220 protein-coding genes, 7 tRNA genes and 1 pseudogene (1 of these 228 only partly in view) are annotated in these 226623 nt (G+C 70.7%); 130 read left to right on the top strand and 98 right to left on the bottom strand.

Annotated features, from left to right (window positions below; translation table 11 throughout):
* The 10 genes from dnaA to DEJ11_RS00050 all read left to right on the top strand — a co-directional run bounded on the left by dnaA (position 1) and on the right by DEJ11_RS00050 (position 11429).
* Positions 1 to 1455, top strand: coding sequence for a chromosomal replication initiator protein DnaA (gene dnaA, locus DEJ11_RS00005; protein ID WP_071404155.1), 1455 nt, complete (start codon positions 1 to 3; stop codon positions 1453 to 1455).
* A gap of 407 nt (positions 1456 to 1862) precedes the next feature.
* Positions 1863 to 3008: a DNA polymerase III subunit beta gene (dnaN, locus tag DEJ11_RS00010; protein WP_027466916.1), complete on the top strand. Its 1146-nt coding sequence runs from the start codon at positions 1863 to 1865 to the stop codon at positions 3006 to 3008.
* Between the two features lie 71 nt (positions 3009 to 3079).
* Entirely contained in the window at positions 3080 to 3967 is an 888-nt protein-coding gene (gene gnd / locus DEJ11_RS00015) for a phosphogluconate dehydrogenase (NAD(+)-dependent, decarboxylating) (protein ID WP_071404132.1), read from the top strand.
* Positions 3968 to 3998: 31 nt separating this feature from the next.
* Positions 3999 to 5339 carry a DNA replication/repair protein RecF gene (gene recF, locus DEJ11_RS00020; protein WP_111102785.1) on the top strand — a complete coding sequence of 447 codons (1341 nt, stop codon included), beginning with the start codon at positions 3999 to 4001 and terminating at the stop codon, positions 5337 to 5339.
* Positions 5339 to 5839: a DciA family protein gene (locus DEJ11_RS00025; RefSeq protein WP_027466919.1), complete on the top strand. Its 501-nt coding sequence runs from the start codon at positions 5339 to 5341 to the stop codon at positions 5837 to 5839. Before recF ends, DEJ11_RS00025 begins: the two co-directional genes overlap by 1 nt.
* 133 nt (positions 5840 to 5972) lie before the next feature.
* Complete coding sequence (gene gyrB / locus DEJ11_RS00030; RefSeq protein ID WP_071404134.1) at positions 5973 to 7976, top strand: DNA topoisomerase (ATP-hydrolyzing) subunit B; 2004 nt, start codon at positions 5973 to 5975, stop codon at positions 7974 to 7976.
* 114 nt (positions 7977 to 8090) lie between these two features.
* Complete coding sequence (gyrA, locus tag DEJ11_RS00035) at positions 8091 to 10748, top strand: DNA gyrase subunit A (protein ID WP_071404135.1); 2658 nt, start codon at positions 8091 to 8093, stop codon at positions 10746 to 10748.
* On the top strand, positions 10741 to 11148 hold the full coding sequence (locus tag DEJ11_RS00040) for a DUF3566 domain-containing protein (protein ID WP_027466922.1): 408 nt from the start codon (positions 10741 to 10743) through the stop codon (positions 11146 to 11148). Before gyrA ends, DEJ11_RS00040 begins: the two co-directional genes overlap by 8 nt.
* A gap of 75 nt (positions 11149 to 11223) precedes the next feature.
* A tRNA-Ile gene (locus tag DEJ11_RS00045) sits at positions 11224 to 11300 on the top strand.
* Positions 11301 to 11356: 56 nt separating this feature from the next.
* A tRNA-Ala gene (locus DEJ11_RS00050) sits at positions 11357 to 11429 on the top strand.
* Between the two features lie 412 nt (positions 11430 to 11841).
* Here the strand turns inward: DEJ11_RS00050 and DEJ11_RS00055 are convergent.
* Complete coding sequence (locus DEJ11_RS00055; protein WP_051597033.1) at positions 11842 to 12417, bottom strand: hypothetical protein; 576 nt, start codon at positions 12415 to 12417, stop codon at positions 11842 to 11844.
* Between the two features lie 115 nt (positions 12418 to 12532).
* On the opposite strand from DEJ11_RS00055, the gene DEJ11_RS00060 reads away from it, so the two are divergent.
* Entirely contained in the window at positions 12533 to 13072 is a 540-nt protein-coding gene (locus DEJ11_RS00060) for a peptidylprolyl isomerase (RefSeq protein ID WP_027466924.1), read from the top strand.
* Between the two features lie 7 nt (positions 13073 to 13079).
* Positions 13080 to 13934, top strand: coding sequence for a rhomboid family intramembrane serine protease (locus DEJ11_RS00065; protein WP_111102786.1), 855 nt, complete (start codon positions 13080 to 13082; stop codon positions 13932 to 13934).
* 350 nt (positions 13935 to 14284) lie between these two features.
* Here the strand turns inward: DEJ11_RS00065 and DEJ11_RS00070 are convergent, their stop codons facing one another.
* Complete coding sequence (locus DEJ11_RS00070) at positions 14285 to 14539, bottom strand: cell division protein CrgA (protein ID WP_071404137.1); 255 nt, start codon at positions 14537 to 14539, stop codon at positions 14285 to 14287.
* Between the two features lie 81 nt (positions 14540 to 14620).
* Here DEJ11_RS00070 and DEJ11_RS00075 point away from each other — a divergent pair, with 81 nt between their 5' ends.
* Complete coding sequence (locus tag DEJ11_RS00075) at positions 14621 to 15265, top strand: anthranilate synthase component II (protein WP_111102788.1); 645 nt, start codon at positions 14621 to 14623, stop codon at positions 15263 to 15265.
* A gap of 271 nt (positions 15266 to 15536) precedes the next feature.
* Here the strand turns inward: DEJ11_RS00075 and pknB are convergent, their stop codons facing one another.
* From pknB to DEJ11_RS00110, 7 genes are all read right to left on the bottom strand, one after another.
* On the bottom strand, positions 15537 to 17357 hold the full coding sequence (gene pknB, locus DEJ11_RS00080; protein WP_258375283.1) for a Stk1 family PASTA domain-containing Ser/Thr kinase: 1821 nt from the start codon (positions 17355 to 17357) through the stop codon (positions 15537 to 15539).
* A 121-nt stretch (positions 17358 to 17478) separates the two neighbouring features.
* Positions 17479 to 19245 carry a serine/threonine-protein kinase gene (locus DEJ11_RS00085; RefSeq protein ID WP_111102790.1) on the bottom strand — a complete coding sequence of 589 codons (1767 nt, stop codon included), beginning with the start codon at positions 19243 to 19245 and terminating at the stop codon, positions 17479 to 17481.
* The gene (locus tag DEJ11_RS00090; RefSeq protein ID WP_110863675.1) at positions 19242 to 20696 is read right to left on the bottom strand and encodes a peptidoglycan D,D-transpeptidase FtsI family protein; all 1455 of its coding nucleotides are present in this window, start codon (positions 20694 to 20696) and stop codon (positions 19242 to 19244) included. The genes DEJ11_RS00085 and DEJ11_RS00090 overlap by 4 nt, the downstream gene beginning before the upstream one ends.
* Complete coding sequence (locus DEJ11_RS00095) at positions 20693 to 22138, bottom strand: FtsW/RodA/SpoVE family cell cycle protein (RefSeq protein WP_071404142.1); 1446 nt, start codon at positions 22136 to 22138, stop codon at positions 20693 to 20695. The genes DEJ11_RS00090 and DEJ11_RS00095 overlap by 4 nt, the downstream gene beginning before the upstream one ends.
* Positions 22135 to 23487: a Stp1/IreP family PP2C-type Ser/Thr phosphatase gene (locus tag DEJ11_RS00100; RefSeq protein ID WP_071404143.1), complete on the bottom strand. Its 1353-nt coding sequence runs from the start codon at positions 23485 to 23487 to the stop codon at positions 22135 to 22137. Before DEJ11_RS00100 ends, DEJ11_RS00095 begins: the two co-directional genes overlap by 4 nt.
* Positions 23488 to 23493: 6 nt before the next feature.
* A complete protein-coding gene (locus DEJ11_RS00105; RefSeq protein ID WP_111022491.1) occupies positions 23494 to 24045 on the bottom strand; it encodes an FHA domain-containing protein FhaB/FipA in 552 nt (183 codons plus the stop codon).
* Positions 24042 to 24722 (bottom strand): FHA domain-containing protein, encoded by a 681-nt coding sequence (locus DEJ11_RS00110; RefSeq protein WP_110863674.1) that lies wholly within the window; start codon positions 24720 to 24722, stop codon positions 24042 to 24044. Before DEJ11_RS00110 ends, DEJ11_RS00105 begins: the two co-directional genes overlap by 4 nt.
* Positions 24723 to 24808: 86 nt before the next feature.
* On the opposite strand from DEJ11_RS00110, the gene DEJ11_RS00115 reads away from it, so the two are divergent.
* Positions 24809 to 24895: transfer RNA gene (locus tag DEJ11_RS00115), tRNA-Leu, on the top strand.
* Between the two features lie 86 nt (positions 24896 to 24981).
* Here the strand turns inward: DEJ11_RS00115 and DEJ11_RS00120 are convergent.
* The gene (locus DEJ11_RS00120; protein ID WP_111102791.1) at positions 24982 to 25461 is read right to left on the bottom strand and encodes a hypothetical protein; all 480 of its coding nucleotides are present in this window, start codon (positions 25459 to 25461) and stop codon (positions 24982 to 24984) included.
* Between the two features lie 90 nt (positions 25462 to 25551).
* Between DEJ11_RS00120 and DEJ11_RS00125 the strand changes: the two genes are divergently transcribed.
* On the top strand, positions 25552 to 26253 hold the full coding sequence (locus DEJ11_RS00125; RefSeq protein ID WP_111102876.1) for an NUDIX domain-containing protein: 702 nt from the start codon (positions 25552 to 25554) through the stop codon (positions 26251 to 26253).
* Here the strand turns inward: DEJ11_RS00125 and DEJ11_RS00130 are convergent.
* Positions 26236 to 26853, bottom strand: coding sequence for a TetR/AcrR family transcriptional regulator (locus DEJ11_RS00130; protein ID WP_181440774.1), 618 nt, complete (start codon positions 26851 to 26853; stop codon positions 26236 to 26238). The genes DEJ11_RS00125 and DEJ11_RS00130 overlap by 18 nt on opposite strands.
* A gap of 20 nt (positions 26854 to 26873) precedes the next feature.
* Complete coding sequence (locus DEJ11_RS00135; RefSeq protein WP_111102794.1) at positions 26874 to 28409, bottom strand: PucR family transcriptional regulator; 1536 nt, start codon at positions 28407 to 28409, stop codon at positions 26874 to 26876.
* Between the two features lie 92 nt (positions 28410 to 28501).
* Between DEJ11_RS00135 and gabT the strand changes: the two genes are divergently transcribed.
* The 4 genes from gabT (at position 28502) to DEJ11_RS00155 (ending at position 33021) form a co-directional block, all read left to right on the top strand.
* A complete protein-coding gene (gene gabT / locus DEJ11_RS00140) occupies positions 28502 to 29863 on the top strand; it encodes a 4-aminobutyrate--2-oxoglutarate transaminase (RefSeq protein WP_111102795.1) in 1362 nt (453 codons plus the stop codon).
* A 68-nt stretch (positions 29864 to 29931) separates the two neighbouring features.
* Complete coding sequence (locus DEJ11_RS00145) at positions 29932 to 31419, top strand: NAD-dependent succinate-semialdehyde dehydrogenase (protein ID WP_111102877.1); 1488 nt, start codon at positions 29932 to 29934, stop codon at positions 31417 to 31419.
* Positions 31416 to 32786 (top strand): flavin monoamine oxidase family protein, encoded by a 1371-nt coding sequence (locus DEJ11_RS00150; RefSeq protein ID WP_111102796.1) that lies wholly within the window; start codon positions 31416 to 31418, stop codon positions 32784 to 32786. The genes DEJ11_RS00145 and DEJ11_RS00150 overlap by 4 nt, the downstream gene beginning before the upstream one ends.
* A 76-nt stretch (positions 32787 to 32862) precedes the next feature.
* Positions 32863 to 33021 (top strand): hypothetical protein, encoded by a 159-nt coding sequence (locus tag DEJ11_RS00155; protein WP_155896911.1) that lies wholly within the window; start codon positions 32863 to 32865, stop codon positions 33019 to 33021.
* Between the two features lie 1781 nt (positions 33022 to 34802).
* On the opposite strand, the gene DEJ11_RS00160 is transcribed toward DEJ11_RS00155, so the two are convergent.
* The 9 genes from DEJ11_RS00160 to DEJ11_RS00200 all read right to left on the bottom strand — a co-directional run bounded on the left by DEJ11_RS00160 (position 34803) and on the right by DEJ11_RS00200 (position 45568).
* Positions 34803 to 36167 carry an NAD-dependent succinate-semialdehyde dehydrogenase gene (locus DEJ11_RS00160; RefSeq protein ID WP_111102797.1) on the bottom strand — a complete coding sequence of 455 codons (1365 nt, stop codon included), beginning with the start codon at positions 36165 to 36167 and terminating at the stop codon, positions 34803 to 34805.
* Positions 36168 to 36189: 22 nt separating this feature from the next.
* Positions 36190 to 37602 (bottom strand): APC family permease, encoded by a 1413-nt coding sequence (locus DEJ11_RS00165; protein ID WP_111028824.1) that lies wholly within the window; start codon positions 37600 to 37602, stop codon positions 36190 to 36192.
* 132 nt (positions 37603 to 37734) lie between these two features.
* Positions 37735 to 38745: an agmatine deiminase family protein gene (locus DEJ11_RS00170; RefSeq protein WP_111102798.1), complete on the bottom strand. Its 1011-nt coding sequence runs from the start codon at positions 38743 to 38745 to the stop codon at positions 37735 to 37737.
* On the bottom strand, positions 38742 to 39776 hold the full coding sequence (locus DEJ11_RS00175; protein ID WP_111102800.1) for a nitrilase-related carbon-nitrogen hydrolase: 1035 nt from the start codon (positions 39774 to 39776) through the stop codon (positions 38742 to 38744). Before DEJ11_RS00175 ends, DEJ11_RS00170 begins: the two co-directional genes overlap by 4 nt.
* 448 nt (positions 39777 to 40224) lie before the next feature.
* A complete protein-coding gene (locus DEJ11_RS00180) occupies positions 40225 to 40878 on the bottom strand; it encodes a DUF1345 domain-containing protein (protein ID WP_111102801.1) in 654 nt (217 codons plus the stop codon).
* A 43-nt stretch (positions 40879 to 40921) separates the two neighbouring features.
* Entirely contained in the window at positions 40922 to 42265 is a 1344-nt protein-coding gene (locus DEJ11_RS00185; RefSeq protein WP_111102802.1) for a flavin monoamine oxidase family protein, read from the bottom strand.
* Positions 42265 to 43629: an NAD(P)/FAD-dependent oxidoreductase gene (locus DEJ11_RS00190; RefSeq protein ID WP_111102804.1), complete on the bottom strand. Its 1365-nt coding sequence runs from the start codon at positions 43627 to 43629 to the stop codon at positions 42265 to 42267. The genes DEJ11_RS00185 and DEJ11_RS00190 overlap by 1 nt, the downstream gene beginning before the upstream one ends.
* Positions 43630 to 43631: 2 nt before the next feature.
* Positions 43632 to 45089 (bottom strand): aspartate aminotransferase family protein, encoded by a 1458-nt coding sequence (locus tag DEJ11_RS00195; RefSeq protein WP_084740608.1) that lies wholly within the window; start codon positions 45087 to 45089, stop codon positions 43632 to 43634.
* On the bottom strand, positions 45086 to 45568 hold the full coding sequence (locus DEJ11_RS00200) for an Lrp/AsnC family transcriptional regulator (protein WP_035809531.1): 483 nt from the start codon (positions 45566 to 45568) through the stop codon (positions 45086 to 45088). The genes DEJ11_RS00195 and DEJ11_RS00200 overlap by 4 nt, the downstream gene beginning before the upstream one ends.
* Before the next feature lie 133 nt (positions 45569 to 45701).
* Between DEJ11_RS00200 and DEJ11_RS00205 the strand changes: the two genes are divergently transcribed.
* The 9 genes from DEJ11_RS00205 to DEJ11_RS00245 all read left to right on the top strand — a co-directional run bounded on the left by DEJ11_RS00205 (position 45702) and on the right by DEJ11_RS00245 (position 59474).
* Positions 45702 to 47156: an aminobutyraldehyde dehydrogenase gene (locus tag DEJ11_RS00205; protein ID WP_111102805.1), complete on the top strand. Its 1455-nt coding sequence runs from the start codon at positions 45702 to 45704 to the stop codon at positions 47154 to 47156.
* Positions 47157 to 47186: 30 nt separating this feature from the next.
* Entirely contained in the window at positions 47187 to 48368 is a 1182-nt protein-coding gene (locus tag DEJ11_RS00210; protein WP_502866904.1) for an ABC transporter ATP-binding protein, read from the top strand.
* Positions 48365 to 49585: an ABC transporter substrate-binding protein gene (locus DEJ11_RS00215; protein ID WP_220034107.1), complete on the top strand. Its 1221-nt coding sequence runs from the start codon at positions 48365 to 48367 to the stop codon at positions 49583 to 49585. The genes DEJ11_RS00210 and DEJ11_RS00215 overlap by 4 nt, the downstream gene beginning before the upstream one ends.
* Positions 49582 to 50532, top strand: a complete 951-nt coding sequence (locus tag DEJ11_RS00220) for an ABC transporter permease (protein WP_111102808.1) — start codon at positions 49582 to 49584, stop codon at positions 50530 to 50532. Before DEJ11_RS00215 ends, DEJ11_RS00220 begins: the two co-directional genes overlap by 4 nt.
* Positions 50529 to 51407, top strand: a complete 879-nt coding sequence (locus DEJ11_RS00225; protein WP_027466954.1) for an ABC transporter permease — start codon at positions 50529 to 50531, stop codon at positions 51405 to 51407. Before DEJ11_RS00220 ends, DEJ11_RS00225 begins: the two co-directional genes overlap by 4 nt.
* A 618-nt stretch (positions 51408 to 52025) precedes the next feature.
* Complete coding sequence (locus tag DEJ11_RS00230; protein WP_111102809.1) at positions 52026 to 54611, top strand: carboxylate--amine ligase/circularly permuted type 2 ATP-grasp protein; 2586 nt, start codon at positions 52026 to 52028, stop codon at positions 54609 to 54611.
* Positions 54611 to 56467, top strand: a complete 1857-nt coding sequence (locus DEJ11_RS00235) for an N-acetylglutaminylglutamine amidotransferase (RefSeq protein ID WP_111102811.1) — start codon at positions 54611 to 54613, stop codon at positions 56465 to 56467. Before DEJ11_RS00230 ends, DEJ11_RS00235 begins: the two co-directional genes overlap by 1 nt.
* The gene (locus DEJ11_RS00240; protein ID WP_111102812.1) at positions 56464 to 58410 is read left to right on the top strand and encodes a S9 family peptidase; all 1947 of its coding nucleotides are present in this window, start codon (positions 56464 to 56466) and stop codon (positions 58408 to 58410) included. Before DEJ11_RS00235 ends, DEJ11_RS00240 begins: the two co-directional genes overlap by 4 nt.
* Positions 58411 to 58556: 146 nt before the next feature.
* Positions 58557 to 59474 carry a GNAT family N-acetyltransferase gene (locus tag DEJ11_RS00245; RefSeq protein ID WP_220038309.1) on the top strand — a complete coding sequence of 306 codons (918 nt, stop codon included), beginning with the start codon at positions 58557 to 58559 and terminating at the stop codon, positions 59472 to 59474.
* A gap of 21 nt (positions 59475 to 59495) precedes the next feature.
* On the opposite strand, the gene DEJ11_RS00250 is transcribed toward DEJ11_RS00245, so the two are convergent.
* The gene (locus tag DEJ11_RS00250) at positions 59496 to 60380 is read right to left on the bottom strand and encodes an aminoglycoside phosphotransferase family protein (RefSeq protein WP_111102813.1); all 885 of its coding nucleotides are present in this window, start codon (positions 60378 to 60380) and stop codon (positions 59496 to 59498) included.
* A 120-nt stretch (positions 60381 to 60500) separates the two neighbouring features.
* On the opposite strand from DEJ11_RS00250, the gene DEJ11_RS00255 reads away from it, so the two are divergent.
* Positions 60501 to 61025 (top strand): NUDIX domain-containing protein, encoded by a 525-nt coding sequence (locus tag DEJ11_RS00255; RefSeq protein WP_181440775.1) that lies wholly within the window; start codon positions 60501 to 60503, stop codon positions 61023 to 61025.
* A 34-nt stretch (positions 61026 to 61059) separates the two neighbouring features.
* Entirely contained in the window at positions 61060 to 61428 is a 369-nt protein-coding gene (locus tag DEJ11_RS00260) for a hypothetical protein (protein WP_111102817.1), read from the top strand.
* A 107-nt stretch (positions 61429 to 61535) separates the two neighbouring features.
* Here the strand turns inward: DEJ11_RS00260 and DEJ11_RS00265 are convergent, their stop codons facing one another.
* Positions 61536 to 61757, bottom strand: coding sequence for a hypothetical protein (locus tag DEJ11_RS00265; RefSeq protein WP_146250019.1), 222 nt, complete (start codon positions 61755 to 61757; stop codon positions 61536 to 61538).
* A gap of 62 nt (positions 61758 to 61819) precedes the next feature.
* Complete coding sequence (locus DEJ11_RS00270; RefSeq protein ID WP_111102821.1) at positions 61820 to 62452, bottom strand: GNAT family N-acetyltransferase; 633 nt, start codon at positions 62450 to 62452, stop codon at positions 61820 to 61822.
* Positions 62453 to 62527: 75 nt separating this feature from the next.
* Here DEJ11_RS00270 and DEJ11_RS00275 point away from each other — a divergent pair, with 75 nt between their 5' ends.
* From DEJ11_RS00275 to DEJ11_RS00320, 10 genes are all read left to right on the top strand, one after another.
* A complete protein-coding gene (locus DEJ11_RS00275; protein WP_111028804.1) occupies positions 62528 to 62731 on the top strand; it encodes a hypothetical protein in 204 nt (67 codons plus the stop codon).
* Between the two features lie 53 nt (positions 62732 to 62784).
* Positions 62785 to 63096 (top strand): hypothetical protein, encoded by a 312-nt coding sequence (locus DEJ11_RS00280; RefSeq protein WP_111102825.1) that lies wholly within the window; start codon positions 62785 to 62787, stop codon positions 63094 to 63096.
* Positions 63093 to 63437 carry a DUF7674 family protein gene (locus tag DEJ11_RS00285; protein WP_111102827.1) on the top strand — a complete coding sequence of 115 codons (345 nt, stop codon included), beginning with the start codon at positions 63093 to 63095 and terminating at the stop codon, positions 63435 to 63437. Before DEJ11_RS00280 ends, DEJ11_RS00285 begins: the two co-directional genes overlap by 4 nt.
* Before the next feature lie 244 nt (positions 63438 to 63681).
* On the top strand, positions 63682 to 64398 hold the full coding sequence (locus tag DEJ11_RS00290) for a GntR family transcriptional regulator (RefSeq protein WP_017887786.1): 717 nt from the start codon (positions 63682 to 63684) through the stop codon (positions 64396 to 64398).
* A gap of 93 nt (positions 64399 to 64491) precedes the next feature.
* Positions 64492 to 65514, top strand: a complete 1023-nt coding sequence (locus DEJ11_RS00295) for a sugar phosphate isomerase/epimerase family protein (protein ID WP_111102829.1) — start codon at positions 64492 to 64494, stop codon at positions 65512 to 65514.
* Entirely contained in the window at positions 65511 to 66464 is a 954-nt protein-coding gene (locus DEJ11_RS00300; protein ID WP_056072625.1) for a 3-hydroxyacyl-CoA dehydrogenase family protein, read from the top strand. The genes DEJ11_RS00295 and DEJ11_RS00300 overlap by 4 nt, the downstream gene beginning before the upstream one ends.
* A 15-nt stretch (positions 66465 to 66479) precedes the next feature.
* The gene (locus DEJ11_RS00305; protein WP_111102831.1) at positions 66480 to 67265 is read left to right on the top strand and encodes an SDR family NAD(P)-dependent oxidoreductase; all 786 of its coding nucleotides are present in this window, start codon (positions 66480 to 66482) and stop codon (positions 67263 to 67265) included.
* 120 nt (positions 67266 to 67385) lie between these two features.
* Positions 67386 to 68777 (top strand): MFS transporter, encoded by a 1392-nt coding sequence (locus DEJ11_RS00310; protein ID WP_111102833.1) that lies wholly within the window; start codon positions 67386 to 67388, stop codon positions 68775 to 68777.
* A complete protein-coding gene (locus DEJ11_RS00315; RefSeq protein WP_111102836.1) occupies positions 68774 to 70480 on the top strand; it encodes a dihydroxyacetone kinase family protein in 1707 nt (568 codons plus the stop codon). The genes DEJ11_RS00310 and DEJ11_RS00315 overlap by 4 nt, the downstream gene beginning before the upstream one ends.
* Entirely contained in the window at positions 70477 to 71238 is a 762-nt protein-coding gene (locus tag DEJ11_RS00320; RefSeq protein ID WP_111102838.1) for a triose-phosphate isomerase family protein, read from the top strand. Before DEJ11_RS00315 ends, DEJ11_RS00320 begins: the two co-directional genes overlap by 4 nt.
* Here DEJ11_RS00320 and DEJ11_RS00325 read toward each other — a convergent pair.
* The gene (locus DEJ11_RS00325) at positions 71231 to 72073 is read right to left on the bottom strand and encodes an NmrA family NAD(P)-binding protein (protein ID WP_111102840.1); all 843 of its coding nucleotides are present in this window, start codon (positions 72071 to 72073) and stop codon (positions 71231 to 71233) included. The genes DEJ11_RS00320 and DEJ11_RS00325 overlap by 8 nt on opposite strands.
* A gap of 79 nt (positions 72074 to 72152) precedes the next feature.
* Here DEJ11_RS00325 and DEJ11_RS00330 point away from each other — a divergent pair, with 79 nt between their 5' ends.
* Positions 72153 to 72905 (top strand): TetR/AcrR family transcriptional regulator, encoded by a 753-nt coding sequence (locus tag DEJ11_RS00330; protein WP_258375286.1) that lies wholly within the window; start codon positions 72153 to 72155, stop codon positions 72903 to 72905.
* Here the strand turns inward: DEJ11_RS00330 and DEJ11_RS00335 are convergent.
* Positions 72902 to 73573, bottom strand: coding sequence for a response regulator (locus tag DEJ11_RS00335; protein ID WP_071404422.1), 672 nt, complete (start codon positions 73571 to 73573; stop codon positions 72902 to 72904). The two genes, DEJ11_RS00330 and DEJ11_RS00335, sit on opposite strands and share 4 nt — an antisense overlap.
* Positions 73570 to 74781 carry a sensor histidine kinase gene (locus DEJ11_RS00340; protein ID WP_244993310.1) on the bottom strand — a complete coding sequence of 404 codons (1212 nt, stop codon included), beginning with the start codon at positions 74779 to 74781 and terminating at the stop codon, positions 73570 to 73572. The genes DEJ11_RS00335 and DEJ11_RS00340 overlap by 4 nt, the downstream gene beginning before the upstream one ends.
* A gap of 341 nt (positions 74782 to 75122) precedes the next feature.
* Between DEJ11_RS00340 and DEJ11_RS00345 the strand changes: the two genes are divergently transcribed.
* The gene (locus DEJ11_RS00345; RefSeq protein ID WP_071404423.1) at positions 75123 to 76004 is read left to right on the top strand and encodes a manganese catalase; all 882 of its coding nucleotides are present in this window, start codon (positions 75123 to 75125) and stop codon (positions 76002 to 76004) included.
* Between the two features lie 81 nt (positions 76005 to 76085).
* Here the strand turns inward: DEJ11_RS00345 and DEJ11_RS00350 are convergent, their stop codons facing one another.
* From DEJ11_RS00350 to DEJ11_RS00365, 4 genes are all read right to left on the bottom strand, one after another.
* Positions 76086 to 76412: a hypothetical protein gene (locus DEJ11_RS00350; protein WP_071248763.1), complete on the bottom strand. Its 327-nt coding sequence runs from the start codon at positions 76410 to 76412 to the stop codon at positions 76086 to 76088.
* A gap of 11 nt (positions 76413 to 76423) precedes the next feature.
* Positions 76424 to 76894, bottom strand: a complete 471-nt coding sequence (locus tag DEJ11_RS00355) for an Hsp20/alpha crystallin family protein (protein ID WP_111102843.1) — start codon at positions 76892 to 76894, stop codon at positions 76424 to 76426.
* Positions 76895 to 77003: 109 nt separating this feature from the next.
* On the bottom strand, positions 77004 to 77657 hold the full coding sequence (locus DEJ11_RS00360; RefSeq protein WP_258370710.1) for a helix-turn-helix domain-containing protein: 654 nt from the start codon (positions 77655 to 77657) through the stop codon (positions 77004 to 77006).
* The gene (locus DEJ11_RS00365; protein WP_111102845.1) at positions 77654 to 79171 is read right to left on the bottom strand and encodes an APC family permease; all 1518 of its coding nucleotides are present in this window, start codon (positions 79169 to 79171) and stop codon (positions 77654 to 77656) included. Before DEJ11_RS00365 ends, DEJ11_RS00360 begins: the two co-directional genes overlap by 4 nt.
* A 193-nt stretch (positions 79172 to 79364) precedes the next feature.
* On the opposite strand from DEJ11_RS00365, the gene DEJ11_RS00370 reads away from it, so the two are divergent.
* The 7 genes from DEJ11_RS00370 to glgX all read left to right on the top strand — a co-directional run bounded on the left by DEJ11_RS00370 (position 79365) and on the right by glgX (position 87197).
* The gene (locus tag DEJ11_RS00370; RefSeq protein WP_111102847.1) at positions 79365 to 80858 is read left to right on the top strand and encodes an APC family permease; all 1494 of its coding nucleotides are present in this window, start codon (positions 79365 to 79367) and stop codon (positions 80856 to 80858) included.
* A gap of 49 nt (positions 80859 to 80907) precedes the next feature.
* Complete coding sequence (locus tag DEJ11_RS00375; protein ID WP_111102849.1) at positions 80908 to 82929, top strand: primary-amine oxidase; 2022 nt, start codon at positions 80908 to 80910, stop codon at positions 82927 to 82929.
* A 1-nt stretch (position 82930) separates the two neighbouring features.
* On the top strand, positions 82931 to 83491 hold the full coding sequence (locus DEJ11_RS00380; protein WP_111045649.1) for a hypothetical protein: 561 nt from the start codon (positions 82931 to 82933) through the stop codon (positions 83489 to 83491).
* A 141-nt stretch (positions 83492 to 83632) separates the two neighbouring features.
* Positions 83633 to 83815, top strand: a complete 183-nt coding sequence (locus DEJ11_RS00385; RefSeq protein ID WP_071248776.1) for a hypothetical protein — start codon at positions 83633 to 83635, stop codon at positions 83813 to 83815.
* An 18-nt stretch (positions 83816 to 83833) separates the two neighbouring features.
* The gene (locus tag DEJ11_RS00390) at positions 83834 to 84370 is read left to right on the top strand and encodes a MarR family winged helix-turn-helix transcriptional regulator (protein ID WP_071404432.1); all 537 of its coding nucleotides are present in this window, start codon (positions 83834 to 83836) and stop codon (positions 84368 to 84370) included.
* Between the two features lie 134 nt (positions 84371 to 84504).
* A complete protein-coding gene (locus DEJ11_RS00395; protein ID WP_027466979.1) occupies positions 84505 to 85119 on the top strand; it encodes a TetR/AcrR family transcriptional regulator in 615 nt (204 codons plus the stop codon).
* Between the two features lie 59 nt (positions 85120 to 85178).
* Entirely contained in the window at positions 85179 to 87197 is a 2019-nt protein-coding gene (gene glgX / locus DEJ11_RS00400) for a glycogen debranching protein GlgX (RefSeq protein ID WP_111102851.1), read from the top strand.
* 128 nt (positions 87198 to 87325) lie between these two features.
* On the opposite strand, the gene DEJ11_RS00405 is transcribed toward glgX, so the two are convergent.
* Positions 87326 to 88441 carry a Gfo/Idh/MocA family protein gene (locus DEJ11_RS00405; protein ID WP_111102853.1) on the bottom strand — a complete coding sequence of 372 codons (1116 nt, stop codon included), beginning with the start codon at positions 88439 to 88441 and terminating at the stop codon, positions 87326 to 87328.
* Positions 88438 to 89238 carry a sugar phosphate isomerase/epimerase family protein gene (locus DEJ11_RS00410; protein ID WP_171907779.1) on the bottom strand — a complete coding sequence of 267 codons (801 nt, stop codon included), beginning with the start codon at positions 89236 to 89238 and terminating at the stop codon, positions 88438 to 88440. Before DEJ11_RS00410 ends, DEJ11_RS00405 begins: the two co-directional genes overlap by 4 nt.
* Before the next feature lie 215 nt (positions 89239 to 89453).
* Between DEJ11_RS00410 and DEJ11_RS00415 the strand changes: the two genes are divergently transcribed.
* From DEJ11_RS00415 to DEJ11_RS00430, 4 genes are all read left to right on the top strand, one after another.
* Positions 89454 to 90752 (top strand): MFS transporter, encoded by a 1299-nt coding sequence (locus tag DEJ11_RS00415; RefSeq protein WP_111102855.1) that lies wholly within the window; start codon positions 89454 to 89456, stop codon positions 90750 to 90752.
* Positions 90753 to 90864: 112 nt separating this feature from the next.
* Positions 90865 to 92187 (top strand): carboxylesterase family protein, encoded by a 1323-nt coding sequence (locus DEJ11_RS00420; protein WP_111102857.1) that lies wholly within the window; start codon positions 90865 to 90867, stop codon positions 92185 to 92187.
* Positions 92188 to 92264: 77 nt separating this feature from the next.
* On the top strand, positions 92265 to 92855 hold the full coding sequence (locus tag DEJ11_RS00425) for a TetR/AcrR family transcriptional regulator (RefSeq protein WP_111038649.1): 591 nt from the start codon (positions 92265 to 92267) through the stop codon (positions 92853 to 92855).
* A 286-nt stretch (positions 92856 to 93141) separates the two neighbouring features.
* Positions 93142 to 93582, top strand: coding sequence for an NUDIX hydrolase (locus DEJ11_RS00430; protein ID WP_111102859.1), 441 nt, complete (start codon positions 93142 to 93144; stop codon positions 93580 to 93582).
* 5 nt (positions 93583 to 93587) lie between these two features.
* On the opposite strand, the gene DEJ11_RS00435 is transcribed toward DEJ11_RS00430, so the two are convergent.
* The 3 genes from DEJ11_RS00435 to DEJ11_RS00445 form a co-directional block, all read right to left on the bottom strand.
* Positions 93588 to 94220 carry a hypothetical protein gene (locus tag DEJ11_RS00435; RefSeq protein WP_284176638.1) on the bottom strand — a complete coding sequence of 211 codons (633 nt, stop codon included), beginning with the start codon at positions 94218 to 94220 and terminating at the stop codon, positions 93588 to 93590.
* Positions 94221 to 94300: 80 nt separating this feature from the next.
* The gene (locus DEJ11_RS00440; RefSeq protein ID WP_071404442.1) at positions 94301 to 94489 is read right to left on the bottom strand and encodes a hypothetical protein; all 189 of its coding nucleotides are present in this window, start codon (positions 94487 to 94489) and stop codon (positions 94301 to 94303) included.
* Between the two features lie 74 nt (positions 94490 to 94563).
* Positions 94564 to 94932: a VOC family protein gene (locus DEJ11_RS00445; protein WP_111038647.1), complete on the bottom strand. Its 369-nt coding sequence runs from the start codon at positions 94930 to 94932 to the stop codon at positions 94564 to 94566.
* A gap of 54 nt (positions 94933 to 94986) precedes the next feature.
* On the opposite strand from DEJ11_RS00445, the gene DEJ11_RS00450 reads away from it, so the two are divergent.
* Together DEJ11_RS00450 and DEJ11_RS00455 are read left to right on the top strand one after the other, a co-directional pair.
* Positions 94987 to 95628 (top strand): nucleoside/nucleotide kinase family protein, encoded by a 642-nt coding sequence (locus DEJ11_RS00450; RefSeq protein ID WP_111102863.1) that lies wholly within the window; start codon positions 94987 to 94989, stop codon positions 95626 to 95628.
* Between the two features lie 49 nt (positions 95629 to 95677).
* Entirely contained in the window at positions 95678 to 96511 is an 834-nt protein-coding gene (locus DEJ11_RS00455) for an SDR family oxidoreductase (RefSeq protein ID WP_111102865.1), read from the top strand.
* A 1353-nt stretch (positions 96512 to 97864) separates the two neighbouring features.
* Here the strand turns inward: DEJ11_RS00455 and DEJ11_RS00460 are convergent.
* From DEJ11_RS00460 to nucS, 4 genes and pseudogenes are all read right to left on the bottom strand, one after another.
* Positions 97865 to 98410 (bottom strand): annotated as a pseudogene (locus DEJ11_RS00460) (ArnT family glycosyltransferase); the annotation flags it as partial.
* Between the two features lie 314 nt (positions 98411 to 98724).
* Entirely contained in the window at positions 98725 to 100005 is a 1281-nt protein-coding gene (locus tag DEJ11_RS00465) for an MFS transporter (protein ID WP_111045640.1), read from the bottom strand.
* Complete coding sequence (locus DEJ11_RS00470) at positions 100002 to 100676, bottom strand: HAD hydrolase-like protein (protein WP_111105291.1); 675 nt, start codon at positions 100674 to 100676, stop codon at positions 100002 to 100004. Before DEJ11_RS00470 ends, DEJ11_RS00465 begins: the two co-directional genes overlap by 4 nt.
* 101 nt (positions 100677 to 100777) lie before the next feature.
* On the bottom strand, positions 100778 to 101473 hold the full coding sequence (nucS, locus tag DEJ11_RS00475; RefSeq protein WP_017887754.1) for an endonuclease NucS: 696 nt from the start codon (positions 101471 to 101473) through the stop codon (positions 100778 to 100780).
* 175 nt (positions 101474 to 101648) lie between these two features.
* On the opposite strand from nucS, the gene DEJ11_RS00480 reads away from it, so the two are divergent.
* The 6 genes from DEJ11_RS00480 (at position 101649) to DEJ11_RS00505 (ending at position 109738) form a co-directional block, all read left to right on the top strand.
* Positions 101649 to 103037 carry a purine-cytosine permease family protein gene (locus DEJ11_RS00480; RefSeq protein WP_111022444.1) on the top strand — a complete coding sequence of 463 codons (1389 nt, stop codon included), beginning with the start codon at positions 101649 to 101651 and terminating at the stop codon, positions 103035 to 103037.
* A gap of 165 nt (positions 103038 to 103202) precedes the next feature.
* Positions 103203 to 104759 carry a hydantoinase/oxoprolinase N-terminal domain-containing protein gene (locus DEJ11_RS00485; protein ID WP_111105107.1) on the top strand — a complete coding sequence of 519 codons (1557 nt, stop codon included), beginning with the start codon at positions 103203 to 103205 and terminating at the stop codon, positions 104757 to 104759.
* Positions 104756 to 105898, top strand: a complete 1143-nt coding sequence (locus tag DEJ11_RS00490; protein WP_258375552.1) for an S-methyl thiohydantoin desulfurase family protein — start codon at positions 104756 to 104758, stop codon at positions 105896 to 105898. Before DEJ11_RS00485 ends, DEJ11_RS00490 begins: the two co-directional genes overlap by 4 nt.
* Entirely contained in the window at positions 105895 to 107019 is a 1125-nt protein-coding gene (locus DEJ11_RS00495; protein ID WP_111089284.1) for an S-methyl thiohydantoin desulfurase family protein, read from the top strand. The genes DEJ11_RS00490 and DEJ11_RS00495 overlap by 4 nt, the downstream gene beginning before the upstream one ends.
* Before the next feature lie 104 nt (positions 107020 to 107123).
* The gene (locus DEJ11_RS00500; RefSeq protein WP_111105108.1) at positions 107124 to 108218 is read left to right on the top strand and encodes a DUF917 domain-containing protein; all 1095 of its coding nucleotides are present in this window, start codon (positions 107124 to 107126) and stop codon (positions 108216 to 108218) included.
* Complete coding sequence (locus DEJ11_RS00505; RefSeq protein ID WP_111105109.1) at positions 108215 to 109738, top strand: helix-turn-helix domain-containing protein; 1524 nt, start codon at positions 108215 to 108217, stop codon at positions 109736 to 109738. The genes DEJ11_RS00500 and DEJ11_RS00505 overlap by 4 nt, the downstream gene beginning before the upstream one ends.
* Before the next feature lie 12 nt (positions 109739 to 109750).
* Here the strand turns inward: DEJ11_RS00505 and DEJ11_RS00510 are convergent, their stop codons facing one another.
* On the bottom strand, positions 109751 to 111058 hold the full coding sequence (locus DEJ11_RS00510) for an MFS transporter (RefSeq protein WP_111105110.1): 1308 nt from the start codon (positions 111056 to 111058) through the stop codon (positions 109751 to 109753).
* A gap of 115 nt (positions 111059 to 111173) precedes the next feature.
* Here DEJ11_RS00510 and DEJ11_RS00515 point away from each other — a divergent pair, with 115 nt between their 5' ends.
* From DEJ11_RS00515 to DEJ11_RS00530, 4 genes are all read left to right on the top strand, one after another.
* Complete coding sequence (locus DEJ11_RS00515; protein ID WP_111105111.1) at positions 111174 to 112307, top strand: substrate-binding domain-containing protein; 1134 nt, start codon at positions 111174 to 111176, stop codon at positions 112305 to 112307.
* Between the two features lie 230 nt (positions 112308 to 112537).
* Entirely contained in the window at positions 112538 to 113335 is a 798-nt protein-coding gene (locus tag DEJ11_RS00520; RefSeq protein ID WP_111105112.1) for a DUF4145 domain-containing protein, read from the top strand.
* A 68-nt stretch (positions 113336 to 113403) separates the two neighbouring features.
* Positions 113404 to 114792: an RNA/DNA-binding domain-containing protein gene (locus DEJ11_RS00525; protein WP_111105113.1), complete on the top strand. Its 1389-nt coding sequence runs from the start codon at positions 113404 to 113406 to the stop codon at positions 114790 to 114792.
* 430 nt (positions 114793 to 115222) lie between these two features.
* Positions 115223 to 115579 carry a hypothetical protein gene (locus tag DEJ11_RS00530; protein WP_146250107.1) on the top strand — a complete coding sequence of 119 codons (357 nt, stop codon included), beginning with the start codon at positions 115223 to 115225 and terminating at the stop codon, positions 115577 to 115579.
* Between the two features lie 263 nt (positions 115580 to 115842).
* Here the strand turns inward: DEJ11_RS00530 and DEJ11_RS00535 are convergent, their stop codons facing one another.
* Entirely contained in the window at positions 115843 to 117489 is a 1647-nt protein-coding gene (locus DEJ11_RS00535) for a serine-rich family protein (RefSeq protein WP_284176639.1), read from the bottom strand.
* A 318-nt stretch (positions 117490 to 117807) separates the two neighbouring features.
* On the opposite strand from DEJ11_RS00535, the gene DEJ11_RS00540 reads away from it, so the two are divergent.
* Positions 117808 to 117972 (top strand): hypothetical protein, encoded by a 165-nt coding sequence (locus DEJ11_RS00540; RefSeq protein ID WP_284176640.1) that lies wholly within the window; start codon positions 117808 to 117810, stop codon positions 117970 to 117972.
* A 247-nt stretch (positions 117973 to 118219) separates the two neighbouring features.
* On the top strand, positions 118220 to 118357 hold the full coding sequence (locus DEJ11_RS00545; protein ID WP_181440898.1) for a hypothetical protein: 138 nt from the start codon (positions 118220 to 118222) through the stop codon (positions 118355 to 118357).
* Positions 118358 to 118445: 88 nt separating this feature from the next.
* Here DEJ11_RS00545 and DEJ11_RS00550 read toward each other — a convergent pair whose 3' ends face one another.
* The 3 genes from DEJ11_RS00550 to DEJ11_RS00560 are packed head-to-tail and all read right to left on the bottom strand — an operon-like array spanning position 118446 to position 121434.
* Entirely contained in the window at positions 118446 to 118871 is a 426-nt protein-coding gene (locus tag DEJ11_RS00550; RefSeq protein ID WP_111105117.1) for a hypothetical protein, read from the bottom strand.
* Positions 118868 to 120088 (bottom strand): lipopolysaccharide biosynthesis protein, encoded by a 1221-nt coding sequence (locus DEJ11_RS00555; protein WP_111105118.1) that lies wholly within the window; start codon positions 120086 to 120088, stop codon positions 118868 to 118870. The genes DEJ11_RS00550 and DEJ11_RS00555 overlap by 4 nt, the downstream gene beginning before the upstream one ends.
* Positions 120089 to 120123: 35 nt before the next feature.
* Positions 120124 to 121434 carry an MATE family efflux transporter gene (locus tag DEJ11_RS00560; protein ID WP_111105119.1) on the bottom strand — a complete coding sequence of 437 codons (1311 nt, stop codon included), beginning with the start codon at positions 121432 to 121434 and terminating at the stop codon, positions 120124 to 120126.
* A gap of 237 nt (positions 121435 to 121671) precedes the next feature.
* Between DEJ11_RS00560 and DEJ11_RS00565 the strand changes: the two genes are divergently transcribed.
* Positions 121672 to 122247: an RNA polymerase sigma factor gene (locus DEJ11_RS00565; protein WP_056072533.1), complete on the top strand. Its 576-nt coding sequence runs from the start codon at positions 121672 to 121674 to the stop codon at positions 122245 to 122247.
* Entirely contained in the window at positions 122247 to 123011 is a 765-nt protein-coding gene (locus DEJ11_RS00570; RefSeq protein ID WP_111105120.1) for a hypothetical protein, read from the top strand. The genes DEJ11_RS00565 and DEJ11_RS00570 overlap by 1 nt, the downstream gene beginning before the upstream one ends.
* A gap of 163 nt (positions 123012 to 123174) precedes the next feature.
* Here DEJ11_RS00570 and DEJ11_RS00575 read toward each other — a convergent pair whose 3' ends face one another.
* On the bottom strand, positions 123175 to 124512 hold the full coding sequence (locus tag DEJ11_RS00575; protein ID WP_111105121.1) for a uracil-xanthine permease family protein: 1338 nt from the start codon (positions 124510 to 124512) through the stop codon (positions 123175 to 123177).
* A gap of 81 nt (positions 124513 to 124593) precedes the next feature.
* Between DEJ11_RS00575 and DEJ11_RS00580 the strand changes: the two genes are divergently transcribed.
* Both DEJ11_RS00580 and DEJ11_RS00585 read left to right on the top strand, forming a co-directional pair.
* Entirely contained in the window at positions 124594 to 126558 is a 1965-nt protein-coding gene (locus tag DEJ11_RS00580) for a M13 family metallopeptidase (protein WP_111105135.1), read from the top strand.
* Positions 126558 to 127496, top strand: a complete 939-nt coding sequence (locus DEJ11_RS00585) for a serine hydrolase (RefSeq protein ID WP_071404465.1) — start codon at positions 126558 to 126560, stop codon at positions 127494 to 127496. The genes DEJ11_RS00580 and DEJ11_RS00585 overlap by 1 nt, the downstream gene beginning before the upstream one ends.
* A 191-nt stretch (positions 127497 to 127687) precedes the next feature.
* Here the strand turns inward: DEJ11_RS00585 and DEJ11_RS00590 are convergent, their stop codons facing one another.
* Positions 127688 to 127882, bottom strand: coding sequence for a hypothetical protein (locus DEJ11_RS00590; RefSeq protein ID WP_111105122.1), 195 nt, complete (start codon positions 127880 to 127882; stop codon positions 127688 to 127690).
* Positions 127883 to 128011: 129 nt separating this feature from the next.
* Between DEJ11_RS00590 and DEJ11_RS00595 the strand changes: the two genes are divergently transcribed.
* From DEJ11_RS00595 to DEJ11_RS00605, 3 genes are all read left to right on the top strand, one after another.
* Entirely contained in the window at positions 128012 to 129178 is a 1167-nt protein-coding gene (locus tag DEJ11_RS00595) for a sensor histidine kinase (RefSeq protein ID WP_111105123.1), read from the top strand.
* Entirely contained in the window at positions 129175 to 129834 is a 660-nt protein-coding gene (locus DEJ11_RS00600) for a response regulator transcription factor (RefSeq protein ID WP_111045623.1), read from the top strand. Before DEJ11_RS00595 ends, DEJ11_RS00600 begins: the two co-directional genes overlap by 4 nt.
* A 135-nt stretch (positions 129835 to 129969) precedes the next feature.
* Positions 129970 to 132180 (top strand): MMPL family transporter, encoded by a 2211-nt coding sequence (locus DEJ11_RS00605; RefSeq protein WP_111105124.1) that lies wholly within the window; start codon positions 129970 to 129972, stop codon positions 132178 to 132180.
* A gap of 114 nt (positions 132181 to 132294) precedes the next feature.
* Here DEJ11_RS00605 and DEJ11_RS00610 read toward each other — a convergent pair whose 3' ends face one another.
* The gene (locus DEJ11_RS00610) at positions 132295 to 132981 is read right to left on the bottom strand and encodes a DUF4232 domain-containing protein (RefSeq protein ID WP_111105125.1); all 687 of its coding nucleotides are present in this window, start codon (positions 132979 to 132981) and stop codon (positions 132295 to 132297) included.
* A gap of 99 nt (positions 132982 to 133080) precedes the next feature.
* Between DEJ11_RS00610 and DEJ11_RS00615 the strand changes: the two genes are divergently transcribed.
* Positions 133081 to 133356, top strand: coding sequence for a hypothetical protein (locus tag DEJ11_RS00615; RefSeq protein ID WP_111022401.1), 276 nt, complete (start codon positions 133081 to 133083; stop codon positions 133354 to 133356).
* Between the two features lie 89 nt (positions 133357 to 133445).
* Here DEJ11_RS00615 and DEJ11_RS00620 read toward each other — a convergent pair whose 3' ends face one another.
* Together DEJ11_RS00620 and DEJ11_RS00625 are read right to left on the bottom strand one after the other, a co-directional pair.
* The gene (locus DEJ11_RS00620) at positions 133446 to 133844 is read right to left on the bottom strand and encodes an NUDIX hydrolase (RefSeq protein WP_083404464.1); all 399 of its coding nucleotides are present in this window, start codon (positions 133842 to 133844) and stop codon (positions 133446 to 133448) included.
* A gap of 35 nt (positions 133845 to 133879) precedes the next feature.
* Positions 133880 to 135202 (bottom strand): glutamyl-tRNA reductase, encoded by a 1323-nt coding sequence (locus DEJ11_RS00625; RefSeq protein WP_111105126.1) that lies wholly within the window; start codon positions 135200 to 135202, stop codon positions 133880 to 133882.
* Between the two features lie 38 nt (positions 135203 to 135240).
* Here DEJ11_RS00625 and hemE point away from each other — a divergent pair, with 38 nt between their 5' ends.
* The 11 genes from hemE to hemL all read left to right on the top strand — a co-directional run bounded on the left by hemE (position 135241) and on the right by hemL (position 145106).
* On the top strand, positions 135241 to 136377 hold the full coding sequence (hemE, locus tag DEJ11_RS00630; protein WP_111028758.1) for a uroporphyrinogen decarboxylase: 1137 nt from the start codon (positions 135241 to 135243) through the stop codon (positions 136375 to 136377).
* Entirely contained in the window at positions 136374 to 137690 is a 1317-nt protein-coding gene (locus DEJ11_RS00635) for a protoporphyrinogen/coproporphyrinogen oxidase (protein ID WP_111105127.1), read from the top strand. The genes hemE and DEJ11_RS00635 overlap by 4 nt, the downstream gene beginning before the upstream one ends.
* A gap of 100 nt (positions 137691 to 137790) precedes the next feature.
* Complete coding sequence (locus tag DEJ11_RS00640) at positions 137791 to 138045, top strand: hypothetical protein (protein WP_017887727.1); 255 nt, start codon at positions 137791 to 137793, stop codon at positions 138043 to 138045.
* Positions 138042 to 138500 (top strand): phage holin family protein, encoded by a 459-nt coding sequence (locus tag DEJ11_RS00645; RefSeq protein ID WP_071404474.1) that lies wholly within the window; start codon positions 138042 to 138044, stop codon positions 138498 to 138500. The genes DEJ11_RS00640 and DEJ11_RS00645 overlap by 4 nt, the downstream gene beginning before the upstream one ends.
* A gap of 41 nt (positions 138501 to 138541) precedes the next feature.
* Positions 138542 to 138772: a DUF3618 domain-containing protein gene (locus DEJ11_RS00650; RefSeq protein ID WP_071404475.1), complete on the top strand. Its 231-nt coding sequence runs from the start codon at positions 138542 to 138544 to the stop codon at positions 138770 to 138772.
* Between the two features lie 68 nt (positions 138773 to 138840).
* Positions 138841 to 139608: a hydrogen peroxide-dependent heme synthase gene (hemQ, locus tag DEJ11_RS00655; RefSeq protein WP_228513031.1), complete on the top strand. Its 768-nt coding sequence runs from the start codon at positions 138841 to 138843 to the stop codon at positions 139606 to 139608.
* Positions 139605 to 140837: a ferrochelatase gene (locus DEJ11_RS00660; RefSeq protein ID WP_111105128.1), complete on the top strand. Its 1233-nt coding sequence runs from the start codon at positions 139605 to 139607 to the stop codon at positions 140835 to 140837. Before hemQ ends, DEJ11_RS00660 begins: the two co-directional genes overlap by 4 nt.
* Positions 140834 to 141886: a hydroxymethylbilane synthase gene (hemC, locus tag DEJ11_RS00665; RefSeq protein ID WP_258375553.1), complete on the top strand. Its 1053-nt coding sequence runs from the start codon at positions 140834 to 140836 to the stop codon at positions 141884 to 141886. Before DEJ11_RS00660 ends, hemC begins: the two co-directional genes overlap by 4 nt.
* A gap of 258 nt (positions 141887 to 142144) precedes the next feature.
* Positions 142145 to 142726: a uroporphyrinogen-III synthase gene (locus tag DEJ11_RS00670; RefSeq protein ID WP_258375554.1), complete on the top strand. Its 582-nt coding sequence runs from the start codon at positions 142145 to 142147 to the stop codon at positions 142724 to 142726.
* Positions 142723 to 143778 (top strand): porphobilinogen synthase, encoded by a 1056-nt coding sequence (hemB, locus tag DEJ11_RS00675; RefSeq protein ID WP_258375555.1) that lies wholly within the window; start codon positions 142723 to 142725, stop codon positions 143776 to 143778. The genes DEJ11_RS00670 and hemB overlap by 4 nt, the downstream gene beginning before the upstream one ends.
* On the top strand, positions 143775 to 145106 hold the full coding sequence (gene hemL / locus DEJ11_RS00680) for a glutamate-1-semialdehyde 2,1-aminomutase (protein WP_111028754.1): 1332 nt from the start codon (positions 143775 to 143777) through the stop codon (positions 145104 to 145106). The genes hemB and hemL overlap by 4 nt, the downstream gene beginning before the upstream one ends.
* 48 nt (positions 145107 to 145154) lie before the next feature.
* Here the strand turns inward: hemL and DEJ11_RS00685 are convergent, their stop codons facing one another.
* From DEJ11_RS00685 to DEJ11_RS00710, 6 genes are all read right to left on the bottom strand, one after another.
* Positions 145155 to 145838: a hypothetical protein gene (locus DEJ11_RS00685; RefSeq protein WP_071404479.1), complete on the bottom strand. Its 684-nt coding sequence runs from the start codon at positions 145836 to 145838 to the stop codon at positions 145155 to 145157.
* A gap of 99 nt (positions 145839 to 145937) precedes the next feature.
* The gene (locus tag DEJ11_RS00690) at positions 145938 to 146735 is read right to left on the bottom strand and encodes an ABC transporter ATP-binding protein (RefSeq protein WP_111105131.1); all 798 of its coding nucleotides are present in this window, start codon (positions 146733 to 146735) and stop codon (positions 145938 to 145940) included.
* Positions 146732 to 148054, bottom strand: a complete 1323-nt coding sequence (locus DEJ11_RS00695; RefSeq protein WP_111105132.1) for a GntR family transcriptional regulator — start codon at positions 148052 to 148054, stop codon at positions 146732 to 146734. The genes DEJ11_RS00690 and DEJ11_RS00695 overlap by 4 nt, the downstream gene beginning before the upstream one ends.
* A 3-nt stretch (positions 148055 to 148057) precedes the next feature.
* A complete protein-coding gene (locus DEJ11_RS00700) occupies positions 148058 to 148726 on the bottom strand; it encodes a GntR family transcriptional regulator (protein WP_111040019.1) in 669 nt (222 codons plus the stop codon).
* 92 nt (positions 148727 to 148818) lie between these two features.
* Positions 148819 to 149796 (bottom strand): acrylyl-CoA reductase family protein, encoded by a 978-nt coding sequence (locus tag DEJ11_RS00705; protein ID WP_111105133.1) that lies wholly within the window; start codon positions 149794 to 149796, stop codon positions 148819 to 148821.
* 380 nt (positions 149797 to 150176) lie between these two features.
* Positions 150177 to 151205 carry a 6-phosphofructokinase gene (locus DEJ11_RS00710; protein WP_071404484.1) on the bottom strand — a complete coding sequence of 343 codons (1029 nt, stop codon included), beginning with the start codon at positions 151203 to 151205 and terminating at the stop codon, positions 150177 to 150179.
* A gap of 73 nt (positions 151206 to 151278) precedes the next feature.
* On the opposite strand from DEJ11_RS00710, the gene DEJ11_RS00715 reads away from it, so the two are divergent.
* Entirely contained in the window at positions 151279 to 152244 is a 966-nt protein-coding gene (locus tag DEJ11_RS00715; protein WP_111103283.1) for a DNA-3-methyladenine glycosylase family protein, read from the top strand.
* A 105-nt stretch (positions 152245 to 152349) separates the two neighbouring features.
* Here the strand turns inward: DEJ11_RS00715 and DEJ11_RS00720 are convergent, their stop codons facing one another.
* Positions 152350 to 153207 carry an NAD-dependent epimerase/dehydratase family protein gene (locus DEJ11_RS00720; RefSeq protein ID WP_111103284.1) on the bottom strand — a complete coding sequence of 286 codons (858 nt, stop codon included), beginning with the start codon at positions 153205 to 153207 and terminating at the stop codon, positions 152350 to 152352.
* Positions 153208 to 153279: 72 nt separating this feature from the next.
* Here DEJ11_RS00720 and DEJ11_RS00725 point away from each other — a divergent pair, with 72 nt between their 5' ends.
* From DEJ11_RS00725 to DEJ11_RS00755, 7 genes are all read left to right on the top strand, one after another.
* On the top strand, positions 153280 to 153612 hold the full coding sequence (locus DEJ11_RS00725) for a hypothetical protein (protein WP_111103285.1): 333 nt from the start codon (positions 153280 to 153282) through the stop codon (positions 153610 to 153612).
* A gap of 52 nt (positions 153613 to 153664) precedes the next feature.
* Positions 153665 to 155029 carry a hypothetical protein gene (locus tag DEJ11_RS00730; protein ID WP_111103286.1) on the top strand — a complete coding sequence of 455 codons (1365 nt, stop codon included), beginning with the start codon at positions 153665 to 153667 and terminating at the stop codon, positions 155027 to 155029.
* An 89-nt stretch (positions 155030 to 155118) separates the two neighbouring features.
* The gene (locus DEJ11_RS00735) at positions 155119 to 155646 is read left to right on the top strand and encodes an AAA family ATPase (protein ID WP_111103287.1); all 528 of its coding nucleotides are present in this window, start codon (positions 155119 to 155121) and stop codon (positions 155644 to 155646) included.
* 119 nt (positions 155647 to 155765) lie between these two features.
* The gene (locus DEJ11_RS00740) at positions 155766 to 156827 is read left to right on the top strand and encodes a TerC family protein (RefSeq protein WP_111103288.1); all 1062 of its coding nucleotides are present in this window, start codon (positions 155766 to 155768) and stop codon (positions 156825 to 156827) included.
* A 42-nt stretch (positions 156828 to 156869) separates the two neighbouring features.
* Positions 156870 to 157559, top strand: coding sequence for a YceI family protein (locus tag DEJ11_RS00745; RefSeq protein ID WP_071404490.1), 690 nt, complete (start codon positions 156870 to 156872; stop codon positions 157557 to 157559).
* A complete protein-coding gene (locus DEJ11_RS00750) occupies positions 157556 to 158071 on the top strand; it encodes a sigma-70 family RNA polymerase sigma factor (RefSeq protein ID WP_071404491.1) in 516 nt (171 codons plus the stop codon). The genes DEJ11_RS00745 and DEJ11_RS00750 overlap by 4 nt, the downstream gene beginning before the upstream one ends.
* Positions 158068 to 158775: an anti-sigma factor gene (locus tag DEJ11_RS00755; RefSeq protein ID WP_111028740.1), complete on the top strand. Its 708-nt coding sequence runs from the start codon at positions 158068 to 158070 to the stop codon at positions 158773 to 158775. The genes DEJ11_RS00750 and DEJ11_RS00755 overlap by 4 nt, the downstream gene beginning before the upstream one ends.
* On the opposite strand, the gene DEJ11_RS00760 is transcribed toward DEJ11_RS00755, so the two are convergent.
* On the bottom strand, positions 158772 to 159251 hold the full coding sequence (locus DEJ11_RS00760; RefSeq protein ID WP_111103289.1) for a MarR family winged helix-turn-helix transcriptional regulator: 480 nt from the start codon (positions 159249 to 159251) through the stop codon (positions 158772 to 158774). The genes DEJ11_RS00755 and DEJ11_RS00760 overlap by 4 nt on opposite strands.
* A 128-nt stretch (positions 159252 to 159379) precedes the next feature.
* Here DEJ11_RS00760 and DEJ11_RS00765 point away from each other — a divergent pair, with 128 nt between their 5' ends.
* Positions 159380 to 162949 carry a proline dehydrogenase family protein gene (locus DEJ11_RS00765; protein ID WP_111103291.1) on the top strand — a complete coding sequence of 1190 codons (3570 nt, stop codon included), beginning with the start codon at positions 159380 to 159382 and terminating at the stop codon, positions 162947 to 162949.
* A 117-nt stretch (positions 162950 to 163066) separates the two neighbouring features.
* Here the strand turns inward: DEJ11_RS00765 and DEJ11_RS00770 are convergent, their stop codons facing one another.
* From DEJ11_RS00770 to DEJ11_RS00785, 4 genes are read right to left on the bottom strand one after another with little or no spacing between them, the layout of a single operon-like run.
* Positions 163067 to 163264 (bottom strand): hypothetical protein, encoded by a 198-nt coding sequence (locus DEJ11_RS00770; RefSeq protein WP_035809337.1) that lies wholly within the window; start codon positions 163262 to 163264, stop codon positions 163067 to 163069.
* Positions 163265 to 163274: 10 nt separating this feature from the next.
* Positions 163275 to 163817 (bottom strand): dihydrofolate reductase family protein, encoded by a 543-nt coding sequence (locus DEJ11_RS00775; protein ID WP_111022379.1) that lies wholly within the window; start codon positions 163815 to 163817, stop codon positions 163275 to 163277.
* Between the two features lie 33 nt (positions 163818 to 163850).
* Positions 163851 to 164171: a hypothetical protein gene (locus DEJ11_RS00780; protein ID WP_146250041.1), complete on the bottom strand. Its 321-nt coding sequence runs from the start codon at positions 164169 to 164171 to the stop codon at positions 163851 to 163853.
* 17 nt (positions 164172 to 164188) lie between these two features.
* Complete coding sequence (locus tag DEJ11_RS00785) at positions 164189 to 165184, bottom strand: SDR family oxidoreductase (RefSeq protein ID WP_031260052.1); 996 nt, start codon at positions 165182 to 165184, stop codon at positions 164189 to 164191.
* Between the two features lie 99 nt (positions 165185 to 165283).
* On the opposite strand from DEJ11_RS00785, the gene DEJ11_RS00790 reads away from it, so the two are divergent.
* Positions 165284 to 165943, top strand: a complete 660-nt coding sequence (locus DEJ11_RS00790) for a low temperature requirement protein A (protein WP_111103293.1) — start codon at positions 165284 to 165286, stop codon at positions 165941 to 165943.
* Here the strand turns inward: DEJ11_RS00790 and DEJ11_RS00795 are convergent.
* The 4 genes from DEJ11_RS00795 to DEJ11_RS00810 are packed head-to-tail and all read right to left on the bottom strand — an operon-like array spanning position 165915 to position 168338.
* On the bottom strand, positions 165915 to 166676 hold the full coding sequence (locus DEJ11_RS00795) for a YqjF family protein (RefSeq protein WP_258375344.1): 762 nt from the start codon (positions 166674 to 166676) through the stop codon (positions 165915 to 165917). The genes DEJ11_RS00790 and DEJ11_RS00795 overlap by 29 nt on opposite strands.
* Positions 166673 to 167506, bottom strand: a complete 834-nt coding sequence (locus DEJ11_RS00800) for a nitroreductase family protein (protein WP_111103294.1) — start codon at positions 167504 to 167506, stop codon at positions 166673 to 166675. Before DEJ11_RS00800 ends, DEJ11_RS00795 begins: the two co-directional genes overlap by 4 nt.
* Before the next feature lie 3 nt (positions 167507 to 167509).
* On the bottom strand, positions 167510 to 167890 hold the full coding sequence (locus DEJ11_RS00805; protein ID WP_111103295.1) for a hypothetical protein: 381 nt from the start codon (positions 167888 to 167890) through the stop codon (positions 167510 to 167512).
* A 10-nt stretch (positions 167891 to 167900) separates the two neighbouring features.
* A complete protein-coding gene (locus DEJ11_RS00810) occupies positions 167901 to 168338 on the bottom strand; it encodes an Lrp/AsnC family transcriptional regulator (RefSeq protein WP_017887694.1) in 438 nt (145 codons plus the stop codon).
* A 245-nt stretch (positions 168339 to 168583) separates the two neighbouring features.
* Here DEJ11_RS00810 and ddaH point away from each other — a divergent pair, with 245 nt between their 5' ends.
* Together ddaH and rocD are read left to right on the top strand one after the other, a co-directional pair.
* Positions 168584 to 169492 carry a dimethylargininase gene (ddaH, locus tag DEJ11_RS00815; protein WP_071245287.1) on the top strand — a complete coding sequence of 303 codons (909 nt, stop codon included), beginning with the start codon at positions 168584 to 168586 and terminating at the stop codon, positions 169490 to 169492.
* Positions 169492 to 170721: an ornithine--oxo-acid transaminase gene (rocD, locus tag DEJ11_RS00820; RefSeq protein ID WP_111045596.1), complete on the top strand. Its 1230-nt coding sequence runs from the start codon at positions 169492 to 169494 to the stop codon at positions 170719 to 170721. The genes ddaH and rocD overlap by 1 nt, the downstream gene beginning before the upstream one ends.
* A gap of 107 nt (positions 170722 to 170828) precedes the next feature.
* Here rocD and DEJ11_RS00825 read toward each other — a convergent pair whose 3' ends face one another.
* Both DEJ11_RS00825 and DEJ11_RS00830 read right to left on the bottom strand, forming a co-directional pair.
* Positions 170829 to 171821 carry an NAD-dependent epimerase/dehydratase family protein gene (locus DEJ11_RS00825; RefSeq protein ID WP_111103296.1) on the bottom strand — a complete coding sequence of 331 codons (993 nt, stop codon included), beginning with the start codon at positions 171819 to 171821 and terminating at the stop codon, positions 170829 to 170831.
* Positions 171822 to 171879: 58 nt separating this feature from the next.
* Positions 171880 to 172524 (bottom strand): hypothetical protein, encoded by a 645-nt coding sequence (locus DEJ11_RS00830; RefSeq protein WP_111040158.1) that lies wholly within the window; start codon positions 172522 to 172524, stop codon positions 171880 to 171882.
* A 205-nt stretch (positions 172525 to 172729) separates the two neighbouring features.
* Here DEJ11_RS00830 and DEJ11_RS00835 point away from each other — a divergent pair, with 205 nt between their 5' ends.
* Entirely contained in the window at positions 172730 to 173740 is a 1011-nt protein-coding gene (locus DEJ11_RS00835; RefSeq protein ID WP_071404504.1) for an aldo/keto reductase family protein, read from the top strand.
* A 140-nt stretch (positions 173741 to 173880) separates the two neighbouring features.
* Here the strand turns inward: DEJ11_RS00835 and DEJ11_RS00840 are convergent.
* The 3 genes from DEJ11_RS00840 to DEJ11_RS00850 form a co-directional block, all read right to left on the bottom strand.
* Positions 173881 to 173953 (bottom strand) — tRNA-Phe (locus DEJ11_RS00840).
* Between the two features lies 1 nt (position 173954).
* A tRNA-Asp gene (locus tag DEJ11_RS00845) sits at positions 173955 to 174031 on the bottom strand.
* A gap of 60 nt (positions 174032 to 174091) precedes the next feature.
* Positions 174092 to 174164, bottom strand: a tRNA-Glu gene (locus DEJ11_RS00850).
* 258 nt (positions 174165 to 174422) lie between these two features.
* On the opposite strand from DEJ11_RS00850, the gene DEJ11_RS00855 reads away from it, so the two are divergent.
* Together DEJ11_RS00855 and DEJ11_RS00860 are read left to right on the top strand one after the other, a co-directional pair.
* The gene (locus tag DEJ11_RS00855; protein ID WP_111103298.1) at positions 174423 to 175700 is read left to right on the top strand and encodes a M23 family metallopeptidase; all 1278 of its coding nucleotides are present in this window, start codon (positions 174423 to 174425) and stop codon (positions 175698 to 175700) included.
* Positions 175701 to 175734: 34 nt separating this feature from the next.
* A complete protein-coding gene (locus DEJ11_RS00860) occupies positions 175735 to 177186 on the top strand; it encodes a C40 family peptidase (protein WP_146248609.1) in 1452 nt (483 codons plus the stop codon).
* A gap of 235 nt (positions 177187 to 177421) precedes the next feature.
* Here the strand turns inward: DEJ11_RS00860 and DEJ11_RS00865 are convergent, their stop codons facing one another.
* Entirely contained in the window at positions 177422 to 177913 is a 492-nt protein-coding gene (locus DEJ11_RS00865) for an inorganic diphosphatase (protein ID WP_027467055.1), read from the bottom strand.
* 64 nt (positions 177914 to 177977) lie between these two features.
* On the opposite strand from DEJ11_RS00865, the gene tilS reads away from it, so the two are divergent.
* The 15 genes from tilS (at position 177978) to DEJ11_RS00940 (ending at position 190771) form a co-directional block, all read left to right on the top strand.
* The gene (tilS, locus tag DEJ11_RS00870; RefSeq protein ID WP_111103299.1) at positions 177978 to 178997 is read left to right on the top strand and encodes a tRNA lysidine(34) synthetase TilS; all 1020 of its coding nucleotides are present in this window, start codon (positions 177978 to 177980) and stop codon (positions 178995 to 178997) included.
* Between the two features lie 9 nt (positions 178998 to 179006).
* Positions 179007 to 179558 (top strand): hypoxanthine phosphoribosyltransferase, encoded by a 552-nt coding sequence (gene hpt, locus DEJ11_RS00875; protein WP_017887686.1) that lies wholly within the window; start codon positions 179007 to 179009, stop codon positions 179556 to 179558.
* A 158-nt stretch (positions 179559 to 179716) separates the two neighbouring features.
* Entirely contained in the window at positions 179717 to 181705 is a 1989-nt protein-coding gene (gene ftsH, locus DEJ11_RS00880; RefSeq protein ID WP_027467057.1) for an ATP-dependent zinc metalloprotease FtsH, read from the top strand.
* 6 nt (positions 181706 to 181711) lie between these two features.
* Positions 181712 to 182680: a dihydropteroate synthase gene (gene folP, locus DEJ11_RS00885; protein WP_173032459.1), complete on the top strand. Its 969-nt coding sequence runs from the start codon at positions 181712 to 181714 to the stop codon at positions 182678 to 182680.
* Positions 182677 to 183066, top strand: coding sequence for a dihydroneopterin aldolase (gene folB, locus DEJ11_RS00890; RefSeq protein WP_220038317.1), 390 nt, complete (start codon positions 182677 to 182679; stop codon positions 183064 to 183066). The genes folP and folB overlap by 4 nt, the downstream gene beginning before the upstream one ends.
* The gene (folK, locus tag DEJ11_RS00895; RefSeq protein ID WP_035809345.1) at positions 183063 to 183617 is read left to right on the top strand and encodes a 2-amino-4-hydroxy-6-hydroxymethyldihydropteridine diphosphokinase; all 555 of its coding nucleotides are present in this window, start codon (positions 183063 to 183065) and stop codon (positions 183615 to 183617) included. The genes folB and folK overlap by 4 nt, the downstream gene beginning before the upstream one ends.
* Positions 183614 to 184105, top strand: a complete 492-nt coding sequence (locus DEJ11_RS00900; protein ID WP_071404509.1) for a DUF3180 domain-containing protein — start codon at positions 183614 to 183616, stop codon at positions 184103 to 184105. The genes folK and DEJ11_RS00900 overlap by 4 nt, the downstream gene beginning before the upstream one ends.
* Positions 184106 to 184129: 24 nt before the next feature.
* A complete protein-coding gene (locus tag DEJ11_RS00905) occupies positions 184130 to 184651 on the top strand; it encodes a PH domain-containing protein (RefSeq protein WP_110863569.1) in 522 nt (173 codons plus the stop codon).
* A gap of 9 nt (positions 184652 to 184660) precedes the next feature.
* On the top strand, positions 184661 to 186421 hold the full coding sequence (locus DEJ11_RS00910; RefSeq protein WP_111103300.1) for a PH domain-containing protein: 1761 nt from the start codon (positions 184661 to 184663) through the stop codon (positions 186419 to 186421).
* Complete coding sequence (locus tag DEJ11_RS00915; protein WP_181421243.1) at positions 186418 to 187110, top strand: Rossmann-like and DUF2520 domain-containing protein; 693 nt, start codon at positions 186418 to 186420, stop codon at positions 187108 to 187110. Before DEJ11_RS00910 ends, DEJ11_RS00915 begins: the two co-directional genes overlap by 4 nt.
* Positions 187111 to 187181: 71 nt before the next feature.
* Positions 187182 to 188708 (top strand): lysine--tRNA ligase, encoded by a 1527-nt coding sequence (gene lysS / locus DEJ11_RS00920; protein WP_110895030.1) that lies wholly within the window; start codon positions 187182 to 187184, stop codon positions 188706 to 188708.
* A gap of 29 nt (positions 188709 to 188737) precedes the next feature.
* Positions 188738 to 188941, top strand: coding sequence for a hypothetical protein (locus tag DEJ11_RS00925; protein ID WP_071245264.1), 204 nt, complete (start codon positions 188738 to 188740; stop codon positions 188939 to 188941).
* Positions 188942 to 188999: 58 nt separating this feature from the next.
* Positions 189000 to 189161 carry a hypothetical protein gene (locus DEJ11_RS00930; RefSeq protein WP_181440811.1) on the top strand — a complete coding sequence of 54 codons (162 nt, stop codon included), beginning with the start codon at positions 189000 to 189002 and terminating at the stop codon, positions 189159 to 189161.
* Positions 189162 to 189224: 63 nt separating this feature from the next.
* Positions 189225 to 189359 carry a hypothetical protein gene (locus DEJ11_RS00935; protein WP_258320880.1) on the top strand — a complete coding sequence of 45 codons (135 nt, stop codon included), beginning with the start codon at positions 189225 to 189227 and terminating at the stop codon, positions 189357 to 189359.
* A gap of 353 nt (positions 189360 to 189712) precedes the next feature.
* Positions 189713 to 190771, top strand: a complete 1059-nt coding sequence (locus DEJ11_RS00940) for a sigma-70 family RNA polymerase sigma factor (RefSeq protein ID WP_035809350.1) — start codon at positions 189713 to 189715, stop codon at positions 190769 to 190771.
* Positions 190772 to 190959: 188 nt separating this feature from the next.
* On the opposite strand, the gene DEJ11_RS00945 is transcribed toward DEJ11_RS00940, so the two are convergent.
* Positions 190960 to 191892, bottom strand: coding sequence for an NAD(+)/NADH kinase (locus tag DEJ11_RS00945; protein WP_071404515.1), 933 nt, complete (start codon positions 191890 to 191892; stop codon positions 190960 to 190962).
* A 70-nt stretch (positions 191893 to 191962) separates the two neighbouring features.
* Between DEJ11_RS00945 and DEJ11_RS00950 the strand changes: the two genes are divergently transcribed.
* Together DEJ11_RS00950 and DEJ11_RS00955 are read left to right on the top strand one after the other, a co-directional pair.
* Positions 191963 to 192439, top strand: coding sequence for a Clp protease N-terminal domain-containing protein (locus tag DEJ11_RS00950; protein ID WP_181437843.1), 477 nt, complete (start codon positions 191963 to 191965; stop codon positions 192437 to 192439).
* A 281-nt stretch (positions 192440 to 192720) separates the two neighbouring features.
* Positions 192721 to 195240 carry an ATP-dependent Clp protease ATP-binding subunit gene (locus tag DEJ11_RS00955; RefSeq protein ID WP_027467068.1) on the top strand — a complete coding sequence of 840 codons (2520 nt, stop codon included), beginning with the start codon at positions 192721 to 192723 and terminating at the stop codon, positions 195238 to 195240.
* A gap of 297 nt (positions 195241 to 195537) precedes the next feature.
* Here the strand turns inward: DEJ11_RS00955 and DEJ11_RS00960 are convergent, their stop codons facing one another.
* From DEJ11_RS00960 to DEJ11_RS00980, 5 genes are all read right to left on the bottom strand, one after another.
* Positions 195538 to 196557 (bottom strand): alpha/beta fold hydrolase, encoded by a 1020-nt coding sequence (locus DEJ11_RS00960; protein ID WP_111103302.1) that lies wholly within the window; start codon positions 196555 to 196557, stop codon positions 195538 to 195540.
* The gene (locus DEJ11_RS00965; RefSeq protein WP_111024019.1) at positions 196554 to 197504 is read right to left on the bottom strand and encodes a hypothetical protein; all 951 of its coding nucleotides are present in this window, start codon (positions 197502 to 197504) and stop codon (positions 196554 to 196556) included. The genes DEJ11_RS00960 and DEJ11_RS00965 overlap by 4 nt, the downstream gene beginning before the upstream one ends.
* Positions 197505 to 197508: 4 nt before the next feature.
* Positions 197509 to 197964, bottom strand: a complete 456-nt coding sequence (locus tag DEJ11_RS00970) for a hypothetical protein (protein ID WP_071404519.1) — start codon at positions 197962 to 197964, stop codon at positions 197509 to 197511.
* Positions 197961 to 198404, bottom strand: a complete 444-nt coding sequence (locus DEJ11_RS00975; RefSeq protein ID WP_035809351.1) for a hypothetical protein — start codon at positions 198402 to 198404, stop codon at positions 197961 to 197963. The genes DEJ11_RS00970 and DEJ11_RS00975 overlap by 4 nt, the downstream gene beginning before the upstream one ends.
* A gap of 192 nt (positions 198405 to 198596) precedes the next feature.
* Positions 198597 to 199049, bottom strand: coding sequence for an SRPBCC family protein (locus DEJ11_RS00980; RefSeq protein ID WP_071245255.1), 453 nt, complete (start codon positions 199047 to 199049; stop codon positions 198597 to 198599).
* Positions 199050 to 199155: 106 nt separating this feature from the next.
* On the opposite strand from DEJ11_RS00980, the gene DEJ11_RS00985 reads away from it, so the two are divergent.
* The gene (locus DEJ11_RS00985; RefSeq protein ID WP_071245253.1) at positions 199156 to 199698 is read left to right on the top strand and encodes an amino-acid N-acetyltransferase; all 543 of its coding nucleotides are present in this window, start codon (positions 199156 to 199158) and stop codon (positions 199696 to 199698) included.
* A gap of 64 nt (positions 199699 to 199762) precedes the next feature.
* Positions 199763 to 200461 (top strand): hypothetical protein, encoded by a 699-nt coding sequence (locus tag DEJ11_RS00990; protein WP_111103303.1) that lies wholly within the window; start codon positions 199763 to 199765, stop codon positions 200459 to 200461.
* A 143-nt stretch (positions 200462 to 200604) separates the two neighbouring features.
* Here the strand turns inward: DEJ11_RS00990 and cspE are convergent, their stop codons facing one another.
* Positions 200605 to 200814, bottom strand: coding sequence for a transcription antiterminator/RNA stability regulator CspE (gene cspE, locus DEJ11_RS00995; protein WP_017887662.1), 210 nt, complete (start codon positions 200812 to 200814; stop codon positions 200605 to 200607).
* A gap of 280 nt (positions 200815 to 201094) precedes the next feature.
* Here cspE and DEJ11_RS01000 point away from each other — a divergent pair, with 280 nt between their 5' ends.
* Positions 201095 to 201478: an SseB family protein gene (locus tag DEJ11_RS01000; RefSeq protein ID WP_017887661.1), complete on the top strand. Its 384-nt coding sequence runs from the start codon at positions 201095 to 201097 to the stop codon at positions 201476 to 201478.
* Between the two features lie 4 nt (positions 201479 to 201482).
* On the opposite strand, the gene radA is transcribed toward DEJ11_RS01000, so the two are convergent.
* Both radA and DEJ11_RS01010 read right to left on the bottom strand, forming a co-directional pair.
* Positions 201483 to 202844, bottom strand: coding sequence for a DNA repair protein RadA (gene radA, locus DEJ11_RS01005; protein ID WP_181440812.1), 1362 nt, complete (start codon positions 202842 to 202844; stop codon positions 201483 to 201485).
* A 10-nt stretch (positions 202845 to 202854) separates the two neighbouring features.
* On the bottom strand, positions 202855 to 203862 hold the full coding sequence (locus DEJ11_RS01010; RefSeq protein ID WP_111103304.1) for an SGNH/GDSL hydrolase family protein: 1008 nt from the start codon (positions 203860 to 203862) through the stop codon (positions 202855 to 202857).
* A gap of 143 nt (positions 203863 to 204005) precedes the next feature.
* Between DEJ11_RS01010 and DEJ11_RS01015 the strand changes: the two genes are divergently transcribed.
* From DEJ11_RS01015 to DEJ11_RS01030, 4 genes are all read left to right on the top strand, one after another.
* Positions 204006 to 204095 (top strand) — tRNA-Ser (locus tag DEJ11_RS01015).
* A 435-nt stretch (positions 204096 to 204530) separates the two neighbouring features.
* The gene (locus tag DEJ11_RS01020) at positions 204531 to 205154 is read left to right on the top strand and encodes a hypothetical protein (protein ID WP_284176641.1); all 624 of its coding nucleotides are present in this window, start codon (positions 204531 to 204533) and stop codon (positions 205152 to 205154) included.
* Complete coding sequence (locus DEJ11_RS01025) at positions 205151 to 205327, top strand: hypothetical protein (RefSeq protein ID WP_159557109.1); 177 nt, start codon at positions 205151 to 205153, stop codon at positions 205325 to 205327. The genes DEJ11_RS01020 and DEJ11_RS01025 overlap by 4 nt, the downstream gene beginning before the upstream one ends.
* Positions 205328 to 205487: 160 nt before the next feature.
* Positions 205488 to 206000, top strand: coding sequence for a P-loop nucleotide/nucleoside kinase family protein (locus DEJ11_RS01030; protein WP_111103307.1), 513 nt, complete (start codon positions 205488 to 205490; stop codon positions 205998 to 206000).
* A gap of 40 nt (positions 206001 to 206040) precedes the next feature.
* On the opposite strand, the gene DEJ11_RS01035 is transcribed toward DEJ11_RS01030, so the two are convergent.
* Positions 206041 to 206292, bottom strand: a complete 252-nt coding sequence (locus tag DEJ11_RS01035) for a hypothetical protein (protein ID WP_111028713.1) — start codon at positions 206290 to 206292, stop codon at positions 206041 to 206043.
* 268 nt (positions 206293 to 206560) lie between these two features.
* Here DEJ11_RS01035 and DEJ11_RS01040 point away from each other — a divergent pair, with 268 nt between their 5' ends.
* The gene (locus tag DEJ11_RS01040; protein WP_111103308.1) at positions 206561 to 208258 is read left to right on the top strand and encodes an acid phosphatase; all 1698 of its coding nucleotides are present in this window, start codon (positions 206561 to 206563) and stop codon (positions 208256 to 208258) included.
* Positions 208259 to 208309: 51 nt separating this feature from the next.
* On the opposite strand, the gene DEJ11_RS01045 is transcribed toward DEJ11_RS01040, so the two are convergent.
* Positions 208310 to 208807 carry a MarR family winged helix-turn-helix transcriptional regulator gene (locus tag DEJ11_RS01045; protein ID WP_111092873.1) on the bottom strand — a complete coding sequence of 166 codons (498 nt, stop codon included), beginning with the start codon at positions 208805 to 208807 and terminating at the stop codon, positions 208310 to 208312.
* Between the two features lie 96 nt (positions 208808 to 208903).
* Between DEJ11_RS01045 and DEJ11_RS01050 the strand changes: the two genes are divergently transcribed.
* Positions 208904 to 209845 (top strand): EamA family transporter, encoded by a 942-nt coding sequence (locus DEJ11_RS01050; RefSeq protein ID WP_111103309.1) that lies wholly within the window; start codon positions 208904 to 208906, stop codon positions 209843 to 209845.
* Here DEJ11_RS01050 and DEJ11_RS01055 read toward each other — a convergent pair.
* The 14 genes from DEJ11_RS01055 to ppk2 all read right to left on the bottom strand — a co-directional run bounded on the left by DEJ11_RS01055 (position 209805) and on the right by ppk2 (position 224592).
* Positions 209805 to 210329: a hypothetical protein gene (locus tag DEJ11_RS01055; RefSeq protein ID WP_146250042.1), complete on the bottom strand. Its 525-nt coding sequence runs from the start codon at positions 210327 to 210329 to the stop codon at positions 209805 to 209807. The two genes, DEJ11_RS01050 and DEJ11_RS01055, sit on opposite strands and share 41 nt — an antisense overlap.
* Positions 210330 to 210472: 143 nt before the next feature.
* Positions 210473 to 211186, bottom strand: a complete 714-nt coding sequence (locus DEJ11_RS01060; RefSeq protein ID WP_111103311.1) for an NADPH-dependent F420 reductase — start codon at positions 211184 to 211186, stop codon at positions 210473 to 210475.
* 26 nt (positions 211187 to 211212) lie between these two features.
* Complete coding sequence (locus DEJ11_RS01065) at positions 211213 to 211806, bottom strand: TetR/AcrR family transcriptional regulator (RefSeq protein ID WP_111103312.1); 594 nt, start codon at positions 211804 to 211806, stop codon at positions 211213 to 211215.
* Between the two features lie 104 nt (positions 211807 to 211910).
* Positions 211911 to 212252, bottom strand: a complete 342-nt coding sequence (locus tag DEJ11_RS01070; RefSeq protein WP_071404752.1) for a hypothetical protein — start codon at positions 212250 to 212252, stop codon at positions 211911 to 211913.
* Positions 212253 to 212301: 49 nt separating this feature from the next.
* Positions 212302 to 212832 carry a DUF6611 family protein gene (locus DEJ11_RS01075; protein WP_111103314.1) on the bottom strand — a complete coding sequence of 177 codons (531 nt, stop codon included), beginning with the start codon at positions 212830 to 212832 and terminating at the stop codon, positions 212302 to 212304.
* Positions 212829 to 213410 (bottom strand): hypothetical protein, encoded by a 582-nt coding sequence (locus DEJ11_RS01080; RefSeq protein WP_146250043.1) that lies wholly within the window; start codon positions 213408 to 213410, stop codon positions 212829 to 212831. Before DEJ11_RS01080 ends, DEJ11_RS01075 begins: the two co-directional genes overlap by 4 nt.
* 85 nt (positions 213411 to 213495) lie before the next feature.
* The gene (locus DEJ11_RS01085; protein ID WP_111103316.1) at positions 213496 to 214089 is read right to left on the bottom strand and encodes a biotin transporter BioY; all 594 of its coding nucleotides are present in this window, start codon (positions 214087 to 214089) and stop codon (positions 213496 to 213498) included.
* 44 nt (positions 214090 to 214133) lie between these two features.
* Positions 214134 to 214826, bottom strand: coding sequence for a TetR/AcrR family transcriptional regulator (locus DEJ11_RS01090; RefSeq protein ID WP_111103317.1), 693 nt, complete (start codon positions 214824 to 214826; stop codon positions 214134 to 214136).
* Between the two features lie 26 nt (positions 214827 to 214852).
* Entirely contained in the window at positions 214853 to 216616 is a 1764-nt protein-coding gene (locus tag DEJ11_RS01095) for an allophanate hydrolase (protein WP_111103318.1), read from the bottom strand.
* Positions 216613 to 220314, bottom strand: a complete 3702-nt coding sequence (gene uca / locus DEJ11_RS01100; protein ID WP_502866905.1) for an urea carboxylase — start codon at positions 220312 to 220314, stop codon at positions 216613 to 216615. The genes DEJ11_RS01095 and uca overlap by 4 nt, the downstream gene beginning before the upstream one ends.
* Positions 220311 to 221015: an urea amidolyase associated protein UAAP2 gene (locus DEJ11_RS01105; protein WP_111024044.1), complete on the bottom strand. Its 705-nt coding sequence runs from the start codon at positions 221013 to 221015 to the stop codon at positions 220311 to 220313. The genes uca and DEJ11_RS01105 overlap by 4 nt, the downstream gene beginning before the upstream one ends.
* On the bottom strand, positions 221015 to 221854 hold the full coding sequence (locus tag DEJ11_RS01110) for an urea amidolyase associated protein UAAP1 (protein WP_111028700.1): 840 nt from the start codon (positions 221852 to 221854) through the stop codon (positions 221015 to 221017). Before DEJ11_RS01110 ends, DEJ11_RS01105 begins: the two co-directional genes overlap by 1 nt.
* Before the next feature lie 15 nt (positions 221855 to 221869).
* Positions 221870 to 223498, bottom strand: coding sequence for an APC family permease (locus DEJ11_RS01115; RefSeq protein WP_110863544.1), 1629 nt, complete (start codon positions 223496 to 223498; stop codon positions 221870 to 221872).
* 185 nt (positions 223499 to 223683) lie between these two features.
* The gene (gene ppk2 / locus DEJ11_RS01120) at positions 223684 to 224592 is read right to left on the bottom strand and encodes a polyphosphate kinase 2 (RefSeq protein ID WP_027467245.1); all 909 of its coding nucleotides are present in this window, start codon (positions 224590 to 224592) and stop codon (positions 223684 to 223686) included.
* Positions 224593 to 224768: 176 nt separating this feature from the next.
* On the opposite strand from ppk2, the gene DEJ11_RS01125 reads away from it, so the two are divergent.
* On the top strand, positions 224769 to 225128 hold the full coding sequence (locus tag DEJ11_RS01125; protein WP_111103320.1) for a UBP-type zinc finger domain-containing protein: 360 nt from the start codon (positions 224769 to 224771) through the stop codon (positions 225126 to 225128).
* An 18-nt stretch (positions 225129 to 225146) separates the two neighbouring features.
* On the opposite strand, the gene msrA is transcribed toward DEJ11_RS01125, so the two are convergent.
* Positions 225147 to 225668, bottom strand: coding sequence for a peptide-methionine (S)-S-oxide reductase MsrA (gene msrA / locus DEJ11_RS01130; RefSeq protein WP_111024046.1), 522 nt, complete (start codon positions 225666 to 225668; stop codon positions 225147 to 225149).
* A gap of 182 nt (positions 225669 to 225850) precedes the next feature.
* Between msrA and DEJ11_RS01135 the strand changes: the two genes are divergently transcribed.
* Both DEJ11_RS01135 and DEJ11_RS01140 read left to right on the top strand, forming a co-directional pair.
* Complete coding sequence (locus DEJ11_RS01135) at positions 225851 to 226222, top strand: hypothetical protein (protein WP_111103321.1); 372 nt, start codon at positions 225851 to 225853, stop codon at positions 226220 to 226222.
* A gap of 43 nt (positions 226223 to 226265) precedes the next feature.
* A protein-coding gene (locus DEJ11_RS01140) for a HEAT repeat domain-containing protein (protein WP_111103323.1) crosses the window boundary here: on the top strand, positions 226266 to 226623 show its 5' portion. It continues 230 nt past the right edge of the window; the window shows 358 of its 588 coding nt (coding positions 1-358); it begins with the start codon at positions 226266 to 226268; the stop codon falls past the right edge of the window.

The following is a 226623-nucleotide window of genomic DNA, read 5'->3' on the forward strand; positions in this document are numbered from 1 at the left end:
ATGACGATGCCGGCCGACCCCGTCGAGGACCTCTGGTCATCCGTACTCGGACTCCTCGCCGAGGACCCCCGCATCACGCCGCAGCTCCACGGGTTCCTGAACCTGGTCGAGCCGAAGGGCGTGCTCGCCGGCACCCTGTACCTCGAGGTCCCGAACGACCTGACCCGGGGCATGCTCGAACAGCGCATCCGCATCCCGATCACCGAGGCGGTCGGTCGCATCGGTGACGACTCGGTCGCGAACTTCGCCATCACCGTCAACCCGGACATGGCGTCGGAGCCGCGGGTGGACCCGAACGTCCCCGAGTACGCCGAGCCCGTGCAGGAAGCCGTCGAGCAGAGTGCCGCTCCGCGCCAGTACATCGAGGCGCCGTTCGTCCCGAGCCAGATCGACTCTCCCGGCACCAGCGGTCGGCCCGAGTCGCGACTCAACCCGAAGTACAACTTCGACAACTTCGTCATCGGGTCGTCGAACCGGTTCGCCCACGCCGCAGCGGTGGCCGTGGCCGAGGCACCGGCCAAGGCCTACAACCCGCTCTTCATCTACGGGGACTCCGGGCTGGGCAAGACCCACCTGCTCCACGCCATCGGGCACTACGCCGAGAGCCTCTACCCGGGGATCCGCGTCCGGTACGTGTCGAGCGAGGAGTTCACCAACGACTTCATCAACTCGATCGCGAACAACCGCTCGAACCAGTTCCAGCAGCGGTACCGCGACATCGACATCCTGCTGATCGACGACATCCAGTTCCTGCAGGGGAAGGACTCCACGCAGGAGGCCTTCTTCCACACGTTCAACACGCTGCACGACCACAACAAGCAGGTCGTCATCACGTCCGACGTCGCGCCGAAGCACCTGACCGGGTTCGAGGACCGGATGCGATCGCGCTTCGAGTGGGGCCTGATCACCGACGTGCAGGCACCCGAGCTCGAGACGCGCATCGCGATCCTCCGCAAGAAGGCACAGTCCGACCACCTGCAGGTGCCCGACGACATCCTCGAGTTCATGGCGTCGAAGGTGTCGAGCAACATCCGCGAGCTCGAGGGCACCCTGATCCGGGTCACCGCGTTCGCGAGCCTGAACCGGACGGCCGTGGACATGGCCCTGGTGCAGACGGTCCTCAAGGACCTGATCACCCTCGACGAGGACAACGTCGTCGCGCCGACGGACATCATCAACCACACCGCGGAGTACTTCAAGCTCTCCGTCGACGACCTGTACGGGTCGTCCCGCTCCCAGGCGATCGCCACGGCACGACAGATCGCGATGTACCTGTGCCGCGAGCTGACGAGCCTGTCCCTGCCCAAGATCGGGCAGCTGTTCGGCAACCGCGACCACACCACGGTGATGTACGCGAACAAGAAGATCACCGAGCTGATGAAGGAGCGTCGGTCGATCTACAACCAGGTCACCGAGCTCACCAGCCGCATCAAGCAGGACCGCCGTTACCGCTGAGATCGGCCCGTTCCCGGCCCCATCCACCATCTGAGACGGTTCCATGGGCCGGACTTCTCACAGTGTGGATAGCCTGTGGATAACTGTGGAGGACACGCCGCCCGGTTGTACACAGGTGGGGGGTCACCTGTGGAGACTGGGGATGGAAGTGGATAGATGAGATTCATTCATCCCGTTAACGCTCACACACCGCTCACAAGTCACAAGCGTGTAGTTCCCTACTGCGGAGCGGGATGCACAGGGTTATCCACAGTGTGCACAGGCGTTAACACCATTACTCCTGGTTAACGATCAATCTCTGCGGGACAACCTTGTGGACGGCGGGATGACAAGAAATCCGGCCCCCGTCCGCCTGTGCCAGAATGGGGCGGCCGGACAGTCCAAGCCGATCGACAGGGGTTCCAGCTGTGAAGTTCGAGGTCAACCGGGACGTCTTCTCCGAAGCCGTCTCCTTCGCAGTGAAGCTCCTCCCGCAGCGCACGACCCTCCCGATCCTGTCGGGCGTCCTGATCCACGCCGACGGAGATCGTCTGACGCTCTCGTCGTTCGACTACGAGGTGTCCGCGCAGACGTCCATCTCGGCCCAGATCGACGAGCCGGGCACGGTCCTGGTCTCCGGTCGACTGCTCAACGACATCGCGAGCCGGCTGCCGAACGCCCCCGTGTCGTTCACCACCGAGGACGCCAAGATCTCCGTCTCCTGCGGGTCGGCGCACTTCACGCTGCTGTCCATGCCCGTCGAGGAGTACCCGACGCTGCCGGAGATCGGCCCGCAGACCGGTGTGATCCCCGGCGACGCGTTCTCCGAAGCGGTGTCCCAGGTCGCCGTCGCCGCCAGCCGCGACGACGTCACCCCCGTCATCACGGGCGTGCAGCTCGAGGTCGGCGACAACGACCTCTCCCTCATCGCGACGGACCGCTACCGCGTCGCCGTCCGCACCATCGCGTGGGACTCCGGCCGAGTCGGCTCGGACCCCCTGCACGCACTGGTCCCGGCCCGCACCCTGCAGGAGGTCGGCCGCACGTTCGGTTCGGCGTCCACGGTGTCTGTGTCGATCAGCGGCAACTCCGACCGCGAGCTCATCGCGTTCCACGCCGACGACAAGACCGTGACGTCGTTGCTCATCAAGGGCAACTACCCGCCGGTCCGCCGGCTCTTCCCCGAGACCGTCAACGACCACGCCGTGATCAACACCGCGGAGCTCGTCGAGGCGGTCCGACGGGTCTCCCTCGTCCTGGAGCGCGAAGCGGCGCTCCGGTTCTCCTTCACGGTCGACGGGCTCACGCTCGAGGCGATCGGATCCGAACAAGCGCAGGCGTCAGAGTCGATCAGTGCGTTGTTGACCGGCGAGGAAACGGTGGTCTCGTTGAAGCCCGCCTTCCTCCTGGACGGACTGAACGCGGTGCACTCCGAGTTCGTCCGCATCTCCTTCACCAAGACGGAGAACCCCAACAAGCCGGGCCCGGTGCTGATCACCGGCCAGACTTCGCAAGAGGCCGCAGCGACCGATGGATACCGGTACCTGCTGCAGCCGAACCTGCTGCTGCGATAGGCGCAACAGGCAACCTGCGCTGGCGCACACCACCGGCAGCATCAGCGCGACGACGAACAGAAGAGGAAATCATGCACATCGGTCTTGTCGGCCTCGGTCGCATGGGCAACAACATGCGTGCCCGTCTCCGCAACGCAGGGATCGAGGTCACCGGGTACGACGCGAACCCCGCCGTCTCGGACGTCGCCGACCTCGGTGCCCTCGCCGCTGCCCTCCCGGAGGGCAAGCGTCTCGTGTGGGTCATGGTCCCGCACGGCAAGATCACCGACGACGTGATCACCGACCTGGCCGGCGTCCTCGGCGAGGGCGACCTGGTCATCGACGGTGGCAACTCGAAGTGGCTGGACGACACCACGCACGCCGAGCAGCTCGCTGCGCGCGGCATCCGCTACATGGACGTCGGCGTCTCCGGTGGCGTCTGGGGCAAGGACAACGGCTACGGCCTCATGGTCGGCGGTGACGCCGCGGACGTCGAGTTCGCGATGCCCGTGTTCGACGCGCTGCGCCCCGAGGGTCCCCGTGAAGAGGGCTTCTCGCACGCCGGCCCGATCGGCGCCGGCCACTACGCGAAGATGGTCCACAACGGCATCGAGTACGCGATCATGCAGGCGTACGGCGAGGGCTACGAGCTCCTCGAAGCCAAGGACCTGATCACCGACGTCCCCGCCGTGTTCGCCGGCTGGCAGCGCGGAACGGTCGTCCGTTCCTGGCTGCTCGACCTGATGGTGCTCGCGCTGAACGAGGACCCGAAGCTCGACGAGCTCGAGGGCTACGTCGAGGACTCGGGCGAGGGCCGCTGGACGCTCGAAGAGGGCATCGAGCTCGCCGTGCCGATGCCGGCGCTCTCGGCGTCGATCTTCGCGCGCTTCGTCTCGCGCCAGGGCAGCGCCTCGCCGACGATGAAGGCCGTCGCGGCGCTCCGCAACCAGTTCGGCGGTCACGCCGTCAAGAAGTCCTAGGACTTCCCGGGGGAACCCGGACTCGGCCCGCGTGCACGTCGACCATCTCCAACTGACCGACTTCCGGAACTACCGGGAGGCGGACGTCGACCTCGCACGCGGGCCGAACCTGTTCGTCGGGCGCAACGGACAGGGCAAGACCAACCTGGTCGAGGCGATCGGGTACCTGTCCACCCTCGGCTCGCACCGCGTCCCCACCGACGCTGCTCTCGTCCGTCAGGGATGCGACGCCGCGATCGTCCGGGCACGGCTCGCGCACGAGGACCGCAGCATCCTCGCCGAGGTGCAGATCAACCGCACCGGTGCGAACCGTGCGCAGGTGAACCGCTCCGCGATCAAACCGCGCGAGCTGCCGCGCTACTGCACGAGTGTGCTCTTCGCCCCGGAGGACCTCGCCCTCGTGCGGGGCGAGCCGGCCGGGCGACGCCGGATGCTCGACGAGCTGCTCGGCCAGATCGCACCGCGGATGCAGGGCGTGCTCGCCGACTACGACCGCACGCTCCGCCAGCGGAACACCCTGCTGAAGTCGGCCCGTGCCACCGGCGCGAAGGCGAACGCCCTGTCGACGCTCGACGTCTGGGACGACCGGCTCGTCGGACTCGGCGCCGAGATCGTCGCGGCCCGCGACCACCTGACCCGGCGGCTCGCACCCTTCGTGGCCGAGGCCTACGCGACCGTCGCCGGCGAACACCACGACGCCTCGATCACCGGCGTCCTGTCCATCCGCGGTGGCGACCCCGAGTCCGCGGCGGTGACCGACCCCGTGCTCGGGACCCCCGACGAGCCCGTCACGGTCGCGTCGGCTGCCGAAGCGTTCGCGGCCGCCCTCGAGCGCCGTCGCCGGGACGAACTCGACCGCGGGCTCACCCTCGTCGGACCGCACCGGGACGACGTTCTGTTCCAGCTCAACGGGTTACCGGCCCGCGGGTACGCGAGTCACGGCGAATCCTGGTCCTTCGCGCTGGCCATCCAGCTCGCGAGCGCCTCGATCCTGCGCGCCGAGTCGAACCTGGGCGACCCGATCATCATCCTCGACGACGTCTTCGCCGAACTCGACGAATCGCGGCGGGAACGGCTGGCGAACGCCGTCGCCGACTACGAGCAGGTGCTCATCACGGCCGCGGTCTTCGGTGACGTGCCCGGGAAGCTGGCGGCGCACACCGTGCGGATCGAGGCGGGCACGATCGTGACCGACGAGGCGGACGCGAACCGGGCCTCCAGTCCGGCGACGGACGGGACCGATGCGATCGACGCGACCAACGGGACTGACGCGACCGTCGGGACTGACCCGACCGACGCGATGGAGCGGGCGGATGCGGACAGCAAGACCGACCCGACCGACACCCACACCCCCGCCGAAGCCGACGCCTGATGCCGAAGCCCCGCAAGCCCACCGAACCCTCGCAGGTGTACCGCCACCTGCGCGCGGTGTTCGGCGACCCGTCCAAGCGCGGCACCGATGCCCGCCGCCGCCGTGCCCGCGAGTTCGACGCCGACACCGTGCCGTACGGGCGCGGCCGCGAGCCGAAGGGCCTCGCGGACATCGTCGGTTCGCTCGCTCAGGAACTCGGCTGGACGGAACCCCTCGCCCGTTCCGAGCTCTTCGTGGACTGGCCGAGCGTCGTCGGCGAGGAGCTGGCGAAGCACTCCCGACCGGTCACCATCGAGGACGGCGCACTCGTCATCCGGTGCGACTCGACGGCCTGGGCGACCCAGCTCCGACTCATGCGTGCGACGGTCACGACGACCATCGCGGAACGGCACCCCGAAGCCGGGGTCGAGTCGATCAGGGTTTCCGGCCCGGACGCCCCCACGTGGAAACGCGGCCCCAGGACGGTCCAGGGGCGCGGTCCTCGCGACACCTACGGTTGAGGCGACGAAATCATCCTGGAGTGCCAGAAAAGCCCGTCTGCGGGGCAGATGAGCCCTCGAAAGAGGGGGCTCTGCGGTAGACTGGGAGGTGCAGTGCGCGGGCGTTCCGCGCGCAGGCAGGAGCACGCTCGACATGGCAGCAGAATCTGAAGACGACCGGCAGAACCCGCTCGGCGCGGAGACCCCGCAGAGCGAACCGTCCTACGGCGCAGACCAGATTCAGGTGCTCGAGGGGCTCGAGGCCGTCCGCAAGCGCCCGGGTATGTACATCGGTTCGACCGGCCCTCGCGGCCTGCACCACCTGGTCCAGGAGATCGTCGACAACTCCGTCGACGAAGCCCTCGCCGGGTACTGCGACACCATCGACGTGAGCATCCGTGAAGACGGTGGCGTCCGCGTCGTCGACAACGGCCGTGGCATCCCGGTTGACGTCCACGCGGCCGAGGGGGTCTCGACCCTGCAGGTCGTCCTCACCGTCCTGCACGCCGGCGGCAAGTTCGGCGGTGGCGGCTACGCCGTCTCCGGCGGTCTGCACGGCGTCGGTTCGTCCGTCGTGAACGCGCTGAGCTCCGAGCTCGACGTCGAGGTCCGTCGCCAGGGCCACGTCTGGCGCCAGAGCTACACCGACGGTGTCCCCGTCGCGCCCGTCTCCAAGGACGAAGAGACCGACGAGACCGGCACGACGATCACGTTCTGGCCGAACGCCGAGATCTTCGAGTCCGTCGTCTTCGACTACGAGACGCTGCGCACGCGGTTCCAGCAGATGGCCTTCCTGAACAAGGGCCTGCGGATCAACCTCCGCGACGAGCGCGCCCCGGAAGAAGGGGAAGAGGCCCGCAACGACACCTTCATGTACGAGCGTGGTCTCGCCGACTACGTCGAGTACATCAACGCGCAGAAGAAGGCCGACCTCGTCCACCCGGACGTCATCGGCTTCGAGTCCGAGGACCCGGAGCGCAAGATCGCGCTCGAGGTCGCGATGCAGTGGAACACCTCGTACCAGGAGAGCGTCCACACCTTCGCGAACACGATCAACACGCACGAGGGCGGCACCCACGAAGAGGGCTTCCGTGCCGCACTGACGACCCTCGTCAACCGCTACGCGCGCGAGACGAAGATCATCAAGGAGAAGGACGACAACCTCACGGGTGACGACATCCGCGAAGGGCTGACGGCCGTCATCTCCGTGAAGCTCGGCGAGCCGCAGTTCGAGGGGCAGACGAAGACCAAGCTCGGCAACACCGAGGCGAAGTCGTTCGTGCAGCGCGTCGTCGGCACCGAGCTGACCCACTGGTTCGAGAGCAACCCGACGCAGGCACGCGACGTCGTCCGCAAGGCGATCCAGGCGTCGCAGGCGCGGCTCGCTGCCCGCAAGGCGCGCGAGACCACCCGCCGCAAGGGCCTGCTCGAGTCGGGTGGCATGCCCGGCAAGCTCAAGGACTGCCAGTCGAAGGACCCGACGGTGTCGGAGATCTTCATGGTCGAGGGCGACTCCGCCGGCGGTTCCGCCGTGCAGGGCCGCAACCCGATGACCCAGGCGATCCTGCCCCTGCGCGGCAAGATCCTGAACGTCGAGAAGGCCCGGCTCGACCGTGCCCTCGCCAACCAGGAGATCCAGTCGATGATCACGGCGTTCGGTGCCGGCATCGGTGAGGACTTCGACCCGGACAAGGCCCGGTACCACAAGATCGTGCTGATGGCCGATGCCGACGTCGACGGCCAGCACATCACCACGCTGCTGCTCACGCTGCTGTTCCGCTACATGCGTCCGCTCATCGAGCACGGCTACGTGTACCTCGCGCAGCCGCCGCTGTACCGCCTGAAGTGGTCGAACTCGGCGCACGAGTACGTGTTCAGCGACCGGGAGCGCGACGCCCTGATGCAGGCCGGCCTCGCAGCCGGCAAGCGCATCCCGAAGGACAACGGGATCCAGCGCTACAAGGGCCTCGGCGAGATGGACTACAAGGAGCTCTGGGACACCACCATGAACCCGGACACCCGCACGCTCCTGCAGGTCACGCTCGAGGACGCGGCTGCGGTGGACAGCACCTTCTCGACGCTGATGGGTGAGGACGTCGACGCGCGTCGCCAGTTCATCCAGCAGAACGCCAAGGACGTCCGCTTCCTCGACATCTAACGGCCAGGAGGCGCGGCGTGAGCCGCGTCGACCAGTCCTGACCACCTGTGGTCGCGCCCGGCGCGACCAACGGAACCACAGCCTCCAGGCTGTCCAGAAAGGGAACGAAGCCACATGGCTGACGACAACGAGAACGGCGCCGACGAGCAGCCCGAGATCGTCCACGGCGACAGCGGGGACATCGTCGTCTCCGGTGACCGCATCTCGCAGGTCGACCTGCAGCTCGAGATGCAGCGCTCGTACCTCGACTACGCGATGTCGGTCATCGTCGGTCGTGCCCTGCCGGAGGTCCGCGACGGCCTCAAGCCGGTGCACCGCCGTGTGATCTACGCGATGTTCGACGGCGGTTACCGTCCGGACCGTGCGTTCTCGAAGTGCTCCCGCGTCGTCGGTGACGTCATGGGCCAGTTCCACCCGCACGGTGACTCGGCGATCTACGACGCCCTCGTCCGCCTGGTGCAGCCGTGGTCGCTCCGGTACCCGCTCGCGCTCGGCCAGGGCAACTTCGGTTCGCCGGGCAACGACGGCGCCGCCGCCCCGCGGTACACCGAGACGAAGATGGCGCCGCTCGCGCTCGAGATGGTCCGCGACATCGACGAGGACACCGTCGACTTCCAGGACAACTACGACGGCCGCACGCAGGAGCCGGCGATCCTGCCGGCCCGGTTCCCGAACCTGCTCGTCAACGGCTCCGTCGGCATCGCGGTCGGCATGGCCACGAACATCCCGCCGCACAACCTGCGCGAGGTCGCCGAGGGTGCCAAGTGGGCGCTCGACAACCCCGACGCCACCCGTGAAGAGCTGCTCGCCGCGCTCATGCAGCGCATCAAGGGCCCGGACTTCCCGACCGGTGCACAGGTGCTCGGTACCAAGGGCATCCAGGACGCCTACCGCACCGGCCGTGGCTCGATCACGATGCGTGCCGTCGTCTCGGTGGAGGAGATCCAGGGTCGCACCTGCCTCGTCGTCACCGAGCTGCCGTACCAGGTCAACCCCGACAACCTGGCGATCAAGATCGCGGAGCTGGTCAAGGACGGCAAGCTCGCCGGTGTCGCCGACATCCGTGACGAGACCTCCGGCCGCACCGGGCAGCGCCTGGTGATCGTGCTGAAGCGTGACGCCGTCGCCAAGGTCGTACTGAACAACCTGTACAAGCACACCCAGCTGCAGGAGAACTTCGGCGCGAACATGCTCGCGATCGTCGACGGGGTGCCCCGTACCCTGCCGCTCGACGGCTTCATCTCGGCGTGGGTCGCCCACCAGGTCGACGTCATCGTCCGCCGCACGCAGTTCCGGCTGCGCGAGGCCGAGAAGCGCGCCCACATCCTGCGCGGCTACCTCGCTGCGCTCGACGCCCTCGACGAGGTCATCGCGCTCATCCGTCGCTCGCCCGACGTCGAAGAGGCCCGCACCGGCCTGATGGACCTGCTGTCCGTCGACGAGATCCAGGCGCGCGCGATCCTCGAGCTGCAGCTCCGTCGTCTCGCCGCCCTCGAGCGTCAGAAGATCCACGACGAGGCCGAAGAGCTCGAGCGCAAGATCGCCGACTTCCAGGACATCCTCGGATCCGAGAGCCGCCAGCGCTCGATCATCCGCGACGAGCTGAGCGAGATCGTCGACCGCTTCGGCGACGACCGCCGTACCGAGATCATGTTCGGCTACGACGGCGACATGTCGATGGAAGACCTGATCCCCGAAGAGGAGATGGTCGTCACCATCACCCGCGGTGGCTACGTCAAGCGCACGCGCAGCGACCAGTACCGCTCGCAGCACCGCGGCGGCCGAGGTGTCCGCGGCGCCCAGCTCCGCGCCGACGACATCGTCGAGCACTTCTTCGTCACGACGACGCACCACTGGCTCCTGTTCCTCACCGACCAGGGCCGGGTCTACCGCGCCAAGGCGTACGAGCTGCAGGAGGCCGGCCGCGACGCGAAGGGCCAGCACGTCGCGAACCTGCTCGCGATGCAGCCCGACGAGCAGATCCAGCAGGTGCTCGACATCCGCGACTACGAGGTGGCGCAGTACCTCGTCCTCGCGACCGAGCACGGTCTGGTCAAGAAGACCGCGCTCACCGAGTACGACACGAACCGCACCGGCGGCATCATCGCGATCAACCTGCGCGACGGTGACAAGCTCCGCCAGGCGCTGCTCGTCGACGAGCACGACGACCTGCTCCTGGTGTCCCGCCAGGGCATGTCGCTCCGGTTCACGGCGACGAACGACACCCTGCGTCCGATGGGTCGCTCGACCTCGGGTGTGAAGGGCATGTCCTTCCGCGACGGCGACTCGCTGCTCGCGGCCCGGGTCGTCTCCGACGACGGCTTCGTCTGGGTGATGACCGAGGGTGGCTACGCCAAGCGCACCGCGGTCGACCAGTACCGGGTGCAGGGCCGTGGTGGTCTGGGCATCAAGGTGGCCAAGTTGGCGCTCGACCGAGGCGATCTTGTGGGCGCTCTCATCGTCGGCGAGGACGACGAGGTGCTCGTCGTGCTGCAATCGGGCAAGGTGGTAAGGTCTGCCGTGGCCGAGGTCCCTGCCAAGGGCCGTGACACGATGGGCGTCGTCTTCGCGAGGTTCGCGGAGAACGACCGGATCATTGCGGTGGCCCGGAACACCGAGCGGAACCTGGACGACCAGGACGACGCCGAGATCGAGCCCGCGGGCCCGGTGGAGACGGTCAGCCCAGCCGAAGCGGCCCCGGATTCCACTGATCCCATCGACACCGAGCCCGTCGCAGACGAGGCCGGAGAGGACCAGTCAAGCAATGAGTAGTGTCGCCGAGAAGCTCCAGAAGAAGGCGAAGCGACCCGTCGGCACCCGCCAGGTGCGGTTGCGACTGGTCTACGTCGACTTCTGGTCGATGGTGAAGCTGAGCTTCCTCATCGCCCTGGCCGGCAGCATCGTGATCGTGGTCGCCACGGCACTGGTGTGGGTCATCCTCAACCAGACGGGTGTGTTCACCCAGGTCGACGCCCTGTTGAAGGACGTCACCGGGCAGAACAGTTACTCGATCATGGACCAGTTCTCGCTGGGCCAGGTGCTCGGGTTCTCCATCGTCGTGGGCATCCTCAACGTGGTCGTCGGCACCGTGCTCGGCGCCATCGTGAGCGTGCTCTACAACCTCAGTGTTCGGATCACGGGCGGTCTGCTCGTGGGCTTCACGAACAACTGACACACCCGGGCCGGATGGGCCCACTGCTCGATTTCGTTCCGGCGGGATCGTACGGTAGGCTTTCATCCGGTCTGAGGGGCTATAGCTCAGGCGGTTAGAGCGCTTCGCTGATAACGAAGAGGTCCAAGGTTCAAGTCCTTGTAGCCCCACCAGTTCTCCGGAACAGCACGACAATTCCATCCCGCCACCGATCAACTCGGTGGCACTCGGGGCCTTAGCTCAGTTGGTAGAGCGCCTGCTTTGCAAGCAGGATGTCGGGAGTTCGATTCTCCCAGGCTCCACTCGCATCAGCCCCTGGTTGCCGACTCCGTCGTCTTCCCAGGGGCTTCGTTCTGTGCCCATGCGCGCCGCCGCCCCTGCGGCGCGGTCGTCGCGGGCGGCTCGGTCGGCCAATCTGCCTGCGGCCGGCATCGTCTTTGAGTGGTCGCGACATGCCGTGTGCGGTTCGCCGAGGTGGTTGGAACTGTCGTCTGCGCGTCCTCCGGACGACAGGTTGTGATCTTTCGGCGGCGTCCCCGGGGCGCGTCGCGTGAGCGCATGGCGGACGGGAGGCGCGGTGCCAGGTCGGTGTGGGCCTCCAGGTCCGTGGATGGGCGCGTTCAGAGCAGGCGGCCGGCCCGTGCACTCAGCGTGTGCCCGGAGAACGACGAAGGGCCCCGGCAGCAGCCGGGGCCCTTCGTACGAACCGGGAGGTCAGGCGGCGGGCTTCTCCGCCGTGTCAGCGTCGTCGGCGACCCACAGGTCGTCGTCGGCGCGGAGCGTCTGGTACGCGGCGTACGCAGCACCGGCGACGGCGACGACGCCGACGATGATGAGTGCGACTCCGCCGAAACCGAGACCCTTCTTCTGCTGCGACGGGACGTACTTCGCGGCGGCCTTCTTCGCGCTCTTGCTCTTCTTCTGCGCGTTCTTCACGATCTTCTTGACCCGGGGGTCCTTCGCGAGGTCGGTCACGCTCAGCACCGAGCCAGCGGTCGAGACGAGTCCTGGGACCACCTCGGACTGGAACTTGTGCGAAGCGCTCTGCGCTGCCGAGGTGGCAGCGTGCACGCCGGTGGCGAACGCGGGACGGATCCCGTTGTCGATCGCGTTCTGCACGCGGGGTGCGATGTCCTTGCGAGCTGCGTCCGCGGCGTTCGACCGGGCCTCAGCCAGGATCGCGTTCGCGTGCTCGAGGACCTTGCGCTGCTCGCCGAGGAGCGAGGCGGTCTGGCCCTTGAGCTTCTTGATCTGCTTCCGACGCTTTCGCGGGATCTCGATCGTCGTCATCTGGTACCTCCATCGGATCGGCGTGACCCCATCCTGCCACCACACTGCCTGACAGGTCACGGAACCGCAGCTGTGCAATCCGTCCGCGGTCAGGAGTACATGCGAGAATCGGAACATGTCTCTGCACACCGCTGTCGCAACGATCCACACCAACAAGGGCGACATCCGCGTCAACCTGTTCGGCAACCACGCACCGAAGACCGTCAAGAACTTCGTCGACCTCGCCACGGGCCAGCAGGAGTGGACCCACCCCGGCACGGGCAAGGTCTCGACCGACAAGCTCTACGACGGCGTGATCTTCCACCGCATCATCAAGGACTTCATGATCCAGGGCGGCGACCCGCTCGGCCAGGGCATCGGTGGCCCCGGGTACCGCTTCGACGACGAGATCTCCCCGGAGCTCACGTTCCAGAACCCCTACATCTTCGCCATGGCGAACGCCGGCATCCAGGGCGGCCGCGGCACCAACGGCTCGCAGTTCTTCATCACCACGGTGGCGACGCCGTGGCTGCAGGGCAAGCACACCATCTTCGGTGAGGTCGCCGACGACGAGTCCCGCGCGGTCGTCGACGCGATCGAGGGCGTCCCGACCGACGGTCGTGACAAGCCCGTCGAGGATGTCGTCATCCAGAGCATCGACGTCGAAGGCGTTTGACCAGCACGTGACCGACCAGGCGTACAACCCGAACAACACCTGCTACCGGCATCCGGACCGGCAGAGCTTCGTGCTCTGCCAGCGCTGTGGGCGGACGATCTGCCCGGAGTGCCAGACGCCGGCGGCGGTCGGGGTGCACTGCCCGGAGTGCGTGCGTGAACAGCGCGCACAGTTCGCAGCGAACCGTCGAGCGTCCGGAGCCCCCAGTGGGTTCACGGTCGCTCGGCGGCGCTTCGCCAGGCTCGACCAGAAGGGCACGACCGTCATCGTGGCGATCACGGTGGCGATCTGGTTGCTCGACCAGGTCAGCGGGCGGTTCTTCACGAGCTTGCTCGCCTACAACTCGTTCCTGCTGCCGACGCAGCCCTGGCGTGTGGTGACCTCGCTGTTCGTGCACTCGGGCATCTTCCACATCCTGTTCAACATGTGGGCGCTCTGGATCTTCGGTCGGATGCTCGAGAACATGCTCGGCACCTGGCGGTTCGTGGCGCTGTACTTCATCACGGGGATCTTCGGGTCCATGCTCGTCACCTTCCTGGCGCCGGGGACGACCGTGCTGGGTGCTTCGGGTGCCATCTTCGGGCTGTTCGCCGCGTTCTTCGTGCTGCAGCGCAGCCTGGGGAACAACGCCGTGCAGCTCCTCGTGCTCATGGGACTGAACCTGGTCATCGGGTTCCTGCCCGGAGTCAACATCTCGTGGCAGGCGCACGTCGGCGGGATCATCGGCGGCTTCCTGATGGGCTTCGTCTTCGCACAGACGCGCAACATCCGGAAGCGCCCGCTGCAGATCGCGCTGATCATCGGCGCGGCGGTGCTCGGCATCGCGCTCACCGCTGTGGGGTACGCGGTCACGATCGGCTGACACCGCCACAACGCTCCCCGAACGCCCCGTCGCACTGCGGCGGGGCGTTCGTCGTTCCCAGGGTTGGCCACGTCCTGCTCATCCACAGCTGTCCACAGCGGCACTGGGAGTTATCCACAGGTGTGGAGAAGCCGGTGAGTTACACCCGTGTGATTATCCCCACTGTGGAATCGGTTGTGGATAACTCCGGGGTCGGGGTGTGGATGACGGTGTGGAGAGTGGGGAAAAGTGTGGAGAACGGCCGGATCCTCGAGGATGTGCGTTCCCGGAACGCCCGAGCTTGTGGAGAACGACGACGCCCGCCGCACCTTGCGGTGCGACGGGCGTCGGGAGAACAGTGGGCTGGGGGGTCAGCGCCACCGGGTGGTCATGAGGAAGCCGACGAACATGATGCCGAAGCCGACGACGATGTTCCACGAGCCGAGGCTCGGAACCGGCAGCGTGGCGTTCGAGATGTAGAAGACGATCACCCACACCAGACCGATGAGCATGAAGCCGAACATGACCGGCTTGAACCACACCGGGTTCGGGGCATCCCCCGCGGTGTCGACCGAGTCAGCTCGGGTCGTCCGGGCGGGCTTGGTGCGGTCCTTGTCCTTGGCCATGGCCGGTATCCTACCGTGACCACGTGTGTGGATCGGCCCGCGGACCGCCGCACACATCCCCCACGAGTACGGTGAACCGCCATGACCAGGATCCTCGTCGTCGACAACTACGACAGCTTCGTCTACACGCTCAACGGGTACGTGCAGCAGCTCGGCGCTGAGACCGACGTCGTGCGCAACGATGCCTTCCCCGAGTCCGAGATCGCCGACCGCATCGCGGAGTACGACGGCGTGCTCCTGTCGCCCGGCCCGGGAACACCGGCGGCTGCCGGCGTCTCGATCCCCACGGTGCACGCGGCCATCGCCGCCGAGACCCCGCTGCTCGGTGTCTGCCTCGGACACCAGGCCATCGCGGAGGCACTCGGCGCCACGGTCACGCACGCCGAGGAGCTCATGCACGGCAAGACCTCCGAGGTCGACCACGACGACAGCGCGCTCTTCGCCGGCGTCCCGCACCCCTTCACGGCCACGCGGTACCACTCGCTCGCGATCGTCGACGGCACCGTCCCTGACGAGCTCACCGTGACCGCGCGGACCGAGGGCGGGGTCATCATGGGCGTCCAGCACCGCGCGCACCCCGTGTTCGGCGTGCAGTTCCACCCGGAGTCGGTCCTGACCGAGGGCGGGTACCGCATGGTCGGCAACTGGCTCGAGACCACCGGGCTGTCCGGCGCAGCAGAGAGCGCCGCCGACCTCGGGCCGCTCATCGCGACGCACCGCGCCTGACGAACTCCCGCGGCGGCAGACGCCGTCGTGTCATCGAGACGCCGCCGGATCCGGCGGCGTCTCGTACGTTCCGGGCCGTCGTGCCGACACGACGGCGTCTCCCGGGCACTGGACCGGACGGTCTGCATGACGTGCCGTCGGTTGCGGGCGTGCGCCGTGCCTCCAGGCCGTCAGGAGCGGAGGCGACGAGCGGACGTGCCTGTGGGCACGGAGGACGGACGGGAGGCCCGTCACCCGTCCGTCAGGACGGTCGCGTCAGGAGACGGTCGGCTCAGCGGCCGTCGTCACCCTGGTCGTCACCGCGATCGTTGTTCCCGTTGCTGCCGCCGCTGTCGTTGTTGTTGGACGACGGTGCCTTCGGCGGCGCCGCAGCTCGTGCGCAGTAGGTGAGCGTGACAGCGCTGCCCTGGGCGACGTCACCGGCAGGGGTGTCCTGCTGGGTCACGAGTCCGCCGGTGCACGAGTAGGACGGCGCCGGGTTCACGGTGAGCCCGAGCTGCTCGACGGTGGCCTTCGCCGCCGAGTACTGCTGCTGCGTGACGTCGGGCAGCTGCACCTTGCCGTTGGAGATCGTGAGGTTGATCACGATGCCCTTGGTGTGCAGGGAACCCGACTCGGGGTCGGAGCTCAGCACCGTGCCCTCGGGGACGTCGGCCGAGTAGTCGCTCGAGATCGCTCCGAGGCGGAATCCGGCATCGTCGAGGGACTGTTGCGCAGCCGCTTGCGACTGCCCGTTGAGCTCGGGCACGGGGACGCGTTCCGGGCCGAGGGAGACCACGACGTTGACATTCTGGTTGCGCCCGACGTTCACCCCGGAGCCCGGGTCCGTCCGGATGACCGTGCCCTTGTCGACGCTGTCGGAGTTCTCCTCGACCTTGACGGGCTTGAGGTCCTTCTTGTCGAGGGCACTGGCCGCGGCGCTGTAGGTCGAACCCGCCACGTTGGGCACGCTGACCGAGGACGACACCGGCGGCTTGCCCGGCTGCAGGTTCGCGACGAAGAACACCACGGCGACGATGACCGCGACGGTGAGCAGGATGCCGACCCAGATCCACGCGACCGGAGGTCTGTTCTGGGTGCGCTGGGGTCGGTGCTCGGCGGTGTCGTCGTCGAGTTCGCGGAACGCCGATGCGGCGTTGGTCGTCGTGCGGGGGTCGACGCCGAAGAGCACGGTCGAGGCGTCGTTCGCCGCGTTCTGCTGCTGCTTCTTCGTGGACGCGGGCACCCGGCCGGCTGCGGCCTGCTGCAGGTCCGAGCGGAACTCGGCCGCGTTCTGGAACCGGCGCGTGCGGTCCTTGACCAGGGCGTGGAGGGTCACGGCGTCGAGCGCAGGGGACACGTCAGGCGAGATCGTCGACGGTGCGACCGGCTGCTCACTGACGTGCTGGTAGGCGACCGCCACCGGAGTGTCCCCGAGGAACGGTGCGCGACCGGTGAGGAGCTCGAAGAGCACGACGCCGGTGGAGTAGAGGTCGGTGCGGGCGTCGACGGTCTCGCCGCGGGCCTGCTCCGGTGAGAAGTACGAGGCGGTGCCGAGGATCGACGTGGTCTGCGCGACCGTCGCCGAGGTGTCGGTGATGGCCCGGGCGATGCCGAAGTCCATGACCTTGACCTGGCCGGTGTGGGTGACCATGACGTTGGCGGGCTTGATGTCGCGGTGGACCACGCCCGCACGGTGCGAGTACTCGAGCGCGGTGAGGATGCCCTCGGTGATGCGCACGGCTTCGTCCGGGGCGACGGCGCCCTCCGCGATGATGTCGGAGAGCGGACGGCCCTCGACGTACTCCATGACGATGAAGGGGACCTGCACCTCGGCGCCCGACGGCTCGGAAACCGTCTCTTCGCCGGCGTCGTACACGCGGACGACGGTGGGGTGCGCCATGCGTGCAGCGGCCTGGGCTTCCTGCCGGAACCGCGTGCGGAAGGCCGGGTCGTTGGCGAGGCTCGGCTTGAGGAGCTTCACCGCGACCTTGCGGCCGAGGCGGGTGTCGTTGCCGAGGTGCACGGTCGCCATGCCGCCCCGACCGATGACGTCACCGATCTCGTAGCGATTGGCGAGGAGCGTGATCCCCGCGGTCACACCTTCTGGCACGTACTCCTCCGTCTGTTCGTCCGGGCTAGTGTACGGCAGCACCACCTGGTGAGACGCTGGTCAGGGAGGGGTCGACCGAACCGTTACCGAACGGTGTCGACAGTCCCCGTCCGGGGGTCGTTCACAGGTCGTCTTGCGGGGTCTCGGTGGGGTTGATCCCGTCGTCCGGGTTGGTCGTCTCCTGGTCCGTGGGCTCGGTCCACTCGACCTGCGCGCCCGGCGAGGACGCGGAGACCACCGAGGAATCGGACTGCGGCGACTTGCAGGTCACCTTGTACGACAGGGTCACCTTGCCGTACTGGGCGCCGGCGACGGTCACCGCGGTACCGGAGGTGGAGCCGGAGCTGCTGCCGTTCGAGGGGACGGTGCCGTTGTCGATCGTGTACGTGTAGCTGACGTCCGAGTACCCGGCGGGGCAGCTCGTGTACGCGGGCCAGCTGAAGGTCACACGACCGGACTCGCTGACGGTCCCGCCGGTGGCACGCTCGGGCGCCGCTGCGGTCAGCACGTCGCCGAACGCCTTGACGGTGACGAGGGTGCCGGGGGCCAGGCTGCCCTCGGGGCTGAGCGACTCGACGGTGCCGACCTGGTCGGACGACGTGGCGTTCGACCCTGCGACGACCTCGGCCTGCAGGCCCCGGGCGCGGAGCTGGTTCGCGACCTGCTCGGCGTTCTGCCCCTGGTAGTCCGCCGCCGAGACCGTGACGCGGGTCTCGGTCGGTTCGGGGGACGGGGTCTGCGTGGGCGTGCGGGTCGGCTTCGGCGCGCTCGAGGACTTCGTGGGCTCGGGTTCCGGGGCGTTGTTCGCGTTCAGGGCGTACGCGGCGCCGGCGGCGATGGCGAGCACGACGATGATGCCGACGACCCACCAGATCCAGGCGCGCTTCTTCTTCGGTTCCTCGGGCTCGTCGGAGACGGGCGAGCGGGGGGTGCCCGGTCCGCCGGCCATCGCTCCGGCCTGGGTACCGAGGAGTGCGGTCGCGGCGTCGTTCCCCTGGCCCTGGGGCGGGTTGAACGCGACGGTGCCGTTCTGCGCGATCGCGGGGACGGCCACGGTGGCTGCGGCGACGTCACCACGACGGAGCGCCTGTGCGGCGCGTGCGAGGTTCGCGGCCGTCGCGGGACGGTCGGCCGGCTTCTTCGCGATGCACGAGATGACCAGGGCCGAGACCGGCTCGGGGATGTCCCCGGGCAGCGGCGGCGGCTGCTCGTTGATGTGCGCCATCGCGATCGCGACCTGCGACTCACCGGTGAACGGACGACGACCCGCCAGGGCCTCGTACGCGACGATGCCGAGCGAGTAGATGTCGGTCGACGGCGAGGCGGGGTGGCCGCTCGCCTGCTCGGGCGACAGGTACTGCACCGTGCCCATCACCTGACCGGTCGCGGTGAGCGGGACCTGGTCAGCGATGCGGGCGATGCCGAAGTCGGTGATCTTGACGCGGCCGTCGGGCGTGATGAGCAGGTTGCCGGGCTTGATGTCGCGGTGCACCAGGCCGACCGCGTGTGCGGCCTGCAGGGCGTTCGCGGTCTGCGCGACGATGTCGAGCACCTTGTCGACCGGGAGCGTGTGCTCGCGCTCGATCATGGTCGACAGGGCTTCGCCGGGGACGAGCTCCATCACGAGGTAGGCGCTGCCGTCCTCCTCGCCGTAGTCGAAGACGTTGGCGATGCCCTCGTGGTTGACGAGGGCGGCGTGCCGGGCCTCGGCGCGGAAGCGCTCGAGGAAGCCGGGGTCACCGAGGTACTCGTCCTTGAGGATCTTGAGTGCGACGGTTCGGCCGATGACGAGGTCGGTCGCCTGCCACACTTCGCCCATGCCGCCGATGGCGACCCGGGAGGAGAGCTGGTACCGCCCACCGAAGGTGAGTCCGCTGGTGGGTCTCATTTGTTCAGCACCGCCTCCATGACTTTCTTCGCGACCGGGGCCGCGACCGTGTTGCCGACTCCGGACTGCCCGAGCCCGCCGCCGTTGCCGACGACGACCGCGACGGCCACCTCCGGGTCCTTGGCGGGGGCGAACCCCGTGAACCAGAGCGTGTAGGGATCGCCGGTGCCACCTTCGGCCGTGCCGGTCTTGCCGGCGACGTCGACACCGTCGATCTTGGCATTGGTACCGGTCCCCGCGCTCACGACGCTCTGCATGGCCTCGGTGAGGTCAGCGGACTCGGAGGACGACAGCGGATCACTGTACTGCTTCGGGGAGAAGGACTCGACCGTCTTCAGGTCGCTCGTGGTGATCGAGTCGACGAGTGAGGGCTGCATGACCTTGCCGCCGTTCGCGATCCCGGCCGACACCATCGCCATCTGCAGCGGGGAGACCCGGACGCTCGCCTGGCCGAAGGCGCTCAGCATGAGCTGGGCCGTCGAGTCGACGTCGGGGTACTGGCTGGCGGTCGCCGCCATCGGGATCTCGATCGCGTCGCCGAAGCCGTACTTGTCGGCCATGCTCTTGATCGCGTCGTACCCGAGCTTCTGGCCGAGTTCGGCGAAGGGGATGTTGCACGAGTACTGGATCGCCGTGCGGAGCTTGACCTTGTCGCCGCCGCCGCAGGTGCCGCCCTCGGCGTTGTTGATGTACGAGCTCGTGCCCGGCAGCTGCAGTCGCGACGGGTTCGGGAACGTGGAGTCGAGGTTGTACTTGCCGCCCTCGAGTGCCGCCGAGGCCACCACGAGCTTGAACACCGATCCGGGGGTGTACAGGTCGCCGCCGATGGCACGGTTCTGCAGCGGGGCGGTGTCGGCCCCGAGCAGCGCGTCGTACTGCCGCTTGACCTCGGCCGTGTCGTGCGAGGTGAGCGAGTTCGGGTCGTAGCTCGGCTTCGACACCATCGCGAGGATCTTGCCGGTCTTCGGCTGGATCGCGACGACGGCGCCGCTGTTGGTGCCGAGCGCGTCGTACGCGGCCTGCTGCACGTCCGGGTCGATGGTCAGGTTGACGTTGTCGCCCTGGACGTCCTGGCCGGTGAGGATCGAGTTCAGGTTCTGGAAGAACGAGGCGTCCGAGTTGCCCGAGAGCACGGTGTTCTCGGCGCTCTCGATGCCGGTGTTGCCCTGCCCGATCGTGAAGTACCCGGTGACCGCGGAGTACAGGTCGCCGTTCGTGTACTTGCGCTGGTACTGGTACTGGTCGTCCACCGGGGTCGACTCGGCGATCGGGCTGCCGTCGACGAGGATCGCGCCACGCTTGGTGGAGTAACTGTCCAAGATGGTTCGGGAGTTCCGGGAGTCGGCGCGCAACGAGTCGGCCGCGAAGAACTGGATCGACGTCGTCGACACGAAGAGTGCGACGAACATGAGCACGATGACGGTCGAGACACCGCGGAGCTGTCGGTTCATCGACGACGCTCCTTCCTGGTCGCGCGCGCAGACCGCCCGCTCGCGGCGGGGATCGCGCCCTGCTGGACGCGTTGTTCGGCTGGGATGGAATCGGTGAGTCGCAGCAGCATCGCGGCGATGATCCAGTTGGCGATGAGCGAGGAACCACCGGCGGCCATGAACGGCGTGGTCAGACCGGTCACCGGGATGATCCGGGTGATGCCACCGACGACGACGAACACCTGCAGGGCGATGATGAAGCCGAAGCCGACACCGAGCAGCTTGCCGAAGTCGTCCTGCGCCATGAACCCGACGCGGATGCCCCGCGAGGCGAACACGATGAAGAGGGCGAGGATCGCGAAGACGCCGATCAGGCCGAGCTCTTCACCGAGCGACGCGACGATGTAGTCGGCGTTGGCGACCGGCGTGATGTACGGCCGGCCCTGCCCGAGCCCCGTGCCGGTGATCCCGCCGTTCGCGAAGCCGAACAGGCCCTGCACCAGCTGGTAGCTCGCCTGGGTGTCGCGGCTGAAGACCTCTTGGTTGAACGGGTCGAGCCACTGTTCGAAGCGACCGCGGACGTACTCCAGGACGCTCTGTGCGACGAGGGCACCACCGATGAACAGCGTGAGACCGATCGCGACCCAGCTGATCCGTGCCGTGGCCACGTAGATCATCACGAGGAACAGGCCGAAGTAGAGCAGGGCGGTGCCGAGGTCGCGCTGGAACACCAGGACGGCCATCGCGGCGCCCCACATGACCAGGATCGGGCCGAGGTCACGGGCACGCGGGAACGTCATGCCGAGGAACTTCTTGCCGACGATCGACAGCGAGTCGCGGGCGGTGACGAGGTACCCGGCGAAGAACAGCGCCATGGTGATCTTCGCGAGCTCACCGGGCTGGAACGAGAACGGGCCGATCTTGATCCAGACCCGCGCGCCACCGATGTTCGTGCCGATGCCCGGCAGCATCGGCAGGAGCAGCAGGACGATGGTCAGCGCCATGAAGATGTAGCGGTACCGCTGCAGGAACCGGTGGTTCCGGACGGCGACGAGCGTGATGATCGCCAGGACCATCGCGAGCATCGTCCAGACGATCTGCTTCACGCCGATGGCATCCCAGCCGGACAGGCCGTTGTGGACGTCGATGCGGTAGATCTCGGCGATGCCGATGCCGTTCAGGACGAGCGCGATCGGCAGGATGAACGGGTCGGCGTTCTTGGCCACGACCCGCAGCACCACGTGCATGACCAGCGCGAGGCCGAGGATGCCGCCGCCGACCCAGAGCACCGACTGGTCGAACAGCCGGCCCTTGGTGCCGAGCTGCACGAGCACCATCGCACCCGCGCAGATGCCGCACGCGATGACGAGCAGGAAGAGCTCGAGGTTCCGCGCGCGTGCGGGCTCCCGGAGCTTGATCGTGATCGCCTGGGTGAAGGACTGGGCGGCCGTGGCGTTGCTCATCGCGGGCTCCGCGTGGGGCTCGGCGACGGCGAACGGGTCGGCGAGGGCGACGGGGACGAGCTGGCGTCGCCGTCCCCACCGGTGCCGGCCTGGTCCTCACCGGTCGCGGCGGCCTTGCGCAGGCGCTCGACGATGTCACGGGCGTCGGAGAGGGACTGCGCGTTGATCGTCGAGCGGACGTTCTCGCGGGTGTAGTCCGGCAGCGACGAGACCGTGATGTCGCTGTCCTCGTACACGTCCGACAGGGCCAACGGCCCGATCGACTGCTGCACGCCCTTGTAGATCGCGACGGTGCCCCGGTCGGTACCGACGTAGTAGTGGTCCTGCGTGATCCGCCAGCCGACGAACACCGCGCCGACGAGCACGGCGACGGCGACCACGAGCGCGACGGTCCAGGACACCCGACGACGGATGCGGCGTCGGCGGTCCTCGGCGATGAGCTCGGCGAAGAACTGGTCGGACTCGGGTTCGAAGTGCGAGTCCTCGGGGGCGGTGGTGACCTTGAGCGGGTGCAGCAGGATCGTGGGGAGGCGGATCGGCTTGCGGCCGGTCGACGCCTCGAAGGTGAGCGGTGCCGCGGCGGATCCGACCGTGGTCGCCGCGTCGTCGTCGTCCTCGGGTTCGGTGTCCGTGACGTCCATCACCACGACGGTGACGTTGTCGGGGGCGCCGTGGTCGAGCGTCTCCTTCACCAGGCGCTGCGTGACCTGGTTGGCGTCCATGTTCGACGCCAGGGCGTGACGGATGCGCTCTTCGGCCAGGTACGAGGACAGGCCGTCGGAGCAGAGCAGCCAGCGGTCGCCCGGCTGGATGTCCATGATCGCCGTGTCGACCTCGGGTGCGGCGTCGACGTCGCCGAGCACGCGCATCAGCACGGAGCGACGCGGGTGGACCGCGGCTTCCTCCGGCGTGATCCGTCCGCTGTCGACGAGCCGCTGGACGAAGGTGTGGTCGGACGTGATCTGCTGCAGCTCGCCGTCGCGGTGACGGTAGATGCGGGAGTCGCCGATGTGCGCGATCGCGATCTGCTCGCCGACGCGGATCATCGCGGACACCGTGGTGCCCATGCCGGTGAGCTCCTGGTGCTCGAACACGGTCTCGGTGATCAGCTGGTTCGCCGCGATGAGCGCCGACTGCAGCGCGAACTCGGCGTCGTGCGCCGACGGGAACTCGCGGTCGACCTCGCGGATGCGTCGGATCGCGATGGCCGAGGCGACGTCACCGCCGGCGTGGCCGCCCATGCCGTCCGCCACCGCGAACAGGTGCGCCCCGGCGTAGCCGGAGTCCTGGTTGTTCGCGCGGATGCGCCCCACGTGGGACACAGCGGCGCTCAGCGTGCGAGCGGTCATGCCGGGTTACCGCCGCAGCTCGAACGTCGTCGTCCCGATCGTGATGGGCGTGCCCTCTGCCACGAGGACGGGAGCGCTCACCTTCTGACCGTTGACGAAGGTGCCGTTCGTGGACTCGAGGTCGGTGAGGAGCCAGCCGTCGGCGCGGAGGTCGAGGCGGGCGTGGTTGGTCGAGGTGTAGTCGTCACGGATCACGACGTTCGACTCGCTCGAACGCCCGATCGTGATGGGGCCGCCACCCAGCGGCATCTCCATGCCCTCGCGCGCACCCTCGGTGATGACGAGTCGGGCCGCGGCCGGCGAGGCGGGCCGCTGCCCACCACCCGGTTGACCGATCACGTCGGTGAAGGCACCGCTCGAGGCGGGCCCGGGGGCCGCTGCAGCGGGGACGGTGGGGGTGCTTGGCCCGGACGGCGCCGACTTGGGATCGGTCGGGATCGTGCGGACGCGCTGGCCGAAGAGATCGCTGCGCAGGGCGAACACGATCACGAAGACGAACAGCCAGAGCACGGCGAGGAACGCGAAGCGCAGGACGAGCAGGGTCAGGCCTGTGGTCATCGAGCACCTCCGTCGTTCTCCGGGATCACCCGGAACACCATACGGGTACGACCGATCTCGATGGTGGAGTCCGGCTCAACGATCGCCTGCTGGAAGTGCTGACCGTTCAGTTTCGAGCCGTTCGTGGAGCCGAGATCGGTGGCCTGGGCGTGCTTGCCGTCCCACAGCACCTCGACGTGCTTCCGGCTCGTCCCGGTGTCCGCGATGGTGATGTCCGCGTCGCTGCCGCGCCCGATCACCGTGCGTCCGCGGTGCAGTCGGTGTCGCTGCGAGCCGATGTCGAGCACCGGGATCCAGGCGACGTCGCGCTGCACGGTGGTGGAGTCGACCTGCAGGATGCCCGTCGAGAGCGTGCCGTCCTGCTGGAGCCGGATGGTGACCGGGCCGGAGAACGAGTAGTTCTGCGCGACGGCGTGTTGGTGCACCATCTGGGTCAGTTCGTCGATGAGCGGGCGACCGACGTCGTTCATGCGCGTGAAGTCCGGCGGTGCCAGGCGCACGGTGAACTCGTTCGGCACGAGGATGCGCTCGCGGGAGACCACCGCGGCCTTCGTGTCGAGCTCGCGCCGCAGGGCGCTCGAGATCTCGACGGGCTGCACCCCGGAGCGGAAGGTCTTCGCGAACGCGCCGTTGACGGCGCGTTCCAACCCTCGCTCGAAGTTGTCCAGCAGGCCCATGCGTCTCCCGTGTCGTCGGTCGTCAACCACTGCATGGTAGTGGTTGGCGTTGACACCCGTCTGTGCGTGGTAGTGTTTCGGGGCTGGCGCGAGTGGCGGAATTGGTAGACGCGCACGGTTCAGGTCCGTGTGCTGGAAACGGCGTGGGGGTTCAAGTCCCCCCTCGCGCACCAGGCGAAAACAGGAAAGGCCCCGGAGGAATCCGGGGCCTTTCCTGTTTCTCTGGCCGGGCCGGGGACGGCCGTCGACGGGTCCGGCCTCAGCCCCGGTCGGCGTCCGTCGTGTGGTCGGCATCCGGCCTGGAGGCACGGCTCGGCCCCGACACGCCGGTTCCGTCGAACCCGTGGTCGGCTCTCCGGGCCTGCTGCGGGGCGAAGAACGGGCGCGCGCTGGGCAGGAAGAGCAGGACCGCGGCGACGACCGACAGTGCGATCGTCAGGACCGCGAGTTCGCCGCCGGTGACGCTCAGGAGCGCGCGGAAGGCCGCGACGACGACGAGCACGATGCGCGCGACGCGGGAGCCAGCGGCCGTCCGGAACACCGCCCACGTCACCAGGGCCCAGAGCACCAGGGCGACGATCCCGGCGAGGACCGGCGCCTGGCCGACCGCCGCGTCCGTCGCGAAGAACTGGAGCACCGTGGCCGCGACGCAGGCTGCCACCCACACCAACCACAGCACGAAGGACACGGTGACCACCTGCGGTCGGTCCGGTCGTCGGAGGATGAACGTCCTGGTCATGCTGCACCGTCCTCTGCCGCTCCCTGGTGCGGCACATCGAGCGTACCGAGCGGACGGGGTCCTGCCGAGGTGCCCCGCTACGGTGACCGGGTGACCGACGAACGCACCACCGTCCAGCGTCCCGGAGTGGACGTCCCCGACGACCGTGGTCGGACGGGCCTCGACGCCGTGGGCCGTGCCCTCGATCGCAACCCCGACGTCGTCGTGCGGGACGTCGAGGTGGTGTCGAACGGCTGGCACGTGCTCCGCCGCACGACCCTCGACGTCCGGCGCCGTGACGGTCGGTGGGACCGGCAGCAGCGCGAGACCTACGACCGCGGGAACGGCGCGACGGTGCTGCCGTACGACGCCGAGCGCGGCACCGTCCTGCTCACGCGGCAGTTCCGGTGGCCCGCGTACGTGAACGGACACCCGGACGGCATGTTGATCGAGGCCGCGGCGGGACTGCTCGACGAGGACGATCCCGAGACCGCGGTGCGGCGTGAAGCGGTCGAGGAGCTCGGCATCCGGCTCGGTGCGCTCGAGCACCTGGGCGACGTGTTCATGAGCCCCGGTTCGGTCACCGAGCGGGTGCACTTCTACCTCGGCGCGTACACGCCGGCCGACCGGGTCGAGGCCGGGGGCGGCATTGAGGACGAGGGTGAGGACATCGAGGTGCTCGAGGTGCAGCTCGACGAGGCGCTCGCGATGGTGGCGGACGGTCGGATCGCCGACGGCAAGACGATCATGCTGCTGCAGTGGGTGGCAATGCGGTCAGTGGCACTGCGGCGGGTGTCACCCCGACAGGGCTGACCCGTCCAGGCCCACCGCTCGTGCGATCGTCGTGCGGACCAGGCCCTCGCGGGTCGGGCGGTCGAGGTAGTCGACCAGGGCGTACCCGTTGGTGGCGTCGACGAGCGCGAAGAGCAGGCGTCCGACGCCGTCCGGGTCGTCGGTGTGCAGCACCCCCGCGCGCACCCCGTCGGCGACGACCGTGGTGGCGAGGAGCTGCCAGTCGTCCATGACGTCCCGTGCCGCGGTCGCCAGTGCCGCGTTCGTGCGGCCGATGCTCCAAGCGTCCGCCCACAGGGTGGCGACGTCGTCGCGGGCGGGATCGGCGATGCAACCGAGCAGGGTGCGGAGACCGGCGACGGGGTCGGGCGCAGCGGCGACGATCGCGCGGACCTCGGCGACCTCGGCGTCCGCGACGGTGCGGAACGTCTCACCGACCAGGTCCTCCATGCTCGGGCGGTAGTGGGCGACGAGCGAGGGCGCGACCCCGATCACGGCGGCGACCCCGCGGAGCGTCACCGCCGCGAGGCCCTCGGCACGCGCCAGGTCGACGGCGGCCGCCGTGATCTGGGCTCCGCGTTCGGCCGGGCTCAGGCGCCGGCGGGCCGTTGTCGACGGCATCGTCCCACCGTATCCGCGCATCACGCGCCCTCGACCACGAAGGCTGCCCAGAGGTCGGCCCGGGTCGAGAAGACGGAGAGGTCACGGTCGAGGAGCCGACCGGCGTGCTCCACCCGGGCGCGGGCGGTGTGCCGGTGGATGCCGAGGACCCGTGCGGTGCGGTCGTACTCGCAGTTCTCCTGCAGCCAGGTCCGGACCGTGCCCGTGAGCTCGGTGCCGGCGGCGCGGTCGTGGTCGAGCAGCGGGGCGAGGAACGCGCGGGCGACCGCACCGGCGTCCACGTCGACGTGGGCGAGGTGGGCGAGCACCCCTTCTCGTGCGAGGTCGCCGAACTCGGTGGTGCCCGGGCGTCCTTCACGACGTCGGTCGAGTGCCTGCACGGCCTCGGTGCGGGCGCGTCCGAACGACCGGTACGCGGCGCCGTCGGACAGGCCGGCGCGCAGGTCGAAGCGGTCGACGAGTTCGGCGACGATCCCGGTGTCGTCCGCGGTCACGCAGAGGAACACGGCGTCGTCGACCGCGAAGAACAGGTGCCCCGGACGCTCCTGCACCCATAGTTCGAGCAGGTCCACCACGGTGTCGAGTTCGTGGTCGGGGACGTCGACGGCCGCGATCCGGACGGGTTCGGCGGGCAGCGGCCCCCACACCTCGCGGGACGTCGCCTGCACCACCTCGGGTTCGCCGACGGACAGCATCGTGAGGAGTCCGGTCCGCAGGAGTCCGCGGGCACGGGCGAGCTCGCGGTTCTGCTGCAGGGCGAGGCCGGCCAGGGCGATCACGGCCGTGACGACCTCGCGTCCGGCCCGGTCGAGTGCTCCGCCGTTCGCGATCGCGAGCACGCCGCTCAGGTGCCCGCCGCTGCCGAGCGTCTGCAGGGTGTACCCGACGCCCCGGTCCGTGGCGACCGGCAGGCTCGCCCGCTGCCCGGAGCGCAGCAGCCGCAGCGCCTCGGTCCGCAGGAGGTCGAGGTCGGCAGCGGGTAGCGCGTCGGCGGGGTGTCCGCGGTCGAGCCGACCGGAGACGTCGAACAGGCCGACCCACCCGTCGAGCTGGCGGGAGAGCTCGGCGATGGTCGCGCCGAGTCCGTCCGGTCGCATCGCGGCGAGGGAGATGGCGCGCTGCGCGGCGAGGGCCCAGGCGCCGCGCGCGTTGGCGTCCCGCGCGACCGCTTCGGCGTTGGCCTGCGCGACCGCGATGAAGGAGGTCTCGTAGGGGACCTCGAACAGCGGCAGTCCGTGCCCGGTGCAGGCGGTGACCAGGGCGTCGGGGGTGCCGGCGCGGACCACCTCGGTGCCGAACCCGAGCGCCACGACACCGCGGTCCACGAGCCGCCGGACGTAGGCCTCGGCGACGTCGTCGCGGACGTCGGCCTCGGCACCGAACTGCGTGCCGGTCGTGAGCAGCCCCTGTCCCTCGGCGAGGAACGGCGTCGGGTCCTCGAGGTCCGAGCTGTGCAGCCAGGACAGCGGGGCATCGAGGGCGTGTTCGTCCGCGTCCGTGAGTGGGCGCAGGTGGAGTTCACGCCGGTGCAGCAGGGAGCGCAGCGTTGCGGGCATGCCGTCACCCTATCCACCGGGTCGATCCGCCTGGGGGTCGATGTACGCCGTGGACAGTACGAGTGTGGGGTGGTGGCTCCTACCATCGCGGCATGTCCTCCACCGCAGCGTCCGCGACCCGACCGACCACCGGCGGCCCGTCGCTGCCCCAGGAACGACGGCTCGTCACCGCCGTCCCGGGTCCGCGATCGCAGGAGCTGCTCGCCCGGAAGGCCGGCGCCGTCGCGGCCGGGGTCGGCGTCGCCGTGCCCATCGCGGTCGTCGCGGCCGGTGGCGGCGTGGTGGTCGACGCCGACGGCAACTCGTTCGTCGACCTCGGGTCCGGGATCGCCGTGACGTCGGTGGGCAACGCCCACCCCGGCGTGGTCGCCGCCGTCACCGAGCAGGTCGCGGCCTTCACGCACACGTGCTTCACCATCGCCGCCTACGACGGGTACGTCGCCGTCGCCGAGGCGCTCAACCGGCTGACCCCCGGCGATCACGAGAAGCGGACGGCGCTGTTCAACTCCGGGGCCGAGGCCGTCGAGAACGCTGTCAAGATCGCCCGGAAGCACACCGGTCGGCAGGCCGTCGTCGTCTTCGACCACGCCTACCACGGCCGCACGAACCTGACGATGGCGCTGACCGCGAAGAACCAGCCCTACAAGAACGGCTTCGGGCCGTTCGCACCCGAGGTCTACCGCGTCCCGATGTCGTACCCGTTCCACGACGGGCTGTCGGGGCCCGAAGCGGCGAAGCGTGCGATCAGCCAGATCGAGAAGCAGGTCGGCGCCGAGAACACCGCCGCGGTCCTGATCGAACCGATCCAGGGCGAGGGCGGCTTCGTCGTCCCGGCACCGGGGTTCCTGACCGCGCTGTCCGAGTGGACCACCGCCAACGGCGTCGTGTTCATCGCCGACGAGGTGCAGACCGGGTTCGCCCGCACCGGGGCGATGTTCGCCAGCGAGCACGAGGGGATCGTGCCCGACGTCGTCACGACCGCCAAGGGCATGGCCGGCGGACTCCCGCTGTCCGGCGTGACCGGGCGTGCGGCGATCATGGACTCCGCCCACGTCGGTGGCCTCGGCGGGACGTACGGCGGCAACCCGATCGCCTGCGCCGCAGCCCTCGCGGCCATCGACGCCTTCGAGCACGACGGTTTCGTCGAGCGCGCCGGGGCGATCGGCACGGTCCTGCTCGACGCCCTGCGCAGCGCCCAGGCAGATGACCCCCGCATCGGCGACGTCCGCGGTCGAGGTGCGATGGTCGCGATGGAGCTCGTCGACCCCGCCACCGGTGATCCCGACCCCGGGCTCACCGGACGGGTGGTGCGGCACGCGTTCGAGCACGGGGTCATCGCCCTCACGGCCGGCACGTACGGCAACGTCGTGCGCTTCCTGCCGCCGCTGTCGATCGACGACGACCTGCTCCGCGACGGCCTGACCGTCGTCCTCGACGGGCTGGCCGCGTCGTGAGCGCGACCATCCCCGCGACAGCCTGGCCCAGCGTCCCCGACGCCACCGGACCAGCCGCCGAACAGGCGGTGCTCGACCGCGTCCCCACGGGCCTCCTGGTCGACGGTGTCTGGCAGCCGGCGGCCGACGACGCGACCTTCGCCGTCGTCGACCCTGCGACCGGCGAAACACTCCTGCACATCGCCGACGCCTCGCCCGAGGACGGCCGGAAGGCGCTCGACGCCGCCGTCGCCGCACGGCACGGCTGGGCGGCGACGCCGCCGCGGCAGCGCGCCGAGGTGCTGCGCCGCGCGTTCGACCTGCTGCAGGAGCGACGCGAGGAGTTCGCGCTCCTGATGACGCTGGAGATGGGCAAGCCCCTGGCCGAGGCCCGCGGCGAGGTCGCGTACGGCGGTGAGTTCCTCCGCTGGTTCTCGGAGGAAGCGGTCCGCATCGGTGGTTCGTACGGCACCAACCCCGAGGGGACCGGCCGCGCCACCGTCTCGCAGAAGCCCGTCGGGCCCGCGTTCCTGATCACGCCCTGGAACTTCCCGTTGGCGATGGCGACCCGCAAGATCGCTCCGGCGCTCGCCGCCGGCTGCACCGTCGTCGTGAAGCCGGCCGAACTGACGCCGCTGACCACCCTGCTGTTCGCCGACCTGCTCGTCGAGGCCGGCGTGCCCGCCGGGGTGGTCAACGTCGTCCCGACCACGCACGCCGCCGACGTCTCCGCGCCCGTGATCGCCGACCCCCGCCTGCGGAAGCTGTCGTTCACCGGTTCGACGCCGGTCGGACGGACGCTGCTCGGCCAGGCGGCGCAGAACGTGCTCCGGACGAGCATGGAGCTCGGGGGCAACGCCCCGTTCCTGGTGTTCGCCGACGCCGACCTCGACCTGGCGGTGGAGGGCGCGCTCGCCGCGAAGTTCCGGAACACCGGCCAGGCCTGCACCGCCGCGAACCGGTTCCTGGTGCACGAGGACGTCGCCGACGAGTTCACCCGCCGGGTCACCGAACGGGTCGCCGCGATGCGGGTCGGCCGGGGGACCGAGGACGGCGTCGCCATCGGGCCGCTCATCGACGCCCGCGCCGTGGACAAGGCGCACCGCCTGGTCACCGACGCGGTCGAGCGTGGGGCGACGGTCCGCACCGGCGGGCACCCGGTCGACGGGCCCGGCACGTTCTACGCGCCGACCGTCCTGACCGACGTGCAGCCGGGCAGTGCGATCCTCGACGACGAGATCTTCGGGCCGGTGCTCGCGATCCGCACGTTCCGCTCCGAGGACGAGGCCGTGGCCGCCGCGAACGACACCGAGTACGGTCTGGTCGGCTACGCGTTCACCGAGGACCCGGCACGCGGGCAGCGCCTGATGGAGCGGCTCGAGACCGGCATGCTGGGGCTGAACACCGGGGTCGTGTCGAACGCCTCGGCACCGTTCGGCGGCGTGAAGCAGTCCGGCCTCGGTCGCGAGGGCGGCGGCGAGGGCATCGCCGAGTACCTCGAGACCATGTACACGCTCACCCCGGACCCGTTCCGGCACACCGACAGCACCACGACCGCACAAGGAGCAGCTCGATGATCGAGAAGGACGTCGTCGTCATCGGAGCCGGTGTCGCCGGTCTCACCGCCGCGACCCGCCTGCGCGCCGCCGGCCTGCGGGTCGCCGTGCTCGAGGCCCGCGACCGCGTGGGGGGCCGCACCTGGACGAACGACATCGACGGGGTGACCCTGGAGATCGGCGGGCAGTGGGTCTCGCCCGACCAGACCGCACTGCTCGAGACCCTCGACGAGCTCGGCCTGCAGACGTACGACCGGTACCGCGAGGGCTCCAGCGTCTACATCGACGCCGACGGCACCCGGACCGAGTACACCGGCGACATCTTCCCCCTCCCCGAGGCCACGGCGAACGAGATCGAACGGCTCGTCGCCGTCGTCGACGAGTACGTCGCGAAGGTCGACCCGGCGCGCCCCTGGGAGACCCCGCACGCAGCCGCCCTCGACGAGGTCTCGTTCCGCGCCTGGCTGCACGACCTCAGCCCCGACCGGGTCGCGACCGACAACGTCGAGCTGTTCATCGCCGGCGCCATGCTCACCAAGCCCGCGCACGCGTTCTCCGCACTGCAGGCCCTGCTGATGGCGGCGTCCGCCGGCAGCTTCACCAACCTGGTCGACGCCGACTTCATCCTCGACAAGCGGGTCGTCGGCGGCATGCAGCAGGTGTCCGAACGGCTCGCCGAGCGCCTCGGCGACGACGTGCACCTGAACGCCCCGGTCCGGACGCTGCGCTGGAGCGACGACGGGGTCGTCGCGCTCGCCGACGGCGGGATCGAGGTGCACGCCCGACAGGCACTCGTCGCGGTCCCGCCGCCCCTGTACTCGCGGATCTCGTACGAGCCGCCGCTGCCCCGACGCCAGCACCAGCTGCACCAGCACCTGTCGATGGGCTTCGTGATCAAGGTGCACGCCGTCTACGACCGTCCCTTCTGGCGTGCGGCGGGCCTGTCCGGCACCGCGTTCAGCCCGTACGAGGTCGTGCACGAGGCGTACGACAACACCTCGCACGGTTCCGAGCAGGGCACGCTGGTCGGGTTCGTCTCCGACCAGCACGCCGACGACCTGTTCGCGCTGTCGACCGAGGAACGGCGAGCCCGGGTGCTCGCCTCGCTGGCGCACTACTACGGTGACGAGGCCCTGTCGCCGGTCGTCTACTACGAGAGCGACTGGGGCACCGAGGAGTGGACGCGCGGCGCCTACGCGGCGAGCTTCGACCTGGGCGGGCTCGTCCGCTACGGCGCCGACCAGCGTGCCGCGGTCGGTCCGATCCGCTTCGCCTCGAGCGACCTGGCCGGGCAGGGCTACCAGCACGTCGACGGTGCCGTGCGCATCGGGCGCGAGGTCGCCGAGGAGATCCTGGCGGTCGTTCCGCAGGCCGCTGCGACGAGGTAACCGCCTCGGTGGGTCACGGCTGGGTGACCTGTCCAGGTACTGACGTACCCAGGCGCTCGCGCGTACCGTCCGGGCCATGAGTGACGCAGCGAACGGGTCCAGCGACCCCACCAAGGACCAGGAGCAGTACACCGAGGACCTGCCGGACGGGTCGCCCACGGGCGACGCGACGGAGGACCCGCAGCAGGACAGCGACACGGACTCCGGCGGCGAGCCCGCCGACCCGCAGCAGTAGCGGCGACCGATTGACGGACGGGAGGCGCGGTGCCAGCTGGCAACGCGCCTCCCGTCCGTCGTGGGGCCGGCTGCAACACACCGGCGTCTTGATCGGACGCAGTCAGGTCAGCGAGACGCCGCCGGATTCGGCGGCGTTCTCCGCGTTGCGCGGTGTCGAAACGTGACGACGGAGTCTTGCGATCGCGATGCGCTCCGCTGATGACCAGACGGACGGGAGGCCCGTGGCGGATTCGCCACGGGCCTCCCGTTCGCGGTCCCGTCAGCCCAGGGCGACGAGCTGCGCCGCCGCCGCGGGTCCCGCCGAGGCGATTGTGTTCCTCGCGACCGCCGCAGCGTCGTTTGTGCGCGGCGCGGTCCTGCCGGTGGACGGCGGGCGGATTGCGGTCTGAGACCGGACCACGCGCGACCGGACCAGGTGACGGACGGAAGGCGCGGTGCCGGCTGGCACTGCGACCTCCGTCATCTAGGACGAAGCGAACTCGAGGCATCTCGACGACTCCATGGACGTGTCGCCACTCGAGGGTGCCGACGTTGCCCTGCACCAATCGAACCGAAGAGGACGGTCGTACCACCGCCAAGGAGGAGGGATCCTGTCGTGAGCCAGAATGTCTCCACCCTGCTGATCCTGCGTGCCTCTGACTGGTCGGTGTATGAGACCACAGGCGAGTACCCAGCGGGCGGGCCCTCTAATGGGCCTTCGCGAGAGATGGCAGAAATTACACCTGCATTGAGGATCGCCTCGCCGGTTTCGTCCACTATCTCAATCTTCCGATCCAAGGCAGCGATCGGATAGCGATTGACAGCGATGCCCCCGATGCGCGAAATCGCTAAGGCATTCGAGGGCAATGTGTGTATTACGGGCTGTCGAATGAGGTGTTGCGATCCGGATGATATCGAGTTCGCAATCCCAGGGGTGATCTCAAGTCGAATCAGAGGTTGCTTCACGCCAACGTCTGCGGGACGGCTGATATGAAATGGCTCGTCGACGCGAATAGCCAAGTACTCGGTGTTCGCTGGGCCGTCTGCGGCGAAGACTTTGAGGCGTGATGATTTCGCTGCAAGGACCCGTAGTGACTTTTTCCGTGGCCCGCCGTAGTACAGCGTCGCTGGTGACGGCGCGGAGGCAAAGTCGATTCGGGCTGTGAGCCGTTTGATGTGCGCTTCGGCAAGATTGAAGTACAACCACTTCGGCTCCAGGCACTCCGCCGCGGTATTGCAATCGAAAAGCAGCGAGTCAGCTGGGCTCTGGATCTCGATTGCATAGGTATTGCGCGGACGGGGGCCCAGGTGCGCCTCGGTTACGATAGTGGCGTTCAATCGCTGTCGAGTAGATGATGTGACCTCAATTGAGGAGGCCCGCACTCCAGCGACTTTGGTCCCGTTGTTCGTCGATGTGACGGCGTGTGGTGGCCCGGGGTCAGTGAGCACATATGAGAATCCAGCGAGCGCCCCAAGCACTACGAGTATCGCGCCAAGTCGCCAGTGCACGGGTGGATTTGAGGTGGAGGTTCTTCGTAGGCCACTCTCGGCTCGTGGGCTTCCGTGGTCGACCGATCGGTGTCTCGATGTTGGTTTGGCTACGAGGAAAATCATTGCAATCAGGAGGGCCAGGCTGCGCACCCGGACACCGTAGCATGTCAAATATCAAGAGCATCGCTATTGTTCTGTTCCGCTGAACGCCTGGCGTTATCTCGGGGGAGAGACGTAAGACGGTGACTATCGGATCAGGGCCTGCCGTCGAGCCAAAGTAGTCGACCGCTACGCCCCCAACAGCGTCGGTCAGCCGATGCGGATCAGCTTCTTGTTCACGAACTCGTCGGCCCCCAGGGGGCCGAGCTCGCGGCCGAAGCCGCTGCCCTTGACGCCACCGAACGGCAGCTCCGGGCTGTCCGCGCCGACGATGTTCACGTAGACCATGCCGGCCTCGATCCGGTCGGCGACCCGGAGTGCCTGGTCGGAGTCGGTGGTGAACAGGTACGAGCCGAGGCCGTACGGGGTGTCGTTCGCCAGGGCGATCGCCGCGTCCTCGTCGGCGACGCGGTACACGGCGGCGACGGGGCCGAAGAACTCCTCGCGGTAGGCGTCGTTGTCCGGTGTGACGTCGGTCAGGATCGTCGGCAGGAAGGCGTTGCCCTGGCGGTCGCCGCCGGTCACGACCGTCGCACCCTGCGCGACGGCGGCAGCGAGCTGTTCCTGCAGCCGGTCGGCCGCGGCCGGGGACGACAACGGACCGAGTTCGGCACCGGGCACGCTCGGATCGGTCGGTTCGACCGCCGAGATCGCCGTGGTGAACTTCGCCAGGAACTCGTCGTACAGGCCGTCGACCACCAGGAACCGCTTCGGGGCGTTGCAGACCTGGCCGTTGCCCTCGAGCCGGGTGATGACGGCGGACTCGACGACGGCGTCCAGGTCGTCGGTGGAGAGCACGATGAAGGGGTCCGAGCCGCCGAGTTCGAGCACCACCTTCGTCAGGTTCCGGCCGGCGATCTCGGCGACCGCGGCGCCGGCGCGCGCCGAACCGGTGAGCGAGACGCCCTGCACGCGCGGGTCGGCGATGACGTCGGCGACCTGGTCGTTCGTCGCGAACACGTTCGTGTAGGCCCCGTCCGGGAAGCCGGCGTCGTGGAAGATCCCCTCGATGGCCAGGGCGGACTCCGGGCACTGCGGTGCGTGCTTCAGCAGGACGGTGTTGCCGATGACCAGGTTCGGTCCGGCGAACCGGGCGATCTGGTACGCGGGGAAGTTCCACGGCATGATGCCGAGCACGACGCCGATGGAGGCCTTGCGGATGAACGCGGACCCCTCGGACCCGTCCGCCAGGGGGATCGGCTGGTCGGCCAGGAACTCCTCGGCGTGGTCGGCGTAGTAGTCGTAGATGTCGGCGCAGAAGTCGACCTCGCCCTCGGCCTGGTCGATCGGCTTCGCCATCTCGCGCACGATCGTGGCGGCGAGTTCGGCGTGCCGCTCCCGGTACAGGTCCGCGACCCGGTGGAGCAGGGCTGCACGGTCGGCGACCGTCGTCGTCCGCGACCACTCGGTGTGCGTGCGGTCGGCGGCTGCGACGGCGTCGTGCAGCTCGGCGTCCGTGATGGTCGGGTAGGTCTCGAGGGTCGTGCCCGTGGTGGGGTCGGTGACGGCGTACATGGCGTCCTCTCGTGGTGGCCGGTCAGGCCTGGTCGGTCAGCTGCTTGTTCACACCGGTGACGGGCTGGTTCTCGTCGAAGCCCTTCGGTGCGACCCGGAAGCCCTTCGTGATGACGAGCAGGTAGACGAACCCGATCGCCGCCCACACTCCTCCTGCGATCAGGGCGTCGGCATGGAGCTGCGACCAGAGCACCCCGGTCAGGAGCATCGCGACCCCCGGCAGCACGATGTAGCGCCAGCGGTCGCCCGCCGTGTGACGGCGTCCGTTCCGGATCGCGAAGTGCACGATCACGGTGGCGTTGACGAAGGTGAACGCGATGAGCGCGCCGAAGTTGATGTAGGCCGCGATCGTGTCGAGCGAGAAGCTCATCGCCAGCAGGGTGACCGCGCCGACGAAGACGACGTTGAACACCGGGGTGTGCGTGCGGGGGTGCACGTAGCCGAAGACCCGCTTCGGCAGGACGTTGTTCCGGCCCATCACCATGAGCATGCGGGCGACGCTGGCGTGCGACGCGAGACCCGAGGCGAGTGCGGCGACGAACCCGGCCGACACGAGGACCGCCTGGAACACCGGACCGCCGACGAGCAGGCCGATCTGGGGGAGCGGGTCGTCGGTGAACTCGCCGAACGGTGCGTTGGTGGGGAAGCGGAGCTGGGCGAAGTAGGCGGAGACCAGGAAGATCGCGCCGCCGAGCAGTACGGTCAGCATGATCGCCTTCGGCATGATGCGGATCGACTTCGCCTCTTCCGTGTACATCGTCACGGCGTCGAAGCCGATGAACGAGAAGCACACCACCGTCGCTCCGGTGAGCAGGGCCGACATCGTCACGCCGTCGTGCACGAAGGGTTCGGCGCTGACGATCGTGCCCGCGCCGGCACCGTGGGTGAGCTCGATGACGGTGAAGACCACGAACGCGATCATCGCCAGGACCGCACCGATGAGCAGCACCATGTTCAGGTTCGATGTGCCGCGCATCGACAGGCAGATCACCGTCGTCACGAACACCGTGTACACGACGACGGTCACCCACGGGGGCAGCCCCGGGAACACCTGCTCCAGGTAGAGCCGGATGATCAGGGCGTTCACCATCGGCAGCAGCAGGTAGTCGAGCAGTGACGCCCAGCCCACCATGAAGCCGAGGTTCGGGTGCATCGACTCCCGGACGTACGTGTACGCGGAACCGGCGGCGGGGTAGACGCGCACCATCTTCCCGTAGCTGATCGCGGTGAGCGCCATGATGACGAGGGCGATGAGGTACGCGCTCGGCACCGCGCCGTCGGTCTGCTCGGAGACGATCCCGAAGGTGTCGAACACGACCGTCGGGGTCATGTAGCCGAGGCCGAGTCCGACGATCGCCCAGAGCCCGAGGCTCCGCTTCAGCGACCCGCCGCGCACCGGTGCTGCCGGCGCGGTGACCGCGATCGGTGATGCCATGTGACTTCCCTGCTCTTGGGGCCGGGCAGCGTCGCCCGGATCAGTTCGGAGCACCATACCGACGGGTCGGCAGTGGGCGGACCGGCCGCGGTGTACAGGTGAGCGGCACCCGCTGTACACCGCGGCGGTGGTTCAGGCCACCGGTTGCTGCTGCGTGATGCAGTGCAGCCCACCACCCCGCGCGAACACCTGTCTCGCGTCGATCGAGCGGACCCGTCGGCCCGGGTACGCCTCGGCGAGGATGCCCCTGGCGCGGTCGTCAGCGACCGGGTCGCCGAAGGCGCAGGCGATCACGGCGTCGTTCACCACGACGTGGTTCACGTAGTTCCAGTCCACCGGTCCACCGTCGTCCGACAGCGTCGACGGGGCCGGCAACTCGATGATCGTCGCGTCGGTCGCCTGCTCGAGCGCTCGCCGGATCTGGGGCATCACCAGGTGGTCCGGGTGGCCCGCATCCGGCTGGGCGTGCAGCAGGACCGTGCCCGGGTCGGCGAAGGTCGCCACCATGTCGACGTGGCCCCGGGTGCCGAAGCCGTCGTAGTCGCGCGTCAGACCGCGGGGCAGCCAGATCACCCGTGTGGCGCCGATCGTGCGCGCCAGCTCCAGCTCGACGCGCTCCCGGTCGGCGTACGGGTTCCGGCGCGGGTCGAGCTGCACCGTCTCCGTCACGAGCACGGTGCCGGCGCCGTCGACGTGGATCGCCCCGCCCTCGTTGACGAGCAACGACGGGATCCGCGTGGCTCCCGCAGCACCGGCGACCGTGGCGGCGACCTCGGCGTCACGCGTCCAGGTCGACCACGGGTTCGCGCCCCAGCCGTTGAAGACCCAGTCGACTGCGCCGAGTCGCCCGGTGTCGTCGTCGACGACGAACGTCGGGCCGATGTCGCGCATCCAGAAGTCGTCGAGCGGCGCCTCGAGCACGTCCACGCCGGACGACAGCAGGCGACCGGCATCCGCCCGTGCGACCGGGTCCACGACGACGGTGACCGGCTGGTGCTCGCTGATCGTGTTGGCCGTGGTCGCCCATGCCAGACGCGCGGCGTCGGCGCTCGCCGCGTCGTCGCCGAGCGTCAGGCCGGGGCGCGGGAACGCCATCCACGTGCGTTCCTGCGGAGCCGTCTCGGGAGGCATCACCCACGTCATGCGCGCGCCCCGCGTCCGGTGGTGGCCGGTTCCACGGCCAGGGCTGCGTCGATCGCGTCGCGTGCGCCGTACGCGTGGCGTTCCTCGTCCACGGGTTCGACGAGTCCGGCGTACAGGTCGGGGCGCCGGGTCACGTAGAAGGGGAACAGTCGGAGCCACTCCGTCCGGGCGTCGAGGTCGAGGTCGGCGACGAGCACCACGCTCGCGTCACGGGGAGCCTCGACGAGCACGCGGCCGAACGGGTCCGAGATGAAGGATGAGCCGTAGAAGGTGATGTCGCCCTCGTCGCCCCACCGGTTCGGCACGACCATGAACTGTCCGGCGGTGATGCCGTTCGCCACGATCACCCGCTGCCAGATCGGCGCGGTGTCGAAGTCGGGGAAGGTCGGTTCGGAGCCGATCGCCGTCGGGTACACGAGCACCTCGGACCCGGCGAGGCCGTAGGACCGGGCCACCTCGGGGAACCACTCGTCCCAGCAGGTCGGCAGCCCGAGGCGCGCGCCGAGTCCGGCGGGCTCGTACACCGGGAAGGCATCGTCGTCGGTCCCCGGGCGGAAGTACGTGTCCTCGTGGTAGCCGGCGCTGATCGGGATGTGGGTCTTCCGGGTCCGGCCGACCAGGGTGCCGTCGGGGGCGAGGAGGACGGCGGTGTTGTAGCCGCGGGGGTCGTCGGGCTGGTCGTCGTCGTCCGGTCGCTCGTACAGCGAGGCGTGCACGAACACCCCGTGCTCGATCGCCTGGGCACGGGCGAAGGTGACGGTCGGACCGTCCTGCAGCGACTCGGCGAGGTCCTTCGGGGTCCCGCTCGCCGGGGTGTCGCCGGGGTAGCGGCGCAGCGTGAGTTCGGGCAGGAACACCGCGGTGGCTCCGTGCGCTGCGGCGGTCGCGATGCCGTCGGCGAGCTGGGCCAGGTGCTCGTCCGGGTCGGGGAGCCACCGCATCTGGACGAGGGCGACGCGGAGGGACCGGCGGGGTGCGCCGGTGTCGGCGTGCAGCGGCGACGGGAGCGAGGGTGTGGTGACGACGTCCATGCCGCCATTGTTGATCACGCGGTCAATTGAAGCAAGACCCCGGCTTGGTCGTCGAATATCAGTATGCTGGTTCCGGGTTCGTGTCGTCGCCGGGACGTGGGCCCGGGCAGAGAAGAAGCCCACCACTGCAGCAACAGTGGTGGGCTTCGATTTGTCCTCCGAGTGGAGAACGAGGGACGAACTGGGTCCCGAGCCTGAAACTCGGAGCCAGTGTAACGCGCTCGTCGAGCGAGTTGCATCCCTCGGCCTGCACTTCTCGTGTCCGCCGGCGCTGACACGAAGGTGGTCCGATGTCGAACGACACCGAACCGCGTCGCGGCCGTCCGGTGCCGTGGCTGGGGATCGCGAGCTTGCTCGTGACCGTGGCCCGGTTCCTGGTCGAGCTGTGGCGCAAGGGCTGAGCCCCAGGGCACCCCGCGCATCTCGCGCGGGGTGCCCGTCGGGTGGGTCAGCTGATGATGTTGACCGCGCGCGAGATGACCAGCGCCAGCAGGATGAACCCGCTGAGCGCCTGGTAGGCCATGATCATCTTCGCCCGGACGGTCATCGGCATCGTGTCCGTCGGGCTGAACGCCATCATGTTCGTCATCGCCACGTAGAGGTAGTCGAGGTAGACCGGCCGCCAGTCCGCGGTCTTCGGGTCGGTCTCCTGCGGGAACTGGAAGTCCGCCTCGGCCGTCGACCACAGTTCGGGGCGACGCCGTGCCACCGGACCCCCGCGGTCGAGCTCCCAGTAGACGAGCCCGAACACGATGATCGTGCTCACCCAGACCTGCAGCGCGGTGAGCAGCACGGCCGCACCGTCCGCGTGGCCGCCGAGCAGCTCGGTGATGGTCCGGATGACGGTGAGCTGGCTGGCGACGGTGAGCAGAGCCGCCAGTGCGAACGACAGCCACCGTGACCACGTGGTCTCGCGCGTCAGACGCCGCGGGTTGAAGACGATGAGCGGGGCGAGCAGCAGGACGCCCAGGACGGGCACCACCCACGACGGGAAGAACAGCACCTCGTCGGGCAGGAACAGGCTCAGCGCCAGGTTCACCAGGACCGCGACGGCGACCGGTGCCCGGTGTTCGTGTCGCGGTCGGGTCCTCGTCAGGGTCACGGAGCGAGTGTCGCACGGGCCGACACCCGAGGGGGTGTGGCGCTCAGGGCCTGGACAGCGGGTCGGCGAGCGAGAGCGGCTCGACCTGGGTGCCGAGCAACCGTCCGGCTGCCCGCAGCCCGGACAGCAGCGCACCGTGCACGGTCGCCGGGTCGTCGCTCCAGGTGGCCTCGCCGGCGAGCTGCACCCGGCCGGACGGGGTGCCGAGCAGGTCGTGGTCGTCGGGTGACGCCCCGACGTGCAGGTACGAGTACGAGCCCCGCGAGAACGGGTCCTCGGCCCACCGGGTGATCCGGAACGCCTCGGGCCGGGGGACGGACGCGCCGAACATCTTCCGCAGCGCCACCACCCCCTCGTCGACGACCATGGCGTCCGGCAGGGTCTCGAGCCGACGGGCTCCGGCGCCACCGACCAGGGCGGCGAGCACCGGCGCACCGGTCACCCGGGACATGTCGTACCAGGAGTGCCAGTCGACGCCGGCGGACCCCTGCTGCCGGACCACCCACGAGTCGCCCCAGAACCGTGTGGGGAACCGCAGGAACACCTTGTCGTAGGTGCCCATCCCGAGCCGGTCGAGCGCTCCGGTCACCGGCGTGGACAGGGGCGGGTCGAAGACCACGTCGCCGGCCTGCAGCACCCCGAGTGGCACGGTGACGACCACCTGCGGGGCGGCGACGGTGGTGCCGTCGGCGAGCCCCACGGTCACCGAGTCGCCGGCCTGGGTCACCGACCGCACGACCGACGACAGCCGGGCGTCGAGACCCTCGGCCAGCGCGCGGGCGTACTGGGCGTAGCCGCCGGGGAACACCACCTCGTCACCGGGGACGTGCTCCTCGTCGAGTCCGTGCGCGTCGAGGACGGTCACCGGGGCACCGCAGAGGTCCTCGGAGCGGTGGGCTGTGTACTCGCGGACGCGCGCCGCTCGGTCGCCCTGCCACCGCAGCGAACGGAGCACGGTGTCGACGGCGGCCGCGTAGGTCGAGGGCGGGGGAGCGTGCGCGACGACGGCATCGAGCGCCGCGTCGACGGTGTGCAGGTCCGCGACGAACGCCGACGTGTCCTCGGCGGAGAGAGCGGCGCCGGACGGGTCGTGCCAGGCGATCGGCCGGCCGTCGAACTGGAAGCTGCCGACCGTGAACTCCACCGTGTCGAACCCGAACGCCGACGCCAGGGCCCAGAGCGGGTTGCCGTCGACCCCGTGGATCCACGAGGCACCGAGGTCGACCGGAACCCCGAGTGACGAGTCGGTCCAGGTGCGCCCGCCGATCCGGTCGCGGGCCTCGAGCACGACGACCCGCTGCCCGCCCAGTGCGAGCGCCCGGGCGGCGGCGAGCCCGGCGACCCCCGCCCCGACGACCACGACGTCGGCGTCGAGACCGGCAGCCATCAGTGCCCTCCGGTCAGTGGTGCCATGAGCCGAGCGGCCAGACTCGGCCGCCCGGTCAGTGCTTCCTCGCGGTCGGCCAGGTCGGTCGCGACGAGTCCCGCGTTCGCGCCGAAGAACCGCAGCGGCTCGGGCTCCCAGTCGGGCGATCGGTGGTTCACCCACGGCAGCGCGGTCAGTGCCGTCGACTCCCCACGCAGGAGGTCGGCGAGGGTCCGTCCGGCCAGGTTCGTCGTCGACAGACCGTCCCCGACGTACCCGCCGGCGCTGCCGACGTGTCCGTCCCAGGTCACCGAGGCGCACCAGTCGCGCGGCACCCCGAGCGGGCCGCCCCACGTGTGGGTGACCGGGGCGTCCGCGACGACGGGGAACAGGTCGACCAGGGCCCTCCGCAGGTGCTCGAACACCCGCGGCACCCGGTCGTACCCGGGCGTGATCGAGGATCCCCAGTGGTAGCGGGCTCCGCGACCGCCGAACGCCAGCCGGTCGTCGGCCGTGCGCTGCCCGTACACGAGCAGGTGCCGGTAGTCGGAGAACGTCTGCCCGTGCTCGAGCCCGATGCGCTCCCACGCGGACGCCGGCAGCGGGGCCGTCGCGATCATGAGCGAGTACAGCGGCAGGATCCGCCGCTTCGTCTGCTCCAGCTGGGCGCCGTAGCCCTCGACCGCGATCACCACGGCACCTGCCGTGACGGTGCCGCGCGACGTGACCACACGCCCGCGATCCCAGGACGAGACGGGCGTGTGCTCGGCGATCCGGACGCCACGGGCCTCCAGGGCGGCCGCGAGGCCACGCACCAACGCGGCGGGCTGCACGCGCGCGCAGTCCGGGGTCCAGGCGACCCCCGCCGATCCGGCGGCGTCACCCGGTCGAGCGGCCCGCCACTCCATGTCGTCGCCCCATGTCGCAGAGGACGCGACCTCGTCGTGGGCGGCGCGTTCCTGCACGGCGGAGCGTGCGTAGAGGACGGTCCCGCCCTTCACGTAGTCGCAGTCGACCTCGGCTTCGGCCGCTGCGCGGCCGACCTCGTCGACGGTGTCGCGCATGGCGGCCCGGAGCGCCAGCGCGGCGTCCCGCCCGTGCTCTTCGGCGATCGCGGAGGCGGACCGTGGGAACAGCGCCGAGCACCAGCCGCCGTTCCGACCGGACGCGCCGAAGCCGGCGATCTCGCGTTCCAGGACGACGATCTGGAGGCCCGGGTCGGCCTGGTGCAGGTACCACGCGGTCCAGAGACCCGTCAGTCCACCGCCCACGATCGCGACGTCGGCCGTCGTGTCGCCGTCGAGCGGCGGCCGGGGCGTCAGGTCGTCGCGTCCGGTGGACGCGAGCTGGTCGAGCCAGAACGAGACGCCCCGGTAGCCGCCCACGGTCAGATCTTCGTCCAGGCCTCGGACAGGACACTGCGCAGGATCGACGTCATCTCGCGGAACTCCGGCTGCCCGATGGTCAGCGGCGGTGCGAGCTGCACGACGGGGTCACCGCGGTCGTCCGCACGGCAGTACAGCCCCGCGTCGAAGAGTGCCTTCGACAGGAACCCGCGCAGCAGCCGCTCGGACTCGTCGTCGTCGAAGGTCGTCTTGGTGGCCTTGTCCTTGACGAGCTCGATGCCGTAGAAGTAGCCGTCACCGCGGACGTCCCCGACGATCGGCAGGTCGAGCAGGGTGTCGAGCTCGGCGCGGAAGAGCGGGGCGTTCTGCTGCACGTTGGCGAGCAGCCCCTCTTCCTCGAAGATGTCGAGGTTCTCCATCGCGACGGCGGCCGACACCGGGTGCCCGCCGAACGTGTAGCCGTGGTAGAAGGTCGTGTCCCCCTTGGAGAACGGCTCGAACAGCCGGTCGCTGATGATCGTCGCGCCGATCGGGGAGTACCCGGAGGTCATCGCCTTGGCGCACGTGATCATGTCCGGCACGAAGCCGTAGGTGTCGCAGGCGAACATCGTGCCGATCCGGCCGAAGGCGCAGATGACCTCGTCCGAGACGAGCAGCACGTCGTACTCGTCGCAGATCTCGCGCACCCGCTGGAAGTACCCGGGCGGCGGGGTGAAGCAGCCGCCGGAGTTCTGCACCGGCTCGAGGAACACCGCGGCGACGGTGTCGGGGCCCTCGAACTCGATCATCTCGCGGATCCGTTCCGCCGCCCAGAAGCCGAACTGCTCCTCGGTACCCCCGGGGAAGCCCATCTCCTCGGCGCGGTACGAGTTCGTGTTCGGCACCCGGAAGCCGCCGGGGGTGAGGGGCTCGAACATCTCCTTCATCGCCGGGATGCCGGTGATCGCCAGGGCGCCCTGCGGGGTGCCGTGGTAGGCGACCGCACGGGAGATCACCTTGTGCTTCATCGGCTTGCCCTGGAGCTTCCAGTAGTACTTCGCGAGCTTGAAGGCGGTCTCCACCGCCTCGCCGCCGCCCGTGGAGTAGAAGACCTTGTTGAGGTCACCGGGGGCGTGCTCGGCCAGCCGGTCGGCGAGCTCGATCGCGGCGGGGTGCGCGTACGACCAGATCGGGAAGAAGCTCAGCGTCTCCGCCTGCTTCGCGGCCATCTCGGCCAGGCGCTTCCGCCCGTGCCCGGCGGCGACGACGAACAGGCCGGACAGCCCGTCGATGTACTCCTTGCCGTGGCTGTCGTAGACGTGGTGGCCCTCGCCGCGCACCATGATCGGCACGTCGGCACCGGCCTGGTTCGCACCGTGCCGGGCGAAGTGCATCCACAGGTGGTCCCGGGACTTCCGCTGCAGGTCGGCGTCGTCGACCGGTGCGAACGGGTCGTAGGAGTGGAGGCGAGCGGCCGGGCCCGTCGTGGTCCGGCCTGTGGCCTGTTCGGAGATGGTCATCGCGTTCCCCAGTCGTAGAGCTGTTTGCGGAGTTGCAGGTAGACGAAGGTCTCGGTGCCGGCGACGCCCGGGATGGCCCGGATGGTGCCGTTGAGCAGTTCGATCAGGTCGTCGTCGTCCTCGCACACGACCTCGACCATCAGGTCGAAGCTGCCGGCGGTCATCACGAGGTAGTCGACCGCCGGCAGCTGCTCCAGGGCATCGGCGACGGTTCGGGTGTCGCCGCTGACCCGGATGCCGATCATCGCCTGGCGGTGGAAGCCCAGTTGCATCGGGTCGGTGACCGCGACGATCTGCATGACGCCGGTCTCGGTCAGCTTCTGCACACGCTGCCGGACCGCCGCTTCACTGAGACCGACGGCCTTGCCGATCTCGCCGTACGGGCGGCGCCCGTCCGCCTGGAGTTGTTCGATGATCCGCTTCGAGGTGTCGTCGATCGGTCCCGGACGTCGTGGTGCTGCCGCCATGCCGGACAGCATGGCAGCGCGGTTCGGGGTGCGCAAGGGATTCCGTTGTGAACTCCGTGTTTCGCGACGATTTCCGTTGTTACAGTTCTCCACAACCTCCGGATCCTTCTTCCGCACCGCCGGAATCCGTGTCAGTATCACCGCCATGCTGGACGCACAGAGCACGGCGACGGCGGACACCGACACCCGGGTCCTGCGGAACTTCGTCGGTGGTACCTGGGTCGAGTCGACCGCCGACACCACGTTCGACCTGGTCGACCCGACCGACGAGCACGTCTACGGCACGTCCCCGGTGTCCACCCCCGCCGACGTCGACGCCGCCTTCGGTGCGGCCGCGACCGCGTTCGAGACCTGGCGCCGCACCACCCCCGGCGAACGGCAGCTCGCCCTGTTCCGGATCGCCGACGCGATGGAGCAGCGGGCGTCGGAGTTCGCCGACCTCGAGTCGCTCGACACCGGGAAGCCCCGCGCCACCCTGGTCGAGGACGAGATCCTGCTGTCCGTCGACCAGATCCGCTTCTTCGCCGGGGCCGCCAGGAACCTCGAGGGCCGGAGCGCCGGCGAGTACCTGGCCGACCACACCTCGTTCGTCCGGCGTGAGCCCATCGGCGTCGTCGCCCAGGTCACCCCCTGGAACTACCCGCTCAACATGGCGGTGTGGAAGTTCGCGCCGGCGCTCGCCGCGGGGAACACCACCGTGCTCAAGCCGAGCGACACGACGCCCCTGTCGACCCTGCTGCTCGCCGAGGTCGCCGCCGAGTTCCTGCCGCCGGGGGTCCTGAACGTCGTCGTGGGGGACCGCACCACCGGCGCCGCGATGGTCGACCACCCCACCCCGCAGCTCGTGTCCATCACCGGCTCCGTCCGCGCCGGCATGGAAGTCGCCCGTGCCGCCGCGGGTGACCTCAAGCGCACCCACCTGGAGCTCGGCGGCAAGGCACCCGTGATCGTGTTCGACGACGCGGACATCCCCTCGGCGGTGGCCGGCATCGTCGCCGCCGGGTTCTTCAACGCCGGACAGGACTGCACCGCCGCCACCCGGCTGCTCGTGCAGGACGGCATCCACGACGAGTTCGTGGCGGCGCTCGCAGCAGAGGCACGGCTCAACGCGAGAACCGGGTCGGACGGTCACTACGGCCCCGTCAACAACGCGAACCAGCTCGCGCACGTGCAGTCGTTCCTGGACACGCTGCCCGACCACGCGACGATCGAGCTCGGCGGCGCACGACAGGGCGACCGCGGGTACTTCCACGAGGCCACTATCGTCGCCGGCCTGCGCCAGGACGACCGGGCCGTGCAGCAGGAGATCTTCGGCCCGGTGCAGACCGTGCAGCGGTTCTCGACGGAACAGCAGGCCCTGACGTGGGCGAACGGCGTCGAGTACGGCCTGGCCAGCTCGGTGTGGACCACCGACCACTCCCGGGCAATGCGCTTCGCCCGCGACCTGGACTTCGGCTGCGTGTGGATCAACACGCACATCCCGATCGTCGCCGAGATGCCGCACGGCGGGTTCAAGCACAGCGGGTACGGCAAGGACCTGTCCCAGTACGGCTTCGACGACTACACCCGCATCAAGCACGTCATGTCCTACATCGGCTGAGGCCGACCACCCCCTGGAGGCACCATGGCAATGACCGGAACGTTCGCCGAATCGGGAGCCGATCTCCGGCTCGACCAGATCACGAAGTCCTTCCCCGGCCACACCGCGGTGGACAGCCTCGACCTGACGGTGCCCGCCGGCTCGTTCTTCGCGTTGCTCGGTCCGTCGGGCTGCGGCAAGACGACGACCCTGCGGCTCGTCGCCGGGCTCGAGGAACCCACGAGCGGCACCATCACCATCGGCGGCCAGGACGTCACGGAGACGAAGCCGTACCAGCGGCCCGTCAACACGGTGTTCCAGAACTACGCGCTCTTCCCGCACATGAGCGTGCTCGACAACGTCGCGTTCGGGCTGAAGCGGCGCCGGATCCCGGACCCGATGACGAAGGCCACGGAAGCGCTGCGGCTCGTCGAGCTCGAGGGGTCGGCGTCGAAGCGGCCCGCCCAGCTCTCCGGTGGCATGCAGCAGCGCGTCGCCCTGGCCCGAGCGATCGTGAACCGGCCGGCCCTGCTGCTGCTCGACGAGCCCCTCGGCGCCCTCGACCTGAAGCTCCGCCACCAGATGCAGCTCGAGCTGAAGACGATCCAGGCCGAGGTCGGGCTCACGTTCCTGCACGTCACCCACGACCAGGAAGAGGCGATGACGATGGCCGACACGGTCGCCGTCATGAACGGCGGTCGGATCGAGCAGATGGGCAGCCCGCAGGACCTGTACGAGCTGCCGCGCACGGCGTTCGTCGCGAACTTCCTCGGCCAGTCGAACCTGCTCGAGGGCGAGGTGCGCGGCACCGATGCCGGCCTGCTCGTCGTCGCGACCGCGGCCGGTTCGGTCGCCGTGCCGGCCGACCGAGCCGTCGCCACGACCGGTCGCGTCGTCGTCGGCGTCCGGCCCGAGAAGCTCAAGATCCGCACCGCCGAACCGACCCCCGAGGCCGGACGGAACATCCTCGGCCCGGGTCGCGTCGTGGACGTCTCGTTCTCCGGCGTCAGCACCCAGTACCTGGTCGACGTGCCGGGTGCCGGTCGCGTCTCGGTGTTCGCGCAGAACTCGAAGGGCGGGCCGCGGATCGCGACCGGTACCGAGGTCTGGCTGACGTGGGGCGTCGACCACGGTTTCGGTCTGGAGGCGCACCCCGCGTCCGACGCGACCGTCACCACCCAGGACGACCCGGGCCTCCAGGCCGTCCCCGCCACGGCAGGATCGCTCGCGTGACCGGCGCGGTGCCCGGTCCGGACCTGCTGCGCGGGCTGACGTCGGCTCGCGTCAGCCGACGCGGCCTGCTGGCCGGCGGCGGGGCCGCCGCGCTGGCCGCCCTGCTCACCGGTTGCAGCATCAAGGGCTCCGCGGCCGCCGGCGCCGAGGACACCGTCGACTGGGCAGCGTTCTGGAAGGACGCGAAGGCGACCGGCACCCTGAACTTCGCGAACTGGCCGCTGTACATCGACTCCGACCACGGCAAGTCCGAGTCCCTGGCGCTGTTCAAGAAGGAGACCGGCATCGCGGTCGACTACCAGGCGGTGATCCAGGACAACGCGACCTTCTACGCGACCGTCTCACCGATCCTGCGGGCGCACGGTGCGACCGGCTACGACCTCGTCGTCATGACGAACGGGTTCGAGCTGACCCAGATGATCAAGAACGGGTTCGTGTGCGAGCTCGACCACTCGCGGTTGCCGAACTTCGCCGCGAACGCCTCGGACTCCGTCAAGGACCCCATCTACGACCCGGGCAACAAGCACTCCGTCGTGTGGCAGACCGGGTTCACCGGGCTCGCCTACAACCCGAAGTACACCGGGCGGAAGATCACCTCGCTCAAGGACCTGCAGGACCCGGCGTTCAAGGGCCGGATCGGGCTGATGAGCGACAACACCGAACTCGGGTCGCTCGGACTGCTCGCGCTCGGCATCGACCCGGAGACCTCGACGCCCGCCGACTGGCGGAAGGCCCAGGCCTGGCTGCGCGAACTGCGGCCGAGCGTCACCGGCTTCTACGACCAGAGCTACATCAACCGGTTGGAGAACGGCGACACCTGGATCACCCAGGCGTGGTCGGGCGACGTGTTCCAGGCGCAGCAGTCCGGGTTCCCCGACCTGGAGTTCGTCACGCCGGAAGAGGGGCAGATGACCTGGCACGACAACATGCTCATCCCACGGCAGGCCGAGAACCCGGTGTCGGCGCTCGAGTGGATGAACTTCTACTACACGCCGAAGATCGCCGGGATCGTCGAGGACTGGGTCAACTACGTCTGCCCGGTGCCCGCTGCCGAGGACTACGTGCGGGACGAACTCGACGACGCCACCGTGGCGGACAGCCCGCTCGTGTTCCCCTCTGCCGACGTGCTGGAGCAGTCGCACGAGTTCCGGGTGTTCGAGAACTACGACGAGTACTCGGAGTGGAACGGCATCTTCAACGCGGTGGTGCAGTCGTGAGCGCGGTCGGGGTGGCGCCGGGGCTCGGTCCCGGTGGTCCCGGTGGTTCCGCCGGTCCGTCCGGTTCCGTGCCGGTGCGGCGGGGACGCCGTCGGAGCACACCGTTCTTCCTGGCGCTCGTCGGCACCGCGTACCTCTGTGTGTTCTTCGTCATCCCGCTGGTGTCCGGGCTGATCGTCTCGCTCATGACCGGCAACCCGGACGACGGCTACACGTTCACCTGGAACTTCGGGATCTACGGCTCGCTGTTCGTCGACCCGCAGGTGCCCTACCTGACGTTCCTGCTCCGGTCGCTCTGGTACGGCGCCGCCGCCACGATCGCCTGCATCGTCGTCGGGTACCCGGTGGCGTACTTCATCGCGTTCCGGGTCTCCCCGCGGTGGAAGAACCCGCTGCTCATGCTCGTGTTCATCAGCTTCCTGGTGTCGTTCATCATCCGGACCGACATGTGGGCGTTCGTGCTGGCGTCGCAGGGGCCCGTCGTCACGACGCTGCAGGCGCTCGGGCTGGCCGGCAAGGACTTCCACATCCTCGGCACCGGGGGCGCAGTGATCTTCGGTGACGCCTACAACGACCTGGCCTTCATGGTCCTGCCGATCTACGCCGCCCTCGAGCGCATCGACCCACGACTCGGCGAGGCCGCCAACGACCTGTACGCCGGCAAGTTCCGGGCGTTCTGGCACACCACGCTGCCGCTGTCCCGCTCGGGCATCTTCGCCGGGGTGCTGCTCGTCTTCATCGACAGCGTCGGCGACCCGGTGAACTCGGCCCTGCTCGGCGGCACGAACACGTACACGATCGGTCAGGCGATCCAGGACGCCTACTCCGGCAACCAGCAGTACAACGTCGCCGCGGCCCTGTCGACCGTGCTCATGGTCGTGCTCGGCATCATCCTGTTCATCTACGCCCGCGTCTCCGGCACCGACGACCTCGAGGACCTCGTATGACCGCCGTCGCACCGTCCCGATCCGCCGCCGCTCCGGCCTCGCCCGTGACCGGTTCCGTCGCCGGCCGTCCGCGTCGTCACGGGGTGAACCGTCGGGGGCCCTGGCTCGCCATCGTGTACTGGGTGACGATCGCGATCACCCTGGTGCCGATCGTCTACATGATCGTGTACTCGTTCAACGACGCCCCCACCAACCGGCTGTCGTTCGCCTGGAACGGTTTCACGACCTACTGGTACGCGAACCTGGTGAACGTGTCCGGGCTCGGGGCGGCGTTCGTCACCTCGGTGCTCGTCGCGTTCCTCGCCGCGATCATCTCCGTCGCGATCGGGCTGCCCCTCGCGCTGGCGCTGGAGCGGTACCGGTTCCCAGGTCGCGGTGTCGTGAACACCGTCGTGTTCGCCGACATCGCTGCGCCGTCGATCGTCGTCGGTTCCGCGTCGCTCTCGTTCTTCCTGTCGGTGGGGCTCGGCACCGGGTTCCTGACCGTGCTCATCACGCACGTGGCGTTCGACGTCGCCTACGTGGTGGTGGTGCTGCGGGCGCGGATCGCGGGGACATCGCGGGCACTCGAGGAGGCCGCGGGTGACCTCGGGGCGACACCGTTCCAGGCCTTCCGGCTCGTCACCCTGCCGCTGCTGGCGCCGGGCATGCTCGCCGCCGGGTTGCTGGCGCTCGCCATGTCGATCGACGACTACGTGATCACCTCGTTCGTCGCCGGGCCCGCGGTCACCTTCCCGCTGTTCGTCTACGGCGCCGCGAAGGCCGGGATGCCGCCGCAGGTGCTGTGCTTCGGGACGCTCGTGTTCGCGGTGGGGCTGCTCGTCGCGCTGCTGAACGGGGCGCTCAACCGGCGGTTGGCGCGGACGCGGGGGTAGGCGCCGGCGCGCGCTGGCACCGGCACGGTGCGGGGTGCGTGGGCTGGTGCGCGGTTGCGCGCGTGGTGCGCGCTTGTGGCGGCGCACGGTGCGTGGAACTTCGCACGGGGTGAAGAGGTGCGCACGGTGCGGTCGGGAGGCGTGTGGTGGGCTGGTGTCGTGCCTCCCGTCCGCCTGTGCGTGGCGTCCACAGCACGGTGCGGGGTGCGTGGGCTGGTGCGGGGTTGCGCGCGTGGTGCGCGCTTGTAGCGGCGCACGGTGCTTGGAACCTCGCACGGGGTGAAGAGGTGCGCACGGTGCGGACGGGAGGCGCGTGGTGGGCTGCCCCGTGCCTCCCGACTGCGGGTGGTGCGTCCACCGCACGGTGCGGCTTTCGCGGGCTGGTGCGGGGTTGGCGCGGGTCGCACGGTGCGGGGTGCGCGGGCTGGTGCGGGGTTGCGCGCGTGGTGCGCGCTTGTAGCGGCGCACGGTGCGTGGAACCTCGCACGGGGTGGCGCGCCTCGCACGGTGCGGGCGTGAGTTCAGTGCTCGTGACGCTCGATGGACAGGCGTGTTACGGGCACGAGTCAGGCGGTGTGCCGCGGTGCGCACCACAGCCGCCGCGCGTAGGTTCCAGCCATGAGTGCAGAGCTGACGCTCGGCGCCGAGGAAGAGCTGCACCTCATCGACCTCGAGTCCGGCCGACTTTCCGCGAAGGCCCCGCGCCTTCTGCCCAAACTGCCCACCGACCGCTTCGGCGCCGAGCTGCAGCGCACGACGATCGAGACGAACACCCCGGTGGTGCGGACCCTCGACGACCTGCGGCGGGTGATCGTCGACCTGCGCAGCGAGCTCAGCGCCGCGATCGCTCCGGCCGGGGTCACCATCGCCGCCGTCGGCACCGCGCCGAGGTCGGAGTACGCCGACTTCGAGCTGAGCTCCGGCGGTCGGTACGGCCGGATGCAGGAGCAGTACCGGATGCTCGTCGACGAACAGCTCATCTGCGGCCTGCAGGTGCACGTCGGGGTGAGCGACCGCGACCTGGCGGTGCTGATCGCCCAGCGGGTGGCGCCGGTGCTCCCGGTACTGCTCGCCCTGAGCGCGTCGAGTCCGTTCTGGAACGGGCAGGACACCGGGTACGCCTCGTTCCGGAGCATCATCTGGCAGCGGTGGCCGTCGGCCGGCAGCTTCGGTCCGGTCGCGGACGCCGCCGAGTACGACCGGGTGCTCGACGACCTGATCGCCTCGGGCGTGATCGCCGACAAGAAGATGGCCTACTTCGACGTGCGGCCGTCGTCGCATGCGCCGACGCTCGAGCTGCGGGTCTGCGACGCGACCCCGGTGGTGGACGACGCCGTGCTCATCGCCGGACTCTTCCGCGCCGCGGTGCGCAAAGCCGAGAAGTCGGTCGTCTCGGGTGCCGAGTGGCACCCGCGCAGCGAACCCCTGCACCGTGCAGCGATGTGGCAGGCCGCCCGCTCCGGGTTGAGCGGTGAACTCGTCGGCCTCGGACAGCACCCCGAACGGCTGCCCGCCGAGGTCGCGGTGCGCCAGCTCGTGTCCCGGCTGCGCCCGGAGCTCGAGGAGCTCGGCGACTGGGGCACGGTGACGGAGCTGCTCGACGCGACCCTGGCCCGTGGCAACTCCACCGACCGGCAGCGCACCGCGTACGCCGAGCGCGGGGAGATGGACGATGTCGTCGCCCTGGTGGTGGAGGACACCGCGGGGCTCCCGTCCGGACGCGACGAGGACCCGGTGGTCCCGATCCCCGGGTACCGCGTCCGTGCCGGTGACGAGGCGGTCGGCCCGGGGGCACGCCCTCGTCCGGCGTTCCGTGACCTGGCGGCCTTCTTCGACGGCTGGGACGCCGAGACCGCGATCGAGCGCTGCACCGCCCGCGACGTCTGGACGCGCGAGCACCACGTCGGCTTCGTGGTGGACGGCGGGGCGCAGGAGTTCGGCTGCGACCTGGTGCCCCGGACGATCAGCGTGTACGAGTGGTCGCAGCTCGAGCGTGGCCTGGGGCAGCGTGCCCGTGCGATCGAGCTGTTCCTGCGTGACGCGTACGGCGACCGGCGGATCGTGGCCGACGGCGTGCTGGACGCGGACCACTTCGTCGGGGCGAAGGGCTGGGACCCGGCTGCCACCCGGCTGCCGGCGACCGCCGTCCGTGCTCCGGTGCTCGGGTTCGACCTGGTGCGCAACGAGTTCGGCGGCTGGCGGGTGCTCGAGGACAACGTCCGCTCGCCCTCTGGCGTCGCGTACGGCATCGCTCTGCGCGAGCTGATGGACGACGTCGTGCCGGACGCCCCGCGGCCGGCGCACCTGCGCGACCCGCACGGCGTGATCGACCGGCTGCGCCGGACCCTCTGCGCGAACACCACCGCGGTGACGGGCGCGACCGATCCCGTGATCGCACTGGTCAGCGACGGCCCCGCCGCCGGCGCGTGGTTCGAGCACCGCAGGCTGGCCGACGGGGCCGGATTGCGCCTCCTGTCCGGGTCGGACCTGGACGTCCGTGACGGACGCGTGGTCGACGCGACGACGGGTGACGTGCTCGACGGGCTGTACCTGCGGATCGACCGCGACGTCAGCGTGCTGACGGCGGAGCACGCTCCGGACCTCGGTGCGCGGATCCTCGACGCGGCGGAGGCAGGACGCGTCTACCTGGCGAACGCGCCGGGCAACGCGCTCGTCGACGACAAGGCGATGTACGTCACCGTGCCGGACCTGATCTGGTACTACCTGGACGAGAAACCCCTGCTGGCATCGGTGCCGACGTACCGCACGAGCATCGAGGTCGAACGGCTGTCGGTCCTGGACCGCGTCGGGGAACTCGTCACGAAGCCGGTCGACGGCGAGGGCGGCCGCGGGGTCCTGATCGGACCGAGCGCGAGCGCCCCCGAGGTGGCCGAGCGACGGCGCGAGATCGCGGCCGACCCCGCCGGGTGGGTGGGGCAGGAGGTGGTGCAGCTGTCCTCGCACCCGACGATCGGACCGGCCGGGCTCGACCCGCGGCACGTGGACCTGCGGGCCTTCGTCTACGCGACGGGGACCGGACCGGACGACGTGCACCTGGCCGACGTGGCCCTGACGCGCGTCGCGCCCGAGGGCAGCATGGTCGTCAACTCGTCGCAGGGTGGCGGCGCGAAGGACACGTGGATCGTCGGGAACGCCCCGGCGGACACCGACTCCGCCCCGGCGGACACCGAGGGAGAGCGCTGATGTGTGGACTCGCGGGTGAGATCCGGTTCGACGGCCGAGCGCCGGACGTCGGGGCGGTCGCCCGGATGACCGGCTGCATGACGCACCGCGGGCCGGACGGCGACGGCCTGTGGGCTCGCGGCCCGGTCGCGCTCGGGCACCGACGGCTGTCCATCGTCGACCTGTCCACTGCGGGCGCGCAGCCGATGGTGCTGGCCGAGGCCGGGCTGACGATCGCCTACAACGGGATGGTCTACAACTACCGGCAACTCCGCGACGAGCTGCACGGCAAGGGGCACCGGTTCGCGTCGACGTCGGACACCGAGGTCATCGCCCTGGCGTACGCCGAGTGGGGCACCGCGTTCGTCGACCACCTGATCGGGATGTTCGCCATCGCCATCTGGGAGCACGGCAGCGGCCGACTGGTGCTGGCGCGGGACCGGCTCGGCATCAAGCCGCTCTACGTCGCACCCGTCCCGGGCGGCCTCCGGTTCGCGAGCTCCCTGCCAGCGATCCTGGCCGGCGACGCCGGCAACGCCGGCAGCGGCGGCAACGGCGGCAACGGCAGCACGAGCGGCAGCGGCGGCACGGGCGCCGGCGGCGTCGACACGTCCATCGACCCCGTCGCCTTCGCCTCGTACATGAGCTTCCACTCCATCGTCCCCGCACCCCGCACGATCCTGGCCGGCGTCGGCAAGCTCCCGCCCGCGACCGTCCGGGTGATCGAACCTGACGGCACCACGCACGACACCGTCTACTGGGAGCCGCGCTTCGAGCGTGACCCCGCCAGGGCCGACTGGTCCGAGCGGGACTGGGAGCAGGCGTTCATCGGCTCGCTCCGCACCGCCGTCGAGCGCCGGATGGTCGCCGACGTCCCGGTCGGGGTGCTGCTCTCCGGCGGGATCGACTCGTCGCTCGTGGTCGGGCTGCTCGCCGAGGCCGGGCAGCAGGACCTCGCCACGTTCAGCATCGGGTTCGAGGCAGCCGGCGGTGAGTCCGGCGACGAGTTCGAGTACTCCGACCAGGTCGCGAAGCACTTCGGCACCGACCACCACCGCATCCACATCCCCTCGTCGCGCCTGCTCGACGGAATCGACGGTGCGGTCGCCGCCATGAGCGAGCCGATGGTCAGCCACGACTGCGTCGCCTTCTACCTGCTGTCGCAGGAGGTCTCGCAGCACGTCAAGGTGGTGCAGTCCGGCCAGGGTGCCGACGAGGTGCTCGCCGGCTACGACTGGTACCCGCCGCTCGCCGACGTCCCGCGCGACCAGGCCGCCGAGGCGTACCGCTCCGTGTTCATGGACCGCCGGTGGCCGGCGCTGCAGGGCCTGCTCGGGGAGCGGTGGAAGAGCGACGACGACACCCCGTCGGCGTTCGTGGACCGCCAGTTCGCACGGCCGGGCGCGGAGACGAGCGTGGATGCCGCGCTCCGCAGCGACACCACGATCATGCTCGTCGACGACCCGGTGAAGCGGGTCGACAACATGACGATGGCGTGGGGGCTCGAGGCCCGCGTGCCGTTCCTGGACCACGAGTTCGTCGAGCTCGCCGCCGCGATCCCGCCGTCGATGAAGCTCACCGACGGCGGCAAGGGCGTGATGAAGCGCGCCTCGCGCGGGATCGTCCCCGACGCCGTCATCGACCGCAGCAAGGGCTCGTTCCCGGTCCCCGCCATCCGGCAACTCGAGGGCCCGTACCTGGAGCGCGTCCGCGACGCGCTGCACGCACCCGAGGCGCGGGAGCGCGGGCTCTTCGACCCCGCCACCGTCGAGCGGATGCTGCAGGACCCGAACAGCACCAGGACCGCGATCGGCGCGAACGCGCTCTGGCAGCTCGGCCTGATCGAGATGTGGCTGCAGCAGCAGGGGGTGCGGTGATCGTGGGTTCCGTCCGGCCTGGAGGCGCGCAGGGCGTCGCGTCGTCGGCCATCGTCGAGCCGTCGGTCACCACCAGGGCCGCGGCCGACCTGGGTGCGCGGCTCACCGCCGCCTGGGGATCGTGGGGACCGACCATGACCCGGAACGCCCGGCGCGTGGCGTTCGTGAGCGACCGGCACGGCACCCCCGAGGTCTTCGTGCAGGACGTCGTCGTCGGCGACGAGCTGCCTGAGCCGGTGCGGATCGCACTGTCCGACGACCCGGTGATCCGGGTGTCGTGGTCGTCCGACGGGGAGTGGCTCGCCGTCGCCATCGCGACCGACGGCGGCGTGAAGCAACAGGTCTGGGTGGTGCGGCCGGACGGCTCCGACGCCGCGCAGATCGCCGGCTCGCGGTACCAGCACGCCGAACTCGGACCGTGGAGCCGCAGCGGTCACCGGGTCGTCATCACCCTGCCCTCGACCGAGCCCGAGCAGCCGGCCCGTGCGTACCTGGTCGACCCGGTCACCGGGGACCGCGACGACCTGGCCGTGGGGGAGCTCATCCACATCCTCGACCTGTCGGTGGAGGAACGGCTCGTCGTGCTGAGCGACGGGCAGCGCGGCCAGGAGTTCGTCGTCGTGGTCGACCGGCTGACCGACGAGAGCCACGCCCTGTTCGCCGACGACCCCGACGGGTCCGCCGAGATCGCGTTCCTGCGGCCCTCGCCCGCGAGCGAGACCAGCCCGCTCGTCGCCTACGTCGCCACCGAGGCCGGACTGCCCCGCCGCGGACTCGTCGCGCAGCCGGTCGGCCCGCACGGCTGGCGCGGCACACCCCGACGGATCGTCGAGCGCGACGACGCCGAGCTCGAGTACCTGGACGCCGACGACGCCGGCCGCACGCTGCTGCTCGTCTGGAACGTCGACGGTCGCAGCGAACTCGACCTCATCAACACCCACGACGCCTCGCGCACCCCCGTTCCGGACCTGCCCGGGTACGTCGTCACCGACCCCGTGCTCAGCCGCGACGGCCGGAGCGTGTTGCTCGCCGTCGAGGGGCCGACCCGGCCGCGCGAACTGTGGCGGCTCGACACGAACGCGCTGACCTGGAGCCGGGTCACCGACGTGCCGGTGCTGCCGGACGTGCAGTTGGTCGAGCCGACGCTCGAGCGGTTCGCCGCCCGCGACGGACTGGAGCTGACCGGGTGGCTGTACCGGGCCGTGGAGCCGACCGCGTCGGTGGCGGGCGCCGCTCCTGGTGCTGGTGCCGTGCCTCCCGGCCGCGCAGCGCTCGTCCACCTGCACGGCGGACCGGAGTCGCAGGAACGACCCACGTTCTCGCCGCAGCACCAGGCGCTCGCCGCCGCCGGGGTGACCGTGTTCGCACCGAACATCCGCGGGTCCTCCGGGTACGGCCACGAGTTCGTGCACGCCGACGACCTGGCGCTGCGGTGGAACGCGCTCGCCGACGTCGTCGACTGCGCGCGGTTCCTGGTGACCAACGGGTACGCCGATCGCTCCCGCGTCGCCGTCGAGGGGCGCTCGTACGGCGGGTACGCGACCCTCGCGTCGTTGGCGTTCACGCCCGACGTGTTCGCGGCCGGGGTCGCGGTGTGCGGGATGAGCGACTTCGCGACCTTCTACCGGGACACCGAACCGTGGATCGCGGCCGCTGCCGCCACGAAGTACGGCCACCCCGTCGAGGACGAGGCCCTGCTCGCGGCACTGTCGCCGATGCGGGCGATCGACGACGTCACGGCGCCGCTGCTCGTCGTGCACGGTGAGCTCGACACGAACGTGCCCATCGGTGAGGCGCACCAGGTGGTCGCGGCGTTGCGGGAGCGGGCGCACGACGTGGAGTACCTGGAGCTCGAGGGTGAGGGGCACGAGTACCGGCGCGCGGCGTCGCAGGCGCTGCTCGTGCGGCGGATGGTGGAGTTCGTGGCGGCCCGGCTGGGGTGAGGCGGGGTGGGTCTGGTTTTCCGTGGTGCGAGGTTGCACGCTCGATGCGAGGTTGTTTCCTCGCACCGGGCGGACAACTTCGCACCGTGCCGTCACCGGGTGCAACGATGCGTCGGCGGCGCTCGCCGCGGGCGGAGAATGGTGGGATGACGACGACTGCGCCGACCTCGACCGCGCTGCCCCGACCCGGAGAGGTCCTCGTGGCCTCGGCAGCGGACGTCGAGCTGGTCGTCCACCGTGCCACGAACCACTACGCCTCCGGGGTCGTCGCGGACACCGCCGGGTGGGCGGACGGCGATCGCCGCCGGATCGAGGACCTCGGGTTCCGCGGCGGAGACTCCCGCGGCGAAGCGCTCCGGACCCTCGACCTGACCATCGCAGACGACGGCACCCCGACGCGCATGCTCGACGCACCCGCCATGGCCGCGCTGAACAGCCACCACGCGCGGTTCGCCGAGCGGCGTGGCGACGTCGTCCGCTACCAGACCGACGTGTCGGTGTGGACGGGGATCCCCGAGCAGCCCACCGCGCAGGACTGGGAGGACGTCCGGGCGCTGCTCGGGTCGGGCGGGATGCTCGGCGTCGGTGCGGCTGCCGTCCTGCCCGAGGGGTGGGAACTCGTCGAGGGTGCCGGCGGCGTGCAGCTGACCGGTGAGGCGATCGAGGGTGCGCCGGATCCCGAAGCCGTCGTGCTGACGCCTGACGATGTGCCGGAGATGACCGCCCTGGTGGAGCGGACGAAGCCGGGGCCGTTCCTGCCGCGGACGATCGAGCTCGGCACGTACCTGGGCATCCGGCGGGACGGGCGGCTCGTCGCCATGGCGGGGGAGCGCCTGCACCCGCCGGGGTGGACCGAGATCAGCGCGGTGTGCACGGACGAGGCGTACCGGGGGCAGGGGTTCGGTCGGCGGCTCGTGCTCGCCGTCGCGCACGGGATCCGGGAGCGTGGGGAGACCCCGCTGATGCACGCGGCCGCCGGGAACACCGGGGCGATCGGGCTGTACCAGCACCTCGGCTTCCGACTGCGGGACCGTGGGGCGCCGCGGTTCGTGCGGGTGCCGTGAGCTGCGTCCGGGCCTGACTGGTCAGAACGCGGCGAGGGCGCGGCGGAGCATGTCGTGGCCCTGGGCCTCGAAGCCCTCGTCGCCGACCGCGTAGGCCCAGGTCGCGGTGCCCACTGCTTCGCGGAGTTGCAGCCAGCGCCACGCGTCCGGAGTGCGCGGATCGTCCCCGTACCCGGCGAAGAACGCCGCTTCGAGGGCGGGATCGTGCTGCCAGTGCAGCACCGCGAGGCGGGTGAGGTCGAAGGACGCGGGGCGCCAGCCGAAGCGGCCGAAGTCGATGACGCGCAGCCTGCGGTGGTGGTCGTTGCGGTCGTCGCGGGCGTCGTCGTCCACGATCCAGTTGCGCGGGTGGAAGTCGCCGTGGGTCGGGACGAGGGACTGCGTCGTGTGGTCGGTCGGGAGTGCGCGCAGTGCTGCTCGCGCGCGGGCGACCACGTCGTCGGGGATCCGGTGCGGGGCGTCGAGCGCGGCCAGTGCCTTCGCCTGCTCGTGCTGCAGGAACGTCGGGTCGTGGCGGGTGTCCTGGTCGTGCAGCCGTCGGAGCACTGCCCCGGCCTGACGGTGGACGTTGGTGTCGTGCTCGTCCGGGGTCCCGAGGGCGAGGTGCCCGGGGACGCGTTCGAGCACGAGGACGCGGTGTTCCTCGTTCGCGGCGACGAGTGCACCGGCGTCCCCGCTGGCTCGGAGTGCGGCGGTGGCGGTGCGGTGTGCTTCGAGCTCGCGGGGGAAGTGGGTGTTGGTCGGGCCGGAGGCCTTCACGGTGAAGCCGTCGTCGCCAGCGCGGACGTGCAGGACCCTCGTGTCGAGGAGCCCCCAGGAGTCATCGGCCACGACGACGGCATCGGGGAGCGTCTGCTGCACGAACGCGATCTGGTCGTCGTCGAGTCCGGTGGCCCCCCAGTGCATGGCGGCACGTTACCGTCCTGCTCCGACCACTGGAACCCCTCGTCCACGTCTCGGTAGCCGATCCGCTGCCGGACGCCGCATGTCGACGTTCGGCGTGCCGGTTCGTCCTACGCTGGCGGTGTGGACGAGTGGTGGGATCTTGTTGACGCGGCCGGGGTGCCGACGGGTGGGACGTTCCGGCGCGGTGACGCGGGTTGGCCGGGTGGGGCGTTCCATCTGGTGGTCACGGTGTGCGTCTACCGAGCCGACGGAACCGTCCTGCTCACGCAGCGGGCTCCGACGAAGGAGTTCGCCTTCGGGTGGGAGTTCCCCGGTGGGAGCGCGTTCGCAGGCGAGACTGGTCCTGCAGCTGCGTGCCGAGAGCTGCTCGAGGAGACCAACGTCAGAGTCGAGCCCGAGGCTCTGCGCCGCGTCGGCCGCTTCACCGAGGAGACGGCGCTCGTGGACCTCTTCGTCGTGCAGGAGCCGAGTGGTTCAGCGGTGCGAGCGGATCCTGCCGAGGTGATGGATTGGCGTTGGGTCTCCCTGTCGGAGGTCGCCGCGCTTCGCCAGAGTGGGGTGATGGCAGAGCCATGGGGGCCGCGGCTGGATGCGCTGTGGCCAGCGGCGATGGCATCGATCCTCGCTGCCCGCATGGCACTCTGATGACATCCGAGAGACGGACCAGAACAGGAGCCCGATGGCGTCCCGCATCCAACGCGCACCGCTCGGCGACCGCGGTGCGCTGTGGAACCTCGTCCTCATCTGGGTCGTCATCGTCGTCGGGCTGCTCGCCGCGATCGGCTGCGTCGGCTACATCCTGGACGAGAGCCTCATCTCGTACAGCACTTGCGCCGCCCGCACCGTTTCCTGCGGGGATGCCGGCTGGTACAGCAGCATGGGCCTCACCTTCTTCGGCGGCTTCGCGGCAGTCATCACCGGCGGTGCGTTCGGCATCCGCCGCCACCACCGCGCCAGCGGCGTCTGGTACCCGCTCGCCGGCCTCGGCGGCGCCCTCCTGCTGACCGCGGTCGCCGTCGTCATCCTCAAGGCGGCGACGAACACGTAGATCGCCGCACCTCGCCGTCGCGGCAGTCGGGATCGAACGGCCGCAGTCCCCGTTTCAGTGAGCCATCGGCTACCGGACTCGATTTGGTCGCGCCTGCGACTCTCCAGTCACTCGGAGTGACCGAAGATGGACAGGAGTGTCCAGACGAGGCCGATCATCGCCAGCCCCACAGCGAGCACACGGACGAGCCCCGGAGTCATCGCACTCTGCGGACCGCCGCTGCTCCGCTGTGCGTCAACGAAGTACTGCGCGATCGGCACCGGACGCACGAACTCGGCGACCGCTACCGCAACGATCGCCGGCCGAGCGATGAGTCCGGGGATCCACATGGACTCCACCCAACCAGGTCGACTTGATGGCGATGAGGCGTAGTTGGCCGCTGGCCGATGGGCTACCGGACGTCGGAGGCGGGTGGAGCCGCCCGGGCGCCGGAAGGACCGCTCGACGACCCGCCCGGCCAGTCGCGGGCGAGTACCGACATGATCACCTCGTCATGGAAGCGGCCGTCGTGGAACACGGCTTCGCGGCGAACCCCCTCCTCGTGATAGCCGACCTTGCGGTAGGCCGCCCGTGCCCGATCGTTGAACGCGTGCACCTGGATCTCAATGCGGTTCAATCCCATCTCTCGGAATCCGTACTCCGTCAACAGACGAACCGCGTCGGTCCCGTACCCGCTTCCGACGTGCTCGCTCCCGATCATGACCGCCAACGTCGCAGCCCTGACCGGGAGTGCAGCGCCGAAGAGCGTCACGTGACCAACGAGTTCGCCCGAGGCGCTGTCGACGACGCTGAAGCCCACGTCGCCGCTGCGTTCGCTCTTGCTCCAGCTCCTGAACATCTCGACGACTGGCTCTTCTGGCCTCGGGCGCACGAGGATCTGCTGCAGCACCGCCCACTCCGGGTCGCGCCACCAGCGGACGAGCTCGGGAAGGTCTTCGTCTTCAAGCGCACGGAACCGGACCCGGTCTCCTTCGAGGATCGTCGATCCATAGCGTTGTGCGTCAGCGGCGCCGGTCCACGTCATACAGCGACCCTCTCACGGCCCTTCCGTCCGTAAGTAGATCGCTAATCGAGCGCTCGAGAGCCGTACGTTGATGGCATGGATGTTGTGAGCGCCAAGGTGCTGGGTACTGGCGCCTTCGTCTTCGGACTGATCTTCATCACGACGTCGGCTGTGCGCCTGTCTCGCGCGGACCTCGACATCGTCCTCGTGCTCCTGAACAGCGCACTCGGCATCCTCTTGCTCTACGCCGGCGTGAGGCTGTGGCGCTTCGCTCTTCGCGGAGCGAAGCACGACCGGTAGCCGATCGCCCATCGGGACGTCGGTCGGGTGGTTCCACGGGTAGCTTGACCATCATGACGACTCGCGAGTGGCTGGGCCGACGCCTGCCGCTGTGGACGCTGGTCCTCGTTGGTGTCGTTCTTCTCGGCGTCGCCGAGTCGCTGTTGGTCCTCGTCGACTCGATGTTGGTCTTCCTGGCTATCTCACCACTCACCATCCTGGGGCTGTACACGCTCGCCTATGCCGGCGGGGAGTGCAGTTCGATGCTGCCGCTGAGGAGATCCAGAAGCTGGGGGGCAAGTCAGGACCCCTCTCCGAACACGATCGGCAAGTGGCACAGGCGCTCCTGGACGATCTGCAGAACGCGATGGGAGGCTAAGCCTTGACGCCGACCGAATGGGGCGAACAGTTCGTGGTCAAGCGCCCTGAATACAAGCAACTGCTCGACGACCCGGTCAATTGGGATGACAACCAGAATCTAATGGAGCACTTGTTCCTAGGTGACGTTGCTATCCAGATCTCCGCCGCATACCGGCTCGATCCCACGGATGCACGCATTCAGATGACGCTTGACGATTTAGATATCGATTATGCCCGCGGCGAGGAATGGTTGCAGAATGCGATAGCGGTATCATTCGTCGAAAGTCTCGGTCGGCGATCTCCTATTGTCGAGATCCTCGGGCCGGAACTGCGCCAAGTTGCTCGGGAGATGTTGCACGTGAAGTAGGCGTCTGATGATGCGGTTCCGTCGTTCAGCTGCGTTTTTTCCTCATGTTTTCCTGAGGCCTTAGCTGATGACCAGTTGACACAAGAGCGCCCTATCGGCGCGCGGGGCGCGGCAATCGAGCAAGCCAATCGGCGACATGAGCGCGTGGTCGAGGCGACGTCAAAGCGGGTGACGGCCGTGATGGCGCAGCGTGGCCCGGAGCCCACCCACCGAGCCCGAGTCGTGGATTCTCTAGGATCGACCCATGTCCACGACCATGCCCGGCTTCGGCACGGAGCGCATCACGCAGCTCGGTCTGCGCGACCGCGTCTACGACCGGGTGCTCGAGGTCCTGATGGGCCACGACGTCGAACCGGGCATGCGGCTGTCGATCGACGGCCTCGCCCGCAGTCTCGGGGTGTCCCCGACCCCGGTCCGCGAAGCCCTGGTCCAACTCGAACGCACCGGCCTCGTCACCCGTGAAGCGAACAAGGGCTACCGGGTCTCCCCGCCCCTGGCCGGCGACCAGCTCGAGGCCCTGTTCGACGCCCGGCTCATCGTCGAGAGCGGCGCCGTCGAGCTCGCGGCCCGCGGCGACGTCGACGGCCTGCGCGAGCGACTGGCAGCAGCGCTCGACGAGCAGGCTGCGGTGGCCGCCGAGGTCGCGTCCGTCGGTGCTGCGCACGCTCCGGAGGAGCTGATGGCCCGCTTCTTCCGCAGCGACTGGCAGTTCCACCAGCTGATCTTCGACGCGACACGGAACCCGTTCCTCGAGGAGATGTCCGAGATCATCACGACGCGCGTGCACCGCATGCGGCAGATCGTCGAGGGTGGCGGGGACGACACGGATCGTGCGGTCCAGGAACACCGGGCCATCCTGGAGGCGCTGGCTGCGGACCCGACGTCGGCCGTCGCTGCGATGCGGCTCCACATCGACGCCGTCCGGTTGCGTTCGCGCGCGGACGCGTCCCACACGAGCTGAGGCGGAGGGGTTGCGTTCCAGCGGCGTGCGAGTATCTTTCCTATAGGAAAGAGGTTCACCGCCGAACCGCCACGACATGCAAGGGAGCATTCCGTGACCACTCCACAGGACTGGGTCGACCAGGATTGGGACCCCACCACCTGGACGTCGAAGACCTGGCCGATCGCCGCCTGCCTGCACGGGTTCGCGCAGGTCACCCGCGACGGGACGGCCTTCCACGACGCCCCCGCCGAGGTGTGGGACGAGGTGTTCGGGCAGATCGAGGCCGTCGGCTTCTCGCTGGCCGAACTCGCTGACAGCCACATCCGCCCCGCTGACCTCGAAGCCTCGCGCCGCGACGAGCTGTTCGCCGTCGCGAAGTCGCACGGCATCGGGATTCCCTCGGTGCACCTGCAGCGCAAGAGCGTCATCCAGCCCGGGCACGAGGAGGAGAACCTCGCCTACGCCCACCGCACCATCGACGCGGCGGCCGAGTGGGGCATGCAGGTGTTCTCGACCGGGCTGCACCAGCCGTTCACCGACGCCCAGAAGCGCGCGCTCTGGTTCTGGACGGCACCGGGCCCGAAGGACCCCGACGACCCCGAGGTCTGGAACGCGGCGGTCAAGCGCCTGCGGGAGCTCGGCGAGCACGCTGCGAGCGTCGGGCTGCCGATGGCGCTCGAGCTGTACGAGGACACGTACCTCGGCACCGCCGACAGCGCGGTCCGCCTGGTCGAGGAGATCGGGCTCGACAACGTCGGGCTGAACGCGGACGTCGCGAACCTCATCCGTCTGCACCGTCCGGTCGAGGACTGGCGGGAGCTCTTCGCGAAGACCATGCCGCACACGAACTACCTGCACGTGAAGAACTACACCCGTGACGAGGCCGGCGACGGCAGCTGGGCGACGAGTGCGCCGAGCACCATGGAGACGGGCCTCATCAACTACCGCCAGGTCCTGCGCGACGCCGTCGCCGACGGGTTCCGCGGGATCGTCATGACCGAGCAGTACGGCGGGGACAGCCTCGGCGTCTGCGCCACCAACCAGCAGTACATCCGATCCGTCCTCGCGACGACGAAGCTCGACGCGACGGCGACCCCGACTGCAGCAACCAGCACCGAAGGAGCAATCCGATGAGCACCCTCGACATCGCCGTCGTCGGGTCCGGCTACATGGGCGGCGGGATCGCCCAGGTCCTCGCCCTCGCCGGCCACACCGTCCGGATCGCCGACGTCTCGGCCGAGATCGCCCAGCAGAACCTGGAGCGACTGCTCGGCGAGACCGCACAGTTCGTCGCCGACGGACTGTTCCCCGAGGACGCCGTCGAACGGGTCCGCGCACACCTGAGCGCTGCCGAGTCGATCGAGGCCGCCGTCGCCGACGCCGACTTCATCGAGGAGGCCGTGCCGGAGAAGCTCGAGATCAAGCACGCCACACTCCGCCGCATCAGCGAGGCCGCCCGCCCCGACGCCGTGATCGGCTCGAACACCTCGACGATCCTGATCGAGTCGCTGGCCGAGGCGGTCGTGGGCCCGGAGCGGTTCCTCGGCGTGCACTTCTCGAACCCGGCACCGTTCATCCCCGGCGTCGAGCTCATCCCGCACCCGACCACGAACGAGCACGCGATCGAGGTCGGCGAGACCGTCGTCGCCGCGACCGGCAAGCAGTCGGCGCGGGTGAAGGACTCGACGGGGTTCGTCCTGAACCGCCTGCAGTACGCGCTGTTCGAGGAGGCCACGAAGATCGCCGACGAGGGCATCGCGAGCCCCGACGACATCGACACCATCGTGCGGACCACGTTCGGGTTCCGCCTGCCGTTCTTCGGCCCGTTCGCGATCGCCGACATGGCCGGACTCGACGTCTACGCGTTCTGCTTCGAGTCGCTGCAGACCCGCTGGCCGGAGCGCTTCGCCACCCCGCCGTCGCTGCAGCAGCACGTCGACGCCGGTGAGCTCGGCACGAAGTCGGGCGCCGGGTACCTCGAGGTCCCCGCCGACCGCACGCCCGAGCTCGTGGCCTACCGGAACAAGGCGTACGTCGCGATGCAGAAACTCCTCGACGAGCTCGGCCCGGCACCGATCCACTGAGGCGGGAGGGACACCATGAGCGACCAGAACCAGTCAGCCGGCCAGCACCGCGACCGCACCGTCGTCCTCACCGGGGCTGCCTCACCGCGGGGCATCGGCCGCGCCACCGCCCACCACCTGGCCGAGGCCGGGTGGGACGTCGGGATCATCGACCTCGACCAGACGGCGAGCGAGCAGGTCGCCGCCGAGATCCGCGAACAGCACGGCGTGCGGGCCGTGGGCGTCGGTGCGAACGTCGCCGACGAGTCCGCCGTCCGTGCGGCCTTCGACACGATCGAGGCCGAACTCCGGCCGATCAGCGCACTCGTGAACCTGGCCGGGGTCTCCTCCGCGCACGCCTACCTCGACCTGCCCGAGGGGGAGTGGCACCGGGTGCTGTCGATCAACCTCGACGGCGTGCACTTCGCCAGCCTGCGGGCGGCGGAGTCGATGGTGCGGTCCGGCTACGGGCGCATCGTGAACCTGTCGTCCGTCTCCGCCCAGCGCGGCGGCGGCACCTTCAGCAAGACCCCGTACACGGTGGCGAAGGCCGGCGTGATCGGCCTGACCCGTGGCCTGGCGCGCGAGCTCGGCCCGCGCGGCGTCACGGTCAACGCGATCGCCCCCGGTCCGATCGACACCGACATCATGGGCGGCACCCTGTCCGAGGAGCGGAAGGCCGAGATGGCCGCCGACGGCGTGCTGCCGCGCATCGGCACACCGCGGGACATCGCCGCGGCCGTCGCGTACCTGATCAGCGAGGACGCCGGGTTCGTCACGGGCCAGACGCTCAACGTCGACGGCGGCCTGTACATGCACTAGGGCCAGCCGCCCACGGAACGCGCGCCGACCGGGCGACGCGATCCGTGCCTCCCGTCCGGACGACCGAACCGACCGCCGGACGCCAGAACGACCGCACCGTGCTCGCAAAGGAGCGAACCCGTGTCACTACCCCCTGCCCCCGCGCTCGGGTCGACGAACGACCCCGGCCTGAAGTCCGCCATCGGCAAGGCGACGAAGCACCTCATGCCGATGCTGGTCATCCTGTACTTCGTCGCGTTCCTCGACCGCACGAACGTCGGCTTCGCCGAAGAGGCCCTGCGCGTCGACCGCGGCATCTCCGACGCCGCCTTCGCCCTGGGCGCTGGCATCTTCTTCATCGGCTACGCGATCTTCGAGATCCCGTCGAACCTGCTGCTCAAGCGGTTCGGTGCGCGCTTCTGGCTCGCCCGCATCGCCGTCACGTGGGGCATCGTCGCCGCACTGTTCGCCTTCACGACGAACGACACGATGTTCATCATCCTGCGGTTCATCCTGGGTGTGACCGAGGCCGGGTTGTTCCCGGGCGTGATCATGTACCTGTCCGAGTGGTTCCCGAACAAGGTGCGCGTGCGCATGTTCGCGATCTTCTACCTGGCGCAGCCGTTCTCGCAGATGATCGGCGCCCCGCTGTCCGGTGGCCTGATCAGCATCGGTGACCAGGTCACGCCGTTCCACGGCTGGCAGGTCATGTTCGCCGGCGAGGGGATCCTCGCGGTGCTGGCGGGCGTCGCGGCCCTGGTGTTCCTGACGAACAGTCCGCAGCAGGCGAAGTGGCTCGAACCGGGCGAGAAGGCGTCGCTCACCGCGGCCATGGAGCGCGAGGACACCGCCCGCAGCGAGGACGGCCCGAAGGGCATCTGGCGCGCGATGGCGAGCGGGCGCGTCTGGTACTTCACGATCATCTACTTCTGCCTGCAGGTCGCCGTGTACGGCACGACCTTCTACCTGCCGCAGCAGGTGTCCTCGCTGCTCGGGCAGGACGTCGGTTGGCAGGTCGGTCTGGTGTCCGCGATCCCGTGGCTCGTCGGACTCGTCGCCTGCTACCTGATCGGGTCGCGTGCGGACTCCGTCGGACGCCGTCGTCGCTGGGGCACCCTGTTCTACGTCACGACCGGCCTGTCGATCCTCGGCTCGGCGTGGGCGGGTGCGAACGGGCAGCCGGTGCTCGGCATCCTGTTCATCACCCTGGCCGTGGCGAGCTTCCTGGCCGTCGGCCCGATCACCTGGGCGTACCCGACGGCGTTCCTGACCGGTGCCGCAGCCGCCGCGGGCATCGGCCTGATCAACTCGCTCGGCAACCTCGGCGGGTTCGTCGCCCCGATCATGCGCACCGCGATCAACGAGGTGGTGCCCACCGACAGCGGTGCGTTCGGCATCGTCTCGCTCGGCGTCCTGGCGTTCGTCGCCGCGGTGATGATCTTCTGCACCAAGTTCTTCCGCGGGGCCAAGGCTGACGAACTGCTCGACACCTCGCACGTCCGCACCACCGACCCGAAGGGCAGCAAGCGATGACCAGACTGTTCAACGACCCGGCGGACTTCGCCGACGAGGCGACCGACGGCTTCGTCGCCGCGAACGAGCGGTGGGTGCGCGGGGTGCACGGCGGGGTCGCCCGCGCCACCACGAGCCCCGACGGCACGGTCGCGGTCGTGATCGGCGGGGGCTCGGGCCACTACCCCGCGTTCGGCGGGCTGGTCGGCCACGGCTTGGCCGCTGGTGCCGCGATGGGCAACCTGTTCGCCAGCCCCAGCGCCCAGCAGGTCACCGGGGTCGCGAAGGCGTCCGAGCACGGTGGCGGTGTGCTGCTCAGCTACGGCAACTACGCCGGCGACGTCCTGAACTTCGACGCCGCGGCGCGCACGCTCGAGGCCGACGGCATCCCGGTGCGGACGGTCCGCGTCACCGACGACGTGACGAGCGCCCCGGCCGACGACCGCGCGAAGCGCCGCGGCATCGCGGGTGACCTCTGCGTCTTCAAGGTCGCCGGCGCCGCCGCCGAGCGCGGGGACGACCTCGACACGGTCACCGCCGTCGCCGAACGGGCGAACGACCGGACGCGCAGCTTCGGCGTCGCGTTCTCCGGGTGCTCGCTGCCGGGCGCCGAGGAACCCCTGTTCACGGTGCCCGAGGGCCGGATGGCGGTCGGCATGGGCATCCACGGCGAGCGGGGCATCGACGAGACGGACGTCCCTACCGCGGACGGGCTGGCCGAGCTGCTGGTGTCCCGGCTGCTCGACGAACTGCCCGACGGCGTGGCACTCGAGGGCCAGCGGGTGGTCCCGATCCTGAACGGTCTGGGTTCGGTCAAGTACGAGGAGCTCTTCGTCGTCTACCGCTCGGTGCAGCGGCGCCTGGCGGACGCCGGGGTCGTCATCGTGGAGCCCGAGGTCGGCGAACTCGTCACGAGCTTCGACATGGCCGGGGTCTCCCTGACGCTCTTCTGGCTCGACGACGAGCTCGAGGAACTCTGGGCAGCACCCGCGGACACCCCCGCCTACCGCAAGGGCGGTGCCGTCGCCGAACAGCGGGTCGACCCGTCGACCGTGGCGGCGGACGCCGAGGGCGTCGGCATCGGCCCGGCGACCGACGAGTCCCGTGCGGTCGCCGAGCAGGTCGCCGCCGGGTTCGCCGCGGTCCGCGCCGTCCTCGACGAGCACGCCGACGAACTCGGGCGCATCGACGCCGTGGCCGGTGACGGTGACCACGGCATCGGGATGCAGCGCGGATCGCACGCCGCCGACGTCGCAGCCGCCGACGCGGTCAGCCGCGGTGCCGGTGCCGGCACCGTCCTGCTGGTCGCCGCGGATGCCTGGTCCGACAAGGCCGGCGGCACGTCCGGTGCGATCTGGGGCGCCGCCCTGGAGGCCCTGGGTCGCGTGGTCGGGGACGACTCGCGTCCGTCGGGTGCCACCGTCGCGCAGGGGGTCCGCGCGGCCACCGAGGCCGTGCTCGCGTTCGGCGCCACCGTCGGTGACAAGACGATGGTGGACGCCCTGGTGCCGTTCGACGAGGTGCTCCGCACCCGGCTCGACGCCGGGACGGCGCTCGCCGAGGCCTGGGGCGACGCCGTCCGTGCCGCTCGCGAAGCCGCCGACGCCACGGAGTCGCTGGTGCCGAGGATGGGCCGGGCGCGCACCCATGCCGACCAGGCCGTCGGCACCGCGGACCCCGGCGCGCTGTCCTTCGCCCTCGTCGTGGAGACGGTCGCCCCGTGATCACCGTCGGGGTGTCGCTGAAGACGTACTTCTCGCACGCCCGGACGCTGTCGTGGGCGGCCGAGGTCGGCGACATCGCCCGGCGACACCCCGCGGTGCGCTCGGGAGCGGCGACGCTGTTCGTGGCGCCGACGTTCCCGGCGCTCGTCCCGGTGCGTGAGCTGCTCACCGGCACCGGTGTGCAGCTCGCCGCGCAGGACCTGTCGTGGGCCGACGCGGGCGCGTTCACCGGCGAGGTCTCCGGCGCCGAACTGCGGGAGATCGGTGTCGACCTGGTCGAGATCGGGCACGCCGAACGGCGCTCCCTGTTCCACGAGGACGACGCGACGATCGCGGGGAAGGTGCACGCGGCCTTCCGCAACCACCTGCGTCCGCTGGTCTGCGTCGGGGAGCCGGACCGGGCCTCCGACCCGACCGAGGCCGTGGCGGCGGTGACCGCGCAGCTCGACCGGGCCGTCTCGACCGCCGTCGCGGACGGGCTCGCCGGACCCCTGACCGTCGCCTACGAACCGGTGTGGGCGATCGGTGCACCGGCACCCGCGCCGGACGAGCACATCGTGGCGGTGGTCGCCGGGATCGAGCAGCACCTCGCCACGCGACCCGAGCTGCGCGGCAGCACCGTCCTCTACGGGGGCAGCGCCGGACCGGGTCTACTCACCCGGGGGCAGGGGCGGATCGGCGGGCTGTTCCTCGGACGGTTCGCCCACGACCCCGCATCGGTCGAGGCGATCCTCGACGAGGTTGCGGCGCTCAGCTGAGCTGGTCACGCACCGGCCGTGGGGCGCGACCGAGCAGTTCGCCGAGCAGCGGATCGGTGCCGGCGAACAGGCCCCGCTCGGCGGCCTGGTACATGCCGAGCAGGAACGCGACCATGTGCGGGTCCTGCCCCGCGGCCAGCGCACGGGCACGCCACTCGTCCTCGCCCAGGGCCTCGAACCCGATCGTCCGACCGGACACCTCGGACGCCTGCCGGGCCAGGTCGGCGAAGGTCGGCGCGTCCGGAGCGGTGAGCGTCACCGGTCCGTCGAACGGCTGGTCGGCGAGCAGGATCGCGGCGGCTGCCTCGGCGGCGTCCTCGCGGGCGGTCCACGACACCGGGCCGTCGACGGGGACGGACACCGTGCCGGTCTCCTGCCACGGGCCCGTCATCCAGGCGGCGCTGTGCGCGTAGAAGCCGTTCCGCAGGCTCGTCCACGGCAAGCCGGAGTCGCGGAGCAGGTCCTCGGTGGTGGCGTGGTGCGCTGCGGGCACGAAGGGCGAACCGTGCGCGGCGCCCTGGTGGCTCGTGTACAGGACCCGGCCGACGCCGGCGTCCACGGCTGCGTCGACCGCGGCACGGTGCAGCGCGACGGCGTCGGCGGCCGGGTCGCTCGACGAGACGAGCAGGAGCTGGTCGGCGCCCGCGAAGGCTGCCGGCAGGGTCTCCGGTTCGGCGTAGTCGCCGCGGCGGACCTCGACGCCGCGGTCGGCGAACCGCTGTGCTCGGGCCGGCTCACGGGTCACCACCGCCAGGTCGGACGGCGCGAGGTGCTCGAGCAGGTGGTCGGCGGTCGCGCCGTTGAGGGCTCCGGTGGCCCCGGTGATGACGATCATGGCTTCTCCGTATCGCTGGAAACAGCGCGTCGGTATCGCTGGTAACACAGTGATAGCACAGATCCGTTATCGTTGCTCCGTGATCGAGCAGGGAAGCCAGCGCGACGAGACGCGTGCGCGCATCGTCGAGGTCGCCGGCACCATGCTGCGCGAACGCGGTGCCGCGGCGGTGACCACGCGGGCGGTCGCGGACGGCGCAGGCGTCCAGGCACCGACCATCTACCGGCTGTTCGGCGACAAGGACGGTCTGCTCGAAGCGGTCGCCGAGCACGCGATGGCGACGTTCTCGGCGATGAAGGCCGACGCCGTCCGGGCTGCTCGTGACGAGGCGACCGACCCCGTCGAGGACCTGCGCACCGGGTGGTCGATGACGATCGGCTTCGGGCTGGCGAACCCCGACCTGTTCGTGCTGTTGAGCGACCCGGAGCGTGGCCGTCGGTCGGCAGCCGCCCGCGCCGGTACCGCGCTGCTCGCCGAACGCATCCGCCGGGTGGCCGAGGCCGGACGACTGGCCGTGCCGGAACACCGCGCGGTCGAGCTCGTGCACGCGGCCGGCACCGGTGCGGTGCTCGCGATCCTGGCGGCTCCGTCGGACGAGCGGGACCCGTCACTCGCCGATGACGTCCTCGACGCCGTGCTCGGGCGGATCCTCGTGCCGAGCGGGACGACGACGGACGACGGCGGCGCGGCCCCGGGTGGTCAAGGCCGGGGGCGTGACGCCGTGACGAGCGCCGCGATCACGCTCCGTGCCGCAGCGCCCCGGCTCGATCGACTGTCGCCAGCCGAGCGGACGATGCTCGCGGAGTGGCTCGACCGGATCGCCGCGGACTAGTCCTCGCGGGTGCCCGCCAGCCCGTGGTCGTGTGCGTAGACGACGAGCTGCACCCGGTCGCGCAGCGACAGCTTGCCGAGGATGCTGGAGATCTGGGTCTTCACCGTCGACTCGGTGACGTACTCCCTGGTGGCGATCTCGGCGTTCGAGAGCCCACGAGACGCCCACCCGAACACGACGCGCTCCCGCTCGGTCAGGGTCGCGAACTCCGGCGGCTGCGGTGCCGGGGCCCGCGCCACGTCGGTGCCGAACAGCTGCGCGAGGTCGTTCGGTGCGATGACCGAGCTGCCCTCGTGCACGGCCCGCACCGCGGCGAACAGGAACGGCGGCGTGGTGTCCTTGAGCAGGAACCCGCTGGCGCCGAGCCGGATCGCGGTCGCCGCCGCCGGGTCGAGCCCGAAGGTGGTGAGCACGACGACGCGGGGCAGCGGGCCCGGGACGGCGCCGGAGTAGAGCTGCCGGACGGTCTCCACGCCGTCCATGCCGGCCATCCGCATGTCGAGCAGCACCACGTCGGGGCGCACCTCGGGGATGAGTGCGAGCGCTTCGGCACCGTCGGAGGCCTCACCGACCACGCGCATGTCGTCCTGGGCGTCGAGCACCACCCGGAGCCCGGCGCGGAACAGCGCCTGGTCGTCGGTGAGCAGGATCCTGATCGGTTCGGTCATCGGACGGGTCCCCCTTGGACGTCGAACGGGATGCGGGCGCGTGCCGTGAACACGTCGTCCAGCACGGCGGCGTCGAACGACCCACCGAGGGCGCCGAGGCGCGAGTCCATGCCGTCGATCCCGCGGCCCGAGCCGGCGGTGGTGCCGTCTCCGGCGACGTTCTCGACCTCGAGCACCAGGTCGGCGTTCCGCCAGGTCTCCCGCACGACGACCGGGTTGCCGGGGGCGCCGTGGCGCAGGGCGTTCGTGAGCATCTCCTGCAGCACGCGGCGGGCGGCGGTGCCGGTGTCCGGGCGCAGGGCCAGCGGGACCCCGCGCACCGTGCGGTCGACGTCGACCCCGGCGTCGCGGATGCCCTGCACGATCTCCTCGAGCGAGCCCGGGCCGGTCGCCTCGGCGGAGCCGTCGATGTGCCCGAGGACCTGTCGGACCTCGACCAGGGAGCTCCGGGCGGTGCTCGCGATGGTGGCGCTGACCGCTCGGATGCGCGCCTCGTCGTCGAGGAACGGCACCGAGTCGGCCTGCGCGATGATGACCGCGAGCGAGTGGCCGACGACGTCGTGCACGTCGCGGGCGATGTCGGCGCGGATGCGTTCGGACTCGGCGACGTCGATCGCGCGGGTGGCGGTGGCCTCGGCCTCGGTGGCGACGGCCTCGGCACGTGATGCTGCGGCCTCGGCGTCGGCACGGCGCTCCGACTCGCGGTCGCGGGAGCGGAAGGCCCGGACGGCGACTCCGCCCGCCCAGACCCCGAGCAGCGCGGTCACCGGGGCGGCCATCGCCAGGAACGCCTGGTCGCGCGGGCCGTTGATGAGCACGAGGAACCGGAAGCCGGTCGACGCCAGGTAGACCGTGGCACCCGCCCCGGCGACGACCGCGAGCACGCCCGAGACGACGACCTCGGTGCGGGTGCCCACGACCGCGGCGGTGCCGATCACGACGAACAGCGCGAGGTCCACCAGTGACGGGCGCTCGCCGCCGCCGACCTGGATCACCCCGAGGACGACGACCATCGCCATCGCGGCGGACGGGGAGATGCGACGCAGGGCGATCGCCACCGAGGCCGACAGGACCGCGGCGAGGCTGGCGTGCTCGAGCTCGAGGTCGATGGGCAGCAGGAAGACGAACGCCGCCAGGACCGCCCAGGCCACGTCGATGACGATCGACCGGGTGGCGAGCGGCCGGAGGAACCTGCCCCGTTCGGTCACGAGAGCGATCCTCCCATGCCGTACCGGCGTCACGCGGGCGGGGCCATGGCCATCAGTGCGATGACGGTGGCGACCACGATCGCCGCACAGAGCAGCAGGGTGGCGATCGTGTGCTTGGTCGAGGTCTGCATGCTCCCAGCCTGCGCAACCGGACGGCCGAGGGCATCGGGCGGCCGACCGAAGGGCCTCGTCCTGCCGGGTGAAGCCGACGGTGGACCCGGAACCGTGGAACGGCGCATCCGGGACACCCTCTGCGTGATCCGGCCACCTTGGACGGCCGCTCAGTGCCCCCGGCGAACCATCGGCCGTGCAATCGCTCGATCGAGACGAAGGAGCACGATTTGTACTTCCACAAGCAGGAACTCCAGTTCAAGGCAACGCCCGACAAGCCCGACGCGATCTACGCCCGCAAGCTGCAGGAGGTGCTCGGTGGCCAGTACGGAGAGATCTCCGTCGCGCTGCAGTACCAGTTCCAGGCGTGGAACATGCACATCCCCGGCAAGTACCGCGACATGGTGTTCGGCATCGGCGCCGAGGAGATGGGCCACGTCGAGATGCTCGCGACGATGATCGCGCAGCTGCTCGAGAAGTCCCCGCTCGGCATCACCGAGGACGCGCTGCAGGACGACCCCACGGTCGCCGCGATCGTCGGCGGCACCGACGTCCAGCACGCGATCGTCGCCGGTGCGGGCGCCCGCCCGGTGGACAGCAACGGCAACCCCTGGCAGGGCTCGTACATCACCGCCAGCGGCAACCTGCTCGCCGACTTCACGGCGAACGAGAACGCCGAGATGCAGGGTCGTGTGCAGGCCGCCCGGCTCTACCACATGACCGACGACCACGGCGTGCGGGACCTGCTGTCGTTCCTCATCGCCCGCGACACCATGCACCAGAACATGTGGGCGACCGCTGCCGCGGAGCTGCGCGAGAAGGGCGTCGAGGGCTTCCCCGTGCCGAGCAACTTCCCGCAGTCGAAGGAGAACCAGGAGGTCAACTACCAGTACCTCAACTTCTCCGACGGTGCCGAGGCGAAGAACGGCCCGTGGGCGAGCGGCCCCTCGTTCGACGGCAAGGGCGAGTACTCGTACCACGACGGCCCGACCACCTCGGTCCCGATGCCCCCGCCCACGCACCCCGACGTCCGGCTCTACGGCACCACCGAGCTGCCGAACGTCGTCGAGAAGACGGCCGGCCTGGTGCAGGACAAGCTGAACAAGGAGTAGTCCCGACGGTCGCCCACGCGACCGACGGATGACAGGAGGCCCGGCGCACGACGTGCACCGGGCCTCCTGTCCGTCAGGTGGTCACCGCACCGACGGGGCGGACCCGCCCACGGTCATCAGCGCCCCCGTCTCGGGTTCTTCGTCGCGGGGTGCCTCGAAGATGCCCGAGTAGGCGCGGACCGCGCTCCACCCCGCGATCAGCAGGGCCGTGCCGAGGACCGCCGCGACCCAGGGCGCCAGGAGCGACTGCTCGAACAGCCGGGGCGCGGCGACCCAGGTCAGGAACGTGCCGGTCAGGCTGCCGGTGGCCCCGAGGAGCACGGCGGTGCGCCGGTCCAGGCTCGTCAGCGCGAGCGCCGCGGTGACGACGAGGACCGCGACCACCGCGTTCAGCAGGACGGACGTCATCGCTCAGCTCCTCACTCGGCAGCGCCGGAACCGGCGGCGCCGGAACCGACTGCGCCGGAACCGACCGCGAGCTGCTCGGACGCGCCACCGACCGTGACGGCGATCTTGCGCGGCTTCGCGGACTCCTTGACGGGGATCGTGACGCTCAGCACGCCGTTGTCGTACCCGGCGGTGATGCGCTCGGCGTCCAGGCCGTCGCCGAGCGTCAGCTGCCGGACGAACGTTCCCGGCTGGCGCTCACGGGCGAGCCACTGCGAGCCCTCGGGTGCGCCCAGGGTGCGCTCGGCGCGGATGGTCAGGACGGAGCCGTCCACGTCGATGTCGACGGAGCCCGGGTCGATGCCGGGCAGGTCGACGTCGAGGACGTAGTGGTCCCCGGTGCGGTACAGGTCCATCGGCATCGAGCGCGGTCCGCCGGCGGTGCCGAGGAGCGAACCCGCGAGTCGGTCGAGCTCGCGGAACGGATCGAAGTTCATCGTCATCGAAATCAACTCCTTCGTGGTTCTCGTTGAGTCCCCTCGACTCAACTGCCACCGTTTTAGCACTCGACCCTGGTGAGTGCCAAGAGATCGCTCGGAGGACGCCGAGAACTCAGCCGAGCAGGGGCTCGAGCCGCGCGACCGCCGTCCGCAGGTGCACCAGGGCCTGGCCAGGGGACTCCACCCGGGCCGCGGGCGCGGACAACGTCAGCCCCGCCACGAGCTCACCGCGCTCGCCGCGGACGGGCAGTGCCAGGCACCCGAAGCCCCGCACGAAGGCACCGACCTGCGACGCCGAGGCACCGCCGGCCGCGTGCAGCCGCCCCATCGCGCTCGACCCGGGTGCCGATCGCAGGGCGGTCGCGTCGAGGAGCGGGAAGTCCGGGTCGACGTCGACGTCGCAGATCCCGTCGGCGTCGTACCGGGCCAGGTGCACCCCGGCGCGGACCGCCGAGCGCACGTCGGACAGCACGGACCGGACGGCGCGGGGGAGTGGTGGGACCGACGGGGCAGCGGCCGGGGCGACGCCGGCGAGCTCGGAGACCTTGTGCCCCAGTGCGAAGCCGCGCAGGTCCGGCAGGCGCACCAGGTACTCGTCCTCCACGAGCAGTGTGATGAGCCGGTAGGTGGTCGCCCGCGGCATCCCGAGCGCGTCCGAGATCTGCTGGGCGGTGACGCCCGGCCCGGCGTGTGCGACCGCCTCGAGCACCGCGAGGGCGTTCTGGATCGCCTTCGGCTGCCGCGCGCGGAGACCGGGTTCGCTCACCGCACCCCCGTCCCGTGGCCGGGTCCGGCGGACGACCGGGAGGCGCCCAGCAGGTCCGCCTCGACCGGCACGTCGTACACCGCGCGGCTCCGACCCCGTCGCCAGGGTCGCCGACGGGTCGCCACCAGGAACGCGACGACGACCGCGGTGACCGTCCCGACGGCGAGGACGGCGGCCGGCCACCGGGGCGATGCGGCCTCGACCCCGGCGTAGGTGAGCAGCACGGCGGTGAGCAGGACGCCGGTCGTCACCGCGGTGGTCGCCACCCCGGTCGTCAACTCACCGATGCGTCGTAGGAACACCGGAGCCGCGAAGCACGTCATGGCGTACGCCGTCAGGTACCCGAGTGCCGCGACGACCAGTTCGGCTTCCATCAGGGACCAGGTCGGGATGCCGGTGAGGAGCCCGAGGACGGGCAGCGCGGTCAGCACCGAGCACGCCAGCACACCCGCGACGAAGGGTGTCCGGAACCGGGGCGACGCCCGCCCGAGCGCGGCGGGCAGCACCCCTTCACGGCCCATCGCGAACAGCACCCGGACGAGCGCCGTCGTCGAGGCGATCGCGCACGCGGCGAACGAGGCGGCGATCCCGAGGTCGAGCGCCCACCCGACCCACTGCATGCCGAAGGCCGTGGCGAGCTCGTTGACCGGCGACGCGCTCGTGGCGAGGTCGGCGCCGATCGCGGCGAACCCGGTCTGCTGGGCGGCAGCGCTCACGACGTAGAGCACGCCCGCGACCAGGACGGTCCACGAGATCGCGCGGGGGATCGCCTGGAACGGGCGCCGGGCCTCCACGCCGAGCACCGACGCGCTCTCGAACCCGACGAAGGCGGTGACCGCGAGCGCCGTGCCCACCGCGAAGGGCGCCGGTGCGGTCGGACCGAGTGCGAGGGCGGACGTGTCGGCGGGCTGCAGCCGTGCGACCAGGGCGACGATCAGCACGACGATGACGGCGACGGACAGGGTCTCGACGAGCAGCGTGAGGCGCGTCGACAACCGGACCCCGAGGGCGATGACGGCGAACACCGCTGCACCCATGGCGGTGATCACCACGACCGTGACCAGGGAGCCGGTGCCGGCCGTCGGGACGAACCGGGACAGCAGGTAGTCGAGGTAGTAGCCGCTGCCGGTGAGCGAGAACATCGCGATGAACCCGTAGCCGAGCAGCAGTGCGGCGCCCGCGACCACACCGGCCGCCGGCCCCAGGCCGAGCGAGACGTAGGTGTAGAGCGAGCCGGTGCCCGCCACGCGTCGGACGAACTGGTTCACGGTTCGTCCGACCAGGAACGACAGTGCCATCGCGGCGAGCAGGGACCACGTCGCGCCCTGCCCGGCGACGGTCGCGACGAGCACCGGGATCGTGGTGGCCGCCGCCGACGGTGCGACCGCGGACACCGACTGCGCCAGCACGTCGACCGGGCCGATGCTCCGCCGGGACAGCCCGTCGACGGGGGAGCGCGTGCCGATGCCCGGCACCCGTGGCGGGTCGGCGATGGCACGGTCGAGCGCGGTCATGCGGCAACGGTACGGGGGCTGCGTTGCCCCGGTGTCTCGGTCGTGTTTCGCGGTGGTCTCGGGCAAATGAGACGCCTCGTCCGGGCCGTCCCATTCGGGTGCGTGCGGGTTTCACACCCGTGGAACGGGGGCGCAACGGCAGCGCGGGACCGTGGTCCCACCCCGACCCAGTCACCCGAACCGGAAGGCCACGATGTCCAGCATCACGAAGGACCCCGCGTCACTCGGAGCCGTACCCGCACCCCAGCGGACGATGCGCGGCTCGCTCGGCGTCACCGCGATCGTGTTCATGGTCGTCGCGGCCGCCGCCCCGCTCACCGTCGTCGGCGGTGCCGCCCCGCTGGGCATGCTGCTCGGCAACGGCGTCGGGTTCCCGTCGCTCTACGCCGCGTCCGCCGTGATCCTGCTGCTCTTCTCGGTGGGGCTGGCGGCGATGACCCGGCACCTGCCACGACCCGGCGCCTTCTTCACGTTCGTGGGCCACGGGCTCGGTCGTCCGGCCGGTGCGGGGGCGGCCACCCTGGCGCTGCTGACCTACACGACGATCCAGGTCAGCGTGCACGGCTACATCGGGTACCTGCTCGGGGTGACCGTCACGGGCCTCGGTGGACCGGACATCCCCTGGTACGTGTGGTCCCTGGTCGTCGTGGCGCTCGTCGGGGTGCTGGGTTACCGGCACATCGACCTGTCGAGCAAGGTCCTCGGCGTCCTGCTCGTCGGCGAGGTCGGGATCGTGCTCGTCCTGGTCGCCGCGATCGTGTTCCGGGGCGGTGCCGACGGGCTCTCGCTCGCGCCGTTCGAACCGACCCACGTCATGTCCGGCTCGCCCGGCGTCGGCCTCATGTTCGCCATCGCGGCGTTCATCGGGTTCGAGGCCACCGCGATCTTCCGCGACGAGGCGAAGGACCCGGAGCGCACGATCCCACGGGCCACCTACACCGCCGTCATCGGCATCGGGGTGTTCTACACGCTGGCGTCGTGGGGACTCGTGATGGCCTGGGGTCCGGACGGCGTGCTCGCCGAGGCCGCGAAGGACCCGGGCGCGCTCATCCTCACCACGGCGGCGCTGTACATCGGCACCGCGGGCGAGGCCGTCATGAACGTGCTGCTGCTCACGAGCATGTTCGCCTGCGTCCTGTCCTTCCACAACGTCATCACCCGCTACCAGCACTCGATGGCGAACGCCTCGCTCCTGCCCGGTCGTCTCGGCACCGTGCACCGCAAGCACGAGTCACCGCACACCTCGAGCGTCGTGCAGACCGTCACCGCCGCCGTGCTCATGGTCCTGTTCGCCGTCCTCGGCCTCGATCCGGTCCTGCAGGTCTTCAGCTGGTTCGCCGGGGTCGCCACCCTGGGCGTGGCGATCCTGATGGCCGCGACGAGCCTCGCCGTCATCGTCTACTTCCGCCGGAACCGCGCCGACCGCCGCATCTGGAACACCGTCATCGCCCCGGTCCTGGGGTTCGTCGGGCTCGTCGCCTCGGCCGTCCTGATCTGGGCGAACTTCCCGACGCTCGTCGGTGACGTCGACGGGTCCGGAGCGAGCGTCTTCGGTGTCGTCAGCACCGTGCTCACCGGCCTCGTCGTGGTCGTGCCCGCCGTCGGCGTGCTGCAGGCCGTGGTGCTGCGCCGGCGCGACCGCCGCCGCTACGACCAGATGCTCGACCGTCTCGCCAGCGACGGCTGACCGACCCACCCGACCCGCGCCTCCAGACCGAACCGAAGGAACCACCAGCATGACGCTCACCGACCCCGTCACCGCCACCACCCACCCGCTCGCGAACCTGAGCCCCGACGAGTTCACCGCTGTCCGCGACGTCGTCACGGCGCAGCCGGACTGGACCGACACCACGCGCTTCGTCTACGTCGGCCTCGACGAGCCGCACAAGCAGCAGGCCCTGGCCTGGCAGGCCGGCGACGGTCCCCTGCCGGACCGCCGTGCCCGCGTGATGCTCCTCGACATGGCGACCGGACGCTCCACCGACGGCGTCGTCTCGATCACCGACCGGATCGTCCTTTCCACCGACGTGCTCGACGGGTCCCGTGGACAGCTGCCCGTCCTCATCGAGGAGTTCGACGCCGTCGGCGAGATCGCGAACGCGGACGAGCGCTGGGTCGCCGCCCTGGCGAAGCGCGGCCTGACGCCGGACGAGGTGAAGTGCGTCCCGCTGTCGGCCGGGTACTACGACTACCCCGAGGAGGAGGGGCGCCGGATCCTCCGCGTGCTCGCCTTCCGCCAGGACCACCCCGCCGACCACGTCTGGGCGCACCCCGTGGACGGCCTGTCCGTGTACGTCGACGCCGCCAACCGCGCGGTGACCCGCATCGTGGACGTCGCGGAGATGCCCGTGCCCGCCACGTCCGGCAACTTCGACGACCCGGCGGTGCAGGGCGAACCGCTCGACCTCAAGCCGATCGTCATCACGCAGCCCGAGGGGCCGTCGTTCTCGGTCGACGGCGAGTTCGTCGAGTGGGCGAACTGGCGGTTCCAGGTCGGGTTCGACGCCCGAGAGGGGCTCGTGCTCCGGCAGCTGTCGTGGCAGGACGGTGCGCGGCTGCGGCCGATCGTCTACCGGGCCTCGATCGACGAGATGCTCGTGCCCTACGGCGACCCGTCACCGGTGCGGTTCTGGCAGAACTACTTCGACACCGGCGAGTACCTGTTCGGACGCTTCACCAACTCGCTCGAACTCGGCTGCGACTGCGTCGGCGAGATCAAGTACTTCGACGCCGTCCTGGCCGACGAGCTCGGCAACCCGCAGACCATCCGGAACGGCATCTGCATGCACGAGGAGGACTTCGGCACGCTGTGGAAGCACGGGGACATCTACACCGGGTCGCAGGAGGTCCGGCGCTCCCGTCGGCTGGTGATCTCGTTCTTCACCACCGTCGGCAACTACGACTACGGGTTCTACTGGTACCTGTACCTCGACGGCACGATCGAGTGCGAGGCGAAGCTCACCGGTGTCCTCTTCACCTCGTCGTACCCGGGTCGGACGGAGTCCGGTGCGGACTACCCGTACGCCTCCGAGGTCGCGCCCGGCCTCGGCGCCCCGTACCACCAGCACCTGTTCTCGGCGCGGCTGGACATGATGGTCGACGGGCTGTCGAACGCGGTGGACGAGGTCGACGCCGTCCGGGTCCCGGTCGGCCCGGGCAACGAGCACGGCAACGCGTTCACGAAGTCGGTCACCCGGCTGTCGTCCGAGTCGTCCTCCGGCCGTCTCGCCGACGCGTCGAAGGCCCGGACGTGGTTCATCTCGAACACCGAGGAGCGCAACCACCTCGACCGCCCGACCGGGTACGTGCTGTACCCGCAGGACGCTCCGGTGCTGCTCGCGGACGACTCGTCGTCGGTGGCCGCCCGCGCCGAGTTCGCACGGAAGCACCTGTACGTGACGCAGTACGACCCGGCCGAGCGTTTCGCCGCCGGGGACTTCGTGCACCAGAACCCGGGCGGGGACGGTGTCGCCCGGTACGTGCAGGGGGACCGTCCGCTCGACGGCGAGGACATCGTGCTGTGGCACACCTTCGGCCCCACGCACTTCCCCCGGCCCGAGGACTGGCCCGTCATGCCCGTCGACTACGCCAAGTTCACGCTCAAGCCGTACGGGTTCTTCCCGCGGAACCCGGCCCTGAACGTGCCGGCGTCGATCGGGGCGGCGGCCGGGTCGCACTGCTCGCACCACGTCTCCGGCGCCGTCGAGGCCGCACACGACGCAGCCGAGCACCAGCACGACCACGGGCACGGGCACTGACGTGACCGATCTGCTCGGGCTCGCGGCCATCGTGCCGGCGTCGGCCGGGGCCTGCTGCACGGTCGGGGCGTGGCGCCCCGGCCGTGCGGTCGACGTGGTCGCCGCGGTCGCGATGGTGGCGGCGATGGTCGACGGGGCGTTCGGACCCCGGGTCCTGCCGGGTGTCCTGTGGTTCCTGGTGCTGGCGTTCCTCGCCGTGGTGGTCGCCGGGGTGCACCGGTTGCAGTCCACGTCCGCCTGGAGGCGCGGGTCGGCTCAGCCGCCGGGCGCGGCTTCCGCACACGGCCGGTACGGGCGACTGCACGCTGCCCTGGGCCTGCTCGTGATGGGCGCGATGGGTGTCGGCATGGCGCACGATGCCGGCGCCGCGGGGATGCACCAGCACCTCGGGGTGGTCGCGGTGACGTGGCAGGTGGTGCTCGGCGGGTTGACCCTCGGGTACCTGGTGCTCACCGTCCACCTGCTCCGTGACGGCGTCCGGCGACGTTCGCGTCCGCTGCCGCTGGTCGAGACCCTGGCGATGGGGGTCGCGGTCGCGGTGATGTCCGCGGCGATGGTCTGAGGCGCGTGCCGCGTGCCGCCGAACCGTTCGGCGCGCAAAACGTACACAGCGCGAATGGTTCGTTGAACTGACCGTTCACTTTGTGAAAGAGTTCAGCCGTCCGCAGGGGACACACGGCAAGCAAGAAGGGCGGGACACGACATGCACAGCACGTACTCCGGGATGCCTCGGACGGCACGGATCGGTGGCAGCCACACCCGCGTCGGTCTCACCGACCCGGCGATCATCGACGCGTACGTCGAGCGTCGCATCCAGGACCCCTCGCTGCTCGCCGGTCGTTCCGAACCGTCCTACGCGGACTTCTTCAGCACGCCTGCCGTTTAGCAAGGAGCGCATGACACCATGCCGTTGACCGTCGTCCGTCGAGAGCACGTCCACCTCTACGCCCGCGAACCCGAGTCCGGGGTCGCGAAGACCGCCGTCGACGCGCTGCTCCGCCTGCAGCACGCCGAGGACCAGCAGATCGAGTCCGCCCGCATCGAGAGCGGCCTGTCGAAGAACGAGTTCCTCGCCGTCCGGTACATGCTCCAGGCGCATCGGGACGGCCGCACCATGGGCCCGAAGGACCTCGCCGTGATGCTCGCCGTCTCGAACGCCTCGGTCACCAAGATCGTCGACGGGCTCGTGCAGAAGGGCCTGCTGTCCCGCACGGCGCACCCCACCGACCGTCGTGCGCAGGTGCTCGCCCCGACCGACCAGGCCGCCGACAAGATCGACGCCTCGTACGCGCGCTTCCACGCGGCCGTCGTCGAGGTGCTCGAGCAACTCCCCGACGCGGACAACGCCGTCCTCGCCGACTCGCTCACGAAGATCGTCGACGCGCTCGCCGCGGGCACGCCCGCGCCGGTCGACGAGTACACGGTCGACGACCAGGACTGACGCGAGCGCGCCCGGCTGACGCGACCAGCCGGGTGCGACGCGACCCCGATACGGACTGGAGGCCCGTGGTGCGCCCGCCACGGGCCTCCAGACCGGACGGTGGCGAGAAAACCTTCCAGCGGTAAGTTGGGTGCATGACCCACCCCGCGGACGACGCCGACGCGGCCCAGCCGCGCCGCGGCGGGTACCGCAAGGGTGCCGAGCGGCGCACGCAGATCCTGGACGAGATGATCCGCATGGTCGCGGAGCAGGGGGTCGACGCATCGTCGCTCCGCTCGGTGGCCGAGGCCCTCGGGATCACGCACGCGGCACTGCGCCACTACTTCCCGAGCCGTGACGAACTGCTGCTCGCCGTCTACCGGGAGCACGAGGTCCGCGAGCAGGGCGCGCCCGACCGGATGAAGTCGGCGATCGGCGACATGCGCGAGAGCGCGTCGCGCAACCGGGCCGTGCCGGGGCTGGTGCAGCTGTACACGACCCTCGCGGCCGACGCCGTGCAGGAGGGCCACCCGGCCACGCGCGACTTCATGCGCGAACGCTTCGCCCGGCTGCGTGCTGAACTCGCCGAACTGATCGAGGCGGACCAGGCGAGCGGCCGGATCCGCGCCGACCTGGACCCGGTCGACCTGGCGAGCCTGAGCATCGCGGCATCCGACGGGCTGCAGGTCCAGTGGCTGCTCGACCCCGACGCCGTCGACGGCGAGCGGGTGCTGCGGCTGCTCGAGCAACTGGTCCCGCCGGTGCGCTGAGCGGCCACGGGGTACGCCTCGCTGCCGGTGGCACAGCGACCGGCCGGTAGAAGGGCAGCATGACCACTTCCACGCGCACCCCGCTCGGCGTCACGCTCGTCGACGGGGGCGCCAACGTCGCCCTGTTCTCGAGCACCGCCGAGCGGGTCGAGTTCTGCACCTTCGACGACGACGGCACCGAGCACCGCACCGAGCTCCGCAACCGCACCGGCTACACCTTCCACGACGTCGTCCCCGGGGTGAGGGTCGGCACCCGCTACGGCTTCCGCGTGCACGGTGCATGGGACCCGGCGAACGGCCTGCGCCACAACGGCGCGAAGCTCCTGCTCGACCCCTACGCCACCGCGATCGACGGCGAGTACGAGTGGGGCCAGGCGCTCTTCGGTCACGACATGAACGAGCCCGAGCAGATCGACGAGACGGACTCGGCCAGCGCGATGCCCAAGTCCGTCGTCGCCGACCGGTCCTTCGACTGGGACGGTGACACCCTGCTGCGGACCCCGCTCGCCGACACCGTCGTGTACGAGGTGCACGTCAAGGGCTTCACGAAGCAGCACCCGGACGTCCCCGAGGAGATCCGCGGCACCTACGCCGGCATGGCCCACCCGGCGGCGATCAAGCACCTCACCGACCTCGGCGTCACCGCGGTGGAGCTGCTGCCGACGCACCAGTTCGTGCAGGACTCGACGCTCCTCGACAAGGGCCTCCGCAACTACTGGGGCTACAACAGCATCGGCTTCTTCGCGCCGCACGACGAGTACTCGTCCTCCGGCACCGCCGGGCAGCAGGTCGCCGAGTTCAAGGCGATGGTGAAGGCCCTGCACGCCGCGGGGCTCGAGGTCATCATGGACGTCGTCTACAACCACACCGCCGAGGGCAACCACATGGGCCCGACGCTGTCGTTCAAGGGGATCGACAACCAGTCGTACTACCGGCTGGTCGAGGGTGACGAGGCGAACTACTTCGACACCACCGGCACCGGCAACAGCCTGAACGTCGGGCACCCGGCGGCCCTCGGACTCATCATGGACTCGCTCCGGTACTGGGTCGAGGAGATGCACGTCGACGGCTTCCGGTTCGACCTGGCCACGACGCTCACCCGCCAGGACGGCGAGGCCGAGAAGCACTCCGCGTTCCTCGACATCATCCACCAGGACCCCGTGCTGCGCGAGGTCAAGATGATCGCCGAGCCGTGGGACACCGCCGGCTACCAGGTCGGCGGGTTCCCGGCCGACTGGTCCGAGTGGAACGGCAAGTACCGCGACGACCTGCGTGCCTTCTGGCGCGGCGACGAGGGCGCCCTCGGCGACGCTGTGCAGCGGGTCCTGGGCAGCCCGGACGTCTACGAGGGCTCGCGGCGCTCCCCGCTGTGCTCGATCGACTTCGTGACCGCCCACGACGGTTTCACCCTGGCCGACCTGACGATGTACGCCGACAAGCACAACGAGGCGAACGGCGAGGACAACAACGACGGCGAGAGCGACAACACCTCGTTCAACGGCGGCATCGAGGGCCCGACCGACGACGGCGCGGTGAACGACTACCGCGACCGGCAGCGCCGCAACTTCCTCGGCACCCTGCTGCTCTCCGCCGGCGTACCGATGATCCTGGGTGGCGACGAGCTCGCCCGGTCACAGGGCGGCAACAACAACGCGTACTGCCAGGACGACGAGATCTCGTGGTTCGACTGGGCCGCCGCCGACCAGGACCTGCTCGCCTTCACCACGGCGGCCATCGCGTTCCGTCGGCAGCACCAGGCCCTGCGTCCGGAGTGGTTCCGCACCGCGCCGGGCGACTCGGAGTCGACGGTGACCGTGCTCCGTGCCGACGCCGCCGGGTTCGAGGACGGCGACTGGGCGGACGGCGGCAACCGGGCCGTGACGCTCGTGCTCCACCAGGGCGACGACACCGTGGCCGTGCTGCTGAACGCGTCGGACACCACGGTGGAGTTCACGCTGCCGGAGCGTCCGGGTGGGGGCAGCTGGTCCCTCGGGCTGTCGAGCGACCCCGACCAGGCCGTGGTGGGCGACGCGGCGACGCTGCTCGTGCGCGACGCGTCCTTCACCGCGCTGGTCTGAGGCGCGCGGCGCTCGCGCGGGCGGCGCGCTCGCGCGGCTTCGCTTGGTGCGCAGGAATGGTCGGGTTCCCGCGGGGGGACCCGACCATTCCTGCTCACGAAGTGGTGCGCGTGGTGCTCGCGGCGCTCCTAGGCGTTCGCGCCCGCGGTCAGCACGGCTGCCGCGGGGTCGAAGTCCTCGGGCAGCGGCGGGATCGCGTCCACGGTCGACGTGATGTCGACGGCGGAACCCGACTCGGCCGCGTCACGGATGCCGAGCAGCACGTCGAGCACGTGCAGCGCGACGGCGCCGGAGGCACGCTCGGGGCGGTCCTCCGCGATGGCGCGGGCGAGCTCGACGACACCGGTGCCACGACCCCAGGTGGAGCCGACCGCCTCGAGCGTCTCGGGCTCTTCCTGACCGTAGCGCCAGAGCTGCGACGAGCCCTCGAACGTGTTCGGGTCCGGCAGCGAGATCGTGCCGAGCGTGCCGTTGATCTCGACGAAGCCCATGCGGGGCAGGGCGTGCTGGAACGAGAACGTCGACTGGGCGGACTGCCCGCCGGCGAACTCGATCAGGGCCGCGTGGTGCGTCGGGACCTCGACCGGGAACGTCTCGCCGGCGCGGGGGCCGGACGCGATCGTGCGACGGTCGAGCGACTTCGACGAGACGGCCTGCACGCGCGAGGCGGTGCCGAACGCGTGCACCAGGGTCGTCACGTAGTACGGGCCCATGTCGAACAGGGGGCCGGCACCGGTGGCGAACAGGAAGTCCGGGTTCGGGTGCCACGCTTCGGGTCCGGGGACGTGGAACAGCGTCGTCGCGGACAGCGGCTCGCCGATGTCACCGCGGGCGATGGCCCGGAGCGCCGTCTGGATGCCCGCGCCGAGCACGGTGTCCGGAGCGGTCGCGACGCGCAGGCCCTTGGCCTTCGCCGACTCGAGCACCGCGGCGGCCGACGCGTGGTCGGTCGCGATCGGCTTCTCGCTCCAGACGTGCTTGCCGGCGTCGATGATCTGCTGGTCGACCTCGGCGTGTGCGGCCGGGATCGTCAGGTTGATCACGATCGAGATGTCGTCGCGGGCGAGGAGTTCCTCGACCGATCCCGACGAGGCGACGCCGTACGAAGCCGCCTGCGCAGCGGCACGCTCGAGCAGCACGTCGGCGACGAAGCGGACCTCGACGTCGGCGAACTTGGTCAGGTTCTCGAGGTACTGGGTGGAGATGTTGCCGGCACCGATGATGCCGATCCCGACACGGCTCACTTGTCGTTGTCCTTGAGCCAGGTGAGGGACTCGGTGATGCCCTCGAAGACGTCGCCCTTGTACGCGTCGAACTCGACCACGCGGATCGCCTGCGGTGCGGCGGCGAGGATGGCGGTCACGTCGACGTCGCCCTGACCGGCCGGCGTCTGGTTCTCGAAGGCGCGCTGCAGTGCCTCCGGCACGATGAGGGCGCTCTCGGACGAGGGCAGCGCGGTGCGGATGTCACCGTCGACCTTGCCGTCCTTGACGTGGATCGCGACGACGCGGTCGCCCAGGCCCTTGAGCACGGCGGGGGCGTCGGCGCCACCGACGGTCGCCCAGAAGGTGTCGACCTCGAGGACGGTCTCCGGCGACAGCTGCGACACGAACAGGTCGTAGACGGTGCGGCCGTCGACCTTGTTCGTGAACTCCCACTGGTGGTTGTGGTACCCGAACTGCAGGCCACGGCCGGCGGCCTCGGCGGTCAGTTCGTTGACGCGCTCGGCGATCTTCGCGACGTCGTCGGCGGTCTGCCAGCGGTCGGTCGGGATGAACGGGTCGATGACGGTGCGGATGCCGAGGCGCTCGGCGGCGTCCCAGATCGGCGCGGTGTCCTCGGCGTCGATCACGGCGACGTGGCCGGACGGAGCCTTGAGGCCGGTGGCCGCGAACGCACGCTCGAGGTCGGTAGCGCGCTCGACGAACGCGTAGGGCTCGACGTTCTCGTACCCGATCTCGGCGACACGGGCGATGGCCTTGTCGAGGTCTTCGGCGATGGCGTCGCGCAGCGAGTACAGCTGCACAGAAGTGGTGGGCATTGCAGAGGCTCCTTCGATCCTGTCTGGGTGTCGCGGCCCGTCGAGGAGCGATGCTCCGCGGCGAGATCGATGACGACGCTACCCCAAAAACCACCCGGTGTGTAGTTTTTGCTGCCCCGTGTGACGACCCCGGTGTTGCGGACAACACGTGTCGATGTATGCTCGCGTCGGAAAAACCTTGTCAGGTAAGGTTTTCATCGACTCAAGGAGGCGTCATGAGCACACCCGAACCCGGCAGCCCGGCACTGCTCAACCCGGAAGAGGGCATCACCCAGCCCGTCAGCACGGTGAAGGTGGGCATCGGCTACCAGATCGCCCTGTTCCTCGGGCAGTTCGGCCTCTTCGTCGCGCTCATGGCGCCCGTCTACGTGAGCATGCAGCTCAAGGCGCAGGCCCTGGTCGGCGACGACGCCGCGAACGTCATCGGCTCGGTGTTGCCGATCGGCGCGTTCGGTGCGCTCATCATGAACCCCCTCGCGGGTGCCCTGTCCGACCGCACCCGCACGCGCTGGGGTCGTCGTCGCCCCTGGCTGCTCAGCGGTGTCGTGGTCTTCGCGATCGCCCTCGCGTGGATCGCCTACTCGCCCGACGTCCTCAACCTGACGCTGGCCTGGCTGCTCGCCCAGCTCGCCGCGAACGCCACGCTCGCCACCCTGCTCGCGAGCTTCGCCGACAACGTGCCGCAGCTGCAGCGCGGCCGGTCCTCGAGCATCATCGCGCTCGCGCAGAACATCGCCGTGCTCGCTGGCACCTACCTGTCGGTCTTCTTCGTCGCGAACCTGCCCGTGCTGTTCATCGCGCCCGGCATCCTGGCGATCATCCTGGTCGCCGTGTACGCCGTCGTGGCCCGTGACGACCTGCCGACCTACAAGGTCAAGAAGTTCACGTTCCTGAACCTCATCGCGTCGTTCTGGACGAACCCGGTCAAGAACCCGGACTTCGCGTTCGCGTGGTGGTCGCGCTTCCTCATCATCTTCGCGACCTTCATGTTCACGACGTACCGCCTGCTCTACATGGAGCAGCACCTCGGCATCGAGAGCGCGAAGGAGGCGACGGCCGCCGTCGCCTTCGGTGTGCTGCTCTACACGATCGCGCTGCTGGTCAGTGCGGCGCTGTCCGGCTGGGCCTCGGACAAGCTCGGTCGCCGCAAGGTGTTCGTCGGTGGCTCCACGGCGATGTTCGCGGTCGGACTCATCGTGCTGGCGCACGCCGACACGGTCAACGGCTTCTACGTGGCCGAGGTCATCATGGGCTTCGCCTACGGCATCTACTCCGCGATCGACACCGCACTCGTCGTCGACGTGCTGCCGAACGCCGACCGGCCCGGCAAGGACCTCGGCGTCATCAACATCGCGAACGCGTTGCCGCAGTCGCTCGCTCCGGCGATCGCCCTGTTCTTCCTGAAGGTCGGGTCCGACGGAGCCGCCGACAACTACGAGCTCATGTGCTGGGCCGCCGGCGCGATCGCCCTCATCGGAGCACTCGTCGTGATCCCCATCAAGCGGGTGCGGTAACGCCCGTCGCGCACCGCGACCAGAAGAGGGACGGGAGGCCCGTGGCGACGCCGCCACGGGCCTCCCGTCCGTCTGCCTGGTTGCGTCAGCCGGCCCCGATAGCGTGATCCACATGCTCGCCGCCGCCCCAGCCCCGTTCGACACCCCCGCCGGCCGCATCGTCGGGACGGTCGACGGCGACGTGGTGCGGGTGCTCGGGATCCCGTACGCGCAGGCCGAACGGTTCGCCCCGCCGCAGCCGATGCCTCCGTTCGCGGGCGAGCTGCACGCGTCCACCCCGTCGCCGGTCGCACCGCAGCCGCACGAGGAGTTCGTCGACCTGCTGCTCAACCCGATCCAAGGGATCGAGGTCGACGAGCACTGCCAGCGGCTCTCGATCACGCTGCCCGCCGACGTCCGGCCGGGCGAACAGCTGCCGGTGATGGTCTGGATCCACGGCGGCTCGTACGTCATCGGCGGCGGCGACCTGCCGATCTACGACGCCCGCGACCTGGTGACCGAGCAGCGCGTGATCGTGGTGTCGGTCACGTTCCGGCTCGGCGTGCTCGGGTTCCTCGGTGACGGCGAGACGATCCCGGCCAACCTCGGGCTCCTCGACCTGGTCGAGTCGCTGCGCTGGGTGCGCGCGAACATCGCTGCGTTCGGCGGCGACCCCGACCTGGTCACCGTCTTCGGGCAGTCGGCCGGCGGGGACGCGGCCGCGCACCTGATGATCAGCGCCGGCGCCGAAGGGCTGTTCCGCCGTGCGATCATCCAGAGCGCTCCGCTCGGGCTGTCCCGCCGTCGGGCCCGGATGAACCGCGCCATGGTCCGGGCGGTCGGCGCCGTGCACGCCGACACCCCGCTTGAGGACCTGCTCGACCGTCAGGCACTCGGAACCCGTGCCGCAGCGCCGTACGGGCTCGCCGCCGGCATGCCGTTCGGCACTCAGTACGGGTTCGCGCCGCTGCCCGCCGAGCGTGACCTCGACGCCGCATGGAGCCGGGTCGCCCCCGACGTCGACGTGCTGATCGGGTCTGGTTCCGACGAGGCCGGCATGTACGTGCCGCTCGTGCCCGGCCTGCGTCGGGTCACCCGGTCACGGGTGCTGCGGTCGGCCCTGCGGTGGTGGGTCGTGCGTCCGCTGTCCGACGTCATCTACGGCCGCGATGCCCGACGGTTCACCGAACGGCACCGACGCGCCGGCGGTCGGGCGACCTCGTACCGACTGCACCGCGGTGTCACGAGCGCCCCGACCGGGGCCGTGCACATGAGCGACCTGCCGCTGCTGCTCGGTGGCCGCGAGGCCTGGGCCGGCACCCGGTTCGTCCCCGAACGCGACTGGCCCGAGGTCGAGCGCCGCGGCCGGGCCTTCCGGGCGATCTGGGCCGACTTCGCCCGCACCGGCGAGGTCCGGGCCCCTGACGACGAGACGCTGACGTTCGACCGCGGCTGACCGGGAGCCGGCGACGGAGGCCTCGCCCCCTGAACTGGCGGTCGCGGGCCGCTGACCGGCCCCGCACAATCGTCAGCATGCCCACGACCGACGTCGACCTCCGCGCACGCATCATCGCCGGGGCGATCAGTGCCTACCGAGCCGGGGACTTCCACCGTGTCGGGCCCGACGAGGTCGCCGAGCACGCGGGGGTCACGGCGGACGAGTTCCACCGGGCGTACCCGATGTGGGAACTCCTGGTGGTCGCGGTCATGGACAAGTGGAACAACGGCAGCCGACTCGAGCTCTGGCCGATCGCGGAGCGGGACGGCACGGTCGCCTACCTGCGTGCCCGGCTCGCGGCGGGCGTGGAAGATCCGGCTCTCGTGCGCCTCCGGGTCGCCGTGCTGAGCGCCGCCTCGAACCCCGACCACCCCGCCGCCGGATGGTTCCGCACGCAGTACACGCGGGCGTTCGAGGACGTCACCCTCGCCCTGGTCCGTGACGTCGTCGCCGGCCGCGAGCCCCGCGGCGCATCGCCCCGGCACGCCGCCGAGCAGCTCATGGCGCTGTACGAGGGGCTCCAGCTGCAGTCCGTGATCCGAGACGACGGGGAACCGCTCAGCGCCTTCGACCGGGCGGTCGCCCGGATGCGGGTCGGCTGGGCAGCGGCACGCGTCGACGCCTGATCCGGGTCGGGCGACCACGTCGGACGGCCGGTAGGCCCGTGGCGGCGGCGACTCGCGCCTGCCGGCCCGGGGAGTGGTCGCGACACACCGCACGTGCTGCGTCGCGCGGTCACGTTTCGTCGTTTGCGGGCGGCGGGGCCGACGGTCTGTGACCGCTCGGCGTGCGGGCCGCGGGGGGTCGTGACCGGTCGGCGGGCTGGTGAGGCGTCCTAACCACCCCGGTCCACGGCCTGGAGGCCCGGCGCGGCTGGCAGACGTCGGTGCACCCACCTGGCATGGTCGGCCCATGGAGTACACGGACTACGACACCCGGCTCGCCGCCTACGGCGTGATCACGGACGGTGACCGCGTGCTCCTGGCGAAGCTGCGTCACCCCGATGCGGGCACGTGGACGCTGCCGGGCGGCGGGGTCGAGTTCGACGAGACCGTCGAGCAGGCCGTCGTGCGTGAGATCCGCGAGGAGACCGGGTACGAGGCCCAAGCCGGTGCCCTGCTCGGGGTCCGACACCACATCGTCCCCGCGGAGCGCCGCATCCACGCCAACGGTCGCCCGATGAAGGCCGTGCAGGTGGTGTTCCGGGCGACGATCACCGGGGGAACCCTGCGGCACGAGCTCGACGGCTCGACCGACGAGTCGCGGTGGATCCCCGTCGCCGAGCTCCCGCACCACCGCCACGGCCTGCTCGTGCCGATCGCCCTCGGCTGGGCGGGCGCCCTGTCCCGCTGACCGCGTCAACCCGCGTGCAGCACCGCGAACTGCGGTGGGACCGCGGTGGGTTCCGGGGGCTGGACACCCCACCCGAGGTTGCGGAGCGACTGCGCGGTCTCTGCCGGGAACTGCCGAGCGGTTGCCTCGGCTTCTTCGCGGCGCCAACGATTCCGGAACCCGTGCACGGCCTCCCGCCACGTCGGCAACGCGTCCACGCCGCACTCGACGATGACGAACTCGACCACGTCGGCGAGGCTCGGCCGGAAGTGCGGGCCGCCGAGCGGGAAGTGCAAGGACGACAACCTCGCCGCATCACGCTGCCCGGAACCGTGGTCGCGGGCTCTGGCCAGCAGCGAACTGAACGCGCCGCGCTCGGCGTGCAGGTGCCAGTGCGACTGCGGAGTCGCGGTCAACGCTTCCTGGAACTCGAAGCGGACCAGTGGCTGTCGTTCGTCGACCAGGAAGAGGGTGAACCGGCTCTCGTTCAGCTCGAGGACCTCGAGATGACTCTTCCATCGGTACCGCATCGACAGTGTGACATTGGCGGTATGAACGCCGCCGATGTTCAGCCGGACCGGTGGAGTCGTTCCTGACGCAGCGGCAGGCTGCACGACGATCGTTCCATCGGGGACATCCAGCTCGTAGTCGATCTGCACCCCGTGCCCGGGCAGGGAAGAGTCCAGGAGCTCTTGGGCGACGGCTGCGTGATGCTGGCCGGCTCCATCGGACACCTCAGTCATCGCTCACCGAGCAGGAACGAGATGCTGTCCAGCCAGTCCTGTGCGAGGTACTCGTCGATGAACAGGTCGCGCCACTGCTCGGTCGGGGCGAACTCCCGCTCGTCCAGGTTCCACTCTGCGCGGACTCGTTCGCGCTCGGCGAGGAGCCCCTCGCGGGTCCAATGCCGTCCCAGCACCTTCGTCATGGCCGTCCTCTCGTCGGTGAGAGGACGGTAGGACGATCAGCAGCGCCGACGCGAGCTTTCGGAATACAACATGTTCACTCCTCGATGACGCTGAGGACGTTGCCCGACGGGTCGGTGAACCAGGCGATGAGCGGCCCGCCCTTCCGGTTCACACCCCGGTCGTCGGTCATCCCCTCGTACTGCAGGAACACGACGCCCTTCGCGGTGAGCTCGTCGACCGCGGCATCGATGTCCGGCACCGGGAAGTTCAGCACCGTGAAGGCCGCCGGTTCGTGACCCGGGCCCTTCGGGTAGACGAGCACCTGGTGTCCACCGCCGAGCTGCAGGAAGAGCATGCCGTGGTCCTCGGTGACCTCGACCCCCAGGACGTCCTCGTAGAACGCCTTCGCCTCGGGCACGTCGCGCACCGAGAACCCGCTGAACGCCTTCGTCGCATCGACCATGCGGCAAGTGAACCGCCGCGGTCCGGCGTCGGTGCGCTCTGCGAGGATGAAGCCGTGAGCGACTCCGGCACGACCGTCGACCAGGCCGTCGAGCGCGCCGTCGAACTGGCCCGTTCGAGCAAGCGCACGGTGCTCGGGATCGCCGGAGCACCGGGTGCCGGCAAGTCCACGCTCGCCCGTCGCATCGTCACCGCCGTCGACGACCGCCTCGGTGCCGGCACGGCGGTGCAGGTCCCGATGGACGGCTTCCACCTGTCGAACGCGGCGCTCGACGCCCTCGGCCGGCACGACCGCAAGGGCGCGGCGGACACCTTCGACGCCGACGGCTACGTCGCGCTCGTCCGCCGACTCGTCGCCGCCGACGAGGACGTGGTGTGGGCGCCGGACTTCGACCGTCGCGTGGACGAACCCGTGGCCGGCAGCATCGCGGTACCCCGCGCCGCCCGGCTCGTGGTGTCCGAGGGCAACTACCTGCTCGACGACACCGCACCGTGGTCGGCGCTGCCGGCGCTGTTCGCCGAGACCTGGTTCTGCGCCGTCGCCGACGACGTGCGGCTCGACCGCCTGGTCGGACGGCACATGCGGCACGGCCGCGACCACGACGCTGCCCGCGCATGGGCGGTGGAGGTGGACGGCGTGAACGCCGCGAGGGTGGCGCCCACGGTGATCCGGGCCTCCAGGACGATCTTGACGTGACCACGACGACCCCGACCACCACGACGCGACACCGACACGAGGAGCGACCATGACCATCGCCATCACCGGAGCGACCGGCAACATCGGGGGCGCCGTGAGCGCGGCGCTCGCCGCGGACGCCGTGCCGTTCCGGATGCTCGTGCGCGACGCCTCGCGTGCGCCGGAGCTCCCGGGCACCGAGGTCGCCGTCGCGACCTTCGCCGACGCCGACGCGAGCCGAGCGGCGCTCGAGGGCGTCGAGGTGCTGCTCATGGTCTCGGCGGCCGAAGCCCAGGACCGCCTCGACCAGCACCGGGCGTTCGTCGCCGCGGCGGCCGAAGCGGGCGTGCGGCACGTCGTCTACACGTCGTTCCTCGGCGCGGCTCCCGACGCGACCTTCACGCTCGGCCGAGACCACTGGGCGACGGAGCAGGCGATCCGCGAGAGCGGGATGGCCTTCACGTTCCTGCGCGACAGCTTCTACCTGGACTTCGTCGAGGACCTGGTCGGTGAGGACGGCGTGATCCGCGGCCCGGCCGGCGACGGCGCCATGGCCGCGGTGGCCCGTGCCGACGTCGCCCGCGTCGCGACCGCGGTGGTGCACGACCCGGACGCGCACCGCGACCAGACCTACGAGCTGACCGGCCCCGAGGCGATCACCCTGGCCCAGGCGGCGGCGATCGTGTCCGAGGTCCGCGGCCGCACGGTCAGCTACCACCCGGAGACCCTCGACGAGGCGTACGCATCACGTGCGCAGTGGAACCCGGAGCCGTGGCAGGCCGACGCCTGGGTGAGCACCTACACGGCCATCGCCGAGGGGGCGCTCGCGCACGTGTCCGGTGATGTCGAGCGCATCACCGGGCGTCCGCCGATGTCCCTGCGCGAGGTGCTCGCCGCGAGCTGACCCCTGGTGCCGGTGCGCGCCGGGTCCGACGGACGGCCCGGGCAGCCCGCAGTGCCACACGGTCCAGGCGATGCCGTCCGCCCGGCGCGGCTGCATCGGCAGGCGTGCGTGCCGGGTGCCGCTGGTGAGTGCTCGGCAGCTCCCGGCCAGTGCGGCGCGCAGGACCGGGTCCGTGCGGGGCGCGTGGGCCTCGACGACGAGGACGCGCAGGCCGTCGGCGATCCTCCGGCGGATCTGGTGCGTCGTGAAGACGGGCACGGTGCCCGAGAACCCTCCGTCCGTCAGCACGGGGAGTCCGGTCGCGTCGATCACGGGTGCGGAGATGTGCCACGTGTCCGTCATGAAGAGCGGTTCGTCGTGCCGGTACCCCTCCAGGCGTCGCGCGGTCGCGACGAGTCGGCTGAGGGCACGCGGGTAGGGCGTCGACCCGCCCCACGGGTCCGGGCGCGACACGTGGAAGACGTCCGGGCTGCCGGCCGGGATCGGCCAGCGTGCGGGCCACGGCCCGACCGACGCGTCGACGCCGCTGCCGTCGCGGGTCGCGTCGAGCGCCTGCAGTGAGAACGCGGCGGGTCCGGCGACGAGCGCGAGCCCGGCTGCCAGCGCGATGACCGTCCGGGAGGCCCGGTGCCGGTCCGGCCCGCGCGTCGCCTCCCAGCGGGGTCGCCGCCACACCGCCACCAGCGTCGCGACGACGGCGACCGTCGAGACGGTGATCGCGGGCACGGCGAGCACGCTCGGCATCGCGGTGCCCCGAGCGAGGAACACCACCCATCCGAGCTGCGCCACGGCGAGGACGACCGGGAGCGCCCGGAGCCCCCGAGACTGCGCCCGGAGGAGCCCGACCGCACCGCGCCACCCGAGGGCTGCGAGCAGGGCGAGCTGCACGCCGATCGCGGCGACGTAGGCGGTGTGCGGCACCGCGGCCACCGAGAGCACGGCCGCCGCGGTGCCGAACCAGACCACCAGGACGGCCAGGGTGGCAGCTCCGGCACGGGTGTCGAAGGCGTGCCCGAACGGGGAGCCGAGGGCACCGGGTCGCTCCGCACGGCGGCGGACGAGCACCACGGCCGCGACCAGCACACCGAACACCGCCGCCGGCAGGAGCCAGGCCACCTGTGACGCCAGGTGCGGTCCGAGCAGCTTGCCGAAACCGGCCGGACCACCGCGCCAGGTGTGCGGACCGAACGGCACCGTGAACGACCGGACGGACCCGGGCACCGCGCCGGGCAGGAACCGGTCGATGCCGTTGTACCCGAACACCATGGCGAGCGGACTGTCGTCGGTGGAGCCGTCCGCCCATGGCCGCGAACCCGACGGGGTGAGCGCGAGCGCCGTGACCCACGACAGCGAGGCCGCGACCGCGACGATCCCGAGCACCCCGGCGCGGACAACCCTGGTGCCGAAGCGGAAGGAGCCGCCGTCGTGTCGGGCCGAGGCCAGCAGGGTGCCGAGCAGCAGCGCCGGCAGGACGAACCAGGCCTGCACCATCTTCGCCTGGAACCCGACGCCGACGGCCAGGCCCGCGGTGACGAGCGGCCACCACCGCCCGGTCAGTGCCGCGTGCTGCCAGCACAGCAGGGCGACCGCCAGCGCGGCGGTGACCAAGCCGTCCTCCATCGGGTGCGCGAACATCGACACGAAGACCGGCGTCGATCCGGCTGCTGCGGCAGCGACGAGGCCCGTGCCGACCCCGGCCCAGCGGAGTCCGACCAGGGAGCAGGCCCACAGGGTGACGAGCCCCTCGACGACCTGGGGGAACGCGAGTGCGGCGGTGGAGTGCCCGAACAGCCGGAGGCTCAGCGCCTGCGGGACGGCGAAGCCGCTGAGCTTGTCGAGCGTCACCGTCGCGGAGGGGTCGAACGCGCCCGAGAACAGCGCCGGCCACGACTCGGACATCGACCGCGCCGACGCCTGGTAGAAGCTGAAGTCCCCGCCACGGCCCAGGTTCCAGGCGAGCAGCACGGTCGTGCCGGCCGCGATCACGAGCAGGGTGAGCCGTGCTGCGAGCGGCTGGTCCCGCCACCGGGCGGGTCGTCGGATGTCCACTCTCCGGACCTTGGCCGTCCGGGATGACGATCGGCCGGGACCGTGCCGCCAGCTGGCCGCGAAGCCGGTCCGCGCACTGAGGGGTCGTGCGGGTGCGGTCCCCGTCGGTCAGCGCCTCGGGGGTCGAGCCGGAGCGGGGTCTCAGCCGGCGTTCGGGTTCGGGGTCAGGACACCCGTCGCGCGGCGAACGTCCCGACGACACCGAGGGTGAGCACCGCGACGAGCACGACGAGCAGCGGCGCCGTCCAGTTCCCCGTCGCACCGTGCAGCGCGCCGGCGACGAGCGGCCCGGCCGACCCGAGCAGGTACCCGCCGCCCTGCACGAACGCGGACATCCGCCGGGCGTCGGCGTCGCTCGAGACGATCCGCACGATGACGATGAAGATCACGGTGATGCCGCCGCCCTGGGCTGCACCGCCGAGCACCGACCACAGCAACCAGAGCTGCGGGGCGAACAGCAGCCCGAGGGGCATCGCCAGCCACAGCGTGCCGACCAGGGCGATGATCGCCGCCGGACGCCACCGGGTCGCGAGCAGCGGGACACCGAGCGCCCCGACGACGGCCAGGATCTGGAACACCGACGAGCTCGCGCCCGACGATGCCTTCGAGAAGCCGATCTCGTCGTGCAGCAGCGTCGGGATCCACGCGGTGAGGGCGTAGTACGAGAACGCCTGACCACCGAACGCGAGCGTCAGACCCCAGGTGATGAGCCGTCGTGCCGGTCGGATGGGCTCGGCGGCGGCGACCCGTGCGGCCTCGGCGGCACGGGCGGTCCGGATCGCCCCGGTGTCGAGCACCTGGTCGATCGGACCGGTGACGGGCAGCGGTTCGTCCCGCTCGGAGGGCAGCGGGCGGCGCCAGGCGGCGCGAGCACCGACCGTGTAGGTCCAGGCAGCGGCGGCGATGAGTGCGAAGACCGCCCAGATCGCGATGGCGACCGGCCACCCCCACAGCGCGGCCAGGGGAGCGGTGCCGAGCGACGTGATCATCGACCCGACGTTGAGCGCCGACGTGTACACGCCGGTGACCAGGCCGACGCGTTCCGGCGAGGTGTCCCGCCGGATGACCACCGGGATCACCACGTTGCCGATCGTGATGCCGATGCCGATGACCGCGGTGCCGATCAGCAGCGCCGCCGACGAGGGCATCGAGCGCACGACGGTGCCGGCGAGCACGATGACGAGCGACAGGGACACCGCGCGCTCGGGGTCGGCCTTCGCGATGACCCAGCTGGCGAACGGCGTCGCGAGGGCGAAGCACAGCACCGGGATCGTCGTCAGCAGCCCGGCGATCGTCGCGGTCAGGCCGAGGTCGGCGCGGACGTCCCCGATGACCGGAGCGGTCGCGACGATCGGGCCGCGGAAGTTCAGGGCGATCAGGACGATGGCCGCCGGCAGCAGCCAGGCGGCGCCGCGGAGGCCCCGCCGGACGACGTCGTCGCTCATGCGGACGGCGTCGCGGACGGCAGCAGGATCGGCAGCAGGTCGAGCGGGGTGGCGGCGCGGGCGATGGTGCCCTCGGCCTCGTCGGGGGAGCCGTAACCCCACTCGGCGAAGACGACCGGGACGCCGTGCACGGTCGCGCCCTCGACGTCGTGCTTCCGGTCGCCGATCAGCACCGGGCGGCTGGTGTCGAAGCCGTGGGCCTCAAGGCGTCGCAGTGCCTCTTCGACGACGTCGGCCTTGCTCGACCGCACCTCGTCGTCGCTCGCACCCGTGATGATGTCGATGTCGCCGGTGAGCCCGTAGTGCTCGAGGATGTAGGTCGCCGGGGTCTCCGGCTTGCTCGTCGCCGTCGAGATCGGCAGCCCCGCCTGGTGCAGGGTGCGCAGCACGACGTCGATGTCCGGGAACATCGCGGAGTCGAGCGCCCCGTGCGAGAAGTAGTGCTCGCGGTAGACGGCGAGGGTGCGGTCGGCCAGTTCGTCGTCCATGCCCATCGCGATCCGGAACGTGTCCATGATCGGCGGACCGACGAACGACATCAGGGTCTCGCGGTCCGGCACCGGGACGCCGACGGTGCGGAAGGTGTGCGTCAGGCTCTCGAGGATGCCCGGCGCGGAGTCGCTGATGGTGCCGTCGAGGTCGAACAGGATGGCGGAGAACGGGCTGGTCATGTCCTGCCCACCCTAGCCGGGCCGTGGCGGGGACCATCCGGGATCCGTCGGCGGCGGGGCGGGGGTGGGCCGTGCCTCCAGGCCGGACCGCCCGACGCGGCTCAGAACAGGCGGGTGTGGCCGCCCTCGATGCCGCGCATCGCGTCGTAGTCGAGCACGAGGACGCGGATGCCGCGGTCCTCGGCGAGGGTGCGTGCCTGCGGTGCCACCGTCTGCGCGGCCAGCACGCCCTGCACCGGACGCAGGTGCGGGTCGCGGTTCATGAGCTCGAGGTACCGGGTGAGCTGCTCGACCGCGTCGATGTTGGCGTTGCGCTTCATCTCGACCGCGACGCTCGCCCCCGCGTCGTCGCGGGCCAGGATGTCGACCGGCCCGATCGCCGTCATGTACTCGCGGCGGACCAGGGTGTGGCCGTCACCGAGCAGCTCGATCTGCTCGGCCAGGAGCTGCTGCAGGTGCGCCTCGACCCCGTCCTTCACCAGGCCCGGGTCGACGCCCAGGTCGTGGGTCTCGTCGGACACCACCTCGTACAGGGAGACGATGAGCTTGTCCTGCGTCTTCTTCTGCGTCACCGTCCACACCTGCGTGATGCCGGCGACCGACTGCTCCTCGTCCGGCTCGGTGATCTCGATCGAGCAGGGCGGGCTCATCCAGTTCAGCGGCTTGTAGCTGCCGCCGTCGGAGTGCACGAGCAGGGAGCCGTCCGCCTTGAGCATGAGCAGGCGGGTCGCGAGCGGCAGGTGGGCTGAGAGCCGGCCCGCGTAGTCGACGGAGCACCGGGCGATGACGAGACGCACCCCGGAAGCCTAACCGGCGTCGTGTGATCGGCCGGACGAGGCGCGCGGCCTGTGCAACGCGCACGGATTCACATGCCCGTAACGACGTTCTGCACATGTACCGCAATCCGAAGCCGTCCTACCGTGGCTGACACCCCGATCGGCCCACGCCGACACCCCTCCCCGAGGAGCCACGATGGCCAGCGAGACCGCAGTGTCAGCACCACGAACCCCCCGTTCCGAGTCGGTCGCCGTCGACGACTACTCGCTCAGTCGAGTCCCGATGTCCGCGCGCTACGGCTGGTTCCAGGTCGCCGTGCAGCGCTTCGGGCAGATCTCGGCCCTGTCCCAGTTCCTGCTCGGTGCGACGCTCGGCTTCGGCATGAGCTTCTGGGACGCCTTCTGGGCGATCACCCTGGGAGCCGTGATCCTGGAGATCGTCTCGGTCCTCGTCGGCGTCATCGGCGTCAAGGAGGGCCTGAACACCTCGGTCATCGCCCGCTGGACCGGGTTCGGCAAGGCCGGCTCGGCGCTGGTCGGGCTCGCGATCGGGCTGAGCCTGATCGGCTGGTTCGGCATCCAGTCGGGCGTCTCGGCGGCCGGCCTCGTCTCGATCCTGCCGATCCTGCCCGCGTGGGCGTGGTCGCTCGTGTTCGGGCTGCTCGTCACCGCGATCGTCCTGCGCGGGTTCCACTCGATGCAGTGGCTGGCGAACGTGACCGTGCCGCTGTTCCTGGTGCTCGTCGGCTGGGCGGTCATCGTCGAGCTGAGCCGCCACTCGATCGCCGAGCTCGCCGCGCGTGCCCCGGCCGGTCCGGAGCTGAGCTTCGTGGCCGGCACCACCCTGGTGGCGGGTGGGTTCATCGTCGGTGCGGTGATCACGCCGGACATGACCCGCTTCAACCGCTCGGTCGGCGACGTCGTGAAGCAGACGCTGCTCGGCGTGACGCTCGGCGAGTACGTCATCGGCCTGGCCGGTGTCCTGCTCGCCCACGCCGTCGGTTCCGCGGACATCACCCGCGTGATCACGTCGAGCGTCGGCTGGGTCGGCATCCTCGTGATCCTGCTCGGCACGTTCAAGATCAACGACTGGAACATCTACAGCTCGAGCCTCGGCGTCACGAACTTCATCGACGCGGTGTTCGGCAAGCAGGTGAACCGCGGGCTCGTGACGCTCGTGATGGGCGTCGTCGGCTCGGTGCTCGCCGCGGTCGGGTTCCTCGGGGCCCTGACACCGTTCCTGTCCGTGCTCGGGGTCGTCTTCCCGCCCATCGCCGGGATCATGGTGGCGGAGTACTTCGTCGTGAAGCGCTGGCGCCGCGAGCTGAGCGACGCCGAGAACATCCCGGCGACCTCGCCCACCTGGGTGCCGGCCACCCTGGTCATCTGGGCGGTCGCCTCGCTCATCGGGTACTTCGTCGCCGTCGGCATCCCGTCGATCAACTCCGTGGTCATCGCCTTCGTGCTCTACGTGGTCGCCGGCAAGGTCGGGCTGATCCGCGGCGTCGGTGTCAGTCGGACCGAGGCCGCGCCGGCTGCCACCGAGGCCCCGGTCGCCGAAGCACCGGCCACCCCCGCCGCCTGACCCGGGCGCTCCCCGAACGGCCGGTCGCGTCGCCGCACCCCTGATCCGCGCGACGGCGCGGCCGGTCCCCACTCCACGAACCCGAACGCCGGCTGAGACCCCGCTCCGGCTCGACCCCGCACCCGCACCACCGCACCCGCACCCGCACCACCGAAGGGAACCCCCATGCGCATCGGCATCGACGTCGGCGGCACCAACACGGACGCCGTCCTGATGGACGGCAGCACCGTCCGTGCGGCGGTCAAGCGGTCCACCACCCCCGACGTCACCTCGGGCATCGTCGCCGCGCTCGACGGCCTGCGCGAGCAGCACGCCTTCGGCCCCACCGACATCGACGGCGTGATGATCGGCACCACCCACTTCATCAACGCCCTGGTCGAGGCACGCGGCCTCGCCCCCACCGCCGCGGTCCGCCTGGGCCTGCCGGCGACGGCGTCGCTGCCCCCGTTCACGGACTGGCCCGGGCACCTGGTGTCGGCCGTGCACGCGCAACCGTTCCTGGCTCACGGCGGCCACGAGTTCGACGGCCGAGTCATCTCGGAGCTGGACCCCGAGGAGCTCAAGCGGCACGCCGGTGCCATCGCGGCCGCGGGCATCCGCTCCGTCGCGATCTCGTCGGTGTTCTCCCCGATCAACGACGAGTTCGAGCAGCGTGCGCAGGAGATCATGGCCGCCGAGCTCGGGCCGGACGTGGCGTTCTCGCTGTCGTCCGAGATCGGTCGCATCGGCCTGCTCGAGCGCGAGAACGCGACGATCATCAACGCGGCGCTCCGTGAGCTCGCCGACCGCATCGTCGACGGCCTGTCCGGGTCGGTCACGGGCAGCGGCATCGATGCGCCGCTCTTCCTGAGCCAGAACGACGGCACCCTGATGGACGTCGAGTACGCCCGTCGCTACCCGGTCGCGACGTTCGCCTCGGGCCCGACGAACTCGATGCGTGGTGCAGCCGTGCTGTCCGGCTTCGACACCTGCGCGGTCGTCGACGTCGGCGGCACGACGAGCGACGTCGGCGTCCTGACCGCGGGCTTCCCACGGGAGGCCACCGGCGAGGTCGCCGTCGCCGGCATCCGCACGAACTTCCGGATGCCCGACGTCCTGTCCGTCGGCATCGGCGGCGGCTCCCGCATCCGCGAGGACGGCAGCGTCGTCGGCCCGGACTCCGTCGGGTACCGCCTGACCGAGGAGGGCCTGGTCTTCGGGGGCTCCACCCTGACCGCCACCGACGTGGCCGTCCGCGGCGGGCGTGGTGCGATCGGGGACCCGTCGCTCGTCGCCGGGGTGCCGGCCGAGGTCGCCGCCCGCGCGCTCGACGTCATCGCGGAGCGCGTCGCCGACATCGTCGAGCGGATGCGCACCTCGTCCGACCCGCTGCCCGTCGTGGCGGTCGGCGGCGGTTCGGTGCTGCTGCCGGACACCCTGCCCGGACTCGGCACCGTGTACCGCCCGGAGCACTACTCGGTCGCGAACGCCATCGGTGCGGCGATCGCGCAGGTCAGCGGCGAGGTCGACAAGGTCTACGCGATCAGCGACGGCCGCCGGTCCGCCGTGGTCGACGAGGCCCGGCAAGAGGCCGTCGACCGTGCCATCGCGGCCGGCGCCGACCCCGGCTCGGTGGACATCGTCGACTTCGACGAGGTCCCGATCCCGTACCTGCCGGGCAACGCGACGCGGATCCGCGCGAAGGCCGTGGGCGACCTGGCACTCGGGGCGCTGGTCCGATGAGCGCCACGCAAGCCGCCCCCACAGCACCCCACCTCACCGCCATCGGCGCCGACTGCTCCGCCCTCGCCCGCGGCGCCGCGATCCTCGGCACCGGCGGCGGCGGTGACCCCTACATCGGCCGCCTGCTCGCCGAGGCCGCCGTCCGCGCCCACGGCCCGGTCGAGATCGTCCAGGTCGAGGACCTGCCCGACGACGCCGTGGTGCTCTCGGTCGCGATGATCGGCGCTCCCACGGTGATGGTCGAGAAGCTGCCGTCCGCCGGCCAGTTCGCCGAGGCCATCCGCAGCCTGTCGGCGTTCCTCGGGGTGACCCCGACCCACCTGGCCTGCATCGAGGTCGGCGGCGTGAACTCGACGACCCCGATCGTCGCCGCTGCCGAGCTCGGCCTGCCCCTGGTCGACGGCGACGGCATGGGCCGCGCCTTCCCCGAGGTGCAGATGGTGCTGCCGACCCTGTCCGGGGTCAGCGCGACACCGATGGCCCTGGCCGACGAGAAAGGCAACACCGTCGTCTTCGACACGGTGGACAACCGGTGGGCGGAACGGCTCGCCCGCACGGCGACGGTCGAGATGGGCTGCTCCGCGATCACGGCGCAGTACGCCATGTCCGGCGCGCAGGTGAAGGAGTCGTTCGTCCGCGGCAGCCTGTCGCTGAGCGTCCGGCTGGGCGAGACGCTGGTCCGCGCACGCAGCGAGAACGCGGACCCCGTCACGGCGGTCACCGAGGTGCTCGGCGGCACGGTCGTGTTCGAGGGCAAGGTCGCCGACATCGAGCGCAAGACCGTCACCGGGTTCGCCCGTGGCACGGCCCGCATCGCCGGTTCCGGCAGCGACACCGGCCTGGAGGCGGTGCTCCGGTTCCAGAACGAGCACCTGCTGGTCGAGGTGGCCGGCCAGGTCCGCACCACGGCTCCCGACCTCATCATCACCCTGGACGCCGAGACCGGCGAGCCGATCACCACCGAGGCCCTGCGCTTCGGCGCCCGCATCCGGATCGTCACGGCACCGGCCGACGAGCGCTGGCACTCCCCGGAGGGCCTGCGCCTGGCCGGCCCGCGGTACTTCGGCTACGACACCCCCGCGGTCCGCCACGACGGCACCACGAGCGCGGGCGAGACGAACACGGGAGCGCACCGATGAGCTGGATCCTCGACGTCGACGACCTGCCCGACCTGGCCCGCGGCGCCGCGCTGCTCGGCACCGGCGGCGGGGGCGACCCGACCATCGGGATGCTCTTGGTCCGTGCCGCGATCGAACAGCACGGCCCCGTCACGATCCTCGACCCGTCCGAGGTGCCCGACGACGCCCTCGTCATCCCCACCGCGCAGATGGGCGCACCGACCGTGGTGCTCGAACGCATCCCCGCCGGACCGGAACCCCTCGGCGCCCTCCGTCGGCTCGAGGCCCACCTGGGCCGGACGGCGACCGCCACGATGCCCATCGAGTGCGGCGGCATCAACTCGATGATCCCGCTGCTCGTCGGCGCCACCGGCGGCCTGCCCGTCGTCGACGCGGACGGCATGGGCCGCGCGTTCCCCGAGCTGCAGATGGAGACGTTCTCGGTCTACGGGGTCCCCGGCAGTCCGCTGGCGATCAGCGACGAGAACGGCCACGGCGTCATCATCGAGACCGGCACGGACAACAAGAAGATGGAGTGGCTCGCCCGCGGGGTCACCATCCGGCTCGGCGGCGTCGCCTACATCGCCGAGTACGCCATGTCCGGCCGCCAGGTGAAGGAGACCGCTGTCCCGCGCACGCTCTCCCTGGCACTCGCCGTCGGTCGGGCCATCCGAGTTGCCCGCGAAGCCCACCGCGACCCCATCGACGCGCTCGCCGAGGCCCTCGGCACGACGATCTACACGCACCTGCGCGAGCTGTTCGACGGCAAGGTCGTCGACGTCGAGCGCCGCACGGTCGACGGGTTCGCCCGCGGTCGTGCCACCGTGCAGGGGACCGACGGCTCCGAGCTCGAACTCCGGTTCCAGAACGAGAACCTCGTCGCCCGGCGTGACGGCCGCCTCGTCGCCGTCGTGCCCGACCTGATCTGCGTCCTCGACGCCGAGACCGCCGAGCCGATCACCACCGAACGCCTGCGGTTCGGGCAGCGCGTCCGGGTCATCGGCATCTCGACCCCCGACCTGATGCGGACCCCGGAGGCGCTCGCCGTGTTCGGGCCGTCGTGCTTCGGTCTCGACGAACCGTTCGTCCCGGTCGAGGACCTGCACGAGCACGTCCGCCCGGCCGCCCCGGCGGTCGGCTGACGAACGGCCGCGCGCCGACCCCGGCGCCCGGCCCACGCACCCGACCCCGGGCTCTGGCCCCGGGCTCCGGCCCCGGGACGCGACCACGGCAGCAGAATGGACCCATGGACCAGGGTGAGCGGCGGGGCGGCGGTGTGGCGGGCCTCCAGGCCGACGACGCGACCGTCTTCGGACGCGGCACCGCCCTGCTCGGCTGTGGTGGTGGCGGCCGAGTCGACCACATGGTCAGCGCGCTCCGCTTCGCACTCGGCGACCGCAGCGTGCCGGTCATCGACCTCGACGACCCCGCGCTCGGCTCGGTGGTGGCCGTCGGGCTGATCGGTTCGACCACCGTGCTCGAGGAGAAGATGCCGAGCGGCGAGGAGCTGCCGGCCGCCCTCGCGGCGGTCGAACGCTGGACGGGCGTCCGTGCCGACGCCGTCGTCGCCGCGCAGATCGGCGGCGTGACCGGACCGGCTGCGGCCCTCACCGCACACGCCGCCGGACTGCCGCTCGTCGACGCGGACCTGGTCGGCCGCGCGGTCCCGCGCATCGACCAGCTGTCGGTCTTCGTCGGCCCGACCACGACGGTCACAGCCGCCGCGGCCACCACGAGCGGCCTGCGGATCGTCGTCGACGCCCGGCACCCCCACGACGTCGAGACGGTGTGGCGCGAGGCCGTCTCGCACAGCGGCGGCTGGGCGGCCTTCGCGATCGGCCCGGTCCCGGTCGCATTGCTGCGCGAGCGAGCCGTCGTCGGCAGCGTGCAGCGCGCCCTCCGGATCGGACGCGCAGCGGGCGGCGCACGCGACGCGGTGGAACTCGCCGCACTCATCGGCGGCCGCGTCGTCGCCCAGGGCCGGGTCATCGACGTGCAGCGCGAGGGGGACGCACTCGCGTTCGTCCGCAGCAGCCTGGCCATCCGCGACGCCGGCACCGGTGCGGTCGCCCGGGTCGAGGCGGGCAGCGAGTACGTGCACTGCCTGGTCGACGGCCTGCCGGTCGCCAGCACCCCGAGCGTCATCACCGTCGTCGACGCGCGCTCGCTCGCGCCGGTGGCGACCGACCGCACGCGGGTCGGCAACGAGCTCGCGGTGCTCGTGCTGCCGTCGGCGCCGTGGTGGTGGGCGGATCCCGACCGCACCGCGCGCATGGGGCCGCGGGCGTTCGGTATCGACGCGGACGTCGTTCCCGCGGCCGTGGGCCAGGTGCTCGCGTGAACGCCGTCGGCGACCTGCTCCCGCTCCTGCCGCCCGGCACCCGGCTGCTCGTCGGCGCCGGCAGCACGGCGGTCCGGAGCGTCCGCGGGGTCGTGGGGACCCCGGACCAGGTCGGCCGGTCCCTGTCGCAGGGCGACGACGTCGTCGTGCTGCTCACCCCCGTCGACCGCGCGGATGCACGCTTCGACGTGCTGCTGCGCCGGGCCTCCGCGGCCGGCACCGCCCTGCTCGTCGTCGACGGGGCACTGGAACTCGGCCCCGGCACCACGACGCTCGCCGACCGGCTCGGCGTCGCCGTGCTCGCCACCCCGGACCCGTGGGCGACCTCGGTCCGCCTGCACGAACTCATCGGCACCGGGATGGGGCCGGCGGCCCGGGCAGCCCTCGACGCCTCCCGCGTCGCGCTCGACGCCGGCCCCGAACTCGACGACCTGTTCGCCCGGCTCGACCGCTCGCTCGGCCACCCGGTGCGGTTCCTCGATGCCTCGGGCCTGGCACTCCGCGGAGCCGCCGTCGACGACGCGGCCCGCGCCGTGCTCGTCCGCCGCGCCGGCACCAGCGACGTGCTGACCGCCGAGGGCATCGACGAGACGCTCGTGGCGATCCCGGTCGGCACCGGCATCGGACCGCGCGCCTGGCTGGCCGTCGGCCTGCCCGTCCCGATCGCCGCTGAACAGCAGGTGGTCGCGAGTGCCCTGCAGGTGGCAGCCGTCGCCGTCGGGCACCGGCTGCTGCTCACCCGGCTCGACGACGAGCGCGACGCCCGCTACCGGATGGCGATGCTCGACGAGCTCCGCGCGGCCGACGGGGCACCCGCCCCACAGCTCGTGCAGCGGACCATCGCCGCCGGGTGGCGGCTGGACGCCTGGCACGTCGGTGCGCGCGTGGTCGCTCGGCAGGGCGTCGACCTGGTCGCGCTCCGCCAGCAGGTCGACGCCGCGGTGCGGGCCGAGGGACTCGACGCGGTCGTCGTCGAACAGGCGGACGGCTGGGTGCTGTGGCTGTCGGAACCCGACGAACCCGGCCGGGAGGCAGTGGCCGACATCGCGGGTCGGCTGCGGCGCGCGCAGAACACGCTCCGCACCACCGTGGAGACCAACGTGGGCGTCGGCAGTCTGCAGGCGGGCCCTGCCGGGCTGGTCCGGACGCTCGGCGAGGCCGGCGACGCCGCCCGTCTGGCGGCGAGCCGTCCGGAGTCGGGGCACTTCGTGCACGTCGACCGGCTCGGGCTCGCGCAGCTGCTGCTCGCGTGGACGCAGACGGACACGTTCCTGCCGGCCTCACGGCAGTTGCTCGCACCGCTCGAGCGCGGTGGCGGGGCGCTCATGACGACGCTCGCCGCCTACCTGGACGCGGAGTCGTCGATCGCCGAGACCGCCGCGGTGCTCGGCGTGCACCGGAACACCGTCTCCGACCGCATCGCGCGGGTGGAGCGGCTGCTCGGGGTGGACCTGTCCGACCCGGAGACCCGCCTCGCCCTGCACCTGGCGACGCGGGCGCGGGCGGGCGACGGCGGCTGAGGGCTCGCTGCGTCAGCTGCGGCTGGACTCGCTCGTCTTGTCGGTCTGGCTGGCCTGCTCGGTCTCGCGCTTCGTGGTCCCGCTCGTCGTGTCGGTCCCGCGGGCGGGCCGGGCGGCGGCACCGGTCTCGCGCGCTGCACCCGAGGCCAGGCCGGCCGCGATGATGAACACGAAGACGATGAGCAGCGCCCCGAGCAGGCCGATCTCCTCGCCGAGGAACCCGATCAGGGGCGGTCCGGCCAGGAACGCCACGTAGCCGATCGTCGCGACGGCGCTGACCTTGGCGGCCGCGGTGCGGGGGTCGTCGGCCGCGGCGGACATGCCCATCGGGAAACCGAGGCTGGCACCGAGGCCCCAGAGCACGACGCCGACGATCGCGAGCGGCACGTTGTCGATGAAGATGAGCATGCCGAGGCCGACCACCGCGACGGCGGCGCTGATGCGCAGGATCGGCACGCGGCCGAACTTGTCGATCAGCGGGCTGCCGGCGACGCGGCCGGCGGTCATCGCGGCGAGGAACACCGTCAGAACGGCAGCACCGCCGGCGTTGTCGAGCCCGTGGCCGTCGATCATCGCGAGGGGCAGCCAGTCGTTCGCGGACCCCTCGGCCAGCGCCATGCCGAGCACGATCACGCCGATGAGCAGCGTGGAGGGCTGTGCCCAGACCTGCCAGCGGGTGAGCGGGGTCGCGACCGGGCTGGTGTCGGTCGACACCGGCTGCTCGACGAGGTGCTCGTCCTGGAACTTCGCGACGGCGACGAGCATGGCGGCGCTCGTGATGACGACGAGCACGATGAAGTGCCACGACACCGGGATCTCGAGCTTCTCGGCCAGGGCGCCGAGGCCTGCACCGGCGAGCGTGCCGAGGCTGAACGCGGCGTGGAACAGCGGCATGATCGTGCGTCCGCCGGCCTTCTCGGCGGCGGCGCCGGAGACGTTCATCGACACGTCGCACAGGCCGTTGCCGAAGCCGAACGCGATGAGCGCGATCCAGATGGCGGCGAAGCCCCACCCGAGCGTGACCGCGACGCCGGCGAAGATCATGCCGACCGCCAGGCACGCCGCAGCCACCTGCACGCCCCGCCTCGCACCGAGCTTGGCGACGATGTGGCCGGCGAAGGTCAGACCGCCGATCGAGCCGACGGCCATGCCGAGCACGAGCAGGCCCATCTCGAACGTGCTCGCCCCGAGGGAGTCGCGGACACTCGGGATCCGGCCCAGCCACGTCGCGATGTCGAGCCCGGACAGGGTGAACACCACGAACACCGCGATGATCCAGGCCTTGGTGGTCGGGACGGTGCGGGTGGACGGCGTCGTCATGGTGGTTCCCATCGTGCTGCGGCGCGCTCGGTGCTGCGCGTTCTGGTGCGTGTCGGTGCTGGTCTTGCGGCTGTCGAATCGATTCGACTGCTCGTTCCGGCTACGCTAACGGGCGATGGACGAACCGGCAACAGGACCCGGCGCGTCGCCTTCCCGCGGCGGCGTCACCCGTTCGTCGCGCCCGACGCTGGCCGCGGTCGCCCGTGCTGCCGGTGTCGCCCCGTCGACGGCCTCGCTCGCCTTCAGTGGTCTCGGCCCGGTCTCCGAGGACGCCAAGGCCCGCGTCCTCGCCGCTGCCGCCGACCTCGGTTACGGCGGCCCCGATCCCCGTGCCCGTTCCCTTCGCCGCGGTCGTTCCGGCGTCATCGGCGTCGTGATGGACGAGCGCCTGAGCGACGCGTTCCGTGACCCGGTCAACGTCCTGACGCTCGACGGCATCGCCGAGGTCGCCGGTGCCGCCGGTGCTTCGCTGTTGCTCGTCCGGAGTCCGCTCGACGACGAGCAGGGTGCCGGTCCGCTGGTGGATGCCCCGATGGACGCCGTCGTGCTCGTCGGGTGCAACGTCCGGATCGACCCCGCCGTCGCCGTGCTGCGTCGTCGGCAGATCCCCGTCGTCGCGATCGAGGCGGACGAGATCGAGGGTGCCGTCCCCGTCCAGCTCGACAACCGCGATGCCTCACGCCGTGCTGCGGAGTACCTGCAGGGGCTCGGCCACCAGGACGTCACCGTCGTGACCCTGCCCCTCGATGCCGCGCGCCGCCGTGGCCCGATCGACGCACCCCGGCAGGACGAGGGCATCGCCTTCACCACGCTCGAACGCCTGCGCGGTGTGCGCCTGGTCTACCCGGAGGCCGTCGCGATCGAGACCGCTGGCAGCTCGGTGGAAGAGGGACGTCTCGCCGGCACGGAGCTCTTCGCGCCGGACGGTCCCCGCCCCACCGCCGTCATCGCGCAGAGTGACCTGATCGCCGTCGGGGTGATCTCGGCCGCACTCGATGCCGGACTGCGTGTCCCCGAGGACGTCAGCGTCGTCGGCTTCGACGGCATCACGGTGGACGACAGCTTGCTCCACCGCACCCCGATCCGGCACCTGACCACCCTGGTGCAGCCCTTCGTGCAGAAGGGCCAGGCCGCCGCCCGCGCTGCCCTGGCCATGCTCGAGGGGGCGGAGCCGCAGCCGGCGTCGTTCACCTCGGAGTTGCGGGTGGGGGACACGACGGGGCCGCCGCCCGCTTCGGGTGCCGACTAACACAGGCACCGCGCGTGGCTGCGTGTGGCATCGGGCTTGGACCCTTGCACGCTTCCGTGGCGCAAGCGATGTGACGTAGCCCAGAACAACACTCGTCGGTGCTTCCGACGCCGTGGCGTTGAGGTATACCCCAGGACACCACACGAGAAGTTCCTCTCAGGGGCCCACGAGGATCGGACGCGCCAACAGACGCGGATGCGAGAGTGGGCCGAATGCCACATGATTGACTCATGCAGGTGACCACCAATGAGGATGTGCCCGCAGGGCGCCGGCCCGACCGGAACCGTAAGGCATTCACCTGCCCTACATGTGGCGCATTCAGTGCACAAACGTGGCATGCCCTGGGCTATCAGGAGATCGACCCTGCCTCTGATCAAGAACCATGGTTCCGCGAGTTGGAGGAGCTGGCAGAGCTTGACGATCAAGACGCTCCTTGGAATCAGACGACCCCCTGGTTGGAGCCGACAGAGCCATGGGTGGTCGGGGGAATTTGGGCGGCGGCCCAGTGTGCCGTTTGTCAAGCGCTCACTATTTGGCGCCATTCACTAATCATTCATCCGGCATCTAAAGGCGCCCCTGCGCCACATCCGGATATGCCTCCGGCGGCTGCTGAGCTCTACGAGGAAGCCCGCTCGGTTGTCGCCATGTCGCGTCGAGCGGGGGCCGCAATGGCTCGCGCGACACTTGAGAGACTTCTCCGTGACCTCGATCCCGAGGCCGACGGAAAACTTACACTTGACCGCCGAATCGAGCGTATCCTCGCAAGGGTATCGAGCGGTCTAGGCAGAGTGCTCGACGTCATCCGCCATGTCGGCAACAAATCTGTCCACGTCTCGGATAGCAGTGATGACAAAGTGTTGGTCCTTGTTCTCGATGAGGAGGATGCAGCGGTTGTTGATGTGCTCTTTTCGGCAATAAATCAGCTGGTCGATGAACTAGTCACTAAACCCGCGCAGTACCGAAAACTGTTCGATCAACTTCCTGATGGTGTGAGGCGAGGCATCGAGGACCGCAGTAAAGCGCAATAGGCGCAAACGTCGAGCGAGACGATTAGGCAATACGCCGACAGGTTGACATCGGAATTAACGGGGGACAATTGCGTACTATCGAAATAACGAAGCAAGAAGCTGATCACCTGCTCGGCCGTGCCGAGGATCACTACCTGGACTTCAAGAGTAAGGACATCAAGCCTGCGAGCCTAGAGAAGCTCGTTTCAGCATTTGGGAATTCGTCTGGCGGAGAAATCATTATTGGAGTCGATGAATCTGCTTCAAAGGGCGCCTTTTCCTGGAGTGGCTTTGGCCGACCCGAAGAAGCGAACCAGCACGTCGAGGTCCTTCTCGGACCATTTCCAGAATCAGACGTGTTTCAGTATGACATTCTGACCTCGTCCGGGCGCGAGGGGGTGCTCCTTAGGGTCACGGTGGGTAAAACGCGCACGATGTGTGCGACAAGTAGCGGGGCGATCTACACAAGAGGCGTCGCCAGTGTGGAGCGTGTGGAGACAGATGAGCAGATGCGCGTCCTGGCCCTCCAAAAAGGGATCACCTCCCACGAGGACGCCACCACCCGCGCTCCTATCGAGATGATTACCGACTCGCTGCAGGTCACAGAGTTTGTTATCGAAACTCTCACGTTCACGGAGCCGGAACCATGGCTGCGGAATCAGCTGATGATCGTGGAAGATCGTCCCACGGTTGCGGGAGTCGTGCTCTTCGCGGATGAGCCGCAGATTGTCCTTCCAAAAGCGTCAGTCATGGTGTACCGCTATGGCTCGCGCTCGAAGGTTGGAGAGCGGGAGGATCTGGCGGATAACCGGACTTGGAACATCGAAGGCTCCGCGATGCAGCAGATTGCAGGCACTGTAGCGAAGACCACTGAACTAATCGAGTCAGTTAAGGGCACAAATTTACAGGACATTGTCTACCCCCCGGAAACCCTTCATGAAATTATCACAAACGCTGTTATCCATCGTGACTACTCCATAGCCGATAATATTCATGTGCGTATTTTCGATGACCGTGTAGAAGTAGAAAGCCCGGGGAGGCTTCCGGGTCACGTTACGCCGAAGAACCTTCCAGGAGCGCGTTTTTCGCGCAATGAGACAATCGAACGGATGCTGCACAAATTTCCCGGGAGGCCGAACAAAAATGTTGGCGAAGGGCTTGTGACGGCTTTTAGGGCCATGGAAGCGGTGCGGCTCACCTCGCCGACCGTCAGTGAGACCGACATGGGGGTGTTGGTGACGATCCGACACGAACCACTAGATAGCCCTGCAACGATCATTCTTCGGTTCTTGGAGAATCATGAAAGCATCACTAACCGTGAAGCTCGGGAGCTAACAAATACCCCCAGTGAAACCACAATGCGTCGAATTCTTGCCAGGTTGGTCAATCAGGGCGCTATTCAACCCGTCGCTGGTTCGTTCAAGGGGGGCTACAAGTATGAGGCTGTGCCTGCGCCGGGTGTCGTGTCCCCTAGCTGAGTTAGCGTCAAGGCGTTCCCCTTCCGGAACAGGTGTCGGTCGGACTGAGGCAGGGGTTCGCTGCGTGGGTTGACCTAAGAGCGTCATATCGTCTCGGTGCTGCGCTTATTGTTCGCGGTGGCAGATGGGGGCTGCAGCACAGCCCAGGGTGTTGTAGACGATCACGCTGGAGGATGCGCGCTGACGCCATCACGCTTTGGGGATGAGGGGCCGAGATAGGTCGCTCGTGCTCGGAGGCGAAGGCGGTGTGACAGGAGCGGACGTCTCAGAGGGACAGCTTCTGACGCCAGCGGTCCGGCAACGTGGACGGGCCACCCGGCGAGAGGATGATCATGACCGGCCATCGAGCTGATCGCGCGCTGAACCCACTGACGACGGCGCGGCTCGCGCACGGGCTCGCGCCGTGGTCCGTTTCGTCGTCGGGGTCGGCGTGATCATCGTCATCGTCGTGGCCGGGCTGATCGCTCCGGCCGCGCTGCGCTCGTACGACCTCGGCCACCGGGTCAAGCTTCGCTGCCACGTCACGTCTGCCGAGGGCATCACCCGCGGATCGTCCAACCGTGGCATCGGTGGCCAGGATGCGCGGGTCGTCATCACCACGGAGGACTGCGGGAAACTCGTCCTCTCGAAAGGCGTGACGCGGACGAACAACCGGGCGATCACTGGCCGCATCGACACGCCGGCCGAACACGCGATCGAGGTCGGAGCCGGCTCATGGGAGGTTCGCGGGCTGCTGCACGCCATCGGCAGGAGCCCTTCGGCCTTCGGAGTCGTGCCGACGTCCTGACCGACGAGCCACCCCTCCGGTCGGACGGGGGACGGGACCTGCATGGGCGCGGCGCACCCTGCTCGTCTTGGGGGCCGCCCAGGCCAGCGTCCGAAGCGCGGCGTAGTCACGCCTGGATGGCGGTGCCGCAGGCCTGGAAGTCGCGGACGGCCTGATCACGGCGGAGCTCACCGAACAGGTCGAGCTGGGGCGCGGTTGGACGGGAAACGCCCTGTCTCCGAGTGTGCGGAGACAGGGCGTTTCTTCGGTCCGGTGTTTCGGGCTTAGCCGATCCCGGGGTCGTTCCGCATACCGACGTTGCCGGCGGAAGCGAAGCCGTCCGTGCCGGCGTCGCCGGTCCACGTCCAGAGCGAGCCAGTGTTCGCCTGGACTGCGACGGCGAGGTGGTCGCCCTCGGTCACTGCTGACGGGCTGGTGTCGGTCTTCATACCGACGTCCGCCGAGTGTGCGAACCCGGCATCGCCCGGAGCTCCGTGCCAGGTCCAGAGGTCTCCGGTGTTCGCTTGTGCTGCCACGGCGAGTTCCGACCCCACGAGCGTGATCGACGGGCTGGTGCCCGCCTTCATGCCGACAGCGGTCTGCACGGCGAGCCCGGTCGTCCGCGGTGTGCCGCTCCAGACCCAGAGCTTGCCGGTGTTCGCTTGCGCTGACACGGCGACGGTGGACCCGTTGACACGTGTGATCGCCGGGCTTGTCCCGTCCTTCATCCCGAGGCCTGCGCTCTTGGCGGTTCCGGCGGTCGCGGCCGGGCCGTACCAGGTCCAGAGGCCACCGCTTTCGGCCTGGTAGGCGACGGACACGCCGCTGCCGACGGTGGTGATGGACGGGTTGGTGCCGTCCTTCATGCCCTGTCCGGTGGACTGCGCGTAGCCCGTTGAGCCAGCGGTGCCCTTCCAGGTCCAGAGATCCCCGGTGTTCGCCTGGAACGCGACGGCGAAGTTTCCATCGCCGAGCGAGACGATGTCCGGGCTGGTGCCTGGCTTGACGCCGACTCCGGCCGAAGCGGCGGTGCCGGTCGTGCCGGCCTTGCCCTTCCAGGTCCAGAGCGTCCCGCTGGGGTCGACGTAGGCGGCTGCGGCGTTCGAACCGTCCCGTGCAAGTGCGGGGGAAGTACCGTCCTGGATCTGTCGGCCGGAGTTCGCAGCGAAGCCGGGAGTGCCGGCGCTGCCGGTCCACGTCCACAATGTGCCGGTGTTCGCACGCACCGCCACGGCGGTGCCGTTGGAGTACGACGACGGTGAGATCGACAGCGGGCTGGTCACGTTGCTGAAGTCCACGTGCTGGTGGCTGCAGGGGTCTGAGAACTGGCGGGTGATGTTCGTGAAGGACCAGGTGGACCGGCACTGCACCTGCCCAGCCTGCGTCCCCTTCGGAACGAAGGTGTCGAGGAAGTCCAGCAACTCGTGCGTGCGTGCGTCAGGACCCTGAACAGTGGACCCGCCGACGGAACCGAAGTCGATCGCGACACTCGGGTCGATGCAGTGCAGCGAGCCCTCGTTGCTCGCGCAGGAGACGGGGTGCGTCATCGTCGGGCAACGACGGTTCAGGTCATTGACCCGCAACGATCCGAACTTCTTGGTCACGATGACGAGTGTCTGGAGGACCCGAGTGTCGAGCTGGCAACCCGGCGTCGGGTTCCCGTTCGCGATCGGGAGGATCTCGTTTCGGTACAGATCGTTGGTGTCGCCCGCGCCGTTCGCGGTCGCGGTGAAGGTACCCGCTGTAACGAAGCCCCCGAGCTGCTTCGCGAGCGTTGCCGGGTCGGCAGAGATGTCGTCGCAAGCCGTCCCACAAGCGCCAGCTGCCTCGGCTCGAGGTGGCGACATCGCCACGATCGAGGCGAGTGCAAGCGCGACGACCATGACGATCAGGACGAGCGACCGCCAGAGAGTTCTCGATCTCGGCAGCACAAACGGAGTATTCACTTTTCCCCACTTCACGGACGAGCCACACCGCCCCTCGGCGTGAACTGTCGTCTCGGCTGGAGAGTAGCCGGTCCTCCCGGCGCACCGCGAACCTTGCTGCTTCCACAGAAAATCGCTTCGTCGGCATCAACGAGAACGGCCGGTCACCCGAAGGAACGGCCGGCTGTTTCGTGTCGGGGGTGGCGTCGGTGTGCGGCGTCGTGCGCGTCGCGGACGGCCCGGCGGATGCGGCAGCGCGAGCAGTAGCGGCCGTCGGCAAACGAGTCCGTCCGTCGGGTGGCGTGGCCGCTGCGGTCGGCGTGCGTGGAAGACGAGATTGTCGTGACGGCTCCTCATCGAACTCGACGATCGCTCGATCGCCAACAGCTCCTGCGCGTCGTCACGTTCGTCATCGTGGTCGGTGTGGCGTTGGTGTTCGCGTACTGGCACGTCGGTCGGCAGCGTGTGGACGTCGACGAGGACGTGTAGGTCGTCTCCGGGTGGGAGTACGTCCACGACGTCTTCATCCGGAACCTCGAGCACCCGCCGACCGCGAAGTACCTGTTCGGGCTCGCCGAACTCGCCCTCGGCGGGCCTGGATCGCTCGGCCCGCGCTAAGTCGCAGGGGTACAACGTCGTCGCGTGGAAGCCGTACTTCCCACCGCCCCGTGGGACTTGGGAGCTGGACGCCGACGACCTCACCGCAGTCGTCCAGGGCGTGGATGGACGGTTCCCGATGCCGCCGGGAGTGTCGTCGTTCCTCCGCACCCACCACGACGAGCTCGAGCACTTCACTGTCGACGAGCTTCAGGTGTGGATCCCCGAGCACGGTTCGATCCGGGAACGTGACGGCGTGCTCGAACTGGCCCCGTAGCGGCGCAGCAGCGGCCCCCTGACCGGCGGGGTCGAGGGAACTCGCCCGCACCACGGCCACGGGCTCCAGCGCACGAAGCGTGTGCGGCCTAGTCGTCGGCGGCGGACAGTTCAGCCGTCATGCTCCACCCCTGACCTTCTGTCCACGACAGCGTGACCCAGCAGTCCTTCGCCCGCTTGTCGGCAGGGTGCACGAAGACGCCGACGATGGTCGTCACCACCGCATCGTTCGAGGTGACCTTCGCACCCGGTGTCAGGAGCGGCTGGCAGACCTTCCACGCCGTGACCGCGCCGGAACGCTGATCCTGTCCCACGGCCGACACGAAGCGGTGTTCGTCGTGCTCCTCGAGACCCTCGACCGCTGCTTGTCTCGCGGCGGTCTCCGAGGCGTCGGAGGGTTCGCCTCCGACATCGGTCGGGACGTTGTGTCCGGAGCAGCCGGCCAACGCGACCGCGGCGACGATCCCGATGCTCGTGAGCAGCGGGGTCCGCGAGTGGTTCCGTGCGAGCTTCATGCGACATTCCCTACGGATTGTTGAGGCACGGCGCTGGTGCGCACCCCGAGCCCCACCACCGCAACCAGGTTCACCGCACTCCCCACCAAGAATCCCGTCGTCCCACCAGCGACACCAGCGATCGGTCCGAGCACCGCCATGAGCCCAGCGCCCACGACGAACCCGGCGACCGAGGCAAGGGCGACCTGGCGTGAGCGTCCAGCGGCGAGCAGTAGCGCGGCAGGCACGAGCCCGACGGTGAACACCCACACCGCGACCATCAGGTACCGCAGGTCCGCGACGGCAGCGGCGCCCTCGGCGGGGTAGACGATCGGCAGGAACCACCCGGCGAGCAGGGCGACCAGGCCGAAGACGACGGCGGACGCAGCGGCGAACCCGACGACGAGCAGCAGGGCGCCGCGGGAGCGCAGCGATCCACCATCGGTCCGGTGCGCGAACGCCGGCACGAGCACCTGCCCCAACGCCTGCCCGAGCATCGACGCTGGCGTCGCCAGGGTGAACGCAGCGGCGTAGACGCCGGCGTCGTGCGCCGACGACGTCACCTGCGCCGAGATCATCGTCAACTGCAGCAACCCGTTCGAGGTCACCACCGCCAGCACGTTCCATGCCGCGAACCCGAGCACCCCGGCAGCGGGCTCGCGAGCTGCAGCAGCGAAGCCGTTGCCCCGCGGCCAGCACGCGATCGCGAACACCGTGTACCCGATGGCCAGGGGCAGCAGCACGAAGGGCTCGAGGCGGGCGACGCACGCCACCACGAGCAGCCCGAGCGCCAACACGCTCGTCACGGAGTCCCACAGCGCGACCCGGGGTGCCCGGTCGTAGCCGAGCTGCGCGCCGCGGGCGTAGCAGTAGAGGCCGTAGCCGACGACGACCGCGGCACCACCGAGCACCATGCCGGGGCCGTTGCCCCAGGCCAGCGCGATCGGCACGGTGACCGCGGCGAGCACCACGCTCGACACCAGCATCGAGACCCCGAGCAGCCGGTTCACCGCGGCGTCCGACCGTCGACCCCGCAGCGCGATCGCCAGGAACCGCGACGCGGTGTTGCCCGCGGCGTTCGGCCAGAGCAGGGCGACGAACACCGAGAGCGACAGCAGCGCGGTGGTCTGCCCGAGGGTCTCGGTGCCGAACACCCGACCGACGACGACGGTCACGAGCAGCTTCGCGACGCCCTGCACCCCGATGCCGACCGTGGCGAGCACGGCCGACGAAGCCACCGAAGACGACGGTGCCGCAGAAGCAGCAGGCTCGCTCACCGCGCCAACGCCTGTTCCACCCAGCCGCGCCGGTGCGCCCGCACCCCGAGCGTCACCGCCCGGACCCCGATGTACCCGAGGGCGAAGGCCGCCCACAACCCCGCGAGCGTCCCACCGACCCACCACAGCAGCGGCAAGTAGACGACGAGGTTCAGGCCTCCGGCGATGGCCAGATACCGCGCATCACCGGCGCCGATCAGCACTCCGTCGAGCACGAAGACGTACCCGGCGACGGGCATCCCGACGGCGATGAGCACCAGCACGACGGGCAGGGCGTCCCGCACCGCCTGCGAGTCCGAGAACACCGGCCCGAGTACGCCGCTCACCGCCAGGGTCAGCACCCCGAGCAGCACACCACCGGCGATCCCGAGCAGCACGAGCCGGCGCGTCACCAGTCGCACCCGCTCCGGGTCACGTCCGCCGAGTCCGTGCCCGACGAGCGCCTGCCCGGCGATCGCCAGGGCGTCGAGCGCGAACGCCAGCGTCGAGAAGACGGTCAGCCCGACCTGCGTCGTCGCCAGCCCGGTGGTCCCCAGCCCGGCAGCGGCCCCGACGGTCGCGAGCATCGCGATCCGCAGCGACGCGGTCCGCAGGAACAGCCAGGCGCCAGACCGCAGGGCCCGGGCGACGCCGGAGGCGCCGGGTCGCAGCGGCGCGCCCGACGACCGAGCGGCCCGCACCGCGATGCGCACGTAGACGACGGCCATCGCCCACTGCACGATGACGGTGCCGGCGGCGGATCCCTCGACGCCCCAGCCGGCGCCGTAGATCAGGACGGCGTTGAGCAGCCCGTTCGCGACGAACCCGATGGTCGCGACGACGAGCGGGGTCTTCGTGTCCTGCAGCCCACGCAGCAGTCCGGTCGAGGCGGTCACGACCAGGATGCCGGGCAGCCCGATCAGCGAGATGGTCAGGTACGCGGTCGCGGCGGCCGACACCTCGGCCGAGGCGCCGAACAGGTCGACGAGCGGCCCGGCGAGCGGCCACCCGACCAGCGCCAGCACCACCCCCAGCACGAGCGCGAGCCACATCCCGTCGATGCCGGCGTGCACGGCTCCGCGACGGTCGCCACCACCGAGCGCCCGCGCCACGGCCGGGGTCGTCGAGTACGCCAGGAACACCAGCAGTCCGGTCACCGTCGACAGCACGGCGCTCGCGAGCCCGACGGCCGCCAGCGGCGTCGCCCCGAGGTGCCCGACGAGCGCGGTGTCGGTCAGCAGGAACAGCGGCTCGACCACGAGCGCTCCGAGCGCCGGCACCGCCAGCCGCACGATGTCGCGGTCGACCGCGCGCCGCTCAGCGGTCACAGCGGGTCGCGTCGGTCGGTGCACCGACCCATTCTGTCGGCGATGCCGACCCGTCGTGGTCACCAGGCGCGGTGGGCGCGACCCCGTGACGGACTGGAGGCTCGTGGCGGCGCCGCCACGAGCCTCCAGCCCGGTGGGTACCAAGTCCTCGGGCTTGCGCCACGGACGACCTCGTTGCGCGACGAGCTGATCCGCTGGCGTCTGTAACGCTGGAGCCATGACCGGACACTCCAGAGTGTGAAGGACGAACAGGACGACGGCCCCCTGTGGACGCGAGCGGTCCGTGATGACGGGGCTGCGTTCGCCGCGCTGTTCGACCGGCACCGACCACGCATCTACCGACGGGCGTTGAGCCTGACGGAGAACTCGCACGACGCCGAGGACATCACGGCGGCGGCGTTCTACGAGCTCTGGCGCAAGCGCAAGAGCGTCACCCTCGTGGCGGGTTCCGTCGCTCCGTGGTTGCTGGTCACGACGGTCAACCTGACCCAGAACCATCGACGCGCAGCGGCGCGGTACCGGAAGCTCCTCGACGCACTCCCTCGGGACGATCCCCACGCTCCAGCCACGGACGCCGAAGACCTCGAGGCCCGCGAACGCCTCAGGACGACGATCCGGGGACTCGCGCCGCAGGACGCCGCGCTGCTGGTGCTCACCGGGGTCGAGGAGATGCCGGTCTGGCAGGCCGCGCAGGCGGTCGGTCTCAAACCGCCGGCGGCACGCGTGCGGTTGCACCGGATGCGGCAGCGCCTGCAACGCGACCTGCACGACCTCCGTCCCAGTGTCCGCAACGCACCGGAAGGCACCTACTGATGAGCATCGACATGAACCCCGACGCTGCTGCAGCGGTCCGCTCGGAGCTGGCCGCCATCGGGACACGACGGAGCGCCCTGCAGCGCCAGCAACGACGAGCACGCCTCGGCGTTTCGATCGTCTCCGTCGCGGCGATCGCGGTGACGACGAGCGCCGCCGCCCTGGTCGTCGCCGGGCTCCCGGGGACCACGACGACGGCAGCAGTGGGACGCACGACCACTGCGACGCACACCGGTCCCGCCCTGATCGACATCGGGCGGGCTCCCGACACCGCGGGTGCCGTGATCGTCGACATCACGTGCCGCAACGACGTCGGCATGGTCCGCGTCCTCACCGTCGGAGGTGGCGCATCCGGCCTGAGTTGTCGGGACGAAGGGACGATGCGCGTCGTCGACGGCCGCCTCCCGGAGCGAGGGACCACGACGTTCAGCATCGAAGCGTCGGCGGGGACGCGGTGGACGGCGACGCTGCAGTACGCCAACGCGGTCACGTCGGACTGGGCGGTCAACGACAAGGGCCAGACCTACGGGGTCCCGAACGCGTCGGGTCACCCGGATCTGGTCCCCGGGAGGGCGGACAACGGCCGCAAGGGCTGGGTCCTGTGGAGCGAGCCGGACGGCGGCGACGTGTACGAGTCCGACGGCACGACCGTCGTCGGGCAGTGGACGGCGGGGGTTGCCGATGAGGTCCCACTCGATCAGCGGTACATCGACGAGCAGGAGTCCGTGCAGACCGCGACCCCGTCGCCCAGCGCGCCCCGCTGAACCGGGCGAGGGGTGTGCGGACCGGAGCGACCGACTGGGGGGCGTTCCGGTCCGCAACGCACCACGTGACGGACTGGAGGCCCGTGGCCGTGTCCGCCACGGGCCTCCAGTCCGGTGGTCCCACGTCGTCAGGCCGGACGCGCGTTCCGGCCGACCACTCGAGTCAGTCTGCGCGCGGTTCCGCGGGGACCGCGCTAGTGGCGGCGTGCACGGGGTCGGCGGCCTCGGTCGAGGGCTCGTCGGTGCCGCGGGCCCGGCCGATGACGTCCATCAGGTGGTAGACGACGATCGCGGCGATCGTGCCCACGATGATGCCGCCGAAGCTCGCCTGGCCGAACGTGAACGTGAAGTTCGCGATGCCGATGATCAGGGCGATGCCGGCGGTCAGCTGGTTCTTCGGCTTCGAGAAGTCGACGCGGTTCTCGACCCAGATCCGGATGCCGATGATGCCGATCAGGCCGTAGAGCGCGGTGGTGGCGCCGCCGAGCACGCCGGCGGGCACCGAGGAGATGACGGCGCCGATCCTCGGCGACAGGCCGAGCAGGACGGCCGCGATCGCGGCGACCCAGTAGGCGGCGGTGGAGAAGACGCGGGTGGCGGCCATGACGCCGATGTTCTCGCCGTAGGTGGTGGTGGCGGAGCCGCCGCCGACGCCGGCCAGGACGGTCGAGATGCCGTCGGCGAAGAGCGCACGACCGGTGAGCGGCGTGAGGTCACGGCCGGTCAGCTGCCCGACGCCCTTGACGTGGCCGACGTTCTCGGCGACCAGCGCCAGGACGACCGGTACGAACGCCAGGTAGATCGGGAGCTGCGACGGGTCGAACGCGGGAGCGGTGAAGTCCGGCAGACCGATCCACGGCTTGTCGCCGACCTTCGAGAAGTCGACCTGACCGCCGATGAGCGCTGCCACGTACCCGACGAGCACGCCGATGACGATCGACAGGCGGCCGATCAGGCCCCTGAACAGGACGGTGACCAGGATGATCGTCGCGAGGGTGATGAGCGCGATGACCGGGGCTTCCGTGAAGTTGTCCCGGGCCGACGGAGCCAGGTTGAAGCCGATCAGGGCGACGATCGCGCCCGAGACCACCGGGGGCATCAGCCGGTCGATCCACCCGGCGCCGGCCAGGTGCACGACGAGCCCGACGATCGCGAGCAGCGCGCCGACGACGATGATGCCGGACAGGGCGAGCGGGATGCCGCCGATCTTGGTCGCCGCACCGATCGGGGCGATGAAGGCGAACGACGAGCCGAGGTAGCTCGGCAGGCGGTTACCCGTGATGAGCAGGAACAGGATCGTGCCGATGCCGCTGAACAGCAGCGTCGTCGACGGCGGGAACCCGGTGATCAGGGGCACCAGGAACGTGGCGCCGAACATCGCGACGACGTGCTGCACGCCGAGGCCGATGGTCCGGGGCCAGGTGAGCCGTTCGTCGGGTGCCACGATCGTCGTCGCGGAGACGGTCTTGCCGTCTCCGTGCAGCTTCCACGGAAGTCCCATGCGATGACCGTACCGGCAGCGATGCACCGGTGACGACCCGGATCGACCTGCCCCATGGGGTCGGTGGCTATCGTGGACCGCATGACCGACGTCGCACGTGCCTCCGGCATCCACACTGACGAACTCGACCCCGCGGTGCGCCCCCAGGACGACCTGTACCGCCACGTGAACGGGACCTGGATCGAGGCGACGCCGATCCCCGACGACAAGGCCCGGTACGGCTCCTTCACGGTGCTGGCCGAAGCCGCCGAGATCGCCGTGCGCGACATCATCGAGCGCTCGCAGCAGGCCGCCCCCGGCACCGAGGAGCGCAAGGTCGGTGACCTCTTCACCTCGTTCACCGACGAAGCGCGGCTCGAGGAGCTCGGCACCGCACCGATCGAGCACCTGCTCGCCGAGATCACCGAGATCCAGTCCGTGCCCGAGGTCATCGCCGCCGTCGGCCGCTTCGAGCGCATCGGCCTGCCGAGCTTCCTGCAGCTCTTCGTCGACAACGACCCGGGCGACCCCGAGTCCTACGTCGTGTTCCTGGAGCAGTCCGGTCTCGGGCTGCCCGACGAGTCGTACTACCGCGAAGAGCGCTTCGCCGACATCCGCGAGAAGTACCGCGAGTTCGTCGCGGCGATGTTCCCGCTCGCCGGCCTCGACGACGGCGGCGCCCGCACCGAGCACGTCATCGCGCTCGAGACGGCCCTCGCCGCCCAGCACTGGGACAACGTCACCACGCGTGACAGCCAGAAGACCTACAACAAGCTGCCCTGGGCCGAGGTCGCCGCGCTCGCGAAGGGCGTCGACCTGCAGACCTGGTGGCAGGCCATCGACGCCCCGGCCGGCGCGTTCGAGACCGTCGTGGTGCGCGAGCCCTCGTTCATCACCGGCCTGGCCGACCTGCTGAACGACCAGCCGCTCGAGGTCTGGAAGGACTGGCTGCGCTGGCAGGTCATCCGGGGCTCCGCCGCGTACCTGACGAGCGCGTTCTCGGCCACGAACTTCTCGTTCTACGGCACCGCACTCACCGGTGCGCCCAAGCAGCGCGAGCGCTGGAAGCGTGGCGTCTCGCTGGTCGAGGGCGCGATGGGCGAGGCCGTCGGCCGCATCTACGTGCAGGAGCACTTCGACGAGACCTCGAAGGCCAAGATGGACGACCTCGTCGCCAACCTGGTCGAGGCGTACCGGCAGAGCATCACGGCGCTCGACTGGATGACCGACGAGACCCGTGCCCGTGCGCTCGACAAGCTCGACAAGTTCACGCCGAAGATCGGCTACCCGGTGAAGTGGCGCGACTACTCGGCGCTGCCCGTCCTCTCCGACGACCTGGTCGCGAACGTCCGCGCCGTCGCCTCGTTCCAGGTCGACCGCGAGCTCGGCAAGATCGGCAAGCCGATCGACCGCGACGAGTGGTTCATGACCCCGCAGACGATCAACGCGTACTACAACCCCGGCTTCAACGAGATCGTGTTCCCGGCCGCGATCCTGCAGTTCCCGTTCTTCGACGCAGACCGCGACGCCGCCGCGAACTACGGCGCGATCGGTGCCGTCATCGGGCACGAGATCGGCCACGGCTTCGACGACCAGGGGTCGCAGTACGACGGCGACGGCAAGCTCGAGAACTGGTGGACCGAGGCCGACCGCGCGGCGTTCGAGGAGCGCACCAAGGCCCTCATCGCCCAGTACGACGCCCTGGTGCCGACCGAGGTGCCCGACAGCCACGTGAACGGTGCCCTGACGATCGGCGAGAACATCGGTGACCTCGGTGGCCTGTCGATCGCGTGGAAGGCGTACCTGCTGTCGCTCGACGGCCAGGAGCCCCCGGTCGTCGACGGACTCACCGGTGCCGAGCGCTTCTTCCTGAGCTGGGCCCAGGCCTGGCGCATGGCGATCCGCCCGGAAGAGGCGGCTCGTCTGCTGAGCATCGACCCGCACTCGCCCAACGAGTTCCGCTGCAACCAGGTCGTGCGGAACATCGACGTCTGGTACGACACCTTCGGCGTGACCGAGCAGGACGCGATGTACCTCGACCCCGCCGAGCGCGTCGCGATCTGGTGATGACGGAGCCGGACGCGGCCCGGTCGTCGCGCCGCCGGCGACCGGACGACCGCCCAGCAGGTGGCGGCCGTGGTCGTGGGCGGCACAGCGGCCGGGCCGACGACCGCTTCACCGCCACCACCGAGGCCCTCGGTGCCCTCGCGCTCGAGGGCGCCGGGGTCAGCGCCTCGGTGATCGACACCTCCAGCGGCAAGGCCCTGCTCGCGATCGACGACACCCTGGTGCAGCCGGTCGCGAGCCTGGGCCGTGTCCTGCTGCTCATCGAGGTCGCCGCCCAGCTCGAGGACGGCCGCCTGCACGGTGACCGACTGCAGCGAATGGCCCGCGACACCGCGACCGGTGCCGGCCTGTGGCAGTTCCTGCAGGAGCCGACCATGCAGGTGCCCGACCTGGCGACCCTGGTCGGGGCCACCGCCGACGCCTGGGCCATGAACGCACTGCTGTCGACCGTGGGCATCGACGCCGTCCGGGAGCGTGCGGAGTCCCTGGGCATCGAGCGCACGGCGTTGATCGACCGGGTGCGGGACCGCCGCGGTCCGGACGACGCCCCCGACGCCTCCGTCGCACCGACCGGAGAGCTGTCGTGGGTGATGCGTGGACTGGCGCTCGGCGAGGTCGTCGACGAGGCGGTGTCGAACCGGGTGCTCGGCTGGTTGTCCCTGGCGAGTGACCTGAACCTGGTCGCCGGGTCGTTCGGGCTCGACCCCCTGGCGCACCGTGCGCTCGACCACGGGTTGCAGGTCGTCGCGGTCACCGGGTCGAGCACCGGCGTGCGGGCCGAGGCGGGGATCCTGCGGGGGCCCGGGTCGTCTGTCAGCTACGCCGTGACCGTCACGTTCGATGACGCTTCGTTGCAGCGGCGGTTGGCCGTGGTCGAGGCGCTGCGGACCATGGGGACCGAGGTGCTCGAGGCGGTGCACGCGCCTGCGCGTCGCTGAGAGCGCTCGGCGTCCGGCGTGCTCGGGGAGCGTGGACGCCTGGTGCCGTTCCTGCTCAGCGGTCCCCGTCTTGGGGCCTCAGCGATCGGCGGGGTCCGTTGCGCCGGACTCGACCTCGCGCATGGACGCGGTGATGTCGATCGGTCGGGTGTCGGGGAGCGTGATGTCCTCGGGGCGGATGGGACGCATGCTCATGCCTCCTCGTGGTCGATCACGCGTCGGGCACCGGCTTCGACGCCCATCGCGACGAGCAGGGTCATGAACCCGGCGAAGCGGACGACCTCGGAGACACCCATCAGGGCGGCCCACGCGGTGAGCTGCGGTGCGCGGGTGAGGGAGTGCCGTCGCGTCGTCGGTGCGGAACGGGGAGCAGTGATCGTCGTCATGGGGTGCCTTCCGGTGGGATTGGTGCCAATCCTCCGGATCGGGACGCGGCGCCTCGTCGTCGTCGCGGATCGTCGAACCTACTGCGTCCGCAGTACGTGTCGGTGAGGTGGAAGCAGGAGACTCGGGGGATGACGAACGACGGTGATCTCGTGCTGCCACCGAACCCGTGGTGGCTCCGGTCACCGGCGCTCCTGCCCGAGCTGGCCGCGGGCCTCGCCGTGGCCGGTGCAGCGGTGGAGATCGTCCGAGTCCTCGTCGCGGGCGCCGGGGTCTTCCCGTTGGTCGGTGTGCTGCTCGGCATCGCCGGTGTGGCCGTGGCCCGTCGCTACCCGTGGCCGGGGGTGCTGCTCACCGTGGTCGGCTGTGCGGTGGCAGCGGTGCAGGGGTGGGACCCGATCGTGGGGTGGACGATCGTGGTGTTCGCGCTGTTCTCCGTCACCCTCCGCGGTGCGGCCCCGTTCCGCATGGTCGTCGCGACCGCGCTGCCGCTCTACCTCGTGGTCGCGGTGGAGTCCGGCGCGGGGCTGGTCAGTACGGACGCGTTGGCGGCGGTCGCGGCGTGTGCGGCGGCCGGAGCCACGGGGGCCGCGGTCTGGGCACAGCTCCGGTACTGGTCGGCCCTGCGGGAGCAAGCCCGCGAGGCGATCACGTCACGGGATCTCGAAGCGCGCCGACGCGTGGACGCCGAGCGGCTCCGCATCGCCCGCGACCTGCACGACGTCGTCGGTCACCAGATCGCGGTGGCGAGCATGCACCTGGGTGCGGTCGAGGTCACCGTCGACCGCGACCCGGTGACGGCGGCACGCGCAGCAGGTGACGCGCGTGAGGCGTTGCGGATGGTCACCGCCGAGACGCAGCAGATCCTCGAGCTCCTCCGGTCACGGGATGCCGCTCCGGACCGGACCGTCGCCGGGCTGGGCTCGCTGCCCGCGTTGGTGTCGTCGTTCACGTCGATCGGGCTCGACGTCGTGGCTGACGTCGAGCTGCCGGACGAACCGGTCGCCCCCGTGGTCGAGGTCACCGTCTACCGCGTCGTGCAGGAGGCCCTGACCAACGCACACCGGTACGGGACCGGCCCGGTCACGATCACCGTCCGCGCCGAGCAGGGTCGACTCCACGTGGTCTCCGACAACCCACGCGCGCCGCGGACCAAGCAGACGCAGGGTTCGGGGTTCGGGCTCGTGGGCATGCGCGAACGCGTCGGGGCCGCAGGCGGGACACTGGACGTCGACGAGCGAACCGATCGGTTCGTCGTGCACGCCGTGCTGGCGCTGGACGGAAGGAAGCTGTCGTGACGACGATCCTGCTGGTCGACGACCAGGCGATGATCCGCGTCGGGCTCCGCACCATCCTCGAGGCGCACGACGACCTCACCGTCGTCGGCGAGGCCGGCGACGGCTTCGAGGCCCTGCGGTTCCTCGAGACGACGACGGTCGACGTCGTCCTGTTGGACGTGCGGATGCCGGGGATCGACGGCGTCGAGACCACACGCCGCCTCCGTGATCGGTTCTCCGCCGAGCAGCTCCGCATCGTCATCCTGACGACGTTCGAGCAGGACGAGATCGTGGTCTCGGCGCTCCGGGCCGGCGCGAACGGCTTCCTCGGCAAGACCGTCGGACCCCGCGAGCTCGTGGCGGGCATCAACGAGGTCGTCCTCGGTGGTGGAGCACTCTCCGCGGCTGCGCAGGCCGCGGTCATCGCGCAGGTCAGCTCCCAGTCCGACCGCGTCATCGACACCGATGCGCAGGAACGTCTCCGAGCGCTGACCCCGCGTGAACACGACGTGGTGGTGGCGATCGCCCGCGGTGGCGACAACGACCGGATCGGCCGGGAGATGTTCGTCTCGCCCTACACCGTGAAGACCCACGCCAACCGCGCGATGGCGAAGCTCGGCGTCCGTGATCGTGCGCAGCTGGTGTCCCTCGCCTACCGCGCCGGACTCGTCGACTGACCCGGACCTACTGCGGACGCAGTAGGTCCGTCGATCCGACGGGACGACGGCCGGACGGAGCGTTGCTCGGAGCATTGAGGAGTACCCGCCGCGACGGTCTCCGCGTGGCTTCCTCTTCTTCTCTCCGGGAGCATCATGCCCAAGGTCCTCGCCGCGATCGGACGCTTCAGCGCCCGGCACCGGCTCATCATCGTCGCCGTCTGGTTGGTGCTCTTCGCGGGCCTCACCGCGGTCACCGCCGCCGGCATGGACACCAGTGCCACCGGCTCGGCCGGCAACACGACCGCCGCCGCGAAGGCGCTCACCGTCGTCAACGAGAAGTTCGACCTCGGTTCCTCGTCGTCGGGCGACGCGAAGACGCTGCAGCTCGTCCTCCAGGCGCGAGACGGAGCGAAGGTCACCGACCAGGCCACCGCCGCCGAGGTGCAGGCAGTCCTCGCCGACGCGAAGCGCCTTCCTCACGTGCAGACGGTCTCGGACCCGTTCGCCCAGCGGAGCCCGATGGTCTCGAAGGACGGCACCACGGTCATCTCCACGCTGACCTTCTCCGGCGTCACCGAGGCGAACCAGGAGAAGACGTACGACACGGTCCTGGACTTCGCAGCCGACCACCGTGCTGCCTTCCACGCCGAGGTCGGCGGACACCTGTTCGGCGACACCTACGCCACCTTCGGTCCCGGCGAGGTCATCGGGATCCTGGTCGCGTTCCTGGTGCTGTTCCTGACGTTCGGTTCGCTCCTGGCCGCCGGAGCGAACATGCTCGTCGCGATCTCCGGGGTCGCCGTCGGGACGGTCGGTGTCCTCGCGTACTCCGCGATCAACCCGATCCAGGGGACCACCCTGACGCTCGCGACCATGCTCGGCCTCGCCGTCGGGATCGACTACACGCTGTTCATCCTCACCCGGTTCCGCTCGGAGCTCCGTGAGGGGCGCAGTGTCGTCGACGCGGTCGCCCGGGCCACCGGCACCGCGGGCACCGCAGTCGTGTTCGCGGGCCTTACGGTCATCATCGCCCTCGTGGGTCTCGTCGTGACCGGCAACGAGGTCATCACCGTGATGGGCTTCGCCGGAGCGTTCAGCGTCCTGATCGCGGTGCTGATGGCCCTCACGCTGCTCCCCGTCATCCTGGGGACCCTCGGGTTGCGCGCCCTGCCCCGGAAGCACCGGGAACTCCTCGCCGCCGGCCAACCGATCCCGCAGCGTCCCGCGAACCGCAAGAACTTCCTCCGCGGGTGGGCCAGGTTCGTCACCGGACGCCCGTGGCTCGCACTCTTCGGCGCCGTCGTCGTCCTCGGGCTCGTCGCCGCACCGGTCCTCGACATGAAGACGGCCTCCAACATCCCCGGTGGCTCCGACCCGACGTCGTCCGAGCGGAAGGCCTACGACCTGATCGTCGACGAGTTCGGCGGCATCCAGTCCCCGCTGCTCGTGCTCGTGCAGGGCGACGACGTCACCAGCAACCTCACCGCGGTCGAGGACGAGATCTCGGGCCTCGACCACGTCGAAGCCGTCGTCCCCGGCCAGGTCACGAAGACCGACGACGCCGCACTCCTCACCGTCATCCCGACCGGCGGTCCGATCGCCGAGAGCACGAAGCAGCTCGTCACGGACATCCGCGACGAGACCACGGCGATCAGCGGCGTGCGCGTCGAGGTGACCGGCGAGACCGCGATCGGGCTCGACGACACCGCGCAGATGAACCGGGCACTGATCACCTACATCATCGTGATCGTCGCGCTGTCGTTCCTGCTCCTGATCGTGATGTTCCGGTCCCTGCTCGTGCCCCTGTTCGCCACCCTCGGGTACCTGTTCTCCGTCGGAGCGGCGTTCGGCGCATCGGTCGCGATCTTCCAGTGGGGCTGGCTCGACCCGCTCATCGCCGCACCCCAGGGCGACCCGATGTTGAGCCTGCTGCCGATCATCCTGGTCGGGGTCCTGTTCGGGCTGGCGATGGACTACCAGGTGTTCCTCGTGTCCCGGATGAAGGAAGAACACTCCCGTGGGCTGAGCCCGAAGGACGCCGTGTTCTCCGGGTTCACCAAGTCCGGCACCGTCCTCGTCGCAGCAGCCACGATCATGGCCGTCGTCTTCGCCGGCTTCGCCACGAGTGAGATGGCCGTCGCTGCCTCGATCGCCGTCGGGCTGCTCGTCGGGGTCCTCGCAGACGCCTTCCTGGTGCGGATGATGATCATGCCGGCGCTCCTCACACTCTGCGGGGAAGCAGCCTGGTGGATGCCGAAGTGGATGCAGAAGGTCATCCCGAACCTGGACACCGAGGGCCACGGACTCGACCGGGCTCCCGAGCACGACCGGGGGACCGGGGCCATCCCGGTGCCGGTCAGCTAGTCGGTCAGCACGTCAAGACCGAAGAAGCCGTCCCGCTGCGATCGCAGCGGGACGGCTCCGTCCGTGGCGGCAGCAGCCCGTGCTCGGGACCCGCCGAGACCGCCCGGCTGACCGCTACGAGGTCGCCTGCCCCTCCGGTACGAACGCCTGCACGGACAGCAGTGAGGCATCGGCCGACGCACACGCCTGGAAGTCGGTGTCCTTCACGAACAGGGACTGCTTCGACCCAGGCGGGTACACGCGGAAGCCGTCCGGGGTCTTGGGCGAGCAGTCGCCCGCCGAGTAGTTCTCGGCCCGGACGATCTTCAGCGGTGCCACGGCGGTCTTCCCGGGCGCCAGCGTCACGGTGGGGTGCGGCGAGCTCTTCTCCGCGACGGCCGCCGCTCCGATCTGCTTGCCGGTGCCACCCCCGACGAACGAGACGCCGGGCCACCCCTGCACCGTGCAGGTCGTCGACCCGGTGTTCTCGAGTACCAGGTGCACGATGACGCTGCCGGCGGCACCACCACTGCCGGCCTCGATGCGTCCGGCGAGCGACGATGCCGCGCACCGGTCACCAGCAGACGAACCGGTGGCACCGGATCCGGTGGACGGCCCAGAACCGGACCCGGAGGACGGTGCCGCCGAGGCGGACTCCTCCGACGACTGCGGGGTGGACGCCGACGCGGACGGCGACGGTGCGGGCGCCGTGACGGTCTCGGTGGCGGCGGGCTGCCCGTCCGAGGCGCACCCCGCCAGTGTCCCGACGGCGACGAGCCCGGTCACGACGAGCAGGAACTTCGATCGGCTGCTGCGTTGCATGGTGCACAGGCAACCACCGAACGCCGCATCCGGTTCGGTCGGCGTCCAGGGACCACGGGCACACTCCGAGGCAAGCAACCCGAGCAGCGGAGGTCGGACATGACGGGCAAGCACGAACAGGCACGAGGCGACGAGGGTCGCGCGGACGGGGTCGAACCCCGCGCCGGAGCCTTCACGGACAGCGAGATCCCGGGCGACGAGCACGTCGAGTCGACGGAGCCCGTCGGCGAGTTCGTCTCGAGCGACATCCCCGGCGAGACGCGTCCGACCGGAACCGGACCCGACGGCGAGTACGTCGACTCGGACATCCCCGGCGAGGCCGAGCCGGCCCAGAACGGCGAGGTCGGGGAGTACACCGACACCGACAAGGCCTGACGAACCCGAGCCGATGCGAGCCCATACTCAAGGATGAGTACTCATCCTTGAGTATGGGCTCCTCTGCGTCGTCGCTCTGCGCCTGACGGTCAGTCGATCAGCTCCGCCGCCACCAGGCGGCGGAGCGTCTCCACGCCCGCAGGCGGGCAGCGGTCCGCGTCGGCGGAGGTGACCCACTCGACCTCGTCCACCTCGGCGGAGGCGACGGGCGTGGCGGAGTCCAGCGGGCCTCCCGGCCGGACCAGGAACAGCGTCATCGCCACCATGGTCCCCGGAGCCTGCCCGTGGGCGGGCTCGAGCACGACGCCGAACGGGTCGACGTCGTCGGCGGTGAGCCGCAGGCCGGTCTCCTCGTACGCCTCGCGCACCGCGGCCTCGACGTCGGTCTCGTGCGGCTCCGCCTTGCCGCCGGGCAGGTAGAGCACGTCGCGCGCCCGGGCGCGCACCATCAGGACGCGTCGGTCACGCACCAGCAGCAGCGCACTCACGCGCAGCGTGGGTGGTTGCGAGCCTGTCTGGAGGCTCAGCTCGCGTCCGCCTGGTCGTCGCGATCCGAGGCGGTCGGGTCCAGTGCCGTGCGGTCGGCCAGCGGGACGACGGGCGACGGCAGCTCCGGCTCGGCCTCCGGCCGGACGCCGTACAGGGAGTCGATCGCCCCGACGAACTCCTCGCCGCGACCGGCGCGACCGAGCTCACGAGCGCGGACCGAGGGACGGTGCAGCAGGACGCCGACCAGGTGCCGGAGCGCCCGCTCGGTGTGCTCGACGGACTCGCCGTCGGCGTCCGCGCGGCGCTTGGCCCGCTCGATCTCGTCGTCGAGGATGTCGAACACGTGCTTGCGGAACGCCACGAGCGCCGGGGTCGTCGACTGCTCCATCGCCTGCGCGCGGAACCGTGACACGGCGTCGTCGACCATCGCGCGGGCCTCGGACTCGGCGTTCAGCTCGGAGATCGGGGCGTGGATGCTGATCGTCTCGAGGTCGAGCAGTTCGACGCCGTCGACGCCGGCGGCAGCGGGGTCGACGTTGCGGGGGAGCCCGAGGTCGATGACGATGCGGCGGACCCCGTCGTCGAGGTCGGCCGGTGCGACGACCGGGACCTCGCTCGAGGTGCAGGTGATCAGGACGTCGCTCTCGCCGATGGCCTGGCGCAGGTCGCGGGCGGCGACGAGGTCGTGCTTGGCGGCGAACCAGGGTGCCCGGCCCGAGGGCGAGAACACCTGGATGTTCGTGGCGCCGCGGTCACGCAGGGCGGCGATGGTGGTGGCCGCGTAGCTGCCGGTGCCGACGAGCAGCACGCGGGTGCGGGCCCAGTCGGTGACCCGCGACGAGGCGAGTTCGAGGCCGAGGCGCACGAGGGACCGGCCGGCGGCACCGATGCGGGTGCGGGTCTTGACGCCGCGCGAGGTGTGCGCGGCCTCTTGGAACAGGCGCTCGAGGTCCGAGGTGGTGGTGCCGTTCGACCGGGCGTCCTCGAGCGAGCGACGGACCTGGCCGGAGATCTCGGTCTCGCCGACGACGACGGACTCGAGACCGCTCGACACGGCGAACAGGTGCTGCACGACGTCCTTGCCGTCCAGCACGTTGACGGAGTCCAGGACCTCGGTGGCGTCCAGGTCGCTCGCGGCGGCCACGGCCTGCACGGTGGCGGAGACGGCGGACTCGCTCTCGTCGCCCGCGATGTCGAGGTACGCCTCGAAACGGTTGCAGGTCGCGAGGACCACTGCACCGTCCAGGACGCCGGCATCCGTGACGAGTCGGCTGGCTGCCGCGGGTGCACCGATGCTCAGTCGCTCCAGGAGATCGAAGCTGGCGTTGCGATGCGACGCCGTGAGACAGATGAGCACGTAGTCAATGGTAACGCGCTCGATGGGAGAATCATCCGGTGACCGAAGCGACGACCACATCCCTCCCCGACTCCCACCCCCTGGCATCAGGGCGGACGAGTGGTTCCCGCCTGGTGCGGGCCCTGCGGGGTGACCGTCCGGAGACGCTCCCGGTGTGGTTCATGCGGCAGGCCGGACGGTCCCTGCCGGAGTACCGGGAGCTTCGGATCGGCACAGCCATGCTCGATGCGTGCCTCGACCCGGAGATGGCGTCGGAGATCACCCTGCAGCCGGTGCGCCGGCACGGGGTCGACGCGGGCATCTTCTTCAGCGACATCGTCGTGCCGATCAAGCTCGCCGGTGTGGACGTCGAGATCGTCCCCGGTCGTGGCCCGGTGCTCTCGTCGCCGATCCGCACCCCCGCTGACGTCGACGCCCTCGAGCAGCTCGACCCCGCGGCCCTCGCCCCGATCGAGCAGGCCGTCCGACGCACGGTCGAGCAGCTCGGCGACACCCCGCTGATCGGCTTCGCGGGGGCGCCGTTCACCCTCGCCGCCTACCTGGTCGAGGGTGGCCCGTCCAAGGACCACATCCGCGCCCGCACGCTCATGCACGCCGACCCCGAGACCTGGTCGCGGCTGCTCGCCTGGGCCGCCGAGGTGTCCGGGATGTTCCTCCGGGCACAGGTGCTCGCCGGGGCCTCGGCCGCGCAGCTCTTCGACTCGTGGGTCGGGTCGCTCTCCCGCGCCGACTACGTCCGGTCCGTCGCACCGCACTCCGCCCAGGCGATGTCGCACGTCGCCGAGCTCGGGGTGCCGCGCATCCACTTCGGCGTGGGCAGCGGCGAGGTCCTGGCCGACATGACGACCTTCGGCACGGACACCGTCGGCGTCGACGCGGTCGGGGTCGACTGGCGCCTGCCGCTCGACCAGGCGGTCCAGCGCGTCGGCACCGGCGTCAGCGTGCAGGGCAACATCGACCCGGCGATGCTCTCGGCACCGTGGGACGTCCTCGAAGCGCACGTCCGCGACGTCGTCCGTCGGGGTGGCGCCGCACGGGCCCACGTCGTGAACCTCGGCCACGGGGTCCCGCCCGAGACCGACCCGGACGTCCTGACCCGCGTGGTCGAGCTGGTCCACTCGCTCGGCGACGGCCGCGCGGACGACGGTGCAGCGCAGGACGGAGCCGGCGCGTGACCGACGTCGTCGTGGTCGGCGGCGGGATCGCCGGGCTCGTCACCGCCCGTGACCTCGCCAAGGGCGGTGCCCACGTGGTGCTCGTCGAGTCCTCGGGTGCGCTCGGGGGCATGATCCGTCGGCACACCGTCGGTGGGATCGACCTCGACATGGCGGCGGACTCCTTCGCCACCCGCACGGACGCCGTCGGTCGCCTGGCGATCGAGCTCGGGCTCGGCAACGACGTCGTCGCCCCCGACCCCCGCGGCGCCTGGCTGATGACCCGCGACGGCCGGACCTCCCCGATCCCGGCGACCGGGCTCCTCGGCATCCCGAGCACCCCGATGGCCGCCGACGTGCTGGCCGTGGTCGGGCAGAAGGGCGGTCTGCGCGCCCAGATGGACTCGCTGCTGCCGGCACCGGTGGGTGCCAAGGCCTCCTCGCTCGGCGAACTCGTCCGCCGGCGCATGGGGGAGCGGGTGCTCGACGACCTCGTGGTGCCGATCGCCGGTGGGGTGCACTCCACCCACCCCGACCAGCTCGACCCCGACCGGGTGGCCCCGGGCCTGCGCGCCGCGCTGCTGCGCGAGGGCTCGCTCGCCCGGGCGGTCCTGTCGCTGCGGGCACGCGCGGCCGCCGGTACCCCGGTGCAGGGGATCCGCGGTGGGACGGTGCGCCTGGTGGACGAGCTCGTCGCCGACATGGCGACCTACGGGGTGGACGTCCGGCTGCACACCCGGGCGACCCGCATCGAGGCGCACGCGGTCGAGATCGTCGGCGCCGACGGCACGACCGAACGGCTGCCGGCTCAACACACCCTGTCCTCCGTCGCCGACCCGGAGCGCACCGCCGCCCCCGACCGGACCGGTATCCAGCTCGTCACGCTCGTCGTCGACCAACCGGAGCTCGATGCCGCCCCGCGCGGAACCGGGATGCTCGTGCACCCGGACGCGCAGGCCGTGTCGGCGAAGGCCCTCACGCACGCGACGGTGAAGTGGCCGTGGCTGGCCGACGTGGCGGACGGACGCCACGTCCTGCGGCTCAGCTACGCGACCACCGCGACGGACCCTGCGGGCGTCGCCACGAGCCTCCCGGTCGCCCCGACCGACCCCGTCGGCAGCCGTGCGCTGCAGGACGCGTCCACGCTGCTCGGTGTGCCGATCACGGCCGACCGCGTCAGCGGCGCCGCACGCGTCGGCTGGTACGGACCGGACCTCACCGCGGCCGGGCTGGCCGAGGGCGTCGTCGGCATCGGTGAAGCCTCGACCGGACGCGGCCTGGCGGGGATCATCGCCGCCGCTCGGACGGCAGCCGACGAGATCCTCGGTTCCTGAGCGGACCGCGCAGCCCCTGAGGGCTACTGTTGGTCAGACCGCCGGACGTATTCCGTTCGGTGCATGACCACCGCACAACCAATGCACGGAGGAATCGCACATGCGCGGAAAGCTCCTGTTCGTCGCCGGCGCCGCACTCGGGTACGTCCTGGGATCGCGAGCCGGACGGGCGCGGTACGAGCAGATCAAGACCGTCAGCGGCAAGGTCTGGAACAGCAACGGCGTCCAGAAGGGCGTGCACGTCGCCGAGGACTTCATCGCCGACAAGACCCCGGACGTCGCCGAGTTCATCGGTGAGACGACCAAGAAGGCCGTCCGCAAGGTCGGCCAGAAGAAGGACACCACCACCTCATGACCGACACCCGCGATCGCAAGTCGCGTTCGCTGTTCGGCCTGGTCGGTGACGTCCCGAAGCTCGTCAAGGGCCTGGTCAAGGGCGAGATCGACCTGCTCAAGGCCGAGATGCTCGCGAAGGCGAAGATCTTCGGCCTCGCAGCCGGCCTGCTGGTCGGGGCGCTCGTCGTCGTGCTCTACGCGATCGGCGTCTTGCTGACCGCAGCCGTGATGGGCCTCGCGACCGTGATGCCGGCGTGGCTGGCCGCACTGGTGGTGGCCGTGGTGATGCTGATCATCGCCGCGATCCTCGGCCTGATCGGCTGGAAGCGCCTGAAGAAGGGCCTGCCGATCACGCCGAAGCGCACGATCGCCAGCGTCAAGGACGACATCAACGCGGTCAAGGGCCTCGGCAAGAAGCCGACGCCGCCGACGCAGTACGGCAGCCGCAAGCCGGACGTCGACGGCCGCTCCTGAGCACCGACAGCCCCGACAGCCGCACCACCGACGGAGGAACCGTGACCGACCCGCACGACGATCTCGCTGCTCGCGTCGCCGCGACCCGCGCCCAGCTGTTCGACACCCTCGACGCGATCGAGGACAAGCTCAACGTCCCGAAGCAGATCGGGATCGCGGCGTCGAAGTTCAAGCGCGGCCTCGACGAGAAGCCGGTGCCCTACCTGGCCGGTCTCGCAGCCGGGGTAGCGGTGGTCGGGGGTATCGTCGTGCTGGTGCTCCGACGGCGGTAGACCGCCCGAGCGCGGTCCACCGGAGGCGGGGCGGCCAACACCCTGGCAACCGATAGGACAATGGATCCATGAGCTCCGACGCGCCCACGAACACCGGGCCCGTGCCCGCGCACGACCACCCCCACACGGAACCCGCCGAGACCGGTCACCCGGACTCCGGGATCGACCCGAACCTGCTGACGGCCTACGCCCTCTGGGCAGTGTTCCGCCGGCCCCTCGGTCCGGTCCACCGCGTCGGCGACGACGCCGTGGCCGAACTCGACACCGTGATCGCCAGCGCCGCCGAGCGCGGGGTCACGATCCGTGGCTTCTACGACGTCTCGGCCTTCCGTGCCGACGCCGACGTCATGGTCTGGCTGCACGGCGACGACGCGCAGGCCATCCAGGCCGTGCTGCGTGAGATCCGTCGCACCGGCCTCTTCCAGGACGCCGAGCCGGTCTGGCACGTGATGGCCATGCACCGCGAGGCCGAGTTCAACAAGCGGCACACCCCCGCGTTCCTGCGCGGCAAGGACCCCGAGGCGTGGATCACGGTGTACCCGTTCGTCCGCTCCTACGAGTGGTACCTGCTCCCGGAAGAGGAGCGCTCGAAGATGCTCCGCGACCACGGCATCGCCGGTGCGAAGTACCGCCGCGTGCTCACGAACACCATCGCGACCTTCGCCCTGAGCGACTACGAGTGGATCCTGCCGCTCGAGAGCCCGGACCTCGTCGACCTGGTCGACCTGATGCGCGATCTCCGCTACACCGAAGCGCGCATGCACGTGCGCGAAGAGGTCCCCTTCTTCACGGGTCGTCGCGTGACGACCGCCGAACTCCCGGAGGTGCTGTCATGACCGACACCAGCATGATCACGAACGGCCAGGTCCTCGCCGCCACCCCCGCGGCGGCGTCCGGTCCCGAGCACGTCGAGACGCCGACCGCGTACGACGCGATCCTGCTCGCCGGCTTCGGTGGCCCCGAGGGCCAGGACGACGTCATCCCCTTCCTGCGCAACGTCACCCGCGGCCGCGGGATCCCGGACGAGCGTCTCGAAGAAGTGGCGCACCACTACCGCCACTTCGGCGGCGTGAGCCCGATCAACGCGCAGAACCGTGCGCTCAAGGCGGCGCTCGAGGCCGAGCTGGCGTCGCGCGGCATCGACATGCCGGTCCTCTGGGGCAACCGCAACTGGGAGCCGTACCTGGAGCAGGCGTTCACCGAGGCGGCGGACAAGGGCTACACGAAGCTCGTCGCCATCGCCACGAGCGCGTACTCGTCGTTCTCGAGCTGCCGGCAGTACCGCGAGGACTACGCCCGCGTGCTCAACGAGACCGGTCTGATCGACACCATCCAGATCGACAAGGTCCGCCAGTTCTTCGACCACCCGGGCTTCGTCCGCCCGTTCATCGACGGCGTCCGCGACGGCATGGCCCGCGCGATCGCCGAGAACGAGGGCCTGGACGTCGCGACCGAGCTGCAGGTGCTCTTCTCGACGCACTCCATCCCCTCGACCGACGCCGCCCGCTCGGGTCCCGACTACCGCGGGTTCGACGAGCACGGCGCGTACGAGGCGCAGCACCTGGCCGTCGGCGAGGTCGTGCTCGACCAGGCCTGGGCCGAGCTCCTCGAGCAGCCCGAGCACGCACACCTGCAGGGCACGTCGAAGCCCGCCTGGAAGCTCGTCTACCAGTCGCGCTCCGGCCCCCCGACGCAGCCGTGGCTCGAGCCCGACATCAACGACTACATGAACGAGGACCTCAAGGGCGGCCCGACCCGTGCCGTGCTGATCGTCCCGCTCGGCTTCGTCAGCGACCACATGGAGGTCATGTGGGACCTCGACGAGGAAGCCACCGAGACCGCCGGTGAGCTCGGCTTCTGGTCGCTCCGCACGCAGACCCCCGGCATCGACCCGGCCTACGTGTCCGGTCTCGTCGACCTGGTGTTCGAGCGGGTCAACGGCACGCCGAAGGCCGAGCGTCCGCACATGACCGACATCGGCCCCTGGTACGACGTGTGCCGTCCGGGGTGCTGCGAGAACGTGCGAGCGGGGTTCAAGCCCGCCGCCGCGGGCGTCGCTCCGTGACCGACACGACCGTGAACGACCCCAGCGCCACAGCGCCCGACGGCCCGGCCCCGATCCGGCTCGGCACCCGTGCCAGCCGGCTCGCGGTCGCGCAGTCGCAGGACGTCGCCGACCGCCTGGCGAAGGCGGCCGGTCGCCCCGTCGAGCTCGTCACCGTCACGAGCGAGGGCGACACGAACCGTGCCTCCCTGGCGTCGCTCGGCGGCACCGGTGTCTTCGCCAGCGCCCTGCGTGAAGCCCTGGTCGCCGGCGAGGTCGACGTCCTCGTGCACTCGCTCAAGGACCTGCCAACCGCGCCGTACCCGGGCCTGACGATCGGTGCCGTGCCGAAGCGTGCGGACGCCCGTGACGTCCTCGTCGCCCGGAACGGCGCCACCGTCGACACCCTGCCCGAGGGCGCGAAGGTCGGCACCGGTTCGCCCCGCCGTGCCGCGCAGCTCCGTGCGCAGCGCCCCGACCTCGACGTGGTCGACATCCGCGGCAACATCGACACCCGCCTCGGCCGGGTGGACGACGACCTCGACGCCGTGGTGCTCGCCGCCGCGGGCCTCGGCCGCATCGACCGCCTGTCGGCCGCCACGGAACTGCTCGACCTCGGTTTCTGGCCGAGTGCTCCCGGACAGGGTGCGCTCGCGGTGGAGATCCGCTCGGACGAGACCGACCGTGGGCTGCTCGCCGCACTCCGCAAGATCGAGCACGCCCACACGCGCCTGACGGTGACGGCCGAGCGCGAGGTCCTCGCCAAGCTCGAGGCCGGCTGCTCCGCCCCGATCGGTGCGACGGCCGTCGTGGACGCCGAGCTGCTGCTCGTGTCCGCGACCGTCTACCGCCCCGACGGCACCGAGTACCGCACCGCGTCGCACGCGGCCGTGCTCGACGGTTCGGCGCAGGAGCGTCTCGACGAAGCGCTCGCGGTCGGTGGCCGTGTGGCGACCGAGTTGCTCGAGAACGGCGCTGCCGACCTTGCCGACCTGGCGACCACCGTCGCCGAGGACACCACGGACGGGCCGTACACCGCGGGCCCCGGCCTCGCGACGCCGGCCGAGTAGGCGGTCACCACGGAACCCTCCACCACCGCGACGGACGAGGCGCGACCCCCGGTCGTCCTCGTCCCGCGTGGCGGTGCGTGGGGGGACCGGGTCGCTGAAGCGGCGCGGGCCCGAGGGCTCGCGCCCGTCGTCGTCCCCCTCATCACGGACGCTCCGCCGTCCGACCCTGCCGCGCTCGATGCTGCGGTCCGCCGCCTGGTCGCCTCCGGGGCGGCCGGGAGGAACGGATCACCCGGTCCTGTCGGTGACCGAACCCCTGTGGCTGGTTACGCATGGGTGGTGGTGACCAGTGCGACGGCCGTGACGGTCCTGTCGGAACGCGTGGCGGGCCTCCCGGCCGGGGTGCGCGTCGCCGCGGTCGGCGAGCCGACCGCCCGTGCCGCGCGCGCTGCGGGCTGGGTCGTCGACCTGGTGCCGGACGAGACGTCCGCAGCCGGCCTGGTGCAGGAGTTGCCGGACACCGACGGCACCGTGCTGTTCCCCCGCTCCGAGATCGCGGCACCCACGCTCGTCGACGGCCTCCGTGCCCGCGGCATCGACGTGGACGACGTGGTCGCGTACCGTACCGTGGGGACCGGCGACGAGCCGATCACCCTCGAGACGACGCCCGCTGCGGTGCTCGTGACGAGCGGCAGCGTCGCCCGCGAGATCGCCCGCCGGATGACCCCGCTCGACCCCCGCACCATCGTGGCCTGCATCGGCCCCGGGACCGCGAACGACGCCCGTGCGGCCGGACTCCCCGTGCACGCCGTCGGAGGCACCCGGTCCGCAGAAGCCCTGCTCGACGCCGTCGTCGAGGCACTGAACCCAACCACCCCCCACCAGGAAGGTCACCCGTGACTGGACGCTTCCCCCAGGTCCGCCCCCGTCGGCTTCGCGCCACCCCCGCGATGCGACGACTCGTGGCCGAGACCCGGCTCCACCCCGCCGAGCTCGTGCTGCCGATGTTCATCCGCGAAGGCGCGAACGACGCCGTGGACATCTCGAGCATGCCGGGGGTGCAGCAGCACTCCCTCGATTCCTTCCGCCGCGCGCTGGTCGACGCCGCATCGGTGGGTGTGGGTGGCGTGAACCTGTTCGGCGTGCCGACCACGAAGGACGCGGAGGGCTCCGGCGCGACCGACCCGGACGGGATCCTCAACGTGGCGATCCGCGTCGCTCGGCAGGAGGTGGGGGATGCCCTCGTGGTGCAGTCCGACCTGTGCCTCGACGAGTTCACCGACCACGGACACTGCGGTGTGCTCGCCGCCGACGGCTCCGTCGACAACGACGCCACCCTGCTGCGCTACCGCGACATGGCGGTCGCACAGGCCGAAGCCGGTGCCGAGCTGGTCTGCATGAGCGGCATGATGGACGGCCAGATCGCCGCCGCACGTGACGCCCTCGACGGCGCCGGGCACAGCGGCACCGCGCTGCTCGCCTACGCCGCCAAGTACGCCTCGGCGTTCTACGGTCCCTTCCGCGAGGCCGTGTCGTCGTCACTCGTCGGCGACCGCCGGACGTACCAGATCGACGCCGCGAACGGTCGGCAGGGGCTCCGCGAGGTCGAGCTCGACGTCAACGAGGGCGCCGACATCGTGATGGTGAAGCCGGCGATGAGCTACCTCGACGTGCTCGCCGAGACCGCTGCGACCTCGCCTGTGCCGGTCTGGGCGTACCAGATCTCCGGCGAGTACGCGATGATCACCGCAGCAGCGCAGAACGGGTGGATCGACCGCGACGCCGCCGCGATGGAGTCGCTCGTCGGCATCAAGCGCGCCGGTGCCGACGCGATCCTGACCTACTTCGCCGTCGACATCGCGCGGAAGCTCAACGAGGAAGCGGGCCTCCGCACCTCGGGCAGCACCGCGGGCGTCGCCGGCATCGCCTCGACCGGGAAGGCCCCCGAATGACCACGAACGACCAGCTCTTCGGCCGTGCCAAGAACGCGATCCCGGGTGGCGTGAACTCCCCGGTCCGCGCCTACGGGTCGGTCGGCGGCACCCCGCGGTTCCTGGTGTCCGCGAAGGGCGCCTACGTCACCGACGCCGAGGGTCGCGAGTACGTCGACCTCGTCGCGTCGTGGGGTCCCGCGATCCTCGGGCACGCCCACCCCGGCACGGTCGAAGCCGTGCAGCAGGCCGCCGCGCGCGGACTGTCGTTCGGGGCGTCGACCCCGGGCGAGACCGAGCTGGCCGAACTCGTGAAGCAGCGGGTGTCGGTGGACGGCGACGGCCCCATCGAGAAGCTCCGCATGGTGTCGACCGGCACCGAGGCCACGATGACCGCGATCCGGCTGGCCCGCGGCTACACCGGTCGCGACCTGCTCGTGAAGTTCGCCGGCCACTACCACGGGCACTCGGACTCCCTGCTGGCCGAGGCCGGCTCGGGCGTCGCGACCCTGGCCATGCCGGGCAGTGCGGGCATCACCGCCGAGACCGCCGCGCAGACCCTCGTGCTGCCGTACAACGACCTCGACGCCGTCCGCCGGGCCTTCGACGAGCACTCCGAGCGCATCGCCGCCGTCATCGTCGAGTCGGCCGCCGCGAACATGGGCGTCCTGGCACCCGAGCGCGGCTTCAACCGTGCCCTGGCGCAGATCACCCGGTCGCACGGGGCGCTGCTCATCGTCGACGAGGTCCTGACCGGGTTCCGCGTCGGTGCTGCCGGCTGGTGGGGCCTCGAGGCGTCGAAGGTCGTGCCGGACGGTGCCGGGTGGAAGCCCGACCTCATCACGTTCGGCAAGGTCATCGGCGGTGGCATGCCCCTCGCCGCACTCGGCGGACGGCGCGAGGTCATGGACTTCCTCGCCCCGCTCGGGCCGGTGTACCAGGCGGGGACCCTGTCGGGGAACCCGTTGGCCGTCGCCGCCGGCATCGCCACGCTGCGGGCCGCGACGCCGTCGGTGTACGAGTCGCTGAACGGTACCGCTGCCGTCATCTCCGCGGCCACGTCGGAGGCCCTGTCGGCCGAGGGCGTCGCCCACACCGTGCAGCGCGCCGGCAACCTGTTCTCGTTCGCGTTCACCGAGCAGGCACCGCGGAACTACGACGACGTGCGAGCACAGGACGTGTTCCGCTACGCGCCGTTCTTCCACGCGATGCTCGACGCCGGGGTGACCCTGCCGCCGAGCGTCTTCGAGGCGTGGTTCGTGACGGCCGCACACGACGACCGCGCGGTCGGACGGATCCTCGACGCCCTGCCTGCGGCCGCGAAGGCTGCTGCCGCCGCGACCGTGTGACGGGCGCGGAGGCTGCTGCCGCCGCGCCCGCGTGACGGGCGTCGGGGCTCAGGAGCAGTCGGCCTTCGTGAAGGTCGTGTCGACGGTCTTCGACGAGCCCTCGAACTTGTACGTGTACCGCATGTCGACGTCCTCGTCGAGGAGCTTCTTCGTCTCGCTGTTCGAGCAGAGGTTCGGCCCGACGGCGTCGCGGATGGCACCCTCGGTGATCGAGGCCGGATCGACGTTCGACGACACCGTGTAGTCGTAGTGGATCGCGGCGCCCTCGGCCTCGATCCCGGTCCACGTCGTGACGGAGTCGACCTGCTTGGGCAGGTCGCTCTGCTCGCGGATCTGCTCGACGGCCTTCGAGACCTTCTCTTCCGTGGAGTCGCTGAAGGCCGCGTTGAGGCCCTGGCGGACGAGGAAGGCCACCACCACAGCGACGACGACGCCTAGCACCGAGATCAGGACGCGCTTGCCCCGGGAGGACGACGACTTGGGCGGGGGTGCGTACGGAGCGGCTCCGGCGGGGGCTGCCTGGGCGTACGGCTGGCCGGCGGGCTGCTGCGGCTGCTGCGCGTAGGGCTGGCCTGCGGGCTGCTGCTGCGCGTACGGCTGGCCTGCGGGCTGCTGCTGGGGCTGGCCGGCGGGCTGCTGCGGGTACTGCTGGCCGTTCGGCTGGCCGGCGTTGGGCTGCCCGTCGTTCGGCTGCGGCTCGGACCCCGGGTAGGGCGGCGGCGTGTTCGTCATGGTTCCCCCTGGTGACGGTCCGCGGCGTGACACCGTGGTGCGGTGCCGGGTCCCTCCCCGACACGGGCCGCGGACACTGAACGGCCATTCAAGCACGCGTCAGGCGGATCGGCGTGCCGCCCAGCGCCCTTCCGACCGCAGGATCGCGAGCGGGAAGTCGAACGCGTGCGACACCGCCGACGACGTGATGACCTCGTCCGAGGTTCCCTGGGCCACGACGGCACCGTCGCGGAGCAGCATCGCGTGCGACGTCGAGGCCGGCAGGTCCTCCAGGTGGTGGGTCACCATGACGCTGCCCAGCTCGGGATGCCGGTGCCGCAGCGCGTCGACGGTCTCGAGCAGGTGCTCCCGTGCGGCGACGTCGAGCCCGGTCGCCGGTTCGTCGAGCAGCAGCAGCTGGGGTTCGCACATCAGGGCACGGGCGATGAGGGCGCGTCCCCGCTCGCCCTGCGAGAGCACCGGCCAGCGGGCGTCGCGTCGTGCGGTGAGCCCGACGTCGGCGATGTGCTGCTCGGCCAGCGCGACCTGCTCGGCCGAGGGGTCCCACCGCATCATGAGGTCCGTCGTGCCGGTCAGTCCGGTCAGGACGGTCTCGAGCACCGTGAGCGGCGAGAGCATCCGGTGCCGGGGGTCGACGTGGCCGATGTGCTCCCGGAGTTCGCGGACGTCGACGCGTCCGAGCCGGCGGCCGAGGACCTCGACCGTGCCGGCGGTGGGGTGTCCGGTCGCGCCGAGGACGGCCAGCAGCGTGGACTTGCCGGCGCCGTTCGGTCCGAGCAGCGCCCAGTGCTCCCCGCGCCGGACGGTCAGGTCGACGTCGTGCAGCAGGTCGCGGCCGGAGCGCGTGACGCGGACCCCGGTGGCGTGGATCAGGACGTCGTCGTGCGGGGCGGTCATGACCCCATCGTGCCCCACCGGGCCGTGACGTCGTCCACGTGCGCCCGTGCGACGTCGACGAACCGGCGGGCCGCGGCCCGGGCGGCACCGACGTCTCCGCTGCCGGCCGCTGAGTCGAGCGCCAGCCAGAGCGCTTCAGCGTCCCACTGCCGGAACGCCGGGGCCTCGGGCAGCGCGTAGGCGAGCCGGGCCATCGAGAGGCGGAGGGCCTGCCGCGTCCAGCGGTTGCCGGACTGCTCGGCCAGGAACCGGGTGACGGCGAACGCGCTCTCCGTGTACCGGTGGTCGCGCACCTGGCCGTCCGCCCGCGCCCGTTCGACGAGCGCGCGGAACTCCTCGAGCGCGGGTCCCTGCAGGCCGGGCAGGACGTGGACGGCACCGTGCGTGAAGACGCCGGGGAGCAGTTCCATGGTGTCACGCCAGGTCGCGAGCGACGGTTCCACGATGCGGTACCGACCGCCGTCGTCCTCGACGAGCCCGAGGTCGTGCAGCCAGCGCAGCCCGTCGAGGACCTGCTCGGGTGGAGCACCGGTCCGTGTCACGAGGTCCTCGAGCGTGTGCCTGGACCCGACCGCCAACGCGTCGGAGCGGACGTCGCGGAGCAGGGCGCGGCCGACCGGGCCGACACGCTGTTCGGTGGTGTCGTCCGCCGAGCGGCTCGTCCGCGGGACCCCGACGTTCCGCCGGTGGATCTCGAACAGCCCGTCGATGACCTCTGCCGCGGTGGTCGCGACTGCCGGGTCGCCGGTGCCCACGGCACGGCCGGTGGTCACGAACCACGCGTGCACGTCGTGGACCGACCAGGTCTGGGTGGGGACGCGTGCCCATCGCATCCGCTCGAACGCACGCAGGCCCAGGCTGCGCACCAGGGTGTTCGGGGAGTGCTCGAACCAGAACTGGCAGGCGGCGGAGAACGCTGTCGGGTACTCCGGCAGCCGGAGGGCAGCGGTGGTGCGAGCCCGCGCGACCCGGCGATCGAGCTCGGCGTGCAACTCCGGGGTGAGCGCCGGGATCGTCGCGCGGAGGGCCGGGCCGACCAGGGACACCCAGAAGTCCAGTGTGTCCGAGAGGTCGGCGTCCGAGAGCTCCTCGTACCACCACGTGCCGTCCGGGCCCCGGGACAGGATGCCGAGGTCCTCGAGCCGAGCGGCCGCTGCACGGACGCGGCCGCGGGACGTGCCCCACTCCCAGCTCAGTGCTTCGAGGTCGACGGCCACGGGCCCGCGGGGGCCGGTCCGGACGTGGGCGAGCAGGGACGCGTAGGCGTCGTCGTTCGCCGCCGCCCAGGGGTCGGCGTCACCCCAGTCGCCGACGACCACGGGTCAGCCGCGGTCGGCGCGGACCGCCTCGATGTGCTGTTCGAAGTTGCGGGTGAGGGCGCGGCCGGCCTCGGCAGCGCCTTCGCCGTCGCGCTCGGTGAGTGCTTCGCGCAGGATCGAGAAGAACGCCTCGGACCCGTACTGCTCGAACGCCGGCGTGGGGTTGAGTGTGAAGCGGACCCGCTCCATGGCACCGACCGCGGCGTTCTGCACCAGGGGGTTGCCGGAGTGCTCGACCGCGAACTCGATGATCTCGTTGAGGGCGCCGCTGAAGCCGTAGTCCCGCACCTTGCGCATGCGGTCGGCCTTGTCGAGCAGCGTGCTGAGGGCCTCGACGTCCTCGTCGCTGTACTCGGGGACGCCCCAGCGCAGGCTGAGCTCGAAGAACCCGGCGGTCGCGCGGGTCGCGGTGACCCAGTCCTCGAAGGTCGGGGTGGCGACGCGGGTGTACCGGTTCGCCTCCATCTCGACCAGGCCGATGTCGACGAGCTTCGCGATCGCCTCGCGGATCGGGGTGCGACTCACACCCAGCCACTGGACCAGCTCGTCGTCGTTCAGGCGCTCGCCGTGCTGCAGTGTGCCGTCGCGGAGGGCCGCGAGCATCTTGTCGTACACGACGTCGCGCAGGAGCTTCCGGGGAGAGCTCTCCACGGTGGACTTGGGGACCGGCATGTCATCTCCTCGAGGACGAAATCGACACTCGAAATCCTAGCGTGCCAATATGCAAACGTTTGCTAAATGAATCGCCCGGAAAGCACGCCGGATCAGCCCGTGACGGCGACGACCGTGCGTCCGTGCACCCGTCCCGCGACGACCTCGGCCCCCACCGCGATGGCCTGCTCGGGCGTCACCGTGCGGGTGACGTCCGCCAGGAGCGCCGCGTCGAGGTCGGTCGCCAGTCGGTCCCACGCCCGACGACGGAGCTCGAGCGGGGCGTCGACGGAGTTGATCCCGAGCAGCGACACCGACCGCAGGATGAACGGCAGCACGGTCGTCGGCAGTGCGGAGTCCTGCGCCAGCCCGCACGCTGTCACGGCACCACCCCACCGGGTCGAGGCCAGGACGTTCGCCAGCGTGGCCCCGCCGACGCTGTCCACCGCTCCGGCCCAGGTGGCACGCTGCATCGGCTTGCCCGGCTCGGACAGGGTGCCGCGGTCGACCACCTCGGTGGCCCCGAGCCGGCGGAGCGAGTCCGTGTTGGCCGCGCGACCGGTCGACGCCGTGACCCGGTACCCGCGGGCCGCGAGGAGTGCGATCGCCACGGTGCCGACCCCGCCGGATGCCCCGGTCACGAGCACCGGCCCGTCGTCCGGCGCGACGAAGCGCTCCAACGCCAGCACACTGAGCATCGCCGTGAACCCCGCGGTGCCGATGGCCGCCGCGAACGAGTCGTCGATCGCTTCGGGCAGCACGACGAGCGACCCCGACGGCACCACGGCCTGCGTTGCCCAGCCCCCGTGCCGGGTCTCACCCAGGCCAGCGCCGTTCAGCACCACCCGGTCACCGATCGCGACCTCGTGCACGCCCGGTCCGAGCCCCGACACCGTGCCGACGACGTCGATCCCCGGCACCAGTGGGTCGAGCGGGGCGACACCGGGGTTCCGCGCGAGGGCCAGGCCGTCCTTGTAGTTGACGCTCGAGTACGTGACGTCGACGAGGGCCTCGCCCTCGGCCGGATCCGGCAGGTCGACGTCGGTGACGGTGGGCGGGGCTGCACTGGACACGAGGACGGCGCGGGTCATGCGCCGGACGCTACCCCGGGCCTCCCGGCCTTCGGTCCGTTCTTTCCCAGAACGCGCGCGATGCCTGGTGATCTGACCCGGCGCAGAGTCGGCGGGTCCGTCGGCGTACCCGTTCTTTCCCAGAACGTGCGCGATGCCTGGTGGATTCGGGCGTACCGGGCCAGAACATCCGACGAGGTATGCCCGATTCGACCAGGTACGCCCGATCTGACCCGGCGCAGACTCGGCGGACCAGTCGGCCTGCCCGTTCTTTCCCAGAACGCGCGCGATGCCTGGTGGATTCGGGCGTACCGGGGCAGAACAACCGACCAGGTATGCCCGATCTGACCAGGTACGCCCGAAACAGCCCAGCCCAGCCCAGCCCCCAGCCCCCGCCCCACTCAGCCGAACATGATGGCGGCCTCGTCGAACCGCGCCTGCGGCACGGTCTTGAGCTCCCCGAGCGCCTCCTCGAACGAGACGTGCTCGATCTCGGTGCCCCGCAGCGCCACCATCCGGCCCCAGCGCTCCTCGACGACCGAGTCGATCGCCGCCAGCCCGAGCCGGGTCGACAGCACCCGGTCGTACGCGGTCGGCGTGCCACCGCGCTGGATGTGCCCCAGGGTCGTGGCCCGCGTCTCGATGCCCGTCATCTCCTCGATGAGCGGCGCGAGGCGCTCGCCGATGCCACCGAGCCGCGGGCGCCCGAATGCGTCGAGCCCGCGCTCCGTGTGCGCCGTGTCCTCGTGGTCGGGGACGAAGCCCTCGGCCACCACCACGAGCGGCGCGCGACCGCGGTCGTAGGCGGCCCGCACCCACTTCGCGATCTGTTCCATGCTCGTCTTCTGCTCCGGGATGAGGATCGCGTGCGCACCCGCGGCCATGCCGGAGTGCAGCGCGATCCAGCCCACGTGTCGACCCATCACCTCGGCGACCATGCAGCGCGAGTGCGACTCGCCCGTGGTGCGCAGGCGGTCCATCGCCTCGGTCGCGATGGCGACGGCGGTGTCGAAGCCGAACGTGTAGTCGGTCGCGCCCAGGTCGTTGTCGACCGTCTTCGGCACGCCCACGATCTGCAGGCCGGCGTCGGTCAGGCGCTTCGCGGCGGCCAGGGTGCCCTCGCCGCCGATCGCCACGATCGCGTCGATGCCGTGCCGCTGCAGGGTCGCGGAGATGTTCTCGAACCCGCCGTTGGGGCCTTCGAACGGGTTCGTGCGGCTGGTGCCGAGGATCGTGCCGCCCTGCTTCGCGATGCCCTGGATGTCCTTGCGGCCGAGCGGAACGATGTCGCCGTCGACCACCCCGCGCCACCCGTCGCGGAAGCCGACGAAGTCGTGTCCGTAGATGGCGATGCCCTTGAGGACGATCGCGCGGATGACCGCGTTCAGGCCGGGGCAGTCGCCTCCGGAGGTGAGGATGCCGATGCGCATGGGAACTCCGTCGTCGGGTGGTGGGGATCAGTGCCCATCATGACTGACGGTGGTTCCGCATTACCATCCCCGTGTGTCCCTGCTCGCTTCCGCCACCGTCGACGCCGCTGGTGCGTCCGGTGACGCGTCTCGCGTCGACACGGTGTACCGGCCTGGAGGCGCGGTGGACGTCGCGTCGACCCTGCGGCCCCTGCAGCGCGGCTCCGGCGACCCGGCCTTCCAGGTGGTCGGCGGCGTCGTGTGGCTCGCGCTGCGCACGCCCTCCGGCCCCGCTTCCGTGGCGATCCGGCGGGCCGGCGACACCATCGCGGTGTCGGCGTGGGGGAGCGGTGCGTCGTGGGCGGTCGAGCACGCCCCCGATCTGCTCGGACGCGGCGACGACTGGTCGTCGTTCGACGTCTCGGGCAACGAGTTCCTCGCCGCGGCACGACACCGGCAGCCCGGGCTCCGGCTGCTCCGCACGAACACCGTCGTCGCGATGCTCGTGCCGGCGATCATGGAGCAGAAGGTGACCTCGCGGCAGGCGTGGGGCGCGTGGCGGTACCTGCTCCGTCGGCACGGCACCCCGGCGCCCGGTCCGGCACCCGCGGGCATGATGGTGCCGCCGGATGCTCGGACGTGGGCACGTATCCCGAGCTGGGAGTGGCACCGGGCAGGCATCGAACCGGGGCGCTCGGCCACCGTGATGCGCGCCGTGAAGCTCGCGCCGGCACTCGAACGGACCCTGGCGCACGGGCGCGGCGGCGAGGTCGTCTCCACGAAGTTGCAGTCGATCCCTGGGGTCGGTCGGTGGACCGCCGCCGAGACCGCGCAGCGCTCCCACGGCGACCCGGACTCGCCGAGCGTCGGGGACTTCCACGTGCCGGCGCTCGTCGGGTGGGCGCTCACCGGTGCCCCGGTCGACGACGACGGGATGCTCGAGCTGCTCGAGCCCTGGCGCGGGCACCGGGAGCGGGTCGTGCGGTTGATCGGTGGCTCCGGGTTCCGGAAGCCGTCGTTCGGGCCGCGGATCACGATCCAGGACCACCGCGGCCACTGAGCGCGTCTGTCGGGCGGGTGTGTGGGTCCGCAAAACACCGGTGTTCGCGCATTGCACACCGGCACGTGGGTGTTCGGAGTGCGAACACCGGTGTCTCGCGGGGCGTCAGGGGTGGCGTGTGCCCGCGCCCGCCAGCACGGCGCGGTACCCCTCGCGGAACGTCGGGTACTGGGGTGTCCATCCCGTCGACCGGAGGAGCGCGTTCGACAGGCGCTTGTCGCCGCCGGCCTGCCGCGCGTCACCGTCACCCGTCGACGGCTCGGCGACGTCGAGTTCGTCGGCCAGGAACCGCAGCACGTCGTCCAGCCGGCTCGGCTCGTCGTCCGTCCCCAGGTAGAGCGGTGCCGGGTCCGGCAGCGCCGCCAGGTGCACGAGTGCGGCGGCGGCGTCGTCGCGGTGGATGCGGTTGGTGTGCGGTGAGGTCCCCGGTGCCAGCCGTGCGGCACCGGACCGGACCTGTTCGATCAGTCGCTCGCGGCCGGGGCCGTAAACGCCCGACAGCCGGACCAGCACGGCGCCGGGAGCGCGCTCGCGCAGCAGGACCTCCGCCTCGACCAGGACCTCGGCGGTCGGGGTCGCACCGCGCGCCGGGGTCTCCTCGGTGACTTCGCTGCCGTCCGAGACGTCGTACACGGCGGTCGAGGACACGACGAGCACCCGCGGGCCGGCCTCCGAGGCGTCGATGCCGTCGAGCACGTTGCGCAGCCCGTCGACGTAGGTGGCGCGGTACTCGTCGACGTCGCGGCTGCCCGCGGCGAAGGCCACGACGACGACGCTCGTGTCGGCGGGGATCTCGGGGACCTCGTGGCGCAGGTCGACGCTCCGGCCGGTGATCGGCGCGGGGACCAGCTCGGCACGGCGGCGGAGTCCGATCACGCGGTGGCCCTGGTCGGCGAAGCGCAGGCCGGCTTCGGTCCCGAGGTCGCCGCATCCGGTGATGACGACTGTCGTGGAGTTCTGCACGGCTCGACCTTGGCACGGCCGGTTGGTGGTAGGCGGGGAAGCGCGCACATCACGGATCACTAGGGTCGGCGCATGGGGCGGCAGCGGCGACGGGTGGTGCGTGACGTGGCGATCGCCCTGCCCCCGGTCGTCGAGATCGTGCTCGTCGTCGCCGGCTCGATCGTCTCCGTCGGAGCCGAGGGGGAGAGCGCGGAGTCGTGGGCGCCGTTGTCGTGGCCGCTGTACGCCGTCCTCGTGACGTTCCCGTTCGCGGTCGGCGCGCTCGTCGCGGCGGTGCGGCTCCGCGGACTCGAGGCCAGGACGCCGGCGATCTGCTTCGCTGCCCTGTCGGTGGCCGTGGGTGCCATCCCCTTCGTCGGGATGCTGAGCGTCTTCGTACAGTTCTGGAGCATCTCGTCTAGATGAGAACGGTTATCGTCTAGACGACCGTCATCCGACACTGCACCCCAGGAGCCCCATGTCCGCTCGACCTCCACGTCTCCTCCCCGCCCTCGTCCTCGCGGGGCTCGTCCCCCTCGTCGCCACCGCGATCGCCGTCCCCGCGTCGGCTGCACCCGCCGTGACGCGGACCGCCCACCACAGCTGGCTCGTCACGGCTGACCCGACGGCGAAGCGCGTGTACGTCAACGACGCCGTGACCGGTCGGCGGACCGCCACCCTGAGCGGGATCGAGTTCGGCACCCACGCGGGCTCCGTGCAGCTCGGCCACGGGCAGATCGCGTTCATGGACGAGTCGAAGCCGCAGCTCGACGTCCTCGCCATCGGCCCCCGCGGCACGGCGCACATCGCCCAGCACTACGCGATCCCCAACGCCGACGAGCGCTGGGAGCGTGCCGGCTGGCTGTCGACCGACACCGCGCGCCGGCACCTGGCGGTCGGCTCCGACTTCGACGGCTCCGAGCGGCAGCGGGTCACCGTCATCGACCTCCGACGGAAGACGGAGCGCACCGCCCGGATCGACACCTCGGCGGTGCAGCTCGCCACGACGGGCAAGCGCGGCACCGAAGAGGTCGAGACGTTCCTGGTCGGCAGCCCCCTGCGCCTGGTCGTCACCGCGGGCGGGCGCCTCGACGCCTACTCCGTCTCCGCGATCATGCGCGGCGCGACGCACCCGCGCCCCGTCGCGACCACGCCCCTCGGCGCGTACCCGCACGGCCCGATCGTCAACGCCACCGGGACGGTGATCGGCTCCGACCTCGCCGCCGGCGTGCAGACCGTGCGGGTGACGCGGACCGGCTTCACGGGCTCCCGGTCCGTCGCCTACCCGAAGCCGAGCGTGCAGAGCTACCGCCCCCGCATGGCGCCGGACGGGACGACCGTGGTCGGCACCCAGGCCGGCAGCACGGCTGCCGGTACCCCGTGGAACGCCGTCCCCGCGTACCTGACCACCTCGTCGACGGCGTCCAGCGGGATCAGCAGCGTCGAGCTCGGCACCGGGTCCTTCACCCGGGTCGCCGTCACCGCCCGGTTCGCCGCCGTCGCGCTGACGTCGGGCACCGGGGACTCGCTCGTCCTGGTGCGGAAGCAGGCCGACGGTGTCTACTCCGGCCCGACGACCTCGGTCGCGCTCACGCCGCTCCGCAAGGGCCCCGTCGCCGGACAGCCGGCCACCGGGGCGTCGGTGCGGTTCACCGCGGCGACCGAGGACGGCCGCAGCGTGTTCGTGACACGGGGCGACGAGGGGAAGATCACCCAGATCGACACCACCGGTGCGAAGCCCTCCGTGCTCCGCACCATCACGCTGCCCACGGCGCTCGCCGGGGGTGGGTACCTGACGACGGTCGACTCGACGGTGGCCCCGTACGACCTCAGCGGTCGCTGACAGGCCGACCGACCGGCCGAACCGCTGACTGCCCGGCCGACCCCAGCCGCCGACCGCCCCTCGGGGTGGTCGGCGGCTAGGGTCCTGGTGTGATCGTCTGGTTGAACGGAACCCACGGGGCGGGCAAGACCACGACGAGCCGACTGCTCCAGCCGCTGCTGCCCGGCTCGCGGATCCTCGATGCCGAGAAGGTCGGCGAGGTGCTGATGGACGTCACACCGGGGCTGCCGGAGAGCGACAACTTCCAGCACTGGGACCCGTGGCGGCCGCTCGTGGTCGAGACCGCTCGCCGGGTGCACGACTACGTGGGCGGGCCGCTCATCATGCCGATGACGGTCCTGGTCGAGGCGTACTGGCGTGAGATCGCCGCGGGGCTCGCGGACCACGGCATCCCGGTCCGGCACTTCGTGCTGCACGTCGACGAGTCGACGCTCCGCAACCGGATCCAGAACGACCCGATCGTGGGGCCGTCCACGTTCCGGTTCGCGTACGTCGACGCCTACGCCGAGGCGGCTCGCGGCTGGCTGCACGCCGAGGCAGAGGTCATCGACGCGACCGACGTCCCCGCCACCGAGGTGGCCCGGGCCGTCGCGGACGCGGTGACGGCAGAGCGCTGACAGCACGGCTCTGTCCGCCGCACGCAGCCCCGGGGTTCGCCACCGCCCGGATCATGCCGGAGACTGGTGCGGGTCGCTCACGAAGCTGCCCGCCCCACCACCAGCAAGGAAGGCTCCGCATGCCCGAGCTCCCCGTCGTGTTCGAAGTCGGCTCGATGATCGCCCTGGTCGCGATCCTGCTCGCCGACCTGCTCATCGTCGCGCGTCGCCCGCACGTGCCGACGCTGCGCGAATCCGGCATCTGGGTGGGCATCTACGTCGGGCTGGCACTGATCTTCGCGGTGCTCATGCTGGTCTTCGCCGGTGGCGACTCCGCCGGGCAGTTCCTGGCGGGCTGGCTGACCGAGTACAGCCTGAGCATCGACAACCTGTTCGTGTTCGTCATCATCATGGCGCGCTTCTCGGTGCCGAAGAAGATCCAGCAGGAGGTGCTGCTGCTGGGCATCATCATCGCGCTCGTGCTCCGCGGCATCTTCATCCTGGTCGGCGCGCAGCTCATCGAGAACTTCTCGTGGATCTTCTACATCTTCGGCGCCTGGCTGATCTGGACGGCGATCCAGCAGCTCCGCGGCGAGGACGAGGACGACCAGAAGGACACCTTCATCGTCCGGCTGCTGCGCCGCCGGGTCCGTCTCACCGACACGTACGACGGCATGAAGTTCCGCACCCACCACGACGGTGTCCGGCACTTCACGCCGCTGCTCATCGTGCTCATCGCGATCGGCACCACGGACCTGCTGTTCGCGCTCGACTCGATCCCGGCGATCTTCGGCATCACCGAGAGCCCCTTCATCGTGTTCACCGCGAACGTCTTCGCGCTGATGGGTCTGCGCCAGCTCTACTTCCTGCTGGGCGGCCTGCTCGAGCGTCTGGTCTACCTGAAGTACGGCATCGCCGTGATCCTGGCGTTCATCGGCGTGAAGCTCGTCCTGCACGCGCTGCACGACAACGAGCTGCCGTTCCTGAACGGCGGCCACCACATCGAGTGGGCGCCGGAGATCAACACGTGGGTGTCCCTGCTGGTGATCGTCGCCGCGATGGCCGTGTCGACGCTGGCGAGCCTCGTCCGGATGCGCGGGGAGACCCCCGCCGACGCCGTGACCGCGGACGACACAGCGGGGGACGACGACCGGTCCGACCGGGACCGCGCCGACCAGGACCGCGCCCGCACCTCCGACTGAAACCCGTTTGAACGATCTGCCCGGCTGCCTCGTCGTCTGGGTATGGCACTCCGCAAACGAACCAAGGTCATCATCGGGATCTCCGCCGGCGTCGTCGTCGTCGCGGCAGCAGCCGTCATCGCCGGCCCGGTCATCTACGCGAACACCGTCAACGGCCAGGCCGCCGCCGCACCCTCGCTGTCGGCGTCCTCGTCCGGCACCCTCGACGCGAAGGACGCCGACGGCACCTGGACCAGCAAGAGCAGCTCGTACGCCGGGTACCGGGTGCACGAGGTCCTGCAGGGGAATGATGTGAACGTGGTCGGTCGCACGAAGGACGTCAAGGGCACCGCCGTCGTCGACGGTGGGTCCCTCACCAAGGCGTCCGTCACCGTGCAGGTCGGCAAGATCAGCACCCCCGAAGCCGCCCGCGACGAGTACTTCCGCTCCACCGCGCTGCAGACCGACAAGTACCCCACGGCGACGTTCGAGCTCACGAAGCCCGTCGACGTCACGAAGGCGCTCGACGGCTCCACGCAGGACGTCACCCTGACCGGGACGATGGACCTGCACGGCGTCGAGAAGCCGGTCACGGCCGACGCCCAGGTCGCGGTCGGCAAGGGCGGGACCGTCCAGGTCGCCGGCACCGTGCCGATCACCTTCGCCGACTACGGCGTGAAGGCCCCGTCGCTCGGCTTCGTCACCGTGGACGGGAAGGGCTCCGTCGAGTTCTCCCTCGACCTCGGGAAGTGACCGTGACGAGTCGTTCCGCGGACGAGCTGCTCGCGACGCTGTACCGCGAGCACGGTGACGCGCTCACGCGGTACGTCCGGCACCTCACGCGGGACGGCTCGACGGTCGAGGACGTCGTGCAGGAGACGATGGTCCGCGCCTGGCAGCGTCCGGCCGTGCTCGAACGGGCACCCGACAGCGCGCGGGCGTGGCTCTTCACGGTGGCGCGCAACCTGGTGGTCGACGACGCACGGTCGGCCCGCAACCGCCGTGAGCACGGCACCGAGCACCAGGTCGAACGGATCGAGTCGGACAGCACGGATGCCGTGCTGGACCGGATCGTGGTCGCCGACGCACTCGCGTCGCTGAGCCCGGACCACCGTCGCGTGGTGGTGGACGCGTACTGGCTCGGGCACACGGTGCCGGAGATCGCACGACGACACGACATCCCGGAGGGCACCGCGAAGTCGCGGCTGCACTACGGGCTGCGAGCCCTGCGGCTCGCACTGCAGGAACGAGGAGTGACCCGATGAGCGACGACAAGTACGCGGAGTGGGATGCGGCGTACGTCCTCGGGTCGCTCCCGGCGAGCGAGCGGCTGGAGTACGAACGGCATCTCGAGAACTGCGACCGCTGTGCGGCCGCAGTCGCGGAGCTGGTCGGTCTGCCGGGGCTGCTCGGCAAGCTGCCGGCCGACCAGGCGATCGAGATCGCAGAACCGGACGGGAGGCCCGACACCCGTTCCGAGAGCGACCTCGCCTCCGTCGCGCACCGCGTCCGACACCGTCGCCGCCGTCGCCGGGTCTGGGTCGCCGCAACAGCGGGGCTCGCGGTGGTCGCCGCCGTCCTGGGCGGGCTCGCGGTCGGTGCCGCGGGGGAGCGCACCACGGTGCAGGCCGGTGCCGCTCCGACGGCAGCCGCCACCGCCGACCGCTACGACATGACCGGCGTGCAGGGACTCGACGTCCAGCTCGCCATCAGCGGCGAGCAGTGGGGCACCCGCTTCGACTGGGGGTGCTCGTACGGTGGCAAGGAGTGGTCGCCGGACGGGTCGATCCTCTACGACCTGGTGGTCGTCCGGACCGACGGCACGACGCAGACCGTGGGCTCGTGGACGGCTGCCGGCGCGGACGCCCGAGGGCTGTCGGCGTCGACGGACATCCCGCGGGACGAGATCGAGAGCGTGCAGGTCCGGCTGCGCGGTGAGCGCGGCGCGCTCGCCGTCGTCACGCTCTAGCCGACGTCGGCCTCGTCCGAGGCGTCGTCGGGGCCGATGGCGTCCTGGACGCGCGCGCTGACGGACCGCAGCGTCTCGGCGTCGGTCCCCACGGGCCTCCAGAACAGGTCCTCGAGCGCACCGGTGTGCGCGCGGATGCCGGCGAGCACCGCGCGACGGCCGTCAGAGGTCATCACCACCCAGCTGCCGCGGGCGTCGCTCGGGCAGTCCGCCCGCTCGACCAGGCCGCGGGAGACCATCCGCGTGACCTGGTGGCTGACGCGCGACTTCTCCCACCCGATCCCCGCGGCGATGTCCCGGACGCGCAGACGGCGGTCGGGGTCGCGGTGCAGGCCGATCAGGATCTCGAACTCGGGGACGGAGATGCCGGCGCCCGCCTGGACGGCCCGGTCGAGCGCCCGGTCGAGTCGTCGCCAGGCGTCGTGGTACGCGTCCCAGGTGGCCCAGTCGTGGCCACCGTTGCCCTCCGTCGACATGCCGACCAGCGTATCCACCGGGCGGGCGATCGGACCGCGCCGCGAGCCCTTTCATCCGCTCGGATGACTCCTGGCCGACGTACGGCGTGCTCCGAGGTCGCGTCGGACGTGCGGCATACGATCGGGGGATGCCGAGCGCTCGCCTCCAGGACACCACCGATGACGCCGTCGCGCTCGTGCGCCGGTGGCTGGCGGCGTCCGCCGGGGTGAAGCCCGACCCGGGTGCGGTCCGTCTGGCCGAGGTCCTGCGCGACGAACAGGGCCTCGACTTCACCCGCGGGTTCGTGGACAAGGTCATCCGCCCCGAAGACCCCCGGGTCGCCGCTCGCAACCTCGAGCAGCTGAGCCGTGACGTCCCCGACTTCCTCGCCTGGTACCTGCGCGGCGCGGTGACGCTCGGCGGTGGGTTCGCCACCATGGCGCCGTGGGCCGTGATCCCGACCGCGCGCCGGATCCTGCGCCGGATGACCGGGCACCTGGTCATCGACGCGAGCACGAGCAAGCTCGGACCGGCCCTCGCCAAGGTCCGCGGTCCGGGCACGCGACTGAACGTGAACCTGCTCGGCGAAGCCGTCCTCGGCAGCGCCGAGAGCGACCGACGCCTGCAGGGCACCATGGACCTGCTCGCCCGCGACGACGTCGACCACGTGTCGATCAAGGTGAGCGCCGTCGTGCCGCAGACCTCGCCGTGGGCCTTCGACCAGACGGTCGAGCGCGTCGTCGACCGGCTGGTCCCGCTCTACCGCCTGGCCGCGGCGCCGACGGCCGCCGGACGCCCGGCCAAGTTCATCAACCTCGACATCGAGGAGTACCGCGACCTCGACGTCACCCTCGCCGTGTTCCGGGCGCTGCTCGATCGTGACGAGTTCGCCGACCTGCCGGCCGGCATCGTGCTGCAGGCCTACCTGCCCGACGCAGCGGGAGCACTCGACGCGCTGACCGCGTGGGCGCAGGAACGCCGGGCGCGCGGCGGCGCCCCGATCACGGTGCGGCTCGTCAAGGGCGCGAACCTCGCCATGGAGCACGTCGACGCGATCCTGCACGGGTGGCCCCTCGCCACCTGGGGCAGCAAGCGCGAGACCGACACCGCCTACCTCCAGATGCTCGACGCCGCACTGACGCCCGAGCGCACCGACGCCGTGCGCATCGGGGTCGCCGGGCACAACCTGTTCGACCTCGCCACCGCGTGGGTGCTCGCCCAGCGCCGCGGGGTCACCGACGCCGTCGACGTCGAGATGCTGCTCGGCATGGCGTCCACCCACGCCCAGGCCGTCCGGGCCGACGTCGGCCAGATCCTGCTCTACACACCCGTCGTGCAGCCGGACGAGTTCGACTCGGCCATCGCGTACCTGGCCCGTCGCCTGCAGGAGAGCGCGAGCCCCGAGAACTTCATCGCCGCCGCGTCCGACATCGACCACGACGCCAGCGCCTTCGAGCGGGAGCACAGCCGGTTCCTGGCGTCCGTCGCCGCACTCGACGAGCCCGTCCCCGCCACCCACCGCACGCAGGACCGCCACCGTGCCCTCGGCGAACCCGTCCTGCGCGACGCGTTCCGCAACGCCCCCGACACCGACCCGTCCATCGCTGCGAACCGGGCCTGGGCGCTCGACGTCCTGCGCCGGGTGCCGCGCTCGCAGCTCGGCGCGCAGACGATCCGCGGTGCGAAGGTCGCCGACCGGTCCAAGCTCGAGCGGATCATGGCGCGCACCGCCCAGGCCGGCGTGAACTGGGGGCGGCAGGACCCGTCCGACCGTGCCGAGCTCCTCGACCTCATCGGGCACGAACTCGAGACCCGCCGTGCCGACCTGATCGAGGTGATGGCCGCCGAGACGGGCACGACCTTCGCCGAGGCCGACGCCGAGGTGACCCAGGCCGTCGACGCCGCCCACTACTACGCCGAGAGCGCCCGCCGCCTCGGGGACATCGAGGGCGCGCAGTACGTGCCGCCGCGGCTGACCGTCGTCGTGCCGCCGTGGAGCTCGCCCATCGCGATCCCCGCCGGTGGCGTGCTGGCGGCGCTCGCCGCGGGCAGCGGTGTCGTGCTCAAGCCCGCGCCCGAGGCCAAGCGCTCCGGCGCCGTGCTCGCCGACGTGCTCTGGGACGCCGGGGTGCCGCACTCGCTGCTGCAGCTCGTCGACCTGGCCGAGGACGAACTCGGCCGCGACCTCATCGGCCACCCCACGGTCGACCGCATCATCCTGACCGGCTCGTCCGACACCGCCCGTTCGTTCCGCTGGTGGCGTGCGGGGCTGCCGCTCACCGCCGGGACGAGCGGCAAGAACGCCATCGTCGTCACGCCGAGCGCCGACCTCGACCTGGCGGTGCAGGACATCGTGCAGTCCGCCTTCGGGCACGCCGGACAGCAGTGCTCGGCGGCGTCCCTCGTGATCCTGGTCGGGTCGGTGGGGGAGAGCGAGCGCTTCCAGCGGCAGCTCGTCGACGCCACCCGCACGCTCCGGGTCGCGTGGCCGGACGACCCCACGGCGCAGGTCGGCCCGCTCATCGCCGAACCGCAGGGCACGCTCCGCCAGGGGCTGACCGAACTCGGGCCGGGGGAGTCCTGGCTCGTGCAGCCCGAGGCGGTCGACGACTCAGGCCGGCTCTGGTCGCCGGGCATCCGCGACGGCGTCCGCCCCGGTAGCGACTTCCACCAGACCGAGTACCCCGGCCCGGTGCTCGGCATCATGCGCGCCGAGACCCTCGAGCAGGCCATCGCCATCCAGAACGGCACCGACTTCGGGCTGACGGCGGGCATCCACTCGCTCGACGTCGACGAGGTGTCCGAGTGGCTGGCTCGCGTCCGCGCCGGCAACCTCTCCGTCAACCGCGGCATCACCGGTGCCGTCGTGGGACGCCAGCCGTTCGGCGGCTGGAAGGGCTCCTCGGTCGGCACCGGCACCAAGGCCGGCGGGCCCATGTACGTCGCGACGCTCGGCCGCTGGCTGCCCACGCCCCGGACCGTGCACAAGAGCATCCAGCTGCACGGCCTGCCCCCGCGCGTCACCGCGGTGATCGAGGCCGCACGCAGCGGGCTGTCCTTCGAGGAGTTCGACCGCGTCCGCGCCGGGGCCCTGAGCGACGTGCATGCACGAGAGACCCTCTTCCGGTCGCGGGACCTGTCCGGGCTCGTGGTGCAGCGGAACGTGCTGCGCCACCGCCCCCAGTCCGTCATCGTGCGCCAGGCCGAGGACGCCTCGACCGTGGACCTCGTCCGGACGCTCGTCGCCGCGACCTCGGCACGTGCGCACGTCCTGCTCAGCACAGCTCGCCCGCTACCCGGCCCGCTCACGCAGCTGCTGGCGGGGAACCGGTCGCCGCTCGACGTCGTCGACCACCTGGTGGAGTCCGATCAGGAGTTCCACGCCCGCGCGTCGTCGGGGGCCGTGTTCCAGGCGGACTGGTCCACCGACCAGGACGACCAGCCCGTCGACGCGCTCGAGGCCGTGCTGTCACAGGGGCAGGACCGCCCGGCCCACACGGCGTTCGGTGGTCCCGGTGCCCGGATCCGGTTGCTCGGCGGTGACCCGCTCGCCCTCGAGGAAGCCCTGGGTGCGAGCATCGACGTCGCGATCCACGACGCCCCCGTGGTCGAGGCCGGCGTGATCGAGATGCTGCCGTACCTGCGCGAGCAGTCGGTGTCGATCACCGCGCACCGGTTCGGCGACGTCGACAGCGACTTCTCCGAGTTGCGCGTGTAGGCGCGTCGCGCTTCGCGCGTCGCGCTTCGCGCGTCTCGCGCGTTCCGCTTGGTGAGCAGAAGAGGTCGGGTCCCGTGTGGGAACCCGACCTCTTCTGCTCGCGAAGTGCCCCGAGGATCAGTCCTCGGCGTCACCCGCGTCTTCGTCCTCGACGCCGGTCTCGTCCATGCGGTCGCGCAGGTGGTCGGCCATCGCGCCGGCACCCTCACCGGCGTGGTCGTGGTCGACCTGCTCGATCAGGCCCTGCAGCTTCTCGTGGTTCGTGGCATCGGTGGCACCGTCCATGACGGGCTCGGTCTGCTCGTTGTCGCTCATGCTCCGGACGCTACGCCGCGGTTGCTGCGGAACGGTAGTGGAGCTCGACCGCCCCGCCGTCGAACTGCGTGGTGCCGACGAGCTCGAACACCGGGGTCGGTGCGGCCACCGGCAGCAGGGGCGCTCCGGCGCCGAGCGCGACCGGCATCACGGTGACCCGCAGCTCGTCGAGGATGCCCGCCTGCTGGTACTGCGCCGCGAGCAGTCCGCCGCCGACGACCCAGACGTCGCGGCCGTCGGCCACGCGCTCGAGGTCGGCCTGGTGGTCGCCGACCTCGCCGGAGACGAAGCGCACGTCGGCACCGTCCGGCACCGGTAGGTCTCGCGTGGTGAACACCCACGTCGCCAGGTCCGGGTACGCCCACGTGTCGTCGTGCTCGAGCAGCCACTCGTACGTCGTCGACCCCATCGCGATCGCGCCGACGCCCGCGTAGAACCGGTCGTGGTGCTCCTGGAACGGTTCGAAGCCGAACTGCAGCAGCCAGTCGAGGTCGTCGTCGGGCGCGGCGACGAAGCCGTCCAGCGAGGACGCGACGGAGTAGATCGTGCTCATGCCGGGGACGCTATCGAGCACCCCCGACAGGACTCAGCGGCGCCCTCCGCGACCGACGACCGCTGCCTCTGCGATCGCCAGGACGGCGGCGATCCAGAGCTGGTCGACCGCGAACCGGCGTCGACGCGGATCGACAGCGAGCGGCACCATCGTTGCACCGTGCAGGGCGTCCACGACGGCACTCAGGGTGTGCGCGTTGCCGGAACCCACCCGCGCGACGAGCGTGGCCTGTGCGAGCTGCCGGACCCCGAGCACGCCGTGCAGCACGGCCTGGTCAGACCCTCGGGCCGCACGGCTCAGGTGCCACAGGCCGAGCCCGGCCCGGGCCAGCTCGACGACGGCTGTCCCGCTCACGGTCGACGACCGGCGGCTCATCGTCGGCGTCCCGCGACGAGTGCGACGGCCCCGGCGGCACCGAGCACGGCCCCGATGATGCCGTTGCCGACCCGGCGGTGCTCCACCCACCAGGTCTGCGGGGACCAGGCGTGTGCTGACTCGTCGAAGACGCCGTGCGCGCCGTGGTCGCCCGGAACCGGCTCGTACAGGTTGTCCCGCATCTCGAGGCCGTCCTTGTCCGGTGCCTGCTGCCCGTCGACCAGGGTCTTGGCGGCGTACCAGTCGGCGAAGCGTCCGCTGATCCGGTTGCCGAGGATCGTGTAGACCGTCGACTCGCCCACCCAGGTGCGGCTGCGCGGTCGTTCGGCCACGGCGGCGATGGCCCGGGCACCGACCTCGGGCTGGTAGATCGGGGCGACCGGCTGCGGGTGGTGCGGCAGCTTCGACTTCACCCACTGGAACTGGATCGTGTTGAGCGCGGGCATGTCCACGCGGGACACCTTGACTTTGCTGCCCTGTTCGCGCAGCTCGGAGACGACGGACTCGGTGAACCCGACGATCGCGTGCTTCGCACCGCAGTACGCGGCCTGCAGGGGGATCCCGCGGAACCCGAGCGCCGAGCCGACCTGGATCACGTGCCCACGACCGCGGGGGACCATCCGCGACAGTGCCGACCGGGTGCCGTTCACGAAGCCGAGGTAGGTCACGTGCAGCGCCCGCTCGAAGTCCTCCGGGGCGGTGTCGAGGAACTTCCCGAACACCCCGACCATCACGCCGTTCACCCACAGGTCGATCGGTCCGAGCTCCTGCTCGACCCGGTCAGCCGCGGCTTCGACGGCGTCGCGGTCGGAGACGTCGGCGACCAGGGCCAGCCCGCGGCGCCCGGCGGCCTCGACCTCGGCGACGGCGGCGTCGACGCCCTCCTGCCCGCGGGCCAGGACGGCCACGTCCCACCCCCGCGCGGCGAGCTCCCGGACGGTCGCCCGTCCCAGTCCTGCGGATCCACCGGTCACCACTGCCACTCGAGTCATGGCTCCCTTGTACCTGCGGCGGGCCGTGCACCACTCAGCCGCTGTCCCCCGAAGTCGCCGTACCGAACCACGCACGCACCGATCGGACATCATGGCCAGGTGGAGACCCGAGACCCCGACACCGCCGGCCCCGCCGAGGAGGCGCCGCCCGGTTGGGTGCTCAACACACCGACCCGGCCGCTCGAGGTCTGGACGTACCCGGTCCTCGTGCTGCTCCTCGCCGCCGCACACGTCGCCGTCGGGATCGCCTTCGGTGGTGCGTTGGCGCTCGTCGTCGGGGTGTCCGCCGCAGTGGTGACGACCGTCGGCGCCGTTGCCCTGTTCGTGACGGGTCGGCGCGCGTACGTCGAGCAGACCCGTGTGGCCTCGTGGCGGAGCCACGTCACGCGTGTGCTCGTCGGCGCATCGGCCGCCACCGTCGTCGCCCTGACGACCACCCTGGTCGGGTCCCGGATCGGCATCTTGGTCGGGGTGGGCGCTGCGGTGTTGCTGTACACGACCGCACGCGCGGTACCCCGGCTCGACCACATCGTGGCCGCGTGGGCTGCAGCGGTCGTCGCCGTCGCGTGCGCGGCACTCGCCGTCACCGGACTCACGGTGGAGAGCGTGCCGGAGTCCCTGCGGGCCGCCTGGATCGCCGGTGGCGTCACGGCACTGTTCTCGGCGCTGCTGGCCGTCCACCAGTTCCGGTCTGCTGCCCGAGCACCGCTGGACAGGCCGGAGTCCGCCCTCAGCGCCCCCGACCGAACCGCGTCGTGACCCCCGGCGAGTAGAGCACCGAGTCCGGCTCGAGCTCGGTCAGCCCGAGGGGCAGCCCGGCCGCCCCGACCAGGTCGTCCCGCAGCGACACCACCGAGGCCCGGTGCAACGGCCACGACTCGTGCTCGTTCGGCCAGAACCGCGTCCGTCCGGCCCGGTGCACGTGCATGCCCCACCGCGCCGTCAGGAACGTCTCGAGCGGCCCCGGCTCGTCGAGTGCCTCACCGATCCGGACGTCGAGCATCGACCGCAGGTGGGTGCCGTGCCGACGCATCGCGTACCCCACGCGGCCGTCACCGCTGCGCGACTCCGCGACCGCCCACCGGTACGGCAGCCCGGTCGCGACGCGTGCGCCGATGGTCGGCAGGAGCTTGCCGGCGTCGAGCGACAGGAACACCACCCCGCGCTGCCCCTGCTCGTCGACCGTGTAGACGCGGACGTTCAGCTCGACGAAGTCGCCGATGCTCCCGGTCGAGAACGGCGGGAACCGGGTGTCCTCGAACCGGAACGCGATGAGGCCCACCCAGGTGGTCACCCCGTCGTCGGTGCCGTCGAGCGCCATCGTGTCGGGCCTCGTGCCGGCCGGCAGCAGCGGGGCCACCGCCGACACGTCGACGCGCCAGTGCACGAAGACGACGTCGAGCCAGTCCTGCGAGATCCAGGGGCGGCCCGGCAGGCCGGGGGCAACGGCCTGGAGGCCCGGGGTCACGTGGGTGGGTCGGGTGTCGGTCACGATGTGGTCGCCTCCGGTTCGATGTGGGCTGCGACGGGTGCGTCGTCCCACCCGCGCTGCGGGGTGTCGCAGGTGCCGCGGAACACGTACTGCGAGGGACGCTTCCGCTCGCTCGACGTCCAGTCGATGGCCGGACGTCGTCGTTCCGGGGGCAGGTACCCGATCCGGTAGACGGCCATCAGCTCGAGCGACTCGGGCACACGGAGCAGTCCCTCGATCTCCTCCCACGCGCTGGGGGTCTCCATCGGGAAGGACACGAACTGGATCCCCAGGCCGAGCTCGGTCGTCGCGAGCCAGATGTTCTCCATCGCCGCGCCCATGCTGAACACCGAGTAGAAGCCGGACAGCTCCTCCTTCCGGTACTCGTGGCGGTCGAGCAGCACGCCGAGCAGCAGCGGCGACCCGGCGACGAGCTTCCGGTTCTCCTCACCCAGGGTCTGCGGCACCCGGAGCGTGTTCATGAGCAGCTGCCCGCGCTTCGTGAACACCTGCTTCGTGAACGGCCGCAGCGGCCCGGGGAGCTTGTCGAACAGCATGCCGTCGCGCCGCTCGTCCATCTCGGCCTTCGAGAACCGGAAGTACGGCTTGTACCGCTCGAAGAACGTGCCCTCGGCCATCGTGCGGGTCATCGAGCTGCCGCTGATCTCGGCGACGCGGTCGATCGTCCGGCGTTCCTCGATCAGCACGAAGCGCCACGGCTGGCTGTTGAGCTGCGACGGCGCCCGGCCGGCGAGCTCCATGAGCAGTCGCTGGTGCTCGTCCGACACCGGATCGGGCAGGAACGGCCCGTTCGTCGTGCGTCGTCGTCGGATGGCCTCGAACAGCTCCACTGCTCACCTCTCTGATCGCCTGCGGGCGAGCACGGCCCCCAGGTAGGACGGTGCGGCGGCGACCGCGACCTTCCAGTGTGCTCCGGAGCGCGGGTTGGTGCGTGGAGCGACGGCCAGGGGTACGAGTGCCGGCAGCAGGAACAGTGCGGTCCGGTCGCGCGTCCACGCGGGGGTCGTCGCGGCGACGCCGGTCAGGGTCGCGGTCACGACGAACAGCCCGTGGTGCACGACCCGGAGCTTCTTCGTGCGGATCGGCCGCACGGCGACCGCGGTGCCCCACAGGCAGTTCGCGACGTAGGCGACGCTCGCAGCGGTGACCAGCTGCCGGGCCGGGCGCGATCCCGTGGGTGCCGAGTCGCGCCTCCAGACCGTCTTCCGTCCCATGCGTGGGACGTTACGCGGTCTCTCGACTGACGAGCTTGGAGAGCACGATCGCGGAGCGGGTGTGGTCGACCTGGGGTGCGAGGCGGACCTTGTCGAGCGCCTCCTCGAGCGCGGACAGGTCCTTCGAGCGCATGTGCACGACGGCGTCGGCGCTGCCGGTGACCGTGCCGGCGTCGATGACCTCGGGGACGGTGTCGAGCAGTGCACGCAGCTCGTCGGGCGAGACGGTGCCGCGGCAGTAGAGCTCGACCCAGGCCTCGGTCCCGCGGTCCTCGACGGCGGGGTCGACCTTGATCGTGAAGCCCTGGATGACGCCGTCACCGACCAGCCGGTCGACACGGCGCTTGACGGCCGAGGCCGAGAGTCCGACCACCGACCCGATGTCGCCGTAGCCGGCGCGGGCGTTGTCCCGGAGCTGATCCAGGATGCGGTGGTCGAGCGTATCCATTTGTCCCCATCGTACGCGGACTTGTTGCGAGGCTGGTGGGTCTCGCGCACGAAACGTGCGTCACCCGAACGGGTGTCAAGCCGCCAGAGCCCCGGTACTGCACTTGCCGGACGGTCTGTGGAAGGATCGACTCGGCGTCGACCTGGTCCGCTGCGGTGAGTGAGCCTGCATCTCACCGGAGCTCTTCTCCTCGTTCCGTTTCGGTTCCTGGCAGGCTCGGGCCCCGGTCCCTTCCAGGAGGACTGATGTCGAACACCGCACCCGCCCCCGAGTCCGTCGCCACCCCGGCCCGTGTCGCCACCAAGCGCACGATCCTGATGTGCAAGCCGGACTTCTACACCGTGAGCTACCGGATCAACCCGTGGATGCACCCGGAGGAGCCGACCGACACGTCGAAGGCCGTCGAGCAGTGGGAGTCGCTCGTCGCCGTCTACGAGCAGCTCGGCTTCGACATCTCGTACATCGACCCGATCGACGGCCTGCCGGACATGGTCTACGCGGCCAACGGCGGGTTCGTCCTCGACGGCATCGCGTACGGCGCGAAGTTCCAGTACCCCGAGCGCCAGCCCGAGGGCCCCGCGTACATGGACTGGTTCCGCCAGGCCGGTCTGACCGTCGCCGAGCCGGAGCAGACCAACGAGGGCGAGGGTGACTTCCTGCTCATCGGGGACACCATCTTCGCCGGCACCGGCTTCCGGTCGGACAGCACCTCGCACGACGAGCTCGCGAAGATCTACGGCCGAGAGGTCGTCACGCTCAAGCTCATCAACCCGAGCTTCTACCACCTCGACACCGCGATCGCCGTGCTCGACCCCGAGCCCGCCGTCGACGGGACGAGCAACATCGCGTACCTGGAGAGCGCCTTCGACGAGCCGTCGCTGGCGATCCTGCGCGAGCGCTTCCCCGACGCGATCATCGCCACCGAGGAAGACGCCGCGATCCTCGGTTTGAACTCGTACTCCGACGGGTACAACGTCGTGATCGCCGCCCGGGCTGTCCGGTTCGCCGAGCAGCTGCGGGAGAAGGGCTACAACCCGATCGGCGTCGACCTGTCCGAGCTGCTGCTCGGCGGCGGCGGCGTGAAGTGCTGCACCCTCGACCTGCACCCGGTCGGCACCGGCACCTCGGTCGCGCGCTCGCTCGGGGTCAGCTGATGTCGGCGGCAGCGTCGCTCGGGGTCAACACCGCGGCGGCGCTCGCCGTCGAGGACCGCGCCCTCGCGCACAACTACAGCCCGCTGCCCGTCGTCATCGCGTCGGGTGCCGGAGCGACCGTCACCGACGTCGACGGCAAGCAGTACCTGGACGGCCTCGCCGCGTACTCGGCGGTGAACTTCGGCCACGGCAACCCGCGGCTGCTCGATGCCGCACGGGCGCAGCTCGACCGCGTGACGCTCACGAGCCGCGCGTTCGTCAACGACCAGCTCGGGCCGTTCGCCGCAGCGCTGGCGGCGTTGACGGAGACCGAGATGGTCCTGCCGATGAACACCGGTGCCGAGGCCGTCGAGTCCGCGATCAAGGTGTCCCGCGCCTGGGGCTACCGGGTCAAGGGCGTGCCGGCCGAGCGGGCGACGATCATCGTCGCGTCCGGCAACTTCCACGGCCGCACCACCACGATCATCTCGTTCTCGGACGACCCCTCGGCCCACGATGACTTCGGGCCGTTCACGCCCGGCTTCCGCACGGTGCCGTACGGCGACGCTGCGGCTCTGCGCGAGGCGATGGACGAGACCGTCGTCGCCGTGCTGCTCGAGCCGATCCAGGGCGAGGGCGGCGTGGTCATCCCGCCGGAGTCCTACCTTCCCGACGTCCGCGCGGTCTGTGACGAGTTCGGTGCGCTGTTCATCGCCGACGAGATCCAGTCCGGCCTCGGTCGCACGGGACACACGCTCGCGGTGCAGCGCGTCGGGGTGCGTCCCGACCTCATCACACTCGGCAAGGCCCTCGGTGGCGGCATCGTGCCGGTGTCCGCGGTGGTGGGCTCGCGCGATGTCCTGGGCGTCCTGCGCCCCGGCGAACACGGATCGACCTTCGGCGGCAACCCGCTCGCCGCAGCCGTCGGTGCCGAGGTCGTGGCGATGCTCGGTGAGGGCACGTTCCAGCAGCGGGCCCTCGACGGCGAACCGCTGTTGCGCGGCCTGCTCGACGACCTGCTCGGCAAGGGTGTCGTCTCGCACCGGGTCGCCGGACTCTGGGCAGGGATCGACATCGACCCCGCGCTCGGCACGGGTAAGGCGATCTCGAAGGACCTCGCCGACCGCGGGCTCCTGGTGAAGGACACCCACGGGTCGACGATCCGCTTCGCGCCACCCCTCGTCGTCACCGACGACGAGGTGCGCTTCGCGATCGGAACCCTGGCGGACGTGCTCGCCGCGCGCGCCTGACCTGATCCGCAAAACACCGGTGTTCGCGCGTTGAACCCCCGCATGCCGCGGTGCGGAGCGCGAACACCGGTGTCTTGCGTGCGCCGGCGCGCGTCACCGAGTGCGGCTCACACCGCCCAGCGCGCCGCCAACTCGTCCATCAGGGCATCGAGCCGCTCGTCGACGACCTGCTCCTCGGGGTGCGCCTCGTACCAGGCGATGACCTCGCGCACACCCTGCCGGTAGGTCGTGCGCGGCCGGTACCACGGCACGAGCGACCGGACCTTGCTGTTGTCGAACACCGAGCTGTTCGCCTTGTCGCCGAGCAGCGCCGCGCCCCACTCGGGGTCGACCGCGTTGATCGCGTCCGCCGGCACGTGCGCGATCCGCAGGTCCTCGACCCCGGCCGCCGCAGCGATCTCGTGCGCGATGGCGTTCCACGTCGGCGCCTCATCGCTCGTGATCGTGAAGGGCTCACCGATCGCCTCGGCCCGGTCGAGCAGCCCCGTGAACCCGACCGCGAAGTCACGGCTGTGCGTCAGGGTCCACAGCGAGGTACCGTCGCCGGTGATGATGACCGGCTTGCCGGCACGCATCCGAGCGACCGCGGTCCAGCCGCCGGTCAGCGGCAGCTTCGTCTCGTCGTAGGTGTGCGACGGCCGCACGATGGTCACCGGGAAGTCCTGCTCCCGGTACGCCTCCATCAGCAGCTCCTCGCACGCGATCTTGTCGCGCGAGTACTGCCAGTACGGGTTCTTCAGCGGCGTCGACTCCGTGATCGGCAGGTGCGTCGCCGGCGTCTGGTACGCCGAGGCCGAGCTGATGAACACGTACTGCCGCGTCCGCCCCGCGAAGAAGTCGACGTCGGCCTGCACCTGGTCCGGCGTGAAGGCGATCCAGTTCACGACCACGTCGAAGCGCTGGTCGCCGAGTGCGCCCGCCAGTGCGCTGCGGTCCGACACGTCGGCCTGGAGGCGCGTCACACCCTCCGGGATCGGCCTGCCCCCGGTGGTCCCCCGGTTGAGCACGGTCACGTCGAACCCCTGCTCGACGGCTTCCCGGACGCAGGCGGCGCTGATGACGCCGCTCCCGCCGATGAACAACACGCTCGCTCCGGTCATGGATGCTCCCTCGCTTCCGGCGGCACCGCTCCGTGCCGCAACCCTTTCGATCCTGCACCTACCCGTCGGGGCGGGCACGGAGCACGGCTTCGATCGAAGTGGTGCCCTCAGCCCAGGACGCCGCGTGTGGACTGATCCAGCCGAGCAGTTCGAGTGCGAAGTCGTGGTCCCGCTGCAGGTTCCGCGCGTGGATGGGTTCGTGGTGCGCGGCGCGGTTCCGCACGAAGTGCAGCTGCTGGAGCCGTCGCGCCACCTCGCTCCGTCGGATGCGCAGGTTGTCCGGCCCGTGCGGAAAGGCTCGATGCAGGCCAGGCACCCAGAGCGAGGTGTGGTACCGCGATTCGACGAGGTACCGCCAGAACCCGAAGCTGAGCTCCGCGATGACCCGTCCGTGTACTTCGGGACGTCGACCTTCTCGACCCGCCCGTGCCCGTGCCTTCGCGAGGTCGGCACGCCCGCGGCTGTCGAGTGGTGCGATGTCGAACCAGGGCGGCCCGGTGCGGCTCGATGCCCACGCGCAGAGTTCACGGTCGAGCGCATTGCGAGCGAACACCTCGACGACGCCGGTGAGCTCCATGACTGCCGCCGCGGCTCGCATGTTCCACTCGTAGAGCCGCAGTGCTTCAGTCGACGACCCCGTCCGCCCTGCGTACGAACGGAGCCGATCGGCTGTGATGAGCCGCTCGAGCTCGTCTTCCTGCATCCCGCCTCGCCTGCTAACGTTGTTCACGAAGACCCCGGAACGATCCCTGGCTCAGGCCACATCGCCGGGGTTTCGTCTTTTTCGATCGTCTCTGAAACATCAGCGTACAGGCGTGCACTCGCAGGCCGAGTGCTCCTGGGGGCGACGGGACTACCGTCACGGTTCGGGTCGCACCGACGCGCCCCACGACAGGAGTGACACGCACATGGAGTACCGCTACCTCGGCAACTCGGGCCTCAAGGTCTCCGAGATCACCTACGGCAACTGGCTCACCCACGCATCCCAGGTCGAGAACGACGCGGCGATCGCCTGCGTCAAGGCCGCCCTCGAGGTCGGCATCTCGACGTTCGACACCGCCGACGTCTACGCCAACACCGGCGCGGAGACGGTCCTCGGCGAAGCGCTCAAGGGGGAGCGGCGCCAGTCCCTCGAGATCGCCACGAAGGTGTTCGGGCCGACCGGTCCGAAGGGCCACAACGACACCGGGCTGTCCCGCAAGCACATCCTCGAGTCGATCGACGGCTCGCTGCAGCGGCTGCAGACGGACTACGTCGACCTGTACCAGGCGCACCGCTACGACCACGAGACCCCGCTCGAAGAGACGATGCAGGCCTTCGCGGACATCGTGCGCCAGGGGAAGGTCCTGTACGTCGGCGTCAGCGAGTGGACCGCGGACCAGCTGCGGGCCGGCGCTGCGCTCGCGAAGGACCTCGGCTTCCAGCTCATCTCGAACCAGCCGCAGTACTCGGCGCTGTGGCGGGTCATCGAGGACGAGGTCGTCCCCACCTCGAAGGAACTCGGCATCTCGCAGATCGTCTGGTCGCCGATCGCCCAGGGTGTGCTCACCGGCAAGTACAAGCCGGGTCAGCCGCTGCCCGAGGGCTCCCGCGCGACCGACGACAAGGGCGGCGCGGACATGATCAAGCGATTCATGCGCGATGAGGTGCTGTCCTCGGTGCAGGAGCTGCAGCCGGTCGCCGACGAGCTGAACCTGTCCATGGCGCAGCTCGCGGTCGCCTGGGTCCTGCAGAACGAGAACGTCGCCTCGGCGATCATCGGGGCTTCGCGTCCGGAGCAGGTGCACGACAACGCGGGCGCTGCCGGCGTCACGATCCCCGCGGAGCTCATGTCGCGGATCGACGATGCCCTGGGCGCCGTGGTCGAGCGCGACCCCGCGAAGACGAACGACAGCAGCCCGAAGACCCGCGAGGCCTAGGCAGTCCGCAAAACACCGGTGTTCGCCCGTTGAACACGCGCATGCCGCGGCTCGATGCGCGAACACGGGTGTTTTGCGAGCAGGTCACACCGGCCAGACAACGGAAAAGGCCCCCTGCCGAAGCAGGGGGCCTTCACCGGTGGCTGGACACGGCATCGATCCGTGGACCTTTCGATTTTCAGTCGAACGCTCTACCAACTGAGCTATCCAGCCGTGGCGACCCTGACGGGACTTGAACCCGCGACCTCCGCCGTGACAGGGCGGCACGCTAACCAGCTGCGCTACAGGGCCATGTTGTGTTGTGTCTTGCTGTGGTGTTGTTCAGTACTACTTGCTCGCTCACTCAAGGAGTGACCCCAACGGGATTCGAACCCGTGCTGCCGCCGTGAAAGGGCGGTGTCCTAGGCCACTAAACGATAGGGCCGCAAGCAGTGCATCGCGCTACCGATGGACAAGCATACGGATGCCCCCCGGGTTTCACAAATCCGACCCCGCCAACCGCGCATCCCCGGCGTGTCGCGCCGTCAGCGCACGGGTCTCCGATGCTGTCGGTGCGAGCATCGTCGGCGTCCGCACCCCTCGTCCGAGGGGCTGTCGAGCCTGCGACCCGTGTTGTTACTGTTGCACCTGTTAACAGTGTTACGTGCGTGAGCCTTGCCGCGCTGTTACGAAATCGAGATACATGTCGACCTCCACTCCCTTCTCCCTCCGCTCCCGCAGCCGCCTGATCGCCGCCGCGGTCGCCGTCGCGCTCACCGCCGGCACGCTCGCGGTCCTCGCCCCGGCGTCGTCCGCCAGCGCCGCGAGCTACCCCAGCTGGGACGAGGTGCAGCAGGCGAAGTCGTCGACCAGTGCCCAGCAGGCCAAGGTCAGTGAGATCAAGTCGCTCATCTCGTCGCTGAAGAGCGAGGCCGCTGCCAAGCAGAAGGCCGCGCAGGCCGCGGGCGAGGCGTACCAGGCCGCGCAGAACAAGTACGACGAGGCGACGCTCAAGCAGAAGAAGTTCCAGTCGCAGGCCGATGAGGCCAAGCAGACCGCCGCGCGCTCCGAGGAGCAGGCCGGTCAGCTCGCCGCCCAGCTCGGTCGCACCAGCGGTGACGACGTGACGACGGACATCCTCACGCACCCGTCCGACTCCGGCGACCTGCTCTACGAGCTCGGTGCCATGTCGAAGCTCAGCGAGCAGTCCGAGGGCATCTACGCGCAGGCCTCGCAGGACCGCGGTGTGGCCCAGGGCCTCGCCGACAAGGCCGACCGCGCCAAGCAGGCCCTCGGGGACCTCGCCGACGCCGCACAGTCGAAGATGCAGCAGGCCCAGGGAGCCGCGGACGCCGCACAGACCGCGGTGGACGCCCAGAACGACAACGAGTCCAGGCTCGAAGCGCAGCTGACCGCGCTCACCTCGAAGCAGCGCGGCGTCGAGGCCGACTACCGCAAGGGCGTCGCCGCCGAGAAGGCTCGCCAGGCCCGCCTCGCAGCAGCCGCCGCGAAGGCAGCAGCCAAGGCCGCGGCGACCAGCCAGGGCGGCACCGGTGGCGGCAGCGCCAACCCGGCGGGCTGGGTCCGACCCGCGGGCGGGTTCCAGACCAGCCCCTACGGCTACCGTGTCGACCCCTACACGCACGTCAGCGCCCTGCACGCCGGCGTCGACCTGGCCCCGGCCTGCTACGCCCCGATCTACGCGGCCCACGACGGCACCGTCACCTTCGCCGGCAACGGTGGCGGGTACGGCAACGAGGTCATCCTCGACAACGGCGGCGGCATCTCCACCGCGTACGGCCACGTCGTCGACGGCGGGATCATGGTCACCGCCGGGCAGCACGTCACCGCGGGACAGCAGATCGCCAAGATCGGATCGACCGGCTGGTCGACCGGGTGCCACCTCCACTTCGAGACCCGGATCAACGGCGCTGCCGTCGACCCGGTCCCCTTCATGGCAGCGCGGGGGATCTCGGTATGAGCATCAGCGCCACCAGAAGGCGTCGACCCACGTCATGACCACCTCCGCTCGCTCGTTCTCCTGCGGGATCGCGACCATCGCCGTGCTCGGCATCGGCCTGTCGGTCGTCATCGCCGGACCGGCCCAGGCCGCACCCTCGGGTCCGTCCTGGGACGACGTCAAGGCCGCCAAGTCCGATGCGGCCGACGCCCAGCAGACGGTCGACGAGCTGAGCGACCGGCTCGGCACGCTGCAGGACGCCGCCGACCAGGCCGGTGTCGCCGAGCAGCAGGCCGGGCAGGCGTACGCCCTGGCGGCGTCGCAGCAGCAGGAGGCGAAGGACACCCTCGCCGACCTGTCCGCGCAGTCGAAGCGTGCGAAGGCCCGGGCGGACGACTCTGCCGGTCAGGTCGCCGGGCTCGTGGTCGAGCTGTCCCGCACCGGCGGCGGTGACCTGTCGACGACCATGCTCATGGACTCGTCGGACTCGAAGGACCTGCTCTACCGCGTCGGCACGATGTCGCACCTGTCCGAGCGCTCCGCGACCGTCCTGGCCGAAGCGCGCGCCGACCAGAAGACCGTCGAGTCCCTGGCGGCCCAGCAGTCCGCCGCCGAGAAGGCCCTGAGCAAGGCGACCGAGGCGACGAAGACCACCTTCGCGACGGCCAACGACGTGGCCGCAGGCGCCCAGGCGCGGGTGCAGAAGGAACAGGACCAGCAGGCCGAGGTCCTGCGCCAGCTCGCGTACCTGAAGGGCACGAGCGTCGCGACGGAGACCGCGTACTGGAGCGCGCAGCAGGCGAAGGCCGCCGAGGCCGCCATCGCGAAGCAGACAAACGATGCCGGCACCGGGAACGGCTCCGGCACCGGGAACGCCACCGGCGGCGGCACGAGCGGTGGCAACACCGGCAACACGGGCGGCACCGGCAGCACCGGCGGCGGGACCTCCACCCCGGCCGTGCCGAGCACGCCGTCCAAGCCCAGCACTCCGTCGAACCCCGGCACCCCCGCGAAGCCGAGCACCCCGAGCAAGCCGAGCACCCCCAGCACGCCGAGCAAGCCGGCACCCGCGCCTGCTCCGGCACCGGCGCCCGCTCCGGCCCCGAGCAGCCCCTCGAAGGCCGCCGGCGCCATCGCGTTCGCCCGTGCCCAGCTCGGCGAGCCGTACGTCCTGACCGGCGCCGGCCCGAACACCTGGGACTGCTCCGGCCTCGTGATGATGGCCTACAGCTCGCAGGGCATCGCGACCGGCGGACACAACGTCGTCTGGCAGTACAACTACTTCAAGTCGATCGGCCGCCTCGTCCCGCTGTCCCAGCGCCAGCCCGGCGACATCCTGTTCTACTCGTCGAACGGCACGGCCTCGGGGGCGTACCACGACTCGATCGTGACGAGCTACGGCACCATGGTCGAGGCCGCCCGCCCCGGCGTCGGCGTCGTCGAGCGCGCGATCTGGCTGCCGAACCAGCTCATGCCGTACGTCGCCCGCCCGAGCGGTTCCCTGTAGCCCGCTCCCGCTGTGCCCGTTCTTTCCCAGAGCGGCTGCGGTACCAAGCGAGATCGGGCGTACCTGCACGGATCAACGCACCAGGTACGCCCGTTTCCACCCGGTACGCCCGTTTCACCAGGCGCGCCCACACGCGCCCCCGCCCGCGCACGCCCTGCCCCGCGCGACAGCAGCACCACAGAACGGCGCCCGCCCTCCGGAAGGAGAGCGGGCGCCGTTCGTCGTCAGGGGATCGTCAGTGCGAGCCGGGCACGTACGCGGCCTGACCGGCCTGCACGATGCGCTCGGCCTCGGCGGCGTCGCCCCAGCCCTCGGCCTTGACCCACTTGTTCGGCTCGAGGTCCTTGTAGCGCTCGAAGAAGTGCGCGATCTCGGCCTTCGTCTGCTCCGGCACGTCCGAGATGTCCTGGATGTGCGCCCAGCGCGGGTCCTTGGCGGGGACGACGAGGACCTTCTCGTCGTTGCCGGCCTCGTCGCTCATCTTGAAGACGCCGACGGGGCGGACCTTGACGCCGACGCCGGGAAACGTCGGGAACTCGAGCAGCAGCAGCGCGTCCACGGGGTCACCGTCGTCGGCCAGGGTCTTCTCGAAGAACCCGTAGTCGGTGGGGTAGACGAACGAGGTGAACAGCACGCGGTCGAGGTAGACGCGACCGGTCTCGTGGTCCACCTCGTACTTGTTGCGGCTGCCCTTGGGGATCTCGACGACGACGTCGTACGCGGCCATGTTGCGCTCCTGTGTCTGCTTCGGGGACTGTCGTGTGTTGCGAAAGCGCGGCTAACGTTACCGGGTGAACTCTCCGCGTCCCCGGCTCGACCCCGCCGTCGCCGAGACCCGCCTGGCCGTCCGCGACCTGCTCGCCGCAGCCGTCGACGACGGCGTGGTCGCCGCAGGCGACCTGGTGCTCGTCGCACTGAGCGGCGGACCGGACTCCCTCGCCCTCGCTGCGGCCACCGCGTTCGAAGCGGGCAAGCAGGGTCTGCGGGCCGGGGCAGTGGTCGTCGACCACGCGCTCCAGGCGGGCTCCGAGGCGGTCGCGAGCCGCGCCTCCCGGCAGGCATCCGAGCTGGGACTCGACCCGGTGACGGTCCGCAGGGTCACGGTCGGCTCCGACGGTGGTCCGGAAGGCGCCGCCCGGGAGGCCCGCCACGCGTCGATCGCCGAGGTCTCGGCCGCCACCGGGTCACCCCTGGTGCTGCTGGGCCACACCCTGGACGACCAGGCCGAGACCGTGCTGCTCGGCCTGCTGCGCGGCAGCGGGCCGGACAGCCTGTCCGGCATGCAGCCGCTCGCCCGCCGTGACGGCGGTCCGGCCTACGGCCGGCCGCTCCTGTCGGTCCGGCGCCACGCGACCCGGCAGGCGTGCGCCGCAGCGGGGCTGGCACCGTGGCACGACCCGCAGAACGACGACCCCGCGTACGCACGGGTGCGGGTGCGGAACACCCTGCTGCCGGTGCTCGAACGGGAGCTCGGCGCCGGGGTGCCCGAGGCCCTGGCCCGCACGGCCGACCAGCTGCGCGAGGACTCCGCGGCGCTGGACCACTTCGCGGAGGAGATCGCGGAGGACATCGCCGAGCACTCCGAGGCGGGCATCTCGCTGTCGGTGCGGGCGCTCGGGGCGAACCCGCCGGCGCTCCGGCAGCGACTCGTGCGCCTGGCGGTGGAGAGCGAGTTCGGGGTGACGCTGTCGCGCGTGCAGACGCTCGAGGTCTGCCGGCTGGTCACGGACTGGAGCGGACAGGGCCCGATCGACCTGCCGGGCGTCCGTGCCACGCGGACCGGCGACCGCATCGAGTTCAGCGCCGGTTAGGCTGGCGTGGTGGAACTCTCCGACGTCCAGGCAGACCTGTCCGAAGTGCTCTTCACCCCCGAGCAGATCGACGAGAAGCTCGCCGAGCTCGCGGCGGTCGTCGACGCCGACTACGCGGGCCGCGACCCGCTGCTCGTCGGGGTGCTCAAGGGTGCCGTCATGGTGATGGCGGACTTCTCGCGCCACCTCAAGATGCAGGCGCGGATGGACTGGATGGCGGTGTCGTCGTACGGCTCCGGCACGAAGTCGTCCGGCGTGGTGCGGATCCTCAAGGACCTCGACACCGACCTGCACGGCCGCGACGTCCTGATCGTCGAGGACATCATCGACTCCGGTCTGACCCTGTCGTGGCTCAAGCAGAACCTGCAGTCCCGTGGTGCCGCGAGCGTCGAGATCGTCGCCCTGCTGCGCAAGCCCGAGGCCGCCAAGGTCGAGGTCGACGTGAAGTACGTGGGCTTCGACATCCCCGACGCCTTCGTGGTCGGGTACGGCCTGGACTACGACGAGCGCTACCGCAACCTGCGCGGCGTCGGCGTCCTCGCTCCGCACGTCTACTCCTGACGGGCGGCCCGCCGCGCTCGGGTCGCACTCGGCCGACTCTGGCCCGGGGGTGAGTTCGCCCGCAGAGGACACCCATTCTCGCCACAGAATCGCGGCCGTATGCTGACCTGCACGCAACTTCGGCAGAGAAAGGTGTCGGGCACTCGCGCCCGGATCACATGAACTTCAAGCGCATCTTCCGCGGCCCGTACCTCTACGTGCTGATCGCGCTGGCGGGCATCTTCATCGGCTGGAGCGTCATCAGCCAGGGCAGCACGCAAGAGATCGACACCCAGAAGGGTCTCGAGCAGCTCTCCGATGACAAGGTCTCGTCCGCGACCATCAACTCCACCGAGCAGCGGGTCGACCTCGTCCTGAAGGACGGCGACAAGCAGGAGCAGTTCTACTACTCCACGCCACGCGGCGAAGAGGTCGTCCAGGCCGTCAACGACGCCAACCTGCCGGACGGCTACAACGACCGCGTCGCCCAGGGCAACTGGTTCCTGTCGCTGCTCGGCATCCTGCTGCCGTTCCTGATCATCGGTGCCCTGTTCTGGTTCCTGCTCTCGAGCGCCCAGGGTGGCGGCTCGAAGGTCATGCAGTTCGGCAAGTCGAAGGCCAAGATCAACAACAAGGAGAACCCGCAGGTGTCGTTCGCCGACGTCGCGGGTGCCGACGAGGCGATCGAAGAACTCCACGAGATCAAGGAGTTCCTCAAGGAGCCCGCGAAGTTCCAGGCCGTCGGGGCGAAGATCCCGAAGGGCGTGCTGCTCTACGGCCCTCCCGGAACCGGCAAGACCCTGCTCGCCCGCGCCGTCGCGGGAGAAGCCGGCGTGCCGTTCTACTCGATCTCCGGTTCGGACTTCGTCGAGATGTTCGTCGGTGTCGGTGCGAGCCGTGTCCGTGACCTCTTCGAGCAGGCCAAGGCGAACTCGCCGGCCATCGTCTTCATCGACGAGATCGACGCCGTCGGTCGTCACCGTGGTGCCGGCATCGGCGGTGGCAACGACGAGCGCGAGCAGACGCTGAACCAGCTCCTGGTCGAGATGGACGGCTTCGACGGCAAGACGAACGTCATCCTCATCGCCGCGACGAACCGTCCCGACGTGCTCGACCCCGCGCTCCTGCGCCCCGGCCGTTTCGACCGCCAGATCGGCGTCGACGCCCCGGGCCTCGCCGGCCGCAAGCAGATCCTCGAGGTGCACGCGAAGGGCAAGCCGCTCGCCGCGAGCGTCGACCTCGAGCTGCTCGCCCGCAAGACGCCGGGCTTCACCGGTGCCGACCTGGCGAACGTCCTGAACGAGGCGGCCCTGCTGACCGCCCGCTCGAACGCGCAGCTCATCGACAACCGTGCCCTCGACGAGGCCGTCGACCGCGTGATGGCCGGCCCGCAGCGCCGCACCCGGATCATGTCCGACCAGGAACGCCTGATCACCGCGTACCACGAGGGCGGCCACGCCCTGGCGGCAGCGGCGATGCGGCACACCGACCCGGTCACGAAGATCACGATCCTGCCCCGCGGCCGTGCCCTCGGCTACACGATGGTGCTCCCGCTCGAGGACAAGTACTCGGTCACCCGCAACGAGCTCCTCGACCAGCTCACCTACGCCATGGGTGGTCGCGTCGCCGAGGAGATCGTCTTCCACGACCCGACCACGGGCGCCTCGAACGACATCGAGAAGGCCACCGGCACCGCCCGCAAGATGGTGACCGAGTACGGCATGAGCCAGGCTGTCGGGTCCGTGAAGCTCGGGTCCGGTTCGAGCGAGCCGTTCGTCGGCCGTGACATGAGCGGTGGCACCGGTCGCGACTACTCGGAGACCATCGCCCAGACGGTCGACGCCGAGACCCGCGCCCTGCTCGAGGCCGCGCACGACGAGGCCTACCAGGTGCTCAACGACAATCGCGACATCCTCGATCGCCTGGCCGGCGAGCTCCTCGAGAAGGAGACGCTCGACGCCCCGGAGCTCGTGGAGATCTTCAAGGACGTCCGCAAGCTGCCGGAGCGCCCGCAGTGGCTCTCCAGCGACAAGCGCCCGGTCAGCAACCTGCCCGCGATCGACGTGCCCGGCAAGGCCGCCTCGACCGCAGCGGATCCGTCGGACTCCGAGTCGACCTCGAAGACCCGTCGTCGCCCGTTCGGCAACCCGGGTATCGCCCCCGCGTAGGCCGGCATGACCGAGCTGCCGACGCGACGAGAGCGTCGACTCGCCGAGGTGAGTCGTGCCCGCGCCGCCGCCGCCGAACCGGCGACGGTCGCGATCGACCTCCGTGCACCCCAGCCGGTGCCGGAGGTCGTGACCGGCCGTCGCCGTGACCGCGGTGGTCCGGCCGAGGAGCGCACCCGGGTGCTCGGCATCCTCAACGTCACCCCCGACTCGTTCAGCGACGGCGGGCTGCACCAGGCCTACGACGCCGCCGTGCAGCACGCACGTGACCTCGTCGCGGCCGGTGCGGACGTCATCGACGTCGGCGGGGAGTCCACCCGCCCCGGTTCCGAGCGCGTGCCCGTGCCGGTCGAGCAGGAACGGGTGCTGCCGGTCGTGCAGCAGCTCGTCGCCGAGGGCATCCCGGTCAGCGTCGACACCATGAACGCCGCGACGGCCGAGCGTGCCGTCGACCTCGGTGCCGCCATCGTCAACGACGTCTCGGGCGGGCTCGCCGACCCGGACATGGCCCGGGTCGTGGCGTCGACGGGGGTCGGCTTCGTCGTCATGCACTGGCGCGGCCACAGCGACCGGATGTACCGCAACGCCGAGTACACCCACGCGGTCGAGGAGGTCCGGCGCGAGGTCGAACTCCGGGTCGCCGAACTCATCGTGCTCGGCGTCCGGCAGGAGCAGGTCGTCATCGACCCGGGTCTCGGCTTCGCCAAGCACGGCGTGCAGAACTGGGAGATCCTGGCCGGCTACGAGCGCTTCGCCTCGATCGGCCTGCCGGTGCTCGTCGCCGCCTCACGCAAGCGGTTCCTCGACGGTGTCGGGAGCCCCGAGGGTGCCCCGCCCAGGGAGCGCGACCTCGCCACCGCCGCCATCAGCCTGCTCGCCGCCGAACGCGGCGCGTGGGGTGTGCGCGTGCACGACCCGGCACCGACCCGTGCCGTGCTCGACGTCTGGGACGCCTGGAGGGCAGCTCGATCGTGAACGACACCATCCGACTCACCGGGGTCCGCGCCCGGGGACACCACGGCGTCTTCGACCACGAGCGCGAGGACGGCCAGGACTTCGTCGTCGACGTCGCCGTGGAGCTCGACGCCCGTGCCGCCTCGGGCAGCGACGACCTCGACGCCACCGTGCACTACGGCGTCCTCGCCGAGCAGGTCGTGGCCGAGATCGAACGCGACCCGGTCGACCTGATCGAGACGCTGGCCGAGCGCATCGCCGCGGCCGCGCTCACCCACCGTGCCGCATTGGCGACCGAGGTCACGGTGCACAAGCCGCAGGCCCCGATCACCGTGCCGTTCACCGACGTCTCGATCACCATCCGGCGCTCCCGCGGCGCCACGGTGCCGGACGAGGAAGAAGAATGACCCACCGGGTCGTCGTCGCCCTCGGAGCGAACCTCGGCGACCGGGGGAGCACGCTCCGCGCCGCCGCCACCGCGATCGCCGCCCTGCCCGGGGTCGAGCCGGTGGCCTCGAGCCGCGAGGTCGAGTCGGTCGCCGTGACCCTCGACGGCCTCGACACGTCGAAGCCCCGCTACCGGAACGCCGTCGTGGTCGTCGACACCGACCTCGAGCCGCAGGCCTTCCTCGACGCCCTGCACGGCATCGAGGACGCCCACGGCCGCACGCGCGAGGTCCGGTGGGGCGACCGCACCCTCGACCTCGACGTCGTCGCGGTGGACGACCTGCGGATCGCCACGGACACCCTGGTCGTGCCGCACCCCCGGGCCGCTGAGCGCGCGTTCGTGCTCGCCCCGTGGCTCGACGCCGACCCCGAGGCCGTCCTGCCCGGTGCCGGACCGGTGGCCGACCTGCTCACCGCCGTGGGGGACGACACCGAGCGCGTCGACGAGCCGCGCCTGTTCGCGGAGCCGGCACGGGCCTCCCGGCCTGCGGGGAGCGCGACCAGCGCATGAAGCCCACCCGTGCCTCCACGCTGATCAGCATCGCCGTCGTGACGGTGGTCGCTGGCTTCGCACTCGACGCCGTCCTGGCGTCGCGCCAGCTGCCGACGTTCCTGTTCTCGATCCCGCTCGGCGTCACGCTCGCGTTCATCGGCGTCGCCGTCGTGCTCATGGCACGCCCGGTGCGCCGGCACGCGCGCGACGGCGCTGGACGCCAGCGGCCGGTCGACCCGCTCTACGCGACGCGGGTCGTCGTGCTCGCGAAGGCGTCCAGCATCTGCGGCACGCTGCTGGGCGGGTTCGCCCTCGGCCTCGTGCTGTACCTGCTGACCCGTTCGGCGACGCCTTCGCTAGGCTCGACCCTGCCGAACGTGATCGCCGTCGGGGGCGGGATCGTCCTGACGGTCTGCGCACTCGTGGCAGAGCGCATGTGCATCGCACCTCCGGGTGACGACGACGACCGTGACGATCCCCGCAACGGTTCGACGACGGTGAACTGACCGAGCAACCCCAGGAGGCCCGCGATGCCGCGTGAACGACTCGACGAGCCCGGCCTCGGCCTCGGTGGGATCGCCTGGCAGCGGGTGTCCGCGAAGCTCGTGTGGACCGAACTCATCACCACGCTCGTGATCGGTGTCGTGCTCACCGCGGGCTGCGTGCTCATCGGGATCGTCACCGACGGCTTCGGTTCCGGGGCCGGCACGGTCTGGCTCTCCATCGGCATCGTCGTCGCGGTCACCACGGCGATCACCGCGGCGCTCACGCCCCGACGCGTCCGGGCCATCGGCTACGCGCTCCGCGACGACGACCTGGTCGTGCGCCGTGGCCTCATGTGGCAGCGGTTCACGGCCGTGCCGTACGGCCGGATGCAGCTCGTCGACGTCGCCCGTGGGCCGCTCGACCGGGCGCTCGGCATGAGCGAGCTCAAGTTCGTGACCGCCGCGGCCGCGACGAACGTCCGGATCCCGGGTGTGCCGGCAGCGGACGCCGACGAACTGCGCGACCGCCTCGTCGAGCTCGCCGAGTCCCGTCGCGCCGGACTGTAGGGGTCGTCCGTGACCTTCCGACCGGGCACCCCGCCACCCGCTCCGCCCGCCCCGCCCACCCGGGGCAACGCGGCCGCTGCGGCACCCCTGACCGACGGCGAGTGGCACCGCCTGCACCCGCTCACCCCGCTGCTCAAGGGCGGGATCTTCCTCATCGTCATCCTCGGCTACGTGCTGAACAGCCTGCGGGACCAGCTCGTCGAGCTCTTCATCCCGGGCGAGCAGCAGGAGGACGGTGACCCCGTCCGGTACGTGTACGAGCACGGCGTCGTCGGCTGGGTCCTGCTCGGCATCGTGGTGCTGCTCGTGGTGTTGATCGGCCTGTTCTACCTGTCCTGGCGCATGCACGAGTTCCGCGTGACCGGCGAGATCGTCGAGGTGCGCTCGGGCGTGCTGTTCCGGAACCACCGCAAGGCCCGGCTCGACCGGATCCAGGGCATCAACATCCAGCGGCCGCTCGTGCCCCGGGTGTTCGGCACCGCCAAGCTCGAGATCGCGCAGGCCGGCAACGACGCCAACGTGCAGCTCGCCTACCTCGGGGCCCGCGCCGCCGACGACCTGCGGCAGCGGATCCTGGTGCTGGCGTCCGGCGCGAAGGACGACGACGGCCACGGTGGCCCGTCACGGCAGTCGCACGGGGCACTGCAGGACCGCGTCGACGAGATGTTCTCGCCGGAGCTGGACCCGGCAGCCGTGCACGCGACCCGCATCGTCAAGGTGCGTCCGGGTCGGCTCATCGCGTCGATGCTGCTGTCCGGCACGACGCTGTTCCTGCTGCTCGTCATCGCCGGCATGATCGTCAGCGTCGCGCTCACCGGTGAGTTCGCGGTGCTCTTCGGGCTGTTCCCCGCCGTCCTCGGTGCCGGTGGCTACTACGTCCGCAAGTTCTCCCGTTCGCTGCAGTACACGATCGCCGAGACCCGCGACGGCATCCGGATCGGCTTCGGGCTGGTCTCGACGTCGAACGAGACGCTGCCGCCGGGGCGCATCCACGCCGTCAGCGTCGCCCAGCCGCTGCTGTGGCGTCCGTTCGGCTGGTGGGACATCCGCATCAACCGTGCGACGAGCGCCGGCAACGGGGCGTCGAGCAACCAGCAGGTGTCCTCGATCGTGCTGCCCGTGGGCACCACGGCGGACGTCCGCGAGGTCCTCGACATCATCCTGCCCGGGCTCGTCGGCACCGTCGTCGCCGGCCCCGAGGCGTCGCAGGAAGCCCTGCGCGAGGGCGCGGCCGAAGCCGTGGACGTCGTCGACGACAGCCTCACCACCTCGGGCGACCGTGGCGGCTTCGTGCACTCCCCACGCCGTGGCGCCTGGCTCCGTCCGTTCGCGTTCCGCCGCAACGGCTACCGGTTCGTGCAGGGTGCGGTGCTGCTGCGGCTCGGTGCCGTGTGGCGCTCGCTCGTCATCGTGCCGCTTCCCCGGGTGCAGAGCGTCAAGGTCGAGCAGGGTCCGCTCGAGCGTGCCCTGCGGCTCGCAGCCGTCCACGTCCACACCGTGGCCGGGCCGGTCTCGGCCCGCGTCGGCGCGCTCGACGCACGTGACGCGCAGCGCCTGTGGTCGGAGACGACGCAGCGTGCCGTCGAGGCGGCCGCGGTCGACACGACCCACCGCTGGCGCGAACGGGAGGCCCGTCCCGCGGCCGCCACGCACGCTGCGGCCGACACCGTGCCCGGGTCCGGAGCCCCTGCCGGACAGGCGGCGGACCGCCGGTCCGGCGCCGTCCCCGCCGGCTGGGACGACGTCCCACCGACCGGAGCCGCACGATGAGGGCCGGGCGTCTCGGGGTCGGCATCGTCGGCGCCGGACGGGTCGGACCCGTCCTCGGAGCAGCCTTGGCGAACGCGGAGCACGCCGTCGTCGGGGTGACCGCCGTGTCCGACGAGGGCCGTGACCGCGCCGAGGCCATGTTGCCGGGCGCTCCGGTGCTCGCGACGCCGGACCTGGTGGAGCGGAGCGAACTCGTGCTGCTCGCGGTGCCGGACGACCAGCTCGCCTCGCTCGTGCAGGGGCTGGCGGACGCCGGGATCTGGCAGCCGGGGCAGCTCGTCGTGCACACCAGCCCGGACCACGGCGTCGGCATCCTCGCCCCGGCGATGGCGGCCGGTGCCATCCCGTTGGCGATCCACCCCGCGATGGCCTTCACGGGCACGAGCGTCGACCTGTCCCGGCTGCGCGACGCGTACTGCGCCGTGACCGCCCCGGCGCCCGTCCTGCCGATCGCCCAGGCGCTCGTGGTCGAGATGGGCGCCGAACCGTTCGTCGTGGCCGAGGGCGACCGGCCCGCCTACGCCGACGCGGTGCGGGCCGCCGTGAGCTTCTCGACCGCGATCGTCGACCAGTCGGCGGGCACCCTGTCCGGCATCGGCGTCGAACACCCGGGCCGTGTCCTCGGTGCGCTCGTCCGCTCCGCCGTCGACAACGCGTTGACCGCCGCCGACGGGCAGTCGACGCTCTAGCGGTTCGGGGGCGGGACCGCGGCGCGGGTAGCATTTCCCCCGACCCCCACGACCATCGGAGCCGCACCCGCATGACCGACGAGACCGTCACCCCCGACACCGCGATCGCCGACGCCGCCGCACTGGCCGAGCAGGAGACCAGCGAGCAGCGACAGGTCCGGCTCGACAAGCGGGCGAAGCTGCTGGAGTCGGGCATCGAGGCGTACCCCGCCGAGCTCCCCATCACCACGACGATCCCGGCCGTGCGCGAGCAGTACGCGCACCTGGAGACCGGCGAGGAGACCCAGGACGTCGTGGGCATCGCGGGTCGTGTGGTGTTCTCGCGCAACACCGGCAAGCTCTGCTTCGCGTCCCTGCAGTCGGGCGACGGCTCGCGCATCCAGGCGATGGTCTCCCTGGCCGAGGTGGGCGACGAGTCCCTCGCCCGCTGGAAGGAGTTCGTCGACCTGGGCGACCACGTGTTCGTGCACGGCCGGGTGATCTCCTCGCGCCGCGGCGAGCTGTCGATCATGGTCGACGACTGGGCGATCGCGGCGAAGGCGATCCTGCCGCTGCCGAACCTGCACAACGAGCTCAACGAGGAGACGCGGGTCCGCCAGCGCTACCTCGACCTCATCGTCCGCGACGAGGCCCGCGCCACCGTGCGTGCCCGCGCTGCCGTGATGGCCTCGCTCCGTCAGACCTTCACCGCGCACGAGTACCTCGAGGTCGAGACCCCGATGCTGCAGACCCAGCACGGCGGCGCCTCGGCCCGACCCTTCGTGACGCACTCGAACGCCTTCGACACCGAGCTGTTCCTGCGCATCGCCCCCGAGCTGTTCCTGAAGCGCGCCGTCGTCGGTGGCATCGACCGGGTGTTCGAGATCAACCGCAACTTCCGGAACGAGGGTGCCGACTCGTCGCACTCGCCCGAGTTCGCGATGGTCGAGGCGTACCAGGCGTACGGCAACTACGAGCAGATGGCCGACCTGACGCAGGAGCTCGTGCAGAACGCGACCCGCGCGGTCACCGGTGGTGCGCTCGAGGTCACCCTGCCCGACGGCAGCACCTACGACCTGGGTGGCGAGTGGCCCCGCATCGACATGTATGGCTCGCTGTCCGAGGCCGCGGGGCGCGAGATCACCCCGGAGACCCCGCTGTCCGAGCTGCAGGCGCTCGCCGAGGCCGAGGGCGTCGAGGTCGCCCACGCCACGCACGGCAAGTACGTCGAGGAGCTCTGGGAGCACTTCGTCATCGACTCGCTCGACCGCCCGACCTTCGTGATGAACTTCCCGGTCGACACCTCGCCGCTCACCCGGCAGCACCGCACCCGTCCGGGCGTCGTCGAGAAGTGGGACCTGTACGTCCGCGGCTTCGAGCTCGGCACGGCGTACTCCGAGCTCGTCGACCCGGTCGTGCAGCGGGAGCGGTTCGTCGAGCAGGCGAAGCTCGCGGCCGGCGGTGACCTCGAGGCGATGCGCGTCGACGAGGACTTCCTGCGGGCCCTGGAGCACGCGATGCCCCCGTCGGGCGGCATGGGCATGGGGATCGACCGCCTGCTCATGGCGATCACGGGCCTGGGCATCCGCGAGACGATCCTGTTCCCGCTGGTCAAGTAGCTCCCGGTCCACCGGGGTACGATGCTCGGGTGCCTGAAGGAGTCGTAAGCGGGATCGTCTTCGCCCTGACGCCGACCATCGTCGTCGGCCTGATCTTCTGGTTCGTGATGCGCGCGATCATGCGTGCTGACCGGACCGAGCGTGCCGCGTACGCCAAGGTCGAGGCCGAGGAGCGCGCCCGCTTCGAGCGTGAGCACGGTCGCCCCGCGCCGGCTCCGACGTCGGCCGAGTAGCCGCGCGCGCACGATCCACTTCACCCCGTGTTCATCGCGCGGTGTGATCCTGTCGCGCATGCCCACCATCCCGGAGTCCGCCGCCGGCGTCGATGACCTCGACGACCTCGACGTGGAGGACGCCTTCGGACACCCGGCGTCCGGGGCGTCCGCCTCGCCCGTCGGCAGCGACGACGGACCCCTCGACGACGAGGGTGACGTCGACGACCTCGACGTCTGAGCGCCGACGGACCGACACACACCGTTCACCTCGCCGACGCGTGCCGGGGTGAGCATCGTCCGCATGGCAACCACCGCACATCCCTTCACGGGCCGCAGCCTCGTCGGTGACATCGAGAGCGAGTACGACGAGTTCGACCGAGACGCAGACCTCGAGGTCTCCAAGCGCCGGGACGGGTGGCTCGAACCCTCCTGGTGACCCCCACCCATTCGGTATTCGGGGTACGACGACCAGATCGCACTGATCCGGTCGGACGTACCCCTTTTGCATGTCCGGAGTACGCAGTCGCCTGGGGTACACGATCGGAAACGCTGGTGAAACACGCCTGCAACGCCGGAAACACGGCGTTATCCGCTTGATCCAGGGCCGATTGGGGGACCAGACTGTCGGTGGGCTGTACCCCGCGGGGGACGCTTTCGATGATGAAGCACGGAGAACCCTGAGAATCGCTCCGAACGATTTGTGGGGTACACCTCCGGGCCGCTTTACTCATCAGCACCCCCCGGCAACGCCCCACGAAGCCATCACCGTCGAACGCAGGGAGAAACACCATGACGATCGCAACGGCTGCACCCAGCACCACCCGCCGCACCGCCACCAAGAAGGCATCGGCATCGAAGACCGCGACCGCCGAGTCCGCCACCACCTCCCTCGACACCGAGGTCGAGGCCGACGAGCAGCTCGCCGGTGTCCGCGGCGCCTCGGTCGACCAGGTCGGCGACTACCTCCGTCACATCGGCCGTCTCTCGCTCCTCACCGCCGAGGAAGAAGCGCAGATCGCACGCCGCATCGAGGTCGGGCTCTTCGCCGAAGAGAAGCTCGCCACCGAGAAGGGTCTCGCGAAGACCCTGCAGCGTGAACTCCGCTGGCTCGTCCGTGACGGTGAGCGCGCCAAGGAGCGCATGATCACCTCGAACCTCCGCCTCGTCGTGAGCATCGCCAAGCGGTACTCGCAGCGTGGCCTGCCCTTCATGGACGTCATCCAGGAGGGCAACCTCGGCCTGGTCCGTGCGGTCGAGAAGTTCGACTTCACGCAGGGCTACAAGTTCTCGACCTACGCCACCTGGTGGATCCGCCAGGCCATCTCGCGTGGTCTCGCCGACAAGGCACGCACGATCCGCATCCCGGTGCACACCGTCGAGCTCATCAACAAGATCTCGCGTACCGAGCGTGACCTCACCGTCGACCTCGGCCGTGCGCCGATGCCGGAGGAAGTGGCCGCCGAGCTGAGCATGAGCGTCGAGGAACTCGTCGACCTCAAGGGCCGCTCGCACGAGCCGGTCTCGATCCACACCGTGGTCGGCGACTCGGACGACAGCGAACTCGGTGACTTCATCGAGGACGAGGACGCCGCGAGCCCGAACGAGCTCACCGAGACGACGCTGCTGCACCGCGACATCCGCTCCATCGTCGCCGAGCTGCCGAGCGACGAGGCGAACGTCATCCGCATGCGCTACGGCCTGGACGACGACAAGCCGATGACCCTCGACGAGATCTCGAAGATCGTGCACACGACCCGCCAGGCCGTCAGCCGGGTGGAGTCGCGCGCCAAGCTGCGCCTGTTCGCCAAGGCGGTCTCGCAGGACATGCAGCTGTACCTGACCGACTAGGTCAGTGGACTTCGGCCGGCACGTTCACCCGTGCCGGCGCGGGGAAACCGGGTCGTTCTGTGGGAAGACGATCCGGTGGGGTGATGGGACGGCCCGCTCGAGCACTGCTCGAGCGGGCCATTCACGTTCCCGGAGCCGGAGCCGGAGCCGGAGCCGGAGCCGGAGCCAGCGCCAGCCCCGGCGCGGCGTCAGTCGTCGATCTCGCGCCGGAGCTTCTGCCGCAGGTCGCTCGGGATGAGCTCGACCAGCTGGTCGGGCCGCACCGGCAGGTCGAGCAGGCTGAGCTTCACGCGCCCGGTGCGCCCGTGCCGCTCGGCGTCGAGCCGCACCACGCTGCCGGCGTCCTTGCGGAGCCGCATGTCGATCTGCGCCCCGGTGGCCACCTCGCCGACCACGAGCCCGTCGACCTCGAGCGCGGCACTCCTGGTGCCCTCGGCGATGTCGAACCGGTAGCGCTCCCGTGCGGCGAGCACCACGGAGCGGTCGATCCCGGCCATCGGCGCGACCGGCGTCACCACCGAGCCGGACAGCGCGGGGGAGAGCACCGGCCCACCGGCGGCGTAGTTGTACGCGGTGGAGCCGGCCGGAGTCGCGGCCACGATGGCGTCGGCCCGGTAGTAGCCGTACCCGAGGCCCCCGACGCTGAGGTCGGCCGAGACCTGCCCGGAGCCCGGCCGTCGCACGATGGTCAGGTCGTTGAACGCCAGGTAGTCGGTGCGGGCACCACCCCAGGACAACCGGGCCTCGAGCGCGTGGTGCGGCTCGAGCTGGTACTCGCCGGCGGACAACCGCTCCAGCGCGCTCTCGAGCTCGGGCGGCTCGATCTCGACCAGGAACCCGACGTTGCCGTAGTTCACGCCGAGGACGGGCACCGGGCGCTTGGCCACGAGCCGCATCGCGCCGAGCATGGTGCCGTCGCCGCCGAGGGCCACGACCAGGTCGACGCGGTCCGTGAAGTCGTCGTCGTCGACCACGTCGACCCCGCCACCGATGCGCTGGGCGTCCGCACGCCGGGCGAGCAGCTCGCCCTGGCCGGACGCGTTCCAGCGCTGCAGGGTCGTCACGGACTCCTGCACGTTCTTGGTCGGGTGGACGACGAGGCCGACGACGGGCTGCTCCATGACCGGATCGTACCGAGCGGACCTCCGATGCGGGCTGTCTCTTCGCAGAGACATGCGATATTCTGAATACATGCAGACCGCTCAGCTCTCCGTCGCCCTCCCTTCCGTCCGGCACGGCCGCGAGATCGTGCTGCTCGCCGACCTCGAATCCCACGAGTCCGGCTTCGGCTTCGTCGACGCCGAACACCTGCTGCTGGCCGCCGTCACGCTCTGCGCCGGCATGCCCCGCTTCCGCCCCGTCCTCGACGCCCACCGGATCACCCCGGACACCGTCCGCTCCGGCATCCGCGCCTTCGTCGGCGCCCACACCACCTGCCCCGGCGAACACGACCGGGTCGCGTGCACGCCCGCCGCGATGCGCGTGCTCGCCCGAGCCGCGACGATCGCCGGCCGTTCGGAGCGCATCCGACCGCCGCACGTCGTCCTCGCCGTGCTCGACTCGGTCGACGATCCGCTCGCCGGATCGGCGCACGACGTCCTCGACGCCCTGGGCGTCGACGCGCGCCGCTTCCGACGCGACCTGCGTCGCGCGGTGCGGCGCACCTGACCCAGCGCGACCGACAAGCGGACTGGAGGCCCGTGGCGATCCCGCCACGGGCCTCTCCCCCCGGCACGGCCGCCCCGCCGCTGGCGCGTCGGTCCGGTACCGGCGGCGGGGCCCAGTCCGCTTGCCGTTCGCTCACTGCGCACAAGACGCACCCTGGTCACGCCCACGGCGAACAGGGGCAGCCCCCGGGGGGAGCGCTGGTTACTCTCGAAGTACTTGGCCGGACTCACACGAGACCGGCACAGCGTCGGCTCCGCTCATCAGGGGCCAAGGGAGAGCACATGTTCGAGAGATTCACCGACCGGGCCCGTCGTGTTGTCGTCCTCGCTCAAGAAGAAGCGAAGATGCTCAACCACAACTACATCGGCACCGAGCACATCCTCCTCGGCCTCATCCACGAGGGCGAGGGCGTCGCCGCCAAGGCGCTGGAGTCGCTGGGCATCTCGCTCGACGCCGTGCGCGAGCAGGTCCAGGACATCATCGGGCAGGGCCAGCAGCAGCCGACCGGGCACATCCCGTTCACGCCGCGCGCCAAGAAGGTGCTCGAGCTGTCCCTGCGCGAGGCGCTGCAGCTCGGCCACAACTACATCGGCACGGAGCACATCCTGCTCGGCCTGATCCGCGAGGGCGAGGGTGTCGCAGCCCAGGTCCTCGTGAAGCTCGGCGCCGACCTGAACCGGGTGCGCCAGCAGGTCATCCAGCTCCTGTCCGGCTACCAGGGCAAGGAAGCGGTCGCCGTCGGCGGCGAGCAGCAGCAGAACGCGCAGCAGGGTTCGCAGGTCCTCGACCAGTTCGGTCGGAACCTCACCCAGGCCGCGCGCGACGGCAAGCTCGACCCCGTCATCGGGCGCGAGAAGGAGATGGAGCGGGTCATGCAGATCCTCTCCCGCCGCTCCAAGAACAACCCCGTCCTGATCGGTGAGCCCGGCGTCGGCAAGACCGCCGTCGTCGAGGGCCTCGCCCAGGCGATCGTCAAGGGCGACGTGCCCGAGACACTGAAGGACAAGCAGCTCTACTCGCTCGACCTCGGGTCGCTCATCGCCGGGTCCCGCTACCGCGGTGACTTCGAGGAGCGCCTGAAGAAGGTCACGAAGGAGATCCGCACCCGCGGCGACATCATCGTCTTCATCGACGAGATCCACACGCTCGTGGGTGCCGGTGCAGCCGAGGGCGCGATCGACGCAGCCTCGATCCTCAAGCCGCTCCTCGCCCGCGGTGAGCTCCAGACCATCGGTGCCACCACGCTCGACGAGTACCGCAAGCACTTCGAGAAGGACGCCGCACTCGAGCGTCGCTTCCAGCCGGTGCAGGTCAACGAGCCGTCGCTGCCCCACGCGATCAACATCCTCAAGGGTCTGCGCGACAAGTACGAGGCGTTCCACAAGGTGTCCATCACCGACGGCGCGATCGTCGCCGCGGCGAACCTGGCGGACCGCTACGTGCAGGACCGCTTCCTGCCGGACAAGGCCATCGACCTGATCGACGAGGCCGGCGCTCGCCTGCGTCTGTCGATCCTGTCGGCACCGCCGGAGCTCCGCGAGTTCGACGAGAAGATCTCGACGGTCCGCGGGTCGAAGGAAGCCGCCATCGAGGAGCAGGACTTCGAGAAGGCCGCGAGCCTGCGCGACGAGGAGAAGAAGCTCCTCGGCGAGCGTCTCCGCCTCGAGAAGCAGTGGCGTGCGGGTGACGTCGCCGCGTCCGGCACCGTCGACGAGGGCATCATCGCCGAGGTCCTGGCTCAGGCCACGGGCATCCCGGTGTTCAAGCTCACCGAAGAGGAGACCTCGCGTCTCGTCTTCATGGAGAAGGCACTGCACGAGCGCGTCATCGGTCAGGAAGAGGCCATCTCGGCCCTGTCCAAGACCATCCGCCGTACCCGTGCCGGCCTGAAGGACCCGAACCGTCCCTCCGGCTCGTTCATCTTCGCCGGCCCCACGGGCGTCGGGAAGACCGAGCTCGCCAAGGCCCTCGCCGAGTTCCTGTTCGACGACGAGGGTGCGCTGATCTCCCTCGACATGTCGGAGTTCGGTGAGAAGCACACCGTGTCCCGCCTGTTCGGTGCCCCTCCGGGGTTCGTCGGGTTCGAGGAGGGCGGCCAGCTCACCGAGAAGGTGCGCCGCAAGCCGTTCTCCGTGGTCCTGTTCGACGAGATCGAGAAGGCCCACCCGGACATCTTCAACTCGCTGCTGCAGGTGCTCGAGGAAGGCCGTCTCACCGACGGCCAGGGCCGCGTGGTCGACTTCAAGAACACCGTCATCATCATGACCACGAACCTCGGTTCGCAGGGCATCGCGGGTGGCCCGGTGGGCTTCCAGGTCGAGGGTGACTCGGCCGTCGGCTACGACCGCATGCGCGGCAAGGTCAACGAGGAGCTCAAGAAGCACTTCAAGCCCGAGTTCCTGAACCGTGTCGACGACACGATCGTGTTCCCGCAGCTGTCGCAGCCCGAGCTGCTGCAGATCGTGGACCTGTTCGTGAAGCGTCTGGCCGACCGCCTGCTCGACCGCGACATGACCGTCGAGCTCACGCTGCCGGCCAAGGAGCAGCTCATCAAGGTCGGGTTCGACCCGTCCCTCGGTGCTCGGCCCCTGCGTCGCGCGATGCAGCACGAGGTCGAGGACCAGCTGTCCGAGCACATCCTGCAGGGTGAGCTCAACGCTGGCGACCACGTCAAGGTCGACTTCGTCGACGGTGCGTTCCACTTCGAGACCGGGCGTCAGCCGGGCCGCGAAGAGGTCCTCGCCGGTGCAGCTGCTGTCGAGGCCGCGACCGACACGCCCCAGGGCGAGATCGAGTCCTAGGACCTGACACCCCACGGACAGGAGGCTCGGTGCCGGCTGGCACCGGGCCTCCTGTCCGTTCTCGGGTCGCGTTCAGATCCCGCATCGCCGATCTGCGCGTCCTTGCGGCCACGGACCCCCGTCCGGGGGTACTGTGATGACAACGCGCGAGACGTTCCCCCCAACTCCTCGCGCGTCGCGCTCGATCGGTTCCCCCCAACGGATCGAGACGCAGCCGGCCCCGGTCTGTTCGCAGACCGGGGCCGTTGCACGTTCGGGGACGGTGTCGGTCGTCCGTGCGGGCGGGCGCCCGGGGCGTCAGGCGGCGTCGGGCAGCTGTGCGGCGAAGTCGCGGACGGCGCGCTCCCAGCGCTCCGGGGCCTCGTTCCACTCGAGCGTGTGCGGTGCCGTGCGGAACGTGACCGTGGTGGCGCCCTGCTGCGCGGCGTCGGCGACGTCGTCCGCGGCGACCAGGGCATCGGCCTCGGAGTGGATCAGCAGCGTCGGCGTCGACGAGTCCTGCCAGGTGGTCGTCGTGACGGGAGTCGGGGCCCCGGCGAGCCGCGACAGCACGTTCGTGGTCGCGATGCGGGCGGCGACGGTGCCGACGAACGCGGGCAGGTGCGCGCCGCGGACAGCCCCGCGGAGTGCCGAGGCGACGTCGAGCAGGGGTGACACGGCCACGAGTCCGTCGACGTCGACGCGTGCGGCGGCGACGGAGCAGGCAAGCGCACCGGCGGACCAGCCCTGCAGCACGACGCGCTGAGCGCCGCGGGCTCGGGCGGCGCGCACGGCGGCGACGATGCGGTCCGCTGCCCCTGCGTCGAGGGAGCGGAGCGGCAGGTCGGTGGTGTCGACGATCTCGGACGAGGCGCCGAGCGAACGCCAGACCCCGACACCGCGCAGGACCTGGCGCGGGCCGAGGGACTGGCCGTGCACGTGGACCACGTGGGTCGTGGCGGCTTCGGGCTCGGTGCCGGGCACGTCGTCCGGTCCGTCGTACCGCAGGGCGTCCCAGCCCCACACACCGGTCGCCACGGGGGCGGTGACGCTGCGGCGGACGGTGTCGCCGTCACTGCTTGCTCCGGTCGCCGTGCTCGCGGTGGTGATCGCGCCGACCTGCACCCGGGTACCGTCGCGCTGCAGGTCGTAGGTGCCTGGCAGGCGGGTGTCGCGGGTGGCGGTCAGCTCGACCTCGGTGTCCGTGGCGCTGCGGACCGTGGCGGTCGCCGTGTACGGCGTCGGGAACAGCAGCCGCCGTGCGACGAAGGCGCCGAGTCCGAGCGTGCCGACCGCTCCTGCCGCGGTACCGAGTGCCGTGATGCGTGCGCCGGTCATGTGATCTCCCTGAGTCGTGCCGTGGTGAGCGTCGCAGCGGCCGGGACGTCCTGCCCGGCCTCGCGCGCGCGGTCTTCGATCTCGACGGACAGTCGGTGCTGCCGACTCCGCCACTGGCGACGCTGCCACACGATCGTGAAGTAGAGCCCGGTGTTGCCCGATGCCGTCTCGAGCCGCCGGAGTTCCGGTTCGAGCACGCGGAACCGGCGTCGGGCGGCCCGCCAGTCGCGGAACTCCCGCGCGGCGTCGGGCAGGACGCCGCCGGCCGCGCCGATGGCGAGCAGGACCATCGAGCCGAGGAACACCGGGGTGTAGAGCGTCGACAGGACCCCGACCGCACCGTCCGCGCCGGCGACGTGCACGGCGTCGAGGGCGATCGCGATGCCGGCGAGCAGCACGAGGCCGGCGGCACCGACGACGAAGAGCCAGTACAGGCGGCCGAGCCCGTCGCCGCTCCGGAACCCGCGCAGCACGGCGACGGCCGACCGGGCGATCACGATGGCGATGTAGGTCATCTCGACCGCGGAGTAGAGCGCGGTCGGCAGCTGGTCGCCGTAGGCCACCATGAACTGCGCCGTGGGGGTCGGCGCGTCGATGAGGCTGAACAGCACGACGAGGGCGACGAGCACGAGCACGCAGCCGATGATTCGGCTGGCGCGCAGGAGCTTGGCGGAGCGTGCGGCGGCCTCGACCGACTGCGCGAGGGCGAACATGCCGCACACCATCAGGCAGCGGCCGATCAGGTCGGCGATGTTCGGCACGTGCGTCACGCCGGCGAGGAACGTCGTGACGTCGGGCTGGTTGATCGTGAGCCCGACAGCGACGCAGCTGCAGCAGACCATCAGCCACGTGACACTGGCCGACTGGGTGCGCACCAGGAGCAGCCGGGCGACCAGCACCGCCAGGATCAGCCAGACCGGGATCGACCCCCAGACGTGCAGCGTCACCGCGTCACCGGAAGATCCCGGGCTGGCCCTCGGGGTCGAGCAGCCCGATCCGCAGCGCAAGCTGGTCGGCGACGAGCTCGACGGCCTGCTCGTGCGGGGTGTCCAGCGAGCGGGTGAACGCCGTCCGGCCGCTGAGCAGCCCCGTGTACGCCTGGTGGTCGCAGCCGGTGTCGTCCATGAACACGTGGGCGAGCTCGTGCAGCACGCAGGCCACCCGGGAGCGCTCGGACAGCCCGGGGCGGGTCTCGAGCAGGGCGTGGTCGGTGCGCTGGATGAGCCGCGCGGACAGGTCGCCCGGCAGCTCCGTGGTGCGCACGAGGATCGGCTTGCCGAGCGCCGCCTCGGCACGGGCGGTCAGCTCCGGCAGGGACAGCCGACGGGGGAGCCCGAGGCGCTGCACGCGGCGACGGGCCTCGGTCTGCCGACGCAGGGCGTCGAAGCGGTCGCGGTACCCGCTCACGGGGTGCCGCCCGATTCGTCCAGGCGACGCAGGTGGTCGGTGAAGTCGCGGATCTCGTCCGCCGAGGCGAACTCGCCCAGACGCCGGGTGGCGAACGCGACGACCTCGCGCTTGCGGAGTTCGAGCACGAGTTCCAGTTGCGCCTGCACCCGCTCCGGGACGTCCGTGTTGCCGGCAGCGTCTGTCAGGTACTCCGCCGGGACGCCGAAGTAGGTCGCCAGGGCCGCCAGGAGTCGCTGGTCTCGGACGGCCGGACCGTTGCCGCCGAGCATGTAGCCCCAGCGCGGTCGACTCATCGACGCACCCTGCGCCTCGATCTCGGCGGCGATCTCCTTGTACGGGGGTCGCTGGCCCGAGTTGGCCTCGACGACGTCCATCAGGAGCTGCAGTTTGCGCGACAGTTCCCGACGGTGTGCGTCGTCGTCGTTGTACTCGATCACGTGTCCCCACTCTCACATCTGTCTCAGACATGATAAAACTGATCCAGCGCGTCGGCCGGTGCCACCACTCTGCCAGGCTCGCGCTCGCTCGTCAGGTCGGCATTTCGATGGGGGGATGCCGAACGGGGGACGAACGAACGGGAGGCGCGGTGCCAGCTGGCACCGCGCCTCCCGTCCGTCGTGTGGTGCGGACTACGCCTGCACGTCGCCGCGCCAGCCCGGCTGGGTCGGTGCGTTCTCGACGCGCTCCTTGTAGTTCTGCAGGTCCTTCTTGACGGCGTGGCCGCCGACACCCACGACCGAGCCGAGCTTCTCGAGGATGCCGGAGGGCTCCCAGTCGATCTGCACGGTGACACGCGTCTCGGCGTCGGAGAGCTTGTGGAAGGTGACGACACCGGCGTGGTCGGTCTCGCCGTCCTTCACGGTCCAGGCGACACGCTCGTCGGGGTGCTGCTCCGTGATGAGCGCGCGGAACTCGCGCTCCTGGCCGGCGATCTTCACGGTCCAGTCGGTGGTCTTGTCGTCCACCTGGACGATCTTCTCGACCTCGTCGAGGAAGTGCGGGAACTCCTCGAAACGGGTCCACTGGTCGTAGGCCTGGCGGACGGGGACGTTGACGTCGACGGTTTCGATGATCTGAGGCATGCACCGGACGGTAGGCCGATCGACCTGGGCGGCACTCAGCAGCGCTGTCCCCCTGCGGCTTCGGCGGATGCGGGTCCGTCCGTCGCTGCGCAGTAGTGTGGGGCGGATGACAGAGCACGGCAAGCACGCGTTCCACGAGCGCGACGACCACGGGATCCTCGTGCGTCCGGCGCTCGCCTCGGACGTCCCGCACATCCAGCGGCTCATCGCCCCCTACGTCGACCGGCGCATCCTGCTCGGCAAGGAGAACGTCGCCCTGTACGGCTCGATCCAGCAGTTCCGGATCGCCGAAGGGCCCGACGGAACCCCGATCGGATGCGGCGCACTCGCCGTGTTCTGGGACGACATCGCCGAGGTGCGCACCCTCGCCCTCGACGAGCAGTGGATCCACAAGCGCGTCGGGCACCGGATGCTCGAAGCGCTCGAGCACGACGCCCGCGAACTCGGCGTCGCCCGGATCTTCTGCCTGACCTTCGAGGTCGACTTCTTCGCGAAGCACGGGTACCTGGAGATCGGCGAGAGCGTCGTGTCACCGGACGTCTACGCCGAACTGGTCCGCTCGTCGGACGAAGGGGTCGCGGAGTTCCTCGACCTCGCCCGGGTCAAGCCGAACACCCTCGGCAACACCCGCATGCTGAAGAACCTCTGACGCTTTCCCGTGCCGCCCGGCGGGGTGGCCGTGTGCGGCCCGCGCCGTTGTCTACCCTGTGCGCATGTCGTCGTTGCGTCACCCCGTCGGGCCCGAGAAGCCGGTCGTCTACTGGCGCCGCCGGGCGCTCGTGCTCGGGGCGCTGCTGGTCGTCGTCCTGGTGGTGGTGCTCATCGTCGTCGGGCGGGGGAGCGGGGCCACCTCGGCGGCGCCGAGTGCGTCGGCCTCTGCTGGTGCCGGGTCTGCTGCCGGCGCATCGTCGGACGGGTCTGCGGCCGGTTCCGGGTCCTCGCGGTCTGCTGCGCCGAAGCCGTCGGCATCTGCCTCGGCTTCTGCGTCGAAGCCCGCTGCTGCCGACGGGTCGACCTGCACGAAGGACCAGATCGTCCTGACCCCGGTGCTCGACAAGTCGGCCTACGCCCCCACCGAGGACCCGAAGATCGCGATGTCGATCAAGAACTCCGGCACGAACTCCTGCCACCTGGACCTCGGATCGGCGCAGCAGGTGCTGACCATCAGCTCCGGCCAGGAGCAGTACTGGTCGTCGAAGGACTGCCAGACCGGCGGCACGAACCAGGACGTCACGATCAAGTCCGGTCAGACGCTCACGACCCCGGCGATCGCCTGGGACCGCACCCGCTCGTCCACGTCGACGTGTGACTCGTCACGGCCGGCGGTCACCGCTGGAGGGGCGAGCTACCACTTGCAGGTCGCCGTGGGGAACCTCGAGTCGAAGAGTTCGGTGCAGTTCATCCTGCAGTAGGCGGCGGGTGCGCGGTGCGCGGTGCGCGGTGCGCGGTTCGCGGTTCCGATCCGTTCCGGCTGGGCTGTGCCGAGCAGAGGTGCCGGGGAACAGCAACAGGCCCCGTCGTCCGAAGACGACGGGGCCTGTTCAAGCTGATGTGATCAGCCGAGGACGGTGATGTTCTCCGCCTGCGGGCCCTTGCGGCCCTCGGTGATGTCGAACTCCACCTTCTGGTTCTCCTCGAGCGACTTGTAGCCGTTGCCAGCAATCGCAGAGAAGTGCGCGAAGACGTCAGCGCTGCCGTCGTCCGGGGCGATGAAGCCGAAGCCCTTTTCGTTGTTGAACCACTTGACGGTACCGGTAGATGCCATGATGGCGTTTCCTTAGCTTTCTTGCTTCCGCCAAGGTGCAGATGCACCGACGGAGACCCCGACGTACGTCGACGGGGGTGATGCGCCACGCGGGCAGGTGCCGGCGGGACGGGTTCGGGGCCAGGCCTGTCGGCCAGTGACCCTGGGGCCCGGGTTGAGGGGCAAACCACCTCGCCCGGACGTTGAGCGCCGCCGAAGCGGTTCCATCAGGCTAGCGTGCTCTGGGCCGACTGGCTACCCGTGCGTCACGGAACGACGAAAATCTGGTGGAATTGAGCTGATGGCAGACAAGGAACAGCGCTTCCGGAGCGAACAGCTCGAGGAAGCCCTCGCGAAGCAGGACGTCGCTGCGGTGGCGTTCGCGCTCCGCCACGACATCGTGATCGTCCCCCGACTCGTCACCGGCAAGAAGGACATGCAGGTGCGGGTGTTCGGCCGTGAGGGGTCGGACAAGCGCATCCTGCTGCTGTTCTCGTCGGCGGACGCCTACACGGCGATGGTGCCGGACGAGAAGATCCGGCAGGTCATGGTCTACGACGGGCCGCGGCTCGAGGAGTTCCTGGCCGCCCACCTCGACATGCTCGAGGGCGTGTTCTTCGACATCGCCGGCCCGCACACCATGCAGGCCGCGCCGGCGGACCTGCTGGCCGCTTTGCGCGCGTAGCGCCTCAGAACGCGCGGTCGAGCTCGCGTTCGCGCGGGGACTGCGTCATCGAGAACGCCACACGCAGGGCCTCGCGCAGGTGCCCGGAGTCCGAGCCGAGCACGGTCGTGAACCCGAGGCGGGTGGCCTCGTTCACGCGCTGCTTCGTGCCCGTGGCCGGACGGATCTCGCCGGCGAGGCTGATCTCGCCGACGGCCGCCAGCGTGTGCGGGTACGGACGGTCTCGTGCGGCGCTCGCGAGGGCCAGTGCGATCGCCAGGTCGGCGCCGGGCTCCGTGAGCTTCATGCCGCCCACCGTGGACACGTAGACGTCGGCGTCGGAGAGCTTGAGGCCGGCGCGGCGTTCGAGCACCGCGAGCAGCATCGCGACACGGGAGGCATCGACACCGTTCACGACCCGGCGTGGCTGTGGCGCCGAACTCGGGACGATGAGGGCCTGCACCTCGACCGGCAGCGCTCGGCGCCCCTCGAGTGCGACGGTGACGCAGGTGCCGGACACCGGGGTGGCGTTCTTCGACATGAAGAGGCCGCTCGGGTCGGGAACCTCGTGGATGCCGTCGCCACCCATGTCGAAGCACCCGACCTCGTCGGTGGGGCCGAAGCGGTTCTTGAGCGCCCGGACGAAGCGCAGCGCCGTCTGCCGGTCGCCCTCGAAGTGGCAGACGACGTCGACCAGGTGCTCCAGGAGCCGCGGGCCGGCGATCGTGCCGTCCTTCGTGACGTGGCCGACGATGAGGACGGGCAGGGCGCGGTCCTTCGCGATGCGGATCAGGGTCGAGGCGACCTCGCGCACCTGGGACGTGCCACCCGCGATGCCGTCGATCGAGCTCGACGAGATGGTCTGCACGGAGTCGGCGATGAGCAGGTCGGGCTGGACCTGGTCGATCTGGCCGATGATCACGCCGAGGTCGACCTCGCTCGCCAGGTACAGGTCGTCGTGCATCGCCCCGGTGCGTTCGGCACGGAGCCGGACCTGGTCGACGGATTCTTCTGCGCTGACGTAGAGGACGCGCTTGCCCGAGGCTGCGGCTCGGGAGGCGACCTCGAGCAGCAGGGTCGACTTGCCGACGCCGGGCTCGCCGCTCAGCAGGACCGCCGCGCCCGGCACCACGCCGCCGCCGAGGACGCGGTCGAACTCGCCGATGCCGGTCTGCCAGCGCTGCACGGAGGTGCCGCGGGCTTCGGTGATCGGTCGCGCGGCCCGGGCACCGGTGACGGCGACCGCTGACGTGCCGCGGGTGCTCGCCGACGCCGCAGAGCTGTCCTCGACGGTGCCCCAGGTCTGGCACTCACCGCACCGGCCGACCCACTTGATGCTGGTCCAGCCGCACTCGGTGCAACGGTAGAGGAACTGCGGGCGCGCCATGTCGTCGAGGCTAGGCCGTACGGCCGACATCACCGGGGTGGTCGTCCGGCTCGTCTGGTCCGCTTGGTTCGTCCGACCGGTCTCGTTCATCGGGCACCGCGATCGACCCGGTCATCCGGTGGCGCAGGCGCTCGACCGGCCCCGGACCCTGGCGCGAGGCGTGGTCGAGTGCCTCGGCGCCGTCGGTGTCCTGCTCGGCGCGGGCGTTCGCCACCGCCCCGGCTTCACGACCGAGGTTCTCGGCCTCGCGCACGGACAGGTAGTGCCGGATCGCCGCCACCGTGTCGACCCGCGCGTCGACCGCCGGCTCGAAGGCGCTCGCCCAGACCTCGTAGCCGCGGTCGTTCGGGTGGAACAGGTCGCCGTAGCTGTTGAAGAAGGTGCGGCGGACCCCGACGCGCTTCGTGATGGTGTGCAGCGGCGCCACCGTCAGCCCGAACTCGTCGGCCACCCGGTGCACGATCTCGTTGGCCACCGCCACCTTGCGTTCCCGGTCCGGCACGAACATGCACGGCAGCTCGGCCACCACGGCGTGCGACGGCACCGCGCCGTAGATCGCCCGGATGTTCCGCTCGAACTTGTCCGGATCGAAGTCGGCGATGTCGTTCGCCCCGATCGACACCGTGCAGACGTCGGGCGCGTAGTGCCGGAGCTTCGGCAGCTGGTCACGTTTTGCGCCCCACGTGGTCGAGCCGGAGACGCTGAGGTTCACCACCCGCACCGACATGTGGGAACGGTGACGGATGCGCCGCGCGAGCAGCCCCACGTAGCCGCGGCCGGGGGCGGTCGCGCCGACGCCCTGCGCTGCCGAGTCACCGATCGCCACGTAGAGCAGCTGTCCCTCGTGCTGCTGTCGTTCCCGCCACCAGTCGGCGTGGATCGGGAGCATGTCGACGACCCGTTGCGCTGCTGCCCGTTGGCCCTTCACGCCGGCGCGGGCACCGACGGCTGCGGCGCCGACGACGCCGAGGCTGCCGACGACGGAGGTGAGGAGTGCGATGAGCGTGCGGGATCTCATGCCGTGGACGGTACGCCCGCCGGTCTTGCCGGAGACGAGGAGGACCTGTGGGTGTGGGGAGAGCCCTGCAGGTGACCGCCTGTGGAGGGCGACCCGGCCCGGGGTGTCATCACGGGCCTCCCGGATCGTGTAAACTCTTTCCCGGTACCGTGTCCGAGCGGCCGAAGGATCATGTCTCGAAAACATGTGTGGGGGCAACTCCACCGTGGGTTCAAATCCCACCGGTACCGCCAACGCAAAGAGCCCCAGATCCCCGTCACAACGGGGATCTGGGGCTCTTTCGCTCTGTCCCGGGAAGGTGTGAGCAACCGCAACTTCCGGGCCGTTACTCGGTGGCCGTCGTCTTCCTCGACGAAGGTGACACCCGACTCCGTTGCGGTCGTGGGCTCCGGAACTTGCGATAGGTGGCACTATGCGTTGGTTTGAGTCCCAACCTTTGAAGTGACCTGATGCTGCGTCTGTCTGCGGATATCGACGACGTCGATCGCTCCGGCGGTGGTCGGTCGAGTGCCCGCGGCTCCTAGGCTCGACGCATGGGGATGCACAGGGACCAACGACTCGCCGTGATCATCGGGAGCGCCACGGCGGTGCTCGTCGGTGGCGGGCTGATCATCGCAGTGGCTCTCGGCCTGATCGGCTCGTAGCCTGAGCAGCGAGCACGAGGAGGGGTGATGGCGCAGACGGCAGAACCGCCGGCGGCCGCGGATGGTCATCAGCAGCTCGGCTCGAGGCACAAGAACGGCGATCGTCGCTTCGGTGTCGCGGGGCTCATGGCAGGTGTGTACGCCGGCCGAGGAACGCCGATGCTGTCGAGCCTGTACCACTCGACGGTCACCGAGCACATCGGATCAGTCCGCGTCGGCGACGAGCTCCACGTCGAGTGGCGAGGGACCCACTGGTGGGCGTCGTCGGACGAAGGCGCCGTCGGCCGGCTCTCCTGGTCGAAGGGGCTTCGCGAGCAGACGGCGTACGCACCGGACGGGCCCAGCCCCTACGACTTCGACGACGGGACGCTGTACGTGCAGCACGTCACGGTGAACGCCGCCGGCGAGGTCGTCGACTGCGGCGGGTACGTCGTTCCGGACAACTACGAGCCGTCGGACTGGCCGATGACGCCGATCCCGGACCCTGCGGAGCGCGAGCTGACCATCACGATCGGCGCGCCGGCGCCCATGACTCGGCCCGTGCCGGCGGCGGGGAGTCACCACCCCAGGCGAGTAGCGAGACCACTACGCGCTCCGGCTGGCTTCGGCGGCTGCGCGGGCGCGGCTGAGAGGGAGAGCAACCGATGACGACGTACACACCGCGAGAGCTGGCAGCCGAGCTCGGCTACACGAACGAGTCTCGTCCGGGGCGGGCCGTGCGGGCCTACCTGCGGGAGCGTTACCCGGAGCACACCGGATTCTGGGTACTCGACGAGGCGCAGGCCGACGACGTGCGCGCGAACGTGCCCCGCGCGTCGTGACGTGCGTCAGCCGCTGCGACGGTGCAGATCTCGCTCGTCCGAGGGCTTCACGGCGCGGCATTCGGACACGTCATCGGAAGCCGACGAAGGTATCCACCTTGCTGGTGCTGCGCATCCACGACCGATAGACAGTGAGCCACGTCCAACGAAGGAGTTGTCGATGCTGGTTCAGGTCTGTGGTCTTCCCGGTGCAGGGAAGTCGACGCTGTCTGCTGCGATCGCGGAGCTGACACCTTCACTGACGCTTCGCGTTGATGCGATCGAGGGCGCGATGTGGAAGTACCAGATTCCGCCCGAGCAGTCCGGGATCGCCGCCTACTCGGTCATGCATGCCATCGCGGTGCCGAATCTGCGGCGAGGACAGGTGGTCATCGCCGACGCGGTGAGTGGTGTGGAACCCGCTCGCGCTGGATGGGCGTCGACAGCGGAAGCCGCTGGGGTTTCGCTGCGCGTGATCGAGGTCGTGTGTGCGGACGTCAACGAGCACCGTCGCCGGGTGGAGCAGCGTGCGAATGACCTGCCTGGGTTCACCTTGCCGACGTGGGACGAGGTGCAGCGGGCCGCCGACGAGTACGAGCCCCGCACGGACGATCGACTCGTCATCGACAGCACCCGCCCGCTAGAAGAGACGGTGCGCCGGGCCCTTGACTACCTCGAGCTCCACGTCCGGTAACGGACAGTTCGACGGTCCGGCGGGAGTGACGGGTGCGCGGCTACTTCCTCTCGTACCTGCTCCAGTAGCGCGCGAGCGCCGCCTGACCCGGTCGCGCCGTTGTGAACAGGAGCAGAGCAAACCCGACGACGACGAGAACCGCCGCCAGACGGTCGAGCCTGCCGTCCGAGTGGGCCATCAACACGAAGCCGATGATGATGACCAGCAGCCCCAGCGTCATGAGTGCAACGCGTCGAGGGGTCATGAGTGCGAACATGTCGTCGCCGTACCCGGCGGGGTTCGTGGTGAGCAACAGCGCGAGTACGGCGGTGGTTCACACACCTGCCACTTCCGGTTCACGGGGCTGCGCCACGCTTCTGCTCTGTGTCACCGAGTCGTGTGACCACGCCCCGAGTGGAGAGAACGCCATGCGCCGGTTCCAGATCGCTGTTCCGAGACGTCGGGCCCGCACGGTGCTGGGGGTCGTGGCGGTGGCGTGCGCCGTGTCCTTGATCGCTCCGGCGGGAGCGTCCGCGGCGACATCGCGAACCGCGCCGCGTCCAGGGGCCTACGGGTACTTCGTGGACACCTACAAGACGAACACCCCTGCCGCCACGACGCCGGAGACGAACGCCGCGACCGGGGTGCTGTCGCAGTTCGGCACCCTGTGGAGCCCGGGATCGTCGTGGGACAACGGGGTCGCAACCAGTGCCGCAGCGCAGCGGATCCTGGACTCGAACATCGCGCAGGCAGCGCGGACCACGCAGACCCGCACGGAGGCGCAGGGGCACGAGGCGTACCTGATCGACCGACGGAACCAGAGCTACTCGGCCATCGCGGGGTTCGGTGACCTGTCCGACGCGGTGCGGACCGCGACGAACGCTGGCACCACGATCCCCGACGAGATCCCGGCGGATGCCACGACGAAGCAGTACGTCGACCAGGGCAACGCGAAGGGGTCGTGGGCGGACACCGATTCGGAACTCGGCGACGTCGTCCAGCTGGTGAACACGCTGCGTGGCGACTACTCCTCGGCCAGCAACGCGAAGAAGTACTACCAGTACGCGCGGCCGTACCGGCAGAGCCAGGACGTCAAGGTGCTGCCGCAGCTCGTCCCCGAGGAGTCCCCGACGCCCGCCACCGACGGCGGGTTCCCCAGCGGACACACCAACGCCGGCTACCTGGCCTCCCTGGCGTTCGCGTACGCGTACCCGGAGAAGTACACCGAGCTCCTCGCCAACGGCTCGGAGATCGGCAACAGTCGGATCGTCGCGGGGATGCACTCGCCGCTCGACGTCATGGGCGGACGGGTCCTGGCGACTGCGCTGGCGGCGGCCATCCTGGACGACCCGGCCAACACGCAGCTCGAGCAGCAGGCGCACCAGCAGGCGGAGAAGGTCCTCGCCGCTGCCGGCCCGAGCGCTGTCGATCGGTACGCGGACTACGCAGCGGACAAGAAGGACTACCGCGGGCGTCTGACGTACGGGTTCACGCGCACCGGCACGAAGACGATCCCGGCCACGGTGCCGAAGGGTGCCGAGGCGCTCCTGCGGACCCGCCTGCCGTACCTCAGCGACGACCAGATCCGAGAGGTGCTCCGGACGACCGCGCTGCCGTCGGGCTACCCCCTGCTGGACGATGCGGAAGGGTGGGGGCGCCTCGACCTCTTCTCGGCAGCGTCCGGCTACGGAGCGTTCGACAGCGCGGTGAGCGTCTCGATGGACGCCGCCGAGAAGGGACTGGACGCCGCCGACACCTGGCGCAACAACATCGGCGGGACCGGGTCACTGACCAAGCGGGGGACCGGCACCCTCACCCTCGCCGGCTCGAACCGCTACACCGGCGGCACCGTCGTCCGCGGTGGGACGCTGATCGCGGACTCCGCTGCTGCCCTGGGCAAGGGGTCGGTGACCACTGTCTCCGGCACGCTCGCCGAGGCCAGCACGAGGGTGATCCGCATCGGCGGCAACCTGACGCAGCGCTCGCACGCCGCACTCTCGCTGAGTGTCTCCGGACCCCGTCCGGCCCTGCGCGTCGAGGGCACGGCGTCGTTCGGCGGAACGCTGCGGGTGCACGTCGCCAAGGGCACGGCCGTGGCGAACGACCTGGTCCTGATCACGGCGGACCGGATCGCGAAGGGTTCGAGCTTCAGCCGGGTCCGCGTCGCCGGCCTGCCCGCCGGGTACGAGCCCGTGGTGGAGCGCCACGGCAACGAACTGCACCTCGTCAACGCCAACGCGACGAAGCACGGCCACGGCCGTGGCCACGGCGCCGCCTGAAGCGGAGCGCGTCAGGTCGGCTGCGAGTGCGGCCAGCAGGGCGGACTGTGCTCAGGCCGCCCCGTCGCCGAGGCCGAGCAGCAGCTTCCGGAGGAGCCCGGCCAGCTGCTGCTCCTCGTCGCTGCTCAGCGTGCCGAGCAGCTCTCGTTCGTTCTCGACGTGCCGGGCAAGCGCCGCGTCCACCACCGTCAGGCCGTGATCGGTCAACGTGACGAGCACACTTCGTCGGTTCGAGGGGTCGGTCTCCCGCGTGACGTAGCCCTTCGCGACGAGCCGGTTCAAGCGGTTCGTGACGGCGCCCGAGGTCACCATCGTGGCGGCGAGCATCTGCCCGACGGTCAGCCGATGTGGTGATCCCGAACGTCGGAGGGTCGCGAGCAGGTCGAACTCACCCGGCAGCAGGTCGTGCTCAGCGAGGACGGCACCGACCCTCCGGTCGAGGATCGCTTCGGCGCGCCCGATGCGCCCGATCACCGCCATCGCACGAACGTCGAGGTCCGGTCGTTCCCGGCCCCACTGGGCCACGACTCGATCGACGGCATCCTCCATCAGAGCACTCCTTCACGCTGAACTGTTTGACGCTAGCCTATCGGGGCCATAATGTCTCAACGTTGAGAAGTTCAGCATGAAGGAAACGAGGCTCCGGTGACCGATCGCTCGCTGTCCACGTCGGCGGCGGCCGGCCTCACGCTCAGCGCGGCAGTGGCACCGATCGTGTGGGGGTCGACCTACGTGGTCACCACCGAGCTCCTGCCCGCCGATCACCCGATGACGGCGAGTGTCCTCCGTGCGCTCCCGGCCGGCCTGCTGCTGCTCGCGCTCCGGCCGGGAGTCCCACCGCGGGGCTGGCGCCTCCGGACGTTCGTGCTCGGCATGCTCAACATCGGGTGCTTCTTCCCGATGCTGTTCGTCGCGGCCGACCGGCTGCCGGGTGGCTTGGCGGCCATCGTCGGTGCGCTCCAGCCGCTCGTCGTCGTGGCCCTCACCCTGGCGCTGCGGTGGGGACGGCCCGCGATCACCCACGTGGCGTGGGGAGTCGTGGCCCTGGTGGGCGTCGCGCTCGTCTCCCTCAGCGGAGGTGCCGTGTTCGACGTGCTCGGGCTCGCGGCCGCGGCGCTCGGGACGGTGTCCATGGCGCTGGGGCTCCTGCTCACTCGTCGTTGGGGCACCCCGGAGGGCACACACCCCCTGACCTCGACCGCATGGCAACTCATCTTCGGGGGCGTGGTGATCGTCCCGCTCATCCCGATCGTCGACAGCGGGCCGTGGCAGCCGACCGCCGCCGGGTACGCGGGGTACGCCTGGCTCACGCTGGTCGGTGGTGCCCTGGCCTACAGCGTCTGGTTCCAAGGCGCACGGGCGCTGCCGTCGGCCCGGATCGCGTTGTTGGGCGTCCTCAGCCCGTTGACCGCTGCGGTGCTCGGGTGGGTCGTCCTCGGCCAGGCGCTGTCGCCGCTGCAGATCGTCGGCTTCGTCGTCGCGCTCCTCGGTTCCCTGGGTGGGCAGCTCGGACGAGCGGTGTCTCGGGGGCCTTCCTCCGAGCCGCTCAGCCGTAGATCGAGTCTGGGATCTCCGGGCAGGCGGTGACGAGCTCGTAGTACTGGGACTGCGGCAGATCGACCGACCGGTACGGCGACCACGCCCCGTCGCTGTCGACGAACTCCTGCTCGCTCGGGCCGCGCCCCACCGCGATGCCGTGGTCCTGCAGGCACTTCGTGAGCTCGCCCGTGGAGTAGCGGTAGAGCCACTCCAGCTGGGACTCGTTGAAGGCAGTCTGGTACTTCGCGGCCATGGGGTACTCGGCCCCGCACGTGTACTCAGCGACCGCGAACGGCTCGGACTGCGCCTCCGGCACCTGTCCGGAGGAAAGGCTTGCGTCGGGCATCGCCTTCGCCTGCGGGAACCCCGCGGCGGTCATGCACCGTTCCTGCGTCGGGGCCCAGTCGGCGTGCGAGACGGTCCGGACGCGGTCGACCACCGGCCGCTCGAGCCCCGGATGGCGTGACGCGACCAGCTGCCATGCCTGATCGGCGTTCGCGTCGAGGATGGTCTCCGCTCGCACTGCGCTCAACGCATCGGGCTCCGGCCCGGAGGCAGCCCCTGGCGCGGCACATGCGGACAACCCGGTGACCACTGCGATGCAGACCACGCTCGCCGCTGCAGTGAGGAGCTGATGGTTTCGTCGTCGCAAGTGTCCCCCTGGAGCCGCGATCGTCAGAACTGCCGGTTCGCCACATCCGCCCGGTGCGACACCGCCAGTATGTCCCGCAGCCGCTCGGCCGGCAACGGTGCTCCCCGATCCGCCAGGTAGTCCGCCACGAACCCCTCGGCACTCGCCGCGTAGATCCCCGTGTACGCCCCGGACTCCGGCTCGAAGCGCCACGAGTCGGCCAGTGTCCCGGCGTCCACGGGTTCGAACCCGAGCAGCTGCACGAGCCCGGCGACCACGGCCTTGGCCTGCTCGTCGTCGCCCGCGATCGGCAGTGCGGTGCGGGGCGTGGAGCCGGCGAGGTTCGGGATGTGGTGCGCGACGATGTTGTTGAACGCCTTGACGATCCGGGTGCCGGGCAGGAGCGTCTGCTCGTACTCCGCCGTGGTCGTCGCGAGGCTGTCGAGCTGCTCGATCCGGCCGTCGCGGCCGGGGTAGTAGTTGCCCGTCGACAGCACGGTCCGCCCGGCGAAGGCGTCGAGGTCGGGGGCGAGTGCCGGGTAGGCGGTGAGCGGGATCGCGAGGACGGGCACGTCACCGAACTCGACGGCCTGTCGCACGGTGCCGGCCTGGGCCCGCGGGCCGAGCTCGGCGACGAGGTCCTGCAGCGACTCGGGGCCGCGCGAGTTCGCGAGGAGGACGTCGAGGTCGGCGGCGACGGCCAGGCGCGCGATCGCGGTGCCGATGGCTCCGCTGCCGATGATGCCGATGCGGTTCATGTGGTGCCCTTTCAGGGAGGTGGACGTCAAGGGAGGATCGGGGCTTCCCAGCCGCGCCGCGACAGGGCGGAGAGTGCGGCGGAGGACGAGTCGTCGGCCATCGCGGCACCCCGGACCCAGCTGGTCGCCAGGGCGGCGAGGAACAGGTCCCGCGCGCGGACGTCGGCACGCGCACGACCGGAACGCTGGGCGGCGCGGAGGAACTCGTCCGTGGTGGTGATGAACCCCTGGCACGTCAGGGCGAGCGGCGACGAGTCGGACGACGCGGCGGCACGGAGCGGTTCGGGCAGCCCGTCGAACGTGCCGGCCCACTCGGCGACCGCGTCGAGCCAGCCGTGCAGGGCGTCGCCGGTGTCCACGGAGCCGTCGCGCAGTGCTTCGCGACGGGCCACCAGGTGTTCGTCGCGCGCGGCGAGGAGCTCGGCGAGCAGGGCCTCGCGCGTGGGGAAGTGCCGGTACAGGGTGCCGGCGCCGACGCCGGCCTGCTTGGCGATCGCGTCGAGCGAGCCGGTCACGCCGTGCTCGGCGAACGCGCGCTCGGCGACCCGCAGGATGTGGTCTCGGTTGCGGAGCGCGTCGGCGCGCGGTGCGCGCCCGGCGGGAGCGGTCCGCTCGGGCATGGCGGGCCTCCAGGCTGTGGTGTCGAGTACCGGAGAGGCTCTCCGGAATCACCACAGTACAGGAGACCCTCTCCGTTTCGTCGCGGAAGCGCGACGCCCGGGCGTCAGGACTCCTCGGCAGCCTCCGCCGCGTCCGCCAGGTCCGACCGCGTGTTCGCGTGGATCGGCTCGCTGTGCCCGAAGGTCTTCGCGGCGGCGCGCAGCCGCCCGACGAACTCCCCGTTGTCCATCTCGAGTTCGTCCTCTTCCGCGTCCTCGATGACGATCTCGCTCGAGGGTCCGATGAGGATCTTCGTGGTGGTCATCGTCCCGTCGTCGGCGACTGCGGGCACGTCGACGGTGTCCGCTCGGTCCCCGCCTGCGAGGGCCGCGGCGTACTCGATCACGGCGTCGGCGACGTCGTCACCGACCAGGATCGTGGTGGCGTCGTAGTGGATGTGCTTCATCGCGTACTCCTTCCCGGACCCATACAAACGCGCGGCGCGGGAACCGGCTTCAGGATGACCGCTGCACGCGGTGGTCCGGGGCCGGGGACTCCAGGGCGTTCCACACGTCGGCCCAGATCAGTTCGAAGTCGACGGGGCGGATGCGGTCGGCCCGGAGCGCCTGCTCCAGGATCGACAGCGCGTCCAGGGAGCCGGTGAGCAGGCGTTCGTCGCCGTGGACCTCGCGGCGTCCGTCGCCCAGGAACGTCGTCACGGTGACGGACCGCACCCGTGGTCGCAGCGAGCGGGTGGCACGGGCGAGGATCGCGAAGCCACCGCCGTAGACGAGCAGCGCGGTGGTCGTGCCGACGGCGGGGACCGAGACGGCGAGCACCAGGGCGGCGAGGGCGACGGCCGCCCCGACGGCCGGCCAGACGTGCCAGGCACGCAGCAGCAGGCGCTCGCCGGTGGTCGTGCCGGGTGGGAACACGACGAGGGTCCGCGAGCTCCACAGCGTCCGACCGACGGGTCGGATCGTGTACCGGCCCCACAGGTGGGTGCCGTCGAGCAGCCGGGTGCGGACCGGCAGCGCCGTGGTCATCGAACGACCGGCGCGAGTTCCGCGCGCACCGGCGCGAGTTCCGCCCGGACCGGCGCGAGTTCCGCCCGGACCGGCTCGACGACGTCGCGGTGCCGGACGGTCGCCAGGCACGGGAAGCAGACCAGGTCGCCTTCGCGGACGTCAGCCGGCAACGGAGCCGGGAGGCGGTGGAACGGACCGTCGGCCTGACCGTCACAGCGGGTGACGACGTACATCGGGGAGAGGGGAGCGGTGCTCCGGCGTCCGATCAGGCGCACCTGGTCGAGCACGGCGCAGGTCGGCAGGACCGCGTCCAGTTCCAGGAGCACCACCCCGGTGCGCGGCCGCCGCACACGGGTGACCGACGCCACGGCGACGCTCACGTCGCGGGGTGCCCAGCCGCGCGGACGGTACCGGGGCGGGGACTGCTCGGCGGTGTGCACGGTCGGGGTGCCGGTGAGGTCGGCGAGCCGGACCATCGAGATCGCCGAGACCAGCAGGTCGTCGGTGGTCGCGACGGTGTGGGCCGGCCAGAGGAACGGGTCCATCGGATCGGGGAGCGACGCACGGAGCGTCGGCATGATCGCAGTCAGTGTCACGACCACACGCTCTCGCGCGCTCGAGCAGCGCGGAAGGCCTCCTGACGGAACCCCTACGGTCGGCGGCGGAGTCCTGACGGAGCGCTCACCGGCGGGTGGCCGCGCGGAGTGCCGCGGTCCACCCGAGCGAGATCACGCCGGCGCCGATCAGGGTCTTCACCACGCCACCGAGGACGAACGGGTACAGCCCGTACTGCAGGGTCTGCTGCAGGTCGAGGCCGAGTGCCACCGCGAGCCAGGCCATCCCGGCGACGAAGGTGACGACGGTGCCGAGGGCGAAGGACAGCAGCGCGTTCCGCAGCGGGCGGTCGCCGAAGCGCTCAGCGACCCAGCCGACCAGGGCCGCGGCGGCGACGAAGCCGACGATGTACCCGCCGGAGGGGCCGACGAGCACGCCGACCCCGGCCGAACCGTCCGCGAAGACCGGCAGCCCGACGACACCGAGCAGCGCGTAGACGAGCATCGACAGGGCACCGCGACGGGCACCGAGGGCACTGCCGACGAGCAGCACGGCCAGGGTCTGCCCGGTGATCGGGACGGGCCAGATCGGCACGGACAGCTGTGCGGCACCGGCGGTCAGCAGTGCGCCGCCGAGGACCAGGGCGGTGCTGACGACGGCGGTGCGGGGGAGCAGGGCGTCGGCGAGCGGACGGTGTGCGGCGGGGGTGATCGTGGTCATGGTGTTCCTCGCTGTGGGGGAAGGAGCTGGCGGAGACGGAGGGGTCAGACCGCGACGGCGGCCAGCAGGGACTCGGCGTCGCGCCGGGCCTCGGCCACGGCGGCGGTGTCGAGGCCGCAGGCGCGCAGGCAGGTCGCCACGAGGGCGTCGCGGTCGGCGTCCTGCACGGGGCCGGACCGGCGGAGCTGGATGACGGTCTCGGTGATCTGGATGAGCACCGCACCGAGGCGCGACGGCGAGACACCGGCGGCGACGTCCGGGGCGGCAGCGCGCGAGCCGAGGCGCCCGTAGGCCTCCTGCAGTTCGACGCGCTCGGCCCGGAACCCGTCGTAGCGCTCGCCCTGCACCTCGGGCAGCAGGTAGAGCGTGCCGATGTTGTGCGGCGTGCGGGCGAGGGTGTCCACGTCGGCGACGACCAGCGCGGCGAGGGCCCCGGCTGCCGAGGCCGACTCCGGCACGAGCTGCTCGAGGCCGCGGACCAGCTCGAGGCTCGGGCGCACCGAGGTCGTGAGCAGCTCGACGAGCATGTCGTCCTTGCCGGCGAAGTGGTAGTACAGCGAGGCCTGCCGGATCCCGACCCGTTCGGCGATCGCCCGGGTCGAGGTCGCGCTGATGCCGTTCTCGACGAACAGCGCGGCGGCGGCGTCGAGGATCTGGTCGCGCGGGCTCAGGGCGGAGTCGGCGTTCGGCACGACCCGCGGTCGGCCGGGGCGCACGGGCCGGTCGTCGGGGGACATGCCCCCATCCTGACAGCCGGTGTCCGTCACGACTGCTCCCGGTACGCGCGCCAGCCGCCGTGGTGGGTGATGTCCTCGGCCCCCTCGACCGCGAACGGCTCGACCAGGAACCCGGTGACCTCGGTGCCGTCGTCGAGCGCCACGGTGCCGATCGCCATCGGTGCCGGCAGGGCCGCGACGAAGGTGCCGAAGCCGGCGGCGGGCAGGCGCCAGACCTCCCCGACGATGCCCGAGCCCGAGCCCGAGCCCGAGCCCGAGCCCGAGCCCGAGCCCGAGCCCGAGCCCGACCCCGACCCCGGCGCAGCAGCGCCGGACGCGACCGGACCCACGCGGACCAACCCGGGCTTGGGCGGCACCGTGTCGAGGGCGTACAGCCGGTAGTCGGACGCGGTGCGGGCCTCCCGGACGAACGATCCGCCGGACGCGACCAGCTGCCCGTTCAGCGGCTGCCCGCGCAGGTGCGCCCCGACGACCAGCAGGTCGACGGTCGGGGCGGCGAACGCGGACGCCAACGCCGCCAGACGGCGGTCGCTGAACGCCGGGCCGGTGAGCATGACGCCGAACGGCAGGCCGTCGACGAAGCCGGCGGGCACGGCGAGCGAGGCCATGTCGAGCAGGTTCGCGAAGTTCGTGTACCGACCCATCCGGCTGTTCGCGCCGATCGGGTCGGCCGCGACCTGCTCGAGCGTCGGGTGCCACGTCGTCGTCGGGGTGAGCAGTGCCGTGGTGCCCTCGAGTGCGGCGCGACCCGCTGCCCCGAACGCGTCGAGTCGTTCCTGGTCGGCGAAGAGCTCCGCGGCGGTCGGCCGTGCGCCACCGAGCACGATCGCGGCGACCGACGGGTCGAGGTCGGCACCGACCTCGTCGCGGTGGGCCTCGATGTGGGCGCCGACGGCCGCGTACCGCTCCGCGACGAACGCGCCGTCGTAGAGCAGCGACGCGGCGTCGAGCAGGGGTGCGATGTCGACCTCGACCACCTGGTGTCCGAGCGCACGGAACCGGTCGACGGCCGCGGCGAACGCCTCGGCCCAGCCGGGTGCGAGCCCCTCGAGCTGCGACGGCAGCGGCACCGCGATGCGCGGGACGGCCGGCAGGTCGGCGAGGGCGAGGTCGGGCCGCGCGAGCGGGTCGACGCCGTCCGGACCGGCCATCAGCTCCGCCGCCGTGCGCGCCAGGTCGAGCGACCGGGCGAACACCGTGACGCAGTCCTGTGAGCGGCAGGCGGGGACGACGCCCGTGTTCGGCACGAGCCCCTTCGTCAGCTTCACCCCGACCAGGTTGCCGAGCGCGGCGGGCACCCGGCCGGACCCGGCGGTGTCGGTGCCGAGCGCGAAGTCGACGATGCCCAGGGCGACCGCCGTGGCGGAACCACTCGACGACCCGCCGGAGATCCGCGTCGGGTCCCAGGCGTTCCGGACCGCACCGAAGGGCGAGCGGGTGCCGACCAGGCCGGTGGCGAACTGGTCGAGGTTCGTCTTGCCGACGACGACGGCGCCGGCGGCGCGGAGCCGGGCGACGGCGGTGGCGTCGGCTTCGGGGTCGTGGGCGTAGGAGCGGGCGGCTGCGGTGGTGGGCAGGCCGGCGACGTCGATGTTGTCCTTCACGGCGAACAGCAGGCCGGCCAGGGGCAGGGACGGGTCGACGGCTTCGGCCTCGGCCAGCACGTCGGCACGGTCGCGCAGCGTGATCCAGACCTCGGGGCGGTCGACGGCGTCGATGCGGGCGAAGGCGTCGCGGACGCGGGCGGCGGCGGACGTGGTGGCGGTCGCGGCAGCGACGGCCCCGCTCACGCTGCCGCTCCGATCGCGGCGAGGACCTGGCCCGGCGCGACCTGGTCGCCCGGCTTGATGTACACCTCGAGCACGTGGCCCGGCACCGGTGCGTGCACCATCGACTCCATCTTCATCGCCTCCACGGCCAGCAGCTTCTGCCCCTCGTCCACACGGTCACCCGGGCGGACGTCCACCTGCCACACGGTCGAGGTGAAGGGGGCGTACACGGCGGTCGACCCCTCGGGCACGGTCACGGCGTCGGCCACCACGGCGGCCGGTTCGTCCCGGACGTCGAACTCGCCCGATGCCCGCCACCGCTCCTTCTCCTCGCCGAACGCCTGTGCCTGCTGCGCCCGGAAGTCCGCGATGGACCCGGCGTTGTCGGCCAGGAACCGGTTGTACGACGCGATCGAGAACTCGCCCTCGACGGTCTCGAACGAGCCCCGTCCGGCGTCCGTCTCGGCGCGCAGCTCGAGCAGCTCGTCGGCGCCGACCGGGTACCACTCGATCCGGTCGAAGAACCGCAGCGCCCACGGGTTCTCCTGGAACAGCCCGCCCCGGCGGAACCGGTTCCAGATCTGCACGGTGCGGCCGACGAACTGGTAGCCGCCCGGACCCTCCATGCCGTAGATGCACAGGTACGCGCCGCCGATGCCGACGGAGTTCTCGGCGGTCCAGGTGCGGGCCGGGTTGTACTTCGTCGTGACCAGGCGGTGCCGGGGGTCGAGCGGGGTCGCGACCGGGGCGCCGAGGTACACGTCGCCCAGGCCGAGCACCAGGTAGCTCGCGTCGAACACGGTGCGGAAGACGTCGTCGACGCTCTCGAGTCCGTTGATGCGACGGATGAACTCGATGTTCCACGGCGTCCACGGGGCGTCGTTCCGGACGCCGTTCATGTACCGCTCGATCGCCAGGCGGGTGGCCGGGTCGTCCCACGACAGCGGCAGCTTGACGGTGCGCGACGGCACGACGAGCTGGTCGGTCGGCGGGATCTCGTCCTCGAGCTCGCGGAGCAGCCCTGCCACGTCCCGCGCCTTGAGCACGGCCGCGTCGGTGTGCACCTGCAGCGAGCGGATGCCCGGCGTGATGTCGAGGATCCCCTTCGGCGTGTGCTCCTGCAGCTTCGTCATGAGCGCGTGCACGCGCATCCGCAGCGCGATGTCGAGCGTCATGTCGCCGTACTCGACGAGCACGTTGTCGTCGCCGTCGCGTCGGTACGCGACGCTCGGCCGCACGTCGGTCGCGTCCAGGCGGGCGATCACGCCGTCGTCGCCGTCGCCTCCGGTGCGCGGCACCGTCCGGGAGGCCCGGTGCGCGTCGAGCGCGGCGGCGTCGGCTTCGCGGACGGGGACGAACCGGACGGTGTCACCCGGTCGGAGCTGGCCCAGCTTCCACAGGTCGCCGCTGGCGACCACGGCGGGGCAGACGAAGCCGCCGAGCGACGGCCCGTCCGGTCCGAGGATGATCGGGGTGTCCCCGGTGAAGTCGATCGCACCGACCGCGTAGGGGGTGTCGTGGATGTTCGACGGGTGCAGACCGGCCTCGCCGCCGTCGGTCCGCGCCCACTCCGGCCGCGGCCCGATGAGCCGGATGCCGGTGCGTGCCGAGTTGTGGTGCACGGCGTAGTCGGTGGCGTAGAAGACGTCGAGGTCGGCGCGGGTGAAGAAGTCCGGTGCGGCGTGCGGCCCCTCGGTGACGGCGATCTCCCACGCGTCGGTCAGCGCGGTGCGGCGGTCGGCCGGGGTCGGACCGCCCACCAGGCCCAGACGGGTCCCCGACGGGAACGCCGGGTGCGGGGCGTCCGAGTCCGGGGATCCCGGGCGCAGGACGTCGCCGGCGAGCAGGGCCCGACCGGCGTGGCCGCCGAAGCCACCGAGCGTGAAGGTCGCGGTCGATCCGAGGTAGGTCGGCACGTCGAAGCCGCCGCGGACCGCCAGGTAGGTGCGGAGGCCCGGACCGGGTGCCGTGCCGATCGCCAGGGTCTGCCCGGCGCCGACCTCGACCGGCTCCCACAGCGCTACGGGTTCACCGTCGAGGGTGACCGGTGCCGGCGCGCCCGTGAGCGCGACCACCGCGGCGGCCGAGAACCGGAGCGTCGGGCCGGTGGCGGTGACCTCGAGCGCGGGGGCGCCGTCCGGGTTGCCCACAGCACGGTTCGCCTCGGCGAAGGACGCCGCGTCGAACGGGCCGCTCGGCGGGACGCCCACCTGCCAGTACCCGACCCGGCCCGGCAGGTCCTGGATCATCGTCATGGTGCCCGGGGCGACGATGTCGATGCGCGGGTCCGGGTCCTCGGTCGCGTCGAGCGTCGAGGTGGAGTGCGTGGCGGTGCGGAGCTCGAGGTCGTCGGTCAGCGCGCGGAGGAGCCCGGCGTTCGTGACGATGCCGTCGATGCGGGTGGCCGCGAGTCCGTCGCGCAGCAGGTCGAGCGCGTCGTCGCGGGTCTCCCCGGTGGCGATCACCTTGGCGAGCATCGGGTCGTAGAACGCGGACACCTCGGAGCCGGTCTCGACCCAGCCGTCGACGCGGATGCCGGTGCCCTCGCCGGATGCCGTGGTCGCGCTCGGGAACACGGCCTGGGTGACGAGGCCGCTGGAGGGCAGCGAGCCCTTCGCCGGGTCCTCGGCGTAGACGCGGGCCTCGACGGCGTGGCCGTTCGGGGTCCAGGTGCGGTCGAACACGTCCACGTCGATGCCGGCGGCACCGTCGCGGGCCAGGCGGAGCATGAGCTCGACGAGGTCGACACCGAAGACCTCTTCCGTGACCGGGTGCTCGACCTGCAGGCGGGTGTTCACCTCGAGGAACGACGCCTCTTCGCGCACCGGGTCGTAGACGAACTCGACGGTGCCGGCGCTGCGGTACCCGACGCTCTCGGCCAGGCGGCGGGCGGACGCGTGCAGCTCGGCGCGGACGTGCTCGGGGAGCGCCGGTGCCGGGGCCTCCTCGATGACCTTCTGGTTGCGGCGCTGCAGGGAGCAGTCGCGGTCGCCGATCACCGCGACGCGGCCCTCGCCGTCACCGAAGAGCTGGACCTCGACGTGCCGGGCCGGCCGGACCAGCCGCTCGAGGAAGATGCCGGCCGACCCGAAGTTCGCGGTCGCCAGACGGACGACGCTCGTGTACGCCTCGCGGACCTCGTCGAGGGTGGAACACGCCTGCATGCCGATCCCGCCGCCACCCCCGGTGGCCTTGAGCATGACGGGCAGTCCGATGCGCTCGGCCTCGGCCACGGCGTCGTCGACGCTGGCGAGCAGCCCGGTGCCGGCGAGCATCGGGACCCCTGCTGCGGCGGCCAGCTCGCGGGCGGTGTGCTTCGCGCCGAACCGGACGATCTGGTCGGCGGTCGGCCCGACGAACCGGATGCCGGCGTCCTCGCAGGCCTGAGCGAAGTCGGTGTTCTCGGACAGGAACCCGTAGCCGGGGTGCACCAGCCCGGCGCCGGTGTCCTTCGCGGCCTGCACGACCGCGTCGATGCGCAGGTACGAGTCGCGGGCGGGTGCGGGTCCGAGCCGGACGGCGGTGTCGGCCTCGCGGACGTGGGGTGCCGCGCGGTCGGCGTCCGAGTAGACGGCGACGGTGCGCATGCCGAGCGCCTTCGCGGAGCGGATGATGCGGCGGGCGATCTCACCGCGGTTCGCGACGAGGACGGTGTCGGTGCTGAGGGCGGGGGTCTGGTTCACGGTGGCGGTCCCGGTGGGGTCGGGCGCGGCGGTCACGGCTGGACCACGATCATGCGCAGCGGTGTGCAGGAGAAGTCGTTGCAGGGGTTGTTCATCTGCGGGCAGTTCGAGACGACGACGAGCACGTCCCGCTCGGCCCGGATCGCGACCCGCTTGCCGGGGGCGCTCATGCCGTCGACGATCCCGAGGGCGCCGTCGGCCTCGACCGGCACGTTCATGAACCAGTTGAGGTTCGACACGATGTCGCGGGCACCGAGTCCGTGGCGGCCGGCCTCGGCCAGGAAGTTCTCGCGGCAGCCGTGCTGGTACTGGGTGTGGTGCCCGTACCGCAGGGTGTTCGACTCCTTCGAGCACGCGCCGCCGATGGTGTCCTGCCGGTCGATCTCGTTCGCGACGACGGTCATCAGCGGGTGGCCCTCGTTCGACATCAGGACGGTGCCGGTCCGGACGTACGCGTTGCCCTGTGCGGCGAGGGTGTCCGGCACGCTGTACCGCTCGTCGGGGTCGTGGGCGTCGTAGAGCAGGCAGTCGGCGCTCTGGTTGCCGCCGACGTCGACGATGGTGAGCACCTCGCCGGCGCGGACCACGGCGGACCACGGCGCGAGCGGGGCGACCCGGTCGTCGCGGACCACGGTGCCCGGCACCAGGGACTCGCTCCAGTCGAGGGCGACGTCCGGGTCGTGGACGGCTCCGACCGGGACGGTGGAGGTGGGGGTGTGGGTCGTCGTGTCGGTCATCACAGGCCTCGGGCTTCCGCGTGGTCGATCGAGTTCAGGTAGGCGCGGGTGAGCTCCGGCGTCGCGGTGAACCGCTCGTCGGCCGCGGTCGTCGGGGCCCCGCGCCAGGCGTGCACCCGCAGTGGTCCGACCAGGTAGTCCGGGCGCGGGTCGATCGGGTGCGCGACGTTCGCGACCAGCACGAGCAGCGGCAGCTCGGCGACGAGCGTGACGTGGGTGCCAGCGCCGGCCGAACCGGTGAAGGTCATCGCCCCCTCGGCGTCGATCCGCACGCCCTGGAAGAACGAGATGCTCGGCGGCAGGTCCCGCTTGGTGAGCCCGTGCTTGGCGGCGGCCTTCGCGAACAGCGACCGACCGCTCGGGGTGCGCCCCTCGGGTGCCGCGTCGCCGTACTTCCGCTCGTTCCAGGCGTCGGTCGAGGTGCCGCAGAACGCATCGTGGTGCCCCGAGGTGTCCTCGAGCACGGTCGCGAGTGCCCGGCCGTCCCCGCTCAGCAGGGGGGAACCCTGGCCCAGGTACGCCTGCCACGGGATCTTCTGGGTGTCGGCGACGTTGAGCCGCTCCCACGGTTCGAGCGCGTTGAACACCAGGACGTTGGCGCAGGCCTGACCCGTCGGGTCGTCGAACCGCAGCCGTGACCCGCGGGCCAGCACCTTGTGCGTGTACCCGCCCGGCGCCACCGTCTCGGCCCAGACGAGCTGAGCGGGGTCGACGCCCTCGGGGGCGAACGGTGACGACGACGCCGGCAGGTACGGCATGTACTCGGACTGCGCACCGGCCTGGGCGCGTGCGTCGGACCGGGAGGCGAGCACGCTGTCGGTCTGGTGGAGGTCGCGCATGGGGTTCCTTCCGGATCAGGCTTCGACGGAGGCGGCGGTCGGGCTCGCCGCAGTCGCGGCTGCGGGGACGGGCACCGCCGCGGTGGTGGGCACCTCGGCCAGGGTGATCGGCCCATGGGTGCGGTGCCGCCAGCTCGACCACGCCCAGCCGACGAGCAGCACGCCGCCGATGAAGAGCAGGGCGCTGTACTGCAGCCACCACGAGGTGCCGGTCAGGTCGTAGATCTCCGGCCGGGGCCAGATGAGGTTGATCGCCATGCCGATCTGGAACGCCACGGCCAGGGCGTTCAGCGGGATGCCCCAGCGACCGAGGGTGAACAGCGGCTTGCCGTCCTCGTCCACCCCGGTCGGCAGCCCGGTACGACGAAGCTTGATCCGCTGGACCAGCAGCGGCCCGGTGACGCCGAGGTACGCCAGGTAGAGCATCGCGATGCACAGGCTCGACAGGGCGGTGAAGATCGCGGACTGCCCGATGTTGACGGCGAGGGCCAGCCCGGCGCCGACCCCGACGACGATCGACGCGGCGATCGGTGTGCCGGTGCGGGGCGAGACCCGGGCGAGGGTGCGGTGGAAGGGCAGCGCCTTCTCGCGGGCCATCGAGTAGACCATCCGGGCTCCGGCGGTCTGCACGGCGAGGGTGCAGGCGAAGACCGCGACGGCGACGGTGCAGAGCAGGAGACGACCGAACACGTCGCCGAGGGTCGAGGTGATCACCCAGGCGAGGCCCTGCGTGGCGAGCTTGCCGTCGGTCAGGCTCGGGGCGGCGACGAGGGCACCGATGATGAGCAGCCCGCCGCCGAGGCCGGAGACCGTGAGCGCCCGGACGATCGTCTTCGGGGTGGTCCGACGCGGGTTGTGGGTCTCCTCCGCGAGCTCACCGGCCGAGTCGAAGCCGACCATCACGTACGCGGCCATCAGCGAGGACGCCAGGAACGCCCACACGTACGGCTCGGTGCTCGTCGACCCGGCGGTCGTGAACACCACGGACGCGCTGCGGTGCGGCAGCAGGAACAGGGCGCCGATGAGCACGACCACGCCGATGATCTCGATGAGCACGCCGAAGCTCGTCACGCGGGCCATCAGCCGGACGCTCGTGATGTTCACGATCGTCGTCACGGCGAGCATCACCAGCCCGAGGACCACCGCGTTCGCGGCACCGGTCGGCGACGCGACGGACGGGTCCGCGCCCGGACCGCCGACGACCTGGAACCCGTCCCAGATCGCGGGCAGCACGGCCTGCACGGCGATGGCCGCCACCGCGACGGTGAGGATCTGGCCGATGATCATCGTCCAGCCGGTGAACCACCCGAACCGGGCTCCGGCCAGGCGACTCGACCACTGGAAGATCGCGCCGGAGATGGGCCAGCGGGCCGCGAGCTGCGCGAAGTTCAGCGCGACGAGCAGCTGGCCGCCGAAGACGAGCGGCCACGCCCAGAAGAACGCAGCACCCCCCAGCCCGAAGCCGAGTCCGAACAGCTGGAAGACCGTGGTGAGGATCGAGACGAAGGAGAAGCCCGCCGCGAAGGAGGAGAACGAGCCGACTCCGCGGTGGAGTTCCTGCTCGTAGCCGAGGCGGGCGAGCCCCTGGGTGTCGACGTCGGACGTGGCGCGCGGTGCGTGGAGCGGTGCTTGCGGAGAACGCATGACTGCAGACCTTTCGCGGAGTACCTGTCGGGTGACAGGTAGTGCGACAAGTGTCTTGCGGCCCTGTGTCGGCGCCGTTGCCCGTCTGTTTCGAGTGCGTGACGGCAGGCCCCGGCGTGTAAACGTTCCGAGTCGGCGGGCGGATCAGCGGCGGGGGATCACCGGTGGGGGATCACCCGTGGGGGTCACTCGACGTCCACGTCCCGCTTGCCGCGGCGGACGATGAGCGGGTCCGGCTTGCCGATGACGTCGGCGGCCTTGTCCGGGTAGTCGAACTGCGTCAGGAAGTACCGCATCGCGTTGAGCCGCGCACGCTTCTTGTCGTTCGACCGCACGATCGTCCACGGCGCGTAGCGCTTGCTCGTCCGGGTGAACATCGCCGTCTTCGCCTCGGTGTAGTCCTCCCACCGGTCGAGCGACAGCAGGTCGATGTCGGACAGCTTCCACCGTCGCACCGGGTCGAGCTGCCGCATCGCGAACCGGGTCCGCTGCTCGCGCCGGGTCACCGAGAACCAGAACTTCGTCAGGTGGATGCCGGAGTCGACGAGCATCCGCTCGAACTGCGGCACCTGGGTCATGAACGACTCGTACTCGTCGTCGCTGCAGAACCCCATCACCCGTTCGACGCCGGCACGGTTGTACCAGGAGCGGTCGAACAGGACCATCTCACCGGCGGCCGGCAGGTGCTGCACGTACCGCTGGAAGTACCACTCACCACGCTCGCGCTCGGTCGGCTTGCTCAGCGCGACGACCCGCGAGGTCCGGGGGTTGAGGTGCTCCGTGAACCGCTTGATCGTGCCGCCCTTGCCCGCGGCGTCACGCCCCTCGAAGAGCACCACGACCTTCTGGCCGGTGTCCTCGAGCCAGTACTGGCACTTCAGCAGCTCGATCTGCAGCAGGTACTTCTGGTACTCGTACTCGTCCCGCGGCAGGCGCTCCGAGTACGGGTAGTCGTCCTGCCAGGTGAGCACCGGGTTGCCGTGCGGGTCGATCAGTTCCGGGTCGGCCGTCTGACCGTCCGCGACGCTGTACCCCTCGGTCCGCAGCTGTTCGATGTACTCCCGCAACGGCTGCGAGTACGGCGCTGTGTCCACGGTGTCCTCCCTCTGCGAGCCGATCGGCTGTCGGCCCCAGGCCATCCTGGCCCGGCCACCCGCACGACCGCCCCACGCCTCGCCCTGGACACGACCCGATGACGGCCTGGAGGCGCGGTGCGGGCCCGCCCCGTGCCTCCCGACCGCATGTGGCCCTTCACAGGCATGATGGGGCCATGACGGACCAGGCCGAGATGATCCACCCCGAGATCGCACCGAGCGGAGACGGGTGCGTCGAGTGCGACGCGACCGGCTCGTGGTGGGTGCACCTGCGCCGCTGCGCGGCGTGCGGCCACGTCGGCTGCTGCGACGACTCGCTCAACACGCACGCGACGCGGCACTGGCAGGAGACCGGGCACGCGGTCATCCAGAGCTACGAGCCCGGCGAGACCTGGGCGTGGGACTACCGCGACGACACCCGCTCCGAGGGGCTCGAGCTCGCAGCACCCACCAGCCACCCCGTGACGCAGGCAGTCCCCGGGCCGGCGGATCGCCTTCCCGGGGACTGGTTGGAACTGCTCGGCGGATCGCGCTGATCCGCGGCGGTCGTCAGGTCAGACGGCCGCGGTCGCCTCGTCGCGGTGCGGGAGCTTCCAGCCCGGACGCACGAAGTGGCAGGTGTAGCCGTGCGGGTTCTTCTCGAGGTAGTCCTGGTGCTCGTCCTCGGCCTCCCAGAACGGGCCAGCCGCGGTGACCTCGGTGACGACCTTGCCGGGCCAGATGCCCGACGCGTCGACGTCCGCGATGGTGTCGAGCGCGACCTGCTTCTGCTCGTCGGTCGTGTAGAAGATGGCCGAACGGTAGCTCCGACCGATGTCGTTGCCCTGGCGGTCCTTCGTCGACGGGTCGTGGATCTGGAAGAAGAACTCCAGCAGGTCCCGGTACGAGATCTGGGACGGGTCGAAGACGATCTCGACCGACTCGGCGTGGTCGCCGTGGTTGCGGTACGTGGCGTTCGGCACGTCGCCGCCGGAGTAGCCGACGCGGGTGCTGACGATGCCGGGACGACGACGGAGGAGCTGCTGCGCTCCCCAGAAGCATCCGCCGGCGAGGATGGCGGTCTCGGTGGTGGTCATGGTGGCCTCCTGGGCTCTCGTGTCACTGGCTGCGACACCGTGTGGTGCAACCGGCAACAGGGACGATCTGTTCCCGTCGTCAGGTCCGCTGTGGGGCACGGACCCACCCGGGTGTGCGCTCGGTACGACTCGACCCTACGAGTCCGTGCTCCGTGTCGCCCCTGCGGTACGGTCGGGCTCACATGAAGCGGTCATCCATCGACGAAGTCCAGCGCCGTCCACGTGGTTGGTGGCTGCTCGGACTCGCGTTCTGTTTCCTCGTGTTCCTCGAGGTGTTCGCGGCGATCGGCTCGCTGCCGGGGATGCTCGCCGCGCAGCTGCAGTACACCCCGTGTGGCTCCGACGAGACGATGCGGTGTTCGTACGCCGTCGGGGAGACCGCACAGATCCTCGTGCCGCTGGTCGCGTTCATCGTCGCGATCACGACCTGGGTCATCGGGGCGTCCGGTGCTCCCACGGTGCGGCGACAGGTGCTGATACCCACGATCGGCCTCGTGGTCATCGTCCTGGTCTTCGCGCTCGGTGTCGTCGCGATCAATCTGTCGATCCGATGACCGTCGTCAAGCGAGCTCGCCGCCCTGCGCTCCCGAGGACCTGATGCCGTTCCCTCCAGAAGAAGCCGCCGAGCAGTCGGCGATCCTGGCCGACCTCCGAGCGCTGGGGTACGACTTCTCGAACCTGTCCGCCTTCGCTCAGTCGGGTATCCGGTACAAGGACGCGGTACCGACGCTGATCGAGTGGTTAGGGAAGGCGCGGACGCCGATGATGCAGCGGGCAGTCGCTCACACGCTGACGAACCCGTCGGCAAAGGGCACAGCCATGCCCGCGCTGGTCGAGGCGTTCCGGAACTTCACCGACGAAGCGGATACACGCTGGGCGGTGGGGGCCTCGATCGAATCAGCGTACGTGGACACGTACTTCGATGACGTGGCAGCGCTCGCGCTTGACCGGAAGT

Origin of the sequence: Curtobacterium sp. MCLR17_058 (assembly GCF_003234705.2) — a bacterium.
GTDB classification, from domain to species: Bacteria; Actinomycetota; Actinomycetes; order Actinomycetales; family Microbacteriaceae; genus Curtobacterium; species Curtobacterium flaccumfaciens.

Coding starts and splice junctions, on each gene's coding strand:
- dnaA (WP_071404155.1), top strand. CDS start 1: ATGACGATGCCGGCCGACCCCGTCGAGGACCTCTGGTCATCCGTACTC.
- gnd (WP_071404132.1), top strand. CDS start 3,080: ATGCACATCGGTCTTGTCGGCCTCGGTCGCATGGGCAACAACATGCGT.
- DEJ11_RS00025 (WP_027466919.1), top strand. CDS start 5,339: ATGCCGAAGCCCCGCAAGCCCACCGAACCCTCGCAGGTGTACCGCCAC.
- gyrB (WP_071404134.1), top strand. CDS start 5,973: ATGGCAGCAGAATCTGAAGACGACCGGCAGAACCCGCTCGGCGCGGAG.
- gyrA (WP_071404135.1), top strand. CDS start 8,091: ATGGCTGACGACAACGAGAACGGCGCCGACGAGCAGCCCGAGATCGTC.
- DEJ11_RS00040 (WP_027466922.1), top strand. CDS start 10,741: ATGAGTAGTGTCGCCGAGAAGCTCCAGAAGAAGGCGAAGCGACCCGTC.
- DEJ11_RS00055 (WP_051597033.1), bottom strand. CDS start 12,417: ATGACGACGATCGAGATCCCGCGAAAGCGTCGGAAGCAGATCAAGAAG.
- DEJ11_RS00060 (WP_027466924.1), top strand. CDS start 12,533: ATGTCTCTGCACACCGCTGTCGCAACGATCCACACCAACAAGGGCGAC.
- DEJ11_RS00070 (WP_071404137.1), bottom strand. CDS start 14,539: ATGGCCAAGGACAAGGACCGCACCAAGCCCGCCCGGACGACCCGAGCT.
- DEJ11_RS00075 (WP_111102788.1), top strand. CDS start 14,621: ATGACCAGGATCCTCGTCGTCGACAACTACGACAGCTTCGTCTACACG.
- DEJ11_RS00085 (WP_111102790.1), bottom strand. CDS start 19,245: ATGAGACCCACCAGCGGACTCACCTTCGGTGGGCGGTACCAGCTCTCC.
- DEJ11_RS00090 (WP_110863675.1), bottom strand. CDS start 20,696: ATGAACCGACAGCTCCGCGGTGTCTCGACCGTCATCGTGCTCATGTTC.
- DEJ11_RS00095 (WP_071404142.1), bottom strand. CDS start 22,138: ATGAGCAACGCCACGGCCGCCCAGTCCTTCACCCAGGCGATCACGATC.
- DEJ11_RS00100 (WP_071404143.1), bottom strand. CDS start 23,487: ATGACCGCTCGCACGCTGAGCGCCGCTGTGTCCCACGTGGGGCGCATC.
- DEJ11_RS00105 (WP_111022491.1), bottom strand. CDS start 24,045: ATGACCACAGGCCTGACCCTGCTCGTCCTGCGCTTCGCGTTCCTCGCC.
- DEJ11_RS00110 (WP_110863674.1), bottom strand. CDS start 24,722: ATGGGCCTGCTGGACAACTTCGAGCGAGGGTTGGAACGCGCCGTCAAC.
- DEJ11_RS00120 (WP_111102791.1), bottom strand. CDS start 25,461: ATGACCAGGACGTTCATCCTCCGACGACCGGACCGACCGCAGGTGGTC.
- DEJ11_RS00130 (WP_181440774.1), bottom strand. CDS start 26,853: ATGCCGTCGACAACGGCCCGCCGGCGCCTGAGCCCGGCCGAACGCGGA.
- DEJ11_RS00135 (WP_111102794.1), bottom strand. CDS start 28,409: ATGCCCGCAACGCTGCGCTCCCTGCTGCACCGGCGTGAACTCCACCTG.
- gabT (WP_111102795.1), top strand. CDS start 28,502: ATGTCCTCCACCGCAGCGTCCGCGACCCGACCGACCACCGGCGGCCCG.
- DEJ11_RS00150 (WP_111102796.1), top strand. CDS start 31,416: ATGATCGAGAAGGACGTCGTCGTCATCGGAGCCGGTGTCGCCGGTCTC.
- DEJ11_RS00155 (WP_155896911.1), top strand. CDS start 32,863: ATGAGTGACGCAGCGAACGGGTCCAGCGACCCCACCAAGGACCAGGAG.
- DEJ11_RS00160 (WP_111102797.1), bottom strand. CDS start 36,167: ATGTACGCCGTCACCGACCCCACCACGGGCACGACCCTCGAGACCTAC.
- DEJ11_RS00165 (WP_111028824.1), bottom strand. CDS start 37,602: ATGGCATCACCGATCGCGGTCACCGCGCCGGCAGCACCGGTGCGCGGC.
- DEJ11_RS00170 (WP_111102798.1), bottom strand. CDS start 38,745: ATGACGTGGGTGATGCCTCCCGAGACGGCTCCGCAGGAACGCACGTGG.
- DEJ11_RS00175 (WP_111102800.1), bottom strand. CDS start 39,776: ATGGACGTCGTCACCACACCCTCGCTCCCGTCGCCGCTGCACGCCGAC.
- DEJ11_RS00185 (WP_111102802.1), bottom strand. CDS start 42,265: ATGGCTGCCGGTCTCGACGCCGACGTCGTGGTCGTCGGGGCGGGGGTC.
- DEJ11_RS00195 (WP_084740608.1), bottom strand. CDS start 45,089: ATGACCATCTCCGAACAGGCCACAGGCCGGACCACGACGGGCCCGGCC.
- DEJ11_RS00200 (WP_035809531.1), bottom strand. CDS start 45,568: ATGCTGTCCGGCATGGCGGCAGCACCACGACGTCCGGGACCGATCGAC.
- DEJ11_RS00205 (WP_111102805.1), top strand. CDS start 45,702: ATGCTGGACGCACAGAGCACGGCGACGGCGGACACCGACACCCGGGTC.
- DEJ11_RS00210 (WP_502866904.1), top strand. CDS start 47,187: ATGACCGGAACGTTCGCCGAATCGGGAGCCGATCTCCGGCTCGACCAG.
- DEJ11_RS00225 (WP_027466954.1), top strand. CDS start 50,529: ATGACCGCCGTCGCACCGTCCCGATCCGCCGCCGCTCCGGCCTCGCCC.
- DEJ11_RS00230 (WP_111102809.1), top strand. CDS start 52,026: ATGAGTGCAGAGCTGACGCTCGGCGCCGAGGAAGAGCTGCACCTCATC.
- DEJ11_RS00235 (WP_111102811.1), top strand. CDS start 54,611: ATGTGTGGACTCGCGGGTGAGATCCGGTTCGACGGCCGAGCGCCGGAC.
- DEJ11_RS00245 (WP_220038309.1), top strand. CDS start 58,557: ATGACGACGACTGCGCCGACCTCGACCGCGCTGCCCCGACCCGGAGAG.
- DEJ11_RS00250 (WP_111102813.1), bottom strand. CDS start 60,380: ATGCACTGGGGGGCCACCGGACTCGACGACGACCAGATCGCGTTCGTG.
- DEJ11_RS00260 (WP_111102817.1), top strand. CDS start 61,060: ATGGCGTCCCGCATCCAACGCGCACCGCTCGGCGACCGCGGTGCGCTG.
- DEJ11_RS00265 (WP_146250019.1), bottom strand. CDS start 61,757: ATGTGGATCCCCGGACTCATCGCTCGGCCGGCGATCGTTGCGGTAGCG.
- DEJ11_RS00270 (WP_111102821.1), bottom strand. CDS start 62,452: ATGACGTGGACCGGCGCCGCTGACGCACAACGCTATGGATCGACGATC.
- DEJ11_RS00275 (WP_111028804.1), top strand. CDS start 62,528: ATGGATGTTGTGAGCGCCAAGGTGCTGGGTACTGGCGCCTTCGTCTTC.
- DEJ11_RS00280 (WP_111102825.1), top strand. CDS start 62,785: ATGACGACTCGCGAGTGGCTGGGCCGACGCCTGCCGCTGTGGACGCTG.
- DEJ11_RS00290 (WP_017887786.1), top strand. CDS start 63,682: ATGTCCACGACCATGCCCGGCTTCGGCACGGAGCGCATCACGCAGCTC.
- DEJ11_RS00300 (WP_056072625.1), top strand. CDS start 65,511: ATGAGCACCCTCGACATCGCCGTCGTCGGGTCCGGCTACATGGGCGGC.
- DEJ11_RS00305 (WP_111102831.1), top strand. CDS start 66,480: ATGAGCGACCAGAACCAGTCAGCCGGCCAGCACCGCGACCGCACCGTC.
- DEJ11_RS00315 (WP_111102836.1), top strand. CDS start 68,774: ATGACCAGACTGTTCAACGACCCGGCGGACTTCGCCGACGAGGCGACC.
- DEJ11_RS00325 (WP_111102840.1), bottom strand. CDS start 72,073: ATGATCGTCATCACCGGGGCCACCGGAGCCCTCAACGGCGCGACCGCC.
- DEJ11_RS00335 (WP_071404422.1), bottom strand. CDS start 73,573: ATGACCGAACCGATCAGGATCCTGCTCACCGACGACCAGGCGCTGTTC.
- DEJ11_RS00350 (WP_071248763.1), bottom strand. CDS start 76,412: ATGACGTCCGTCCTGCTGAACGCGGTGGTCGCGGTCCTCGTCGTCACC.
- DEJ11_RS00355 (WP_111102843.1), bottom strand. CDS start 76,894: ATGACGATGAACTTCGATCCGTTCCGCGAGCTCGACCGACTCGCGGGT.
- DEJ11_RS00365 (WP_111102845.1), bottom strand. CDS start 79,171: ATGACCGCGCTCGACCGTGCCATCGCCGACCCGCCACGGGTGCCGGGC.
- DEJ11_RS00370 (WP_111102847.1), top strand. CDS start 79,365: ATGTCCAGCATCACGAAGGACCCCGCGTCACTCGGAGCCGTACCCGCA.
- DEJ11_RS00375 (WP_111102849.1), top strand. CDS start 80,908: ATGACGCTCACCGACCCCGTCACCGCCACCACCCACCCGCTCGCGAAC.
- DEJ11_RS00385 (WP_071248776.1), top strand. CDS start 83,633: ATGCACAGCACGTACTCCGGGATGCCTCGGACGGCACGGATCGGTGGC.
- DEJ11_RS00390 (WP_071404432.1), top strand. CDS start 83,834: ATGCCGTTGACCGTCGTCCGTCGAGAGCACGTCCACCTCTACGCCCGC.
- DEJ11_RS00395 (WP_027466979.1), top strand. CDS start 84,505: ATGACCCACCCCGCGGACGACGCCGACGCGGCCCAGCCGCGCCGCGGC.
- glgX (WP_111102851.1), top strand. CDS start 85,179: ATGACCACTTCCACGCGCACCCCGCTCGGCGTCACGCTCGTCGACGGG.
- DEJ11_RS00410 (WP_171907779.1), bottom strand. CDS start 89,238: ATGCCCACCACTTCTGTGCAGCTGTACTCGCTGCGCGACGCCATCGCC.
- DEJ11_RS00415 (WP_111102855.1), top strand. CDS start 89,454: ATGAGCACACCCGAACCCGGCAGCCCGGCACTGCTCAACCCGGAAGAG.
- DEJ11_RS00420 (WP_111102857.1), top strand. CDS start 90,865: ATGCTCGCCGCCGCCCCAGCCCCGTTCGACACCCCCGCCGGCCGCATC.
- DEJ11_RS00425 (WP_111038649.1), top strand. CDS start 92,265: ATGCCCACGACCGACGTCGACCTCCGCGCACGCATCATCGCCGGGGCG.
- DEJ11_RS00430 (WP_111102859.1), top strand. CDS start 93,142: ATGGAGTACACGGACTACGACACCCGGCTCGCCGCCTACGGCGTGATC.
- DEJ11_RS00440 (WP_071404442.1), bottom strand. CDS start 94,489: ATGACGAAGGTGCTGGGACGGCATTGGACCCGCGAGGGGCTCCTCGCC.
- DEJ11_RS00445 (WP_111038647.1), bottom strand. CDS start 94,932: ATGGTCGATGCGACGAAGGCGTTCAGCGGGTTCTCGGTGCGCGACGTG.
- DEJ11_RS00455 (WP_111102865.1), top strand. CDS start 95,678: ATGACCATCGCCATCACCGGAGCGACCGGCAACATCGGGGGCGCCGTG.
- DEJ11_RS00465 (WP_111045640.1), bottom strand. CDS start 100,005: ATGAGCGACGACGTCGTCCGGCGGGGCCTCCGCGGCGCCGCCTGGCTG.
- DEJ11_RS00470 (WP_111105291.1), bottom strand. CDS start 100,676: ATGACCAGCCCGTTCTCCGCCATCCTGTTCGACCTCGACGGCACCATC.
- DEJ11_RS00480 (WP_111022444.1), top strand. CDS start 101,649: ATGGCCAGCGAGACCGCAGTGTCAGCACCACGAACCCCCCGTTCCGAG.
- DEJ11_RS00485 (WP_111105107.1), top strand. CDS start 103,203: ATGCGCATCGGCATCGACGTCGGCGGCACCAACACGGACGCCGTCCTG.
- DEJ11_RS00490 (WP_258375552.1), top strand. CDS start 104,756: ATGAGCGCCACGCAAGCCGCCCCCACAGCACCCCACCTCACCGCCATC.
- DEJ11_RS00495 (WP_111089284.1), top strand. CDS start 105,895: ATGAGCTGGATCCTCGACGTCGACGACCTGCCCGACCTGGCCCGCGGC.
- DEJ11_RS00500 (WP_111105108.1), top strand. CDS start 107,124: ATGGACCAGGGTGAGCGGCGGGGCGGCGGTGTGGCGGGCCTCCAGGCC.
- DEJ11_RS00510 (WP_111105110.1), bottom strand. CDS start 111,058: ATGACGACGCCGTCCACCCGCACCGTCCCGACCACCAAGGCCTGGATC.
- DEJ11_RS00515 (WP_111105111.1), top strand. CDS start 111,174: ATGGACGAACCGGCAACAGGACCCGGCGCGTCGCCTTCCCGCGGCGGC.
- DEJ11_RS00520 (WP_111105112.1), top strand. CDS start 112,538: ATGCAGGTGACCACCAATGAGGATGTGCCCGCAGGGCGCCGGCCCGAC.
- DEJ11_RS00545 (WP_181440898.1), top strand. CDS start 118,220: ATGCCGCCGGGAGTGTCGTCGTTCCTCCGCACCCACCACGACGAGCTC.
- DEJ11_RS00550 (WP_111105117.1), bottom strand. CDS start 118,871: ATGAAGCTCGCACGGAACCACTCGCGGACCCCGCTGCTCACGAGCATC.
- DEJ11_RS00570 (WP_111105120.1), top strand. CDS start 122,247: ATGAGCATCGACATGAACCCCGACGCTGCTGCAGCGGTCCGCTCGGAG.
- DEJ11_RS00575 (WP_111105121.1), bottom strand. CDS start 124,512: ATGGGACTTCCGTGGAAGCTGCACGGAGACGGCAAGACCGTCTCCGCG.
- DEJ11_RS00580 (WP_111105135.1), top strand. CDS start 124,594: ATGACCGACGTCGCACGTGCCTCCGGCATCCACACTGACGAACTCGAC.
- DEJ11_RS00585 (WP_071404465.1), top strand. CDS start 126,558: ATGACGGAGCCGGACGCGGCCCGGTCGTCGCGCCGCCGGCGACCGGAC.
- DEJ11_RS00590 (WP_111105122.1), bottom strand. CDS start 127,882: ATGACGACGATCACTGCTCCCCGTTCCGCACCGACGACGCGACGGCAC.
- DEJ11_RS00595 (WP_111105123.1), top strand. CDS start 128,012: ATGACGAACGACGGTGATCTCGTGCTGCCACCGAACCCGTGGTGGCTC.
- DEJ11_RS00605 (WP_111105124.1), top strand. CDS start 129,970: ATGCCCAAGGTCCTCGCCGCGATCGGACGCTTCAGCGCCCGGCACCGG.
- DEJ11_RS00610 (WP_111105125.1), bottom strand. CDS start 132,981: ATGCAACGCAGCAGCCGATCGAAGTTCCTGCTCGTCGTGACCGGGCTC.
- DEJ11_RS00615 (WP_111022401.1), top strand. CDS start 133,081: ATGACGGGCAAGCACGAACAGGCACGAGGCGACGAGGGTCGCGCGGAC.
- DEJ11_RS00640 (WP_017887727.1), top strand. CDS start 137,791: ATGCGCGGAAAGCTCCTGTTCGTCGCCGGCGCCGCACTCGGGTACGTC.
- DEJ11_RS00645 (WP_071404474.1), top strand. CDS start 138,042: ATGACCGACACCCGCGATCGCAAGTCGCGTTCGCTGTTCGGCCTGGTC.
- hemQ (WP_228513031.1), top strand. CDS start 138,841: ATGAGCTCCGACGCGCCCACGAACACCGGGCCCGTGCCCGCGCACGAC.
- DEJ11_RS00660 (WP_111105128.1), top strand. CDS start 139,605: ATGACCGACACCAGCATGATCACGAACGGCCAGGTCCTCGCCGCCACC.
- hemL (WP_111028754.1), top strand. CDS start 143,775: ATGACCACGAACGACCAGCTCTTCGGCCGTGCCAAGAACGCGATCCCG.
- DEJ11_RS00685 (WP_071404479.1), bottom strand. CDS start 145,838: ATGACGAACACGCCGCCGCCCTACCCGGGGTCCGAGCCGCAGCCGAAC.
- DEJ11_RS00690 (WP_111105131.1), bottom strand. CDS start 146,735: ATGACCGCCCCGCACGACGACGTCCTGATCCACGCCACCGGGGTCCGC.
- DEJ11_RS00700 (WP_111040019.1), bottom strand. CDS start 148,726: ATGCCGGTCCCCAAGTCCACCGTGGAGAGCTCTCCCCGGAAGCTCCTG.
- DEJ11_RS00705 (WP_111105133.1), bottom strand. CDS start 149,796: ATGACCCGCGCCGTCCTCGTGTCCAGTGCAGCCCCGCCCACCGTCACC.
- DEJ11_RS00710 (WP_071404484.1), bottom strand. CDS start 151,205: ATGCGCATCGGCATCCTCACCTCCGGAGGCGACTGCCCCGGCCTGAAC.
- DEJ11_RS00725 (WP_111103285.1), top strand. CDS start 153,280: ATGGGGCGGCAGCGGCGACGGGTGGTGCGTGACGTGGCGATCGCCCTG.
- DEJ11_RS00730 (WP_111103286.1), top strand. CDS start 153,665: ATGTCCGCTCGACCTCCACGTCTCCTCCCCGCCCTCGTCCTCGCGGGG.
- DEJ11_RS00740 (WP_111103288.1), top strand. CDS start 155,766: ATGCCCGAGCTCCCCGTCGTGTTCGAAGTCGGCTCGATGATCGCCCTG.
- DEJ11_RS00745 (WP_071404490.1), top strand. CDS start 156,870: ATGGCACTCCGCAAACGAACCAAGGTCATCATCGGGATCTCCGCCGGC.
- DEJ11_RS00755 (WP_111028740.1), top strand. CDS start 158,068: ATGAGCGACGACAAGTACGCGGAGTGGGATGCGGCGTACGTCCTCGGG.
- DEJ11_RS00760 (WP_111103289.1), bottom strand. CDS start 159,251: ATGTCGACGGAGGGCAACGGTGGCCACGACTGGGCCACCTGGGACGCG.
- DEJ11_RS00765 (WP_111103291.1), top strand. CDS start 159,380: ATGCCGAGCGCTCGCCTCCAGGACACCACCGATGACGCCGTCGCGCTC.
- DEJ11_RS00770 (WP_035809337.1), bottom strand. CDS start 163,264: ATGAGCGACAACGAGCAGACCGAGCCCGTCATGGACGGTGCCACCGAT.
- DEJ11_RS00775 (WP_111022379.1), bottom strand. CDS start 163,817: ATGAGCACGATCTACTCCGTCGCGTCCTCGCTGGACGGCTTCGTCGCC.
- DEJ11_RS00785 (WP_031260052.1), bottom strand. CDS start 165,184: ATGACTCGAGTGGCAGTGGTGACCGGTGGATCCGCAGGACTGGGACGG.
- DEJ11_RS00805 (WP_111103295.1), bottom strand. CDS start 167,890: ATGGGACGGAAGACGGTCTGGAGGCGCGACTCGGCACCCACGGGATCG.
- DEJ11_RS00810 (WP_017887694.1), bottom strand. CDS start 168,338: ATGGATACGCTCGACCACCGCATCCTGGATCAGCTCCGGGACAACGCC.
- ddaH (WP_071245287.1), top strand. CDS start 168,584: ATGTCGAACACCGCACCCGCCCCCGAGTCCGTCGCCACCCCGGCCCGT.
- rocD (WP_111045596.1), top strand. CDS start 169,492: ATGTCGGCGGCAGCGTCGCTCGGGGTCAACACCGCGGCGGCGCTCGCC.
- DEJ11_RS00825 (WP_111103296.1), bottom strand. CDS start 171,821: ATGACCGGAGCGAGCGTGTTGTTCATCGGCGGGAGCGGCGTCATCAGC.
- DEJ11_RS00830 (WP_111040158.1), bottom strand. CDS start 172,524: ATGCAGGAAGACGAGCTCGAGCGGCTCATCACAGCCGATCGGCTCCGT.
- DEJ11_RS00835 (WP_071404504.1), top strand. CDS start 172,730: ATGGAGTACCGCTACCTCGGCAACTCGGGCCTCAAGGTCTCCGAGATC.
- DEJ11_RS00855 (WP_111103298.1), top strand. CDS start 174,423: ATGTCGACCTCCACTCCCTTCTCCCTCCGCTCCCGCAGCCGCCTGATC.
- DEJ11_RS00860 (WP_146248609.1), top strand. CDS start 175,735: ATGACCACCTCCGCTCGCTCGTTCTCCTGCGGGATCGCGACCATCGCC.
- DEJ11_RS00865 (WP_027467055.1), bottom strand. CDS start 177,913: ATGGCCGCGTACGACGTCGTCGTCGAGATCCCCAAGGGCAGCCGCAAC.
- ftsH (WP_027467057.1), top strand. CDS start 179,717: ATGAACTTCAAGCGCATCTTCCGCGGCCCGTACCTCTACGTGCTGATC.
- folP (WP_173032459.1), top strand. CDS start 181,712: ATGACCGAGCTGCCGACGCGACGAGAGCGTCGACTCGCCGAGGTGAGT.
- folK (WP_035809345.1), top strand. CDS start 183,063: ATGACCCACCGGGTCGTCGTCGCCCTCGGAGCGAACCTCGGCGACCGG.
- DEJ11_RS00900 (WP_071404509.1), top strand. CDS start 183,614: ATGAAGCCCACCCGTGCCTCCACGCTGATCAGCATCGCCGTCGTGACG.
- DEJ11_RS00905 (WP_110863569.1), top strand. CDS start 184,130: ATGCCGCGTGAACGACTCGACGAGCCCGGCCTCGGCCTCGGTGGGATC.
- DEJ11_RS00915 (WP_181421243.1), top strand. CDS start 186,418: ATGAGGGCCGGGCGTCTCGGGGTCGGCATCGTCGGCGCCGGACGGGTC.
- lysS (WP_110895030.1), top strand. CDS start 187,182: ATGACCGACGAGACCGTCACCCCCGACACCGCGATCGCCGACGCCGCC.
- DEJ11_RS00930 (WP_181440811.1), top strand. CDS start 189,000: ATGCCCACCATCCCGGAGTCCGCCGCCGGCGTCGATGACCTCGACGAC.
- DEJ11_RS00935 (WP_258320880.1), top strand. CDS start 189,225: ATGGCAACCACCGCACATCCCTTCACGGGCCGCAGCCTCGTCGGTGAC.
- DEJ11_RS00940 (WP_035809350.1), top strand. CDS start 189,713: ATGACGATCGCAACGGCTGCACCCAGCACCACCCGCCGCACCGCCACC.
- DEJ11_RS00945 (WP_071404515.1), bottom strand. CDS start 191,892: ATGGAGCAGCCCGTCGTCGGCCTCGTCGTCCACCCGACCAAGAACGTG.
- DEJ11_RS00950 (WP_181437843.1), top strand. CDS start 191,963: ATGCAGACCGCTCAGCTCTCCGTCGCCCTCCCTTCCGTCCGGCACGGC.
- DEJ11_RS00955 (WP_027467068.1), top strand. CDS start 192,721: ATGTTCGAGAGATTCACCGACCGGGCCCGTCGTGTTGTCGTCCTCGCT.
- DEJ11_RS00960 (WP_111103302.1), bottom strand. CDS start 196,557: ATGACCGGCGCACGCATCACGGCACTCGGTACCGCGGCAGGAGCGGTC.
- DEJ11_RS00980 (WP_071245255.1), bottom strand. CDS start 199,049: ATGCCTCAGATCATCGAAACCGTCGACGTCAACGTCCCCGTCCGCCAG.
- DEJ11_RS00985 (WP_071245253.1), top strand. CDS start 199,156: ATGACAGAGCACGGCAAGCACGCGTTCCACGAGCGCGACGACCACGGG.
- DEJ11_RS00990 (WP_111103303.1), top strand. CDS start 199,763: ATGTCGTCGTTGCGTCACCCCGTCGGGCCCGAGAAGCCGGTCGTCTAC.
- cspE (WP_017887662.1), bottom strand. CDS start 200,814: ATGGCATCTACCGGTACCGTCAAGTGGTTCAACAACGAAAAGGGCTTC.
- DEJ11_RS01000 (WP_017887661.1), top strand. CDS start 201,095: ATGGCAGACAAGGAACAGCGCTTCCGGAGCGAACAGCTCGAGGAAGCC.
- radA (WP_181440812.1), bottom strand. CDS start 202,844: ATGGCGCGCCCGCAGTTCCTCTACCGTTGCACCGAGTGCGGCTGGACC.
- DEJ11_RS01010 (WP_111103304.1), bottom strand. CDS start 203,862: ATGAGATCCCGCACGCTCATCGCACTCCTCACCTCCGTCGTCGGCAGC.
- DEJ11_RS01025 (WP_159557109.1), top strand. CDS start 205,151: ATGACGACGTACACACCGCGAGAGCTGGCAGCCGAGCTCGGCTACACG.
- DEJ11_RS01030 (WP_111103307.1), top strand. CDS start 205,488: ATGCTGGTTCAGGTCTGTGGTCTTCCCGGTGCAGGGAAGTCGACGCTG.
- DEJ11_RS01045 (WP_111092873.1), bottom strand. CDS start 208,807: ATGGAGGATGCCGTCGATCGAGTCGTGGCCCAGTGGGGCCGGGAACGA.
- DEJ11_RS01060 (WP_111103311.1), bottom strand. CDS start 211,186: ATGAACCGCATCGGCATCATCGGCAGCGGAGCCATCGGCACCGCGATC.
- DEJ11_RS01065 (WP_111103312.1), bottom strand. CDS start 211,806: ATGCCCGAGCGGACCGCTCCCGCCGGGCGCGCACCGCGCGCCGACGCG.
- DEJ11_RS01070 (WP_071404752.1), bottom strand. CDS start 212,252: ATGAAGCACATCCACTACGACGCCACCACGATCCTGGTCGGTGACGAC.
- DEJ11_RS01075 (WP_111103314.1), bottom strand. CDS start 212,832: ATGACCACGGCGCTGCCGGTCCGCACCCGGCTGCTCGACGGCACCCAC.
- DEJ11_RS01085 (WP_111103316.1), bottom strand. CDS start 214,089: ATGACCACGATCACCCCCGCCGCACACCGTCCGCTCGCCGACGCCCTG.
- DEJ11_RS01090 (WP_111103317.1), bottom strand. CDS start 214,826: ATGTCCCCCGACGACCGGCCCGTGCGCCCCGGCCGACCGCGGGTCGTG.
- DEJ11_RS01105 (WP_111024044.1), bottom strand. CDS start 221,015: ATGACCGACACGACGACCCACACCCCCACCTCCACCGTCCCGGTCGGA.
- DEJ11_RS01110 (WP_111028700.1), bottom strand. CDS start 221,854: ATGCGCGACCTCCACCAGACCGACAGCGTGCTCGCCTCCCGGTCCGAC.
- DEJ11_RS01115 (WP_110863544.1), bottom strand. CDS start 223,498: ATGCGTTCTCCGCAAGCACCGCTCCACGCACCGCGCGCCACGTCCGAC.
- DEJ11_RS01125 (WP_111103320.1), top strand. CDS start 224,769: ATGACGGACCAGGCCGAGATGATCCACCCCGAGATCGCACCGAGCGGA.
- msrA (WP_111024046.1), bottom strand. CDS start 225,668: ATGACCACCACCGAGACCGCCATCCTCGCCGGCGGATGCTTCTGGGGA.
- DEJ11_RS01135 (WP_111103321.1), top strand. CDS start 225,851: ATGAAGCGGTCATCCATCGACGAAGTCCAGCGCCGTCCACGTGGTTGG.